General features: G+C 59.5%; 200 protein-coding genes, 3 tRNA genes, 1 other RNA gene and 7 pseudogenes (2 of these 211 running past the window's edge). 64 read left to right on the top strand and 147 right to left on the bottom strand.

All coding sequences use genetic code 11. The annotated features are described in order from the left end of the window. Positions 1-646: the 3' end of an acyltransferase family protein gene (locus tag ABZS45_RS02525; RefSeq protein ID WP_412100551.1), read on the top strand. The gene continues 1,607 nt to the left of window position 1, outside the view; 646 of the gene's 2,253 nt are visible here — the last part of the coding sequence; its start codon lies beyond the left edge, outside the window; the stop codon is at positions 644-646. Positions 647-710: 64 nt separating this feature from the next. Here ABZS45_RS02525 and ffh read toward each other — a convergent pair whose 3' ends face one another. The 18 genes from ffh to gdhA all read right to left on the bottom strand — a co-directional run bounded on the left by ffh (position 711) and on the right by gdhA (position 23,220). Then, on the bottom strand, positions 711-2,315 hold the full coding sequence (gene ffh / locus ABZS45_RS02520; protein ID WP_412100550.1) for a signal recognition particle protein: 1,605 nt from the start codon (positions 2,313-2,315) through the stop codon (positions 711-713). 50 nt (positions 2,316-2,365) lie between these two features. Next, the gene (locus ABZS45_RS02515) at positions 2,366-4,465 is read right to left on the bottom strand and encodes a [protein-PII] uridylyltransferase (protein ID WP_070729817.1); all 2,100 of its coding nucleotides are present in this window, start codon (positions 4,463-4,465) and stop codon (positions 2,366-2,368) included. A 2-nt stretch (positions 4,466-4,467) separates the two neighbouring features. After that, positions 4,468-4,806, bottom strand: a complete 339-nt coding sequence (locus tag ABZS45_RS02510; protein WP_070445489.1) for a P-II family nitrogen regulator — start codon at positions 4,804-4,806, stop codon at positions 4,468-4,470. Between the two features lie 127 nt (positions 4,807-4,933). Further along, entirely contained in the window at positions 4,934-5,302 is a 369-nt protein-coding gene (locus ABZS45_RS02505) for a Na+/H+ antiporter subunit G (protein WP_070445486.1), read from the bottom strand. A gap of 4 nt (positions 5,303-5,306) precedes the next feature. Next, positions 5,307-5,597, bottom strand: a complete 291-nt coding sequence (locus tag ABZS45_RS02500) for a cation:proton antiporter (RefSeq protein WP_070445483.1) — start codon at positions 5,595-5,597, stop codon at positions 5,307-5,309. Further along, a complete protein-coding gene (locus ABZS45_RS02495; protein ID WP_412100548.1) occupies positions 5,594-6,148 on the bottom strand; it encodes a monovalent cation/H+ antiporter subunit E in 555 nt (184 codons plus the stop codon). Before ABZS45_RS02495 ends, ABZS45_RS02500 begins: the two co-directional genes overlap by 4 nt. Continuing rightward, on the bottom strand, positions 6,149-7,690 hold the full coding sequence (locus tag ABZS45_RS02490; protein ID WP_412100547.1) for a monovalent cation/H+ antiporter subunit D family protein: 1,542 nt from the start codon (positions 7,688-7,690) through the stop codon (positions 6,149-6,151). Next, entirely contained in the window at positions 7,691-8,128 is a 438-nt protein-coding gene (locus tag ABZS45_RS02485) for a cation:proton antiporter subunit C (RefSeq protein WP_010190439.1), read from the bottom strand. It abuts the gene before it with no gap. Further along, positions 8,125-11,106 (bottom strand): DUF4040 family protein, encoded by a 2,982-nt coding sequence (locus tag ABZS45_RS02480; protein ID WP_412100545.1) that lies wholly within the window; start codon positions 11,104-11,106, stop codon positions 8,125-8,127. The genes ABZS45_RS02485 and ABZS45_RS02480 overlap by 4 nt, the downstream gene beginning before the upstream one ends. A gap of 188 nt (positions 11,107-11,294) precedes the next feature. After that, the gene (gene ftsY / locus ABZS45_RS02475) at positions 11,295-13,199 is read right to left on the bottom strand and encodes a signal recognition particle-docking protein FtsY (RefSeq protein WP_412100544.1); all 1,905 of its coding nucleotides are present in this window, start codon (positions 13,197-13,199) and stop codon (positions 11,295-11,297) included. 74 nt (positions 13,200-13,273) lie between these two features. Then, positions 13,274-16,777 carry a chromosome segregation protein SMC gene (gene smc / locus ABZS45_RS02470; RefSeq protein ID WP_412100543.1) on the bottom strand — a complete coding sequence of 1,168 codons (3,504 nt, stop codon included), beginning with the start codon at positions 16,775-16,777 and terminating at the stop codon, positions 13,274-13,276. A 10-nt stretch (positions 16,778-16,787) separates the two neighbouring features. Then, positions 16,788-17,096, bottom strand: coding sequence for an acylphosphatase (locus ABZS45_RS02465; RefSeq protein WP_412100541.1), 309 nt, complete (start codon positions 17,094-17,096; stop codon positions 16,788-16,790). Further along, entirely contained in the window at positions 17,097-18,623 is a 1,527-nt protein-coding gene (locus ABZS45_RS02460; RefSeq protein WP_412100540.1) for an alanine/glycine:cation symporter family protein, read from the bottom strand. Positions 18,624-18,657: 34 nt separating this feature from the next. After that, positions 18,658-19,506, bottom strand: a complete 849-nt coding sequence (gene mutM / locus ABZS45_RS02455; RefSeq protein WP_412100539.1) for a bifunctional DNA-formamidopyrimidine glycosylase/DNA-(apurinic or apyrimidinic site) lyase — start codon at positions 19,504-19,506, stop codon at positions 18,658-18,660. 14 nt (positions 19,507-19,520) lie between these two features. Next, positions 19,521-20,291 (bottom strand): ribonuclease III, encoded by a 771-nt coding sequence (rnc, locus tag ABZS45_RS02450; protein WP_070445456.1) that lies wholly within the window; start codon positions 20,289-20,291, stop codon positions 19,521-19,523. Then, a complete protein-coding gene (locus ABZS45_RS02445; protein ID WP_070445452.1) occupies positions 20,288-20,827 on the bottom strand; it encodes a YceD family protein in 540 nt (179 codons plus the stop codon). Before ABZS45_RS02445 ends, rnc begins: the two co-directional genes overlap by 4 nt. Before the next feature lie 175 nt (positions 20,828-21,002). Continuing rightward, entirely contained in the window at positions 21,003-21,749 is a 747-nt protein-coding gene (locus tag ABZS45_RS02440) for a DivIVA domain-containing protein (RefSeq protein WP_070562745.1), read from the bottom strand. A gap of 124 nt (positions 21,750-21,873) precedes the next feature. Then, complete coding sequence (gene gdhA / locus ABZS45_RS02435) at positions 21,874-23,220, bottom strand: NADP-specific glutamate dehydrogenase (protein ID WP_070562742.1); 1,347 nt, start codon at positions 23,218-23,220, stop codon at positions 21,874-21,876. Between the two features lie 171 nt (positions 23,221-23,391). Between gdhA and ABZS45_RS02430 the strand changes: the two genes are divergently transcribed. Further along, positions 23,392-24,510: a glycerate kinase gene (locus tag ABZS45_RS02430; protein WP_070445731.1), complete on the top strand. Its 1,119-nt coding sequence runs from the start codon at positions 23,392-23,394 to the stop codon at positions 24,508-24,510. A 30-nt stretch (positions 24,511-24,540) separates the two neighbouring features. Here the strand turns inward: ABZS45_RS02430 and ABZS45_RS02425 are convergent, their stop codons facing one another. Then, a complete protein-coding gene (locus tag ABZS45_RS02425) occupies positions 24,541-24,939 on the bottom strand; it encodes a hypothetical protein (protein WP_070445443.1) in 399 nt (132 codons plus the stop codon). 36 nt (positions 24,940-24,975) lie between these two features. Between ABZS45_RS02425 and ABZS45_RS02420 the strand changes: the two genes are divergently transcribed. Beyond that, complete coding sequence (locus ABZS45_RS02420; protein WP_412100537.1) at positions 24,976-26,184, top strand: amidohydrolase; 1,209 nt, start codon at positions 24,976-24,978, stop codon at positions 26,182-26,184. Between the two features lie 144 nt (positions 26,185-26,328). Next, a complete protein-coding gene (locus ABZS45_RS02415) occupies positions 26,329-28,719 on the top strand; it encodes a glycogen/starch/alpha-glucan phosphorylase (RefSeq protein WP_070445437.1) in 2,391 nt (796 codons plus the stop codon). A gap of 152 nt (positions 28,720-28,871) precedes the next feature. On the opposite strand, the gene pyk is transcribed toward ABZS45_RS02415, so the two are convergent. From pyk to hisD, 14 genes are all read right to left on the bottom strand, one after another. Then, positions 28,872-30,293, bottom strand: coding sequence for a pyruvate kinase (gene pyk, locus ABZS45_RS02410; protein ID WP_070445728.1), 1,422 nt, complete (start codon positions 30,291-30,293; stop codon positions 28,872-28,874). 300 nt (positions 30,294-30,593) lie between these two features. Further along, positions 30,594-31,502, bottom strand: a complete 909-nt coding sequence (lgt, locus tag ABZS45_RS02405; protein ID WP_412100535.1) for a prolipoprotein diacylglyceryl transferase — start codon at positions 31,500-31,502, stop codon at positions 30,594-30,596. A 41-nt stretch (positions 31,503-31,543) separates the two neighbouring features. Continuing rightward, positions 31,544-32,371, bottom strand: a complete 828-nt coding sequence (locus ABZS45_RS02400) for an indole-3-glycerol phosphate synthase TrpC (RefSeq protein ID WP_070445431.1) — start codon at positions 32,369-32,371, stop codon at positions 31,544-31,546. Between the two features lie 170 nt (positions 32,372-32,541). Next, complete coding sequence (locus tag ABZS45_RS02395) at positions 32,542-33,216, bottom strand: TIGR02234 family membrane protein (RefSeq protein ID WP_412100533.1); 675 nt, start codon at positions 33,214-33,216, stop codon at positions 32,542-32,544. After that, entirely contained in the window at positions 33,209-33,619 is a 411-nt protein-coding gene (gene hisI / locus ABZS45_RS02390) for a phosphoribosyl-AMP cyclohydrolase (RefSeq protein ID WP_070445428.1), read from the bottom strand. Before hisI ends, ABZS45_RS02395 begins: the two co-directional genes overlap by 8 nt. Further along, positions 33,616-34,380 (bottom strand): imidazole glycerol phosphate synthase subunit HisF, encoded by a 765-nt coding sequence (gene hisF, locus ABZS45_RS02385; protein ID WP_412100532.1) that lies wholly within the window; start codon positions 34,378-34,380, stop codon positions 33,616-33,618. The genes hisI and hisF overlap by 4 nt, the downstream gene beginning before the upstream one ends. A 121-nt stretch (positions 34,381-34,501) precedes the next feature. Next, entirely contained in the window at positions 34,502-35,305 is an 804-nt protein-coding gene (locus tag ABZS45_RS02380; RefSeq protein WP_070643780.1) for an inositol monophosphatase family protein, read from the bottom strand. Between the two features lie 4 nt (positions 35,306-35,309). After that, entirely contained in the window at positions 35,310-36,092 is a 783-nt protein-coding gene (gene priA, locus ABZS45_RS02375; protein ID WP_070445422.1) for a bifunctional 1-(5-phosphoribosyl)-5-((5-phosphoribosylamino)methylideneamino)imidazole-4-carboxamide isomerase/phosphoribosylanthranilate isomerase PriA, read from the bottom strand. Between the two features lie 30 nt (positions 36,093-36,122). Then, entirely contained in the window at positions 36,123-36,758 is a 636-nt protein-coding gene (hisH, locus tag ABZS45_RS02370) for an imidazole glycerol phosphate synthase subunit HisH (RefSeq protein ID WP_070711442.1), read from the bottom strand. Further along, a complete protein-coding gene (locus ABZS45_RS02365) occupies positions 36,755-37,975 on the bottom strand; it encodes an MFS transporter (protein ID WP_070445416.1) in 1,221 nt (406 codons plus the stop codon). The genes hisH and ABZS45_RS02365 overlap by 4 nt, the downstream gene beginning before the upstream one ends. A gap of 50 nt (positions 37,976-38,025) precedes the next feature. Continuing rightward, a complete protein-coding gene (locus ABZS45_RS02360; protein WP_070445412.1) occupies positions 38,026-38,208 on the bottom strand; it encodes a hypothetical protein in 183 nt (60 codons plus the stop codon). Positions 38,209-38,213: 5 nt separating this feature from the next. Further along, on the bottom strand, positions 38,214-38,846 hold the full coding sequence (hisB, locus tag ABZS45_RS02355) for an imidazoleglycerol-phosphate dehydratase HisB (protein WP_070445409.1): 633 nt from the start codon (positions 38,844-38,846) through the stop codon (positions 38,214-38,216). A 60-nt stretch (positions 38,847-38,906) separates the two neighbouring features. Further along, positions 38,907-40,010, bottom strand: coding sequence for a histidinol-phosphate transaminase (locus ABZS45_RS02350; protein WP_070711444.1), 1,104 nt, complete (start codon positions 40,008-40,010; stop codon positions 38,907-38,909). A 3-nt stretch (positions 40,011-40,013) separates the two neighbouring features. Next, positions 40,014-41,363: a histidinol dehydrogenase gene (gene hisD, locus ABZS45_RS02345; RefSeq protein WP_412100529.1), complete on the bottom strand. Its 1,350-nt coding sequence runs from the start codon at positions 41,361-41,363 to the stop codon at positions 40,014-40,016. 151 nt (positions 41,364-41,514) lie between these two features. Here hisD and ABZS45_RS02340 point away from each other — a divergent pair, with 151 nt between their 5' ends. Continuing rightward, positions 41,515-42,438: a YbjN domain-containing protein gene (locus ABZS45_RS02340; RefSeq protein ID WP_412100528.1), complete on the top strand. Its 924-nt coding sequence runs from the start codon at positions 41,515-41,517 to the stop codon at positions 42,436-42,438. Here ABZS45_RS02340 and ABZS45_RS02335 read toward each other — a convergent pair. Next, positions 42,397-42,981: a hypothetical protein gene (locus ABZS45_RS02335; protein ID WP_412100527.1), complete on the bottom strand. Its 585-nt coding sequence runs from the start codon at positions 42,979-42,981 to the stop codon at positions 42,397-42,399. The two genes, ABZS45_RS02340 and ABZS45_RS02335, sit on opposite strands and share 42 nt — an antisense overlap. 8 nt (positions 42,982-42,989) lie before the next feature. Continuing rightward, positions 42,990-43,724, bottom strand: a complete 735-nt coding sequence (locus ABZS45_RS02330; protein WP_216379779.1) for a hypothetical protein — start codon at positions 43,722-43,724, stop codon at positions 42,990-42,992. Positions 43,725-43,897: 173 nt separating this feature from the next. On the opposite strand from ABZS45_RS02330, the gene ABZS45_RS02325 reads away from it, so the two are divergent. From ABZS45_RS02325 to ABZS45_RS02305, 5 genes are all read left to right on the top strand, one after another. Beyond that, on the top strand, positions 43,898-44,485 hold the full coding sequence (locus ABZS45_RS02325; RefSeq protein ID WP_412100525.1) for a TetR family transcriptional regulator: 588 nt from the start codon (positions 43,898-43,900) through the stop codon (positions 44,483-44,485). A 14-nt stretch (positions 44,486-44,499) separates the two neighbouring features. Next, positions 44,500-46,728: a glycogen debranching protein GlgX gene (gene glgX / locus ABZS45_RS02320; protein WP_412100523.1), complete on the top strand. Its 2,229-nt coding sequence runs from the start codon at positions 44,500-44,502 to the stop codon at positions 46,726-46,728. A 53-nt stretch (positions 46,729-46,781) separates the two neighbouring features. Beyond that, positions 46,782-48,167, top strand: coding sequence for an exonuclease domain-containing protein (locus tag ABZS45_RS02315; protein ID WP_412100522.1), 1,386 nt, complete (start codon positions 46,782-46,784; stop codon positions 48,165-48,167). Between the two features lie 124 nt (positions 48,168-48,291). Next, the gene (locus ABZS45_RS02310; protein WP_412100521.1) at positions 48,292-48,927 is read left to right on the top strand and encodes a hypothetical protein; all 636 of its coding nucleotides are present in this window, start codon (positions 48,292-48,294) and stop codon (positions 48,925-48,927) included. A 51-nt stretch (positions 48,928-48,978) separates the two neighbouring features. Beyond that, positions 48,979-49,983 carry a GTP pyrophosphokinase family protein gene (locus ABZS45_RS02305; RefSeq protein WP_412100519.1) on the top strand — a complete coding sequence of 335 codons (1,005 nt, stop codon included), beginning with the start codon at positions 48,979-48,981 and terminating at the stop codon, positions 49,981-49,983. Here the strand turns inward: ABZS45_RS02305 and ABZS45_RS02300 are convergent. The 4 genes from ABZS45_RS02300 to ilvA are packed head-to-tail and all read right to left on the bottom strand — an operon-like array spanning position 49,980 to position 52,576. Continuing rightward, positions 49,980-50,366, bottom strand: a complete 387-nt coding sequence (locus ABZS45_RS02300) for an RNA-binding S4 domain-containing protein (RefSeq protein ID WP_010190494.1) — start codon at positions 50,364-50,366, stop codon at positions 49,980-49,982. The genes ABZS45_RS02305 and ABZS45_RS02300 overlap by 4 nt on opposite strands. 6 nt (positions 50,367-50,372) lie before the next feature. Next, positions 50,373-50,609, bottom strand: a complete 237-nt coding sequence (locus ABZS45_RS02295) for a hypothetical protein (protein WP_070445375.1) — start codon at positions 50,607-50,609, stop codon at positions 50,373-50,375. A gap of 45 nt (positions 50,610-50,654) precedes the next feature. After that, positions 50,655-51,293 carry a YigZ family protein gene (locus ABZS45_RS02290; protein WP_070643747.1) on the bottom strand — a complete coding sequence of 213 codons (639 nt, stop codon included), beginning with the start codon at positions 51,291-51,293 and terminating at the stop codon, positions 50,655-50,657. Further along, a complete protein-coding gene (gene ilvA, locus ABZS45_RS02285; RefSeq protein ID WP_070643745.1) occupies positions 51,293-52,576 on the bottom strand; it encodes a threonine ammonia-lyase IlvA in 1,284 nt (427 codons plus the stop codon). Before ilvA ends, ABZS45_RS02290 begins: the two co-directional genes overlap by 1 nt. A 178-nt stretch (positions 52,577-52,754) precedes the next feature. Between ilvA and ABZS45_RS02280 the strand changes: the two genes are divergently transcribed. Continuing rightward, positions 52,755-54,680, top strand: a complete 1,926-nt coding sequence (locus ABZS45_RS02280; RefSeq protein WP_412100518.1) for a choice-of-anchor I family protein — start codon at positions 52,755-52,757, stop codon at positions 54,678-54,680. A 110-nt stretch (positions 54,681-54,790) separates the two neighbouring features. Further along, complete coding sequence (locus tag ABZS45_RS02275; RefSeq protein WP_070445366.1) at positions 54,791-55,417, top strand: hypothetical protein; 627 nt, start codon at positions 54,791-54,793, stop codon at positions 55,415-55,417. Between the two features lie 146 nt (positions 55,418-55,563). Here the strand turns inward: ABZS45_RS02275 and ABZS45_RS02270 are convergent, their stop codons facing one another. Further along, on the bottom strand, positions 55,564-56,760 hold the full coding sequence (locus tag ABZS45_RS02270) for a cobalamin-independent methionine synthase II family protein (protein WP_412100517.1): 1,197 nt from the start codon (positions 56,758-56,760) through the stop codon (positions 55,564-55,566). 112 nt (positions 56,761-56,872) lie between these two features. Then, the gene (gene dnaE, locus ABZS45_RS02265) at positions 56,873-60,448 is read right to left on the bottom strand and encodes a DNA polymerase III subunit alpha (protein ID WP_070719539.1); all 3,576 of its coding nucleotides are present in this window, start codon (positions 60,446-60,448) and stop codon (positions 56,873-56,875) included. 65 nt (positions 60,449-60,513) lie between these two features. Here dnaE and rarD point away from each other — a divergent pair, with 65 nt between their 5' ends. Further along, positions 60,514-61,416, top strand: a complete 903-nt coding sequence (rarD, locus tag ABZS45_RS02260; RefSeq protein WP_070711454.1) for an EamA family transporter RarD — start codon at positions 60,514-60,516, stop codon at positions 61,414-61,416. Here the strand turns inward: rarD and ABZS45_RS02255 are convergent. The 4 genes from ABZS45_RS02255 to lspA are packed head-to-tail and all read right to left on the bottom strand — an operon-like array spanning position 61,413 to position 63,735. Continuing rightward, a complete protein-coding gene (locus tag ABZS45_RS02255) occupies positions 61,413-61,682 on the bottom strand; it encodes a permease (RefSeq protein ID WP_070711455.1) in 270 nt (89 codons plus the stop codon). The genes rarD and ABZS45_RS02255 overlap by 4 nt on opposite strands. An 18-nt stretch (positions 61,683-61,700) precedes the next feature. Next, complete coding sequence (locus tag ABZS45_RS02250) at positions 61,701-62,300, bottom strand: hypothetical protein (protein WP_216379787.1); 600 nt, start codon at positions 62,298-62,300, stop codon at positions 61,701-61,703. Then, a complete protein-coding gene (locus ABZS45_RS02245) occupies positions 62,297-63,220 on the bottom strand; it encodes an RluA family pseudouridine synthase (protein ID WP_070445351.1) in 924 nt (307 codons plus the stop codon). The genes ABZS45_RS02250 and ABZS45_RS02245 overlap by 4 nt, the downstream gene beginning before the upstream one ends. Next, on the bottom strand, positions 63,220-63,735 hold the full coding sequence (gene lspA, locus ABZS45_RS02240; protein ID WP_070643734.1) for a signal peptidase II: 516 nt from the start codon (positions 63,733-63,735) through the stop codon (positions 63,220-63,222). Before lspA ends, ABZS45_RS02245 begins: the two co-directional genes overlap by 1 nt. Before the next feature lie 32 nt (positions 63,736-63,767). Between lspA and ABZS45_RS02235 the strand changes: the two genes are divergently transcribed. Next, the gene (locus ABZS45_RS02235; protein ID WP_070445345.1) at positions 63,768-64,715 is read left to right on the top strand and encodes a DUF6263 family protein; all 948 of its coding nucleotides are present in this window, start codon (positions 63,768-63,770) and stop codon (positions 64,713-64,715) included. A gap of 130 nt (positions 64,716-64,845) precedes the next feature. On the opposite strand, the gene ABZS45_RS02230 is transcribed toward ABZS45_RS02235, so the two are convergent. Continuing rightward, positions 64,846-65,490: a hypothetical protein gene (locus tag ABZS45_RS02230; protein ID WP_070445342.1), complete on the bottom strand. Its 645-nt coding sequence runs from the start codon at positions 65,488-65,490 to the stop codon at positions 64,846-64,848. A gap of 106 nt (positions 65,491-65,596) precedes the next feature. Here ABZS45_RS02230 and ABZS45_RS02225 point away from each other — a divergent pair, with 106 nt between their 5' ends. Continuing rightward, positions 65,597-66,532 carry an asparaginase gene (locus tag ABZS45_RS02225; protein WP_412100514.1) on the top strand — a complete coding sequence of 312 codons (936 nt, stop codon included), beginning with the start codon at positions 65,597-65,599 and terminating at the stop codon, positions 66,530-66,532. Here ABZS45_RS02225 and ABZS45_RS02220 read toward each other — a convergent pair. Next, positions 66,529-67,974 (bottom strand): DNA polymerase IV, encoded by a 1,446-nt coding sequence (locus ABZS45_RS02220; protein ID WP_412100512.1) that lies wholly within the window; start codon positions 67,972-67,974, stop codon positions 66,529-66,531. The genes ABZS45_RS02225 and ABZS45_RS02220 overlap by 4 nt on opposite strands. Positions 67,975-68,124: 150 nt before the next feature. Here ABZS45_RS02220 and ABZS45_RS02215 point away from each other — a divergent pair, with 150 nt between their 5' ends. Together ABZS45_RS02215 and ABZS45_RS02210 are read left to right on the top strand one after the other, a co-directional pair. Continuing rightward, positions 68,125-68,766 (top strand): GntR family transcriptional regulator, encoded by a 642-nt coding sequence (locus ABZS45_RS02215; protein WP_412100511.1) that lies wholly within the window; start codon positions 68,125-68,127, stop codon positions 68,764-68,766. Between the two features lie 161 nt (positions 68,767-68,927). Then, the gene (locus tag ABZS45_RS02210) at positions 68,928-70,112 is read left to right on the top strand and encodes an MFS transporter (RefSeq protein ID WP_412101125.1); all 1,185 of its coding nucleotides are present in this window, start codon (positions 68,928-68,930) and stop codon (positions 70,110-70,112) included. Between the two features lie 189 nt (positions 70,113-70,301). Here ABZS45_RS02210 and ileS read toward each other — a convergent pair whose 3' ends face one another. Continuing rightward, positions 70,302-73,499 (bottom strand): isoleucine--tRNA ligase, encoded by a 3,198-nt coding sequence (ileS, locus tag ABZS45_RS02205; protein ID WP_412100509.1) that lies wholly within the window; start codon positions 73,497-73,499, stop codon positions 70,302-70,304. Between the two features lie 363 nt (positions 73,500-73,862). Here ileS and ABZS45_RS02200 point away from each other — a divergent pair, with 363 nt between their 5' ends. Further along, complete coding sequence (locus tag ABZS45_RS02200; RefSeq protein ID WP_412100508.1) at positions 73,863-74,936, top strand: HNH endonuclease signature motif containing protein; 1,074 nt, start codon at positions 73,863-73,865, stop codon at positions 74,934-74,936. Between the two features lie 116 nt (positions 74,937-75,052). Here the strand turns inward: ABZS45_RS02200 and ABZS45_RS02195 are convergent, their stop codons facing one another. From ABZS45_RS02195 to mraZ, 19 genes are all read right to left on the bottom strand, one after another. Then, on the bottom strand, positions 75,053-75,223 hold the full coding sequence (locus ABZS45_RS02195) for a hypothetical protein (RefSeq protein WP_167595650.1): 171 nt from the start codon (positions 75,221-75,223) through the stop codon (positions 75,053-75,055). A 123-nt stretch (positions 75,224-75,346) separates the two neighbouring features. Next, entirely contained in the window at positions 75,347-76,477 is a 1,131-nt protein-coding gene (locus tag ABZS45_RS02190; protein ID WP_412100506.1) for a DivIVA domain-containing protein, read from the bottom strand. Between the two features lie 168 nt (positions 76,478-76,645). Then, positions 76,646-76,957, bottom strand: coding sequence for a YggT family protein (locus ABZS45_RS02185; protein WP_070445308.1), 312 nt, complete (start codon positions 76,955-76,957; stop codon positions 76,646-76,648). Between the two features lie 230 nt (positions 76,958-77,187). After that, on the bottom strand, positions 77,188-77,610 hold the full coding sequence (locus tag ABZS45_RS02180; RefSeq protein ID WP_167595652.1) for a cell division protein SepF: 423 nt from the start codon (positions 77,608-77,610) through the stop codon (positions 77,188-77,190). A gap of 69 nt (positions 77,611-77,679) precedes the next feature. After that, on the bottom strand, positions 77,680-78,435 hold the full coding sequence (locus ABZS45_RS02175; RefSeq protein WP_412100504.1) for a YggS family pyridoxal phosphate-dependent enzyme: 756 nt from the start codon (positions 78,433-78,435) through the stop codon (positions 77,680-77,682). Next, the gene (gene pgeF, locus ABZS45_RS02170) at positions 78,435-79,175 is read right to left on the bottom strand and encodes a peptidoglycan editing factor PgeF (protein ID WP_412100503.1); all 741 of its coding nucleotides are present in this window, start codon (positions 79,173-79,175) and stop codon (positions 78,435-78,437) included. Before pgeF ends, ABZS45_RS02175 begins: the two co-directional genes overlap by 1 nt. Positions 79,176-79,199: 24 nt before the next feature. Then, positions 79,200-80,579 carry a cell division protein FtsZ gene (gene ftsZ / locus ABZS45_RS02165; RefSeq protein WP_412100502.1) on the bottom strand — a complete coding sequence of 460 codons (1,380 nt, stop codon included), beginning with the start codon at positions 80,577-80,579 and terminating at the stop codon, positions 79,200-79,202. Between the two features lie 206 nt (positions 80,580-80,785). Continuing rightward, positions 80,786-81,445, bottom strand: coding sequence for a cell division protein FtsQ/DivIB (locus ABZS45_RS02160; RefSeq protein WP_412100501.1), 660 nt, complete (start codon positions 81,443-81,445; stop codon positions 80,786-80,788). After that, the gene (gene murC, locus ABZS45_RS02155; RefSeq protein ID WP_412100499.1) at positions 81,438-82,928 is read right to left on the bottom strand and encodes a UDP-N-acetylmuramate--L-alanine ligase; all 1,491 of its coding nucleotides are present in this window, start codon (positions 82,926-82,928) and stop codon (positions 81,438-81,440) included. The genes ABZS45_RS02160 and murC overlap by 8 nt, the downstream gene beginning before the upstream one ends. Before the next feature lie 38 nt (positions 82,929-82,966). Next, on the bottom strand, positions 82,967-84,052 hold the full coding sequence (murG, locus tag ABZS45_RS02150) for an undecaprenyldiphospho-muramoylpentapeptide beta-N-acetylglucosaminyltransferase (protein ID WP_412100498.1): 1,086 nt from the start codon (positions 84,050-84,052) through the stop codon (positions 82,967-82,969). Positions 84,053-84,081: 29 nt separating this feature from the next. Then, positions 84,082-85,563, bottom strand: a complete 1,482-nt coding sequence (locus ABZS45_RS02145; RefSeq protein ID WP_412100496.1) for an FtsW/RodA/SpoVE family cell cycle protein — start codon at positions 85,561-85,563, stop codon at positions 84,082-84,084. Between the two features lie 14 nt (positions 85,564-85,577). Further along, a complete protein-coding gene (gene murD, locus ABZS45_RS02140; RefSeq protein ID WP_412100495.1) occupies positions 85,578-86,969 on the bottom strand; it encodes a UDP-N-acetylmuramoyl-L-alanine--D-glutamate ligase in 1,392 nt (463 codons plus the stop codon). Next, positions 86,966-88,078 (bottom strand): phospho-N-acetylmuramoyl-pentapeptide-transferase, encoded by a 1,113-nt coding sequence (gene mraY, locus ABZS45_RS02135; protein WP_412100493.1) that lies wholly within the window; start codon positions 88,076-88,078, stop codon positions 86,966-86,968. The genes murD and mraY overlap by 4 nt, the downstream gene beginning before the upstream one ends. Positions 88,079-88,101: 23 nt before the next feature. Next, positions 88,102-89,637, bottom strand: a complete 1,536-nt coding sequence (locus tag ABZS45_RS02130; RefSeq protein WP_412100492.1) for a UDP-N-acetylmuramoyl-tripeptide--D-alanyl-D-alanine ligase — start codon at positions 89,635-89,637, stop codon at positions 88,102-88,104. After that, entirely contained in the window at positions 89,634-91,190 is a 1,557-nt protein-coding gene (locus ABZS45_RS02125) for a UDP-N-acetylmuramoyl-L-alanyl-D-glutamate--2,6-diaminopimelate ligase (protein ID WP_412100490.1), read from the bottom strand. The genes ABZS45_RS02130 and ABZS45_RS02125 overlap by 4 nt, the downstream gene beginning before the upstream one ends. Before the next feature lie 67 nt (positions 91,191-91,257). Beyond that, on the bottom strand, positions 91,258-93,126 hold the full coding sequence (locus ABZS45_RS02120) for a peptidoglycan D,D-transpeptidase FtsI family protein (RefSeq protein ID WP_412101124.1): 1,869 nt from the start codon (positions 93,124-93,126) through the stop codon (positions 91,258-91,260). 328 nt (positions 93,127-93,454) lie between these two features. Next, positions 93,455-94,291, bottom strand: a complete 837-nt coding sequence (locus ABZS45_RS02115) for a hypothetical protein (protein WP_412100488.1) — start codon at positions 94,289-94,291, stop codon at positions 93,455-93,457. After that, entirely contained in the window at positions 94,288-95,331 is a 1,044-nt protein-coding gene (gene rsmH, locus ABZS45_RS02110; RefSeq protein ID WP_412100487.1) for a 16S rRNA (cytosine(1402)-N(4))-methyltransferase RsmH, read from the bottom strand. The genes ABZS45_RS02115 and rsmH overlap by 4 nt, the downstream gene beginning before the upstream one ends. Positions 95,332-95,504: 173 nt before the next feature. Continuing rightward, positions 95,505-95,939, bottom strand: a complete 435-nt coding sequence (gene mraZ, locus ABZS45_RS02105) for a division/cell wall cluster transcriptional repressor MraZ (protein WP_010190539.1) — start codon at positions 95,937-95,939, stop codon at positions 95,505-95,507. A 501-nt stretch (positions 95,940-96,440) separates the two neighbouring features. Here mraZ and ABZS45_RS02100 point away from each other — a divergent pair. Further along, entirely contained in the window at positions 96,441-96,716 is a 276-nt protein-coding gene (locus ABZS45_RS02100; RefSeq protein WP_412100486.1) for a hypothetical protein, read from the top strand. 73 nt (positions 96,717-96,789) lie between these two features. Then, positions 96,790-97,077 (top strand): hypothetical protein, encoded by a 288-nt coding sequence (locus ABZS45_RS02095; RefSeq protein WP_412100485.1) that lies wholly within the window; start codon positions 96,790-96,792, stop codon positions 97,075-97,077. 92 nt (positions 97,078-97,169) lie between these two features. Here ABZS45_RS02095 and ABZS45_RS02090 read toward each other — a convergent pair whose 3' ends face one another. Beyond that, the gene (locus ABZS45_RS02090; RefSeq protein WP_412100484.1) at positions 97,170-97,577 is read right to left on the bottom strand and encodes a DUF3040 domain-containing protein; all 408 of its coding nucleotides are present in this window, start codon (positions 97,575-97,577) and stop codon (positions 97,170-97,172) included. A 152-nt stretch (positions 97,578-97,729) separates the two neighbouring features. Then, on the bottom strand, positions 97,730-98,173 hold the full coding sequence (locus ABZS45_RS02085; protein ID WP_412100483.1) for an SAV_6107 family HEPN domain-containing protein: 444 nt from the start codon (positions 98,171-98,173) through the stop codon (positions 97,730-97,732). Between the two features lie 263 nt (positions 98,174-98,436). Here ABZS45_RS02085 and ABZS45_RS02080 point away from each other — a divergent pair, with 263 nt between their 5' ends. From ABZS45_RS02080 to ABZS45_RS02070, 3 genes are read left to right on the top strand one after another with little or no spacing between them, the layout of a single operon-like run. Then, on the top strand, positions 98,437-99,009 hold the full coding sequence (locus ABZS45_RS02080; protein ID WP_412100482.1) for a GNAT family N-acetyltransferase: 573 nt from the start codon (positions 98,437-98,439) through the stop codon (positions 99,007-99,009). 43 nt (positions 99,010-99,052) lie between these two features. Continuing rightward, positions 99,053-100,144 carry a polyprenyl synthetase family protein gene (locus tag ABZS45_RS02075; protein ID WP_412100481.1) on the top strand — a complete coding sequence of 364 codons (1,092 nt, stop codon included), beginning with the start codon at positions 99,053-99,055 and terminating at the stop codon, positions 100,142-100,144. A 1-nt stretch (position 100,145) separates the two neighbouring features. Next, on the top strand, positions 100,146-101,684 hold the full coding sequence (locus ABZS45_RS02070; protein WP_412100479.1) for an alpha-(1->6)-mannopyranosyltransferase A: 1,539 nt from the start codon (positions 100,146-100,148) through the stop codon (positions 101,682-101,684). Here ABZS45_RS02070 and ABZS45_RS02065 read toward each other — a convergent pair. Further along, on the bottom strand, positions 101,653-102,051 hold the full coding sequence (locus ABZS45_RS02065) for an Rv2175c family DNA-binding protein (RefSeq protein ID WP_070445241.1): 399 nt from the start codon (positions 102,049-102,051) through the stop codon (positions 101,653-101,655). The genes ABZS45_RS02070 and ABZS45_RS02065 overlap by 32 nt on opposite strands. Before the next feature lie 50 nt (positions 102,052-102,101). Here ABZS45_RS02065 and ABZS45_RS02060 point away from each other — a divergent pair, with 50 nt between their 5' ends. Continuing rightward, on the top strand, positions 102,102-103,352 hold the full coding sequence (locus ABZS45_RS02060; protein ID WP_412100477.1) for a protein kinase domain-containing protein: 1,251 nt from the start codon (positions 102,102-102,104) through the stop codon (positions 103,350-103,352). Here the strand turns inward: ABZS45_RS02060 and ABZS45_RS02055 are convergent. Together ABZS45_RS02055 and ABZS45_RS02050 are read right to left on the bottom strand one after the other, a co-directional pair. Next, positions 103,349-104,737, bottom strand: a complete 1,389-nt coding sequence (locus tag ABZS45_RS02055) for a class II 3-deoxy-7-phosphoheptulonate synthase (RefSeq protein WP_284848328.1) — start codon at positions 104,735-104,737, stop codon at positions 103,349-103,351. The genes ABZS45_RS02060 and ABZS45_RS02055 overlap by 4 nt on opposite strands. Positions 104,738-104,810: 73 nt before the next feature. Next, positions 104,811-105,317 (bottom strand): polyadenylate-specific 3'-exoribonuclease AS, encoded by a 507-nt coding sequence (locus ABZS45_RS02050; protein ID WP_284848329.1) that lies wholly within the window; start codon positions 105,315-105,317, stop codon positions 104,811-104,813. 61 nt (positions 105,318-105,378) lie between these two features. On the opposite strand from ABZS45_RS02050, the gene ABZS45_RS02045 reads away from it, so the two are divergent. After that, positions 105,379-106,641 (top strand): glycosyltransferase 87 family protein, encoded by a 1,263-nt coding sequence (locus tag ABZS45_RS02045; protein WP_412100475.1) that lies wholly within the window; start codon positions 105,379-105,381, stop codon positions 106,639-106,641. A 35-nt stretch (positions 106,642-106,676) separates the two neighbouring features. Here ABZS45_RS02045 and ABZS45_RS02040 read toward each other — a convergent pair. The 12 genes and pseudogenes from ABZS45_RS02040 to ABZS45_RS01985 all read right to left on the bottom strand — a co-directional run. Continuing rightward, positions 106,677-107,591, bottom strand: a pseudogene (locus tag ABZS45_RS02040) (hypothetical protein); the annotation flags it as partial. Positions 107,592-107,663: 72 nt separating this feature from the next. Further along, positions 107,664-108,410 carry a lysophospholipid acyltransferase family protein gene (locus ABZS45_RS02035; protein WP_412100473.1) on the bottom strand — a complete coding sequence of 249 codons (747 nt, stop codon included), beginning with the start codon at positions 108,408-108,410 and terminating at the stop codon, positions 107,664-107,666. Positions 108,411-108,476: 66 nt separating this feature from the next. Continuing rightward, a pseudogene (locus ABZS45_RS02030) lies at positions 108,477-109,432 on the bottom strand (ROK family protein). Next, a complete protein-coding gene (locus tag ABZS45_RS02025; RefSeq protein ID WP_412100472.1) occupies positions 109,425-110,588 on the bottom strand; it encodes a glycosyltransferase family 4 protein in 1,164 nt (387 codons plus the stop codon). The pseudogene ABZS45_RS02030 and the gene ABZS45_RS02025 overlap by 8 nt, the downstream one beginning before the upstream one ends. Positions 110,589-110,591: 3 nt before the next feature. Further along, a complete protein-coding gene (locus ABZS45_RS02020) occupies positions 110,592-111,665 on the bottom strand; it encodes an NlpC/P60 family protein (protein WP_412100471.1) in 1,074 nt (357 codons plus the stop codon). Between the two features lie 158 nt (positions 111,666-111,823). Then, positions 111,824-112,459 (bottom strand): C40 family peptidase, encoded by a 636-nt coding sequence (locus tag ABZS45_RS02015; RefSeq protein ID WP_412101123.1) that lies wholly within the window; start codon positions 112,457-112,459, stop codon positions 111,824-111,826. Positions 112,460-113,677: 1,218 nt separating this feature from the next. After that, complete coding sequence (locus ABZS45_RS02010; RefSeq protein WP_412100469.1) at positions 113,678-115,300, bottom strand: cytochrome b; 1,623 nt, start codon at positions 115,298-115,300, stop codon at positions 113,678-113,680. After that, on the bottom strand, positions 115,300-116,520 hold the full coding sequence (locus ABZS45_RS02005) for a ubiquinol-cytochrome c reductase iron-sulfur subunit (RefSeq protein WP_284848336.1): 1,221 nt from the start codon (positions 116,518-116,520) through the stop codon (positions 115,300-115,302). The genes ABZS45_RS02010 and ABZS45_RS02005 overlap by 1 nt, the downstream gene beginning before the upstream one ends. Beyond that, positions 116,517-117,404, bottom strand: a complete 888-nt coding sequence (locus tag ABZS45_RS02000) for a c-type cytochrome (RefSeq protein WP_029159009.1) — start codon at positions 117,402-117,404, stop codon at positions 116,517-116,519. Before ABZS45_RS02000 ends, ABZS45_RS02005 begins: the two co-directional genes overlap by 4 nt. A 67-nt stretch (positions 117,405-117,471) precedes the next feature. After that, positions 117,472-118,056 carry a heme-copper oxidase subunit III gene (locus ABZS45_RS01995; protein ID WP_010190575.1) on the bottom strand — a complete coding sequence of 195 codons (585 nt, stop codon included), beginning with the start codon at positions 118,054-118,056 and terminating at the stop codon, positions 117,472-117,474. Between the two features lie 584 nt (positions 118,057-118,640). Further along, positions 118,641-119,072 (bottom strand): cytochrome c oxidase subunit 4, encoded by a 432-nt coding sequence (locus ABZS45_RS01990; protein WP_412100467.1) that lies wholly within the window; start codon positions 119,070-119,072, stop codon positions 118,641-118,643. Positions 119,073-119,091: 19 nt separating this feature from the next. Further along, the gene (locus tag ABZS45_RS01985) at positions 119,092-120,171 is read right to left on the bottom strand and encodes a cytochrome c oxidase subunit II (RefSeq protein WP_412100466.1); all 1,080 of its coding nucleotides are present in this window, start codon (positions 120,169-120,171) and stop codon (positions 119,092-119,094) included. Positions 120,172-120,525: 354 nt separating this feature from the next. Between ABZS45_RS01985 and asnB the strand changes: the two genes are divergently transcribed. Continuing rightward, a complete protein-coding gene (asnB, locus tag ABZS45_RS01980; RefSeq protein WP_412100464.1) occupies positions 120,526-122,448 on the top strand; it encodes an asparagine synthase (glutamine-hydrolyzing) in 1,923 nt (640 codons plus the stop codon). A gap of 65 nt (positions 122,449-122,513) precedes the next feature. Here asnB and ABZS45_RS01975 read toward each other — a convergent pair whose 3' ends face one another. Further along, a complete protein-coding gene (locus ABZS45_RS01975; RefSeq protein WP_070526632.1) occupies positions 122,514-122,858 on the bottom strand; it encodes a HesB/IscA family protein in 345 nt (114 codons plus the stop codon). Positions 122,859-123,038: 180 nt separating this feature from the next. Between ABZS45_RS01975 and ABZS45_RS01970 the strand changes: the two genes are divergently transcribed. Both ABZS45_RS01970 and ABZS45_RS01965 read left to right on the top strand, forming a co-directional pair. Then, positions 123,039-123,731, top strand: coding sequence for a DUF3043 domain-containing protein (locus tag ABZS45_RS01970; RefSeq protein WP_412100463.1), 693 nt, complete (start codon positions 123,039-123,041; stop codon positions 123,729-123,731). Positions 123,732-123,743: 12 nt separating this feature from the next. Continuing rightward, complete coding sequence (locus ABZS45_RS01965; RefSeq protein WP_412100461.1) at positions 123,744-124,646, top strand: nicotinate-nucleotide--dimethylbenzimidazole phosphoribosyltransferase; 903 nt, start codon at positions 123,744-123,746, stop codon at positions 124,644-124,646. Positions 124,647-124,655: 9 nt separating this feature from the next. Here the strand turns inward: ABZS45_RS01965 and ABZS45_RS01960 are convergent, their stop codons facing one another. Further along, a complete protein-coding gene (locus ABZS45_RS01960; RefSeq protein WP_412100460.1) occupies positions 124,656-125,759 on the bottom strand; it encodes a branched-chain amino acid aminotransferase in 1,104 nt (367 codons plus the stop codon). Between the two features lie 166 nt (positions 125,760-125,925). Here ABZS45_RS01960 and ABZS45_RS01955 point away from each other — a divergent pair, with 166 nt between their 5' ends. Next, the gene (locus ABZS45_RS01955) at positions 125,926-127,425 is read left to right on the top strand and encodes a leucyl aminopeptidase (RefSeq protein ID WP_412100458.1); all 1,500 of its coding nucleotides are present in this window, start codon (positions 125,926-125,928) and stop codon (positions 127,423-127,425) included. A gap of 48 nt (positions 127,426-127,473) precedes the next feature. On the opposite strand, the gene ABZS45_RS01950 is transcribed toward ABZS45_RS01955, so the two are convergent. Then, the gene (locus ABZS45_RS01950) at positions 127,474-128,748 is read right to left on the bottom strand and encodes a glutaminase (RefSeq protein ID WP_412100457.1); all 1,275 of its coding nucleotides are present in this window, start codon (positions 128,746-128,748) and stop codon (positions 127,474-127,476) included. A gap of 28 nt (positions 128,749-128,776) precedes the next feature. On the opposite strand from ABZS45_RS01950, the gene ABZS45_RS01945 reads away from it, so the two are divergent. Then, positions 128,777-129,319, top strand: coding sequence for an isochorismatase family protein (locus ABZS45_RS01945; RefSeq protein WP_412100456.1), 543 nt, complete (start codon positions 128,777-128,779; stop codon positions 129,317-129,319). A 20-nt stretch (positions 129,320-129,339) separates the two neighbouring features. Here ABZS45_RS01945 and ABZS45_RS01940 read toward each other — a convergent pair whose 3' ends face one another. Further along, positions 129,340-129,747: a hypothetical protein gene (locus ABZS45_RS01940; RefSeq protein WP_010190593.1), complete on the bottom strand. Its 408-nt coding sequence runs from the start codon at positions 129,745-129,747 to the stop codon at positions 129,340-129,342. Between the two features lie 148 nt (positions 129,748-129,895). On the opposite strand from ABZS45_RS01940, the gene sucB reads away from it, so the two are divergent. The 8 genes from sucB to ABZS45_RS01900 all read left to right on the top strand — a co-directional run bounded on the left by sucB (position 129,896) and on the right by ABZS45_RS01900 (position 140,710). Continuing rightward, a complete protein-coding gene (gene sucB, locus ABZS45_RS01935; protein WP_412100454.1) occupies positions 129,896-131,950 on the top strand; it encodes a 2-oxoglutarate dehydrogenase, E2 component, dihydrolipoamide succinyltransferase in 2,055 nt (684 codons plus the stop codon). Positions 131,951-132,204: 254 nt separating this feature from the next. Then, the gene (locus ABZS45_RS01930; RefSeq protein WP_412100452.1) at positions 132,205-133,359 is read left to right on the top strand and encodes an MFS transporter; all 1,155 of its coding nucleotides are present in this window, start codon (positions 132,205-132,207) and stop codon (positions 133,357-133,359) included. A 73-nt stretch (positions 133,360-133,432) separates the two neighbouring features. Next, positions 133,433-136,282 carry an aminomethyl-transferring glycine dehydrogenase gene (gene gcvP / locus ABZS45_RS01925; protein ID WP_412100451.1) on the top strand — a complete coding sequence of 950 codons (2,850 nt, stop codon included), beginning with the start codon at positions 133,433-133,435 and terminating at the stop codon, positions 136,280-136,282. A 3-nt stretch (positions 136,283-136,285) separates the two neighbouring features. Beyond that, positions 136,286-137,398 carry a glycine cleavage system aminomethyltransferase GcvT gene (gene gcvT, locus ABZS45_RS01920; protein ID WP_412100449.1) on the top strand — a complete coding sequence of 371 codons (1,113 nt, stop codon included), beginning with the start codon at positions 136,286-136,288 and terminating at the stop codon, positions 137,396-137,398. 42 nt (positions 137,399-137,440) lie between these two features. Continuing rightward, on the top strand, positions 137,441-137,833 hold the full coding sequence (gene gcvH, locus ABZS45_RS01915; protein ID WP_412100448.1) for a glycine cleavage system protein GcvH: 393 nt from the start codon (positions 137,441-137,443) through the stop codon (positions 137,831-137,833). Between the two features lie 69 nt (positions 137,834-137,902). After that, a complete protein-coding gene (lipB, locus tag ABZS45_RS01910) occupies positions 137,903-138,709 on the top strand; it encodes a lipoyl(octanoyl) transferase LipB (RefSeq protein WP_412100447.1) in 807 nt (268 codons plus the stop codon). A gap of 108 nt (positions 138,710-138,817) precedes the next feature. After that, positions 138,818-139,882, top strand: coding sequence for a lipoyl synthase (lipA, locus tag ABZS45_RS01905; protein WP_412101122.1), 1,065 nt, complete (start codon positions 138,818-138,820; stop codon positions 139,880-139,882). A 42-nt stretch (positions 139,883-139,924) separates the two neighbouring features. After that, on the top strand, positions 139,925-140,710 hold the full coding sequence (locus ABZS45_RS01900; RefSeq protein ID WP_412100446.1) for a DUF4191 domain-containing protein: 786 nt from the start codon (positions 139,925-139,927) through the stop codon (positions 140,708-140,710). Between the two features lie 222 nt (positions 140,711-140,932). Here ABZS45_RS01900 and ABZS45_RS01895 read toward each other — a convergent pair whose 3' ends face one another. Continuing rightward, the gene (locus ABZS45_RS01895) at positions 140,933-141,367 is read right to left on the bottom strand and encodes an RDD family protein (RefSeq protein ID WP_412100444.1); all 435 of its coding nucleotides are present in this window, start codon (positions 141,365-141,367) and stop codon (positions 140,933-140,935) included. 129 nt (positions 141,368-141,496) lie between these two features. Here ABZS45_RS01895 and glnA point away from each other — a divergent pair, with 129 nt between their 5' ends. Next, positions 141,497-142,930, top strand: coding sequence for a type I glutamate--ammonia ligase (gene glnA / locus ABZS45_RS01890; protein WP_412100442.1), 1,434 nt, complete (start codon positions 141,497-141,499; stop codon positions 142,928-142,930). Between the two features lie 188 nt (positions 142,931-143,118). On the opposite strand, the gene ABZS45_RS01885 is transcribed toward glnA, so the two are convergent. From ABZS45_RS01885 to ABZS45_RS01860, 6 genes are all read right to left on the bottom strand, one after another. Further along, the gene (locus ABZS45_RS01885; protein ID WP_412100441.1) at positions 143,119-143,760 is read right to left on the bottom strand and encodes a heme oxygenase (biliverdin-producing); all 642 of its coding nucleotides are present in this window, start codon (positions 143,758-143,760) and stop codon (positions 143,119-143,121) included. A 169-nt stretch (positions 143,761-143,929) separates the two neighbouring features. Continuing rightward, positions 143,930-144,967, bottom strand: coding sequence for an HtaA domain-containing protein (locus ABZS45_RS01880; protein ID WP_412100440.1), 1,038 nt, complete (start codon positions 144,965-144,967; stop codon positions 143,930-143,932). Beyond that, positions 144,960-145,754 carry an ABC transporter ATP-binding protein gene (locus ABZS45_RS01875; protein WP_412100438.1) on the bottom strand — a complete coding sequence of 265 codons (795 nt, stop codon included), beginning with the start codon at positions 145,752-145,754 and terminating at the stop codon, positions 144,960-144,962. The genes ABZS45_RS01880 and ABZS45_RS01875 overlap by 8 nt, the downstream gene beginning before the upstream one ends. Then, positions 145,754-146,797: a FecCD family ABC transporter permease gene (locus ABZS45_RS01870; protein WP_412100437.1), complete on the bottom strand. Its 1,044-nt coding sequence runs from the start codon at positions 146,795-146,797 to the stop codon at positions 145,754-145,756. The genes ABZS45_RS01875 and ABZS45_RS01870 overlap by 1 nt, the downstream gene beginning before the upstream one ends. Beyond that, the gene (locus ABZS45_RS01865) at positions 146,778-147,824 is read right to left on the bottom strand and encodes a heme/hemin ABC transporter substrate-binding protein (protein WP_412100435.1); all 1,047 of its coding nucleotides are present in this window, start codon (positions 147,822-147,824) and stop codon (positions 146,778-146,780) included. Before ABZS45_RS01865 ends, ABZS45_RS01870 begins: the two co-directional genes overlap by 20 nt. A 10-nt stretch (positions 147,825-147,834) precedes the next feature. Beyond that, the gene (locus ABZS45_RS01860) at positions 147,835-149,688 is read right to left on the bottom strand and encodes an HtaA domain-containing protein (protein WP_412100434.1); all 1,854 of its coding nucleotides are present in this window, start codon (positions 149,686-149,688) and stop codon (positions 147,835-147,837) included. A gap of 718 nt (positions 149,689-150,406) precedes the next feature. On the opposite strand from ABZS45_RS01860, the gene ABZS45_RS01855 reads away from it, so the two are divergent. Continuing rightward, a complete protein-coding gene (locus ABZS45_RS01855; protein ID WP_412100432.1) occupies positions 150,407-151,375 on the top strand; it encodes a TDT family transporter in 969 nt (322 codons plus the stop codon). A gap of 35 nt (positions 151,376-151,410) precedes the next feature. Here the strand turns inward: ABZS45_RS01855 and ABZS45_RS01850 are convergent, their stop codons facing one another. The 5 genes from ABZS45_RS01850 to thrC all read right to left on the bottom strand — a co-directional run bounded on the left by ABZS45_RS01850 (position 151,411) and on the right by thrC (position 155,112). Beyond that, entirely contained in the window at positions 151,411-151,992 is a 582-nt protein-coding gene (locus tag ABZS45_RS01850) for an META domain-containing protein (RefSeq protein WP_412100431.1), read from the bottom strand. Between the two features lie 127 nt (positions 151,993-152,119). Next, entirely contained in the window at positions 152,120-152,650 is a 531-nt protein-coding gene (locus ABZS45_RS01845; protein WP_412100430.1) for an NUDIX hydrolase, read from the bottom strand. A gap of 18 nt (positions 152,651-152,668) precedes the next feature. Continuing rightward, positions 152,669-153,538: a trypsin-like serine protease gene (locus ABZS45_RS01840; RefSeq protein WP_412100428.1), complete on the bottom strand. Its 870-nt coding sequence runs from the start codon at positions 153,536-153,538 to the stop codon at positions 152,669-152,671. Next, complete coding sequence (locus ABZS45_RS01835) at positions 153,510-153,662, bottom strand: hypothetical protein (protein ID WP_412100427.1); 153 nt, start codon at positions 153,660-153,662, stop codon at positions 153,510-153,512. Before ABZS45_RS01835 ends, ABZS45_RS01840 begins: the two co-directional genes overlap by 29 nt. 4 nt (positions 153,663-153,666) lie before the next feature. Beyond that, positions 153,667-155,112 (bottom strand): threonine synthase, encoded by a 1,446-nt coding sequence (thrC, locus tag ABZS45_RS01830; protein WP_412100426.1) that lies wholly within the window; start codon positions 155,110-155,112, stop codon positions 153,667-153,669. 38 nt (positions 155,113-155,150) lie between these two features. On the opposite strand from thrC, the gene ABZS45_RS01825 reads away from it, so the two are divergent. After that, complete coding sequence (locus tag ABZS45_RS01825) at positions 155,151-156,452, top strand: MFS transporter (RefSeq protein ID WP_412100424.1); 1,302 nt, start codon at positions 155,151-155,153, stop codon at positions 156,450-156,452. A 311-nt stretch (positions 156,453-156,763) separates the two neighbouring features. Here the strand turns inward: ABZS45_RS01825 and ABZS45_RS01820 are convergent, their stop codons facing one another. The 4 genes from ABZS45_RS01820 to ABZS45_RS01805 form a co-directional block, all read right to left on the bottom strand. Continuing rightward, positions 156,764-157,195: a hypothetical protein gene (locus ABZS45_RS01820; protein ID WP_412100423.1), complete on the bottom strand. Its 432-nt coding sequence runs from the start codon at positions 157,193-157,195 to the stop codon at positions 156,764-156,766. 34 nt (positions 157,196-157,229) lie between these two features. Beyond that, positions 157,230-157,547, bottom strand: coding sequence for a hypothetical protein (locus ABZS45_RS01815; RefSeq protein WP_412100421.1), 318 nt, complete (start codon positions 157,545-157,547; stop codon positions 157,230-157,232). Between the two features lie 154 nt (positions 157,548-157,701). Next, positions 157,702-160,761 carry a bifunctional [glutamine synthetase] adenylyltransferase/[glutamine synthetase]-adenylyl-L-tyrosine phosphorylase gene (locus tag ABZS45_RS01810; protein WP_412100420.1) on the bottom strand — a complete coding sequence of 1,020 codons (3,060 nt, stop codon included), beginning with the start codon at positions 160,759-160,761 and terminating at the stop codon, positions 157,702-157,704. A gap of 7 nt (positions 160,762-160,768) precedes the next feature. Beyond that, complete coding sequence (locus tag ABZS45_RS01805) at positions 160,769-162,106, bottom strand: glutamine synthetase family protein (protein ID WP_395419857.1); 1,338 nt, start codon at positions 162,104-162,106, stop codon at positions 160,769-160,771. Between the two features lie 198 nt (positions 162,107-162,304). Between ABZS45_RS01805 and ABZS45_RS01800 the strand changes: the two genes are divergently transcribed. Beyond that, positions 162,305-163,381 carry a DUF2786 domain-containing protein gene (locus tag ABZS45_RS01800; protein WP_412100418.1) on the top strand — a complete coding sequence of 359 codons (1,077 nt, stop codon included), beginning with the start codon at positions 162,305-162,307 and terminating at the stop codon, positions 163,379-163,381. A 109-nt stretch (positions 163,382-163,490) separates the two neighbouring features. Beyond that, a complete protein-coding gene (locus tag ABZS45_RS01795; protein WP_412100416.1) occupies positions 163,491-165,218 on the top strand; it encodes a CHAD domain-containing protein in 1,728 nt (575 codons plus the stop codon). Positions 165,219-165,376: 158 nt separating this feature from the next. Here the strand turns inward: ABZS45_RS01795 and ABZS45_RS01790 are convergent, their stop codons facing one another. Further along, on the bottom strand, positions 165,377-165,565 hold the full coding sequence (locus ABZS45_RS01790; protein WP_412100415.1) for a hypothetical protein: 189 nt from the start codon (positions 165,563-165,565) through the stop codon (positions 165,377-165,379). A 147-nt stretch (positions 165,566-165,712) separates the two neighbouring features. On the opposite strand from ABZS45_RS01790, the gene ABZS45_RS01785 reads away from it, so the two are divergent. Further along, positions 165,713-166,984 carry a galactokinase family protein gene (locus ABZS45_RS01785; RefSeq protein ID WP_412100413.1) on the top strand — a complete coding sequence of 424 codons (1,272 nt, stop codon included), beginning with the start codon at positions 165,713-165,715 and terminating at the stop codon, positions 166,982-166,984. On the opposite strand, the gene ABZS45_RS01780 is transcribed toward ABZS45_RS01785, so the two are convergent. The 5 genes from ABZS45_RS01780 to ABZS45_RS01760 form a co-directional block, all read right to left on the bottom strand. Continuing rightward, positions 166,981-168,384 carry an RNB domain-containing ribonuclease gene (locus ABZS45_RS01780; RefSeq protein ID WP_412100412.1) on the bottom strand — a complete coding sequence of 468 codons (1,404 nt, stop codon included), beginning with the start codon at positions 168,382-168,384 and terminating at the stop codon, positions 166,981-166,983. The two genes, ABZS45_RS01785 and ABZS45_RS01780, sit on opposite strands and share 4 nt — an antisense overlap. Positions 168,385-168,421: 37 nt before the next feature. Continuing rightward, an RNA gene (gene rnpB, locus ABZS45_RS01775) (RNase P RNA component class A) lies at positions 168,422-168,854 on the bottom strand. Between the two features lie 15 nt (positions 168,855-168,869). Next, on the bottom strand, positions 168,870-170,054 hold the full coding sequence (locus ABZS45_RS01770) for a bifunctional RNase H/acid phosphatase (RefSeq protein ID WP_412100410.1): 1,185 nt from the start codon (positions 170,052-170,054) through the stop codon (positions 168,870-168,872). Further along, complete coding sequence (locus ABZS45_RS01765; RefSeq protein WP_412100408.1) at positions 170,051-170,767, bottom strand: zinc ribbon domain-containing protein; 717 nt, start codon at positions 170,765-170,767, stop codon at positions 170,051-170,053. Before ABZS45_RS01765 ends, ABZS45_RS01770 begins: the two co-directional genes overlap by 4 nt. Then, positions 170,768-171,616, bottom strand: a complete 849-nt coding sequence (locus ABZS45_RS01760) for a Nif3-like dinuclear metal center hexameric protein (RefSeq protein ID WP_412100406.1) — start codon at positions 171,614-171,616, stop codon at positions 170,768-170,770. It abuts the gene before it with no gap. A gap of 103 nt (positions 171,617-171,719) precedes the next feature. Between ABZS45_RS01760 and ABZS45_RS01755 the strand changes: the two genes are divergently transcribed. Further along, a complete protein-coding gene (locus ABZS45_RS01755) occupies positions 171,720-172,211 on the top strand; it encodes a low molecular weight protein-tyrosine-phosphatase (protein WP_070447480.1) in 492 nt (163 codons plus the stop codon). Positions 172,212-172,242: 31 nt separating this feature from the next. Then, on the top strand, positions 172,243-173,193 hold the full coding sequence (locus ABZS45_RS01750; protein WP_412100404.1) for an SURF1 family protein: 951 nt from the start codon (positions 172,243-172,245) through the stop codon (positions 173,191-173,193). Positions 173,194-173,717: 524 nt separating this feature from the next. Here the strand turns inward: ABZS45_RS01750 and ABZS45_RS01745 are convergent. The 3 genes and pseudogenes from ABZS45_RS01745 to ABZS45_RS01735 all read right to left on the bottom strand — a co-directional run. Next, positions 173,718-173,963, bottom strand: a pseudogene (locus tag ABZS45_RS01745) (DUF2599 domain-containing protein); the annotation flags it as partial. Between the two features lie 92 nt (positions 173,964-174,055). Further along, positions 174,056-174,131, bottom strand: a tRNA-Val gene (locus ABZS45_RS01740). A gap of 113 nt (positions 174,132-174,244) precedes the next feature. Further along, positions 174,245-174,682, bottom strand: coding sequence for a DUF3052 domain-containing protein (locus tag ABZS45_RS01735; protein ID WP_412100403.1), 438 nt, complete (start codon positions 174,680-174,682; stop codon positions 174,245-174,247). 173 nt (positions 174,683-174,855) lie between these two features. On the opposite strand from ABZS45_RS01735, the gene aceE reads away from it, so the two are divergent. Next, entirely contained in the window at positions 174,856-177,612 is a 2,757-nt protein-coding gene (gene aceE, locus ABZS45_RS01730) for a pyruvate dehydrogenase (acetyl-transferring), homodimeric type (RefSeq protein ID WP_412100401.1), read from the top strand. Positions 177,613-177,840: 228 nt separating this feature from the next. On the opposite strand, the gene ABZS45_RS01725 is transcribed toward aceE, so the two are convergent. Beyond that, entirely contained in the window at positions 177,841-178,854 is a 1,014-nt protein-coding gene (locus ABZS45_RS01725; RefSeq protein WP_412100399.1) for an alpha/beta fold hydrolase, read from the bottom strand. A gap of 26 nt (positions 178,855-178,880) precedes the next feature. On the opposite strand from ABZS45_RS01725, the gene ABZS45_RS01720 reads away from it, so the two are divergent. After that, on the top strand, positions 178,881-179,183 hold the full coding sequence (locus ABZS45_RS01720; RefSeq protein WP_412100397.1) for an acyl carrier protein: 303 nt from the start codon (positions 178,881-178,883) through the stop codon (positions 179,181-179,183). Further along, a complete protein-coding gene (locus tag ABZS45_RS01715; protein WP_412100395.1) occupies positions 179,180-179,959 on the top strand; it encodes an HAD-IIA family hydrolase in 780 nt (259 codons plus the stop codon). The genes ABZS45_RS01720 and ABZS45_RS01715 overlap by 4 nt, the downstream gene beginning before the upstream one ends. Positions 179,960-179,971: 12 nt before the next feature. Here the strand turns inward: ABZS45_RS01715 and ABZS45_RS01710 are convergent, their stop codons facing one another. The 11 genes from ABZS45_RS01710 to ABZS45_RS01660 form a co-directional block, all read right to left on the bottom strand. Next, positions 179,972-180,466: a hypothetical protein gene (locus ABZS45_RS01710; protein ID WP_412100392.1), complete on the bottom strand. Its 495-nt coding sequence runs from the start codon at positions 180,464-180,466 to the stop codon at positions 179,972-179,974. Positions 180,467-180,864: 398 nt separating this feature from the next. Then, positions 180,865-181,668: a serine hydrolase domain-containing protein gene (locus ABZS45_RS01705; protein ID WP_412100391.1), complete on the bottom strand. Its 804-nt coding sequence runs from the start codon at positions 181,666-181,668 to the stop codon at positions 180,865-180,867. 10 nt (positions 181,669-181,678) lie between these two features. Further along, positions 181,679-182,332, bottom strand: coding sequence for an excalibur calcium-binding domain-containing protein (locus ABZS45_RS01700; protein ID WP_412100389.1), 654 nt, complete (start codon positions 182,330-182,332; stop codon positions 181,679-181,681). Positions 182,333-182,621: 289 nt separating this feature from the next. Continuing rightward, positions 182,622-184,205: a mechanosensitive ion channel domain-containing protein gene (locus ABZS45_RS01695; protein ID WP_412100387.1), complete on the bottom strand. Its 1,584-nt coding sequence runs from the start codon at positions 184,203-184,205 to the stop codon at positions 182,622-182,624. A 43-nt stretch (positions 184,206-184,248) separates the two neighbouring features. Further along, positions 184,249-185,847 carry an ABC transporter substrate-binding protein gene (locus tag ABZS45_RS01690; protein ID WP_412100385.1) on the bottom strand — a complete coding sequence of 533 codons (1,599 nt, stop codon included), beginning with the start codon at positions 185,845-185,847 and terminating at the stop codon, positions 184,249-184,251. A gap of 38 nt (positions 185,848-185,885) precedes the next feature. Beyond that, positions 185,886-186,959, bottom strand: coding sequence for a trimeric intracellular cation channel family protein (locus tag ABZS45_RS01685; protein WP_412100384.1), 1,074 nt, complete (start codon positions 186,957-186,959; stop codon positions 185,886-185,888). Positions 186,960-187,062: 103 nt separating this feature from the next. Continuing rightward, complete coding sequence (locus ABZS45_RS01680; RefSeq protein ID WP_412100383.1) at positions 187,063-187,419, bottom strand: hypothetical protein; 357 nt, start codon at positions 187,417-187,419, stop codon at positions 187,063-187,065. Between the two features lie 73 nt (positions 187,420-187,492). Next, the gene (locus tag ABZS45_RS01675) at positions 187,493-187,942 is read right to left on the bottom strand and encodes a Panacea domain-containing protein (protein ID WP_412100381.1); all 450 of its coding nucleotides are present in this window, start codon (positions 187,940-187,942) and stop codon (positions 187,493-187,495) included. A gap of 149 nt (positions 187,943-188,091) precedes the next feature. Then, positions 188,092-188,168, bottom strand: a tRNA-Ile gene (locus ABZS45_RS01670). Positions 188,169-188,271: 103 nt separating this feature from the next. After that, a complete protein-coding gene (locus ABZS45_RS01665; protein WP_412100380.1) occupies positions 188,272-188,796 on the bottom strand; it encodes a hypothetical protein in 525 nt (174 codons plus the stop codon). A 120-nt stretch (positions 188,797-188,916) separates the two neighbouring features. Further along, complete coding sequence (locus tag ABZS45_RS01660; protein ID WP_412100379.1) at positions 188,917-189,342, bottom strand: hypothetical protein; 426 nt, start codon at positions 189,340-189,342, stop codon at positions 188,917-188,919. Between the two features lie 165 nt (positions 189,343-189,507). Between ABZS45_RS01660 and ABZS45_RS01655 the strand changes: the two genes are divergently transcribed. After that, entirely contained in the window at positions 189,508-190,842 is a 1,335-nt protein-coding gene (locus tag ABZS45_RS01655; RefSeq protein WP_412100377.1) for an AAA family ATPase, read from the top strand. Positions 190,843-191,162: 320 nt separating this feature from the next. Beyond that, positions 191,163-191,852 (top strand): hypothetical protein, encoded by a 690-nt coding sequence (locus ABZS45_RS01650; protein ID WP_395419842.1) that lies wholly within the window; start codon positions 191,163-191,165, stop codon positions 191,850-191,852. Between the two features lie 354 nt (positions 191,853-192,206). Here ABZS45_RS01650 and ABZS45_RS01645 read toward each other — a convergent pair whose 3' ends face one another. Then, complete coding sequence (locus ABZS45_RS01645; protein ID WP_412100376.1) at positions 192,207-192,359, bottom strand: hypothetical protein; 153 nt, start codon at positions 192,357-192,359, stop codon at positions 192,207-192,209. 362 nt (positions 192,360-192,721) lie between these two features. Between ABZS45_RS01645 and ABZS45_RS01640 the strand changes: the two genes are divergently transcribed. Beyond that, positions 192,722-194,986: a TOTE conflict system archaeo-eukaryotic primase domain-containing protein gene (locus ABZS45_RS01640; RefSeq protein WP_412100374.1), complete on the top strand. Its 2,265-nt coding sequence runs from the start codon at positions 192,722-192,724 to the stop codon at positions 194,984-194,986. Between the two features lie 95 nt (positions 194,987-195,081). Here ABZS45_RS01640 and ABZS45_RS01635 read toward each other — a convergent pair. Further along, positions 195,082-196,185 (bottom strand): annotated as a pseudogene (locus tag ABZS45_RS01635) (IS3 family transposase); the annotation flags it as partial. Positions 196,186-196,686: 501 nt separating this feature from the next. Here ABZS45_RS01635 and ABZS45_RS01630 point away from each other — a divergent pair. The 3 genes from ABZS45_RS01630 (at position 196,687) to ABZS45_RS01620 (ending at position 200,662) form a co-directional block, all read left to right on the top strand. After that, positions 196,687-197,532, top strand: coding sequence for a DUF1837 domain-containing protein (locus tag ABZS45_RS01630; RefSeq protein ID WP_412101121.1), 846 nt, complete (start codon positions 196,687-196,689; stop codon positions 197,530-197,532). Next, positions 197,522-200,188, top strand: a complete 2,667-nt coding sequence (locus ABZS45_RS01625; protein ID WP_412100373.1) for a DEAD/DEAH box helicase — start codon at positions 197,522-197,524, stop codon at positions 200,186-200,188. Before ABZS45_RS01630 ends, ABZS45_RS01625 begins: the two co-directional genes overlap by 11 nt. Positions 200,189-200,479: 291 nt before the next feature. After that, positions 200,480-200,662 carry a YrhK family protein gene (locus tag ABZS45_RS01620; RefSeq protein ID WP_412100372.1) on the top strand — a complete coding sequence of 61 codons (183 nt, stop codon included), beginning with the start codon at positions 200,480-200,482 and terminating at the stop codon, positions 200,660-200,662. Positions 200,663-200,665: 3 nt separating this feature from the next. Here ABZS45_RS01620 and ABZS45_RS01615 read toward each other — a convergent pair whose 3' ends face one another. Next, positions 200,666-201,436: a DeoR/GlpR family DNA-binding transcription regulator gene (locus ABZS45_RS01615; RefSeq protein ID WP_412100370.1), complete on the bottom strand. Its 771-nt coding sequence runs from the start codon at positions 201,434-201,436 to the stop codon at positions 200,666-200,668. Between the two features lie 241 nt (positions 201,437-201,677). On the opposite strand from ABZS45_RS01615, the gene ABZS45_RS01610 reads away from it, so the two are divergent. Next, positions 201,678-201,863: a hypothetical protein gene (locus tag ABZS45_RS01610; RefSeq protein ID WP_269948614.1), complete on the top strand. Its 186-nt coding sequence runs from the start codon at positions 201,678-201,680 to the stop codon at positions 201,861-201,863. Positions 201,864-202,076: 213 nt separating this feature from the next. Here the strand turns inward: ABZS45_RS01610 and ABZS45_RS01605 are convergent. The 8 genes and pseudogenes from ABZS45_RS01605 to ABZS45_RS01570 form a co-directional block, all read right to left on the bottom strand. Continuing rightward, positions 202,077-202,523: pseudogene (locus tag ABZS45_RS01605) on the bottom strand (transposase); the annotation flags it as partial. A gap of 98 nt (positions 202,524-202,621) precedes the next feature. Beyond that, complete coding sequence (locus ABZS45_RS01600) at positions 202,622-203,380, bottom strand: ATP-binding protein (RefSeq protein ID WP_412100369.1); 759 nt, start codon at positions 203,378-203,380, stop codon at positions 202,622-202,624. 17 nt (positions 203,381-203,397) lie between these two features. Beyond that, a complete protein-coding gene (locus ABZS45_RS01595; RefSeq protein WP_412100367.1) occupies positions 203,398-204,225 on the bottom strand; it encodes a Mu transposase domain-containing protein in 828 nt (275 codons plus the stop codon). Positions 204,226-204,374: 149 nt separating this feature from the next. Then, positions 204,375-205,007: a transposase gene (locus tag ABZS45_RS01590; RefSeq protein WP_412100366.1), complete on the bottom strand. Its 633-nt coding sequence runs from the start codon at positions 205,005-205,007 to the stop codon at positions 204,375-204,377. Between the two features lie 206 nt (positions 205,008-205,213). Continuing rightward, positions 205,214-206,406, bottom strand: a protein-coding gene (locus ABZS45_RS01585; protein ID WP_412099203.1) for an IS3 family transposase whose coding sequence is annotated in 2 segments (ribosomal slippage) — positions 205,214-206,124 and positions 206,124-206,406 — 1,194 coding nt in all. Because the reading frame shifts where the segments join, the coding sequence is not laid out codon by codon here. Positions 206,407-206,456: 50 nt separating this feature from the next. After that, complete coding sequence (locus tag ABZS45_RS01580) at positions 206,457-206,783, bottom strand: IS3 family transposase (protein WP_412100365.1); 327 nt, start codon at positions 206,781-206,783, stop codon at positions 206,457-206,459. 555 nt (positions 206,784-207,338) lie between these two features. After that, positions 207,339-210,146, bottom strand: coding sequence for a glycosyltransferase (locus ABZS45_RS01575; RefSeq protein WP_412100363.1), 2,808 nt, complete (start codon positions 210,144-210,146; stop codon positions 207,339-207,341). A 62-nt stretch (positions 210,147-210,208) separates the two neighbouring features. Then, positions 210,209-210,937 (bottom strand): DUF6270 domain-containing protein, encoded by a 729-nt coding sequence (locus ABZS45_RS01570; protein ID WP_412100362.1) that lies wholly within the window; start codon positions 210,935-210,937, stop codon positions 210,209-210,211. A gap of 296 nt (positions 210,938-211,233) precedes the next feature. On the opposite strand from ABZS45_RS01570, the pseudogene ABZS45_RS01565 reads away from it, so the two are divergent. The 6 genes and pseudogenes from ABZS45_RS01565 to ABZS45_RS01540 form a co-directional block, all read left to right on the top strand. After that, positions 211,234-212,331: pseudogene (locus ABZS45_RS01565) on the top strand (IS3 family transposase); the annotation flags it as partial. A gap of 65 nt (positions 212,332-212,396) precedes the next feature. Then, positions 212,397-213,589, top strand: a protein-coding gene (locus ABZS45_RS01560; RefSeq protein ID WP_412099203.1) for an IS3 family transposase whose coding sequence is annotated in 2 segments (ribosomal slippage) — positions 212,397-212,679 and positions 212,679-213,589 — 1,194 coding nt in all. Because the reading frame shifts where the segments join, the coding sequence is not laid out codon by codon here. A 226-nt stretch (positions 213,590-213,815) separates the two neighbouring features. After that, on the top strand, positions 213,816-215,279 hold the full coding sequence (locus ABZS45_RS01555; protein WP_269948611.1) for an HAD-IIIC family phosphatase: 1,464 nt from the start codon (positions 213,816-213,818) through the stop codon (positions 215,277-215,279). A gap of 38 nt (positions 215,280-215,317) precedes the next feature. Continuing rightward, positions 215,318-216,157, top strand: coding sequence for an ABC transporter permease (locus ABZS45_RS01550; RefSeq protein ID WP_269948610.1), 840 nt, complete (start codon positions 215,318-215,320; stop codon positions 216,155-216,157). A 97-nt stretch (positions 216,158-216,254) separates the two neighbouring features. Next, complete coding sequence (locus ABZS45_RS01545; RefSeq protein WP_412100359.1) at positions 216,255-216,989, top strand: ABC transporter ATP-binding protein; 735 nt, start codon at positions 216,255-216,257, stop codon at positions 216,987-216,989. 11 nt (positions 216,990-217,000) lie between these two features. Further along, positions 217,001-217,903, top strand: coding sequence for a hypothetical protein (locus tag ABZS45_RS01540; protein ID WP_269948608.1), 903 nt, complete (start codon positions 217,001-217,003; stop codon positions 217,901-217,903). 87 nt (positions 217,904-217,990) lie between these two features. On the opposite strand, the gene ABZS45_RS01535 is transcribed toward ABZS45_RS01540, so the two are convergent. From ABZS45_RS01535 to ABZS45_RS01510, 6 genes are all read right to left on the bottom strand, one after another. After that, entirely contained in the window at positions 217,991-219,241 is a 1,251-nt protein-coding gene (locus ABZS45_RS01535) for a nucleotide sugar dehydrogenase (protein ID WP_269948607.1), read from the bottom strand. Positions 219,242-219,245: 4 nt separating this feature from the next. Beyond that, positions 219,246-220,073, bottom strand: coding sequence for a glycosyltransferase (locus ABZS45_RS01530; protein WP_412100357.1), 828 nt, complete (start codon positions 220,071-220,073; stop codon positions 219,246-219,248). A 361-nt stretch (positions 220,074-220,434) separates the two neighbouring features. Continuing rightward, positions 220,435-221,697, bottom strand: coding sequence for a nucleotide sugar dehydrogenase (locus ABZS45_RS01525; RefSeq protein ID WP_269948605.1), 1,263 nt, complete (start codon positions 221,695-221,697; stop codon positions 220,435-220,437). 157 nt (positions 221,698-221,854) lie between these two features. Continuing rightward, positions 221,855-222,355, bottom strand: a complete 501-nt coding sequence (locus ABZS45_RS01520) for a glycosyltransferase family 4 protein (RefSeq protein ID WP_412101120.1) — start codon at positions 222,353-222,355, stop codon at positions 221,855-221,857. Continuing rightward, complete coding sequence (locus ABZS45_RS01515; RefSeq protein WP_412100355.1) at positions 222,328-223,344, bottom strand: glycosyltransferase; 1,017 nt, start codon at positions 223,342-223,344, stop codon at positions 222,328-222,330. Before ABZS45_RS01515 ends, ABZS45_RS01520 begins: the two co-directional genes overlap by 28 nt. A gap of 5 nt (positions 223,345-223,349) precedes the next feature. Beyond that, a complete protein-coding gene (locus ABZS45_RS01510) occupies positions 223,350-224,639 on the bottom strand; it encodes a glycosyltransferase family 4 protein (protein WP_269948603.1) in 1,290 nt (429 codons plus the stop codon). 267 nt (positions 224,640-224,906) lie between these two features. Between ABZS45_RS01510 and ABZS45_RS01505 the strand changes: the two genes are divergently transcribed. Continuing rightward, positions 224,907-224,979, top strand: a tRNA-Asn gene (locus ABZS45_RS01505). Positions 224,980-225,059: 80 nt separating this feature from the next. On the opposite strand, the pseudogene ABZS45_RS01500 reads toward ABZS45_RS01505, so the two are convergent. The 4 genes and pseudogenes from ABZS45_RS01500 to ABZS45_RS01485 all read right to left on the bottom strand — a co-directional run. Continuing rightward, positions 225,060-225,251 (bottom strand): annotated as a pseudogene (locus ABZS45_RS01500) (IS256 family transposase); the annotation flags it as partial. Between the two features lie 422 nt (positions 225,252-225,673). Continuing rightward, complete coding sequence (gene wecB, locus ABZS45_RS01495; RefSeq protein WP_412100353.1) at positions 225,674-226,831, bottom strand: non-hydrolyzing UDP-N-acetylglucosamine 2-epimerase; 1,158 nt, start codon at positions 226,829-226,831, stop codon at positions 225,674-225,676. Positions 226,832-226,948: 117 nt separating this feature from the next. Then, a complete protein-coding gene (locus ABZS45_RS01490; RefSeq protein WP_412101116.1) occupies positions 226,949-228,430 on the bottom strand; it encodes an IS1634 family transposase in 1,482 nt (493 codons plus the stop codon). Positions 228,431-228,723: 293 nt separating this feature from the next. Further along, a complete protein-coding gene (locus tag ABZS45_RS01485; RefSeq protein ID WP_269948602.1) occupies positions 228,724-228,861 on the bottom strand; it encodes a hypothetical protein in 138 nt (45 codons plus the stop codon). Between the two features lie 207 nt (positions 228,862-229,068). Here ABZS45_RS01485 and ABZS45_RS01480 point away from each other — a divergent pair, with 207 nt between their 5' ends. Beyond that, positions 229,069-229,344: a hypothetical protein gene (locus ABZS45_RS01480; RefSeq protein WP_144676894.1), complete on the top strand. Its 276-nt coding sequence runs from the start codon at positions 229,069-229,071 to the stop codon at positions 229,342-229,344. Here the strand turns inward: ABZS45_RS01480 and dnaG are convergent. Beyond that, positions 229,341-230,686, bottom strand: the 3' portion of a protein-coding gene (dnaG, locus tag ABZS45_RS01475; RefSeq protein ID WP_412100351.1) for a DNA primase. 583 nt of this gene lie beyond the right edge of the window; only the last 1,346 of its 1,929 coding nucleotides appear in the window; its start codon lies off the right edge, out of view; it ends in the stop codon at positions 229,341-229,343. The two genes, ABZS45_RS01480 and dnaG, sit on opposite strands and share 4 nt — an antisense overlap.

Raw genomic sequence — 230,686 nt, 5'->3', positions numbered from 1 at the left:
GAGTGTGAAGCCTTCCTGTGCCGAGTGGAGCAAGGAAGTGGTCAAGCGCATTATCGATGCGGACCCGGCCCTCGTGGTCTCTAATTCAACGCGACCCGGCCAGCCCTTGGGTCACGGCCCAGACGCCGTCCCGCCCGGCTATAAGGCCTTCTGGGACGAATTGGCCAAGCACGATATTCCCTTCTTGGGTTTCCGTGATAACCCGTGGGGATTCGATGAGCACGGCAATGGCCTCCAGTTTGATGAGTGCTACGTAGCCACCCAGGATTCTCTCGGATGCGGCATGCGCTTCGAAGAGGTCTACGCTCCCTATGACCCCGGCGCCGAAGTCCTCTCCCAGTACAAGAACATGCTGGCCGTGGACACCTCGACGTGGTTCTGCGATGCCAACGGCGATTGCCCGGTCATCATCGGCAATATCATGGTGTACCGCGATATGCACCACTTCACCAAGGCTTTCGCGGATTCGGCCATCCCGCTCATCCGTGAAGCCATCACCCCCTTCCTCAAGGGCGAGACGGTGCAGCAGCAGCCCCCGCAGATCCCGACGGACAGCCCCATAGTGCCTCAGTCCGCTGAGACGCCTCCGACCACACCGGCGGAGCCTATCCCCTATCCTGCATATCCGGCAGATAAAGCCATTTAGAACGACAAGGGCCGGCGCTTTTAGCGCCGGCCTTACTAGCGAAGAATGCAGCAGCATTCTTCGGTTATTTCTTTTTGCCCTGCCCAAAGTCCAGGTTGTTGAGATCGATATTCTCCATGCCCTTCGGCATCTTGATATCTCCCAGCCCGGGCATGCCGCCGCCGAGCTGTTCCTGCATCTTCTGCAGTTCTTGCATCGACGGCATTCCGCCGCCCATCCCCGGCATACCGCCGCCACCACGACGCTTCGGCGGCTTGCGCTTGCCGTTCTTGCCCTTGCGGCCCTTCGGCTTCTTCTTGGTAGCGGAACGCCCACCGCCCATGCCTGGCATGCCAAAACGGCCGGCCATCTGCGACATCATCTTTTTGGCTTCGGTGAAGCGCTCAATGAGCTGGTTGACGTCAGACACGCTCACGCCAGAACCGAGGGCAATGCGCTTACGACGTGAAGCGTTGAGAATCTTCGGGTTTTCCCGCTCCTCCGGCGTCATACCGCGGATAATGGCCTGGATGCGGTCAAGCTGCTTTTCGTCGACCATATCGGCGATCTGGTTCATCTTGTTGCCGCCGGGCATCATCTTGAGCAGGTTGCCCATCGGGCCCAGGTTGCGCACCATGAGCATCATGTCCAAGAAGTCATTGAGCGTCATCTCGCCGGAGCCCATCTTCTTGGCGGCTTCCTCCGCCTTAGACTGATCCAGCTTGGACTCCGCCTGCTCAATAAGTGTCAGCAGGTCACCCATGCCCAGAATGCGCGAGGACATGCGCTCCGGGTGGAAGACATCGAAATCCTCGAGTTTCTCACCGGTGGAGACGAACATGATGGGCTTGCCCGTGACCTCACGAATGGACAGTGCCGCACCACCGCGGGCGTCACCGTCCAGCTTGGTCAGGACGACACCGGTGAAGTCCACGCCATCGCGGAAGGCCTCGGCGGTCTGCACGGCGTCTTGACCGATCATCGAGTCAATGACGAAGAGGACTTCGTCCGGATTGACGGCATCGCGGATGTTGCGCGCCTGCGTCATCAGGGTCTCATCGATGCCGAGACGGCCGGCGGTATCGATGATGACGATATCGTGCTGGGTGCGCTTGGCCTCTTCGATACCGCGCTTGGCGACGTCCACCGGATCCCCATGGGAGGTTCCCATCTCATGCTCGTGGGAATCCAGGGAGGTACCCGGATCCGGAGCGTAGACATCGACTCCCGCGCGCTCGCCAACGATCTGCAGCTGCTGCACCGCGCCCGGGCGCTGAAGGTCACAGGCCACCAGCATCGGGGTGTGTCCCTTGGAGGCCAGATGCTTAGAAAGCTTGCCCGCCAAGGTGGTCTTACCAGCACCCTGGAGGCCGGCGAGCATGATGACCGTCGGCGGGTTCTTCGCCAGGTTTAGGCGGCGGGTCTCGCCGCCGAGAATCTCGATGAGCTCCTCGTTGACGATCTTGACTACCTGCTGCGCCGGGTTCAGTGCCTCGGAAACCTCGGCGCCTGCCGCGCGTTCCTTAATGCGCTTAATAAAGCCGCGCACGACGTTGAGCGAGACGTCCGCCTCCAGCAACGCCAGACGGATTTCGCGTGCTGTGGCATTGATGTCCGCCTCGGTCAGCTTGCCCTTGCCGCGCAGGCCGGACAGGGCTGATTGCAAGCGGTCAGACAAAGACTCAAACACGTTAAAAGTGCTCCCTCAACTATCGTGGATAAATTTATAACTTCCCCAGCTTAGCCGTTGACCAGTGCTTGGGTCACATTCCGGACTAGCGTAGCGCGGGGGATGTCGCCAAGCGGCACGGCGTGAAGCACCATCGTGGCACCCGGCGTGGTGGTGGATAGCCACTCGCACTCCGGAAGCAGCGCGAGCACGTGGCCGAGGGTACCTGGGTAGTCATCGATGCGAACCTCGAAGACTCCCCCAGTCCACATCGCCGTCGCCGGTCCCGGTACGAAATCAGGCAGCACGGTATAGGTCCCTGATTTATAGGACTGCACGAGGCGCTCCTCTACCGTCGCGAGGTCAATGGCACCGTGAAGAGCGCGAATATCAAACTCACCGGCGTAGCCCTCCTCAGTGCGCACGAGGCGCGAGGAGAGGATGTTCCAGCCCAACGCGGCGATAAGTGCCAACGCACGCACGGCCTCCCTCTGATAGCTGCCGCGCCACAGGACGGTAAAGCTGTCATCCTCGGGGTTGTGGCGCAGTCCAATGTCGCGGTCGGCAGCCACCAGAGGCCGAACTGGATGCAGAGCTTCTAGCTGTGCAAAAGCGCGGCCGCTGACCGCATCGATTCCTTTCTCCAGCCTGCGGTTCCACACGCCGGGACCGGTGGATTCAGCATCGGTGCGGGCGAGTACGACGAGGAGCGCTAGAGTCAGGTAGTCATAGCGCACGGCTTCGAGGAGCTCGTCACGGGCTTCATCGGATACAGGATCGGTACGGGAGACGATGCGCGCCAGAGTGGTGTGCTCAGCGACCACGGTTTGCACGCGGGAGCGATCCGCCAGGTCGAGGCCAAGCTTGGCCGCGGCACGCGCCACCATCTCCGCCCCCACCAGCTCGTGCGGGCGACCATATCCTTTCCCGATATCGTGGTAGAGCCCCACCAAGAGCAGCAGATCGGGCCTCGCTACGGAAGTGCGTGCTTCTGCACAGCGCGCGACGGTAAGGATGGAATGGTAGTCCACGGTATGAGCGTGCGTGCGCTCGCGCGGCAGCAGCCCTCGGATGTGTTCCCACTCTGGGACGAGCCGCTCCCACAAGCCGTGAGCATCCATCTCCTGAATGAGGCGCGGGGTATTGAGCGGCGAGGACAATAAACTAAAGAATGCATCCGTCACAGCGGCGGGCCAGCGTTCGGGCAGCTCCGGTAACTCGCGCAGCTGCTCCCAGACATGGGGCGGAACGCTTCTGCCCGAGCGTGCTGCGGCGGCGGCCACGCGCAAGAGCAGCCACGGCTCATCCAAGTCCGCGGTACGAGCGAGGCGGATCTCGCCTCCGGCATCAACCACCCCAATATCGAGGGGCTTACGTGTGCGGTTGTGGCTGCGTTTGGATACGACTCCCCGGGCAGTCGCCAATGCCCTCTCCACGGCTCTATCTACCGCGGTAGCCGCGGTGACCACGGCCGCGGACAAGTCATAGCGGTCGGCGAAACCAAGCTCGTGGGCGATCTCCGCGGCGAACTCAGGGTCGAGAACATCGCGGTGCCGCCGGGCGGTGACGTGAAGGAGCGTGCGGACGTCGAGAAGCAAGGCCTGCTCCTCCTCAAGTGCTGGGGCATCCGCGAGGTTGCCAAGGGCGAGCGCCCGCAGGAATTGGATATCGCGCAGGCCGCCGCGCCCATTTTTAATATCCGGATGGGTCATCGTGGCCAGGGTGCCAGAACGGCGCCAGCGAGTAATGGCGAGGTCGACGAAAGCGTCGAAGTTGCTCTGCAGTAGGCGGCGCCACGAGGCATAGACCTGGGCGCGGGTGGAGTCCACGAGCTGCTTGTCGCCGGCAACGAAGGCCAGATCCAGCTGCGCGAAGCCGGCGGCGGGATCGGAACCAGCGATAGCGCCAAATTCGCTGGGGGTCCGCACCGCATAATCGAGCCGGTATTTGGCATCCCAGATGGGGTACCAGATTTCAGCGACCACATCTTCGGGCAGCTCCGTATCATCCGGGTGAAGGAGGATGAGATCAAGATCCGAAAAAGGGGTCATCGCCCGGCGGGCGAAAGAACCCGTAGCGGCAAGCGCACAGCCGGACGGAAGCTGCAGAGACTGCGTCAGCTCTATCGCCGAGGCATAGGCATCCTCACGCAGTTGAGCGGCCGTAGACACTTCTACAGGGCTGCCTCGCCGCGCTCACCGGTGCGCACGCGGATGACATCCTCAACAGGAGTAATCCAAATCTTGCCGTCACCGATCTTTCCGGTATAGGCGGCGTCAACGATGGCAGAAAGGATATCCTCCACCTGCTCGTCGGACGTGACTACCTCCAGCTTGACCTTGGGCACGAAGTCGGTGGCATACTCGGCGCCACGGTAGACCTCGCTGTGGCCGCGCTGCTGGCCGAAACCCTGGGTCTCGGTCACGGTCAGGCCGTGCACGTCGTGCTGCTCCAAGGCCTCACGGATGTCCGGCAGCGTGAACGGTTTGACGATGGCAGTGATGAGCTTCATCTGTTACTCCTTAGCTCCGGCGGTGTCGACCCGCGGCTGGACGGTTGGTGCAGGATTCATCCTAGCGTCGTGGGTGTGGCGGCGGTGCGAAGCCCCATGCGCCATAGACGAACTTCCAAAGTTCGCGCTAAACCTCCTCCTCAGAGGCCTCAACGGTCTGTGCACTCTTGCGCATACGCTTGGCGTACTTCACATCAGTGACGGTCACACCGTAGATGGAGCGTCCCATGTAGAAGGAGCCCACCGAGGCGATGATCCACACGCCGAAACACGCGATCATGACCTTGATCAGCGACCACAGGGAAAACCCGTTCTCGGCAAAATCCACGACTACCTTCGCCACAAGCAGCAGCGGGACGGCCAAGCCGACCGTCGGCCCCAACAGGTTAACGCGGGTCAATGCATCAGGCGCACGCCACAAGGCAATAGCGGTCGCAATGACCAAGACCGTGGCCACGACCAACAGAATCGAGGCGATAATCTCCGGGATAGTCATGGTCTTACCTCCTGCCCTTCGAGATGATGCGGGCCATCGACAACGTCGGCAGCACGCCGGCCGCAATAGCCGCGAGCATGGCGATGTCATAGACGATGGACGCGTGATTAGTCATGGACCACGAAATATACATGCACAACATGCCGTAGAAGACCATGTCACTCATCACGGTGCGGGTGAGCTCATCACGGGAGCGCAAGGCCAAAACCAACGCCGCGCACACCGATGCGCCGATGAGGAAAATACAGACAAAGACTACCCATTGAAAGGCGCTCATCGAGGAAAAATCAATCATTTCTTATCATCCTTTCGGGCGTCCTTGCCCGGCACGACCTGCCGCAGCGGCCACACGGAATACTTCTCCACATCGTTCGCTGCCAGCGGGGTATCGTCCGCCTTCGCGATATCGGGGGCACGCATATGGCGGCCCAGCGTATCCAGCGGATACTCGTAGAACGTGGATGCGAGCTCCTCCGTCGGTCCCTGGCCAGGCACGCCATAATCGATGCCTTTCACTCGTGGCGCCAGGCGCTCCTCCATGTCCGCGAGGTCCGCCATGACGCTGGCCGGGTCATCGCCCATCACGGCTTGAACCAGCACGATGCGCGGAAGACCTTCTGCCACCGGCTCGCGCAAGCCCAACGACAAGGTGCCCGGTGTTGCTGTAATGGACGAGGTGAACCAGAAGATCTCCCACGCGCTGGTCACGCGCAAGGGGTACCGCACCACTACCGGGCGGTAGCTATTCTGCGGCTTGAAGGATTCCGCGGCGAGCGAGAAACCCGCGACAAAGATTTCCTTGATCAGCCATAGCGCGTAGACAACGGCATGCACTGCAGTCTTCATTTAACGGCCCTCCTGAAGGGAGTCGATGTCGGGTAAGGCTACGGGGTCGTCGCCAAGCACTGCGTCTGCATAAGCCTCCGTATCCAACAAGTCCGCTGAGGCTTCCATAGTGACGCTGATGACCGGACCGGAGAGGATGAACATGGTGAGCGAGCCCAGGATCAGCGCCGCCGAGGGCGCCATCAGCTTCTTACGGATCACCAGCTCATCGGGCACCTTTTCCTTGGGCAGATCCTTGCCCCAGAAGACACGACGCCACACGCGCAGCATGGCCAGGAACGCGGCGAAGGAGGCGATGATAATCACCGCGATGACGGTCCAGGCCCATGCCCCACCGGTGCGCGCGACTTCCGCGACGATGAGGACTTTGCCCCACATGCCGGAGAAAGGCGGGAAGCCCACGACGGAGAAGGCACCTGCGGCGAAGATCCACGCGATAATCGGATCACGGCGCGCCAAGCCAGAAAGCTTGTTGAGCCTGCCCGTTCCGTACGTCTCCTCGATGGCACCGGAGGCCAGGATGAGGGAGCCCACCGTAAGCATGTGGTGAATCGTGTAGAGGATTCCGGCGGCCAGCGCGCGCTGGGCATCGTGGGTGGTGAAGGCCATCATCACCAGGATGAAGGGCATACCGTTGAGCATCTGGTAGCCCAGCACGCGGCGGATGGAGTTCTCAGCCAAACCACCGAAGGAGCCCACCACCATGGAGATGATCATGATGACAATGATGAGTGTTCCCCAGCGTTGGTCCATATCGAACAGCTGCACCCACAGGCGGTAGAGCATGTACACCGCCACCTTGGTGTGCAGGCCGGAGAACAAGCCCATGACGGCAGCCGACGTACCCGGGTAGGTACGCGGCAGCCAGGATTGCACGGGGAAAACGCCAGCCTTCGCGGCGATGGCGATAACGATGATGCCGGAAGCCACCGTCACTGGACCATTACCGGCGGCAGCCCCCGTGAGTGCCGCCAAGTTGACCACGCCAGCCACCGAGTAGATATAGCCCACGCCGACCACCAAAAGCGTGGAGGCGAACAAATTCACCAACACGAAGGCGCGGCCGGCAGCCAAGCGTGACCACGTACCGGACATGGTGATGAGGCCATAGGAGGGCAGCAGCATGACCTCGATGAACACGAAGAAGTTAAAGAGATCAGCGGTGAGTAGGGCGCCGCACACACCGGTAATCAAGATCAGCGTCAGCGACGGGTAGTAGCGAGACTTGGTCTCACCACCCACGATGGCAAACCAGTTGGCGCCGAAGGCCACGATCATCGTCGTGATGAGCATTAGTGCTGAGAAGGTATCGGCCGCGAAGGCGATACCCGCGTTACCCAAGTAGTTACCCACGCTGTGCGCCACCACACCGTTGTTCATGGTGTAGAGCAGCAGCGCAAAGGAGGCAAAGATTCCTACACCCGGCACGATGAGCATGATGGCATCGCGCACGCGGTGCCACGGCGCAAGGAGCGCCAGCGCCGCCGATACGAGGGGAACCGCCGGGAAGAGCGGGAGGAGGGCGCTTACGGTGTCATACATCTAGTTGTCCTCCTCTTGTTCGAGTTCTTTCAAACGATCCATCTTGTTGGCCGAGCGCTCCAGAATCTCCCGGTTCTGGGTGTCTCGTCCCAGTGTGGAGAAAGCGTGGTCAATGGTGTTATCATCCACCGGCTCCACGACGTCCGTGTCGTCGTTCGCGCCCATCGCCGCCATGGTCAGCAGGATGGTTGAGGTTGCCATGGAAATCACCACGGCGGTCAGAACGAAAGCCTGCGGCAGTGGGTCCGCCATCTGGTCCATGCCCACCTGCGATGGAAAGGACTCTCCGCGGTAGGAGTACACGCCGGTGGCCAAGAGCATGAGGTTGGCACCGTGGCCGAAGGCCATCATGCCCAGCACGATGTGCACGAGGCCGCGCTGCTGGATGAGGTAGACGGCACTACCAATGAGCAATGCAATGGTCAGTGCGAGGATCATGAGTTCTTCTCCTCTTTAGCCGGAGTGTAGTGAGGCGAGGACGCGCGGCGGCGCGCCTCGGAGTCATTGAGCAACGCCAGTGGGTCCGAAGACGGGTTGATGGATTCGGGGTACGGGTCGTCGACATCCTCCAACACCACGCGCGGGGTATTCGGCAGCGCGGAGTCATCATCGTGGACCCACGGCAAGAAGTCCCGCTCAGTGCCTGGACGCAGGTAACCACCCAAAGCATTGATGGCCATCGTGAGCATGCCCAGAACCGCAAGGTAAATACCGAGGTCGAAGATGAGCGACGTGGTCCAGTGCTGCCCCAAGGCGTGGCCATGGATGGCCGTGAGGAAACCACCGGAGCTATGCGACGTCGGGATGTAGCCGACGAAGCCAGCCACCAGAGCCACGATGATGCCCACACCGGTGAGGTGAATCGGGGTCATGCGGCCGAAGACGATTTCATCGGTACCGCGCGACAGGTAGGTCAAGCCGATGGCCGCACCCATGATGAGCGCCGCCGGGAAGCCGCCGCCCGAGGCCTGGTGTCCTCGGTAGAAGACGATGAAGGACATGACCACCAAAATCGGGATGGCCACAGCGATGCCCTTGCGCAGCGGCACCGAGTTAAGCTGTGATTGTCCAAACGGCGCTGGACGCGTACCGGAGGTAAACGGGAAGCGCGGTAGCGTCGAGGTGACCGCAGCGATAACCACAGCGGCCATTCCCAGCACTGACAGCTCGCCCAGGGTATCGAGTGCACGGAACTCCACGATGATGGTGGCCACGATGTTGTCGCCACCAGTAATATCCGGGGCGTTGTTGAGGTACCACATGGCCAGATCTGAGCGCTCGTGGCGCCCCATCAGTGCCCACACGCCCAGGAATGCGGTAAGCCCGGCGAGTACTGCCACCACGATGGAGCCAACCTTGCGGTTGGTGTCTTGCACGGGGTGGAACTTCTCCGGCAGGTAGCGCAGGACCATCATCATGACGATGACGGACAGCGCCTCCACCGTGAACTGGGTCAGGGCCACGTCGGGTGCACCAAGCAGGAACATCTGCAGGGTCACGCCGGTTCCCGCGGTACCAATCATGACTGCACCTGTCAGGCGGTTGCGTGTACGCACCAAACCAAACATGGACAGCGCCACGATGCCCAGCGGCAGCAGGTCCCACGGATTATCAAGGCCGTCCACACGCGGGTTGAGAGCCACACCATCAACACCCGTGGACACCAGCGCGGAGCCCGCAAGGATGATGACTAGGAGAATGATCGGCAGAATCAGCTTCGACGGGTTGTGAGTATCGGACATGCGGCCAACGAAACGGCCGAAGGCTGCGCACACGTCCTGAATCCACTTCAGGATTTGGTTACCGGTGCGCGGTAGGAGCTGGCGCTCCTCCATCGCGGTCCACAGCGAACCGCGGAAGAACAGCGCAACGATGCCAGCGATCAGCACCACCACAGAAATAAGCAGCGGGACGTTCAGGCCGTGCCACAGCGCGAGGTGGGAATGACCCTCCATGCCGATGGCCGCCACGATCTTATCGAGCGGCTTATCGAGCGCTCCCATGACGAAGATAATTGGCACTGACATCACACCGGGCAAGGCTGCGGGCAGCCACAGCCGCACCGGCGCCTCATGAACCTGCGACATGTTGCGCGGGCCATCGAAGAAGGCACCGAAGACAATCTTGGCGGAGTAGGTAAACGTGAAGAACGCACCCACGCCGGCAACGATGAGCAGAAGCACCTGGCCGGTCGAACCGATTGGAGCTTCCTCGAAGGCGGTGAGCATTCCTTCCTTCGACACGAAGCCAAACAGCGGCGGGACCGCGGCCATGGAGGCGGCACCAATGAGCATGGAGCCGAAGGTCCACGGCATCTTGTTCCACAACACGCCGAGGCGGCGGATATCGCGGGAACCGGCCTCGTGGTCAATAACGCCAATGAGCATGAAGATGGAGGACTTAAACAGCGCGTGCGCCAGCGTGTGCACGAGCGCCGCCGCGATGGCGAAGGGGGTGCCAACACCAATCGTGGCCACAATCCATCCCAGGTGGGACACGGTGGAATAAGCGGTCAGCTTCTTCAAGTCCGTCTTCTGCACGGCAAAGACCGCCGACATCACGGCGGTACCCATACCGGCGACAATAAGCAGCCAGTTCCACGCTGCAACATCATGGAAGATGGTGGAGAAACGAATCAACAGGTACACGCCGGCCTTGACCACGGCCGCCGCATGCAGGAAGGCCGAGACCGGCGTGGCAGCCGCCATGGCCTCAGGCAACCAGAAGTGGAAGGGGAATTGGGCGGACTTGGTGAATGCCGAAGCCGCAATGAGAATGGCAACCCCGGTGGTTAAGCCCGGGCGTTCCGCCCACACGTCGGAGGCGAGGATACCCTCAAGGTTCGTCGTCCCCGCTGCGGTTGCGGCAATCGCCACGCCCGAGAGCAAGGTGAGGCCGCCGATGAAGGTGAGGATCAGCGTGCGCTGCGAACCGGCCTCGCCGGACTTACCGCTGCGTGCGATGAGCATGAAGGACGCCAGCGATACCAGCTCCCAAGCCAGGAAGAGCACCACGACGTCGTTAGCCAGCACGAGCAGGAGAATCGACAGTGTAAACGCCGTCATCAGCACATAAAAACTGACGTTGCCTTTCCCCTTGGGCAGGTAGGCCGCAGAGTAGGTGAACACCACCGCGCCGATGACGAGAGCCAACATCGCAAAGAAAACGCCCAACGCATCGCCGCGGAAGGCGAGGTTAACGTCGACGCCAGGTGCAATGACGTCACGCACCCACGTCACGGAATAGGACAGTTCTTCGCCACGGGCCAGTGCCGGAAATTCTTTAGCCAACAGTGCCGCGGCGATAATAAAAATGCCGGCTAGCGGGTAGCCGGCTGCGCGATCAGCAACCTTGACGGCTGCTGGTGCTAGCGCCACTGCGACAGCTGCGAGGAGGACGACATACAAGAGTGTCACGAAAGAGTAGCCTCACGAACCGTTGTTAGGGCTGTTTAATCAGCCTCACATAGACAGGACTGTCCTAGACTACCATTGTGACCTCCCCCAAAGCACATTTTTAATGGGACGAAGATGACGAAAGCGCCCCGCAAAGGAGGCGCTGCGTCTCGAAAGAACTTAGGTCTAGCCCAGAGATCTATAAGGTCTTACTTCTCCCCCAGCAAGGCATCAACGAAGCCTTCAACCTCAAACGGTGCGAGGTCATCTGCGCCCTCGCCGAGGCCCACGAGCTTGACCGGCACGCCGAGTTCCTCCTGTACCTGGAAGACGATGCCGCCCTTAGCTGTGCCATCGAGCTTGGTCAGGACAACGCCGGTAATGTCGACGACATCGCGGAAGATGCGGGCCTGGGTCAGACCGTTCTGCCCCACCGTCGCGTCCAAGACGAGCAAGACCTCATCGACGTCCGTCTTCTTCTCTACCACGCGCTTGACCTTGCCCAACTGGTCCATGAGGTCCACGGAGGTGTGTAGACGGCCAGCGGTGTCAACAAGAACGACGTCCACGCCTTGGTCAACGCCATCGGCCACTGCGTCGAAGGCCACGGAAGCCGGGTCCGCGCCTTCCTTGCCGCGCACGGTGGTAGCGCCCACGCGGCGGCCCCAGGTCTCCAGCTGGTCAGCAGCCGCTGCACGGAAGGTATCCGCCGCGCCGAGCAAGACGTTGTGGCCCATCGATACGAGCACGCGGGCCAGCTTGCCGGTCGTGGTGGTCTTGCCGGTGCCGTTGACGCCGACGACCATGATGACAGCGGGTTTTCCCTCATTCGGCATGGCCTTGATGGAGCGGTCCATCTCCGGGTGGCCTACCTCGATGAGGGCTTCGCGCAGCATCGCCCGCGCTTCTGCCTCAGAGCTCACTCCGCGCTCCGCAATCTTCTCACGCAGAGAATCAGTGACCTGCATCGTGGACTTCGTACCCAAATCCGCCATGATGAGGGTGTCTTCGATTTCCTCCCAGGCATCATCATCGAGGTCACCAGCGGAGAGAATACCCATGAGGCCTTGGCCGATGGCGTTTTGCGAGCGCGACAGGCGCCCGCGCAGCTTGCCCAAGCGGCCGGCAGCCGGCGCAATATCCTCCTGCGGCTGGGCCGCCGGAACCTCAACCACCTCAGCGTCGTCGGATACCTCTAGCTCCTCGGGCTCGGCTTCAAGTGCCGCGCTTGCCGACGCCGCCTGCGCCCCCGCCGCCGCGGCAGCCTCCTCTGGCTCAGTCTCCTCTGACTCGGCCTGTACTTCTGTCTCAGGCCGTGCTTCTACCCCTGCTGCTGCCTCTTCGTCGACCTCAGACTGGACGGAAGGCTCCTCCTCAGCCGGAACCTCAGGTGCCTCCGGAGACTCCTCCTCTACCTTCGGGGCCTCGACTACCGGTTTCGGTTCGGCCATCTCCGGTTCAGCAGTCTCCGGTTCGGTGGCCGGGACAGCTTCCTCCGTGTCCTTCTCATCCTTCTCAACGGCAGCGGCGCCGGAAGCACCAGCACCAGCGGCGGCAACGCCCGCAGCTCCTGCAGCGGCTAGGCCAGCGGAAGAATCCTTCTCTTCTTCCTTTGTCGGTTCCTTCTTTGTCGGTTCCTTCTTTGCCGGTTCCTTCTGCGCTACCGGTTCCGGCGCGCTCACCGGCTTCGCGTCCGCGACGGGTTCCGACTTCGGCTCTGCCTGAGGCGTCGGTTCCGCCGCAGGCTTCGCTGCCTTCGGTGTCTCCTCTTCACCCTTGAGCTGAGCGTTCGCTAGTTCGGTGGCATCACGCTGCTCAGACTTCTTCTCCGCTTGCGGCTGAGCTTTGGGCTCGACCGGTGCGGGCTTCTCAGGCTTAGCCGCAGGCACAGGTTCCTTGGTAGCGCCGCCGCCAGCAGGGGCAAAATTAAAACCAGACTTGGCTTGGTAGTTGCCGGACTTCTGTTGCTGGGTCAGCTCCTTCGGCTCCTCCACGGGCTTATCAAAGGAAACCTTCTTTGACTCGCCGCGCTTCTTGCCCAAGACAACGAACAAGACCACGAGCAGAATCAGGACGATGACTGCTATCGCAATCCACATAAAAGTAGTATTCATGCCCTCCATAGTGCCAGGGTTGCCCACGCACGGCACGATAAGGAGGGTGAAAAGTGCTGGGCGCAAGCCCCACCCTAGCGCGGGGCATCCACGCCGAGACGTGTGGCGTCCTCCGCCGCCTGTGCTGTGCCCGGCGCCTCACCAGCACGGGACATGCGCTGCGAAATCACGCGCGTCACGCCATCGCCGCGCATCGTCACTCCATAGAGCACGTTGGCTACGTCCATCGTCGGCTTCTGGTGGGTAATGACGATGAGCTGAGAATCCTTACGCAGCTCCTCGAAAAGTGCGATGAGGCGGCGCAGGTTGACGTCGTCAAGCGCGGCTTCCACCTCATCCATGACGTAGAACGGTGAGGGACGCGCACGGAAAATCGCCACGAGCATAGCCAGGGCCGTCAAGGACTTCTCGCCGCCCGAGAGCAGTGACAAGCGCTTCACCTTCTTACCCGGCGGGCGGGCCTCCACCTCGATGCCGGTGGCCAGCATGTCATCCGGCTCCGTGAGGATGAGACGACCTTCGCCGCCCGGGAACAGCGTCTGGAAGACCTTGGGAAACTCCGCTTCCACGTCATGCCAGGCATCCGTGAACAGCTGCAAGATTTGCGCATCCACATCTTCGATAACGCCAGTCAGATCCTTGCGGGCCTGAATCACGTCATCTAATTGCGTGGACAGGAAACTATAGCGCTCCTCCAGAGCCTTGTACTCCTCCAAGGCCAACGGGTTGACCTTGCCCAAGGAGTTGAGGTCCTTCTCGGCTTGCTTCAACCGCTTGGTTTCGGCGGAGCGATCGAAGTCCTCACCCGGTGTGTACTCTTTGAGCAGGTCGGGGATAGCAATGCCGAGCTGCTCCACGATCTTGCCCTCGGCCTCATCCACCCGCACTTGGGCCTGGCTGCGGGCAATCTCAGAGTTATGCGCGGAGTCGGTCAGGCGATCAAGCTGCTGGCGGGTCGAGGAGACCGCCTGCTTCGCCGATTGTGCACGCCCCTGCAGCACGCCGCGCTGGGTGACCAGCTCATCGCGTTCCTCGGCGGCCCGCTCGAGTGCCTGCGCGGTCCGGGCAGCCAAATCTTGGGCATGCTTGTCGACAGTCCCCGCCAACCGCGCCTGTGCTTGCCGGCGGGCCATCGCCTGGTCGTGGCGGGCTTTGGCCTGGCGTTCGTGCTGGGCTTGGCGCCGCAGGGCCTCTCCCCTGCCCGCTGCTTGGCCGACCTTTTCCTCCGCACTGCGGGCCGCCATCTGGGCCTCTACCTCCATGGCCTTGACCTGTTCCAGGGCCGTCGAGGCAGCATCGCGTTCCACCGAGGAGGGTTCATCAGCCTGCTCTTCAGCGTCCACGCGCGACAAGCGGTCACGCGCCTCCGCCAGTTCTTCGCGCAGGCGGGCTAACTGCACCTCGATATCCGTGGCGCGGGCGGCGGCTTTTTCATGCTCAGCCTTGTTTGCCTCGTACTGCTTGAGCAAGCGCTGGTGATCGCGCTTCCACGCTTCGAGTTCGTGATCGTGCTCCCGCAGTGCGGCCTTGGCACTCGCCGCACCTACGCGTGCATCGTCCGCCGCCAGCTTCGCGCCTTCGAGCGTGCCGGATAGCTCCTCCAGCTCATGAGTGGCTGATTCCAGTTGTTGCTCGGCCTCCGCAATCTGGCCGCTTACCTCAACGGTGGAGACGGCGCCTGTTCCTGCCTCCACCCAGCCTTCGCCGACGAGTAGGCCCTCAGAGGTCACAGCACGCAAGCGCGGATCCTCCGCAATAAGTTCACGGGCCGCGCCATAGTCATCAACCAGGACCACGTCGGAGAGCAACCGCGTCACCGCCGCCGATACTTCCGGGACCAAGACCATGTGATCCAGCAGCCAGCTCGCCCCGGAAGGCAAGTCCGCGTCAAGGCGCCAGGCTGAACCGGTGGGTTCCGCAGCGACGTCGATCAGCGGCGTGCGGCTCGCCTGCGCCAAGTCGCGCACGATGTCCCCGCTCACCGCGCCGGCTTGGGCCTCCGCAAAGGAACCGAGTGCTACCGCAACGGCTGTCTCATAGCGAGTAGAAATGAACTCTGCGAGAGGTTTGAATCCCTCCCCCAGCTCGAGTGCTTCCGGAACGGTCTGGCCAAGGGTATCGATCCGAGCGCGCAAACTATAGACGGTACGCTCGTGCTCCCGCTGGGCATCACGCAGCTGCTCCAAGCGTTTATCGGCCGCGGCAGATTCGCTGGCCGCGCGCACATGCGCTTCCTCCAGCGGCTCACGCTCGGCAGCCAAGTGCTCCAGCTTGTCCGCCACCTCATCGGCTTCCGCCTGCGCTCCCCTAGTGCGCGACTTCGTATTCGCTAAAGTCTCTTCCTGACGCGCTAACTCAGACTCCGCGGAGCTGACCTGACCCGCCAAGTTCTCCTCGGCGGCGATGAGGCGAACCACGCCTTCACGGCGATCCGCAATGGCGCGCAGTTGCGCCATGTGTTCTTTATCAGCAGCCTCGAAGGCTTCCCGGCGCTCGGCCACTTCCTCCCGGATAGATTCCAAGCGCTCTGCAGCCTCTTCGGCCACGGCCAGCAACTCTTCGTGCTCCTCATCGGCTCGCTGGCCACGTGCCTCGAGCTCCTCCGGATCCTGGCCCGCGTAGGCCACCTGTGAGCCAACGTTGCTGGCGCGCTCGGCCGCGATGCGCTGCGTGGCAGAGATTCGCTCGCTGAGGGTCGATAACTCGAACCACAGCTTCTGCGCGGCCTCCGCGCGCGGCGTGACATCCCCCAACTCGGCCTCTACCTCAAGCTGGATCTCGGTCGCCTCTTCCAGCTGGGCTGTCACTTCCTCGACCTGCTCGGCGAGCACCGCCGCGCGTTTCTCAGCGTCATCGAATGTCGCGCGCAACCGCACCACACGGTCACCAGCAAGGCGCAGGCGGGCATCGCGCAAATCCGCTTGCACAGTGGCTGCACGTTGGGCGGCCTCCGCTTGGCGCGCCAGCGGCTTGAGCTGTTTGCCCAGCTCATCGGTCAAGTCCTGCAGGCGATCCAGATTGGCCTGCATGCCCGTCAGCTTGCGCTGCGCTTTTTCTTTGCGGCGGCGGTGTTTGAGCACGCCCGCGGCTTCTTCGATATAGGCGCGGCGATCTTCCGGGCGGGATTCCAGAATCTCCGCGAGTTTTCCCTGGCCCACGATAATGTGCATCTCCCGGCCAATGCCGGAATCAGACAGCAGCTCTTGGATATCCATGAGGCGCGCTTTCGCCCCATTGATCTCATATTCGCTCGCGCCATCCCGGAACATGCGGCGGGTGACGGAAACCTCTGAATACTCGATGGGCAAGGCACCATCGGAATTGTCAATCGTCAGTGTGACCTCTGCGCGGCCGAGGGCCTTGCGGTCCCCGGCACCGGCAAAAATGACGTCCTGCATCTTGCCGCCGCGCAGTGTCTTGGCGCTGCCTTCACCCATGACCCACGCGAGCGCATCGACGACGTTTGATTTACCCGAGCCATTCGGGCCCACCACGGCGCAGATACCGGGCTCGAATTTCAGGTTCGTCGCGGACGCGAAGGACTTGAATCCTTTGAGCGTGAGCGATTTGAGGTGCATTCGAATAAGTTTAGCGCTCGATGAAGCCCGACTCACCGCGCGGGCCGGCCCACTGCTCCACCACGGCGTTCACCACGCCTGGACGGTGGGTGGTCGACGGTTCTTCACGCAGCAAGGCCAGCAACTTCTCGCAGTCAGCACGCGGGCCTTCAGCAACCACCTGGACGCGTCCGTCCTGGAGGTTCGTCGCGTGCCCAGCCAGCCCTAGTTCGAGGGCGCGGGAACGCGTCCACCAGCGAAAGCCCACGCCTTGGACGTGTCCAAGAACGAAAGCTGTGAGGCGTTCATGGCCTGCAGAGGCTGCTGCCGTGTCTGCCATCTAGTACTCCCTCAAGTTTGTGCGGTCGCTCAAGTCAAATTCGTGATCGAGACGGCGACGGTCCTCCGCGCTGCGGCGCGTGACCGGATCCGTACCATCCCAGCACTCGACGTTGTGCAGTTCCGGCAGCATATCACGGTGGAAGACGGGATCCAGGCCCTTGCGGCGCTGCTCGTTGTAGTTCTTCAGCAGCTTGATAGCCACGCCAGACAGCGGCACGATGGCGCACACGTTGAGCAGAACCATGATGGCAGCGCCGGTATCGGCCAGGTCGAACACGGTACCTAGCGGGGCCACCGCACCGTAGAAAACAAAGGCCAGAACGATGAGACGGAAAGTCCACAGCACCCACTTCTTCCCGGAGAGATACTCCACGTTGGACTCGGCAAGGTAGTAGTTGCCCAGAATCGAGGAGAAAGCCAGGAAGAACAGGATGAAGGTGACGAAGTGGATGCCCCACTCACCCACCACGCCGGAGAGCGCATTCTGGGTCAGCGTCACGCCCTCAATCGCATCAGAGCCGAAACGCTCGAAATCGGTGCCCAGCAGAATGATGAAGGCGGTAATCGTACACACCACCAGGGTGTCGAAGTACACGCCAAGGGTCTGCACGAGGCCCTGCTTCACGGGGTGGGATACCGTCGCCGTTGCTGCAGCGTTCGGCGCCGAACCTTCGCCCGCTTCGTTGGAGAACAAACCACGCTGGATACCTTTCAGCATCGCCATGCCCACGGTGGCACCGGCAGCTTCCCGGAAGCCAAAGGCAGAGCCCACGATCGAGACGACCATGTCCGGCACCTTGTCAAAGTTCACAATAACGACGATGAGACCCAAGATGAGATAGGCGCCCGCCATAAACGGCACGATAAACTGGGTCATCGAGGCGATGCGCTGCACGCCACCGATGATGATGAGCCCGGACACGGCGACGACTGCGATGCCCACGCCTGCCTTGAAGGCACTGGAATCCTGCCCGAAGGAGGCCGCCAAAGAATCGGAAATGGCGTTGGTCTGGAACGCATTGTAGAACCAGCCAAAGGTAATGGCGATGGCCACGGAGAAGATGGTTGCTAAAGGCTTCCACCCCAGGCCACGGGACATGTAATAGGCCGGGCCACCGCGGTAGGCGTCCCCCTCACGCACCTTCCACAGCTGCGCCAGGGTCGACTCCACGAATGCTGTCGCACCACCCAGGATGGCGATGAGCCACATCCAAAACACCGCGCCGGGGCCACCCACGGAGATAGCCACGGCGACGCCTGCAACGTTGCCAGTGCCCACGCGGGAGGCAGCCGAAATAGTGAATGCCTTGAAGGCGGAGATACCGCCATAATCGGCGTCCTCATCGGCGCCAACGCCCTTGGGCTTTTCGACGACCGCCTTGAACATGTCCGGCACCATGCGGACCTGCACCACGGCGGTGCGGATACCGAAGAAGAGGCCCGCGGCAATGAGCAGCCATGGCAGGACATAGGACCACAGGCTGTCGTTAATGACACCAATCACGGTGCTGAAGATTTCTTGCATGGGTTACACATTAATAACTCACACCAGAATCGTCCTAGTTGGCCGCCAGCTTCCTCCCCACGCCGCGGCTCTGGCAGTACGGGCAATAGTGAGTACCGCGCCCGCCTAGCACGGTTTTCAAGATTTCTTCGCCACAGCGATCACAGGGCTGACCACCCCTCCCATATACGTGCAGGGAACGGTCAAAATATCCGGATTCGCCATTAACGTTGACGTACAATGCATCAAAGCTGGTTCCGCCAACGGCGAGGGCGGAGCGCATGACGTCGGCGGCCGCAGAAATCACAGCGACAGCATCACGCTGCCGCAGAGCGCTAGCCTTCTTCAGCGGAGAAATCTGGGCCGCCCACAGCGCCTCATCGGCATAGATATTGCCCACCCCGCTGAGCACCGTTTGGTCGAGCAAAGCCACCTTGACCGCGGTGCGTTTCGCGCGCAGGCGCCGCCCTGCCGCGGTCAGGTCGAAGTCTGTTTCGAGAGGATCGGGAGCGATATGTGCCATCCTCAGCCACGGCCCGAGACGCCAATAGCCGAAGGTGCGCTGGTCCACGAAGCTGAGACGGGTGGCGTCATCAAGCACGGCGGCGATGCGCACGTGCGGCGAATCCACCTCGCCGATCCGCACCTGCCCCGACATGCCGAGGTGGATGAAGAGCACATCGCGAGCTGGGTCGGTGTGATCCTCGTCGGCGAACTCCAGCCACATGAACTTGCCGCGGCGCGCCACCGCGGCAATCTTCCTGCCCACCAGCAGCGCGGACAGCGGGGCTTCCTGGCCCCGGTTGGCGCGCGGGTGGAGAACATCTACTGCAGCAAAGGAGCGGCCCACAAGATAGGGCTCGAGTCCGCTGCGAACAGACTCGACTTCGGGAAGTTCTGGCATCGAATTCTCGTGGCTTAGCTCTCTTTGCCGGCGGTGCCCTGCACCAGCAAGGGTGTCTCGCGCAATGCTTGGCACGCTTCTTCCGCTGCCTGCTGCTCGGCGAGCTTCTTGTTATGCCCTGTTCCCCTACCCACGGTCAAACCGGCCACGGTGGCCACGGCGTTGAAGGTTTGATCGTGCTCAGGACCCGTCGAGGTGGCCGAGTACACCGGCATCGCGGCCTTCAGCTCCGCGCACAGCTCCTGCAAGGTGGTCTTCCAGTCCATATGACGGCCGGACACCACGGCGTTGTCAATCTTGGCGGCGAACAGCTTCAGCACCACCCCGCGGGCAACCTCAAAACCATGCTGGCGGTAGATAGCCCCCAGGATGGCCTCGGTGGTATCGGCCAAGATGGAGTCCTTGTCACGGCCGCCGGTGGATTGCTCGCCCTTGCCCAACAGGACGTGCTCGCCCACGCCGATTTCGCGGGCGACATCGGACAGGCCATAGCGCGACACGATGGAGGCACGCATCTTAGAAATATCCGACTCGGGGCGCGAGGGGTACTTGTCGTAGAGCTTGGCCGCGATAGACAAGCCCAAGACGGCATCCCCCAGGAACTCGAGGCGCTCGTTGTTGGGCAGGTGCCCGTTCTCGTTGGCGAAGGAGCGGTGAGTCAGTGCCAAGCACAGCAGCTCATCGCTGATCTCCACGCCGAGTGCTTTTAGCAGCGGGGCGTGATCTACCTCCGCGAAGGCCGCGGCTAGTGCCTGTTCACCAGTGAGTTTCTTCTTCTTGCTCATAGGAACTTCTCCAAACCAGACCAACGCGGATCCACGCGCTCTTCTTCCCCAGAGACCCCCGTGGTTACTCCATCGGGAGCATCCACCTCGCAACCATCCTCGCACGTTGGCGCAAAGGGAAGGGATAAACCTGCCTCATCGATCACGGTCTGGAGGAGGTCGAGGATTCCATCCTTGATCTCGGGAACCTCATCACCGGAACCGCGATCCTCCTCCTCGGTCTCATCCCCGCTGACGAAGGACTCATCTGCGGAAAACACCTGGGATACATGGAGATCCAGTTCCGGGTGCAGCTCTGCCAGGCAGCGGGCGCATTCGCCGCTGAGGGTGCCGGTGATATCAGCGTCCACCAACACACCAGAGCCCAACGGGGTCAAGGTGGCATCCACCTTAACCTCAGTACCTTCCGGGATGCCGATCATTTCCACGCCGATGCGCTCTGGCGCGGGTCCGGTCTGCACGCGGTGCTCAGGCAGCGCGTCGGTTCCTTGGCTGCGGAGCAATTCCGTCACGTCGAACTTCAATGGTGATTTCATAGCGCCCACCAGCTTACCCTGTGCTGGCCCGCGCGCCCTAGACTGGCAAAGACCTGAATGCTGGGGCATAGGCGCTTAAGCACTTGGCCTAACAGCTCGATTCTGTCCTCGGCGCTGTTCTCGCTTTTGCTGCACTCATCTCCTGGCGCGCGGAGCGGCCGCGCATTAGTCCCCTCTAGTAGTCGCGGGGCGCACGCGGCGCCCGGCGCGCCGGTTCCCGAGTCTCGCGCACAGCGCCGCGTCCCTCGCCACGCGCTTCCCCACGAGAGCGCACACCAGCACCTCGGCGCAGAGCGGAGCGATCGTTATTCACGGTGCGCAGGAGGTCAGACAAGGTGGTCTCGAATTCCCCGAGCTTGGCGTCAACGAATTCATCGCACTCGGTGCGCAGACGGTTGGACTCAGAGTGCGCGGTCTCCACGATACGGTGCGCCTCATCATCGGCGCGGCGCACGACCTCGGATTCGGAGACCAAGCGGTCTTGTTCAGCTTGGCCTGCAGCGACGGCACGCTGGTATTCCTCATCTGCTTGGGCGCGGGTGCGCTCGGCGTCGGAGCGTGCGTTGTCCACCAGGTTGCTGGCCTCGTCCTCTGCCTGGGCGACAAGGGTGGTGGCGCGATGTTGGGCGTCGGCCAGCATGGCGTCCGAATCCTCACGCGCACGGGTCACGGTGTCATCAGCCTCGGCATTGGCTTCAGAAATAATCTGCTCCGCGCGTTCTTCTGCACCCTGCAGGATCTCATCCTGCTTGTCCAAGACGTCCTGGGCATCATCCATTTCGACCGGGAGAGCGTTGCGGAGATCGTCGAGAAGCGCCAGCATCTCGTGGCGCGGGACCATGCAATTAGAGGTCATGGGAACGGCATAGGCCTGTTCCAGGTTGCGAACAAGTTCATCGAGGGACTCAAATACGCGGTACATGGCACCAGCCTAACCAAGCACATACGCACCGCGACGTATCCCACGCGGGAAGAAACGGCGAAAACCTCCCCACTCAGTGGGGAGGTTAAACCAAGGCATAGAGAGGAATAGGGAAAGGCTGGGGCTAGATCACGCCCTGCGCCAGCATGGCATCAGCCACCTTCTTGAAGCCAGCGATGTTAGCACCCGCGACATAGTCACCCTCCAAGCCATATTCCTTAGAAGTCTTATCGATATTGCGGAAGATATTGGACATGATCTCGTGGAGGCGCTGGTCGGTGTACTCGAAGGTCCAGGAGTCACGGGAGGCGTTCTGCTGCATCTCCAGCGCAGAGGTCGCCACACCACCTGCATTTGCGGCCTTACCCGGCGCGAAGGCAATGCCATTTTCCACAAAGTAGTGGGCGGCATCCGGGGTACAGGGCATGTTCGCGCCTTCGGCAACATAGCGCACCTGATTCTTGACCAGGAGCTTGGCGTCCTCGCCGTCGAGCTCGTTTTGGGTAGCGCACGGCAAGGCAACGTCGGCGCTGACCTCCCATACGTTGCCACCCTCGTGATACTCCACGCCCGCACCCGCTTCGCCGGCGTAGGTGGAAATGCGCTCGCGGCGAACTTCCTTAATCTCCTTGAGTAGCTCTAGGTCCACACCGTTCGGGGTGGTGATGTAGCCGGAGGAGTCAGACATCGCGACGACGGTACCGCCGAGCTGTTGCACCTTTTCGGCGGCGTAGATGGCAACATTTCCGGAACCGGAGACAATCACCTTGGCGCCGTCGAAAGACTCACCATGGGCCTTCATCATTTCCGAGGTCAGATACACCAGGCCGTAACCGGTAGCCTCGGTACGCACGAGGGAGCCACCCCAGCTCAGACCCTTGCCGGTAAGAACGCCAGACTCGTGCTTGCCCTCCAGTCGGCGGTACTGGCCGAACAGAAAACCGATTTCGCGTCCTCCCACACCAATATCACCGGCCGGGACGTCGCGGTATTCACCAATGTGATTGTGCAGCTCCGTCATGAAGGATTGGCAGAAACGCATGACCTCGGCTTCTGACTTACCCTTCGGGTCGAAGTCAGAACCGCCCTTGCCGCCGCCGATAGGCAGGCCGGTCAGGGAGTTCTTGAAAATCTGCTCGAAGCCGAGGAACTTGATGATGCCCAGATTGACGCTCGGATGGAAACGCAGGCCACCCTTGTAGGGGCCGAGCGCGGAGTTAAATTGCACGCGGAAACCGCGGTTGACCTGGATCTGGCCGCTGTCATCCACCCACGGCACGCGGAAGATGAGCTGACGCTCGGGCTCGCACAGTCGCTCGACCAGGCCGTAATCAGCGTAGTGAGGGTCTTTATTGAGGACGATCTTCAGTGAGTCGAGTACCTCAGCGAGTGCCTGATGGAATTCCGGTTCGCCAGCATTACGCTTGAGAAGCTTGCTGTAGTAATCGGAGATTTGCTGGTCGATGGACATGGCAATCCTTTCATTGGGCACCGTTCCTCACGGTCGGTGCGTCATCCATTGAACAAGCAATAGTTTTCTATCAATCGACCTAAATTGCAAGATGGCCGTACTGTGGCGTGCCTTAAGGGCTGGTCAGAGCGCGAAAATTTTTTCTCGTATCTCTGCCATATACTCATGGGCATGCGCATTCTTGTTGCCCCCGATTCCTTTAAAGGCACCGCTACTGCAGCCGAAGCTGCCGCCGCCATTGCATTGGGCGCGCGGCGCGCTCTCAGCTCCTCGCCCCACGCAGACACAGCGAAGGTAACGACCCTGCCCATGGCCGATGGCGGCGAAGGCACCGCGGAGGTGCTCGCCAGCGCCGCTGTTCATCGCCACGGCACGGCGGGGCAAACGATTACGCTGCCTACCACCGATGCCATTGGCCGCCTGACCGAGGCCAGCTACCAGCTCGTTGGTGACACAGCCTTCATCGACGTCGCCGCCGCCACCGGCCTTCCTGCCGTTTCCGACGCCCTCGATCCACTCCATGCGGATTCCTATGGAACGGGCGTGCTGGTGGCCGACGCCGAATCGCGCGGCGCCAAGCACATCGTTCTTGGCCTCGGCGGCAGCGCCAGCATCGACGGCGGTCTCGGCATCCTCGCCGCGCTCGGCGCCGCCGCCCACGATGCCCGCGGATACGCCCTGCCCAAGGGCGGCGCACCTTTGGTCAACCTCGACCACATCGACACCGCGCAGCTCAACATGAAGGCGGCCATGCTGGACTACACCTTGGTCACCGATACTCGCGCCGTGCCCGTCCAAGCCGCAACGATGTACGGCCCACAAAAAGGCGCTGAGGGCGAACAAGTAGCACTACTGGCGGGCGCGATGCTACGGCTCTGCGAAGTCACGGAGACCGACCCACAGGCCGAATTCTTTGGCGCCGCAGGCGGCATTCCCATCGCCCTGAGCTGGCTTTCGCGCACGCTCTGGGGCACCTCGGAGCACTGCCGTATCGTGCCGGGCGGCCAGTATGTAGCCCAAGCACTCAATCTACCCACGCGTATCGCCGAGGCGGATCTCGTCCTTACCGGCGAGGGGCGCTTCGACGAACAATCGCTTACCGGAAAGGTGGTGGGCACGCTGGCGGACATGACTAGCCCGCCAACCCTGGGCATCATCGCCGGCTCCGCAACCGCATCGGCACCACAGGGCACACTGCTGGAAGAGCTCGACGGGGAGGAAGAGGGGGACGTCGCCCAGCGCTTAAGCAACGCGGCCGAACGCCTCGTCCGCAGCGTTCTGCAGAGCTAAAACTCTCTGAGGCTATAGCTTTCAGCAGAACTACGGGGTCACCTGCACCGCCCACGGGAAAATTGCCGGTCGCTCGTGGGCGAGCTCGTCCTCCAGCAACACGTGGTCCTTCGGTAGAACCGAATGGGGTGTCAACAAGCGTGCGAGGACCATGGTCAGCTGATTGACGGAGCCCTTCACGCCATCGACATCGATGGCATAGCGGTAGACATTGGCGTCCTCTAAATCACGCTCTTCATGCTCATCGCGGTAGGTCTGGCGCAGCTGTTCTTCCAGCCCCTCCGGGAGTGCAGGATCGGGCACACGGGTAACCTCAGCAGAAGCTAAGGAGCCGTTATCCACCAGCTTGTGGGTAGCAGTGCTAAAGATTTCGGCCACGCGCTCGGCTTGAGCATCCGGCACCAGAACATCAAAGTGAATCAATGGCATGTAGGTAACCCTACCCAAACTTGAAGGACAGTAACTATGGCAGATCCCACACTTTCTCGGCTGAGCTCGCTCCTCCTCGAAGATTCAGTCGATCTCAGCTGGCAACGCGCCTTCTATGAAGACATGCATGCCCACCCAGAGCTGTCCCACCAAGAGGAACGCACCGCCGGGCGGATTCTGGAACAACTAGATAAGTACGAGTGCGAGCTCGTCACCGGAATCGGCGGCCATGGCATCGTCGCTATCTTCCGCAACGGGGACGGCCCAACCGCGCTGATGCGGGCTGATTTTGATGCCCTCCCGGTGGCCGAGGAAACCGGCGTCCCCTTCGCCGCCATCAATGGCGCAATGCATGCCTGCGGGCACGATGTACACACCACGGCATTGCTCGGCGCGTGCGCGATTCTCGACGCCCACCGCGACGCCTGGCACGGCACCTTCCTAGCGCTGTTCCAACCGGCGGAGGAATCATCCATGGGCGCCAAATACATGATTGCGGACGGGCTCACCGACCGCGTTCCTGCACCGGATGTGTGCTTTGGTCAACACGTCATGCCGGGCCCCGCCGGCCAGGTGCAGTCCACCGCCGGCCCCATCCTGGCCGGCTGTGATTCCCTCCGCATCCGCATCACGGGGCGCTCCGCGCACGCCTCCATGCCGCACGAGGCCATCGATCCTTCCTACGCGGCCGCCATGGTGGTCACCCGCTTACAAGCCATCGTCGGCCGCGAAGTCCCTCCCCATGATTTCTTTGTCATCTCGGTGGGCGAGCTGCATTCGGGCGATAAAAACAACATCATTCCGGGCAGCGCCGAACTCGTACTTAACACCCGCTATTACAAGCCAGAGTTGGCGCAGCGCGTCTATGCCTCCCTCGAGCGTATGGTGCGAGCCGAGTGCGAAGCCTCGGGATGCCCAGCAGAGCCCACCTTCGAGTACTTTGCCCATGGCGAAGTCACCGATAATGACGCTTCCACTCACGAGACCGTTCGCTCGGCCTTCGACGCAGTCTTTGCTGATCTCTCCGTGAGCGCCACCCCATCCACCGTCTCCGAGGATTTCTGCTATCTCCCACAAGCCTGGGGCGTGCCTTATAACTTCTGGTTCATCGGCTCCACGCCGGAACACCTCCTGGACAACCCGCCGGTCAACCACCAATCCACTTTCCTGCCGGATTATGAACCCACCATGCGCTCGGCCACCCACGCCGGGGCTGCAGCCGTCCTGTCTTTTCTGGGGCGCTAACCTTCCCGGCACAACGCTTTCGCTGTGTGTGATGATTAATGCACGCTGGCTGGCAGTGCTCTCTCCTGCAGCTGAATGCGGAACTGGTTAAGCTTGGGTGTTGGTATTTTTCCGCATTTTTATGCCTAAGGTGAAGGGATTCTCATGAGTCAACCCCAGCACTCCGATTTTCAGACCGCAGTTCCCGGACACGTCCGCGCCGCTGCTGGTGTCTCCCCCTCTGCCGCGACTAACCGCAAGTTCTGGTCCGGCTTGTCTTCTTCAGTAATGGAGCAGATTGCTGACAACTGGGAGGCCACCCGCACCGCCTACTCCGCCGCCCGCCAGCAGCACTATTTCTCTGCTGAGTTCCTCCAGGGGCGCGCCCTGCTCAACAACCTCACCAACGTCGGACTCGTCGACGAAGCCCGCGCCGCTTCCAAGGCCGCCGGTCACGAACTCTCCGATGTTCTCGAAGCCGAGCACGATGCTGCACTAGGCAACGGCGGCCTGGGCCGCCTCGCCGCCTGCTTCCTCGATTCTGCTGTCACCCAGAACTACCCGGTCACGGGCTACGGCCTGCTCTACCGCTACGGTCTCTTCCGTCAGTCCTTCGACAACGGTTTCCAGCGCGAGGAACCAGATGCCTGGATGGAAAATGGCTACGACTTCATCATTCGCCGTGCCTCCGAACAGCGCTTGGTCCACTTCGATGACATGGACGTACGCGCTATCCCCTATGACATGCCGATTACCGGATACGGCACCAACAACGTAGGTACGCTGCGCCTGTGGAAGTCCGAGCCTATCGATGAATTCGATTACGATGCCTTCAACTCGCAGCGCTTCACCGAAGCCATCGTGGAGCGCGAGCGCGTCATGGACATCTGCCGCGTGCTCTACCCCAACGACACGACCTACGAGGGCAAGGTGCTGCGCGTTCGCCAGCAGTACTTCTTCGTCTCGGCCTCGCTGCAGCAGATGATCGATAACTACATCGAGCACCACGGCGAGGACCTCACCGGCTTCGCCGAGTACAACTGCATCCAGCTCAACGACACCCACCCGGTGCTGGCCATCCCCGAATTGCTCCGCCTGCTTCTCGACGAACACGGGATGGGCTGGGACGAGGCCTGGAAGGTCGTCACCGAGACTTTTGCCTACACCAACCACACCGTGCTGGCTGAGGCTTTGGAGAGCTGGGAAGTATCCATCTTCCAGAAGCTGTTCTGGCGCATTTGGGAGCTGGTGGAAGAGATCGACCGCCGCTTCCGCGAAGACATGGCCCAGCGCGGCTTGGATCAAGGGCGCATCGACTACATGGCTCCGGTGTCCGACGGGCATGTCCACATGGCGTGGATCGCTTGCTATGCCGCGTACTCCATCAATGGCGTCGCCGCCCTGCACACCGAAATCATCAAGGCGGACACGCTCTCCGAGTGGCACGAGCTGTGGCCGGAGAAGTTCAACAACAAGACCAACGGCGTGACCCCTCGTCGTTGGCTGCGCATGTGCAACCCGCGCCTGTCCGACCTGCTCACTGAGCAGGCTGGTTCTGATGCCTGGGTTACCGATCTGACCGAGCTGGCGAAGCTGGCTCCTGTGGCTGAGGATGAGAAGGTGCTGCGCCAACTCATCAACATCAAGCGCGCCAACAAGCAGGATTTCGCCGCATGGATTGACGCACACCAGGGCGCTACCGTGGACCCGGATTCCGTTTTCGATGTCCAGATCAAGCGCCTGCACGAGTACAAGCGCCAGCTGATGAATGCGCTTTACATCTTGGACCTGTACTTCCGCATCAAGGTCGACGGCGAAACCGTTCCGAAGCGCACCTTCATCTTTGGCGCGAAGGCAGCGCCGGGCTATGTCCGCGCGAAAGCCATCATCAAGCTCATCAACACCATCGGTGACCTGGTCAACAACGACCCGGCTACCAAGGACGTGCTCAACGTAGTCTTTGTTGAGAATTACAACGTCTCCCCCGCCGAGCACATCATCCCAGCCGCTGATGTCTCCGAGCAGATTTCCGTCGCCGGCAAGGAAGCCTCCGGTACCTCCAACATGAAGTTCATGATGAACGGTGCCCTGACCTTGGGCACGATGGACGGCGCCAACGTAGAGATCGTCGAGGCAGTGGGCGAAGACAACGCCTACATCTTCGGCGCCCGCAACGAAGAAATCCCGCAGCTGCGCGCCGAGTACAACCCGGGCGAGCTCTATAACACGGTTCCGGGCCTGGCGCGTGTCCTCGATGCCTTCACCGATGGCACGCTGGGTTCGGAGAATGCAGGCATGTTTAGTGATCTGCGCTCCTCGCTGCTCGATGGCTTCGGCGAACACGCTCAGGATACCTACTACGTCCTCGGGGACTTCGCCGACTACCGCGAGACCCGTGACCGCATGGCTGCTGACTATGAAGCGGACGAGCTGGCATGGGCCAAGAAGGCCTGGCTCAACATCTGCTACTCCGGGCGCTTCTCCTCTGACCGCACTATCGCTGACTATGCCAACGAAGTGTGGAAGCTGACCCCGACCCCCATTTCCCACGTCTAGACAGACAGGGGTTAAAAGACGCACTAGTGCCTATTAACCCCTAGACGGGGCTTTCCGGAAAGACAAAGCGCCGCCCCACCACCGTTCCCCCTTCCCACTTAGTGGGTAAGGAAGCAAGCGGGGTGAGGCGGCGTTGTTTGTCTGCGACGGTTTTACTTATCGCGCAGAGTCTGGCCCAGCTCGTGGACCTGAATCATATTGGTGTTACCAGAGATTCCAGGAGGGGTACCGGCGATGACGACGATCATGTCGCCTTCCTTGTACTTATCCATTCCCAGCAGAGCCTCATCAATGGCGGCCATCATGTCATCGGTGGACTCGACCGAGTCACTCAAGAAGGTCTCTGCACCCCAGGTCAACGCCAGCTGCGAGCGCACCGCCGGGTACGGGGTGAAGGCAAGGAGCGGCAGCGCGGAGTGCAAACGAGCCACGCGCTTCGCGGTATCACCGGAGGTGGTGAAGGCGACGATGGCCTTCGCATTCAGGCGCTCAGCAATATCGCGTGCGGAGTAGGACACAACACCGCGCTTGGTGCGCGGAACGTGCGACAGCGGAGGAACCTGGCCGCCTTGCTCAGCATTCGTCACGATGCGGGACATCGTGCGCACAACATTGTGCGGGTCGATGCCGACGGAGGTCTCACCGGAGAGCATGACGGCATCAGCACCATCGAGCACTGCGTTAGCCACGTCGGAGGCCTCCGCGCGAGTCGGGCGCAGGTTGGAGATCATGGAATCGAGCATCTGCGTTGCCACGATCACCGGCTTGGCATTCTCACGCGCGATCTGGATAGCGCGCTTCTGGAACAGCGGAACCTGCTCCAGCGGGACCTCGACGCCAAGGTCACCGCGCGCAATCATGATGGCATCGAAAGCCAAGACGATGGATTCAAGGGCATCGACCGCCTCCGGCTTCTCGAGCTTCGCAATAACCGGAACGCGGCGGCCTTCCTCATCCATGATTTCGTGGACCTTGTCCACATCGGCTGGGGAACGAACAAAGGACAGAGCGATCATGTCCACGCCGAGCTTCAATGCGAAGCGAAGGTCAGCAATGTCCTTCTCCGACAGCGCCGGCACAGAAATGTCCATGCCTGGGAGGGACACGCCCTTGTTATTGGAGACCGGTCCGCCCTCGGTGACCTCACAAACAACGTCATTGCCGTCGACTTCCTTGCAGACGACGGCGACCTTACCGTCGTCGATCAGCAGGCGGTCACCCGGCTTCGCGTCCTGCGCCAGGTTCTTGTAGGTGGTGGACACGCGGTCGTGCGTACCTTCTACGTCATCAACGGTGATGCGGACGATTTCGCCGTCCTTCCACATCTCTTCACCGTTGACGAAGCGACCCAGACGAATCTTCGGTCCTTGGAGGTCCGCCAGGACGCCGACTGCCTGGCCGGTCTCATCGGTAGCCTCACGGACCCAGCGGTAGTTCGCCTCGTGGTCCGCATGCTCGCCGTGGGACATGTTTAGACGCGCCACGTTCATGCCTGCTTCAACGAGGCCAAGGATTCCTTCCTTGCTTGCTACAGCAGGACCCAACGTACAAACAATTTTGGTTCTTCTATCCAACATGGAGTGCCTTATTCACATCGGGAGTTTCTAACGGTTCCCAAACTACCCCGCTTTGCTGGTCTCGGCCACCACGAATGAAGCTCACACCATGTTTTGACCCTCGAATCAGGCTTCCCCGGTGACTGTTGCAGCCCCTTCCGATTCGGCAACAACCGGGAATAACCGGGCACATCTGGGCATTTTGTGTCCATGCTCCCGAAACTCGAGACTCTCGGTCAAGGCGTCTTAAAACATTGTGTGATCCCGGCTACTTCCCGAAGCCTCAGCGCGTGAATCTGTCGCTAGGCGCTGCGACTGTCACCTTTGTGAGTCAGCGACTCCTGCACTGTCACCGACGTCGGCGGCACGGGCCGGGTCCACCTCTTCTGGTGTTTCCTGGCCGCGCGGCAGCCGGAAGTACACGATGAGCGCTACAACAAAGCAGACCACTGACACGATGACGTTGACACGCAGACCAAAGATGAGCGTGGCATCGTCAGCACGCATGTTTTCTACAACGAAGCGCCCCACTGTGTATCCGGCGACGTACAGCGCAAACACACGACCATGGCCGAGCTTGAATGCCTTGTGGGCCCACAGCAGGAACACGCACACCGCCACGTTCCACAGCAGCTCATAGAGAAATGTCGGATGCACCGAGGCGATTACTTCCCCGGTCGAGCGCCCACTGATCGGCGCGTATTCACCGCTTTCATTCACACGATAATAAATGTCGAGAGCCCACGGGACGGTGGTCTCACGACCATAGAGTTCCTGGTTGAACCAATTGCCTAGGCGGCCAATAGCCTGCGCCAATATGAGTCCAGGCGCGACGGCATCCGCAAACGGCCCCACAGGGATGCCCTTGACTTTGAACATGAGCCACACCGCGACCGCGCCCAAGGCCACCGCTCCCCAAATACCTAGTCCACCGTTGGTGATTTTCAGCGCGTCGAGAGGATCACACGTGGAGCAGAAGTACTTATCATTATCCGTAATCACGTGATAGAGGCGGCCGCCAATGATGCCGGCTGGGATCACTACCAAGGCAGCATCCCAGACCACATCCGGGTTTCCACCCCGGGCGGTATAGCGGCGCAGAGTCATCCACAGCGCAACGAGGATGCCGGCGATAATGCACATGGCATACGCACGAATAGGGACTGGTCCGAGATGCCACACGCCTTGTGGCGGAGAGGGAATGTTGGCGAGGTAGTAAATCTGCACGGGAAATAGTGTGCCTGAAAAAGACGGCCACTACAACGCGCTTAGCTTCTGCGCGAAGGGCACGCCGGATGCTGGCCGGCGGCCACTAAGGAGCGGGCCAAAGCCATCGGGTCCTGGGCCGCCATAATGGACTCACCGACGAGGATGGCATCGGCTCCCTGCGAGGCATAGGACAACACGTTACGCGGACTATTAACGCCGCCCACCGCAATACGTGTGATGCTCTCAGGAAGACCCGGTGAAATAGTAGAAAAGGCCTCCCGATTAAGTGCATCGGAGGCCAAAGACCACGCATTGATGGCCACGACAGTACCCCCTGCTTTGATAACGCGATCCACCTCAGCGCACGTGCGCACTTCCAGGATGGCTGTCATTCCAAGGGACTCCACGCGGTCGAGGAGCGACTCGAGGCGAGCCTGATCAAGCAACTCCACCTGCAAAGGAATCGCATCCGCCCCATAACAGCGCGCTTCATGAATCTGATAAGGATCAACAATGGTGTCGCGGCACAGCATAGGAATGTCGATTGCAGCGCGGGCAACACGCATGTCCTCCAGGGAGCCATGAAAGCGGCGCCTGTCTGTCTGGCAGGCCATGACGTGCACGCCTGCTTCCTCCAGCTTTCGTGCCAGGGCCGCGACGGAGTGCGGTCCGTCTAGGTGGACGATCTCTCCACCATAAGGCACGGCGCGCTTGATTTCGGTGATGATAGAACATCCCGAACGTAATAGGGCCTGTGCGGTATCGCGCGGTGCGTCCATGTCTCGAGACCGCGCTTTAACTTCCTTGAAGGGGACGCGCGCCTCCCGTGCGGCTACATCAGCTAGTACGCCGGCCACAAGGTGATCGACGGCAATCGGGGTAGGCATGGAGCACCTCCCTTCCCCGAAGGAAACTCAAAGAAAGAAACAGGGGCGTTTGAGATCACACTTAGGCTAGCGCGCCCTTGCCTCTAACAAGAAATCCGGGGCACCCGATTCCGTGCTAGGACCACTATGTGAAGCGGGAAATGCAGCCACGGCTCACGCCGCTGCCATGCCTAGGTCGACCGGGGATCGGTGGGGTCAATATCGGCATCGAGGGCATCCCACATCACACGGCCGGAGTCCTGGGAGGTTTCGAGGTCTTCCTGCAGGCGTTCCTGGCGTACCACCGGGGTTTCATATTTGGCGGAGCGGGGCTTATCGGCCCCCGGATTGCTCGCCACCATGACCGCGCCGAAGAGGGCAAGCGCCGCACCGGCGATAGCAAGCACGGGGCCAACGGTCGACGCATCAGCGGTGAGGACAGTGGCCCAATCCGAAATGGTTGCGGAATCCACGGAGGTATCGTTCGTTCCTCCCTGCAGCAGCTCTTGAGCACGCTCCGTCTCGGGGCCGGCAGTCAACAGCGCAACCGGGCGCCATCCGGCAGCCGCCGCGGCGAGTGCGGTGAGGACAGAGACAATTCGACGGCCCGTGCGCCGCAGCGCAAAGGCTGCCACACCGCCAGCGAGAACCACGACGCTGAGTGCAATGAGCTCGAGGGACCACAAGGAACCAGATAATTCCACAACACTCGAACCGGCCTTATCGTCTTCGACCGCCGCCGTCACCCACGTCATGCGGGAAGACAGCCACAACAGGATGGCGCCGACGAACATCAGCACGGGTCCGATGCGTTTAGCTCCACTGTGCTTTGCTTCAGTGCACTTTGCTTCAGTGCGCTTAGCCATTGTTCTCCTCTCCGAAGAGATCGCGTGCATCGAAGCACGTCCGGTCCCCGGTATGGCACGCGCCGCCGTGCTGACGAACGGTCAGTAAGACGGTGTCTCCATCGCAATCTAAGCGCGCACCCACCACCTCTTGGGTATTGCCGGACGTCAGACCCTTAATCCAATACTCACGGCGCGAGCGTGAATAGTAGGTTCCACGACGCGTCGCCAACGTATAGGCCAAGGCATGATCATCCATCCATGCCAGCATGAGCACTTCTCCGCGCTCCGATTGCACAATGGCCGGAACCAAACCCGCCTCGTTGCGCTTAAGCTGCTGAGCAATCTCTTCACTCAGCTCATAGTCCCCTACGGCCTCCGAATCGGTGCTTCTGTGCCCGCTGCTTTCATTGTGTACCTTCACTGGCGGACCTCCTTCCCTGCTGCCGCAAGTGCCTCTTTAACCTCAGGGATCTCTACCTCACGGAAGTGGAAGATGCTGGCCGCGAGCACGGCATCTGCCCCGGCATCAACAGCCGGTGGAAAATGCTCGGCCCTACCCGCTCCGCCGGAGGCGATGATCGGCACGGACACCGCCGCACGCACCGCCTCGATCAATTCGATGTCGAAGCCCGCCTTGGTGCCGTCTCCATCCATGGAGTTCAGCAGAATCTCACCAACCCCTAGTTCCTCACCGCGCTTGGCCCACTCCACGGCGTCGAGGCCTGCCGAGCGCGTTCCACCATGTGTGGTGACCTCAAAGCCGCTGGGAAAATCTTTCGCGCGGCGAGCATCCACCGAAAGCACAATGCACTGGGAACCAAAGACATCCGCCAGTTCGCGCAGCAACTCCGGGCGCGCGATGGCAGAGGAGTTTACAGAGACCTTATCCGCGCCGGCACGAAGAAGCTCGCGGACATCGTCCACCGACCTGACTCCACCGCCAACGGTCAACGGGATAAAGACTTGATCGGCCGTACAGCGCACCACATCAAGCATGGTGCCGCGGCCATCCTTTGATGCGGAGACGTCGAGGAAGGTCAGCTCATCAGCGCCCATGTGGCCATAGCGGGCAGCCAACTCCACTGGGTCACCGGCATCACGCAGGTTTTCGAAGTTCACGCCTTTGACCACACGGCCATTATCAACGTCAAGACACGGGATCACGCGCACGGCAAGTGCCATGGTGACCATCCTCCTAAAACTAAAGGTCAGATGAGAGGCAGTCCGTATGGAAACTGCCGAATACTAAAAACTACGTCCGGCTTCAGCGCCCAATTCCCACGCTGGGGTTTAGTGCCGGAGCCTAGCGCTCCCCACGAGGATTTCGGGCGATGGCATCCAGAATTGTGGCATGAACCTGCGGGGTTCCTCCCACAAAGCCCTTCGAGTTGGCGGTCCACTCATTTCCTTCTGGATCACTCACGCGGCCACCGGCGGCCTTGATCATGAGCGCACCCGCCGCGTTATCCCATGGGTGCGGCGAGAAATTCACCGCCCCATCAAACACGCCTTGGGCCACGAAGGCATTGTCCAGCCCCACCGACCCAGTCATGCGGGGACGCAACCCGGTCTCTCGGAGGTCCTTGAACAAATCGGTTGGCAGGTGTGAGGAACAGCCCACATGACCGCGGGCCTCGTCGAAGCCCTGAGCCTCCTCGCCGCCCCCGAAACCGGTCGAGGGGCCGCCGCTGGTGCGCAGTGGCATGCCTTGTGCCGCGACGACGCGACGGTTTAGCAAAGGAAAATCTGCGACTGCGACGACGGGCTTCGCTTCGTGCAAAAGCGTGACAAGAATTCCGCAGCACGGATTTCCCGCGGAATAGTTCGCGGTTCCATCCACTGGGTCCACGACCCAGATCGTCTCTTGGAGGTCTCCCCCGTATTCCTCGCCGAGCACCGGGATTCCGGTGAGCTGACTCAGCGTTTGACGCAACTGCTGCTCAATGACCAGATCTACCTCGGTGGCAAAGTCTCCCTCGCCCTTGAAACGCGCGGGTGCTGCGCCGAGGCCCCTGCGGAAGAGATCATCAACGTGATCCACCGCTGCCTCCGCAAAGGCAACAAGCTCGCGTGGGTCCGACTCCGAAGTTCCTGTCATCGGGGCCATCGGCCTACCTCTCCTCGATCGGGTCGATGTATTCCTCTCCCGGCAGCGGGGTAACCTCTGCAACGGCAGCGAGAGCTTCCTCCAGCGTGAAGCGCTCCTCATAGAGAGCCTTACCGATGATGGCGGAATCAATTCCCTCATTTTCGTAGAGGGCCAATTCACGCAGATCATCCAGGGTGGAAATTCCTCCGGAAGCAGTGACCTTGGCTTCTGTAGCGGCCGCGACCTCACGCAACAACTCAATGTTGGGGCCCTGCAGCGTACCGTCCTTGGACACGTCCGTTACTACGAAGCGAGTACAACCAGCCGCATCGAGGCGTTCGAGGACCTCCCAGAGGTCGCCGCCGTCAGATACCCAGCCGTTACCTCGCGTCCGCCACTCGCCATCCACCAGGCGGACCGCCAAGTCCACTGCGATGCGGTCACCGTGTTCTGCCAGAGCCTTGGCAATCCAGTCAGGGTTCTCCAAAGCCGCGGTACCAATATTGACGCGGCGCGCACCGGTGGCGAGAGCTCGGGCCAGAGATTCATCATCTCGAATCCCGCCGGTCAGCTCCACGTTCAGGTCCACGCTTGTGGTGATTTCGGCGAGCAGTTCATGGTTGGATCCGCGGCCAAAAGCCGCGTCCAAATCGACTGCATGCAGCCACTGCGCACCCTGAGCCTGCCACTTCAGGGCAGCCTCACGCGGCGAGCCATAGGATTTCTCGGTTCCGGCCTCTCCTTGATCAAGGCGAACTGCCTGACCATCAACGACATCAACCGCGGGCAACAGTGTAAAACTCATGGTGGGTAGTCTACCTTTCACGCGGACTCTTTAAAGCGTTCCTATCCAGTTCTTCAGCAGCTGCGAACCAACGTCACCAGATTTCTCCGGGTGAAATTGGGTGGCCCACAATGCGCCATTGTCTACCGCAGCGACAAAACGGTCACCGCCATACTCCGACCACGCCACCTTCGGCGGCTCCGTAATCTCGGTCTCCAGCTCCCAGTTCCGCGCGGCATAGGAATGCACGAAATAAAAGCGATCCTCCGGGCTCACGCCTTCAAACATGCGGCTTCCGCTAGGAAGCTCCACGGTGTTCCATCCCATGTGCGGGAGGACGGGAGCCTGCAAACGGGTAACCTCCCCGGGCCACTCGCCGCAACCTTCGGTGTGCACGCCGTGTTCAGTGCCTGACTCAAAAAGAATCTGCATGCCTACGCAAATCCCCAAAACGGGGCGACCACCAGCCAATCGCTGACCAATGATTCGCGGCCCCTGTGCGGCGCGCAGGCCCTCCATGCAGGCAGCGAACGCCCCCACTCCGGGGACCAAAAGGCCATCGGCCTCTACCGCCTGTTTCGGGTCCGCGGTCACCGCGACGGTGGCACCGACCCTCTCCAGCGCGCGCACTGCCGACCGGACATTGCCAGCGCCATAATCCAGGACTACTACGTCGTGTGAGCTCATCGTGCTTCCTTTCCGGGTCTCCTCGGCCTTCTAATCATGCGCAGGCGGGTTTGGATGTCGTTCAGCTCGCTCACGCGGGTCTTGCCCAAGGCGAGGTCAGCCGCAGACATGAGCAGGCCCACCGCGATGATGGCGGCGCCAGCGGCGAACGCGCCATAATAACCAGACATAGCCACGACGGCGCCGAGCACCGTCGAGCCAAGGCCCGTGCCGCCGTCGTAGAAAATATTCCACACCGCAGAGCCCTCCGAGAGGCGCTCGCGCGGGAGACGGTCGAACATCGACAACAGCGCCTCATTTTGCACGATGCCGAAACCCGCACCGTAGATGACCGTGCCGAACACGAGCAGCCATACTGACCATTCTTGCCACAGCACGGCGGCGATAAGCCCCACGCCTAAGACTGAAAAAGCCTGAGCGGGAATCATCAGCGTGCCTGGCTGGCCTACTCGGTCCGCCACCACACCGGCCACATAGCGCGCGATCATGGCCGAACCACCAATCACCGATAGCATGAGGCCGCCCAAGACAGCGCCGCGCTCAGGATCCAACTCACGCACCGCCGGAGAAATGAAGTTAGATGCCACGCCATAGCTCACGGAAAAACTCATCAGCGCCAGTGCTGGGACGAGCACGAGCTTCCACATCGGGGCGCGCGGGGTGGTGTCTGAGGGGTCCGGCGACCCCACTGGAGCGGCTTTGATTTGCGGCACCAGAATGCACGTGAAGAATCCTAGTAAGCCAAGACCAGCAGCCAGAAGATACACCGTGTTGTAGTTAAAGGCTGAAGCCACCGCGAGGCCCACGGGCAAGAAGGCCATTTGGGCTGCACCGATGAATAGGCCGAAAATTCCCGTGGCCTTACCCAGCAGGCGCCGTGGCGTGATTTCCGCGATGAGTGCGTTCTCCGCCACTGTGAGCGCACCGAAGCCTATACCGCGCAGAGCGGAAAAGCCTAGGGCGATCGGGGCTGCATCGCCCAGCATGTGCCCCAACGCCGGCAGCCCCAGCAACAACGCCGCGGCCGCCATAATTGGGCGGTAGCCAAAGATGCGCAGCAGCATCGGTGTTGCCATTTGGGTAAGCACTGTGGCCAGCATGAACACGCCGGTCGTGGCACCAGCCAATGTCGCGGAACCGCCGGCATCCAGCACGGCCAGCGGCACCACAGGCAGCAAGACCGACCAAGCACCAAAAGCGGAAACCACCGCGATCATGGTTTCCTTAAAGCCAGCAACCTTCCATACGCTCTGAGGGGTCTTTTCTATCACTTCGCCGCCAATCCTGCTGAGAAGATGTCAAGGAACCAGACCAAGGCGGCAGTCACGGAGATCGCCGCGAGCGCACCCGCGACCACAGTCATCAGCACCGACCCGTTCTGGTATGCCGCCCACGCACCACCGACGAGCAACCCGGCGACCAGAAAGAGAACGAGAACCATTACATTCATAAGTCTTAGAGCGCTCCCTTCGTCGAAGGAACTCCGTTCACGCGCGGATCCCGCTCAGTAGCCTGGCGCAGAGCACGGGCCACTGCCTTGTACTCGGCCTCCGTGATGTGATGCGGATCGCGGCCGTAACGCACGTTGACGTGCAAGGTCGTCGCCGAGTGCGTGGCAAAGGTTTCAAAGAAGTGTCGGTTGATAACCGTGGCGTAATGCCCACCGATAATCTGCCACTCCATGTTCTCCGGCTCGCCATTCATCACGAAGTAGGGACGCCCTGAGATATCGACGACGGCCTCCACCAGCGTTTCATCCATGGGGAGGAGCTGGGAGCCGAAACGGCGGATCCCGGACTTATCCCCCACCGCCTCCAGAAAGGCACGGCCCAGCACGATAGCGGTGTCTTCGACCGTGTGGTGAGCATCGATGTCAATATCGCCCTCAGCGTGAACGCGAAGATCGAAGGAGCCGTGGGTGCACACAGCGTTAAGCATGTGGTCAAAGAACGGCAGCCCCGTCGAAATATCCGACTGGCCGGTGCCATCGAGGTTTATTTCTACAGAGATCTTTGTCTCCCCGGTGACGCGCTCTGCGCGGCCAATGCGGTCGCCATGGTTGTGACGTACAGCGTCGCCAGCACTCATTGCCCCACGCTCCTTCTTCAAGTCATGAGCCCACAATGTGGGCTCATTTCATCATCGTTTTTAGTTAGTCATCTCTACTGTATCTGCCAAGTCCGCCGCGGCCGAAAGGAAGGCATCATTCTCTTCAGGCAGACCAATCGTGGCGCGCAAGAGACCCGGTACACCGTTATCACGAATCAGGACATCGCGGTCCAGGAATCCTTGCCACACCGCGTGCTGATCGGCAAAGCGTCCGAAGGAGACGAAGTTGGATTCGCTGGGTACGACGTAGTATCCGAGCTCCTTAAGCCGTGCGACAACCCGGTCCCGCTCCGCCGATAGTTTGGCCACAGTTCCCAAGGTCTCTTCCTTATGCGCAAGGGCAACGGTGGCCGCGATCTGGGAGAGAACCGACAGGTGATAGGGCAAACGAACGAGCATGACGGCTTCCACGAACGCCGGATCTGCCACGAAGTAGCCCAAACGTCCGCCGGCGAAGTCGAAGGCCTTGGACATCGTGCGCGAGACCACGAGCTTGGTCGGATATTTCTCCAGCAGCGTGGTCGCAGAAGGCGAAGGCGAGAATTCCATGTAGGCCTCGTCCACGATGACGATGCCCGGCGCGGCCTGCACGATCTTCTCCACCACATCAATCGGGGTGACATCACCGGTGGGATTGTTCGGTGTTGTGATGAAAACGACGTCGGGGCGGTGCTTGGCGACGGCCTCCAACGCCTCCTCCTCATCAATACGGAAATCCGCATCGCGTGGGCAGGAGATGAATTCGGTTTGGGTGCCCGCGCATAGAATGGGGTGCATCGAATAGCTCGGTGTAAATCCCAGCGCACTACGCCCCGGCCCGCCAAAGGCCTGCAGCAGCTGCTGCAGAACCTCATTGGAGCCGTTAGCTGCCCAGACGTTCTCCACGCTGACAGCCACCCCGGTCTGCTCACTGACGTACTCCGCCAGTGCCGTGCGCAGCTCCACGGCATCGCGCTCTGGGTAACGGTTGAGCTGACGCGCGTGCTTCTCGACGGCCGCCACCATGTCCTTCACCAGCGCCTCCGAGGGCGGATAGGGGTTCTCGTTGGTGTTGAGCTGGTTGGTCACCGTCAGCTGCGGGGCTCCATAGGCGCTGGAGCCGCGCAATTCTTCGCGAAGGGGAAGATCCTTCAACTCAGCCATTGCTTAAGCCTCTTCTTTCTGGGTATCGGTGTCATCAGCGAATCGTGCCGCAATTGCTTCACCATGGGCGGGCAAGTCTTCTGCAGTGGCGAAGGCAATGACATTCTGAGCTACCTCGCCGAGTGCCGCGCGGTCGTACTCGATGAGGTTGACCGGCCGTAGGAAGGTGTGCGTCGACAGCCCGGCGCTAAACCGCGCGGTTCCCGAGGTAGGCAAAACGTGGTTGGAGCCGGCGGAGTAATCACCGAGCGGTACGGGCGAGTATTCACCAACGAAGATCGCGCCGGCGTGGCGGATACGCTCCGCAACTGCCCGGGCATTCTTTGTGTGTACCTCCAAGTGCTCAGCGGCATAGGCGTCCGCGACAGCGATACCTGTCTCGAGGTCGTCGACCAGGACGATGCCGGACTGTTCTCCGCGCAATGCCTCAGCTGCGCGCTCGGCGTTGGCTGTGGCGGTATAGCGCTGAGCTACCTCCGCATTCACCGCAGCGGCAAAGTCCTCAGAATCGGTGATGAGCACGGAGGCAGCCATGGGATCGTGCTCCGCCTGGGAAATGAGGTCATAGGCCACGTAGACGGGGTTAGCGGTCTCATCGGCCAGGATGGCGATCTCGGTAGGACCAGCTTCTGCATCAATTCCCACCACTCCCTGCACCGCGCGCTTAGCGGCAGCAACAAAGACGTTGCCGGGGCCGGTGATGATATCGACAGGCTCCAGAGCTTCTTCACCCGTGGCGGGTTCATCATCGCCGTAGGCCAGAAGCGCGATGGCTTGCCCGCCGCCGACGGCCCAGACATCATCCACGCCCAGCATGTGGCACGTGGCCAGCACTGTCGGGTGTGGCAGCCCACCGAATTCCTTCTGCGGCGGAGAAGCCACGACCATCGCCGCAGCGCCCGCTTCTTGGGCGGGGACGGCATTCATAATGACGGAAGACGGATACACCGCCTTGCCGCCCGGGACGTAGAGCCCTACTCGCTCGATGGGCTGGAAGACCTCGGTGACCGTCGCGCCTGGTGCCAGTGTCGTCGTGTGCGAAGCCGGCTTCTGATCAGCGTGAACGGCGCGCACGCGCGCGATAGATTCTTCGATGGCTACTCGCACACTCGGGTCCAGGTCCTCGGCAGCCTTCTTCATCTCCTCCTTAGGTACTCGCACTGCGGCGGGGCGGACTCCGTCGAATTTTTCGCCGAAATCGAGGGCCGCCGCCGCGCCACCCTCGCGGACTTTCTCCACCATGGGGATGACGGTGCCCATCACTGAGGACACGTCCGTTCCCCCTCGCGGCAGGACTCGGCGCAGCCGGGAGGTGGTGAGTTCCTCTCCACGCAGGTCGATGGTTCGTAGCATGCTCAGACCCCTTTTATAATATGCAGCGGTTTCTATACCTTCCCATTACTATACCTGGACCGAAAAGCCAGCGAGCTGACAGGTAGGGGTTATAGAATGTGCCACTAGTAACACATTCCGGGAGCCCGAATCGGTGAAGGGAGGCGGCGAGATGAGCAACGGCGCCGATGGCCTGGACAGCCAGCCTTCTTCCAACCTGCTTGCCCGTGTCGAAAACCTCGCGCACCGCGAAAGCCTCGATTGCATTCGGGTCACCGCACACGAGCTCCTCTTCCCTCACCCACCGCTTGGGGAAACCCGCGCTTTCATGGACACCGAGGGCGAACCAATCCTGCGTTTCTACACCACACATCACGGCGTTCTAGGTTTCGGCGACATTCCTGCTCTCAGTGAATTCGTCAATGACTGGAACCATGACTGCCTCTCGCCGCACCTCATCCTCAACTATTCGGCACCTACCGCGGTAGAGGTGTGGGGGCATTCCTTCCTCGTGGTTCACCAGAAACCTACAACGTCCCAGCTTTCCGCTTCGGTTCTGCCGGCACTCCACAACGCCGCGGCCTGCCTCGAAGAATTGGCCGATCACTTCCCCGTTGTCACGCTTCCCCGCCCAACGGCTCCGGAAGAAGAAACAGAACTCGACGGCCCCGTCGCCGACGTCGACACCGCTCGGCTCGGGGAACTCTTGCCGGCCCTCGGAATTACACGCTTCCAGGCGGATGCTGACGAGGCCGTCTATGCCTGGATCAATGATGTCCTCTTTGCTTTCGCCATCGATTCCGGCCCCAGCCTCATCATCAAAGGCCATTGGGATCCCAACCTCGCGGGCAGCGAGTTCTCCAAAATCTTCCTCATTTGCAATGACTGGAACCGGACCAATCACTCAGCCTCCGCCTTCTGCCACTCAAACATTGATGGGTTGCAGGTACGCATCGATTACGCGGTTATGACGGGTGCCGGGCTTTCCGACGCCCAATTGATCACCGCCCTCGGCCGCGGCATCAAACATGTACTCCACGGCATCGATGACATCTCACGGGAGGCGGTAGGCTCCTCCCCCGTCGCGTGGCCCTAGCGCGCCGTCGACCGGCACCTCATTTCCTTCCGAATCCCTCTCGCTCACAGCATCGCAAGGCGAATCGATGAATAGCGCGGACCAGTAGGCAAACATGGCCATAAACGGCCCTACCAGCCAGGCACTACCCGGCGAGAATTTCGGCACAAACTCTACATACTCTCCGGGATTCTCGGGAATATTAGTGGCGGTGGCTCCACCGAAGACATAAAACGATGCCGCGCCAGCCAGAGCAGCCAGAGCCACCCACAGCAGTACGCCGACGCCACGGTAGCGCTCACCTCGCACGTAGGCAGTAGCCCCCAGGGCCGCGCTAAGAACTCCGGTGATCAGTACGAAGGTGATATAGGAATCAAATTGCACGTCGGCAACGTTGCTCAAGGCGTAGCCGCCATCATCAACCCGGTGCCCCTTGAGAGCTGGACGCCACAGTCCCCACGCGGCGCCGGCTGCAGAGAATCCAAGGAGTGCTAACGCGAGCAACCCCGCGCCGAATCCAATGGCGCGGGGTATGCGAAGGCTAGGAGCACGCAGTCCAGGCACGATACTCTCTAGCCGCAGAAGGTCCAGTTACCGTTCTCACGCTTGAAGCGCATGGTGGAGCTATCCATGCCCTGGCTGGTGTTGACGTTCACGGTCGCGGAAGCATCGTCACCGTTAACCACAACATCGTTGATGGACTCAACACCGGTCTTGGACCAGTCAAAGCCATCCATCTGGGAGGTGTCCTGGCCCGCTGCCGCCATCATGTCCTTGAGCTGGTTCATCGGAACATCCGGAACCTGGTTGTAATCAACCTGATCGAGGCCGGAGTTCGGATCGTTGCGGATAGCCGCGCAGGTGTGCTCCGGAAGATACTTCACGAAAGCACGCATAGTCTGCTGCTCATACATGCCGCGCACTAACCCGTTGATGCCGTCGATATCCTCCTGGCTGGCAGCCTCCCCCTGGACTGGTTCAACCTTGGGTATGTTCTGGAACGGATCAGCACCTTCTTCGAAGGGATTGGCCATAGCCTGGTTCGCGTCCTCAGGGTTTTCCCCCTCCGGCTTGGCAGCATCGCCCTTGTTCTCTTCGCCTTCCCCCTCCTTCTTTTCCTCAGAAGTCTTCTCTTCCGTCTTCTTCTCAGACGTCTTTTCCTTTGGCTGCGTGGTCGTGGTGGTCTTTGCCGCAGAGGAAGCGGTGTCGCCTGCGTTCTCGTCATCGGAACCACAAGCAGCCAAGGAAAGCGGTGCAACGAGTGCAACAGCAATGAGAGACTTCTTGGCAGGTGTCAGAAAAGACAAGGGATACTCCTAAATATATAGAGAGCGATAGGTTAAACCACGCTGGGCGCGGTGTTTGCTCTTGGGCAACTCACATAACCTTAACAAGCGCTGTTTGAAGAATTCATATTCTACACCTTGAAGCTTCCTGTGAGCCTCACGAGGGTTTTCTCTTGCCGCGTAGAGTTGGTCGTGTGCACCTTTCTCGCGACGCTATCGTTTCCACCGCCCTTGAGCTTTTGACCCAATACGGCCTTGCTGATGTCACTATGCGCCGAGTCGCCACCAACCTCGGGGTCGCACCCGGCGCGCTGTACTGGCACGTGACCAACAAACAATCATTGATCGCCGCCATGACTGCTGAAATACTCGCTCCCGTCACCGGGGAAAGCACGGCGGAGCTGGTCAGCTCGCTGCACAGTGAGCTGCAACGCTGGCGCGATGGAGCTGACGTGGCCATCGCCGGAGCATCCTTCCCTGAGTCCTCAGCGAGCGCTGACATGGAAAAGCTTTTCACCAAGGCACTGCAGAAGGAGGCACCCGATGCCTCGCCGGAGGATAGAGCCGTCGCCGCCCGCACTCTGATCCACTACACGCTGGGCGCTACTTTCATGGAGCAATCCCGCGAACAGCTCAGTGAGGCGACTCCAGGCGGGACGTCGCCAAGCACAGCGTCTACAGCTTCCGAGACCACGCCGGTGGACGCCACCTCGGTGCGCGCAGCGGAGCTGATGGTCGCCGGCTTAAGATCACTGCGAAGCGATCACATACATCAGAATTGACTAAGCTAAGCCTCATGACTGAGACCCGTGCTGACCTAACGCCATCTCGCCAGGTGTGGCCTGGTTCCCCCTCCCCGCTCGGCTCCACCTATGATGGAGCCGGTACTAATTTTGCTATCTTTTCCGAAATCGCCGAGAAGGTTGAGCTCTGCCTCATTGACCACGACGGTAACGAAGAACGCATCGAATTAACTGAGATCACCGCCCACGTCTGGCACGCCTACCTCCCGAACGTCAGCCCCGGGCAGCGCTATGGATACCGCATCCACGGCCCTTATGAGCCAGAAAATGGTCTGCGCTGCGATCCCTCAAAACTTCTTGTCGATCCTTATGCTCGCGCCTTCGACGGCGACTTTGACGGGGATCCCTCGCTGTACTCCTACGATATCTTCGCAGAGGAACCCGGCACCGGCCGCAACCAGGATGACTCCTTGGGCCACACCATGCTCTCCGTGGTCATCAACCCGTTCTTCGAGTGGCACGGCGACAACCGCCCGCACACCCCGGATAACGAAACAATTATCTACGAAGCCCACGTCAAGGGCATGACAATGACGCACCCGGATGTGCCGGAGGAGCTGCGCGGCACCTACGCCGGTATGGCACACCCAGCAATCATTAACTACTTCAAGGACTTGGGAGTGACAGCCGTCGAGCTGCTGCCGGTTCACCAGTTCTTGCAGGATGATCGCCTGCGCCAGCTGGGCCTCCGCAACTACTGGGGTTATAACACCTTCGGGTTCTTCGCCCCGCATGCTGACTATGCCTACGCCAAGAAGCCTGGCGAGGTGGTCGCTGAGTTCAAGGCCATGGTTCGTGCCTTCCATGAGGCCGGAATCGAGATCATCCTCGATGTGGTCTACAACCACACCGCCGAAGGCAACCACATGGGCCCCACCATCGCCTTCCGCGGCATTGATAACCACGCCTACTACCGCTTGGTTGATGATAATCCCGAGCACTACATGGACTACACCGGTACCGGTAACTCCCTGAATGTCCGTCACCCGCACTCCCTCCAGCTGATTATGGATTCGCTGCGTTACTGGGTGACGGAGATGCGCGTGGATGGCTTCCGGTTCGACCTCGCGTCCACTCTGGCGCGCGAACTCGATGATGTGGATAAGCTCGCCACTTTCTTCGATTTGGTTCAGCAGGACCCGGTGGTCTCCAAGGTCAAGCTCATCGCCGAGCCCTGGGACGTGGGCCATAACGGCTACCAAGTTGGCAACTTCCCGCCCATCTGGAGCGAATGGAACGGCAAGTACCGCGATACCGTCCGTGATTTCTGGCGCGGGGAGCCGGCGACAATGGGTGAGTTTGCCTCACGCCTGACTGGTTCCTCCGATCTTTATGCCAACAACGGCCGCCGCCCCACCGCGTCTATCAACTTCATCACCGCGCACGATGGCTTTACGCTCCGTGATTTGGTGTCCTATAACGAAAAGCACAATTCCGAGAACGGTGAAGACAATCGCGACGGTGAGTCCCACAACCGCTCGTGGAACCATGGCGTGGAAGGACCGACTGACGACGAAGAAATTAAAAAGCTCCGGCGCCGCCAGGTCCGCAATTTCCTCACTACCCTCCTGCTATCCCAGGGCACCCCGATGCTGTGCCATGGTGATGAGCTGGGCCGCACCCAGGACGGCAATAACAACGTGTATTGCCAGGACAACGAGATTTCCTGGATCGATTGGTCGATGTTGGAGCAGGAAAAGAACGTCGCCATGCACGGCTTTACCAAGCGCCTGATCAACATCCGCAAGAACCACCCAGTGTTCCGCCGCCAGCGTTTCTTGGCTGGTGGCCCCTTTGGCTCTGAGGTGAAAGATCGCGATATTGCCTGGCTCGTGCCCTCCGGCAAACTCATGACCCCGCAGGACTGGGATTTTGAGTTCGGCAAGGCCCTCATGGTCTATCTCAACGGTAACGCGATTACGGAAACCACTGCCCGCGGTGAACGCATTACGGATGATTCCTTCATCATGATTTTCAACGCTCACCACGAAGACATCGAGTTCACGCTGCCCAAGAAGGACCTGGGTGCTAGTTGGAGGCTCATCGTCGACACCTCGGATTCCGGTGGCTATCCGGACGAGGAGAAGCTCATCGCAGCCGAAGGTTCCATCGTGGTACAGCCGCGCACAACGCTGATCCTGCGCCAGACTGAGCCCCCGGTTTTCGACGACAGCGATGACTCTGCGCAAACCGCTGCCATGGCAGAAGAAAGCGATAGCTAGACTGCACTCCACCGTCTGCTGTCCACCATTAACCCCGTCCTTGAAAGGAAACCGTGTCCTATACCGCCCACGGTGCCGTCATTGATGTCACCACCGATGCACTCACCGTCCAACGCTCCCAGCTTGCCGCTTCCCTTGGCGCCCCAGCGCGCGAGAATCTCTCCTTAACTGATGCCACGGGCGTGGAGTGCACGGAACCGACGGTAACAGGGTTTGGGCAGGTCATAGTGCGCGGCACGAGCGATTCTGCGGGCATCGTTTCAGACACCATTATCCGCTTCGCCCCCGGCCAAGACGCGGCCGCATTTGCCCGCGCAGTTGAGGCAGCACTACGCGGCGAAGAACCGGCTGCTAGCACCGGTGTGCAGGGGCTCAACTTCACCGCCGTCGATGTAGAAACCGCCAACGATAACTGGGGCTCGGTCTGCCAGATCGGCGCGGTCCGCTTCCGCGATGGCGAAGAGACCGAATCCCGCACGTGGCTGTGCACTCCCCCACCGGGGCTCGAGCACTTCGACGAGGTCAACATCAGCATCCATGGCATCACAGCGGAGGACGTCGCTGATGCTTCACCGTTCGCTGATGCTGCTGCCGAACTCTTCGAGTTCCTCGGCACAGACACGCTAGTAGCCCACAACGCGCAATTCGATTCCACGGCCCTGCGCAGTGGCCTCAAGAAGGCCGACGCACCGGTGCCAGAACTTCGCTTAGCGTGTTCCCTGGCACTGGCCCGCGACGCCTCCCGTGCAGGCGTCATCGACGTGGCTAACCATAAACTTCCCACCGTCGCCTCCTACATCGGCGCCAAGGATTTCCGACACCACGAGGCCACAGCCGACGCCCGCGCGGCGGGCGAGATTGTCAGTGCCCTAGCGCAGCGCTTTGGTCACTCCGGAAGCATCGAGGACTTGTTCACCACCCGTGATTTTGCGCTGGGCACGTTGAGCGAAGACTCCGTCATCCCGGTCCTGCGCGCCAACACCGCTCCCCTCTCCGCGGCCGACTTGGGCGCCGGTACGGATTTCCGCGACAAGACGCGCATGGCGGGTACAGCCTCGGGCTCGAAGAAGAAGGGCTCCGCCGCTAAGGAGCGCCGTGGTCCAGCTCCGTGGCAATCCGTATCCACTCCGGACACCATCCCGGATCCCAATCCTGATGCGGATCCGGAAGGCGCGCTATTTGCTCAGAATGTCACTCTCACCGGTGACTTCGAGCCTTTCGACAAAGGCCTTTTGTGGTCCAAGATTGCTGAACGCGGCGGCCAGGTGGGTAAGAACGTCACGAAGAAGACCACCATCCTGGTTGTGGGCCAGTGGGCTACCAAGACCTCTAAAGAAAAGCGCGCTGAGGAGCTGCAGGGCAAAGGCCAGGACATCGCAATCTGGCAGACGGACAAGCTGTTAGAGGAGCTCCAACTTGATGAAGCTCCTCCGTTCTAGCCTGCGTAGCTCTTGAGCACGGAGGCGCTAGAGCATCAAGGCTCTAGCGCGTGGTGGTTTTTCTGCGAACTAGTGGGAACCTGCGAGCATAAAGCGCAGTCCAATAAGGGCAAGAAATCTGCACTTGCCTACCTTTCGGAGCAAATCCACCATGACCATCGCGCTGCCTACCTCCCTTCGCATCGACCACCTGCTCCCCTCGCTCTGCCCGAGCGAAGAGCTCAATGGAATCAAGCTCTGTGATGATGGCTTCGGTGATTCACCCGCTAGCCTCCAGCTATCGCGGACGCTATCGATGTCCTTGGTCCACGGCACGGGAGCCGAAGCCAAGCGCGTGAGCCAACGCGGTGTGGACGATATGGGTTTGACCGTGCGCCAAGCGTGGGATACTGCCGCGCTGAATCTGCAACGCCGCGCACTGACGCAGCAGGGACTGCGCTTCTTTACCCGGCCTGCCGAACTCGGACTGAGTAGAACGGAAAAGGGCCTAGAGGTGCGGGTGCATCGCTGCGCTGCCTCATCGTGGTTGGCTCACCCGCAGGCCTTCGTTATCCTGGACAATCATCTGCAGCGGCTTAGCCAAGCTCGGAGTATTACCTACCTCGTGCCTGATGCGCACACTCTCTACGCGCTGCTCAACATTTCCCCGCAGCGCGCCACGGAACTGGCTTACCGTGCGGCCGAATTGCGCCCGCGCCATCGACCACCGCTGAGCTTGCAACCACTAGTATTAGCTAACGGCTTTCCCATGGAGGTGTAGACACACCTCCATACTTCCTCCGCTGTGGCCGAAAGGAGTCACGTTCTTAAGATGGCTGAATCATCCATGTCCCGCCTGAGCAACCAGTACCATTCCTGGGTACACGCGCATCCTACCGCGGCGCAGGATTTCCGCGATGCCATCGAGGACTTGCTTAACGACGCCGGCATTATCTTCGACCGCGTAGCGACCCGCGTGAAGCTGTGGCCTTCTCTCAAGGCGAAAGCGAAGAAGCGCCGCGACAACGGCGAGCTGATGTACCCGAAGCCGTGGGAAGATATCCACGATGTTTTGGGGGTGCGAATTACCGTCTTCCACTCCACGGTTATCCCGGAAGCACTGGAGGTTTTGGGAGAAACCTTTACCGTGCTGCGCTCGGTGGACAAGGCAGCGGAAACACGGATTTCTGGTGGTTTTGGTTATGGCTCGCACCATTTGGTGCTGACGGTGTCCGAGGACAGCGCCGCCACACTGGAGGAACTTGAGCCTTATATCGGCTGGACCTTCGAGATTCAAATCCGCACAGTGCTGCAGCACGCCTGGGCGGAATTTGAGCACGATATCCGGTACAAGCAGGGCCCGAACCCGCCTTCCCCGCAGGTGGATCGCCTCTTCACACTGGCTGCGGGCCTGATTGAGCTGGCGGACCAGCAATTCGATGAAATCGCCGCACTCAAAGCCCCCAGTTCTGAGGCAGGCGATGACGTGGAAATTACAGCCGAGACCCTCCCTGGTGTCCTCGCCATTATTCTGGGCAGCCGCTTCCCTCGTTCACGCTCGGAGCATTATCGCTTCCTTGCCGAGTTGCTCGACAACAACGGCATCACACGCTTGAGCCAGCTCAAGCAGCTGCTCGACGATGACGACATCGCTCACGTGCACGATGCCATGCGCTACCGCTTCCGCCCAGGCCAGGTCAGGCTTATCGACGACTTGCTGCTCAACAAATTCGGTGCCCAGCACATCGAAGCCACGGCCGAGGCCGGTGACCGCAAAGACCGCAAGCGCCGCTTGAATGCTCGGCTAAAGGCCTTAAAGAACTTCCGAAATAATTAGCGGAATCCACCGCGGAATTTCTCCATCTGCCGGCGCTCCTTCTTCGTCGGGCGGCCAGCACCGCGCGGGCGGACCGGGACGGAGGGCATAAATTCCTTCGGCGGTGGCGGCGGCGCATGGTCGATATAACAGGTGCGCGCAATCGGGGCGCCGACGCGCTTGGACACGGTGGCGAGCACCTCAAGGTCATGCTCGTGGTGGTTGCGCCACACGCGCACGCGGTCACCAGGAACGACCTGTTGCGCGGGCTTGGTGGCGTTGCCGTTGAGTTTGACGTGCCCGGCGCGCACCGCCGTGGCGGCCTCCGAGCGGGTCTTGAACATGCGCACGGACCAAACCCAAGCATCAATGCGTACGGGCCGCCCGTCGGGCTGATTCACCATGGGCTTTTATAGGTTGTGGTTCTCGTTCACGATCTTCTGGATTTTGACCCAGTTGTACGCGCCACCCACCACGGCCACGATGAGACCAATCGCCATCCAGGTCCAGAATCCGGTGAGTGCCCAGCCTAGGAGGACACCGCCGGCGACGCCGCCCACGACGCAGATAGCGCCGTTGCGTGCGTGGGTGCGCACGGCTTGCTTGCGTTGCTCAATGGGGTTGTTGGGGCGTCGCTGCATAGTCATGGGGCTTATTCTACATGGCCAAAAACTCGCGGCCTTCTCGCGGCCTTAAAGCTCCACCCAGGCAGTTCCAGCTTCCTTCGGCTCTACCCCACCCTGGGTCAGCGCGGCGAGCGTCGCCGCAAGCTCCTCCTCACCGCCGGGTTCCACAGACACGGTGAAAGTCACCGCTTGGGCGTAGGCGGTATCCACCATGTCCACACCCCGGTTGCGTAGCTCTGCCTCTAAGCGACCGGCGTCCGCGTGGGAAACCTCGACGGTATAGAGCTCGCGTAGGGCACGCGTGACGGGCTCAACCTGCTCCATCGTCTCGCTGACGGCACCGCCATAGGCGTGAACGAGCCCGCCCGCGCCCAGCTTGATACCGCCAAAGTATCGCACGACCACCGCGCAGATATCGAGCAGTCCGGAGCCCTTCAAAACATCGAGCATGGGCTTGCCCGCCGTGCCGGAGGGCTCGCCATCATCGGAGGAGCGCTCCACTGGATTCGAGCCGTCCACGTGGTAGATATAGGCCGAGCAGTGGTGGCGGGCGTCGGGGAAGCGGTCGCGGGCGGCGTCGATAAGCGCGCGTGCTTCCTCTTCCGTCGTGGCGCGGCCGATAAGGGTGATAAACCGCGAACGCTTGATCTCAATCTCGTGCTCGACAATCTCACCGGCGACGGGACGCTGATAGCTCTCCAGCATTATGCGACAAGAAAATCGTACTCGGGGGTACCTGGCTTTAGTTGCTGGCAATTAAGCTTCGACGCCTCCATGCGCTCCAGCAGTCCGTCGATACCTGCGGCACTCCCCAGCTCGATACCTACCAGCGCAGCACCGGTCTCACGGTTATTGCGCTTGAGGTACTCGAACAGCGTGATGTCATCCTCTGGACCAAGAACATCCTGCAGGAAGTGGCGCAACTGGCCGGGCTCCTGCGGGAAATTCACCAGGAAGTAGTGCTTGAGTCCACGGTGCACCAGGGAGCGCTCCATGATTTCGGCATAGCGCAGCACGTCATTGTTGCCGCCGGAAATCACGCACACCACCGTTGAGCCTGGCTGCAGGTTGAGCGTGCGCAGGCCGGTCACGCTCAGCGCGCCGGCGGGTTCGGCGATAATGCCCTCGTTTTGGTACAGCGCCAACTGTTCCGTGCACACGGCGCCTTCGGAGACGGTGTCATGGTGCAGGCGGCCCTGGTTGGCTTCCAAGATCTGGAAGGGCAGCTCACCAATGCGCTTGACGGCGGCACCGTCGACGAAGGGATCAACGGTCTCCAGGGTCACCGGCTCACCAGCAGCGAACGCTGCGCTGAGCGACGCCGCCCCGGCCGGCTCAATGCCCACCACCGCCGTGCGCGGGGCCATGTCAGCGAGGTAGGAGGTGATGCCGGAGATCAGGCCGCCACCGCCCACGGGGACCACCACGGTATCGAGGGATTTACCGATCGAAGACAGCTGGGAGACGATTTCCGCAGCCACAGTTCCCTGGCCGGTGACGGTATCGCGCGAATCGAAAGGCTCGATGAAGAAGGCGCCGCGCTCCGCTGCATCCGCGTGCGCGGCAGCTGCTGCCTCATCGAAATTGGCGCCGGTGACAACGAGTTCCACGAGGTCGCCGCCGTGGACCAAGATGCGGTCGCGTTTTTGTTTCGGGGTCGGTTCCGGCACGTAGATTTTGCCGTGGATTCCCATGGTGCGGCAGGCATAAGCCACTCCTTGGGCGTGGTTTCCCGCCGACGCCGTGACGATGCCGTGCGTCCGCTGCTCTTCGCTAAGGTTTGACATGCCGTAGATAGCCCCGCGGATCTTGTAGGAGCGCACGTCTTGCAGGTCCTCGCGCTTTAAGTACACCTCATAGCCGGTTTCCTGGGACAGTCGCGGGCAGTATTGCAGCGGAGTCGGGGCAATCTCCGAGCTAATTCGCGATTGGGCCAGTTGAATATCAGAGGCGTGGATTGGCTCGAAGTCTTGCGGGGTGCTTGTCATGGTGGCTCATTTTAGCGCCCCACCATTCTTTCGTCGCACATTACCTAGCATTCGACCGATTCACTGAACGTTTACCTAGATCTCGCTTGGCCGCAACGCTCTGTTCCCCGAAAGTGTCATGGGCGGCACGTACGGTGATGCGGAATCTTTTTTGTCTCGCTTCAAGGAGCCTTTCTCAATGTCTCGCTCTATCTCCCGCCGCTCTCTCGCGCTCTGCGTGGCGACCGCAACCAGCCTCAGCGTGGCTGCACCGGCCTCCTCGGCCGCGATTGTGAACAACGTCATCGAACACTCGGCGGCAGACGCCAGTCTCAAGCTCACCCCGGTTGGCACCTATGAGTCCGGGGTATACGCGGAGTCGGCTGCGGAGATCGTGGCCTTCCACCCGGACTCCAAGCGCATCCTTACGGTCAATGCGCACGCGGGTCAGATTGATGTTCTCGACGCTTCTGCCCCAGCCAACCCCACCTTGATCGGCTCTATTTCTGCTGGTGAAGGCAAGGAAATCAACTCCGTAGCGGTGCGCCCCGACGGCCTGGCTGTGGCCGCCGTCCAGCAGGCGGACAAGACTGAGGACGGCGAAGCACTGTTCTTCAACGCCGCGGCCGCGGACCTGGATACCGCCGAAGTGGGCCGCGTGATGGTGGGTGCATTGCCGGATAACGTCCACCTCACCGCAGATGGCGGCTACGCGCTGCTGGCCAACGAAGGCGAACCATCCAATGAGCTCAACGCCGAGGGCACCGACTACGTGACGGACCCGGAAGGATCCGTCTCCGTTATCAAGCTTCCGGAGGCTGTTGAGGCACCAACGCAGGCGGATGCCCGCATCGCTGGATTCACGGCTTTCGACGATCAGCCCCTGCCAGAGGGCGTGCGAGTCTTCGGCCCCTCCGGCCATGATTCTAAGCCGTCCATCGACTTTGAGCCGGAGTACATCACCTCCCAGGATGGCAAGGCTTTCGTGTCGCTGCAGGAGGCCAACGCCATCGGCGTCATCGATATTGAATCCGCCACGGTGGAGAACATCCTGCCCGCCCACATCGCGGATCACTCGCAGGTCCCGCTGGACCCCTCGAACAAGGATGACGCGGCCGAGCTGCGCACGCTCCCGGTCAAGGGCCTGTCCATGCCAGATTCCATCGGCGCCTTCACCGCTGGTGGCCAGACCTACTTTGCCACTGCGAACGAAGGCGATGCCCGCGAGTGGGGTGTGAAGGAAAAGGACGGTGGCTCCGGCGTCTACACCGATGAAGTGGAACTCAAGGATCTGGTTGAGGATGGCAAGGTATGTGAGGGCGCGCTGGGCGACGTCAACGTGGAGGAACTCGCCGACAAAAAGCACGCTGGCAACCTGAAGCTGAGCAACGCCTCCGGCTGGAACGAAGAAAAGGGCTGTTTCGATGAGCTTTATGCCTACGGTTCTCGTTCCTTCAGCATCTACGACTCAGAGGGCAACGTTGTCTTCGATTCCGGCGCCGAGTTCGAAAAGATCACCGCTGAGCTCAACGAGCCGGGTATCTTCCACCACAACGCCGATAACGAAGAGGCAGAGTTCGACGATCGCTCTGATAACAAGGGCCCAGAACCAGAGGCCCTGACCATCGGCACCGTTGGGGAGCGCACTTATGCCTTCATTGGCGCCGAGCGCGTTGGCGGCATTTTCGTCTACGACGTCACCGACCCCGCCACCGCTTCCTTCGTCACCTATGTCAACAACCGCGACTTCTCCACTGATGAGTTCGCTGCTGCCGGCGACTTGGGCCCGGAGGGCTTTGCCTTCGTCGACAAGGCAGACTCCCCTAACGGTGAGCACCTGCTCATCGTAGGCAACGAGGTTTCCGGAACCACCACCGTCTACAACGTTGAGGACCTGCTCAATGCCGACGAGGACAACCAAGACGATGCCGACGACCACGATAACGAAGACAAGAGCAGCCAGAGTTCCCACTCCTCCACCGCGACCATCGCCGTCGGGTCTCTCATCGGAGTCATCGCCGCTGTCGCTGCCGCGGTAGGCCTGCTGAACGCCCCGGGTGTCCGCGAAACAGTTCTCAGCTTTGCTCCAGCACCGCTGCGCGAGCAGCTGGAGAAGTTCCTATAAAACCTATCTTCACTAAGGGGAGGGCTGCTACATTGAAGTGGGTTTGAGACAACCCTCCCCCTTTTTTCTCGTACTTCCTTTCGCACCCTTCCCAAGGAGAACCCCTGATTATGCGCCTTTCCACCTCACTAATCGCAGTGTGTGCCACGACGATGGCATTGGTCACCCCGCTGGCCTCAGCCGCCGAATCAGCTGAGAGCAGCCAGTCCTCCTCGTCCTCCCTGAGCCAAAGCTCCACGGGCGGAAGCTCCGAGGGTCCAAACGGTGGAAGCTCGATGAACGTCGGACGCATCGACACCTCTGATCTTTCCGAGGAGTGTGCGAACCAGGTACGCAAGGCGCAAGAGGAGCACGAAAAGGCGGTGGCTGATGGCACCGCGGGTTCTTCCTTCATGGGTCCGCAGGAGCTCGGGCTCGGCATCCTTAACGGTTATGGTTCCTCCGGTATGCCCGCAGAACCAGATTGCGTCCAGGCAGAAAAGGACGCGGCGCTGGAGAAGGAATGGGACGAGATGCCCGACTGGGTGCAGTCTGCGCGCCCCAATGACACGGCCGAGGAGGTCTTTGCCTGGGTCGGCGGCACGATCGCGCTGGTCGCCGTCGCGATTAATGCGTTGACCGTGGTCGCGCAATTCGACCCATCCGTCCTCGACGGCCTGCGTGCGTTCCTGAAGAGCCAGGGCTTCTACTGGGATAACTCCCAGAAGAAGGAAGACGAGAAGGCAGCTGCGAAATAGCCGCTGCCCCAACGAAAAGAAACGCGCGAACCTATACGGTTCGCGCGTTGTTGTTAGGGTTCGCGCGTTGTTGTTAGGGTTCGCGCGTTGTTGTTAGGGTTCGCGCGTGGTATTCAGCTGCTGGCTGAGGGGGAGCTACTCCTTGCTTAGAACAGCTCCTCGGTAGCAATCTGGGCACCTTCCACGAGGGACTCCAGCTTGGCCCACGCAATCTGGCGGTGCAAACGGCCGCCGAGGCCGCAGTCCGTCGATGCAATCACGTTTTCCGGGCCCACCAGTTCAGCAAACTGGATGATGCGGTCGGCCACCAAGCGCGGATGCTCCACAGCATTCGTGGAGTGCGAAACCACACCCGGGTAGATCACAGTGCCCTCCGGCAGCTTGTGGTCCTTCCACACGCGCCACTCGTGCGCGTGACGCGGCGAGGCGCCCTCGAAGGAGAAGCCGCCGACCTTGGCTTGCAAGATCTCCTCAATGATGTCCTCGAAAGGAATATCCGTCACGTGCGGGCCATGCCAGGAGCCCCAGCAGATGTGCAGGCGGGTCTGCTCACGCGGGATATCCTTGATGGACTCGTTGAGAATCTCAATGCGCTCGCGCAGGAAGGCCTGAAAATCCTCAACCGTCGGCTCCGGAACCACCGAGTCCCAGGCTTCGGCCAGGTCTGGGGCGTCGAATTGCACCGTCAAGCCGGCATCGGCGATGGCCTTGTACTCCACCTTGAGCGCCTCACCGCAGGCACGCACGAGATCGGACTCATCCTCGTAGTACTTGTTGGGCAGGCGGGCCGCAGCGCCCGGGGACAGTGCGGCGACGAAGCCTTCGGTGCCTTCGGGGAGGGCGTCTGCAAGCAGCTTCACGTCCGCCTCGACCTGCTCCTGACCGATGTAGGTAACCGGACCGGTGAACTCCGGGTTTGCAACCTTCTTGCGGCCGGTAAAGATACCGGAATCCGGGTCGTTATAGGCCTCCGCGAACAGGGCGCGGTCGCGGCGATCCTTCATCGAGGAGAGGCGAATCTTGCCCGGTTCGGAGCGGATCTTGTCACCGATCTCCCAGCGGTCCTTGTCCGTCATGGTCAGACCACCCAGGCGGGTAAAGGAGTAGTTCCACCAGGCGCCATAGTCCACAGCGCCAGAGGTGATGTGGCCGTATTCGCCTTCGTTAATGATGTCGATGCCGAGATCAACCTGGCGCTTGACCACGTCAGCGACCGAGCGCTCCAGAATCTCGTGGAACTTCTCATCGGAGATGGTGCCGGCGGAGCGCTCGAGGTTAGCGTCCAACAGCTCCTGCGTGCGCGGCAACGAGCCGACGTGAGTGGTACGGATCTTATTGACCATGAGGAAACGGCCTCCCTTTCAACTAGACTGTGCTGTCTAGCGTAACCCACGGGCGAAGCACAGCCCGCCTCATTCTGTACTTTTATTCAGCACACGAATGCGGGGTGTCACCTCAGCCGAGAATTCCGGCGCCCATCGTCGCTTTGAGATCACCCATGAGGTTGCTGGAGCGCTCCACGCGCAGATGTTCGCCGAGGACCATCATGGTGGACTCTTCGCCGTCGACAAGCGTGAGGTAGACGTCAGACTCACCCTTGTTGTTGACCAAGACCTGCTTCAGCCGCGCAATGTTGTCCATCGTGCACTGATCCGTGCGCATGGTCAGGCGCAGCGGCAGACCGGCGCCGTTACCCGGCCCCAAATCGGGAACGCGGATATCGGAGCAGAACAGGGACATGCGCTCATCGCGGATCTTCACCTGGACCTTGGCCAGGATGATGTTGTCTTCAGCAATCTGCGGGGCTACCAGCGAGTACACCTGGTTGAACACGAGGATATCCACCTGGGCGCCGTTATGGTCTTCGATGCTCACGATGGCCCAGGGCGAGCCATCGCGCTTGGAAAAGCGCCTGTCAACGCCCGAGATAATGCCGCCAATCACGAGCTCCTGGCCATTGCCCACTTCGCCGTTGAGGATCTTGGTAATCGGGGTATCCGTCTGCGCATTCAGTGCTTCCTCGAAACCATCAAGCGGGTGGCCAGACACGTACAGGCCGAGCATCTCCCTTTCCAGAGCCAGCTCGTGTTTACGGTCCCAGTTCTCCTCCGGGATATCGATGGCAAAAGCAGAAACAGAGTCACCCTGTTCATCCCCGCCTCCGAAGCCAGCGAAGAGGTCGAATTGCCCCTTGTCGGCTGCCTTTTTGGTCGTCTGCACCGAATCCACGGCGTCTTCATGAATAAGCATGAGGCCCTTGCGTGGGTGTTCCAGGGAATCGAAAGCACCGGCCTTAATGAGGGATTCGGTGACACGCTTCGAACAGGCCGCCAGCTCAATCTTGTCCAGATAGTCGGAGAAGGATGTGAAAGCCCCTTTCTCCCGGCGGGTCTTCACGATGGAATCCACCACTTCCCCGCCGACGTTGCGGATAGCGCCCATGCCGAAACGAATATCTTCGCCGACAGCCTGGAAGGTCTCCACCGACTCATTAACGTCCGGTGAGAGCACGCGGATGCCCAGGTGGCGGCAGTCAGCCAGGTAGATAGCGGACTTGTCCTTCTTATCACCCACCGAGGTCAACAGTGCGGCCATGTATTCCGGCGCATAGTAGGCCTTGAGGTAGGCCGTCCAGAAGGACACCAAACCATAACCCGCGGCATGGGACTTGTTGAACGCGTAGGAGGCGAAGGGCTCAATGGTGCCCCACAGAGCATCCATTGCTTCCTTGGAGTAGCCATTGTCCTTCATGCCGCCCCAGAACTTGTCATACTGCTGGGCCAGCACTTCTGGCTTCTTCTTACCCATGGCTTTACGGAAGCCATCTGCCTCGCCGGCGGTGTAGTTTGCCACTTTCTGCGAGATACGCATGATCTGCTCTTGGTACACGATAAGACCGTAGGTCTCATCGAGGATTTCCTTGAGCGGCTCCTCCAGCTCGGGGTGAATTGGGGTAATTTCCTTGCGGCCGTTCTTGCGGTCCGCATAATCCCAGTGCGCGTTCACACCCATCGGGCCCGGGCGGTAGAGCGCTAGTGACGCCACGATGTCCTTAAAGCCCGTTGGCTTCATGCGCTTGAGCAGCTCCTGCATGCCGCCCGAGTCGAGCTGGAACACGCCCAACGTATCGCCGCGCGACAGCAGGTCATAGACCTTTGAGGCATTCGGGTCGTCGGCGTGGAGGTCTTCTAGGTGGACTTCCTCGCCGCGGTTTTTCTTGATGTTTTCCAGGCAGTCACCGATCACGGTGAGGTTGCGCAGTCCCAAGAAGTCCATCTTCAGCAGGCCGATGGCCTCACAGGCCGGGTAGTCCCAGCCGGTGATGTAGGCGCCGTCGGCTGGGCGCTTCCACATCGGGATGTGGTCCATGAGCCGGACCGAGGCCATAATCACCGCGCAGGCATGCACGCCGGCCTGACGGACCACGCCCTCGAGGCCGCGGGCGGTCTCATAGATCTTCTTGACGTCCGGGTCAGTCTCAATCATCTGCCGGACCTCGGCCGCCTCCGAATAGCGCTCGTGCTCTGGGTCCGTGATGCCGGCGAGCGGGATGTCCTTGGCCATGATCGCGGGTGGCAGGGCGCCGTTGATGCGGTCCGCCATCTGAAAGCCCGGCTGGCCAAAGTGCACCTTGGCGGAGTCCTTAATGGCCTGCTTGGTCTTCACGGTACCGAAGGTGATCACCTGGGCAACCTTGTCCTCGCCCCACCGCTCGGCGGCGTAGGTAATCATCTCGCCGCGGCGGCGATCATCGAAGTCGATATCGATATCCGGTGCGGACGGACGCTCCGGGTTCAAGAATCGCTCGAAGAGCAGGCCATGCTCGATGGGGTCAATGTTGGTAATCGTCAGCGCGTAGGCCACGAGCGCACCGGCCGCCGAACCACGGCCCGGACCAACGCGAATGCCGATGGAGCGCGCGTGCTTGATGAGCTCGGCCACGATGAGGAAGTAGGAAGGGTAGCCCTTCATATCGATGACGCTGATCTCGTACTCAGCACGGTCGATGTACTCCTGCGGCACATCCCCACCGTTGAAGCGATCCTTCAGTCCCTCCATCACCTCGTGAGTTAGCCAGGAGGTTGGGGTGTAGCCCTCGGGGACGTCGGCAATCGGCATGCGGTCATGGGTGTGCTCCTCCCAAATCGCGCCATAGTCCTGCACGCGCTCGGCAATCCACAGGGTGTTATCGCAGGCCTCCGGCACCATGTGGTCCCACAGCTCACGCATCTGCGCAGCAGTCTTGATGTAGTAGCCGGTGCCGTCGAACTTGAAACGGTCCGGGTCCATGAAGGTCTTGCCGGTCTGCACGCAGAGCATGGCCTCGTGGGAAGGCGCCTGGGATTCCAGCACGTAGTGACAGTCATTGGTCACCAACGGCGGCAGATCCAGCTTGCGGCCGATCTCCAGCAGACCGTCACGCGTGCGCTTTTCGATGTCCAGCCCATGGTCCATGAGCTCTAGGAAGAAGTTGTCCTTGCCATAAATGTCCTGCCACATGGCAGCAGCTTCGAGCGCCTCGTTGAACTGGCCCAGGCGCAGGCGGGTCTGTACGTCACCGGATGGGCAGCCGGTGGTCGCGATGATGCCCTCGGCGTGCTCGGCAATGAGCTCTGCATCCATACGCGGCCACTTACCTAGCTGACCCTCGTAGGAGGCCAAAGAGGACAGCTTGAACAGGTTGCGCAGCCCGGTCTCGTTCTCCGCCAGCATGGTCTGGTGGAGGTAGGCACCGGAGGCAGAGACGTCATCGCGCTTCTGGTCCGGGGTTCCCCACAGCACGCGCTTCTTGTTGAAGCGCGATTCCGGCGCCAGGTAGGCCTCGATGCCGATGATGGGCTTCACGCCAGCACTAGTCATCCTTTGGTAAAAAGCATTGGAGCCGTACATGTTGCCGTGGTCAGTCATGCCCACCGCCGGCATACCTTGGCGGACCACCTCATCAGCCAACATATCCACCTTGGCCATGCCATCCAGCATGGAGAACTCGGTGTGGTTGTGCAGATGGACGAAGGAGGAGTTTTTGGCCATGCGGCTCATCTTAGCGGGGACGTCAAACTTCGCCCGTAGGTCCTCGTTAAGGTACATTTTCTTAAATGTTCTACACCATTGCTGCCTATCTCATGTGGGGTTTCTTCCCAGCATTCTTCCCGCTGCTGCGCCCCGCCAGCCCGTTTGAGATTTTGGCCCACCGCATCGTGTGGACCGCCGTTCTCGTCACCGCAGTGTTGCTGGTGACAGGTGGCTGGCGCGAGCTGAAAGCGTTCAGCCTGCGCACTTGGGGGTGGATGTTTGCCTGTGGCGTGGCCATCACCATCAACTGGGGCACCTATGTCATCGCCATCAACAGCGATCACGTGGCCGATGCCGCACTGGGCTATTTCATCAACCCTCTCGTCTCCGTGGCCCTCGGCATTATTTTCCTCAAGGAGAAGCTGACGAAGGCGCAGGTGGCGTCGGTCAGCATCGCCTTCATCGCAGTGTTGTGGCTGACCTTCATGACCGGTCAGGCCCCCTATTATTCGCTGGCTTTGGCCTTCAGCTTCGGAATCTATGGTTTGCTCAAGAAACGCATCACGGTTTCCTCGATGGGCTCTGTGGCCGCGGAAACCTTGGTCATGCTCCCCTTCGCGCTGATCTACCTGGGCTACCTCCAGGCACAGGGCGAATCCACCTTCACTACCGAAGGGCCCGGGCACATCGCACTGCTGGTTACCTCCGGCCTCGTCACCGCCCTGCCGCTGCTGTGTTTCGCCCAGGGCGCTAAGCACCTGCGTCTGTCTACCCTCGGCATGCTGCAGTACATGACCCCCATCATGCAGATGCTGTGGGCGCTGTTTGTCACCCAGGAACACATGTCCACGGAACGCTGGATCGGCTTCGCCATCATCTGGGTAGCGGTCATCATTTACCTGGCGGACTTGGTGCGCATGGGCCGCGCTTCTCGACGCCGCGCCCGCCTCCACCCCGCAGAGAAAACAACCCCCAGCCGGGACTAGCGGCGCTTCAGCTCGTCGCGCGCCTCCCGAGCCCGGGCACGCCGGGCGGATTCCTCGCGCGCGTTGAGCGCCCACCGCGGCATGAGGATGGCCATGGCGATGCAGTAGATGGCCACCACGATGAGAATGCCGAAGGCGAGCTTGTCGGCTCCCCAGATCCCTTGCGCGATGGCGGCCCCAGAGGCGATGAACGCGCCCGCCCACATCAAGAGGTAGGCAAAGCGGTAGTTCGGCGGCCACTCGGAGGTGTTGGGAAATAGGCGCATGTCTTCTCCTTGGCTGTTCTAGCGGTTCTCATTCTGTCCGACGTTGGCGGGCGGGCGCACGCCAAAGGAGCCCCATGCGGCATCCTCGGGCGCGACCTCCACGGTATCGACCCGCGGGTCGGAGGCGAGGGCGCGCAACTGACTCCCATCGGAATACACCACGACGGCGTCGACCTCCGATGGCGCCTCCTCCCCCATGTCACGGGCATGGTCGGACACGCGGGACAGGACGGTATCGAGGACGTCGACGCGCGTGGCGCCAGTGACAGGTTCGGGAACTGCAATGGGGGCGGCCAGCCCGATCACGATGGCATCCATGCGCTGGATTGGTCTCAGCGCATCGGAGACCTCCTGTGCGCTCAGCGCCTCGCTAAAACCCACCAGGGCATAGGCTGGCTCGTCCGCCTGCGCTAGTGAGGCCTCCGCGCGTTCGCGATATTCAGCAGCAGTCTCGGTTCCATCCGGCCCCAGCTGGTCTCCTTGCAGCGCCGTGCGGGGCTGGGTGCCAAGGAGGCCGAAAGCGAGAACCACCACCAGCGCCAGCACCGCCAACAGCACCAGCGCCGCGGCCCGGCGGCGCCGATAGATGCGCTGGCGTGTGCTCCGCTGCGGGCTCATCCGCGCAAAACCTCCACGGCGTGCTTCAGGTCCTCGGGATAAGGTGCGGTGCATTCAAACCACCTGCCAGTACCCGGGTGGGTAAATCCGAGCTTTACCGCATGCAGCCACTGGCGGTTAAGCCCCACGCGCTTGGCCAGGTTCGGGTCACAGCCATACATCGGATCACCCACACAGGGATGCCCGGTGGCGGACATGTGGACGCGGATCTGGTGGGTTCGGCCGGTCTCCAAATGAACTTCGAGGAGGCTAGCCTCGCGGAAGGCCTCCAGCAGCTTGTAATGTGTCACCGCTGGTTTTCCGTCATCGACGACCCCAAATTTCCAGCCCGCCGAAGGATGACGGCCAATGGGTGCATCAATGGTCCCCACGATGGGATCCGGCAAGCCTTGGACCACGGCGTGATAGGTCTTCTTCACGGTGCGCTCGCGGAAGGCGTTCTTGAGTTGGGAGTAGGCACGCTCACTGGCGGCCACCACCATGACGCCGGAGGTTCCCACGTCGAGGCGGTGGACAATGCCCTTGCGTTCGGTAGGGCCGGCGTCGGCAAGCGCATAGCCCGCCGCCCGCAGCCCGCCAATGACGGTGGGGCCATCCCAGCCCAACGTCGGGTGCGCGGCCACCCCCACCGGTTTGAACACACAGATGACGTCCTCGTCGACATAGAGGACATCCATGCCCTCCACCAGCTCCTCCTTGGGGACAAGTGGTTCCTCAGGCGCCGGCATCATGACGTCGATCCACCCGCCGGCGTTTAAGCGCTCGGACTTGCCCACTGCCTCGCCGTCGATTTCCACGTCACCCGCCGTGCACAGCTGGGCCACTCGGGCGCGGGAAATACCCAGGAGCTTGGCCAAGGCAGCGTCCACGCGCATGCCATCGAGGCCCTCGGGTACCGGCAATCTACGGCTTTCGCGCATTACACTCCCCCCGCTTCCTGCTCTTCCGACTTCTCATTCATCTCTGAGTAGAACATCGCGATGATGAAAACCACCACGCCACAGGTGATTGCCGCGTCCGCGATATTGAACACTGCGAAGCTGCCCACGGAGATATAATCCACGACGTGGCCGAACCAGAACCCTGGCTCACGGACCAGGCGGTCGATGAAATTGCCCAGCGCGCCGCCAGCGATCATTGCCAGCCCGATGGCCTGCCACTTGTCGTGGATACGCGGAGCGGCGATGGCCACGCCAACGATGAAGGCCAATTGGATTGTGGTAAACAGCCACGTCGAGCCCTCCCCTCCCATGGAGAAGGCCGCGCCGGGGTTAAACAAAAGGTAGAAGCGGAACCAGTCACCGAACACCGGTAAGGCTTCACCTTCGGTGAGGATGGACAGCATCAGCGCCTTCACGGCTTGGTCGACGGCAGCCACACCGAGCACCACCGCAACCATCACTCCGATATAACTCCTTGCTTTCACCCGTTCCATTCTAAACAGGCTCATCCGGTAATTTGGAATGCGTGTTTCGTGTGAGAGCTCTAGCAGTCCTGTCCGCCACCGTCCTAGGAGTAAGCGGCGCGCTCGCCGGCTGTTCCTATTCCCAGCCGTCCAAGCCAGTCGAAGAACCGGTCGGCTTGGCCCTCGACGCCCCGCGCGTCACCCTCTTGGAGCCCGGTGACGGTGCCAGCCGCGTTCTGGCTTATCAGGATCTCGATGCTTCTCAGGAGCTGACCTACAAGGTCGCCACGGGTTTCGACCAGCAGCTGCGCAAAGATGGCAGCGCTGCCCCTTCGCCGGCGACCGAGGATACGGTCACTCTTCCGCTGCAGGCTTCGGTGGAAGCTGCCACCGAGAACGTCGAAGGCCAGCTTCCGGCGAGCCGCAACGCCTTCGTCACCGTGGGCAAGCCCGAGGCTGACGGCACGGATGTCTCCTCCGCCGAGGGTTTCCAGTTTGGGTGGCGTGGTACGGATACCGGACAGATGAATTCTCTGCGCCTAGCGGCCCCGCAGGCAGCAACCGATCAGGCCCGCAGCACAGTCGAGCGCGCTATCACCAGCCTGACCTCCCTGCCCATCGTCTTCCCAGATGAGGAAATCGGCCCCGGCGCGACATGGATGGTGGAATCGCGCGTCACTGGCGAATCCACGCTGCTGCAAACCACGACATATACCTTGGACAAGCTGGACGGGGATACCGCCACCCTCAGCGTCAAGGTGGAGCAGCGTCCTTCCCTGGGCGCGCTGTCCTTTAACGGTGCCGACGCCCCCGAGGAACTGCAGGGCAAAGAACTCAAGGTGCTCGATCACACCTCCACCTCGGAGGGCTCGGTCACAGTTGATCTGACCAAGCCGCTTCCCACCGCCGGCGATGTCTCTGTGACCACCGCCATTTCTTATGGTGCGGAAGGCTCCGATCTTCGCGTGGTGCAGACCAGCGCCACCGAAATGGAGTTCACAACCGACTAGCTAGCGCGCTCAGCGCCTATGCTGCTGCACGCGGCAGCCGCGTCACGGGTTTCCAGACAACACAGCGCCCACCACCTGACTGGCAGAAGAGCCAGTGGGTGGTGGGCGCTGAGGTTTTTGTCGGCCGAGCTTACTGAGCTGGGGCCTCAGCGGGAGCCTCAGCGTCCTCTGCAGGCACCTCGGCAGGGGCCTGCTCGGCTGGCACTTCCTCGCCTTCAGCGGGGGCGTCGGCAGGCGCCGCTGCGTCTTCCGGCACGGAATCGGCGCACATCTCCGGAACCTCTTCCGGCGGGACGATGTTGGTGACCAAAACACAAGCCCAGGTCTTAGACAGCTTCCATGTACCACTCTCGTTGATGAACTCCACCTGGTCGGCGGTCTGCTGCTGACCATCCGGGGTATTGATGTGGACGGTCGCCAGCGCGGAATCCGGCACGAGGCCCGGAATGACCGGGGCCACGACCTCGAAGGTGGCACCGGATTCGGCCTGGGACTGCGACATGACGTCGAAAAGCTCCGGCGCCGTCTCGCTACCCTGGACCAGCTGCACCTTCTCTTCCTGGGGAAGGTTCGGGTCCGCGGCCTTGGACAGAATCTCGTTGAGCTGCTCCACAGTGGGCATCTCGGTGGAGACAACCTGCGAGGCGGAGGTTTCGCCCGAAGGCTTGGCGGCGGTGCTGCTCTCGCTCGCTGCATCCTCAGAAGACGAGCAGGCGGACAGGACAGTCGCGGCGCCCAGAGCCAAGACGGCGGCGCTCAGCTTGAAGGATTTCACAAATACTCCTCACGTAGGGGATCGTGGTTTATCCTTTTTACTTTAGCGTCCGTGAACCCAGCCCTGGGTTTCCCGCGCAGGTGCGTGGCTGTAGTAGCCTTCTGGCATGACGTTCGCCCTCATCGCCACCGGCGGCACCATCGCTTGCACGACGGTCCGTAACGGTTCACTCGTGCCCACCGTCGACGGCCAGCAATTGGCTGAATCCCTCGGTCACGGAGGAGACACGCCAGATATTGAGGTGGTGGAGTTCCGCGCACTCGATTCCAGCTCAATTACGTTGGCCGACCTCGATGAGCTGCTGCTGTGCGTGCGGGAACAACTCGCCCGCCCAGACATCGACGGCGTGCTCATCACGCATGGCACAGATTCCTTGGAGGAGACGGCGCTGGCCTTATCCCTTTTTGACTTGGGCAATGGCCCTATCGTACTCACCGGCGCCCAGCGTGCCTTCGACCACCCGGCCGGCGATGGCCCGCGCAACTTGCGCGATGCCTATGAGCTTTTGTGCTCTGGGGCCCAGGGCGTGTGGGTCCAGTTTGGTGGCAAGACCATCCCTGGGCGCGGTGCACGCAAGTGGCACACATCGCACCTCAACGGCTTTGAGGAGTTGGCGGTGGGAGACTCCGCTGTGCCACTCCTCCCCTTAGCACCGATGGCCGGACATCCAGTTGAAATCATCGCAGCCTACCCGGGGGCCGGCGCCACGCTTGTCGACGCCTCCCTCCCCCACGCCTCCGGCCTCGTCATCGAGGCGATGGGCTCCGGAAATATGGGCGCGGAGATGGGCGCCGGGGTGGCCCGCGCGCTGCAGGCAGGCGTGCCCGTGGTGATCAGCACCCGAACTCCCTACGGGAATACCAAGCTGGCCTATGGCGGCGCAGGAGGTGGCGCCACCTTGGGCGAGATGGGCGCGGTGGCCGCCGGCGGATTCCGCGCCGGGCAGGCCCGCATTATGCTTGCTGCGGCACTTGCTACAGGCACGCCAGTGGCAGAGATGTTTAGCACGGCACCAGCCAGCGCGGCCTATACCGCGGGCTAGTTGTCCTCGCGCGGTGGGGCCTCTACCGGCTCTTCGGGGTCGACGTCTTCGCCCGGAGGAATGTCATCCCAGGCCAAGGAGTCCAGCGGATCGGCTGGGCGGAGGTCTTCATCCTCAGCGGCGAAGGAGCGCACGAAACCCGGGCCCGTAGTGCGGGTTTCAAAGCGTACGCTGACTACTCCGTGGCCCGCACCCTGAATCCAGCCGTGGCCAAAGTCGGGGTGATAAACGTCCTGGGTAGCGCACCACTTGCGGCTCGGCGATTCCTCGGAATCTGCAGTGAAGGAGACATCGACTGGGGCGGATGTGCTGCCCGGCAAATAATCGCTGACCCCGGTTTCATAGTCCGTATCCGGGTCCTGGCGCACGATCTCACGGTCTAGTTCCGGAAAGAGCACGTCTTGGCGGGCCTCCTCCAACCCTGAGTAGCTCACGCCCACCAGCCTGATAGGACCGAGTTCTTCCGGGTAGCGCGCTAAACTCAGCGCTTTGGCTTCGAGCACCTTCGGATCATCGGTGGCATAGGGCAAGGTGGCTGAGCGTGACTCGATGTGAAAGTCCGCCATCCGCAACTTCACCGTCACCGTGCGCGCGCCGCGGCCATCCTTCAACAAACGGGAATGAGCGCCATGCGCCGCGCGGATTAGCGCCGCATCCACCTCCGCTGCCGTGCGCAGATCGGTGGGATAGGTGAACTCAGTGGAGATTTGTTTGGCAATCGCACGCGGGGCAACTGGACGCTCATCAATCCCTTGGGCAAGCTCCCACAACTGCACACCCACCACACCGCCGAGCGAAATCTCGACTTCCTTGCGGCTCATTGCGGCCAGCTGGCCGATAGTCTCCACTCCGATGGCGGCGAGCTTCTGCTGGGTGACGGGCCCCGCACCCCACAGCTTGCCCACCGGTAGCGGGTGAATGAGCTCGTCGAAGCGCTCTCGTGGAACAACGAAGGTGCCATCCGGTTTGGCCTCCCCCGAGGCAATCTTCGCGCTCTGCTTGCCAGCGCCGGCGCCAATAGAGCTGGGAAGTCCTGTCTCTGCCCTAATCACTCGGCGGAGGTTCTCTGCCCACTCACGAACCTCGTCGGCCGAGGCACCGACTAGTGCCTCAGGCTCCATAAAGGCCTCGTCGATGGAAAGCTGCTCGATGACCCCAGCGTGCTCCGCAATGATCTCAAATACCCGGCGCGAGGCCGCCGAATAGACTGCTCGGCGAGGTTGCACCACCACGGCTCGATACCCCACAAGCTGCTGCGCGCGGAACATGGGCATGGCGGAATGCGCACCATAAGCGCGCGCCTCGTAGGACGCACCCGCGACGACCCCGCGGCCAGATGTCCCTCCCACAAGCACCGGACGACCGCGCAGGGTGGGCCGGGTCAGCTGTTCCACCGAGGCAAAGAACGCATCCATGTCGATGTGAAGAACCCAGCGCTGCATAGCTACAAGTCTAAAACATATATTCGCATCCACAAGGAAGCCCTCGGCAAGCAAAGAGAACTAGCTCTCACAAGCCACACCAGTGATCTATCCCCCACGATCGGCGTGCGGCGCTAGACACCCAGCCCCGCATGCATGCATCATGTATACATGCAAAAAGACAAGGTACCTGCCGCAGAAAGGGCCTATGAGCACCTCAAGCGCCGCATCATCGATGATGAGGTCGATGACTCGGACATGCTCTCCGAAGCCGCCCTTGCCGCCGAGCTAGGGATGAGCCGAACCCCGGTGCGCGAGGCTTTCCTCCGCTTGGAGGTGGAAGGCTTTTTAAAGCTCTATCCCAAGCGCGGCGCATTGGTCGTTCCCATCAGCCCCCGCGAGATCCGAGAAGTTTACGAGGCCCGTCTCCTTGTGGATGAGAACTCTGCCCGACACATCTGCGGGCTATCCCCCGAGGAACGTGAACTCATTGCCGATGTCCTCGCTGCCACCATCGAGGAACAGAATGCTGCCCTCGACGCTGGTGATCTGGGCACCTATACCCAACTAGACGCTAAGTTTCACCAGACCATCATGGACAACGGCGGCAACCGCCTCCTCGCGCATCTCGGCCACACCTTGCGCGAGCGTCAACAGCGTTTTACCGCCACCGCCATCGGCCGCAGCGTTGAGAAGGCCCGCGCCTTCGTGGCCCAGCACGCTGTGCTTGCCGACGCCCTCCGCACCGGCGACATCGACTCTTACCTGACCGAACTCCATTCCCACCTCAACTCCTCAAGGAAGCAACTGTGACTGTCTCCGCGCATTCGAACCCGGCTGTCGAGGCACCTTCCACCGAGCACGACGCCTTTAAAGACCCCGACTCTGCCGAAAGCCCCGCCTCTTCGCACTCACCTGTCCGCTCCCTCGAAGCGCCGCTACCAAAGCGTGCGTGGTACCCCGTCGCCGGTTCCATGATCGCCGTGGCGTGGGGCGGAAACGAGTTCACACCGCTACTCGTGATGTATCGCGAGACCTCCAATTTTTCCCAGGTTACGGTCAATGGGCTCCTCGCCGCTTATGTCGTAGGTATTATCCCCGCCCTGCTGATTGGCGGCCCACTGTCCGATCTGCTTGGCCGCCGCCCCTTGCTGCTCCCCGCGGCACCGCTGTCATTGGCAGGCTCTTTCTTGCTGTCCATCGCCCCCAACGAGCCACTCATCATTGCGCTGGGACGTGTCCTGTGCGGCATGGCTTTGGGCTTGGTCATGGCCGTGGGCTCAACATGGATTACAGAGCTCATCACGCGTGCTGGCGGCGACCCGGCGGCAGGTGCCCGCAAGGCTTCCTTGTGTTTGACCGCAGGCTTCCTCGTGGGCGCAGGTATCGCTTCGATACTGGCTCAGTGGGGCCCGTGGCCGACCCACACGGCATATATCCTCCACATGCTGCTTACGCTGCTGACCGCTGTGTGGCTCCTCCATACCCCGGAGACCCGCCAGCCCAGCCGGGGCGACGTCAAGACCACGATCTTGGAGCTTCGGGTGCGCGACATGCTGGAGATGCTGCATATCCCGGCCGTTGCTCACAAGCGTTTCCTGCGCGTCGTCGTCCCCGTGGCCCCGTGGGTATTCGGTTGCGCGGGAGCAGCCTATGCACTCCTGCCACAGCTCTTGTCCGACTCGGCAGGTGATGCCCCCATTGCTTTCTCCGGCCTGATGACTGTCATCACTCTCGGCTGCGGTGTCGCCGTCCAGATGCTGGGCCGTCTGGTGGATACCCATCAGTCTGCACGCGCCTCGGCGCTGGCCATGTTCGTCATCACCGTCGGCGCCATCCTCGGGGCCTTCGCCGCTCACTCGCTCTCCCTCCCGCTCGGCATCGCAGCCGCTGCGACGATGGGTGCGGGATACGGCCTAGCTCTCGTCGCCGGCTTGTCTGAAGTCCAGCGCATCGCGGGCGAGCGCGAGCTCGCTGGCCTGACCGCCGTGTACTACTCCATTTCCTACACCGGCTTTTTCATCCCCATGGCCTTCAGCGCGCTCGCACCCTACATAGGCTTCACCGCGTTGTTCAATATCGGCAGCTTCTTGGCGCTGGTCTGCCTCATCAACGTCATCCTTGCCTGGCGAGCACACCTACCCGGCACCCGCCGCTAGCGCAGACCCCCCACAATCCCTGCATCTTCCCGAGACGCCCCTGCACTCAGAGCAATCTCCCGAACATCCCGTAACCACGGCGTCCTTCCTAGGCCGCCCCGCGCTTCCTGTGCACAGACGCTAAAAGCTCCGCCTCCCGTATCGGGAAAGCGGAGCTTTTCTGCGACCGTTTACGTCGCTGTTGCCGTCTTAGGCCTTAGCCACCGTGGCGGTTACGCCCTTAAGAACATCATGGACGTTCTGGCCACCATTAGCTTCGAGGGCCTCGGTCGTCACAGCGAAGTCGACAGCGAGCACCTCCGCCGCGATGTGCTCGCGGTGACGGTTGGCCCACTCTTCCTTCTCCGTCGGGACGGACAGGACCACGGTGATGCGGTCGGTGACCACGAAGTCCTCGGCCTTGCGGGCATCCTGCAGGCCGCGAATAACATCCGCCGCCCAGCCCTCAGCCTCCAGCTCTTCGGTGACGCTGGTATCCAATACCACTAGGCCATCCACGCCGTCCACGCGCGCCGTGGACTCCGGGTTCGCAGCCTTGAGACGTTCCGTGTACTCATCCGGGGTCAGGCGGATATCGCCGTCGACGATAACCTCCTCGCCGTCGCGCTCGTAGTTGCCCGCCTTCAGGTTCTTGATGGCGCGCTGTACGTCCTTGCCCAAACGCGGACCTGCCACTTTGGCGTTGCAGACGACCTCGAAGGTGCCAACCTCATCGACGTCATCGGTTAGCTCAACGTCCTTGACGTTGACCTCATCGCGGATGATGTCCTTAAAGTCAGCCAAGCGAGCCGAATCCGGCATCGCCACGGTCAGCTTCGGCAGCGGCAGGCGGTTGCGCAGCTTATTGGACTTTCGTACAGACGACGCCGCCGAAGCCACCGCGCGGGTGGCATCCATGGCGGCCACCAAGTCCGCGTCAGCCGGGTAATCCTCGGCCTTCGGGTAGGAAGCCAAGTGCACAGAGCGCTCGCCGGTCAGGCCGCGGTAGATGACCTCAGCCACATGCGGCAGCAGCGGAGCCACCACGCGAGACACAGTCTCCAGCACCGTGTAAAGGGTATTGAAGGCCTCCGCGTGGGTTTCCTCGCCCTCCCAGAAACGGTCGCGGGAGCGGCGCACGTACCAGTTGGTCAAGGCATCCGCGAAGAGACGAACCTCCTCGGTTGCCGTAGCAATATCGGTATTCGCCAGCGCATCATTCGTGTTCTTCACCAAGTCATGCATCTTGGCCAAGATGTAGCGGTCCAGAACGTTGGTAGAGCTGACATCGAACTTCGCGTCCTGGGAAGCGTAGAGCTGCAGGAAGGTGTAGGCATTCCAGATCGGCAGGATGGCCTGGCGCACGCCCTCACGGATGCCCTGCTCGGTGACGATGAGGTTGCCACCGCGCAAGATCGGCGAGGACATGAGGAACCAGCGCATGGCATCCGAACCATCGCGGTCAAAGACCTCGTTGACGTTCGGGTAATTGCCCTTGGACTTGGACATCTTCAGTCCGTCGTTGCCCAGAACGATGCCGTGGGCCACAACCTTCTTGTAGGCCGGGCGGTCAAAGAGCGCGGTGGACAGCGCATGCATGACGTAGAACCAGCCGCGGGTCTGACCGGAGTACTCCACGATGAAGTCCGACGGCGAGTGGCTCTCAAACCACTCCTTGTTCTCAAACGGGTAGTGCTTTTGCGCGAAGGGCATGGAACCGGACTCAAACCAGCAATCCAACACATCCGGCACGCGGCGCATCGTGGACTTGCCCGTCGGGTCATCCGGGTTCGGGCGGGTCAGCTCATCGATGTGCGGGCGGTGCAGGCTGGTAGGACGCACGCCGAAGTCACGCTCCAGCTCATCCAGCGAGCCATAGACATCGACGCGCGGGTACTCCGGGTCGTCGGAGATCCACGCCGGGATCGGAGCGCCCCAGTAGCGGGTACGGGAGATGTTCCAATCACGTGCGCCCTCCAGCCACTTGCCGAACTGGCCGTCGCGGATGTGCTCCGGTAGCCACTCGATCTCGTTGTGGTTGAGCTCCACCATGCGGTCACGGAACTCGGTCACCTTGACAAACCAGGCCGGCAGCGCCATGTAGATGAGCGGCTCGCCGGAGCGCCAAGAGTGCGGATAGGAGTGCTCGATGGTCACGTGGCGCACCACGCGGCCAGCCACTTTAAGGTCCTTGATGATGGCCTTGTTGGCATCGAAGACGAGCTGGCCCTCATACGGCGGCACCTGCGAGGTGAACTTACCGTCCTCATCCACCGGGATGACTAGGCCGACACCATACTTCTGGCAGGTGAGCATATCGTCCTCACCGAAGGCCGGAGCCTGGTGGACCACGCCGGTACCGTCCTCGGTGGTGACGTAGTCAGCCAGCAGCAGCTGGTAGGCATTCTCGACATCCGGGAAGAAATCGAAGATGGGCTGGTACTTAAAGCCCTCCAGCTCAGCGCCCTTAAACGTCTTGAGGACTTCCGCCTCACCCAGCTCCTTGGCCAGGGTGCCGGTGAGCGCCTCGGCCATGATGAAGGTGCGGCCAGCAAAGTCGCCCTCGGTGGCCTTGAACAAGACGTAGTCGACTTCCGGGTGGACCGCCAAAGCCAGGTTGGAAGGCAGGGTCCACGGGGTGGTGGTCCAGGCGAGGAAGGAGGCGTCGGCAAGCTCGGCGTTATCCGCCAACGTCTTCTGCGCTGCGCTTCCCTCCACAGCGCCAGCTACCGGGAAGGTCACCGTCAGAGTCGGGTCCTGGCGCATCTTGTAGGAATCATCCAGGCGCGTCTCCTGGTTCGACAGCGAGGTGTGCTCAGCCCAGGAATACGGCAGAACCCTAAAGCCCTGGTAGATCAGGCCTTTGTCATAGAGCTCCTTAAACGCCCACATCACGGACTCCATGTAGTTCAAGTCCATGGTCTTGTAACCGTTCTCGAAGTCCACCCAGCGGGCCTGGCGGTTAACGTACTCTTCCCACTCATCGGTGTACTCAAGGACGGACTTGGCGCAGTACTCGTTGAACTTCTCCAGGCCCATCTCCTCGATCTGGCCCTTGTCAGTGATGCCGAGCTGCTTCTCTGCCTCCAGCTCCGCCGGCAGGCCGTGTGTATCCCAGCCGAAGACGCGCGGGACGTGGTTGCCGGCCATGGTGCGGTAGCGCGGGACGATGTCCTTAACGTAACCGGTCAGCAGGTGGCCATAGTGCGGCAGGCCATTAGCAAAAGGTGGGCCATCATAAAAGACGTACTCGGGGCAGCCTTCGGTCTGCTCCAGGCTGGCCTTAAAAGTGTCGTCAGCCTTCCAGTACTTCTGGACCTCCTGCTCCATATCGGGGAAACGGGAAGACCCAGCAGTCATATCGACTTTGGGATAAACACTGCCGACGTTCGCGGGGTTATTACTCATCTAAAAACTCCTTCACTAGTTCGCTATGGCGGGGACGCGCCTTGCGGCTCGCGGTACCACCCCGCTTGGGCGCCGAGGCGCCCCGCTTCATTGATGTGAAGGAGATGACGGTCCCTACCCGCCCGGTTCTAATAATGCTCCGCTAAGCGCGAAGCATGTTCTTCCGGAATGCTCCCCGGTGATAGCCGGCTCACTGCATACGCCTAAAAGTATAGCGAGGCGGTCAAGTTTTCACAGGCCCAGGTTCCCGAAAGCCCCAAAATAGAAACGCCAGTGCATAAAAGAGGCACCTGGGGTAAGGTTTTCCACAGGAACATTTTTTCTAATGCGCGCAGGTCATAAGGTGCTTTAAGCTCCACAAATATGAACGCGCTACAGACTTTCCTCAACGCACTCGGGGCCGGCATCGATGTCGTCGCCGGGTGCGAAGGCATGTCTGAAGCAGACCTCATCGCTGTCGGCTCCCCAGACAAAACCGCGGCGCAATTGGTGCGCTTGCACACGAGCTTCTTTGGCAAGACCTCCATGACGCGGATGCAACGCGACGCGGTGAAAGCTGCGCGCCAACGCGGCCACTCTCTGCCGACACTGGAGGTCATCGACCGCTATGCCCGCAAAGCCAAAACCCAAGCACTGGGCTGGAAACTGCGTCTAGAACTCTGCCGGACGAGCGCCGATACCCTCGCGATGGAAACACTGGCGAAAAAGAAGCTCAAGGAGCACTCGGCACCATCCACGCCGAAAGAGGGCGTGGCTGTTTACCGCCGCCGCAATGCACCGTGGACGATGGCGATAACAGGTCCCTCGCAATTGATTGCAGAGCTTAGCGACGCCGTCGACCGCGAACGCCCCCTCGAGTCCATCCGCGAGGCCTTCTTCAAAGGCGCCGCCCCGCGCCGCGGTCTGCAGACTAATATCCTCGTACCGCTGGAGGCCATGACGAAGATTCTCGACGGTGACGGCGAGGAAATCACCCTCCAAATGACCAATGGCGCCACGATGACCGGCGCGGAATACCTCAACAAGGTCATCGCCGATGAGATCGATAAAGAAGGCGCACTCGCAACCCTTTTCCACCCCTATCACGGACCGGTCAACCTCTACTACGAGGAGCGCTCGGCCAGCATCAAGCAACGCATTATGGCTATGGCCGAGTTCCCAGTCTGCGCGTGGGATAAGTGCATGAAACCGGCCGATGAATGCCAGGTTCACCATCTCATCGCGTGGAAGAACGGCGGGTACACCAACCAAGAAAACTTGGTGATGCTCTGCCCCTATCACAACGGGGTGAACCAAGACGACCCGAATGCGCCGCCGGGCCGTGGCCGCATGGCTCGGGTCGGGGGTAAAGCGAAAAGGACTCACGGCCCTCCCCCACCGCCCACGCCGTTGCAAGCTCCTCCCGGGTTATTCGGCACCCCGGAAAGAAACGACTAGGAGCTACACAACTAGGAGTCTTCGCACAAGCAGCCCTCCACCCAGAATTATCACTGGACCGAGGGCTACTCGTCGTGTCCGAGATACGCGCGCTACAGGTTTTCTGCGGGACCGGGCTACTCATCGTGCTTGCGGCGGAGTTTAATCACGGTGTCTGCGATGAAAAGAACAATGCCCACCCCGGCGGAAGCGAAGAGTAGGTACAAAGACCACTCAGCGGCAGTGAGGATGTAGTTCACGAAGGCCAAGAAAGCGACAAAGGCCAACAGCAATGCGCCGATAAGCATGCGTGCTCTCCTTCCTCCACCAATGACTAAGGGCTCTGTGCTTTACAAAGAATGTATACCTACAAACGTATACCTACATAAAAGAATAACGGCGCCCCCGCAGGGACGCCGTTCATTCACTGATTAATTGTTGGACTTGCCGGGTTCACCGTTGGGAGCAGCGGTGCCGCGGGACTCCAGCTCCTCAAGCTGAGACTGCAGCAGGGTCTTGAGGCGGGTACGGTACTCGCGCTCGAAGGTACGGAGCTCGGAAATGCGAGCCTCCAGAGCGGTCTGCTGCTGCTTGACCGTGTTCATGACCTCGGTGTGCTTCTTCTCGGCATCTGCCTGCAGGGCAGCTGCCTTCTCCTCAGCCTGGCGAATCTGTGCCTCGGCGCGGGACGTCGCGTCAGACTCAGTCTGCTTTGCCTTGTTCTCGGCATCCGCCACCAGCTTCTTGGAGCGGGTATCGGCTTCCTGCAGCTGTGCATCGTAGCGCTTCTGGGCGTCAGCAAGCTGGGCCTTGGAGTGCGAGTCGGCGTCGGCAAGCTGCTTCTCTGCAGCCGTACGAGCCTCAGCGAGCATGGACTCGGAATCAGCCTTAGCCTCGCTGGTAAGACGGTCCGCCATCTCCTGAGCCAGCCCCAGCACGCGGGCGGCCTGCATGTGGGTATCCGGGGTGGCGAGGCCCTGTTCGTTGGACTGAGCAGCGCCTGCACCAGCCACAGCAGCGGCGGAAGAGGCAGTGGTGGAAGCAGCGGAGTTCTTCTTTGCGGACTCCAGCTCCTTCTTGGTGCGCTCCAGCTCCTTCTTGGAGGCCTCGAGCTCACGCTTGGCGGCAGCAGCTTCTTCGCGAGCAGCCTTAAGCTCCGCGGAGTTGTCCTGTGCCTGAGCAGCCGGCGCCTGAGCTGACTGTGCCTGAGCGGCCTTCGCCTGCTCCTGTGCGCGCTTAGTCTCTTCCTTAGCCTTGGCAATCTCGTTCTTGGAGTCAGCCAGCTTTGCTTCGTACTCGGCGCGCAGCTTGGACTCGACTTCCTTACGTACGGCGGCCTCGTCGACCTTTGCGGCAGAAGCGCCGCCAGCAGCGGCGGCCGGAGCCTGAGACTTCAGTTCCTCAACATGGGCGTGGAGATCATCGTTCTCGTCCTGCAGCTGAGCAAGAGCATCCTCAACGAGGTCGAGGAACTGATCGACCTCATCCTCGTTGTAGCCACGCTTGCCAATTGGCGGCTTGCTGAAAGCGACGTTGTGTACATCAGCTGGTGACAGTGGCATTGACTTCTCTTCCCCTTACGAATCGGTCAAACCTCTAGAGGGTCCAGAGGCCGGGTACATATGCGGTTAATAATACGGATTGTGGTAACTGATTGTATCCGAATCAACACATTATCTAACGCTGGCACGAGTCTCAACGTTAACAGGAGGGTTTAATACACCCGTTTATTACATTGCAAGCCCATTGGCGCTGAAAAATAGCCAGCCAATAAGTTGCGAAAGGATGGACAAAAGCAGGAACAAAACGATGATGGAAACGTCGAGCGCAATGCCCCCTAGCTGCAGCGGCGGAATAACCTTACGCAGCGCCTTAACTGGCGGGTCAGTGACGACGAAGAGCACCTCGGCAACCATCATGAACCAGCGGGGCGGATTGAATTGACGCGAGAAGGACTGAATCATCTCGATGACGATGCGCGCCAACAAAATCCACGAGTAAAGACTCACGGCGACGAGCAGAATTGAACCTAAAGCATTCACAGTGCCCGAGCCTATCCGAACCACCCCCGCAGACGGTACTCCCCTGCCCGAGGGTTCGCCCTCGGCGAACAGAGATGGCACCGCGGCAGCCGCACCGCCGCCGAGAATGCCGCTCCGCTTAGACCGCTAGGGAAATGGCGAGAAAACCAACAAACCGCCCCACCGCCCCTTCTCCCCCCTTAGCCAACACAGGGGAGAAAAGGCGCTGAAGCGGTTAAAGCGCGAAGCCTTTAGCGCAGGTGCGCTGCGCGCTCGAGCTCAACAGTGGAGATATCGGCGCCCTTCGGCACGATAGCGAAAACCTTACGGCTGGTGTCCACACCCTTCGTCAGGTTCTTCATGCGGCCTTCCAGCGCAAAGCAGAGGCCAGCAGCGAAGTCAACGAAGCGCTTTGCGGAGCCGCGGTCGGCGTCAGTGAGCTCGAAGACCACTGCGTCACCATCACGGAAGGGGCCGCCAACCTTCGCTGCATCATCGAAGGAAACGAGCGACAGCGCCACGATAGTCGGGACAAATTCCTCTTCCTGCTTCTCGTAGGAAGGTGCATACGCCGGAGCGCTATAAGTGCGCTCATCTGCGTAGTAAGCATCGTCGGCGTCCATGTCCATCGGGCCTAGCCCGAAGAACTCTTTAGTCCTATCAATCAGTGACATTCTGGGTCTCCCTCTGACCTAGTGTGTGCTGTTCATTTGCTGTCTTGTAATGCACTTTTACAATGACAATTAACCTAGCGGGCGCTCTCCCATAATTCCGGTTCCGACACGCACGATATCTGTTCCAGATGCAATCGCTGCCTCCATGTCAGCGCTCATTCCGGCGGACATTTTCAGGTCTCGCCCAAGCTTGGCCGCCACCTCATCCGTCAGTGCCCTCACCTGGGTGAAAACCTCCGCCGGATCGCTCTCCAGCGGTGGAACCACCATGAAGCCACACAGCTGCAGGTTCTCTAGATCTTCGACCAGATCCACCAGTGCAGATACACCCTCTAGCGGGCAGCCGCCACGCGCGGTATCACCGTCGGCGGAAACCTGAATATAGACTGGAAGCGTGTCCTCACGCTGGCCGCGTTCCTGGGCCAGAGCCACGCCGCGGTCGAGTGCTCTGGCGAGCTTTTCTGAGTCGAGCGAGTGAACACTATGCGCCCACCGGGCCACGTGGTTCGCTTTCTTGGTCTGAACCTGGCCAATCATGTGGAACCGCATCTCCGGCAGAGCCTCCGCCTTGGCGCGGGCCTCCTGCTCGCGATTTTCCGCCACATCCGTTACCCCTAGCTCTGCCAGCAACGCGATGTCTTCGACCGGGTGAAACTTCGTCACCGGTAGCAATTGCGGGGCGGGGCGGCCAGCGGCCTCAGCGAAGCGGTGAATATCCGAACGGGTGCGCTCCAGGCCAGCCCACAATTCTTCGCGGCGCTTCGCGCTGCCTTCTGCTGAGTTTTCTGCGCCGCCTACTGTCGACGCTGTGTCCTTGTCCGTCATTAATCCTCCAACCAAATCACACCGGCTTGGCGTCCAGTAACACCCTCGCGGCGATATGAAAAGAAATCTGTGTCCTCAATCGTGCAGCGTGGGTCCGATTCAATTGCCGTAACCCCCATCTCCATCAATTGACGAATCAGCCCAGCGCGCACGTCGACGCCCCAGGTACCCGACGCCGTGCGGGTCTTGGAGCCGGGCAGGTGCTTCTCGACGTCCTCGGCCATCTGGTCCGGAACCTCATAGTTACGCCCAGAAGCGGCCGGCCCCATAAGCACCTGGATCGACGAAGGGGTAGCCCCCAGCTCAATCATCGCGTTGACCGTGTTCCGTACGATGCCATTGCGCGCGCCCAGGCGCCCGGCGTGGGCGGCGCCGATGACGCCCGCGGAGACGTCGACAAGCAGCACCGGCGTGCAATCAGCCACGAGCACGCCCAAGCCCAGGCGTTTTTCGGTGGTCACCACCGCATCGGTGGCCGGCACGGGCTTCTTCGCGTCACGGTATTCGGCGCCCACGACCGTCACGGTATTAGTGTGCAGCTGCTCCATCCACACGATGTCCTCTAAGCCCGTTGCTCGGAGAAGCCTTTCGCGGTTGGCGGCCACAGCGGCGGGGTCATCGCCGACGTGATCACCTAAGTTGAAAGAGTCATAGGGGGACGACGACGCCCCGCCGGCACGGGTTGTAAATACCATGCGGACGGGGCGTCGTGCTGCGTGTGCTTCCTCGTTTACTGGCATGCACTCCAGAGTAGCTGGCTGGGACTAGCGCATAAAGGACGGCACGTCGAGATCGTCGTCGCCATCGTCATCGAAGTCACGGCTGTTACGCTCAGCGGGGCGCGAAAGGCGGTACTCGTCATCGGCACCACGGCGGTACTCTTCACCACGGAAGCGATCCGAGGTGGTAAACAGTCCGCTCGACGGGGCCGGCTCAGCCGGCTGCTCGCGCTCGTAGGAGTGGCGCGGGGTGTACTCGTCGCGGCCGATGCGCTGGGACTCAGCTCGCTGCGGCTCGGCACGGGTGTACTCTTCGCGCGGAGCCTCGGTGCGCGGCGCGTCAACACGGGAAGCAGCAGGAACCTCCTGCTGCGCCTCTGCACGGTTCTCGAAGAGGGAACCCGGGCGTGCGGCCGGGGTAGCCTCCGAACCCTGCTGCTGCGCCTGGCCAGGCTGCGCCGGCTGGGAGGTCATATTAGCCTGCGCGTCGAAGCCGGTGGCGATGATGGTGACGCGAACTTCGTCGCCAAGGTTGTCATCGATGATGGTGCCGAAGATGATGTTGGCGTCCTCGTCGGCGCGCTCCTCCACCATGGAGGCAGCGGCGTTGACTTCGTGGAGGCCCAGGTCGGAGCCACCGGCGATGGACAGCAGCACGCCCTTGGCGCCCTCCATCGTCGACTCCAGCAGCGGGGAGTTAATGGCCTGCTCAGCAGCAGTGAGCGCACGGTTGTCGCCGCGGGCAAAGCCGATGCCCATGAGTGCGGAACCGGCGTCGGACATGACGGAGCGAACGTCCGCAAAGTCGACGTTGATCATGCCCGGGATGGTGATGAGGTTGGTAATACCCTGCACACCATTGTGCAGGACTTCGTCGGCGGCCCGGAAGGCTTCGACGATGGACAGCTCCTCGCCGCCCAGCTGCATGAGGCGATCATTCGGGATGACGATGAGAGTATCGCAGACCTCGCGCAGCTCTTCGATGCCAGCCATGGCCTGACGGGTGCGGCGCGCGCCCTCGAACTTGAACGGGCGGGTAACAACACCGACGGTCAGAGCACCCATCTTCTTTGCGATGGAGGCAACGACAGGGGCTGCACCGGTACCGGTTCCGCCGCCCTCGCCAGCGGTGACGAAGACCATATCGGAGCCCTGGAGGGCGTCTTCGATTTCGGTCTTGTGATCCTCCGCGGAGGTCTTTCCTACCTCCGGGTTAGCGCCGGCACCGAGGCCGCGGGTGGCCTCGCGTCCGATGTCGAGCTTGGTATCCGCATCCGAGAAAATCAGCGCCTGGGAATCGGTGTTGATCGCCACGAACTGGACTCCCTTGAGCCCTTCTTCGATCATGCGGTTGACAGCGTTGACACCGCCGCCGCCGACGCCGACGACCTTGATGTCCGCGAGGTTGTTGCTAGATGAGATCATACGAGGGTCTCTTGCCTTTCGAATAAGGTTTTAATGTAAACGAGGAGGCGCCTCTTTTCGTGAGAGGCGGTTACATCCATCTTTAACGACAACGGGGTAATTTCGGCGCACATTTTGCCGCGTGTCGGTACCCTCAACCTCTACTTTAGGGTTGCTGACATGCGGTTTTCTTAACAGGCGCCCCACCCGTCCCACTCGCGACGCCCCTAGCGGCGAGTCACCAGCGACGGGTTAGAAATGTTCCAGGATTCGCCCTCAAGCTTGAGCACATCTTCGAAAGCAATCGCCTTGTTTTTATTGTCTTCGGAGGCTCCCCAAAAGATGGTTTTCTGATCCTCAGTGTGGAAGGTCAGCGAATACCTGTCTTTGATCTCGAGGGTCGTCACCTTCTCCCGAATCGGCGCGGGGAGGGCTGCAACGGCCTCGACGGCCGCCTGCATCTCTAGGGAGCCGGAGTCTGTGCTACCGGTCAGCTCCACGGCCTCGGGTGGTGCTTCATCTTCCACAAATTCCTTGCCGTGATTATCCACCAACACCGTCGTGCCACCATTGCGAACAAAGGCCACTGCCTCATGTTCGGTGATCTCAATGTGCACCGTCGACGGAAATGCCCGCGATACTGTCGCGCTTTCCACCCACGGGATCGACGCCACGCCCTGCGCGGCCTCACGAGCATCCAAGCGCGCGAGGTTCGAGCCCTTGGCGACGCCACTAGCTTGCTCCACATCCTCAGCAGCAACGTGATCGTTTCCCACCACCTCGAAGGATTTCACCGTGAGGATTGGAAAAAGCCACACTGCTGCTGCAGCGATGACCGCTACAAGTAGCACCACGCCCACCGCGAGCGCCCCAGTCTTTTTAGACATTCGGTTCCTTCGGCTCTTCCGCCTCATCGTTGCGTCCCAGCTCGGACAAAATCTCGCCGGCAACGTAGGTAACCGTGCCCGCACCAATCGTGAGGACGATATCACCTGGCTGTGCCAGGGAAATGACATCGCCAGCGGCTTCGGAGAAATCAGGCTCGAAGATGACCGGCATGTCCTCCGGCATCTTATCGGTGATAATGCGAGAGGTAATTCCTTCAACCGGTTGCTCGCGGGCTCCGTAGATGTCGAGGACGACGGCGGCGTCGGCAAGCGCCAAGGCCTGAGCAAACTCGGCGTCGAACTTCATTGTCCGGGAGTACAGATGCGGCTGGAAGCAGGCAATAACACGCGCCCCTTCATCCTCCGCATCCGCCTTTGCACGGGCCGCATTAAGTACTGCGGATACCTCCGTAGGGTGGTGCGCATAATCGTCGAAGACGCGAATTCCGCGCTCGCTGCCGCGGTACTCGAAGCGGCGGCGCACGCCCGTAAAGTCGGTCAGGCCCGCGGCCAGTTCCGCCGGATCACCACCAACCAGCGCGCCGGCCAACAGCGCGGCCGCCGAGTTGAGCACCATGTGATGCCCGGGGACGTGCAAGTCATAAGACAACTCCTGCGGCGCCTGCCCCGGCAGGGCCAAGCGAACGCGGACGTGCGCGCCGGCGGCGGAGACGGTTTCTTCCAGAATCTCCGCTGTAAGGGGCACAGACGAATCTTCGCCTACCGCACTGCGTGCGCCGTAACCCAGCACCTGAATACCACGCTGTGCTGCGCGTTCGCCGGTAGCGGCCGCCTGCGCGTCTTCAAGGCAAACTACCACGTAGCCGCCCTCAACAACTCGGTCCGCAAAATCATCAAAGACCTGGTAGTAGCTTTCCGCGTTGCCGAAATAATCCAGGTGATCCGGCTCGATATTGGTAATCACCGCCACGTAAGGGCTGTAGCGCAGTAGTGAAGCATCGGATTCATCGGCTTCTGCAACGAAAGCATCACCCGTGCCGCCGTGCGCGTTGGTTCCGGCACGGTTGAGCTGGCCACCGATGGCGAAGGAGGGGTCGAGGCCCGCCTGCTGCAGCGCGGACACCGCCATGGAGGTAGTCGAAGTCTTTCCATGCGTACCAGCCAGCAGGACCTGACGGTGGCCGTCCATCAGCTCAGCCAGCAGATCTGAACGGCGGATGACCGAGATTCCGGCCTCGCGCGCAGCAGTGAGCTCGGGATTGTCTTGTGGGATGGCGGCGAAGGAGGTCACGACCACGGTTGGCTTATCACCAGCCAGGTCAAGGTTTTCAGCGGCATGGCCGATGGCGATGTGCGCACCCATCGTGCGGAGGACGTCGACAGCCGTCGATTTCTTAACGTCCGAGCCGGTGACGACCGCGCCCCGACTAACCAGAATGCGTGCGAGACCGGACATGCCGGATCCGCCGATACCGACGAAGTGGACGCGAGACAGGTCCGTGGTGGCAGGGGTATCAGTCATGGTGAAAAATCCTTCTTTCATTAACCTGTACTGTGCGTCTAGCCGCGGTTCTCGGCGGCGACACGCTGCGCGATGCGGTCAGCGATGATAGCTGCGACCTCGCCGGCTGTGCTGGCGTCAGCGGCAGCACGCATGGCCGTCAAAGTTTCGGGGTGGTCAAGGATAGCGCGAACTTCGGCAACGAGGCGCTCCGAGGTCAGCTCGGCGTCCGGAACCTGGACCGCGGCACCGGATTCCACCAGCGCGCGCGAGTTCAGAGCCTGTTCGCCATTGCCGTGCGGCAGCGGCACATAGAGTGCGGGCAGACCGGCCGCGGAGACCTCTGCCACCGTCATCGCTCCGGAACGGCAGATCATGAGGTCAGCAACGGCCAGAGCGCCAGCCATGTCATCGATATAGGGCACCGCGGTGTAGTGCTCGTGCTCAGCCGGCGCCTCGTTCTTTTTGCCATAGGCGTGCAGCACTTGGAAATCTCGGCACACGTCATCGAGTGCGCCGGCCACGGCAGTGTTGATGCTCACTGCTCCCTGTGAACCGCCGGTCACCACGATTGTCGGGCGATGCGCGTCGAGGTTCCAGTTCTGGCGCGCAGCCGCCGCCTGTGCGCCGTCGGGATCCTCACCCATTCCCGGCCGCACGGGAATTCCCAGGACCTCACCCGGCATACCTGAGCCTTCCTGCGCGTTGATGCCCGTGCCACCGAGGCGCACCCCCAGCTTGTTGGCCATGCCGGCCAGAGCATTCGTCTCGAGCACGAAGAACGGGATGCCCAGAGACTTCGCTGCCAGATAGGCCGGCGCAGCAACGTACCCTCCGGTACCAAAAACCACATTGGCCCCGACGTCCTTCAGAACCGCGCGGGTTTCCCGGACAGACTTGAGGACCCGCCACGGCAGCTTCGCGGCATCGGCGTTGATCTTGCGTGGGACTGGGACCGGCGTAATCATGCGCAAATCGACGCCACGCGCCGGCACGATATCGCTTTCCAAACCTCGTGGGGTTCCTAGAGCGGTCACCCGCGCGCCGTGGCGCTGGCGCAGCTCCTCCCCCACCGCGAGCGCTGGTTCGATGTGTCCGGCAGTGCCGCCACCTGCGATGACGACGGAAATCGGCGTGTCATTCATGCACTACACGCTACCAGCGCCGCGCTTTCTTACCGTCGCTCGCCGCGCCGATACTCCCGGCGATACTCTCGCCGTTGTTCCCCCTGCGGCGTCTGCGAGCGCGACGAGCGTCCCGTTACTGCACGCCCAAATCTTTCCTCGCGGCTGCGCTCAACATGGCGCTGGGAGCGGTCGCGGTGCGCGCGCTGTGAGCGCGTGCCCTCCCCGCGTTCACGCGGGGCCCGGTGTGCCCCGCCGCGACGCTCATTGGGCGGTGTGGGCTCGGGGATGAAGAAGATACGGTCGAAGAGCGGACGCCCAAAGTTCTGCATGGCGGAAACCTGCAGCGGCTCGTGACGCGCCACATTGCACAGCAGGCCCATCGAGCCGATCGTGATCACCGCGGCCGTACCACCCGCAGAAATCATCGGCAGCTGGATACCCGTCACCGGCAGCACGCCGATCACGTAGCCGATGTTAATGAATGCCTGCACGACAACACCCACCGCCAACGTAGCGGCCAGCAAAGACTGGAATTGGTCCTGGGCGCGCGTTGCAGCCCGCAGCCCGAAGTAGCCCAGCACGGCGAACAGCCCGATGACAAGGGCACCGCCCCATAGGCCCAATTCCTCACCAATGATGGCGAAGACGAAGTCATTCTTCGCTTCTGGGAGGTAGAACCACTTGGCGCGTGACTGGCCGAGGCCAACGCCCCAGAAGCCGCCGTCGGCAAGCGAAAGGAAGCCTTGGTAAGCCTGGAAACCGGTACCTTGTGTGTCCTCGATATTGCCGCGCAGCGCATCGAAATAAGTGTGGAAGCGGTGCGAACGGAAGCCGCCGGCCAAGAAAACGGTGACCATGCCGATGGCGCCGAAGACACCGACGACGGTCGGAACACGCCAGTCCACACCAGCGAAGACCAGAGTGAACACGACGATGAGGGCGAAAGAGACACCCATGCCGAGATCGCCTTGGGCCACAATCAGTACAAACATGATGCCGGCAATGATGGAGTACATCATGAAAGGGTCCGTCAGGCGCATCGAACGGTGCGTCTTATCCGCCAGCGCTGAAGCGCCGTACATGCCCACGGCCACACGGGCGAACTCGGAGGGCTGGAAAACCACGCCACCAGGCAGCATGATCCAGGACTGCGAACCGACCTCTGCACGGCCGGTACCAATGCCGGGCACGAGGACGAGGATAAGAAGCAGGATGGATAGCCCCAGAAACCACGGCACGAGTGCCCGGAGCGTGCGGGGCGACATGCGCAGGCCAATCCAAAACACGATGAGGCCGGCGATAACGAGCACGCACTGGCGCAGCGCAGCAGACCACGGGCTATCGGTCTCCGACAGCGACGTCGCCATCGACGAGGAGAAGGCCATGAGCACGCCGATGCCGACGAGCGAAAATATGGCGATGCGCAGCACTAAATAGTCGAGCCCGGGGTAGGCGCGGAGGCGCTCGCGGAGGTCACGCAGGTGGTATCCCAGCGTGCGTTGTGGCTTCTGGGTGCTGGTGGCGGTCACGGGTGCTCCTAGCGCTAGCGGGCGAGGCGGCGGGCAGCGGCGGCAAAGAAATCGCCGCGCTGGCCCATACCGGTGTACATGTCCAACGATGCCGCAGCGGGTGCTAAAAGCACGGTATCGCCGGCGTCGGCGTGTTGCACGGCGGCGGACACTGCCTGTTCCATTGCGGCTTCTGGATCGTGGCTATCCACGATGACGACGGGCACGTGTGGCGCTGCCTTCACGAGGGCTTGGGCAAGCACATGCTTGTCGACGCCCACCAGAACCGCCGCCTTCAGCCGCGCGGCATGGGTGCGCAACAGTTCCGAGACATCAGCGCCTTTTAGCTGGCCGCCGGCCACCCACACCACGGAGTCCAAGCCGCGCATAGCGACCTCCGCGGCATGTGGGTTCGTCGCCTTGGAATTGTCGATGTAGGTCACGCCAGCATGGCGGTGAACAATCTCCCCGCGGTGGCCAGCCACCACGTAGGCGCTAAGTCCTTCGGCAATGGATTCCGGCTGAGCACCGGCGAGAGCCGCGACCGCCGACGCGGCAGCGGCATCCAGCACTCCGGCCAGACCGGAGGGTTGGATGGTGGTGACATCGTCCACCACGACGGACTTCATCCCTGCCACCTCGTTGACGAGGAGGCTGCCGGTGCTCACGCCTGCTTCACCTGCAGCGGGCTCGGCATGGCTGAAAGCAGTTGCGCCGGGAAGAGAGGCAGCGAGCGCCCGAACGTGCTCATCTTCCTTGCCGTAGACGGCATGCTCTCCGCGCAGAATCTTGGCCTTGTCTGCGGCATAAGCCTCGAGGGAGCCATGCCAATCCAGGTGGTCATCGGCGAGGTTGAGCAAAGCACCGACTTCTGGGCGCAGCTGGGAGGACCAGTGCAATTGGAAGGATGAAAGCTCCGCTACGAGGATGTCCACGCGGGGCTCAGCGGCCAAGGCATCAAAAGATGAAACACCGATATTGCCTACGGCTTGGGCGCGCTGTCCGGAGTGTTGCTCGTCAGCAGCCATGATGGCAGCGAGCATGCCTGTGGTCGTGGTTTTGCCGTTGGTGCCGGTGATCGCGAGCCAACGGCGCGGGGCACCAAAAACTTCTGCTTGGTCGAGGCGATAGGCCAACTCCACATCGCCGATCACCTCAAGGCCGCGGGAGGCTGCAGCGGCGAGCAGCGGTGAATCTGGCCGCCACCCCGGCGAGGTGACGACGAGCGAGTACTCAACTAGGTCCACCGCGGAAGTGTCCACGGTGGCAACGCCCAACTCTGCAGCGATACGGCTGCGCGAGTCCGCGTTGCCATCGGCCACCGTTAAGTCCACGCCCAAGCGGGAAAGGACTGCCGCGCACCCGCGGCCAGAGACGCCAGCGCCGGCGATGAGGACGTGGCCGGAAAGGAAGTCTGGGCGCGTCATGCCCCTACTCCTATGCCGGAGGCGGTCAGCCAATCACCGTAGAAGATAGCCACGCCAGCCATCGCCGCCATGGCAGCCAGAAGCCAGAAGCGGACAACGACGGCCGTTTCCGCCCAACCGCCGTTCTCAAAATGGTGGTGGATCGGCGCCATACGGAAGAAGCGCTTTCCTGTGGAATGGAAGACCACGATTTGGATAACAACGGAGACCGTTTCAATAACGAACAGGGCACCGATGATGATCATGAGGAGCTCGGTACGGCTGGTAACGGAAATCCCCGCGACCAAACCACCGAGTGCCAAGGACCCGGTGTCTCCCATGAAGATTTTGGCAGGCGCGGCATTCCACCAGAGGAAGCCCAGGCAGCCGCCCAGTCCTGCGGCCGCAAGCACTGCGAGGTCGAGTGGATCGCGCACCTGATAGCACCCGGCAGCAAAATTAGTGGCGCAGGAATAGCGGAACTGCCAGAAGGTCATCAGCGAATAAGAGCCCATGACAATCGCGGTAACACCCGCCGCGAGGCCGTCGAGGCCGTCGGTGAGGTTCACCGCGTTTGACCACGCCGCAATGAGGATGTACATGAAGATCAAGAACACGATGGTTCCAATGATCGTGCCGCCGACAGCTAGGTCGAAGGTCTTCAAGTCACGGATGAAGGATAGCTTGGTGGAGCCAGGGGTCAGCCCCGCATCGTTGGGGAAACGCAGAACCAAGAAGCCGAAGAGCAGCGCCAGCACGAGCTGGCTAACTAGCTTGGCGGTCTTATTGAGTCCGAGGTTGCGGTGGCGGAAGAGTTTGATGAAATCATCCGCGAAGCCCACCGCACCCAAGCCCAAGGTCAGTCCGAGGACCAGCAAGCCGGAGGCGGTAAAGCCTTCATGTCCTGTCAGCAGGCCGTAGAGGCCAGCCACAACATAGGCCACCAAGATGCCCGCGAGGATGGCAAGGCCACCCATCGTCGGCGTACCGCGCTTGCGCAAGTGAGACTTGGGGCCATCCTCGCGGATCTCTTGTCCGCGGCCGGTATCGGAGAAGTAGCGGATAAGAACCGGGGTGGTAAAGATCGCCACGAGGAAGCTAACCGCACCAGCGATGATGATCTGAGTCACGAGCTTGAAGTCCTTTCTAGCGGCTAGCTGTGGTTCAGCTGTTCCGCGACCAACCAGAGACGTTGGGCATTGGAGGCCTTAATCAAGACCACGTCCTTAACGCTACGGCTAGCCCAATCATCGACCCCAGCCGGGGCCACGCGCAGGATGCCGTCCACCGCCTGTGCGGCGGCCGCGGCATCGGCGCACACCACTGTATTTATACCTTGCTGCTCAGCGGCCTTAGCCATCGCCCGGCAGTTGGGATTCTCCCCTACCGCGATGAGGTGCTCGACGTGGTATTTGGCCAAAAACTCACCGAGCTGGCGGTGCGATTGCTCTGCATCGCTGCCGAGCTCTCCCATCTCCCCCAGCACCGCGATGGAACGGGCGTCGGGGCGCGCTGCTGCGGTATAAGCCAAAGCGGCAATGGCCGCTCTCATCGAATCGGGGTTGGCGTTATAGGAGTCATCGATGACGGTGACACCATCGCGGCGGGTACGCACGTCCATGCGGTGTTCGGAAGCGAGGCGGTGGCCGGACAGCGCAGCCGCCACCGTGTCTGCCGACACCCCCAGCTCGATGGCTGCGGCGGCCGCGGCCAGTGCATTAGACACCTGGTGGGAGCCAAAGACTTGGAGCTTCACAGCAACGGGTTCGGCATCCGGGCTGTGCAGGGTAAAGGAGGGACGAGCGACGTCATCGAGCACGATGTCGGTGGCATAGTACTGCGCTGCCGGGGCACCTCCGCGGCGATTTTCCGTGGAGTAGTACACCACTTTGGCCTCCGTGCGTGGAGCCATGGCAGCGACGAAAGGATCATCGGCGTTGAGGACGGCTACGCCGCCTGCCTCCGCGTTCGGCAGCGCCTCCACCAGCTCTCCCTTGGCCTGAGCGATATTCTCGCGTGAGCCAAATTCGCCGAGGTGCGCGCTACCAACGTTCAGGACCACGCCGACGCGCGGCGCGGTGATTTCGGTGAGGTGACGGATGTGCCCGATGCCGCGGGCCGACATCTCCGCCACCAGGTAGCGCGTATGCTCATCGCACCGCAGAGCCGTATAGGGCAACCCGATTTCATTGTTGAAGGAGCCGGGCGGAGCGACAGTCTCCCCCACCTCGCGGAAAATGGTGGCAATGAGGTCCTTGGTAGACGTCTTGCCGGCCGAACCGGTGACACCGACAATAGTGAGTTCCTGCTCTGCGGCAAGGCGCTGCGTTACTGCACGAGCAATCGCAGACAGCGCTGCGACAACGGCGGCCGCAGACCCATCTGTATCGTTGGCGTAAATATCTGCGTTGGCACCGTCACCCTCAACGCGCCCGTGGGGTTCGACGACTATCGCCGGAACGCCCACCGGCCGCGCCGCCAAGACGGCAACGGCGCCTTTATCAATTGCGGTGGTGGCGTAGTCATGGCCATCCACGCGGGCTCCGGGCAGCGCTACAAAGAGGCTGCCTGGGGTGACCTTGCGAGAATCGAATTCGACAAAACTAGTCACCTGGGTGTGTGGATCATCGACGCTATCCAGGCGGCCGCCCGTGATCTCAGCGATCTCAGCGAGGCTTAACGCAATCATGCTTGCTCCTTGGATTCTTCGGTACTACTCAGGGTAGTCGCAGTAGTCACGGCTTCAAGGGCTCGAGCCATCTCTTCGCGGTCATCGAAGTGATGGACGGTATCGCCAATGAGCTGGCCTACCTCGTGACCCTTGCCAACGACGATGACGGCATCACCCGGCTGCGCCCACGCCACGACTTCATCAATAGCTTTGGCGCGGGAGCCTACCTCACGGATATCAGCCGCTGGGTTTGCCTCCTGGGCGCCCGCAAGCACGGCCGCACGGATGGATGCCGGGTCTTCGGTGCGGGGGTTGTCATCGGTGACGACAACAAGGTCCGCGCCCTTCGCCGCGGCCGCTCCCATGAGCGGACGCTTGGAGGAATCGCGGTCGCCGCCCGCGCCGACGACGATGCCGATGCGGCCCGTGCTGCTTTCCAACTGCGTGCGCAGGGTCTCCAGAACGGCCGCGATTGCAGCCGGCTTGTGCGCGTAATCCACCACAGCCACAAAGTCTTGGCCGCGGTCAACACGCTCCATGCGGCCCGGGACCGCGACCTTTTCTACACCTTCGAGGAAGACCTGCGGCTCGATTCCAAGTGCGGCGGCCATCCCCGTGGCGAGAGCCGCATTGGCGATGTTGAAGGTACCCGGCATAGGCAGGCGGAATTCAAACGTTCCGGCATGCTCACCGGAGGCAAGCGTGAGTTCCACCTGCTGTGCACCGGTGACCTCAGTGCTGAGCTGACGGCCAGTGATATCGGCATCGCTTCCTTGCGAGGTCGTTGATACCCGGATCACCGGGCGTGCTGCGGCGCGCTGCGCCATACGAAGCCCCCATTCGTCATCGACGCAGATGACGGAGCGGTCGGCGGCTTGGGGGCCGTCGAAAAGCAGGGCCTTGGCCTCAAAGTAATCTTCCATCGTCGGGTGGAAGTCCAGGTGATCCTGGCTCAGGTTCGTAAAGCCACCCACGTCGAAGCGTGTTCCCTGGACTCGGCCTAAAGATAGCGCGTGGGAGGAGACCTCCATCACCACGTGCGTAACTCCCTCGGACACCATGCGCGCAAAAAGCTCCTGCAAGGTCGGTGCCTCCGGAGTGGTCAAGGAAGTCGGGACCGGCTCCCGGTTAATGCGGGTACCCGTCGTACCAATGAGCCCCACCGAATAGCCCGCGTGCAAGAGGCCTGCTTCGAGGAGGTAACTCGTGGTGGTTTTGCCTGAGGTACCCGTCACCCCGAGGATGGTGAGTTTCTGCGTGGGGTGGCCATAAATCTCCGCGGACACAGTTCCGAGGATGGCGCGGATATCCTCCACCACAAGAAGCGGCCGCTTCTCTCCGGCGTCGTCGAGGATACGCTGGCCTTCGGCGTCAGTGAGAATGGCTGCGGCCTCCGTATCGGCGGCAAAGCGCGCGCCGTGAACCCGTGTGCCCGGAAGCGCCGCGAACAGACCACCGGGCGGCAGTGTCGAAGAGTTTAGTCCACAGGATCCAACAGTGGTCGTGGCATCCCCGATCACTGTGCCCCCAGAAATCTCTGCTAGGCGCTTCAGGGTGGTGCTGCTGGTCACGGTGATTCCTCTTCTCTGTTTCTCTGTCTCTAGGTTTTCGATATGTGCTTTTCGCTGTGAAAGCTGACTACTCGGCGCGCAACGTCAGCTGCGGTGCTGGCGGAGAGGGCGGGATATTGTCGCGGTCAAGGAGCCAGGATGCGATATCGCTGAAAACTGGGGCCGCTGATTGGCCGCCGGATCCGTCGTCGTTGACACCGGATTCCGGCTCATCGAGCATGACGGCGACGACGAAGCGGGGGTCGTCGGCAGGCGCAATGCCCGCAAACGTAATCCAGTATTTGGAATTGGAATAAGCCCCAGTGTCCTCATCGACTTTCTGCGCGGTACCGGTCTTGCCGGAGAGCTGATAGCCCTCAATATTGGAGTTGCCGGCGGTACCGTTATTCAGACCCTGCGGATCATCCTGGAAGACCGCTCGGAACATGTCGACGACGGTGCGTGCGGTTTCAGCACTGACCACGCGGGTGGTCTCGGGCTCCTCCAGCTCTTCCTTCGTCCCATCCGGCGCGGTAATCGAGTCAATGATACGCGGCTCGATGCGCTCGCCGTCGTTGGCGAGAGCCTGGTAAATAGACGCCAGTTGCAGAGCAGTCCATGACTGGCCCTGGCCGATGGGCAGGTTAGCGAAGGTACCGCCGGACCACTGCGAACGATCGGGAACCAGTCCCGGGGACTCGTTGGGCAACTCGATGCCGGAGGTCTGCCCAAGCCCAAACTTCTTCAGGTAGTCGGCATATTTATCTTGGCCAAGTCGATCCGCCAACATCAGCGTTCCTACGTTCGATGACTTACCGAAGACGCCGGTCGTGGTGTAGGGCTCAACGCCGTGCGACCAAGCATCATTAACAGTCACGCCGGCCATGTCGATGGAGCCGGGCACCTGCAAAACCTCATCCGGGTCAGTCAAACCCTCTTCGATGGTCGCGGCAGCAGTAATAATCTTCGCCACCGAGCCGGGCTCGAAGGGGTGCGAGACCGCCAGGTTATCGAAGGTCTTGTCCTTCTGGAGCTGTTTTTCGATGTCCTTGTTCGGATCAACCGTCCCAGTATTCGCCATAGCTAAGACCTGTCCGGTAGCGGCATCCAGCACGACCGCCTCAGCGCTTTTCGCCTTCGAGTTAGCCTTTGCCTTTTCCAGTTTCTGCTGCACGTAGGTCTGCAAATCAAGATCCAACGTCAACGTGACATTTTTGCCATCAGTGGTGGGTACCTGATCACGGAGGCTACCGGGAATCACCTGACCATTAGCCGAAACGTCTTCGGTGGAGCTGCCATCAATACCCGTGAGGGTGGTATCACCGGAGGCTTCGAAACCGAACTGGCCTTGGCCGTCCATGGATACCTTGCCGATGACGTTCTCCGCGATAGCACCGTTGGGGTACTGGCGGATTTGCTGCTCATCGGCGGCAAGGCCGTGGTATTCCTCGGAAATGGCTACCGCGACATCTGGGTCGACATTACGCACGAGGACCTCATACTGGGTGTCGGCACGGAGCTTGTCCAGAATCTGCTCCGGATCCACGTCGCCAGCATCGATTCCGGCATCCTTCAACTTGCTCGGAATCCCCTTCGACATTTCGGTGAGCCGCTCGGTCACTTTGTTGTCTAGGTAGGAATTCTTCGCGTCGGGAGCCAAGGACTCAAACTCGGCCTCCCCGGTGGCCTCCTGCTCTTCCTGCTCACGAAGCTCATCGCGCAGGCGAGTCGGTGAGACGGTCAATGAGCGAGCACGCATGGTGTAGGCCAAACGCTGGCCATCGCGCGCAAGGATTTCACCGCGCCCGGCGGTATCGACGTACACGCGGGTTCGCTGCGCTGCTGCCTTCGCTGCCAGGTCTGGACCCCACACAATCTGCACCCAGGCAAGGCGCCCCATCCAGGCCAGCATGATGACGAGCAACACCGCCGCAATGACGTGAACGCGCTGGCGCATCGTCTTTTGCTGGCTCAGGAAAGGCTTGCCGGTACGCGGATTCCGGGAGCGGGTCGCGGGAACGACGCGGTCGGCGTCGTAGCGCTGCCGTGGTTGGTGAGAGGCACCGCGTGGCTGAGTGGCACGGGCGGCAGGAGCGCGCCTCGGGCGCCGGCCACCGGAGTGTGGTGGGGTCACACGTCACCTTTCTGTCTGCAGCGAGGGTAGGTAAGTAAACAGCTGAATGTCTTGCCCCACGCTTGGCGCGTGGTAGAGACAGTCTCATCCCGAATTGTGCCCTATTATCGCCGCCTGCCCACGCAGGCACGCGCGAAGCGGGAGGGGGATTCTATCCCCGCGCCGCGTAGGGAGCCTGGGCCGGAATATCCGGCAGCTCAACGTTCTCCTCCCCTGGCTGGCCGCCTTCGGGGCTATCCTCCGACTGCGTGTCAGTGGAAACGGCACCTCCGCCTTCGCGGTTGCGCTCGCTGAGCGTCGGGCGGGCGTTGAGGTTGTCGGACATGTTGGCCGTCGCATTCGGGTCACTGGAAGCCTGGCCTGGGCGGACGGGCTCACCGTTGACATCGATGACTGATTCCATATCCGGGGTTGCCTCGCGCTTGTGCTCGATGTTGCCGTCTGCGCCAACCTCCACAACGCCCGGCTGGACCGGAATGCCCATCTTGGCTTCGTGGGCGCGGCGAGAGACATCCGAAGCCGAACGAACGTTTTCCAAGTCTCGGTTCAGGGTTTCCAGCTGGTTATCCAGCGTGGATTCCTGGGCGGTGAGCTCCTGAATCTTGAAGGTCTGGGACGTGGACAAACCCGACAGCCACATGGCTGCGGCCACACCCGTAATCAGCAGAGCAATGGCGGTGAAGGACAAGCGCGCGAAGAGGCCGGTAACCCGCGTGGGCTGTGCGACACGACGCCCACGATTGCTTACGACCTGCTTCGAACCGAGGCGGCTTCCCCGCAGGCCGGAACCAACGCGGCGAGTAGGAACAGTGCCGCGGTGCGGGGTGCGGCTCGGCAGCGGGGTGGTACGGCGCCCCCGTTCAAGCAGCGCGGTTCCTTGGCCCGTGGCATCGGCTCCGGTGGTGAAATCGCGGCTTGCACCCATGGTGTGGGTCCTCTCGTGGTCGCGGCGGTGGGGCGCCTGTGCGGTACGGTCTCTCAGCGTCATGGCCTACCTCCCGGTTCATGAAAAGACGGCGTCCCCTCAAGGCGTTCGAGCGCGCGTACACGGACGGATGCTGCACGCGGGTTCTCCGCAATCTCTTCCTGGCTCGCCTTCTCCGCACCACGCGTCACCACGGAATAATGAGCCGCGGTCCCGGGCAAATCCATGGGCAGGCCCGCTGGAGTGGTCGAGGTGCTGAGCTTGGTGAAAGCATGCTTGACAATGCGATCTTCGAGCGACTGGTAGCTCATAAACACCGCACGTCCGCCAATAGACAAGGCATCCGTAATCACAGGGATAACCTGCTCAATAGCCTCAAGCTCACGGTTGACCTCAACGCGCAGCGCCTGAAAGGTTCGCTTCGCCGGGTGGCCACCGGTGCGGCGCGTTGCTGCGGGGATGGTGGCGTACAACAAGTCGACCAAGCGCGCGGAGTTGCTAAAAGGTTCCTTTTCCCTTTCCCGCAGAACCGCGGATGCGATTTTGCCGGCGAAACGCTCATCGCCATAGGTCTTTAAGATGCGTGCCAAGTCGCCGTGACTATAAGTATTGAGAATGTCGGCGGCGGTCGTCCCCTGGCGCGGATCCATGCGCATATCCAGCGGGGCGTCAGTCTTGTACGCGAAACCGCGGTCAACCTGATCCAACTGCATGGAGGACACTCCGAGATCAAATAGCGCCCCAGCAATTCCGTACTCCCGCGCGATGGCGAAGAGTTCGCCCTCACCCTCCGCGATGGCACGCCCCACCTCATCGAAACGAGCGTTGACGCCCACGAAACGGTCGGCGAAGGGGCGGAGACGTCGAGAAGCATTGCTCAACGAAGCAGAGTCACGATCCACGCCGATGATACGAACGGAGGGGAAGGTGGTGAGAAAATATTCGCTGTGGCCACCCGCGCCCAAGGTACCGTCAACGATGACGGCGTTCTCCCCTGCTGCTTCGACAGCCGGAGCTAGCAACTGGGCCATGCGCGCACGCATGACGGGGACATGGCCGTGATTGTCGCTCACGTCGTAGTTTATGGTGCCGTCGTGCTCCACAGTCGCTGTCCCCCTTTCCGTTCAGGCGCTTAATGCTGCGGTCTGATGTTCTCGATAAAAAGCGAGTGCGTATAGGGCCCTGTCCGAGGAAGGGTTCTGATGTCGGGGAAGTACACCAGCTCATCCTCCTCGGGCAGAGTCCGTACACGCACTCTTGGTTCGCCGGGAAAGCTTTAGAGCAGCCCAGCAAGTACGTCATCGGCGTCTGCCGCCGAGTAAGCATCTTCAGTTTGCGCCTGGTATTCAGCCCACGCGGCTGCGTCCCAGATTTCGAGGAAGTCGACCGACCCCACAACCACGCATTCCTTTGTCAGGTTTGCGTACTCACGGTGGCCTGCAGACAGCGTGATACGCCCGTGCCCATCGGGGCGCTGCTCGTCCGCACTTGCTGCCAAGTTACGGATGAACGCACGCGCGTCCGGGTTGGTGCGTGACACAGCCGCCGCCTTCCTTGCTCGTGCCGCGAATTCCTCCCGCGGGTATACCGCAAGCGAATGGTCCTGACCTTTAGTGACCATGAGGCCACCGGCCAGTTCTTCGCGAAACTTCGCTGGAAGCGTGAGCCGCCCTTTGTCATCGAGCTTGGGAGTGTAGGTGCCGAGAAACATCCCCGGTTCCACCTTCCTGTCACTCGAAAACTCCGGATTCCTCTCGCGACAAGAGAACAACTCTCCTCCGCTGCGCCCCACTCTACCCCACTTTCCCCCACCGCCCACACCTTTAACTCCCCCCTTTCCCGCGTGTCACGGAAAACATGCAGTTAGACAGGCGTTTTTTCGGTGGGAAGTTTTCCCAACACACTCTTGACATACCCCCTAAGCGCGCATTTCATCCCCTTATTCACACCTGCAACTTTCACCCCTTTAGGGAGATTTCTCCCCCGCATTCACACAATCCTGCGCTTTATACGTGCGTTACCCCGCAGTCAAGCACCCCAGACTCCACCGTCCCACAGGCTCACACGGGGCCAGTGGGGGAAAGTGGGGAATTTAGGGAAACTGCCCAGAAAGCCGTTTCTCGCGACAGCATTTTTAGAAACACAGTGTTTCTATCCCACATTTGACGGGGATGTCGTTCCAACAGATTCCCATCCGCTAGGAAGATCCACCATGTATCTAGCTTGGCGCGAGATGCTCTTCGCGCGTACCCGCTTCCTCCTCATGGCCGTTGTCCGCGTCCCGATGTCCACGCTCGTCGTCATCATCTCCGACCTCACCGCAGGTATGGTCAACGACGGAGTCTCCGGACCGAAGGCCATGGACAGTGCCGTCGTCACCTTCGCCGACGGCACCCAAAAGGACTCCGCCTTCACCCGCTCCGTAATCGATGCCTCCGCAGCCGAATCCTTCCCTCACCTCGATGACGTAGACCAGGCTGCCCCCTGAACCCACGAAACGCCTCCGCGCCTATGTGGACGCCACACTCGAACCCTTTGTTCATGGGGCCCACGGTCATTTGATGACTGCCGCTCAGCACTTCCCCCAAGCTTTTGCTGACGAGGAAGTGCAACGCTCTCATGGCGGCTTCGCCTCCATCGTTGATGCGTTCTGTCCCGGTATTTCCGCGGTAGACATTTCGCTGCTCAACGCCGCTATCCTTCGGGCTTCAGAGCTAGCGGAGCGCTTTCCGGAGCAGCTCGATAGCGTGACACAGACTCTCTATGCAATGGCCGGTGCCATTGTGCCCCCAACTTCCTCCGCGGATGAGAGCAGACCAGGGCAGATAAAACCGACTAAGAACAGCTAAGAGCAAAACAGCCCTCCGCGAATTAACGCGGAGGGCTGCGGGGCGCAGAGTACAGCTATCTATGCAACGCCCATGAGCGCCTTATTTGGGGCCTAGCGTTCTTCAAAGCGACGGCGGAAATTGTCTTCCAGGCGGTTTCCAACGCCGCTGCCGCCCTTCTTGGATTGCTTGCTGCGTCCGCGCGCAGGGGCCTGCGTGCCGACTGCAACCAGAGAATCTTCAGACTTTCCGCGCAGCATCCAGACACCGGAGCCGAACATAACGAGGAAGCCAAGGACGGAGAGGCTGACAAACCACAGAGATTGCTGAGCCAACGCGATACCGCCCACCATCATGCAGAGGCCAACAACAATCAAGGCCACGCCGCGGAGGGTGAGGGCACCCGAGTTTCCGCCGAAAGAAGTTTCACCGGACACAGACGCGCCAAAATCAGGATCATTGGCCAGCAACGACTGTTCAATTTCACGCAGCGCTTGCTGTTCGTGCTCAGAAAGGGCCACAGCGTCCTCCGTAATGGGTTGGGGTTTAGGTAGTAATACTGGGAATGTGGATTACTACCTCTATAACGTCAAGGATAGCGAGATAGTTCCCACAAAGACAGTCCATAATTTGGCCACACTACCCCTCACGGCCTATGAACCCGGCCCCAACCTTAGGCCGCCATTGGCCCGAAGCCCAGCTCGGACTCAGTCGCATCCACATAACGTGCGGCAAGCGCTAAGTACTGATAAACCGAATCCGGCTCAGGGACCGGATCTAACCCAGAGGCCACACGTGAGCGCACTCGGGAGTACTCCTTAAACTCCTCTGCCCACTGCGCATCAGCCGGGCCAATGAGAGCCACCTGCTCCCAGGCGGAAGTAGGCAAGCGCCGGCGGCGCGACACCGTGGACGCCGCCACGCGTGCCCCGGCTGCACGTAACGAAGCGCGGTAAGCCATTTCCAATGCATCTGCAAAGCTTCCCTCCGCCGCGCTTCTCCGCGCATCCGCTAAGAGATCTAGTGCTTGGTTCACAAAACGGTCTCGCTGCACCCGCTGCATAGCCTCACGGTTCCGGCTGCGGGCCGCCGCTGTTGCTGAGATTACCTGTGCCATGTCCTCTCCCCCTTGGGCTTCTTCCTCAGTTTGTCGATAAAGACTGTGCTGTTGATGCTGTTGATTTTCTGCTGTTGTTCGTTGTTGCGATTCACCTTAAAACCACCTTCCTACATCCACCTCTAATTTTAGAGCAGGTGTTCGAATTAAACAATAGGTGCAAAGCACTATTTCGAATATTTTCGAACACGCACTCCACGATGCTTGATGAAAGTTTTCCCGAGTGCTTTCACATACCGCGAGAATCTGTTGTTATTAGACATGTGAGTTACACGCTGCGCCGCTTAAGCCCCCAAGAATTCGCCATTGCCCTCCCGCACTTGGTGGATATCTACATTGCAGCGATGGACTACAACCCCTCGGTGCGCGAGGGGTCCATCTCACGATGGCGCGCAGATCTCATACGCCCAGGGTTTTCCTGCGTTGTGGCCACCGATGAATATGGCATCGCCGGCTTTGCCTACGGCTTCCTAGGCACCCCCGATACCTGGTGGGATAAACAGCTCCGCCGTGCACTCGCCGCCTGCGGCGGCCCTACCCCAGAGCAAGAAGAGATTCTCCACAATTACTTCGAGCTGGCAGAAATCCACGTGCTCCCCGTGAAACAAGGTGACGGCCTGGGCCGCGCACTACTAGAAGCCTTAGCTTGGAATCTTCCCGCTCGCTATATTTTGCTCTCCACACCGGAAGTTCCTCATGAAGCCAACTCCGCCTTTGGGCTCTACCGCAAGATGGGCTTTGGCGATTTCCTGCGCGACCTCCATTACCCCGCTGATTCCCGCCCCTTCGCAATCCTGCAATCTACTGTGCCGCTCACGCCAACCGACGCCACTTAACCTGGCGCCTTAGCCCTGAACCTGCCCAGGTAAAGTGGCAAGCGTGACTACACCGCAGATACCTTCCTTGGACGAAATTCCCGCAGCCGTACGCGAGGAGCTCGCGCTTTTTCTAGACCGCCAGCGTGATGCCATCGCATCTATCGGCGCTCCGGTTACCAACGCGATTTCCTATTTGGAATCCTTCGTGCTGGATGGCGGAAAGCGCATCCGCCCCCTCTACGCATGGGCAGGTTTTATCGGCGCACGCGGGCTGGAAGGGGCGGAATCCCCGCAGGCCATGCTCCGCGCAGCCACATCCTTGGAGTTCATCCAGGCCTGCGCCCTGATCCACGATGACATCGTGGATGCCTCCGATACCCGGCGCGGTAACCCAACCGTTCACCGTGGCGTAGCAGCCCGCCATCGCGAACTCGGCTTCCACGGCGATGCTGATTTCTTCGGCCAGTCCCTTGCCATCCTCGTGGGTGACATGGCCCTGGTCTGGGCGGAAGACATGCTCCAAGACTCCGGCCTTAGCCCTGAGGCACTCGCGCGTGCCCGCGCCCCTTGGCGCGCTATGCGCCGCGAGGTAATCGGCGGACAGATGCTGGATATCTGTCTCGAAGCGGAAGGTTCTGAGGACGCCACGTTGGCTGATTCCGTCAACCGTTTCAAAACCGCCGCCTACACCATTGAGCGCCCCCTACACTTGGGCGCAGCCATAGCCGGCGCCCCCGAAAAGCTCGTCGCTGCTTTCCGCGGCTACGGCCAAGACATCGGGGTCGCCTTCCAGCTGCGTGATGATTTGTTGGGGGTCTTCGGTGACCCCGCCGTGACCGGCAAGCCGGCCGGTGATGATTTGCGCGAGGGCAAGCGCACAGTCCTCTTGTCCTTGGCACTACAGCGCGCGGATGCCTCCGATCCCGCCGCGGCTGCGGAATTGCGTCGCCTCATCGGTCAGACAGAGGATCCCGCAGAGATTGCCCGCATGGCGCAGATCATTGCGAATTCGGGTGCACCGGATATCGTCGAGCAGCGTATCAGCGATCTCACGCGCTCGGGTCTTGACCACCTTCACAATGCTCAGGTTTCCCCCGAGGTTACGGTGACTCTGGAAGAGCTGGCTCACAAGTCCACGGCCCGCCGGATGTAGCATGGCTCGTCCCACAACCACGCGCGTGCCCCTGCGCATTCCCCATCCCCTGCCTTTGGGCATCATCGCCGCTGTCGTGCTGACGCTTGCCTCTTTCTCCGGTGGCGCTACCCGCAATCGCGGTGGATTCCTTGAAGCACTCAATATCGGCTTTCTGGCTTATGGCCATGGCCGCAACATCGGCATGGTCCTCTATTGGGTTGGCCTTTTCGGTTTGGTTGCCGCATGGGTTTTAGCCGGCCGCTACTTCATTGCCCCGCAGTTGAAGAACCCACAACCAGACGGCGCGCTGTCCGATATTCGTCGGATGCTGTTGTGCTGGGCTGCCCCTTTGTTGTGTGCGGCACCGCTGGCTTCTCGCGATGTGTATTCCTATCTCATGCAAGGTGCGATGGTGCGTGATGGCTTCGATCCGTATGTCGAAGGCGCGGCGGTGAACCCTGGCCCCTTCCTCTTGGAGGTCTCCCACGACTGGCGCAACACCACCACCCCTTATGGCCCCTTGCACCTGTGGATGGGCAATGGTGTAACCCACCTGGTAGGAGAAAATGTCGCCGCGGGCATCATCGTTTACAAGGCAATTTCGGTCCTGGGTTTTGCAGCTATCGCCTGGTCAATTCCACGGCTAGCCCGAAGCATCGGAGGCGATCCTGCCCTAGCACTCTGGTTGGGCGTGGCGAATCCAGTGATGCTTTTGCACCTCATCGGCGGAATGCACAACGAATCAGTCATGGTGGGGCTAGTATCGCTGGGCTTGCTTGCTGCAGTGCACCACAAGTTCCATGTCAGCCTCCTTCTCGTCGGCGTGGCAGTCTCCCTCAAGGCCACCGCTGTCTTCGCCGCACCTTTTATCGTGTGGCTCATGCTGCACCACTGGGCTCCGAAAGGAACCAAGCCCATCAAGCGCTTCGGAGTCTTCCTCCTGTCCGGCTTCCTTGCCGTGGTGGAGGTCGCACTGGCGGTGGCGGCGATTACGTGGGCATCGGGAAGCTCGTGGGGCTGGTTGTCACAAATCAGCGGCAATTCCAAGGTCATCAACCCTCTAGCTGGCCCTACCCTGCTCGCTGACGTTCTCGTCCCCCTCATCCAAGTCTTCTCCCCGGATACCACCTATAACGGCGTACTCACCGTGCTGCGCTCGGCTGCGATGATCCTCATGCTCCTCGGCCTCGTCCTCGTATGGTGGTGGGGTCGCATGGGCGTGCGCCGGGCTATCGCCGCCACGGCCGCTGCCTACCAGGTGGCATTCGTCTTCAACTCTGTGACGCTCCCCTGGTACTACGCCTCCGTGCTCACGCTCATGGGAACGTTCCGCCCGCCATTGCCCTTGATCAAGCTCACCACCGGCGTGGCCATATTCATCGGCGTCGCCTTTGCCGGCGACGGGAACCACCAGCTTTATAACTGGTTCTGGGATATCGCCATGGTGGTCGTAGCTTGGTCAGCAACGCAATGGATTTTCGATGGTGTTCCACGCACCACCACGACCCCGAAGCCCGATGAGGGCTCTAAAAAGCCGAAGCCTGTGCGCGCCGAATAACCTCGCGCGCTAGGTGCCCGTGCAGCGCGTCAATGGGGCGGCCTGGCAAAGAATCATCTTCGGTAAATAGGTGCGCCAGAATCTCGTTGTCGCCCCACCCGTTGTCGGAGAGGACCGTAATCACTCCGGACACATGCTTGGAAATGACGCCTTTGGCGTTGAAGAATGCTTCCGGAACGAGGCGCTCTCCCTCGGCATTGCGCCACACAATGAACTTGCGCGCATTGAGAAGATCGAAGACACGCGTGATCGGGAGATCGAGCCTTTCAGCGACCTCCTTCAGCGTCAGCAGCTTCTCCCCGGCGAGGAGCTGCGGCAGTTCTGGGTGTGGATTCTCGGTGTTTTTCTCAGACTTAGTCACGGACACAACTGTAGCCGGATCACACTTTGGGGCGCCGATCAGCCATACTGGAATCCATGACAAGGCTGAACGTGGGCGACATTCTTGAGGGACGCTACCGCATCGATCGGCCGATCGCTCGCGGCGGCATGTCCACCGTGTATCGCTGCGTTGACATGCGCCTTGGCCGCGCGGTGGCCGCCAAGGTCATGGATGAGCGCTATCACGATGATCCCGTCTTCGTCACCCGCTTCGAACGCGAAGCACGCGCGATGGCGCAGCTGAGCCACCCCAATCTCGTCGCCGTGCATGACTTTTCCGCGGATGGATTACCCATTTATCTCATCATGGAGCTCATCACCGGAGGTACCTTGCGCGAGCTCCTTGCGGAACGCGGACCCATGCCGCCGCATGCCGCAGCCGGCGTCATGCACTCCGTGCTGGCCGGGCTCACCGAAGTCCACCATGCCGGCCTCGTGCACCGAGATATCAAGCCAGACAATGTTCTGATCACGGATAGCCACCGCGTCAAGGTCGGCGATTTCGGTCTGGTTCGCTCCGCCAAGGCGGAGCACGATAGCTCCGGCCAGATCGTCGGTACCGTCAGCTACCTCTCCCCCGAGCAGGTCACTGGCGCGGACATCACGCCGGCCTCCGACGTGTACTCCGCAGGAGTCGTGCTCTTTGAACTATTGACCGGCACAGTCCCCTTCCACGGCGATACCCCGCTGGCGCACGCCACCGCGCGCGTGCACGAGGATGTGGTGGCGCCCTCCTCCCGCATCGAGGGGGTACCCATGCTTTTCGACGCCCTCGTGGCCACCGCCACTGCACGCCGGCCAGCCGAAAGGTTTGCGGATGCCGGCGAATTCCTCGATGCCTTGGATGATGTCTCCCGCGAGCTACAGCTCCCGAAGTTCACTGTCCCCATTCCGCGGAACTCAGCTGCCGCACGTACTGCTGCCGTTCCAACGGATTTTTCGGGCACGGATAATACCCGGGTCTTTGAAGCGACCTCAGCTATCCCTGCGCCCCAGCCCCCAACGCGGGAAACCCGGGTAGAGCCGCGCAACGACGCCTTCTTCCCGCCAGCCGCGCCTGTCGAGCCCCCGGCACCCTCCCCTGCGGTACCGGAGCTTTCTGCCCCCGTTCCCCCAGCCGGGGCCGAGGAAGAGCCGGAAGAACGGCCCTTGAGCAACCGCAGCGCGATTGCCCTCATTGGCTTCCTCGTCCTCGTCGGCCTCGCCACCTTGGCCATCGCCGTGGCGGCTTGGTGGTTCGGCTCCGGAGAATACGGCACGTGGCCGATTCTCTGGAGGCCGTACTAGTTACGCAGCATCTCAGCGATAAGGAAGGACAGCTCCAGCGATTGCTGGGTGTTTAGGCGCGGGTCCACGGCAGACTCGTAGCGGCCCGGCAGATCCACATCCGTGATGTCCTCAGCGCCGCCAAGGCACTCGGTGACGTCCTCACCGGTGAACTCCAGGTGCACGCCGCCCGGATGGGTGCCCAGTTCACGGTGGACCTCGAAGAAGCCTTGGACCTCGTCGACGATCTTGTCGAAATGGCGGGTCTTGTAACCATTCGATGCCGTGAAGGTATTTCCGTGCATAGGATCGGACTGCCACACAACCTTGTGGCCGGAGTCCTCCACTGCCTTGATGATCGGGGGCAGCACGGAGCGCACCTTATCGTGGCCCATACGGGCAATCATGGTGAGGCGGCCCGGCTCACGGTTCGGGTCAAGCTTCTCCGCGTATTCCACTGCCTGCTCCGGCGTCACGCCAGGGCCAAGCTTGATGCCCACGGGGTTGCCGATGATGGAAGCAAAGGCCACGTGGAAATCCTCAAGACCACGGGTACGCTCACCAATCCACAGCTGGTGTGCGGATAAGTCATAAAGCTTCGTTTCGCCGTTGAGATCCGTGCCCAGTCGGAGCATGGAACGCTCGTAATCCTTCAGCAACGCCTCGTGGGAGCAGTAAATCTCCGCCGAGCGCAGGGTCTCGTCCGAAACCCCACAGGCATTCATGAAGGCTAGGCCGTTCTCAATCTCATCCGCCAGCGCCTGGTAGCGTGCACCCGCCGGGGAGTTGGCCACGAATTCGCGGTTCCACTCGTGGAGGCGGTACAGGTCAGCGGTTCCGGAGTGGGTCAGCGCGCGGACCAGGTTCATTGCCGCCGAGGAGTTCGCGTAGGCGCGAATCATGCGGGCGGGATCATGGCGGCGGGACTCTTCGTTAGCTTCCACGCCGTTGACGATGTCACCGCGGTAGTTGTACAAGCCGTTCGCGTCCAGATCAGAGGAGCGCGGCTTCGCGTACTGGCCGGCGATACGTCCCAGCTTCACTACCGGAGTGGACGCGCCGTAGGTCAACACCACAGCCATCTGTAGCAGCGTCTTGATGTTGCCACGGATGTGCGGCTCAGTGTTGGATTCGAAGGTCTCGGCGCAATCACCGCCCTGGAGGAGAAAGGCTTTGCCCAAGGCGACGTCGGCAAGCTTGCGCTTGAGTTCTTCGATCTCCGGGGCCACGACGATAGGTGGGACGGATTCAAGAATCTTGCGCACGTTATCAGCCTGCAGCTGATCCCAGCTCGGTTGCTGCTTTGCCTCGCGGGAAATGGCGTCTTGGAACTTCTCATTGATCCCCTCCGGCAGCGGCGGCAAATCAGGAAGCACTTCTTTGGGAATATCTACTGTCCAACTCACACCCAGTATTTAACCATCTTGGGCCTGTCACGCGTTAGTTAATGAACTTTTCGGCTGCGGTATTAATTCACGGTTAATGCACGCGGTTGCCCCTAGTCAGCGGCAAATACTGCTCGCAGACTCGAAACTTAGCCAGATTATGGCGGGCGTCGACCAACGCATCGTGGTTGCCATTGGGTACTGGAGGCAGCTTAGGGCGGCCAGCAAACTCCCAATACTGCTTCAGTTCCCGGGTATAGCGCGGCATCCCCTTGGGCAGGCTAGCCATATCTCCCCACAGTTGTGCAAGGACCACGTGGTCGTAGGCTCCTACCCAAGCCCACAGCTCGATGGGCGTGGAATGCCGGCCCAAGAATTTCAAGAGCTCTTCGCGGATGGTCTCACGTGATTTCCAAACTGGGTCTGCGGGGCTTGGCAATTTATCCAAGACGTTCTCCCGCACCCACGCATTAGCCTTCGCGGGGTCGAAATCTGTGGACACCGCGTAGTACTCGCTTCCGTCTTCCCCGACAATTCCGATGGAGACCAGCTCGATGGTCGATCCGTCCTCAATGAATTCGGTGTCGTAGAAGTAGCGCACGTCCCGTATCCTAGTCTGCCGCCTAGAGCTGCCGTGCCACTGGGGGCCTATACTCAGCGGCGTGAAGAAAGCCCTTTCCTCTCCCTTTCTCCCCCTGATAATCGCTGGGCTGGCAGCCCTACCGTGGATTATCCAGCCTGCAGCGTTATTCAGCGGCGGCTCCGTGCTTCCCTATTACCACGTTGACCTCGATGTATATCGCGAAGGAGGGCGCGCTCTGCTGCGCGGAGAGAATCTCTACACGCAAAGCTATGTGCTCGACAACGGCGTCTCACTGCCCTTTACGTACCCGCCTTTTGCCGCAGTGCTCTTTGCCGTGGTGTCGTGGATACCGCTGTGGCTACTCTCAGTTCTCCTCACTGCGGCATCGGTGGCAGCGCTCTGGGGCTGCCTCTACGCCGTCCTTTCTCGGAGTTGCACCACTCACAGGCCCGGCTGGTGGTCTTCGTGGGAGCTATGTGCGTGTCTGCTGTGCGAGCCCGTTATCGATACTCTCAGCTTCGGCCAAGTCAATCTCCTGTTGACGGCGATGGTCGTTGTCGATTGCCTGCTGCTGAACTCGCGGAGCCCGTGGCGTGGGGCCCTTAGCGGCGTGGCTATGGCTATCAAACTGACCCCGGCGGTCTTCCTTGCGGTCTTTTTCGTCCGCCGCGAGTGGCGTGCTTTCGCTACGGCCCTAGGTTCCTTTGCGGTCTGCGGCGTGGTGGGCCACCTCGCTTCGCCGGCAAGCTCCACGGTGTATTGGGGAGATACCATCCGGGATTCCTCCCGCATCGGCACACTGACCTACTCCAGCAACCAGTCCCTCCGGGGCCTGCTCAGCCGCGTCATCCCTGAGCAGGCAACAGCCCTCTGGATAGTCGGGTGTCTCATCATCGTGGCGACGTTGTGGTGGGTCATGGAGCGCACATCCTCACAGATTGAGCTTCTGCTGCTAGCCTCGTCGGCAGCGTTGCTGTGTTCGCCTGTCTCTTGGTCGCACCACTTCACGTGGCTGTGCTTGGTGGCGGTGTATCTGACTGCCCGCCGCCGCTGGGTCGTTGCCAGCCTCACATGGCTGGTTCTTCTAGCCCGCGGTCACTGGCTTGTCCCCTACGATGAGCAACTCGAACTGACGTGGTCGTGGTGGCAGCAGATTCCGGGCAATGACTACTTCTTGCTTGTCGTATTCCTCGTTGCGTTGAGCTGCTGGCTCAAGCTCACACCTGCGGAGGAAGGTTCCTTCTTCCGCCGACTGGCTCCGATCGGCGGTGGGGTCAGCGTCCAGCCCACAACGGGTACCTTGCCTAGGGCCCATAGGGCCAAGGACGCAACAGCGCAATAGAGCACGCACATGCTGAGCCAGAACCAGGTGTTTTCCAGCGGCCATTGACCCGCCAGGGTGACCTCCCGTGGGTGGAGTGCCATGGGGTAGCCATAAAGAACGGTCAGGCCGATGGGGTGCCCCAGGTAGATGGGCAGCGTGTGCGAACCGATAAAACGCAGGCCGGTGGACAAGACCGGAATATAAGACACCGCTACCGCCACGGCGATTCCTACCGGAACCTCGAAGAACTGCTCTACCAGGCGGACGAGGATGTGAACATCATCCCGCACCAGCGCTTCCGCACCAGGTAGCAACCAGGTGACATCGACTTCCCCTGAGTAGTTATCCCACGCGCGGCGGGTGAAAAATCCGATGGCATAGGCCACGGTCATCCCGGAATATGCCCAGAAGCTACGGTGATCCCACGTTCCCCTAAACGGTGCCTCGATGGCGGAGGCGAATGCAGCAATGGCATCCCGGAAATAGGCGGCACCAACGAATACCGGGAGGAACATGATGGCTTTTGCAATCGAGGTGTACTGCGCCTGCCAAGCGATGAACAGAATCGGGGTAAAGCTCAACGCCATCGCTGCCCACCCGGGCAGCTTGCGCACGCACCAGAGGAAGATATTGAACAGAATCAGCGTATGCAGGAACCATGCCATGGAATGCCCCACTAGGAGGCTCGCGGCCATCTGATCAACATCGAAAATAGGATCTCCGAATACCCAGTGGTACTCCACACGCTTAGTCTGCAGCTCCACGAGCATCCACACGACATAAGGCACGAGGAAGTACCACAGGCGGCGCGTGAAAAGCTCTGCGAAGCTGAAGCGAAACACCTTTTGTGCGAAGAAGCCGCTCACCAAAAAGAACAAAGGCAAACGCAAGGGGTCCAGCCACACGTTGAAGGCAGCCAGCCACGTGTCTTTGGATTCTGGAACTGTGAGCGTGATGTGTAACAGCACGACGCCCAGGATGGAGATCCCCTTTGCTACATCGGGCCAGGCTAATCGCTGTTTGGGGGAGGAAGTCACTGATTACCGCGCCTCCGAACCGGGCTCGGCCCCTTCCGGGTAGCCGTGTCCAGCTTGCAGGGAAGCCTTGACATCGGAAGCGTACACGTCGACATAAGGTTCGCCCGTCATCTCCGAGAGTTGCTTCATCACGTAATCCGTAAAGGCACGAGCGGTGGCGTGATCTTGTGGGTCGAGATTGCGCTCAGTGACCCATGCTCGGGGGTCGATGGGCTCTCCCACGCGCATGCCGACGCGAACTGGGCGCGGAATCCACGAACCGATCGGGTTGGCCTTCCGGGTATTGATCATGGCGATCGGAATGACCTTTTCACCCGTGGTCAGCGCGATGCGCGCCATGCCGGTGCGCCCCTTGTAGATACGCCCATCAGGTGAGCGAGTTCCCTCCGGGTAGATGCCAAAGAGATCTCCGCGGCCGATAATGCGTTCCGCGCTCGCCAGCATCGCGTCACTAGCGTCCTTGTTGACGCGGTCAATCGGCACCTGCCCGACCGAGCTAAAGAACCACTTTTGCAGGCGTCCGACGAAGCCGGGGGTAGTGAAATACTCGCTCTTTGCCAAGAAGGTAATCTGCCGCGGACACAGAAGCGGGAAGTAGAAGGAATCCATCACCGCTTGGTGGGAGGAGGCCAAGATAGCCGGGCCGGACTCCGGGATGCGTTCCATTCCTTCGGACCATGGGCGGTTCCACACTCGAAGGGCCGGGCCGAAAAAGATGTGCTTGAAGGCCCAGTACCACTTGTTTCGCATCGCTTATAGTCCTATCTGTATGTGCCGAACAGGCGGTGCTGCCCGGTGAAAGAAAAATGTGCGGTGTTAACCTCGGTGCTCCTGGCGGGCGAGATCAGCGACTCCGATCATACCTGCCGCAGAACCCAACTTCGCGGTTGCGACTCGGGCCAGGGGCCTGTGACCGGCCCCGACAATCTGGCTAGCCATGGACTCCCGCGCTCTATCCAGGTAAAGATCCGCGTCCTGGGACACCCCGCCGCCGATTACAATCAGCTCAGGATCGAGCACATCTGCCACCATGGACAACCCCTGCCCGAGCCACTGGCCGAAGTTCTCCATGACGGCCAATCCCAGTGGATCACCCTGTCGAGCAGCAGCGGTGATCTCCTCGCCGGAGGGGTTTAGCGGAAGGGCGGTATCATAGTCGCCGCGCAAATCCTCGCAGGTATCCGGCAATGCGGTGCCGGAGGCGTAACGCTCGAGGCAACCACGCTTGCCGCAGGAGCACAGGCGCCCACCCGGTGACACGACAAGGTGCCCAAACTCTGGTGCGGTACCGAAAGCTCCTCGGTAGATTGTGCCGTCTGTAAAAAGCGTGGCACCAATGCCGGTTCCCACGGCAAAAAAGACCCAGTCCTTCGCACCCCGGCCAGCACCGAAGCGCCATTCCCCCCAAGCAGCCGAGTTAGCATCGTGTTCTAGGCGAACCGGGACGTCCAAACGGTTGCTGAGGATCTCTCGTACTGGGGCATCACGCCACGGCAAATGCGGTGCGAAACGAACGACTTCACACTCGGGATCCAAAAACCTGCGAGAGCAAGCCCCACGGCCTCGATGTCATGGGATGCGGCCAGATTGTCTACGCAGCGCACGATGTCATCTTCGAGTGTTTGCGCATCCGCGGCGGTGGGCACACTCAGCGAATCCACAATCTCTCCGGAGGGATCAATCACCGCAGCACGCAGGTTGGTTCCACCGATATCGAACCCGATGGTGAGGCCAGCGTGGTCGCTTTCAGCGGAGGGAGTGTGTTCAAGCATGACTAGTAGGATATACCGCGTCCTGCCCACGATCACATTCAAGAACCTCACGCAATCGTGAGCCCATAATCTCCCACGTCCAATGCTCTTCCACGTGGCGACGCCCAGCTTCCCCCATACGGTGGGCTCCGGGGACGTCGCCAAGCAGCGTGCACAACGCTTGCTCAAGCTCCGGCACTGAGGAACCGCGCACAACAATGCCCGTCTCCGGCGTTACCGTCTCCGGCGCGCCGCCGGAATCCCCCGCAACCACTGGCAGGCCCGCCGCTTGCGCCTCTAGGTAGACAATTCCCAGGCCTTCGACGTCGAGGCCGCCACCGCGGGTGCGCGCCGGCATAGCAAACACGTCGGCTGCGTGTAGCGCCATCCGCAATTCCTCCGTATCCCGTGCTTCCTGCACCACGGCGTCCGGGCAGTACAGACGCGCAAGCTCACGCACAGTCGCCTCATAGCGACCGCGCCCGATGATGAGCAACTGGGCATCCGGAATACGCGCGCACACCTCCGGCATTGCGCGCAGCAGCTGGTCTTGGCCTTTCCGCGGGACCAGGCGGGAGATGCAGACGATGACCGGGCCTGGGCCTAGCCCAAAGTGCTCCCGTGCTGCTTGTTTCTCTTCCGTGGTAGCCGGGGTGAAATCCTCCAGGTTGACCGCTGAGGGCAGGTGCACCCACTGGGCACGCGTGCCGAGCGCGGGCTCGAGCCTGTTGCGCGTGTACTCAGAGATATACGTGATGACATCTGCATTCTGACCGATTCTGCGCAAGGCGTGCCGCGCCAAGGGAAGCATGGACCACCCCACCTCATGCCCGTGCGTCGTTGCCACAATGCGTCTCGCCCCAGCCGCACGCGCGGACGGCGCCATAAGCGCCAGCGGAGCTGCAGCACCAAACCAGACTGCCTCAATGTTGTGTTCACGAATGAGCTGCTGCATACGACGAGCTGTGGCGGGCGTCGGCAACATGATGCTGCGTGGCCAGCGGACCACGGTATAGGGCAGCGTCGCGTCATACTCCGCGGCAGCGTCACTATCTTGAGTCGAGGCGAAGACCACGACATCCTGCGGGTTGAGGGTGGCTAGAAAATCTCGAAGATAGGACTGAATCCCGCCAATAGTAGGCGGGAAGTCATTGGTGACGAGGAGGGTGCGCGCCATAACCTAGTAGCGAACGGCGCCTTGGACGGGCATGGAATTAAGCGGCACCACGGCAACCGGTACGCCGTAGGTGGAAGCGTGCACCACTTGGCCATCACCGATGTACATTCCCACGTGAGTGACGCCGGGATAGTAGCCCACGATATCCCCTGGTTGCAGCTGATCCATCGGCACTGGGGTGCCGCCGGCAAGCTGTGCCTGCGAGGTACGCGGAATGCTCTTGCCCATCTGTTGGTAGCTCCACACCATAAGACCCGAACAGTCAAAGGTATCGGGACCAGTTGCACCCCACCCATAGGGAGCGCCGATGCGGGTGAGTGCGGCCTCGACCGCGGCGGAGCCAGAGCCATCAGCCAACGCGGCTAGGTCAAGACCGGAAGACCCGCCGAAGTGCTGAACCCACGCCTCCCTGGCTTCAGGGCTGAGGCCATCAATGGTCGCTTCTAGTTCCTTCTGCTGTTCCTCCAGCTCGGCCTTTTCCTTGAGAACAGTATCCCGCTGTTCCTGCAATTCATCACGCTTGCGGCGGGCCTCCTCGGCAGCATCGACAGCTTCCTGGTGCGCATCAGCGGCGGCGGCAGAGGCAGCTACCATCGCATCTTCTTCACGTTTCGCAGCCTTGGACAAGGCCCCCAGGTAGCCCATGCGCTCGACCGCACTGGCAACGTCATTGGCGTTCAGAGCAGCCGAGACCGAGGTCGATTCAGCATTCCTGCGGTAACGCTTTTGCGCGAGCGCATCGATGCGTTCCTGTTGCGCAGCTACCGCCGCGGAGGCGTCTTCGGAACTGCGGTGCGCGTCCTCGGCCTTGCGGTCTAACTCTTCAATGGCCTTCTCCGACTCGGCCAACTCATCCTCAAGCCCCTTGACCTCTTCGCCCTTGGCAGACACACGCTGGGCAACGTCCGCCATACGCTCAATGAGGCTAGGGAGATCTTCAGGCTCTTGCGCTTGCGGGGTACTGTGCTGCTGCTCGGGAGAAATCTCCTGGGACACAGCCGATGGTGACAGGACGGCAACTGGAACCGTACTCAAGGCAAGTGCAGCGACCGCACACGCAAGGCCTCGACGCGACATGGATACCCCCGAAACTTAGAGACGGTTAATAGCTGACTGAATTATACCCTCAGTCGAGCAAAAGCATAACGGCTACAAGAATAGCCGAACCCCTTCCCTGCCCTCACCATCAACATGGCAAGAGTAGCGGAAGGGGTTGAAAAGACTACCCAGTGCGCTTAGAAGCGAACTGCGGAGTGAATCGGCATGTAGTGCAGGGAGCGCTCGCCCACCGGGGTGCCGGAGTTAAGAGCGTCAATGATGGTGCCATTGCCGGTGTAGATGCCGACGTGGGATGCACCGGAGTAGTACACGATGACGTCGCCCGGCTGGAGCGCATCGAGGGACACCGGGGTACCTGCGGAAGCCTGCGCCTGGGAGGTGCGCGGAATGGACACGCCAGCCTGCTGGTAAGCCCAGGAGGTCAGACCAGAGCAATCGAAGGCGCTCGGGCCGTTAGCACCGTAGACATAAGGGGAACCGATTGCGGAACGAGCGGCTGCGAGCACCTTCTCGCCAACAGACTGGGACGGTGCCGGGGCCGGGGCTGCGACGGCCGGGGTCTCAACAGCAGCGGCGTAGCCGCCACCCTGGTTAGCCTTGAAAGCCGGGATGTAGCGGTCAACGTTCGGCAGCTGCTGAATGTTCGGGACGTTCTCCAGGCCGGCAACCTCGAAGCGGATGTCGGTGTTCGGAACGACAACCTCGGCGGCGTTGGCGGCTGCCGGGGTGACAACTGCTGCGGTTGCTGCGACAGCAGCAGTGGATGCAATGCGACGGGTGTTCAGGTTGCCCTGACGACGGTGCTTAGCCACGAATTTAAACTCCAAATCTTCCTGCGCGCCTACTTTCTCCGCCAAGAAGACAAACCTTGTGTTTATCTTCTCTGCAACGCGGACGAAAGCTCTGACCCAAGGGACGGGCCTAGTGTTCGACGATGACTCATTCCTGTAGAGCCATCTCCACTCGGCCCCCGAATTTTTAGGAGGGGCCAGACGCGGCGCTTAAATCTTCAGTTCGTATTGAGCACCGGTGATGTGTACACCGTGTCGGTAACTCAATGTCTCGAATAGGTTACGAAACCATCACGAGCGATGTCGAGTCAGAAACGCAAAACTGACTCCGTTACCGTCCTGTTATCAAATGGCAACCTAAACGACATAGTGTAAAAGTTTGCCACTCCAATGCGCGATAACTATCGCCGGAAGCATGCCCTGACCAGCGACATCAGGGCCTTAGAAACACGCACCGACCCCTAGACCATTGCCACACTACGCGAACGAGAAAGCTCCACAAAACCGGTTGTGTAACCTTCGTCACACCACCGTAATGCGCTTTAACAAAAGCCCCATTTGACCCACCACCAACTCCCATCCGAGCCTCAAACGACACTAATCGCAGAAGGAAATCCGCCCTCCCCGGCCCGCACGCATTCCGCCTCCCATCACTCGCGACCAACGCCGATGCAACAGTAGCCATATATATAGAAAGAGAAGCACGGAAAGCGCACTGTCCAATCACGCACGACACTCAACGCAGCGATTCCGACCAAGGGAGACCTAGCGCACCGTTTGAAATCAATTACTAAGGACGCGTGAAGCCTAAGGGAATCATGAACGCTGGGGCTTGCCGCTTGCCTCAGCAATTGCCCCAACCTCTTCCCTTGTAGCTCTCCCAACGCTGTTCGCTCTGCCTAGAGCGACACAGATTATGGAATGAACAAGGGCTCACTGCCCCTTCCTCTAGCCCCACTAGCACGCGCCAGTGGCTCGCATAAGGGGCAAGATTGCGCTCTATTCGCGCCGCACGCGCACGGGCAGAACGCCCCCTACCCCACCTACTTCGTGGAGATCACAGCTTGAGGGAAGCCAAGCAAGCGGAAGACCGCAAAGGCCCGTCGTGGACGGTCAGCCAAAGGCTCACGGGACTTCACCTAATACACCTCATGCAATAAAACGCTGAAAGCCCGCACCCCTCCCTATTATGTGGAAGGCGGTGCGGGCTCTGTGAGCGTGTTTCAGTGAGTGAAGGCGCTAGATGCGGCCATTCTCCTCGTCATCGCGACGGTTAGCCTCGTTGAGCTGACGGAACATCTCCGTCTCCTCAGCGTGGTTCTCGTGGCGAATCTCATTGACGCGGGACACGATAGCCGGGTCGTCGCTGGAGAAGATACCCTGCGTCTCGGAGTCAGCCAGACCAAGCTGGTTAAGCTGCTTCGGAACCTGGGCGCCAGCGTACTCGAGCGGAATCGGGTGGCCGTGGTCATCGACCGGGCCGAGCGGCTGGTGTACCTCGATGAAGGCACCGTTCGGCAGCTGCTTGATAACGCCGGTCTCAATACCGTGCTCCAGCACCTCGCGATCGGAGCGCTGCAGACCAACGCAGATGCGGTAGGTCATGAAGTATGCAATCGGCGGCAGGACAATCAGACCGATACGGCCAACCCAGGTCATCGCATTCAGCGAGATCTGGAAGAAGTGTGCCACGTGGTCGTTACCACCAGACAGCGTTACCAACAGGAAGAAGGTGATGGCCGCTGCACCGATAGCGGAGCGAACCGGAACGTCGCGCGGGCGCTGCAGCAGGTTGTGGTGGGCGTCGTCGCCCGTCAGCTTCTTCTCAATGAAGGGGTAGGCGAAGAGCAGGACAACCATCAGGCCACAGAGCAGTGCGACCCAGAACGCAGACGGAATAGTGTAGTTGCCGATGTAGAGCTCCCATGCCGGCATGACACGAGCAACACCATCAGTCCACAGCATGTAGATATCCGGCTGGGAACCAGCGGAGACCTGGGACGGGTTGTACGGGCCAAGGTTCCAGATGGCGTTAATCGTCATCAGGCCGGAAATAAGAGCCAGCACGCCAGCAACCATCATGCCCATGCCGATGGCCTTCGTGGCGAAGACCGGCATAATGCGGACACCGACAACGTTGTTCTCAGCGCGCCCCGGTCCAGGGAACTGGGTGTGCTTCTGGAACCAGACCATGATGAGGTGCGCTGCGATGAGACCCAGGATGATGCCCGGGATAACCAGCACGTGCAGGATGTAGAAGCGGTCCAGCATCAGGTCGGACGGGAAGTCGCCACCGAAGATGGCCCAGTGCAGCCAGGTGCCGATGATCGGCAGACCCAGGATGATGGCGGACATGATTCGCAGACCAACACCGGAGAGCAGGTCATCCGGAAGGGAGTAACCGAGGAAGCCCTCGACCATGCCCAGCAGGATCAGAGCGCAACCGATAATCCAGTTGGCCTCACGCGGGCGACGGAACGCACCGGTGAAGAAGATACGCAGCATGTGGGCAATCATGGACATCATGAACATGAGTGCTGCCCAGTGGTGCATCTGGCGCACGAACAGGCCGCCGCGCACCTCGAAGGAAATATCCAGCGCCGTTGCATAAGCGCGGGACATCTCGACGCCGTTCAGCGGAGTGTAGCCGCCGTCGTAGATGACCTTCGTGATGGAAGGATCGAAGAACAGCGCCAAGTAGATGCCGGTCAGCACCAAGATGATGAAGCTGTACAGTGCCATCTCACCGAGCATGAAGGACCAGTGAGTGGGAAAGACTTTGTTGAGCTGGGTACGCAGGACGCCGGCAGCGGAATACCGCTCGTCCATGTTGTTACCCATCTGTGCAAGTTTGTTACTCATTATGACTTACGCTCCCAGAATGCAGGTCCGACGGGCTCGATGAAGTTGCCCTTAGCAATGAGGTAGCCCTCTTCATCCACGTCAATCGGCAGCTGCGGCAGCGCACGGGCGGCTGGGCCGAAGACCGGCTTGCCGTAGTGCAGCGCATCGAACTGCGACTGGTGGCACGGGCAAAGAATACGGTTGGTCTGAGCCTCGTACAACGAGGTCGGGCAACCAATGTGGGTACAAATCTTGGAGTAGGCATAGTAATCGCCGTAGTGGAAGTCTTCCTGACCCTTGCGCTCGATGGCCTTCTTAGCGTCATCGTTGCGCAGGCGGATGAGCATCACAGCGTTACGGTTGCCATGGATGGAGTGCATGTGGTTGGTGTAGACGTCCTTATCCTCGGAGTACTCAGCACCATCGTTGACATCCTCAGCAGCCAACGGGAAGACAGTCTCCATACCACCGGCAGCGAGATCCTCCGGGCGCACACGCACCAGGCGGGTGACGCCACGGGTGGTGTAGTGAGAGCCGGACTCCCCTTCGTGCTTTTCGGCGATGGTACCGGTGTCGCGTGCGAGGTAGAGCTTGACGCCCTTCTCGTGCATGGTCCAACCGGAGGTCCACAGGGTGCCATCACCGGCGTAGTCCAGGTCGTGGCGCTTCTTCCACGGGTTGTTGATAGCGCCGCCGAGCGGAGCGATAACGGTCAAGCCGAAGAGAACGCCAGCACCACCGAGCAGACCCATGATGGTCTTACGACGACCCAGAGTCGAGGTGGTCCAGGAGTCATTCAGCAGCGCGGTCAGCGTGCGACGGTCAACCTCATCAGAGGGGCCATCGTGACGACGCTGAACGGAAATCTCCTCGGGGAGAATCTTCTTGACGTACTGAACAATGGCAAAGCCCAGGCCCAGGATGCACAGGCCGGAGGTCAGGCCAAGCAGCGGGGTGTACAGGGTGTGCCACCACAGGCCATCCTCACCCAACATCTTGTACTCCCACGGCCAGAAGAGGTACACGCCGAGGAAAGCGATACCCATCAGGACGGAGATGATCAGCCAGAAGGTGACATTGCCAGCAGCGCGCTTCTCAGCGGGATCGCCCTCGACTGGGAAGCGCTCCTTGCGGAATGCAACGGTGACATCATCCAGCTCGGTACCGAGCGCTGCGAGCTCGTCGTTGCTCATAGCATCGAGCTCTTTACGAGAGTAATTCTTCTTTACGTTGCTCATGAGCGAGATCCAATCCACATAGCGGCAACGCACAGAAGGCTGATGCCGATGATCCACATTGCCAGGCCCTCAGCCACCGGACCGAGGCCGCCAAGCGACCAACCAGCCGGAGACGGGGTTTCCTTCGCAGACTTGAGGTAGGCAATGATGTCCTTCTTCTCATCTGCGGTCAGCTGACGGTCAGAGAACTTAGGCATGTTCTGCGGACCGGTCAGCATTGCCTGGTAGATCTCCTGCTCGTTGGCTGGGTCGAGCGGCGGAGCGAACTTACCGGAGGAAAGAGCGCCTCCCCTACCGGTGAAGTTGTGGCAGGACGCGCAGTTCATACGGAAGAGCTCGGAGCCCTTTGCTACGTCCTCGGCCTGGATCTGGCCGTTGTAGTTAGCACCACGCAGGGACTCCTGCGCAACAGAGCCGTCCTCGTCGTAGACGATGTCGGCACCGCCACCGTTGGCAGCGACGTAGGCGGCAAGCGCCAGGGTCTGCTGCTCGGTGTAACGCGGAGTCTTGCGCTCAGCCTGAGCGTCGTTGGACATCATCGGCATACGGCCGGAGTGAACCTGGAAGTACACGGAGCCGGCGCCAATACCAACGAGGGAAGGACCACGGTCCTGGATACCCTGCAGGTTCGCACCGTGGCAGGTGATACAAGCGACTTCGTAGATGTCCTTGCCCTCTTGAACGAGTGCCTGGTCATCCTTTGCAGCGGTGGCCACCTGTGCGTCAGGGGTCAGGGCGGAAGCCAAGACACCTGCGCCGGTAAGCCCGATGCTCAATGCAAAGACGCCAGCAAGCGTGCGCTTCGCCTTGCGGCGACGGCGGGTCTTCTTAGCCGCGGCAGTGGTGTCTTCCACTGCGGCGGGCTGCTGGATGTTATCCATCATTTTCCTTTAGATAACTCGTACATGGAGATGAATGACTGTAGGCCGGCTATTCTCCGGCGACTACGGCCTACTGAACTAGGTAGATGACTACGAACACGCCAATCCACACAACGTCAACGAAGTGCCAGTAGTAAGACACTGCCATTGCCGCGGTGGCCTGTGCAGGCGTGAACTTGGAGCGGGCAATGCGCGCCAAGATAATTCCGAAGGCGATCAGACCCGCAGTCACGTGTGCCGCGTGGAAACCGGTCAGGATATAGAAGACCGATCCGAAGACACTGGACTGAACAGTGAGACCTGCCATGATCAACTCTGTCCACTCGAACGCCATGATGCCCAAGAAGACAACACCCAACGCGATGGTTACCGAGTACCAGAGTCGGAGCTTGTAAACGTCACCCCTTTCTGCTGCAAACACGCCGAACTGAGAGGTCACGGAGGAAAGAACCAGGACACTCGTAATGAGGAAGCCCATGGGCACGTTGATGTGCGCCGTGTGCTCTGCCCAGTCACCCTCCTGGCCGTTCGCACGCGAGGTGAACCACATCGCGAACAGTCCAGCAAAGAACATCAATTCCTGAGACAGGAACACGATGGTGCCGACGCTGACCATGTTGGGTCGGTTCAGCGCGGCAACACGTGGTGCTGCCATACCTTGGTTAGAAACTACGCTCGTCACGCATAACAGTATGGCTGGTCTGACCGCATAAGTCATCTCATTTCCCCCCGATTTTTTTGAGGCCACTACCTAGACCTTCACAGTTTTCACCCCGTGTAGGAACTATAGATCTTCCAGGAAGTAGTCGGGAACTTTTTAGCGCGCTTTACGACGCCCCATCCCTGCAGGTAGTGAGACTTGGCAACGCTTGTTGTGAAGCCAGCAACAGGACAAGAAGAGGTGCGTTCCGCCCGCAACCCGGCAGCAGGCGAACCAACCCTAATGAGATAAATCACACCCACCGCCACACATGAAAGTGCAGGACTGCAACTTTCGGTTGCCCCCCGTAAAAATGGCCGTTAACGTGCTGGAATTCTAGGCCCAGACCTACAGGTACAGGCTTTCAGCGGCCGCCCGCTCCCCCAGCGCTCCACCCATAGCGAAATTTTTTCTCCTTTTTGGGAACTTTCCGCAACGCAGTACGACGCCGTCTTGCCAACGACAAAGCCTCCGCCACGATGTGTGGCGGAGGCATGAGAAGTCGTGACGCTAGAAAGCGCGGCAGAAAAGATTAAGCTTTAGTGCTTTTCCTTCGGGAGACCATACTGCAGTGAAAGGCCGGTCACGGAGGTGACGAGCAGGACGGCACCCAGGATAATCATCCAGAAGTAGAGGTAGATGATTCCGAGGCCGAGAACCGCAATCGAACCGGTCATGCACAGCGGCCAGATGGAGCTTGGAGAGAAGAAGCCGAGAATACCGGCTGCGTCTTCAGTCTCCGCCTCTTCCCAATCTTCCGGTGCGATGTCAGAGCGGTTATCGGTGAACTGAAGGTAGCCTCCGAGCATGATGCAGAGCAGCACGGCAAGGAGCATGCCGACGATGCCGACCCACTCAGCGCCGTACAGGTAACCATCATCCTTGACGTAGTTAACACCAATGATGTAGACGATGAGCGACACGAAGAGGTAGGTCGCAATTGAGTAAAAGACCTTAGATGTTGCACGCATTGTGTATCAGTTCCTTTTCTTATGCCGCAGCCGAGGTGTCAACGAAATTGTCGGCATCACGTGTATCGCGCAGCGAGTTGAACGGAGTAGTCGTAACTGCGTAAGGCTCTTCACCAATGTGCTCAAGGGCCTCGGCGTTGGTTGCCTGCGGGTTCTCCTCACGGAACTTGAGGTACTCGTTGAAGTCTGCGCGGTCAACGACGCGAATCTCGAAGTTCATCATGGCGTGGTAGGTACCGCACATCTCAGCACAGCGACCGACGAAGGCGCCCTTCTCCTCAATCTTCTCGACCTGGAAGCGACGCTCCTGAGAGTTGTTCTCCGGGTGTGCATAGACATCGCGCTTAAACAGGAACTCCGGAACCCAGAATGCGTGGGAAACGTCGCCGGAGGCGAGGCGGAACTCAATCGGGGTGTCTACCGGGAGAACCAGAACCGGAACCTCTTCGGTAGAACCGACGGTCTCAATCTTGTTGAAGTTGAGGTAAGAGATATCACCCATGGACTTACCGTGGATCGGGTTCGGGTTCTCAGTGCCCTCCGGATCCAGGGAAGATTCCTCAGCGAGCTTCTGACGCTCCGCATCGGCACCATCGTAGTTCTCGCCATCAACCTTGTTCTCGGCGTAACCAAACTTCCAGTTCCACTGGAAGGCAGTCACGTCAACGGTAACCTCAGGGTTCTTATCCAAGGCCGTAACCTTCTGCTGTGCCTGAACCGTGAAGAAGAACAGACCCATAATGATAAGGATCGGAATGATGGTCAAAGCCATCTCCAGCGGCACGTTGTACTGCAGCTGCTTCGGGAATTCACCCTTGCCAGCCTTCTCGGCCTTCTTCGCGCTCCAACGGAAAATGGCAGTGAGGAAGAGACCCCACATAATAAAGCCGACGATCCATGCAGCAACCCAGACCCAGATCCAGAAGTTGTACATCGAGGTCGCCTCAGGGGTAATACCCTTCGGCCAACCCATACCAAGGAGGTTCTCAACGGCCGTCGGTGCTGCGACGTCACAACCTGCCAGAGCTAGACCGCCCAGAGCGATGACGCCCGCTAGGCCCGCCTTACGGCCGAGGTTGCGTTGCTTACGCTGTCCCACGTGTGTTCTGCCTTTCTGTGCACACAAACTTCTCGAATACTCACAGAGCATTCCTACCCAATCAGGATAGAGGATCCTGCCTGAATTTCAGACCTTTTCGCTGGACTGATTAGACGCTGGCTCCGCTCTATAAATAGTGAACGTACGGGATGTTACCGGCCCACCTGCACAAGGTCACACCGACTACCCCACCCTCCCCCTACCCGCTATGACTCAATTCACAGAGGGCATAGCCGTGCATCATCCGAAAGTTCGCACCCTAACGGGGAGCGCGGCGCGGGGTTCGCCGATCCTCCGGATCCGGCCGTAAAGTGTGTCAAAGATGAAGCTTGATATATAAGGAGAAACAAGTTTATGTGCGGACTCTGCGCGCTACTGAGCGCCGATCGCAATGCCGCCCAGCATCTGGAGGCTCTCGAGCAGTCCCTCCAGTGCATGCGCCATCGCGGCCCCGACGCTGCCGGCACTTGGCATGACGACGATGCGGCATTCGGCTTTAACCGCCTGTCCATCATCGACCTAGAGCACTCCCACCAGCCACTACGTTGGGGACCCGAAGGTAACCCACAGCGCTACGCCCTCACCTTTAACGGCGAGATTTATAACTACGTCGAACTGCGCGAAGAACTCATCGCAGCCGGCTACACCTTCAATACTGAGGGCGATGGTGAGCCCATCGTCGTCGGCTACCACCACTGGGGCAAGGACGTAGTAGAACACCTCCGTGGCATGTTTGGCTTCGTCATCTGGGACACCGAAACGCGCACCATGTTTGCCGCCCGAGACCAGTTCGGCATCAAGCCCCTTTATTACGCCACCACGGATGCGGGCACCATTTTCGCCTCTGAAATGAAGTGCATCCTGTCAATGGCCGGGTCACTGGGTCTAGACCTCAGCCTTGATAAGCGCGCCATCGAGCACTATGTGGACCTGCAGTACGTGCCTGAGCCGGAGTCTCTCCACGCCAATATTCGCCGCGTCGAGTCTGGCTGCACCGTAACGCTTCGCCCTGGCGAAAAAGTTGTATCGGAGCGCTACTTCAAGCCCCGCTTCCCCATTCAACCTGTGAAGCAGGGCGAGGAGCAGAAGCTCTTCGATAGGATTGCGCGGGCGTTGGAGGATAGCGTCGAGAAGCACATGCGTGCCGATGTGACCGTCGGTTCCTTCCTCTCCGGCGGCATTGACTCCACCGCCATCGCAGCCTTGGCCAAGCGCCACAACCCGGACCTCCTCACCTTCACCACCGGATTCGAGCGCGAAGGCTACTCCGAGGTCGACGTCGCGGCCGAGTCTGCCGCTGCCATTGGTGTAGAGCACATCGTTAAGATTGTCTCCCCCGAGGAGTACGCCGACGCCGTCCCGAAGATCATGTGGTACCTGGACAACCCCGTTGCGGATCCGTCCCTCGTCCCGCTGTACTTCGTGGCCCAGGAAGCCCGTAAGCACGTCAAGGTGGTGCTGTCTGGAGAAGGTGCCGACGAGCTTTTTGGCGGCTACACCATTTACAAGGAGCCACTCTCGCTGGCTCCGTTTGAGAAGATTCCCTCCCCGCTACGCCGTGGCCTGGGTAAGCTCTCGCAGGTTCTCCCCGAAGGCATGAAGGGCAAGTCCCTGCTCAACCGTGGGTCCATGACCATGGAGGAGCGTTACTACGGCAACGCCCGCTCCTTCAACTTCGAGCAGCTCCAGCGGGTTCTGCCGTGGGCCAAGCCGGAGTGGGACCACCGCGAGGTCACCGCTCCGATTTATGCGCAGTCCCAGGACTTTGACCCGGTAGCCCGCATGCAGCACCTCGACCTGTTTACGTGGATGCGCGGTGACATTCTGGTTAAGGCCGACAAGATGAACATGGCCAACTCCCTGGAGCTGCGCGTTCCCTTCTTGGACAAGGAAGTATTCAAGGTCGCGGAAACTATCCCCTACGACCTCAAGATTTCACACGGCACCACCAAGTACGCGCTGCGCAAGGCCATGGAGCAGATCGTCCCGCCGCACGTACTGCACCGCAAGAAGCTGGGCTTCCCGGTTCCGATGCGCCACTGGCTGGCCGGCGATGAGCTCTATGGCTGGGCTCAGGATCAGATTACGGAGTCTCAAACCGAGGACATCTTCAATAAGAAGGAAGTTCTGGAGATGCTCAAGGAGCACCGTGACGGAATCTCCGATCACTCCCGCCGCCTGTGGACGGTACTGTCCTTCATGATTTGGCATGGCATCTTCGTAGAAGAGCGCATCGACCCCAAGATCGAGCAGCGCGACTACCCCGTGAAGCTCTAAAAATAAAGAATAAAAATGAAGCCCTCGCCATACGGCGAGGGCTTCGACATATCGTCTATGTGACTTTAATTGAAGGAGTCACCGCAAGCGCAGGAACCGCCAGCGTTGGGGTTATCGATGGTAAAGCCCTGGGCCTCAATGGTGTCGGAGAAGTCGATCTTGGCACCGGTGAGGTACGGGATGGACATCTTATCTACGACGAGGTTAACGCCACCGATGGTGTCCACCTTGTCACCATCCAGGGTGCGGTCATCGAAGTAGAGCTGGTAGCGCAAGCCCGCGCAGCCGCCCGGCTGGACAGCAATGCGCAGTGACAGATCGTCGCGGCCTTCCTGATCAAGCAGGGACTTTGCCTTGGCCGCAGCGGCCTCGGTCAGGATAACTCCGGTTGCAGACGCGGGAGCGGTCATGATTTCTCCTCTTATGTTTACGGCATTTTTTCTGGAGTCCACCCTACCCCCTCATACACGAGGAAGAAAGGATGCCTCACAGTTCACTAGTGGTTCACTGGTGCCCTGTTCCCTCACCACAACGCTATCTCCCGCGGGCCTATTCCCGTTATGTCCGCGCGACCTTGTACGCTAAACAGCGTGAAACTTCCGTGGCAAAAAGATGACAAAGCTTCTTCCCCCGCCGAGCCCACCTCGGCGCCGGTAGAACAACCCGCCGCCGAGAAACCGCACCGCAAGGGCTACACGCCGCCGAAGGGCCGCCCGACGCCCAAGCGCGATGCGCAAGAAATCGCCCGCGGCGTCAAGCGTGATCCCCGGGGAATGTCGGACGCGCAGCGCTACCAGCACCGCAAGGAACTCAAAGCTTCCATGTCTAAGGCAGAGTGGAAGGAATATAAGCGCAAGGAGCGCCAAGAGTCCCGCGAGCGCAACAAGGTGGCACAGGAGCGCATGGCCGCTGGCGACGAGCGCTACCTGCTCGCCCGCGATAAGGGCGAGGTCCGCCGCTACGTGCGCGATTGGGTAGATTCCCGCCGCTTCATCAACGAGTGGGTCATGCCCTTTATGATCGTGCTGCTGGTGCTCATGTTCGTCGGCAGCCGGGACCCGCGCCTGTCGCAGATCATTTCTATCGGCGCCATGGCGGTCATCCTGGTTTTCGCTGTCGAGGGTTTCTGGCTCGCGCGTAAGTGCAACAACGCAGTGCGCCTGAAGTTCCCCGGCACCACCGAGGCCGGTTTTGGCCTAGGCTTCTACGCGTACTCCCGCGCCTCCCAGCCGCGTAAGTGGCGCACCCCGCGCCCGCAGGTGGAGCGCGGAGCTACCGTCTAGACCGGAGGACACATGCCTGAATTCACCGCGGTTCCTCAGCTGCGCCTTTCAACCGCAGCACAGCCAAACCGCATGGCAGAGATTGCCGCGTGGCTGGCGGCAGCGCAGGATTCTCCGCAGGTCACGCCTCTTGAGCGGCCCCGAGCCGTCGTGTTTGAAGGCTCCCATCCCATCGCTGCGCGCACCATCGATGGTGTGGGTATCACGCAGTACTCCCCCGCTGATGAAAAGCGGTGGCGCGATAGCCTCCTCAGCGCCGCGCAGCGAGCGGGAGTGGGCATCGAGTTCATCGACTGCAGCGTTGTCGAGTCAAGCGACACCTCCGCCGCCATGTCTCCTACAGAGTGCGAGTCTTTCATCGAATTGGGCATGACCACGGCTGATCGTGAGATCGATTCCGGGGCCGACCTGCTCATCACGTCCGCTTGTTGCATGGGCGAAGAAACACTCGCCGCAGGTGTCATGGGCCGGATCACCTACACCGAACCAGTGGCAATTGTAGGCACGAATACTCTTGCCAGCGGTATCACGGATGCGATGTGGAAGGCCCGCGTGAGCGTTGTGCGCGACTCCATGTTCCGCGCCCGCAACCTAGAGGGCTGGGAGGTCGTGCAGACCATCGGTTCCCCGAACCTCGCGGCATTGGTGGGTTTCATCGCGCAGGCCACGGCGAGACGAACACCGGTGCTTATCGACGGCCCCTTGGCAGCCACCGCCGCCGTTCTCGCCGAGCGCACCGCCCCTGGCGTGAAAGGCTGGCTGCGCGCGGGCAGTACAACCCCAGAACCGGCTTATGCGCTCGCTCTCAAGGAACTGGAACTTAACCCACTGCTTGATTTAAACCTGAGCGAAGGTTTCCCCCTCGGCGCGCTCGCCGCCTTGCCGCTGGTGCAGCTGGCCGCAGAGCTCGCCTAGGCAGCCCACTTATTTCGCTTCAACCAGCGTGTGCAGCCAGCCGTGAGTATCCTCAACGGCTCCGCGCTGGATACCGGTGAGACGCTCACGCAAAGCCATCGTCGTGGCACCGGCCTCATCGTTGTTGATGTGGAAGTCCGTATCGGTTCCCATGACGTGACCCACCGGGGTAATAACGGCCGCGGTACCGCAGGCAAAGGCCTCCACCATCGCGCCGGAGGCAACGTCTTGCTCCCACTCCTTGTAGGTGATGCGGCGTTCTTCGACCTTCAGCCCCATGTCCTCAGCCACCTGCAGCAGAGACTTGCGGGTAATACCCGGTAGCAGTGAACCCGACAACTCCGGGGTGACCAGGGTCTGGTTGCCCTCTTCGCCGTAGACAAAGGCCAGGTTCATGCCGCCCATTTCCTCGATGTAGGTGCGGTCGATAGCATCCAGCCAGACCACCTGGTCGCAGCCCTTTTCCGCTGCCTGCGCCTGCGCCAGCAGGGAGGCCGCGTAGTTGCCCGCGAATTTCGCTGCACCGGTGCCGCCGGGTGCGGCGCGTACATAGTCGGTGGACAGCCAGACGGACACCGGCTTGATACCACCGGAGAAATACGCGCCTGCCGGGGAGGCGATGACGACATAGCGGTAGGCATTCGCCGGGTGCACGCCCAGCGAAACATCAGTGGCGATCATGAAGGGCCGGAAGTACAGGGCCGCCTCGCCGCCGGCTTCAGGAACCCAGGCCTGGTCGACGTCGACAAGCTGGCGCAGGGACTCCACGAACTCCTCTTCCGGGAGCTGCGGCATGGCCATGCGCCGGGCGGAAGCCTGCAGACGCTGCGCGTTTTGCTCTGGGCGGAAGGTGGCGATGCTGCCATCGGGCTGGCGGTAAGCCTTGATGCCCTCGAAGATGGCCTGGCCATAGTGGAAGACGGTAGAGGCCGGGTCCATGCTGAACGGCGCATAGGGGCGCACCTGCGCGTCGTGCCATCCCTTGTCCTCAGTCCAATCAATCGTCACCATGTGGTCGGTGAAGTACTTGCCAAAGCCCGGATTCGCCAAAATCTCCTGCAGGCGTTCCGGGGAGGTGGGATTATCAGTTCGCGTCACGGTGTAATTCAACATGGATTACAGCGTACTCCCCAGACACCTATAGAAGTGCAGAAATGCCCAAGCGAAGTATTGCCTGAAATAGTCAACCTTCGCGCACATCGCCCCTCCGCGTTCCACGTCATGGACACGGGTAGGGTGTGAGGAGTATCCCATTGTCACTTTTCTCAAGGAGGACATTGTGGCTTCTACCACGTTCGAACTGCCCGCACGCGGCTCATTCCCCACCGTTGAGTTGGCCAAGAAGGCCCCCAAGCAGGCGGACGCCCTGCTCATCGCTACCTTTGCTGGTGAGGAGGGGCTCGAGGTTCCGGGTACCTCCCTGCTCGGTTCCTCCGCGCTGCGCTCGACGTACGAGGCTCTCGCCGCCGTGGGCGCGACGGGTAAGGCCGGGGAGATCGTGAAGGTTCCCGCCCCACAGAAGGCAGGTGCCGCTCAGGTCATCGCGTTGGGTTTGGGTGACGTTGAGGCGCTTGACGATGAAGCTCTGCGCCGCGCCGCCGGCAGCGCCGCTCGCGGCACTGCGGGCGTGGGCACCATCGTGACCACCTTGGCGGACTTCGGCGTTACGGCCGCCGTTGAGGGACTCATCCTCGGCGGCTATGCCTACCGCGGAATCCGCTCCACTGAGCTCACGGAAAAGGAGCAACCGGCTACCTTCACCGTGGTGGCTGATAAATCTGTTTCCGAAGAATTCGAGGCAGCCCGCACCGTGGCCGAGTCTGTTTTGCTCGCCCGCGACCTAGTGAATGCCCCCGCCAACGAGCTTTACCCGGAGTCTTACGCCAACTTCCTCTCCGGCCAGGCCAAGGAGGCCGGTCTTGACGTCAAGGTTCTCGATGAAAAGCAGCTGGAGAAGCAGGGCTTCGGCGGAATCTTGGCCGTGGGCAAGGGCTCGGCCCGCCCGCCGCGCTTGGTGCGCCTGAGTTGGAAGCCCAAGAAGGCCAAGAAGCACGTGGCCCTCGTGGGTAAGGGCATCACCTTCGATACCGGCGGTATTTCCTTAAAGCCGGGCAATGGCATGTGGGACATGATTTCGGATATGGGCGGCTCCGCTGCCATGGCGGCCACCATCATCGCTGCGGCCAAGTTGAAGCTGCCGGTTCAGATCACCGCCACCCTGCCGCTGGCTGAGAACATGCCGGGCTCTAGTGCCACCCGCCCGGGCGATGTCATTACCCACTACGGTGGCCTGACATCCGAGGTCCTCAACACCGACGCTGAGGGCCGCCTTGTGCTGTCGGACGCCATCGCCCGCGCCAGCGAGGATAAGCCGGATTACCTCATCGAGACCGCGACGCTTACCGGCGCACAGATCGTGGCGCTGGGTTCGCGCACCTCCGGCATCATGGGCTCTGAGGTCTTCCGCGATCGCTTGGCCGAAATCGGCCGCGAGGTGGGCGAGAACGCCTGGGCCATGCCGCTGCTGGAAGAGCACGACGAGGAGATCAAGTCCCAGGCCGCGGACATCCGCAACATCAACGCCAAGCGTGAGGGAGGCATGGAATTCGCCGGCACCTACCTCAAGCAATTCGTGGGCGAGGGCATCGAGTGGGCCCACATCGATATCGCCGGCCCTTCCTGGAACGGTTCCGCCCCGCGCGGCTACACCCCGAAGCGCGCTACCGGTGTGCCGGTGCGCACCGTGGTGGCCGCGCTGCGCGAGATCGCCGAAGCCTAGATCAGAGCGTCTTCAATTCGGCCCCTCGCGTGAGCGACTTTAGGCCGCTCACACTTCTTCACCGGCGATGACGTAGTCCTCCTTGTCCGCCAGCGGGAGGACGGTGCCATCTGACATGGCGCGGTCGGTGACGAGCCCGTCATCGTCGACAAGCGCGACCTCATTGCCTTCCTCACGCAGCCGGCGCAGGCCTTCCTTGAGCATGCGCCGGCCCACCTTGTGCAGCCCAGAGACCTGCGAGAAGTCCAAGGCCAAGCGTTTGCCGGAGAATTGACGCTCCTCCAGCTCGTGAAGGATGGCTTCGGTAGCGGTGAAGTTGATATGACCCTGCAGGCGGATGATCGCCGTCTCCTCATCTTCATCAACGCTGCGTACTGGGTGCACACCGAAGCGGTTCTCTGTGGACATCAGGTGCAGACCCATGTCCGAGGAAAGCTCGCGGAAAATTGCGGTGCCGCGCACGCTATTTCCCTGCTCATCGAGGCGCGGAGAGAACGTCGCCACACCGATCTGGCCCGGCAGGGTACCGATGAGACCGCCGGCTACGCCTGACTTCGCCGGGATTCCCACCTCCGCCATCCAGCGCCCAGCGCCGTCGTACATGCCGCAGGAACTCATCACCGCCAGGATCATGCGGCAGACGTCGGCGTCCAGAATTTTCTCCCCCGTTACCGGCTGGCGCCCACCATTGGCCAAGGTCGCGGTCATGACGGCAAGGTCGCGCACATCGACCGACAGTGCGCACTGCGAGGTATAGGACAGCACGGCGTCGTGAGCATCATCCTGAATGATGCCATAGGAGCGCAGCATATGCGCGAGGGAGAGGTTACGCTCGGCATGCTCAAGTTCGGAGTCACACAGGCGCTTGTCGACGTCCACCTCGCGCCCCGCCAGCTGTGAAATGAAGGACCGAATCTTCTCCACGCGGTCCTCCACACTGGAGTCCACGCCGTTGATGAGCTGGTTGACCACGATGGCACCGGCGTTAATCATCGGGTTCACAGGGCGATGATCCTTGGCCAGGGAAAGCTCGTTGAAAGCCTGCCCAGAGGGCTCGAGGCCGACGACATCACGTACCGCATCTAAGCCCAGCTCACTCAAAGCGAGGGCGTAGACGAATGGTTTTGAAATGGATTGGATGGTGAAACGGTTTTCCGCGTCACCGGCGCTATACAGGTGGCCCGTGACAGAGCACAGCGCAACACCCAACTGGTCTGGGTTCGCCTGGGCCAGTTCCGGGATATAGTCCGCGACTTCTCCGGAATCATGATCGTGAACGCCATCTAAGATTTTCTGTAAATAAAAAGGAATCGGTGTTTTCATCGCATCCCAGGGTATAGAATTGCCCCGTATGACACCTGCACTCATCATTGTCGATGTCCAACATGATTTTTGCCCCGGCGGAGCCCTCGGCACCGAACGCGGGAACAAGGTCGCAGAGCGCATCGGCGCTCTCCAAACCTCCTATGACACGGTCGTAGCCACACAGGATTGGCACATCGATCCAGGCGCCCACTTCTCTGAGAACCCCGACTTTGTCGATACCTGGCCCACGCACTGCGTGGCCGATTCTTATGGCGCCGCCATGCACGAGGCCATCGCACCCGCCCAGGCCTATTTCAAGAAGGGCGAATACACCGCCGCTTACTCGGGCTTCGAAGGCGCAGCCGATGGTGTTCTACTCGCAGATTGGCTGCGTGAGCACAACGTCACCGCCGTGGACATCGTTGGCATTGCCACCGACCACTGCGTGCGCGCGACGGCTGCCGACGCCCTTAAGGAAGGCTTCACCGTGCGGGTTCTGGCGGACTACTGCGCGCCCGTCGACGAGACCCGCGGCGCTGCCGCCCTGAAGGAACTGGCCAAGGCAGGCGCCACTATCGTTAGCGAATAAGCAACAGACGTTGTGGCTGTTTAGCTATCGCCCTGTTGGTTCTGCTGCTGGCGCTGCTCAAAGCGTTCGCGGCGCTCGCGCTGCTCCTCCCGCTTGCGCAGAATGCGTTCGCGCTCAATGCGCTCGCGCATGCGCTGGGGGTAGCCAGTCTCTTCGACGTCATAAACATCGCACCGCAAAAGCTTGGCTACCGCGTCAATCCCTTTGGGTCCACCAATGCGGCGGCGGATGAAGGCGCCGCTTTCATCAACCACGACGACCGACATCTCGTTGACCACGGTCTCCGGCTCCACAAATGCCTCAATATAAGCCCGCCCCTGCGCCCAAGCTTGGAGCTCCTGAGCGTCTTCTGCGCGAATGGTCTCCCCCGGTGCGCGGGGTGGGCGCAGTTGGGACTTAGAGCTATTGCGGCGGAAGGGGTTGAACATGGCTCTTTAGCCTACCGGAGCCCACCTTCAGCCACTTCGTGCGGAGGTTGCCCCAATTCACCCCACCCATGCGCAGCTTTTATAAACACGCTGTAGAATCAATCACTAGCGTTTCACTAATTCCAACTTTCGAGGAGTCTTAACACTTATGGCACACTCTGTTGTGATGCCCGAACTGGGCGAATCTGTAACCGAAGGCACGATTACCCAGTGGCTGAAGTCCGTCGGTGACACCGTCGAGGTCGACGAGCCATTGCTCGAGGTCTCCACCGACAAGGTCGACACCGAAATCCCCTCCCCGGTCGCCGGCACCATCCTCGAAATCAAGGCTGAGGAAGATGACACCGTAGACGTGGGCGAGGTCATCGCCATCATCGGTGATGAGGGCGAGTCCGCACCGGCTGCTGAGGAGTCCGAGGATTCCTCTGAGAAGGCTGCTGAGACCCCGGACAAGCCTGCTGAGGACGCTGAGTCTGAGGCCCCGGCTGCTTCTGGTGACGCCACCGACGTGGAGATGCCGGAGCTCGGTGAGTCCGTCACCGAAGGCACCATCACCCAGTGGCTGAAGTCCGTCGGCGACACCGTCGAGGTCGACGAACCACTCCTCGAGGTCTCCACCGACAAGGTCGACACCGAAATCCCGTCCCCAGTCGCCGGCACCCTCGTTGAAATCCTCGCCGAGGAAGACGACACCGTCGACGTCGGCGCCGTCATCGCCCGCATCGGCGACGGCTCCGCCGCAGCCTCCGAGAAGCCTGCCGCCAAGGAGGAGAAGGCAGAGGAAAAGAAGGAAGAGCCCAAGGCTGAAGAAAAGTCCGAGGAGAAGTCTGAGGACAAGCCGGCTGCTTCTGGTGACGCCACCGACGTGGAGATGCCGGAGCTCGGTGAGTCCGTCACCGAAGGCACCATCACCCAGTGGCTGAAGTCCGTCGGCGACACCGTCGAGGTCGACGAACCACTCCTCGAGGTCTCCACCGACAAGGTCGACACCGAAATCCCGTCCCCAGTCGCCGGCACCCTCGTTGAAATCCTCGCCGAGGAAGACGACACCGTCGACGTCGGCGCCGTCATCGCCCGCATCGGCGACGGCTCCGCCGCAGCCTCCGAGAAGCCCGCTGCCAAGGAGGAGAAGGCAGAGGAAAAGAAGGAAGAGCCCAAGGCTGAAGAGAAGAAGGAAGAGCCGAAGGCCGAGGAGAAGCCTGCTGCTTCCCAGTCCTCCGAGCCGAAGACTTCTGAGACTTCCACCAAGGTCAACAACGGCGATAACGTCCCGTACGTGACCCCGCTGGTACGCAAGCTGGCTGAGAAGCACGGCGTTGACCTGTCCACCGTCTCCGGCACTGGCGTCGGCGGCCGCATCCGCAAGCAGGACGTCCTGGCCGCTGCTGGCGAGGGCGAGGCACCGGCATCCTCCGCTAGCGCATCCTCCAGCAACCCGCGTGCTCGCTGGTCCACCAAGTCCGTGGATCCGGAGAAGCAGGAGCTCATCGGCACCACCCAGAAGGTCAACCGTATCCGCGAGATCACGGCGGCCAAGATGGTTGAGGCCCTCCAGATTTCCGCTCAGCTGACCCACGTCCAGGAAGTCGATATGACCGCCATCTGGGATATGCGCAAGCAGTCCAAGCAGGCGTTCATTGATAAGTACGAGGCCAATCTCTCCTTCCTGCCGTTCATTGTGAAGGCCACCGTTGAGGCTCTGGTCTCCCACCCGAACGTCAACGCTTCCTACAACCCGGAGACCAAGGAGATGACCTACCACGCTGACGTCAACGTGGCCATCGCCGTGGATACTCCGCGCGGCCTGCTGACCCCGGTCATCCACAAGGCCCAGGAGCTGACGCTGCCGGAGATCGCCCAGAAGATCGCCGAGCTGGCTGATAAGGCACGCAACAACAAGCTCAAGCCGAATGATCTGACCGGTGCAACCTTCACCGTGACCAACATTGGCTCTGAGGGCGCCCTGCTGGATACCCCGATTCTGGTTCCGCCGCAGGCCGGCATCCTGGGCACCGCCGCTATTACCAAGCGCGCGGTCGTTGTGACCGAGGACGGTCAGGACGCCATTGCCATCCGCCAGATGTGCTACCTGCCGTTCACCTACGACCACCAGGTGGTCGATGGTGCCGACGCTGGTCGCTTCATCACGACCATCAAGGACCGCCTCGAGACCGCTGATTTCGAAGCCGACCTTGACCTCTAAGCCCTAGCGCTCAGCCTAGGTTTGCTCCCCTGCCACTGCGGCGGGGGAGCTTCGTCGTTTTCGCCCGGCCTTTCCTCCACCCCGCAAACACAGCTCGGTGACATCGCTCAGTGGCGCCGCAACTGCCCTATCTGCCAAAACTATTGCCCGGTTTTCAAAGATCAGCGCCAACTTTGTCAGTAAGGCGCGTTTTCTTTTAACCGTCTTGCCACCAAGAACTGACTACTGTGACCTGGCACACTAGACTGTGGCGCATGGTTTCTCAGAAGTGGTTCCGCGTCGCTTTAGGTATGTTCCTCGTCGCCTGCGGCGCCAATCTCTTCGCACCTATGGTCGTGGTCTACCAAGTCACCACCTCGCTGGGGGTTCTGCAGACGACCTTCCTCTTCGGCATCTATGCCCTCGGCATCATGATGGCTCTCTTCATTGGCGGCCCACTCTCGGATTCGCTGGGGCGCCGCGCCGTCATGCGCCCAGCCGTCCTCACCACCACTGCTGGCTCACTGGTCTTCCTCGCTGGCGCAAGCGGCGCCTTCCTACCCTTGTTGATTGGCCGCCTGTGTGCCGGGGCTGCAGTGGGACTGGCCATGTCTTCCGGCGCTGCGTGGATCAAGGAGCTCAGTACCCACCTCAGCGTAGGAGCCAAACGTTCTTCCATTGCTCTATCGGCCGGCTTTGCATCAGCACCTGGCGTTGCCGGTATCGCAGCGGAATTCCTTCCCTGGCCCACTGTCCTGCCTTATCTATTGCACATCGGCCTCGCACTCGTCGTGGTCCCACTCGTGTGGACGGTGCTCGAAAAGCGAACAAGAACACCGCAGACGAAGCGGCGCACCTTCATACCGACAAGCCTGCTTACTCCCCGCTACGTACTAGTCGTGCTCTATGCGCCGTGGGTTTTCGGCTCCGCCACCACCGCTTTCGTATTCCTGCCCGCACAGCTCAGCGAGCATCTGCGCCACCCCATTCTCATCGCCGGATTGTGCGCGCTGCTCACCATGGGCAGCGGCGTGGTCATCCAACAGCTGGCGGGACGTATCCGGGTTAACGCCTTCCACGGTATGCTGCTGGCCGCACTAGGCATGGTGCTGTGTCTCATCGTCGTCGTGTCAGCACACCACGGCTGGTCGGTATTCCTCCTGCCCCTCGCAGCCATCATCATGGGTAGCTCCTATGGAATTGGCATGCTCAGCGGTCTGGCGGAAACCCAATCCATCGCCGACCCGGCGGAACTCGGTGCAGCGACGGGGGTGTTTTATTCGCTTACGTATCTGGGTTTCTTCGCCCCCTTCATCCTCTCCCTTTTGGGCCCTATCACAGGCTATTCCACCGCCTTCATCATTGGACTCGCGGTCGCGGCATTAACTGCCGTGGCGCTACATCTCCGAATCAGGGGTACCCGGGGTTAATGTCATGGCATACGCCTTATACTTGGGGGCAGTTTAGGTCACACAAACTAACGCCACGAAGGAGATTCACCATATGGATTTCATCTCTCGTCACCTCGGCCCGGATGCAGCCGAGCGTGAGACGATGCTCAAGGCAGTGGGCTATGACAGCGTGGACGCGCTGGTCGATGCCGCCTTGCCTACCTCTATCCGCGCCACTGAGGCGCTGAACCTTCCGGAGGCCTTGAGCGAAGATGACGCGCAGGCGAAGCTGCGTGAGTACGCCTCCCAGAACGTCGTGCTGAAGTCCTTCTATGGCCAGGGTTACTCCGATACCCTCACCCCAGCGGTCATTCGCCGCGGTCTGCTGGAAGATGCCGGCTGGTACACCGCCTACACGCCCTACCAGCCGGAGATTTCGCAGGGTCGTCTCGAGGCACTGCTGAACTTCCAGACCATGATCGAGTCCCTGACCGGTCTTCCGATCGCGAACGCCTCGCTTCTCGACGAAGCCTCTGCCACCGCCGAAGCCGTCGGCCTGATGGCCCGCGCGGTCAAGAAAGGCCGCCGAGTGCTGTTGGATTCGCGCCTGCATCCGCAGGTACTGGCCGTGGCCGCCGAGCGCGCCCGCGCCATCGAGCTGGAGGTCGAGATTGCTGATGTCCGCGATGGCATCGTCGGCGAAGACCTCGTCGGTGCAGTTCTGGCCTACACGGGAACCGAGGGCGATATCGTCGACCCGCGCGCTGCCATCGAGGAGCTGCACACCCGCGGCGCCCTAGCTGCCGTCGTGGCTGACCCGCTGTCGCTGCTCCTTCTGGAAGCCCCGGGCGAGATGGGTGCGGATGTGGTCCTCGGCTCCTCGCAGCGCTTTGGCGTGCCGCTCTTCTTCGGTGGCCCGCACGCGGCATTCATGTCCGTCACGGATAAGCTCAAGCGCCAGCTGCCGGGCCGCATCGTGGGCGTGTCCAAGGACGCCGCCGGCCGCCCCGCCTACCGTCTGGCCCTGCAAACCCGCGAGCAGCACATCCGCCGCGAGCGCGCCACCTCCAATATCTGTACTGCGCAGGCCCTCTTGGCCAACGTGGCCTCCATGTATGCGGTCTACCATGGCCCGAAGGGGCTGAAGGAGATTGCGCAGCGCGTGCATGACCGCGCTGCTGCTTTCGCGGCGGCGGTCACCGGCGCGGGAAAGGAGATTGTTTCCCGCGACTTCTTCGACACCGTCACCGTCACCGGCGTGGATGCCGCCGCTATCAAGGCCCAGCTGCAGGAGCAGGGCTACCTGGTGCGTGCCATCGGCTCGGACAAGATCTCGGTTTCTTTCGGCGAGTCTGCCACCCTTGAGGACGTCAACACCTTGGCCGCTGCCTTTGGTGCTACCGACGCTGACGACGCTTCCTTCGATATCCCTAGCTCCGTTCAGCGCGCCGAGGAACCGCTGCAGCACGAAATCTTTAACTCCCTCCACTCCGAGACCCAGATGCTGCGTTACCTGCGCACCCTGGCGGATAAGGACCTGGCGCTCGACCGCACGATGATCCCGCTGGGCTCGTGCACGATGAAGCTCAACCCCACCTCCGCTATGGAGCCCATCTCCTGGCCGGAGTTCGCGGGCATCCACCCCTATGCCCCGGAGGAGACCACCGCTGGTTGGCGCGCGCTGATCGACGAGCTCGAGTCCTGGCTCGCCGAAATCACCGGCTACGCGCAGGTTTCCATCCAGCCCAATGCCGGTTCCCAAGGCGAGCTGGCAGGCCTGTTGGCCATCCGCCGCTATCACGTGGCCAACGGCGATCACGGCCGCGATGTCATCCTCATTCCAGCTTCCGCGCACGGCACCAACGCCGCGTCGGCGACGTTGGCCAACCTGCGCGTCGTGGTAGTCAAGACCGCGGACGACGGCTCCATCGATGTTGCCGATCTCGACGCCAAGCTCGAGCAGCACGGCGAGCACGTCGCTGGCATCATGATTACCTATCCCTCCACTCACGGCGTCTTCGACCCGGAGGTGCGCGAGGTCTGCGACAAGGTCCACGCGGCCGGCGGCCAGGTCTACATCGACGGCGCGAATATGAACGCGTTGGCCGGTTGGGCCCGCCCGGGTGCTTTTGGTGGCGATGTGTCCCACCTCAACCTGCACAAGACTTTCACCATCCCGCACGGCGGAGGTGGACCGGGTGTGGGCCCGGTGGGCGTCGCCAAGCACTTAGCGCCCTTCCTGCCGACGGATGCCAACGATCCCCAGCTGGATCCTGCGCAGCCAGCTGTGGAGGGCACCGGCGTGCCGTCCACCGCATCGCGCTACGGTTCCGCTGGCGTGCTGCCGATTTCTTGGTCCTACCTGGCTATGGTGGGCTCGCAAGGGCTCACGGAGGCTACGAGCCACGCCATCCTCGGCGCAAACTACCTGGCGCAGAACCTGAAGGATTCCTTCCCGGTGCTCTACACGGGTAATGCCGGCCTGGTGGCCCACGAATGCATCTTCGACCTGCGCGAGCTGACCGACGCCTCCGGCGTCACCGCCGCTGATGTGGCCAAGCGCCTTGTGGACTACGGCTTCCACGCGCCGACCCTGTCCTTCCCGGTGGCCGGCACCCTCATGGTGGAGCCCACCGAGTCTGAGGACCTAGGTGAGCTGGACCGCTTCATTGAAGCCATGCGCTCCATCCGCGCCGAAATCCAGGAGATCATCGACGGCCAGGTGGCTTACGAGGACTCCGTCATCCACCACGCACCGTTCAACGCCGAATCCGTCGCCACCGACGAGTGGAACTTTGCCTTTAGCCGCCAGCAGGCCGCCTACCCGGTGACCTCCCTGCGCGCTAATAAGTACTTCCCGCCGGTACGCCGCATCGACGAGGCTTACGGTGACCGCAACCTGGTGTGCACCTGCCCGCCGCCAGAGGCTTTTGACTACTCCGACGAGAACCAGGAGGTTTAATCAATGACTGACTACCTGCACTCCCCGCTGCACGCTGAGCACGAGAAACTCGGCGCTACCTTCACGCCCTTCGGGCCGTGGGAGATGCCGCTGAAGTATGACAACGAGCTTGAGGAGCACCGCGCGGTGCGTAATGCCGCGGGCCTCTTCGACCTCTCCCACATGGGTGAAATCTGGGTCAACGGCGCGGATGCCGCCGAGTTCTTGTCCTACTGCTTCATCTCCAACCTCGCCACCCTCAAGGAGGGCAAGGCGAAGTACTCCATGATTTGTGCCGAGGATGGCGGCATCATGGATGATCTCATCACCTACCGCTTGGAGGAGACCAAGTTCCTCGTCGTGCCCAATGCTGGCAACGCCGATACCGTGTGGGAAGCTCTCAACGAGCGCGCCGAGGGCTTCGACGTGGACCTCAAGAACGAGTCCCGCGATGTGGCCATGATTGCTGTCCAGGGCCCGAAGGCGCTGGAGATCCTCGTCCCGCTGGTGGAGGACACCAAGCAGCAGGCAGTCATGGACCTGCCCTACTACGCCGCGATGACCGGAAAGGTTGCCCGCAAGTACGCGTTTATCTGCCGCACCGGCTACACCGGTGAGGACGGCTTCGAGCTCATCGTCTACAACTCCGATGCCCCGGAGCTGTGGGAAGAGCTGCTCAAGGCCGGCGAGGAATACGGCATCAAGCCCTGCGGCTTGGCAGCGCGCGACTCCCTGCGCTTGGAGGCTGGCATGCCGCTCTACGGTAACGAGCTCACCCGCGATATCACCCCAGTGGAGGCCGGAATGTCCCGCGCCTTTGCCAAGAAGGAGCAGGACTTCGTGGGCGCTGAGGTGCTGCGCCAGCGCGCTGAGGAGGGACCACAGGCTGTAATCACCGGCTTGGTTTCCTCCCAGCGTCGTGCCGCCCGTGCCGGCTCCGAGGTCTACGTGGGCGAGAACAAGGTGGGCACGGTGACATCTGGTCAGCCCTCCCCCACCCTGGGACACCCGGTAGCACTCGCGCTCATCGATACCGCCGCTGGACTCGAGCCGGGTGCGGCCGTCGAGGTGGATATCCGCGGCAAGCGCTACCCCTTCGAAGTCTCCGCGCTGCCCTTCTACAAGCGCGATAAGTAAACTCCACAACTGAAGTCAACTACCGAAAGGACACCCCTTCTCATGGCTAACCTTCCTTCCGATTTCTCCTACTCCGAGGACCACGAGTGGATCAACGCCACCGCTGACTCCGTCGTTGGTTCTACCGTCCGTATCGGCATCACCTCCGTGGCCACCGACCGCCTGGGTGAAGTCGTCTTCGCTGAGCTGCCGGCCGTGGGCGATACCGTCGAGCACGGTGAGACCTGCGGTGAGGTCGAATCCACCAAGTCCGTGTCTGACCTCTACTCCCCGGTCACCGGCACCGTGACTGCCGTCAACGAGGGTGTGCACGATGACTACGCAGTCATCAACAACGATCCCTTCGGTGAGGGCTGGCTCTTCGAGGTCGAGGTCACCGAGGTCGGCGAGCTGATGACCGCCGACGAGTACGCCTCCGCCAACGGCGTTAACTAAAACAACGTTTGAGCAGCGCAGACTCAGCCCCTTTCGGGCTGATTTTTCGCGGGGTTTAGGATTGGTTTCATGACTGCTCCCCGCGAACCTTTCTTTCCCGCTGATCGCTCCATCCGCACGTCCGATGAGCCACTGGAGATCCGCCGCTTGGGCCGCATGGGCTACCAAGAGGTCTGGGACCTGCAGGCTGAGCTCGCGGCGGCGCGGGCGGCGGGTACGCAGGGTGATGTCATCCTCGTGGTGGAGCACCCCAACGTCTACACCGCCGGCAAGCGGACGCAGCCGGAGGATATGCCCGATAACGGCCTACCGGTCATTGACGTCGACCGCGGCGGGCGTATCACCTGGCACGGCGAGGGCCAGTTGGTGGTCTACCCCATTCTCAAGTTGGCCGAGCCGGTAGACGTTGTCGATTACGTCCGCCGCCTCGAGGAAGCCATCATCCAAGCCGTGCGCCAGCTGGGTGTAAGCACTGCTGGGCGCATCGATGGGCGCTCCGGTGTGTGGGTTCCCTCCACCACCCAGGCTGCCGACCCAGCCGCCCCGAAGCGCGACCGCAAGCTCGGTGCGTTGGGTATTCGTGTGACCCGCGGCGTGACCATGCACGGCCTAGCGCTCAACTGCACCAACACCTTGGAGTACTACGAGCACATCGTGGCCTGCGGCATCGACGATGCGGATGTGTCCACGCTGTCGCTTGAGCTCGGCCGCCCAGTGACCATGGAGGAGGCGGAAGCCCCGCTTCTCGACGCCCTCCTCAAAGCCCTCTCCGGCGAACTCACCGTGGCCGACCACACCTTTGCCTCGGCCCCTGATCCCATCAAAGTGGCCAACGAGAAGGCCCGCCAAGCCCGCAAAGCCGCGCAAGAAAAATAGCGGCTACCCTCGGTGGAATAAAGCAACCACCCGCAGGGCTTGTATTAAAAAGAGCTAGTTCAACACCTAAAGTGAGGTTCCGTGACTGTTAAGCCTGAAGGACGCAAGATGCTCCGCATTGAGAAGAAGAATGCGGAGTCTCCCATCGAACAGAAGCCGCGTTGGATCCGCAACCAGGTTCGCACCGGCCCTGGGTATGAGGACATGAAATCTCGCGTGTCTGGTGCTTCCCTGCACACCGTGTGTCAGGAGGCTGGCTGCCCCAATATTCACGAGTGTTGGGAATCGCGTGAGGCTACCTTCCTTATCGGCGGCGACAAATGCACTCGCCGCTGTGATTTCTGCGATATCGCTACCGGCAAGCCAGAGGAACTGGACCGCGACGAGCCGCGCCGTGTGGCAGAAAACATCCAGGAAATGGATCTCAACTACACCACCATCACGGGCGTTACCCGCGATGATCTTCCGGACGAGGGCGCCTGGCTCTACGCCGAGGTGGTGCGCAAGATTCATGAGCTCAACCCCAATACCGGCGTGGAGAACCTCACCCCGGACTTCTCCGGTAAGCCGGATCTGCTCCAAGAGGTCTTTGAGGCCCGCCCCGAGGTCTTCGCTCACAACCTGGAGACGGTGCCGCGTATCTTCAAGCGCATCCGCCCGGCTTTCCGCTATGAGCGCTCCCTGGACGTCATCCGCCAAGCCCACGACTTTGGTTTGATCACCAAGTCCAACCTCATCCTGGGCATGGGCGAAACCGCCGAAGAAATCGAGGAAGCACTGCGCGATCTCCGCGAGGTGGGCTGCGACATCATCACGATTACCCAGTACCTGCGCCCTGGCCCGCGCTTCCACCCGATCGAGCGCTGGGTGCGTCCAGAGGAGTTCGTGGAGCACTCCAAGCTGGCCAAGGAACTCGGCTTCGGCGGCGTCATGTCTGGCCCGCTGGTCCGCTCCTCCTACCGTGCTGGCCGCCTCTACGTGCAAGCCATGGAGGCACGCGGCCTCGAGCTACCGGAGAACCTGAAGCACCTGGCGGAGACTTCCCAGGGCGCTACCGCCCAAGAAGCTTCCACTCTGCTGGAGAAGTACGGCCCCTCCGAGGAAACTCCGGTGACCACGCGCATGGCTAAGACCCCCGCACAGTCCAACTCCGCTGCTGCAACCATCCGCTAACGCGTTTCTCTTTTTGTTCCTCTGACCTTTAAAGTAGGAGACATGGCTAAGGACGATAAAGCGTCGCTCAAGGACGCGAAGAAGCAAGAGCGGGCGGCCAAGCGCGCCCAGCGCAAGCAGAACTGGTCACAGATGTGGCAAGCGTTCAACATGCAGCGCAAGCAAGACAAGGCTCTCATCCCCATCATGCTGGCTGCTTTCTTGGGCATGGGTTTGCTCTTCTTCCTTATCGGCCTGCTCTTCAACGGCCAGTGGTTCATGCTCATCATCGGCTTGGGCCTTGGCGCAATGCTCGCTATGTTCCTGTTCACTCGCCGCCTTGAGCGCGACATGTACAAGAAGGTGGAGGACCAGCCTGGTGTCGCCGGTTGGGCTTTGGAGCAGCAGCTGCGCAACACCGTGGGTGTGGTGTGGAAGGTCAAGCCGGGCGTGGCGGCGACCCGCCAGCAGGATCTGGTTCACCGCGTGATCGGTAACTCCGGCGTCATCTTCGTCGTCGAAGGTGACCGCAAGCGCGTCGCCCCTACTCTCAACCGTTTGAAGAAGCGCGTTGACCGCTTGGCTGGCGGCGTGCCGGTTTATGAGGTCTTCGTGGGCAGCGATGAGGATGAGGTGCCGGTGTCCAAGCTGCGCACTCACATCATGAAGCTGCCGCGCAACTACAACAAGAACGAAACCTACGAGAACATTCGCCGCATCGAGGCCATGGATGATCTGCCGGGCACCACCCCGGGTCTGCCCAAGGGCCCGATGCCCCGCCAAGCTCAGAACATGGCGGGCATGAATCGCCGTATGCGCCGCATGCAGGAGCGCAAGGGCGGCAAGTAAACCACTCGCTGCGCGCGCTGACAAAGGGGTCCCTTCCGAGATTCTCGGAAGGGACCCCTTCTCATTGGCTTTAAAACTTCCCTAGGCCTTGTCCCCTCAGTTGCCACAGCAGAATCTTCTGCGTGGCAAGCACCTTGTACTTGGCATCTCCCGAAAAGCCATCTGCCCCCATACCCCGCGCGAAGCTTGTGATAGATACGACCGGCTGGCGCTGAACAAGCTTTAGGCCATGATGACCGCGGTACCGGTAGCGCGGTCGTGGAGGCCGCGGCCGTCGGCGTCAACCATCGCTGCAGGAAACAGCACAGCGGTGAGCAGCGTGCGGACCGCCGCCCGCCACAGGCCAACAGAAGAGCCCGGCACGTCGAGGCGCGCCACGCCCATGCCCAGCATGGCCATTCCTGGGGTTCGGGCGAAGAGCCATCCGCACACGATGCCCATAACTACCCACACCGCGTAGCCCAAGAATGCCGGGCCACCGAGGGAATCCGTAAAAAGCTCAAGAAGGTTGGCAATGATCATCGCCAGGATCCAGTCAATGAGCACACCAAAAGTGCGCCGCATTACAGAAGCCAGGGCACCTGGCCCCTCCTTGGGCAAGCCCATTGTTTGCCCAGGCCACTGCCCGTGCTCAAAGCCATCGTTGTTATCTGCCATGTCCCCCAATCTAGCCTTCGGCTCTGCGAAGCAGAAAATTTAGCTCCAAGTGCCCCAGACACCCCAGTGAGCCAGCCAATACCTGTAAACTAGCCGGGAGTACTACACGTCAACCAACAGGAGACCACCGTGTCCTTTGAGACAATCCAGGACGTCATCGCATTCATCAAGGAAGAGGACGTCAAGTTCGTTGACATCCGGTTTACGGACGTCCCCGGCACAGAGCACCACTTCTCCATTCCTGCCGAGGAATTTACTGAGGACGCAGCTGCCGAGGGCCTCGCCTTCGACGGCTCTTCCATCCGCGGATTCACCACCATCGATGAGTCTGATATGACGCTGTTGCCGGATCCGAAGACCGCCTTCGTGGATCCTTTCCGCACCGCGAAGACTCTGAACATCAAGTTCTTCGTCCATGACCCGTTCACCCTGGAGCCTTTCAGCCGCGACCCGCGCAACATCGCGCGCAAGGCTGAGGAGTACCTCGCCTCGACTGGTATCGCAGATACCTGTAACTTCGGCGCCGAGGCTGAGTTCTATATCTTCGACTCGGTTCGCTACGGCACCGACGTCCACAACGGCTTCTACGAGGTTGATACCGATGAGGGCTGGTGGAACCGCGGTTCTGAGACCAACTTCGATGGCACCCCGAACACCGGTTTCAAGACTCGCGTGAAGGGCGGCTACTTCCCGACGGCACCCGTCGACAAGCACGGCGAGGTCCGCGATGCCATGGTGGAGCAGCTGCAGAAGACAGGCTTTGTCATCGAGCGCTTCCACCACGAGGTGGGCAGTGGCCAGAACGAGATCAACTACCGCTTCAACTCCCTGCTGCACGCGGCTGATGATATTCAGACCTTCAAGTACATCATCAAGAACACCGCTGAGCAGTTTGGCAAGACCGTAACCTTCATGCCGAAGCCGCTGGCCGGTGATAATGGTTCCGGTATGCACGCCCACATGTCCCTGTGGCAGGACGGCAAGCCGCTCTTCCACGATGAGGCTGGTTACGCCGGTCTGTCCGACATGGCTCGCTACTACATCGGCGGCATCCTGGCCCACGCTCCGGCTGTGCTGGCGTTCACTAACCCCACCCTGAACTCCTACCACCGTCTGGTTCCGGGCTTTGAGGCTCCAATCAACCTCGTGTACTCGCAGCGCAATCGCTCGGCTGCTATCCGGATCCCGATTACCGGCTCCAATCCGAAGGCCAAGCGCATCGAGTTCCGTGCGCCGGATCCGTCGGGCAACCCCTACTTCGGTTTCGCCGCCATGATGATGGCGGGCCTCGATGGCATCAAGAACCGTATTGAGCCGCACGCTCCGGTGGACAAGGACCTCTACGAGCTGCCGCCGGCAGAGGCCGCTTCCATCCCACAGGCACCGACCTCCCTGGAGGCGTCCATCGCAGCGCTTGAGGAAGACAACGAGTTCCTCACCGAGGGCGATGTCTTCTCTGAAGACCTCATCGAGACCTACATCAACTACAAGCGTGAGAACGAAATCGCGCCGGTACGCCTGCGCCCGACTCCGCAGGAATTTGAGATGTACTACGACTGCTAAAGGATATGTGGGTATCTGCCCCATTCTTTTAGCACTCAGTGCAAAGACACAACCCACGGTGTCCTTCACGGATTCCGTGGGTTGTGTCATGTTGAGCCCAGCGCGCGGAAACCCAATGGCACAGCTTCTGAAACTAACTACAGGGGCTACCGGCCACGCATGCTAAGTGCTTAGGGATGTTTCACCGGCTAATAGAGGCGCCCTAGTTCAGCGAAGATCCCCGAATTAAAGTTGAACGCCCGCTCTGCCTCCGAGAGCATAGTTTCACGCTGTTCAACGTTAAGCTCTAGGCTATCCACGCGCTCGCGGTATCCCGTACGATAGGGCGGAATTTTTCCAATTGAAGTGAAGTCATAGAAGTTCAGTGCCTCAGGGGGAACTCCGTAATGGGTCCCCAAACGCGCTGCAATTACCTGCCCACCGGAAATATCACCGAGATAGCGCACGTAGTGATGGGCTACCACTTCTACTGGCTTGCTCACTATTTCTTCTAAGCGCGCGCTATAAGTCCTCGTCGCTGGAAGAATGCGAATCTCCTCACCCCAGTTTTCGCCAACGAGTATTTTCAGATCTGCTTCTAGTGCTTGACGACGTTCCAGCCGTGGATCCGCCACCGCACCGGCAATGGGAGTAGCCGCCACGCTGCGAACGGCGTTCTCGAGAGCTCCATATACAAACCACAATTGGCCGGCCAAATCAGCCACGGCTGTCTTATTGAGCTCCCCCGACAACAGGCGCTGCATGAATGCCGAATTCTCCGCATGCTCATGCGCACGCGCAGTCGCCTCACGCAACGCAACGGACAAAGGTTTATTGAGAGTGGTAGTCACTGTTCTTCTCCACGGTGTTATTTAGAAAAACTACAAATCAGTTGAGGTTAGAAAAACTCAAAATCGAAAATTAAGGGGATTAGGCCGACGTGGGTGTGCGGCACCAATTCTCATCGGCACCCCACCCCCTTTACGTCGCTCTTGAACTGTCAGCGGTGTGCTTTAGCGCTTATCGCTGAAAGAAGGCACGGGCACTGTCAAAAGCACCGGACTTAACAAATGCTTGCCACAGAATTGCGATCATGCTGCCAATAGTCGCAATGCCTAGGAAGTAATTCCAGAAGTTGGTGGCCTTCGAGCTAGAAGAGGAGTTCTCACCCGAGCTAAGGTTTTTGTCTTCCGAAGGTGTCTGGGGCTTCGGCTTCTCCCCGTCGGACGGATCCTGGGGCTTCGGCTTCTCCCCGTCGGACGGATCCTGGGGCTTCGGCTTCTCCCCGTCGGACGGATCCTGGGGCTTCGGCTTCTCCCCGTCGGACGGATCCTTGCCATTGTCCTTCTTCTGGCCACAGCCCGGGGCGAGCTTGAGGGTCAGCTGCGCGCTATCCACCTCGGGGTTGTAGTCATGGCTGTACATACCCATGAACAGGAAGTCAACGCCCTCGACGTCACCAGAATCGTTCGTTCCGGGCTGCCGCTCGTACATAACGTCGGAAGCCGAAAGCGTGAGAGTATCCCCGTCCTTGTTCCACTGTGCCTTACCGTGACCGAATGCCCCTTCACCTGTGCGCTTGTTGGCCTCAACGCGGTCCTCCGGGGTGTACTGCGTCATGTGCTTGCCTTCAACAAAGTAAGCCTCGTAGCCGGAGCCGAGCTGGGCCTTATCGCCTTCGGTCTGTACGAATGGGTTGGTCATCTTGGAGTACAGTGCTCCGTGGTGGCCAGTGAACGTAATCGAAGAATCTTTAGCCTTGATCTTCGATGCAGTCACATTTCCTGCCTCGTCCACCGAGACTGTGGACGCTTCCGGATCGACTTCGAAACCGAAGGTGAAATCACCGCCCGTAGGGTCTCCGTTTTCCTTCACCGCTCCGGTCGTCTCCCAGTCACCGTTAGCAATTCGTCCCTTGATGTAGGAGCGCCAGGAGTGCTTGACACCCCAATTGAAATTGCCGGATTCGATGGTGCAGGATTCGGCTTCTGCCGCGGTAGCCTGCGGCACGGTAATCGCCGTCGCTGCGATAGCGGTCACCAGGATTTTTTTAAACATGGAAGTCCTCCAGTTGATGCGAGAAAAGTGGATTGATTGTGGGCGTGGCGCGCTGCGGTTGCACCTGCAGCTCGTTGACGGAGATTGGCCAGCCGTACACCTCTGACAAGGTGGGGCCGGTAAAAACCTCCGCCACGCGCCCTTGAGCTGCGATCCCCCCGCATGAGACGCACACGATGTGATCGCAATATGCGGCTGCCGCGTTCAGGTCATGGAGCACCACGAGTGCGGTTACTCCTGCCTCGCGGGCTAGGGCTTTCACAGAACCCAGTAGCTGTTCTTGGTGGCGGATATCGAGGGCCGCTGTCGGTTCATCCAGCAGGATTGTTGGAGTATTTTGTGCAAGAACACGGGCAAAGGCCACCCGCGCACGTTCACCACCGGAAAGCGTGCTGATATCGCGTCCGGAGAGATGCGCGGCTCCAGCTGTTTCAAGGGCGGCTTCGATAAACTGCTCGTCAAGTTCAGCGTGGGGCGTTCCGCGCCAAGGGCGGCGGCCCATCGCGACAACATCGCGTACCAGAAATTCAAAGGACACCGAGACATCCTGAAGCATGACCGCACGTTTGCGTGCGAGCTCACGGGGCGAGGTCTTCGGCGACAAACCGCCGACACTGATTTCACCGGAGAAGTCGATATCACCCGCGATCGCGCCAAGGACAGTTGACTTCCCCGCACCATTCGGGCCAATTAGTCCGGTGACCTCGCCTGGCCGGGCATTAAAGGTCACGCTGTCAACGAGGGTAACCCCGTCGACTTGGACGGTGAGGTTGTCCACGTTCAGCATCAGTGCACCCCCTTTCGCATCATGCGGCGCAACAGGACGAAGAAGGTCGGTCCGCCAACTAAGGCGGTAAAAATACCGATTGGGAGGTCCGCAAAGGGAATCAAGGTTCGTGCTGCCACATCCGCAAAGCCGATGAGCACCGCACCACCTAGGGCGGATGCAGGAATGAGGATGTGGTTTTGCGGTCCTACGACGCTGCGCAACAAGTGGGGAACGATGAGCCCAACAAAGCCAATGAGGCCGGCGAAGGACACAGCAGCTGCGGTAAGCACTGCGGATGCCACAATTGCCACGATGCGCAACACAGACACATCTACGCCAGTGTGCACAGCAGCGCGTTCACCCAGCGCAAGAATGTCAAGTTGCCTGCCCAAACGCAGGGCTACTGCTATACCGATAAGGACGATGGGAAAAACAACCCATACGTGCTTCCACTGCGAGCCGTTGAACGAACCCATCTGCCAAAAAATAATGGCTTCCCGGTTGGCAGTCGGTGCTAGGTACACCATGAAGGAGATGATTGCATTGCACACTGCATTAATGGCGATGCCCGTGAGGATCAGGTGAACCACCGTGACGCGACCGTTATAGCGTGCAAGTTGGTAGATAATGAAAGTAACTAAAAGTGCGCTCAAGAAAGCCAGCGCTGGCACAGTGAAAGTTCCCACGAAGGTGAGGTTGAAGACGATCGCTACAGCCGCCCCAACACCTGCACCGGAGGTCACTCCGATGATGGATGGCTCCGCCAGAGGATTGGCAAAGATGGCCTGCATCAACGTGCCGGCAACGCCTAAAGCGGCGCCTACGAAGAGCCCCAAGACCAAACGCGGCAGGCGAATATTCCAGACCACGCTGGCTGTGAGGGACTCTTGCCCCGGCCCTAAGGCCAGAATCGGGAACAGATCAGAAAGTGCAATGTAGTACTGTCCGAGGACGATCGAGATGAGTCCCGCTAGAACAGCAAGCACCGCTAAGAATATGAATACCGATATCCGCTGAGTGCGGCGTCGTGTGAAGACGTCGCTATGCATTGTCTGGGTCATATACAGCCTTTGCGAGTTTGACCAGTGTCTGACCGGTCATGGGGCCGAAGGCCAGGGACTGGCCGTCAGGAATGGTGACGATGCGCTGCTTTTGACCCGCAATGGTCTGAGCCACACCAGGGCGTTCCAGCAGACCGTCAATTCCCCCTGTGGATTTCAATCCATCGGTCATCATGATGATCACCTCTGGGTTGATGCGGGCCAGCGCTTCTGCGTTAGCAGGTTCGGCATAAGAAAGGTTGTTCTCCGCAGCGAGATCGACTCCTCCAATTCCTTCGATGAGGTCTTGGGCGCCGGTCCCCTCCCCCATGATGAAGAACACGCCGCCGTTTCCACGGGCGTAGAGGAAGGCCATACGCATTGGCTCCTCGGGGGAGATGGTCTTAATGGCTTCCTTCGCCTCATCTATTTCCTCGATGGAGCGCTCTGATAACTTGCGGGCCTCGTCCGGTAGCCCGACGGTTTCACCCAGCGTGATGATGTCTTCACCAACCGAGTCGATGGTCCGGTGCGGTTCCATGACCACAGTGGTCACGCCTGCTTCACGGATCTGATCGATCGCATCACGGGGCCCAATGGAGTGGTCCACGATAACGAGCGTCGGATTAAGTTCTAGGACTGCCTCAACATTGATATTGTGGCCGCCTTCAGTCACGACAGGACGATCCGCCAGATTCGGTTCAGTGGAAGAGACGGTGCGGCCAACGATATTGTCCGCGAGCCCCAATCCACTCAGCGTTTTGGTGTAGGTCCCATAAATATCGAGCGCCAGAATCCGCGAGACGTCCGTGACGGAGACGTCATAACCATCAGCGTCAGTAAGTTCCACCGGAAGGGCGGGCTGGATTTTAGTACTTACCGGCTCGATATCGGCGAAGTCACTGACCTCAGTAACGCCTTCGAAGGAGCGCGGGTCAGAAAGGTCCTGCGGGTCCGGTAGCTGGTCTGTATAGCTTCCTTGCACGCCACAGGCAGTCAATCCCACGATGCACAGAAGTGGGAAAAGGAAACGTAGGAGAAGTTTCACGGCGATCTTTCTAGGAGTTGTTCATAATGAGGCGGCTGGTGGAGCCTCCGGCGATAATGAGCCCGGCGATGAACAGGAGGAGGTAGGTAACTGGGTCATCGGTGGTGCCGTTCGCGGAGCTCGCGGACTTGATCTGGAATTTCTTTGAACCATCTTCGTAGCCCTGCGACGAGTCACTGTCCAGCGCGTTTACTACTCCTTCGGAGTTGACGCCGCCACTGCCCTTCGCCTCGGAGCCGGCACTATCTCCCGCACTGGACGAGCCGCCACCACTATTGCCCCCAACAGCGTCGTTGCAATCGGCGTTTCCTCCCAGGCTGGCGTTGAAACTTAGCGGATCGAGCTGGGTTCCAGGCTCATAGAATTCGGCGAATGCCTTAGAGCCAACGTCAGTTAGGGATACTGTTGCTTCACCCGAAACGGCATCTGTTCCCACATCCAGAGACGTGAAGTTCAAGTCGGCGATGGCGGTACGTCCGAAGTCCTTCTTCTCGCCTTCCATGTTGGAGGAGCGCACGTCGCCGATTAGTTTTCCGGTTTTACCGTTGAAGGAGATTTCTAGATTCGCAATATTGAGGTCGAGCTTGCCGTGGTGGCCGGTGAACTGGATGCTTCCGCCGTAGCGCACGGAACCCGCGCCGTCCTTAACTGCGCCTGAGTTGCCGGAAAACTGGAATCTACTATTGCTGTATCCGACTCCCGAGAGATCCCATTTTCCTTGCGCAATGGAGCCGGTGATATAGGACTGGAATGACTTCTTCACTCCCCACTGCGCCCTAGCTTGGGTCACACCGGTGGCTTGGCAGGTTTCGTTGGCTGCAGAGGCTGCCCCTGACGAAGAATCCGCCGAGCCCGTCGCCCCCGAAGCACCGGAGTTAGGCACTCCAGCTGTCGACGCTCCCACACTGGAGCCGTTGCCAACTGCTGCTGTTTCTGGAAGGCTGTTGGCGCTTCGGCCCGGGGTACTGGTGCTACTGGAGGTAGAGTTGCCAGACTGCGTGCTAGCCGACGCCGCTGGAGCCGCAGCCAAGTTAGTGTCGCCTCGCTTCTTGAATGAGTCCAGCTCATCCAAGAAGGCTTGTGTATTACCCATAAACGTGGTGACACCGTTCATGGTGTCATTGGTTTCGGACAACATAGCCATGGCTTCCTTGTTGAAGCCCGTAAAGTTGCCGGTAATAGAGTTCAGCTGTCGTTTCGAGCCAGATCCATTGTCGTCTGCACCGCCGGAACCAGAGCAGGATCCATCCAACGCGATGGTGCCTGAGGAAGGATCGAGTTCTTCGCCCTGCTCATAGAAGCCCGTGAAGAGCTTGACTCCCCCGGCGCTAAGAGACGTGGTTCCCGCCAGGTTCACTGCCGAGCCGTTGTCCTTGACAGGCTCCTGCAGATTAATGGTGGCGATGACCTCATCGTCGCCCTTAATAAGGGACCCGCGGGTGTAGTTGCTTCGGTTCAGTTCATAAGAAACGTAGTCAACCGTCACTTTTGCTTGGTCACCGGAAGCAATGACCTTGAAATCCGACATTGTCATGTCGAGAACCCCGTCATGTCCTGTGAAGTTCAGCGCGCCCTGGAACGGGATGGTGACTGTACCGCCAGAGGACGTGGGCGCGCTTGCTTGGAACACAAAAGCACCGTTGCCTTTTTCATCACCGCTAAAGCCGATACCGCTGGCTCCCCAGCCGCCGCGGGCGATATTGCCTTTGATGTAGCTTCGGAAGGATTGCTTGATCCCCCAGTTCCACGTACAGGAAGTCTCTGCGTGAGCTACTGGGGCGCTGTTCAAAAATGGAACGGCGCCGAGAGCAAGGGGAGCTGCGATCATCACACCGCATGCTGAGCGCCAGAGATTGCGAATCATGTTGAGAACCTTGTTTCATCCAGTACTAATTATAGGCTAGGCTTACCTTGTTTAGGTAACCCTGCCCTAAATTAGCAGGTTTGTCAACATATCAACTAGACCGGAGGAAACAGCATGCACAGCCACCCCCACACAGCTATCTTCAGGAGCATTTACCCAGACGTAGATCCGACCCAAAAGTTCCCCCCTACCTTGTCGGAACGCGTGGCTTTAGCATTCGCCGTCGGCGTTTTCATGTTCGGCGGAGTGAAGGGAGACCTACTCATCGCTGGCGCAGGGCTGGTGTTTGTTGTCGGCTGCGTTTGGGCGCTTTCCCGAAAAACTCCCCGGCGCATCCGTACCGAAGCGCGTAGCCGGTTCCCCCAAGAACCATGGGTGGAAAACCCTAGCCCCCTTATCCCCGCTTTATGGCTCGTGCTCGGTGTACTCGCCGTAACCGCATGGTGGTTTACCCCAGATGAGTTTCTCACATGGAGCGCTTCCGCAGTGGCTATCCTGGCAGCCGCTGTAACGTGGTACATGCCGGCTATACAGGCCCGACGCGCGGATGTGCCTGAAGGACCTGACTCAAACCTATAACAAACCCAAGCTTCCGTAACCCCGCGAGCCCGATCCTCAAAGCTAGCAGGCATATACGGGCAGGTTGCCCACCCCACAAGAGACCGATTCCGCAAAGTTCAGCACAGCAATAGGACAGTAGTTGGTGGATACAGCTACCATGCCAGCTGTGACTGAGAAATTCCGCCAACTGCCACCGCCCGGCCCCGCGTGGGGCGGCAGCCTCATGGGCACCTCCATCGTCTCCCGGCTGCTCGTTGAGGAAGGCATGCTGACAGGTTCTGCTATCTTCGCAGCACTGTCCTGCGTCATTCTCCTCGTGCTGACAGTAGGTTTCGCGCTCTACCGCCAGCCCAGCTTTGCCCGAACCTCCATGGCTGAATGGTCCATGTACTTCATCGGCATCCTGGCGCTCGGCGCAGCACTGTCGGGTTTGACGGATATCGGGATTTTCCGCCTGGTGGGATTTTGGATAGGCGGTCCCGTTACCGTCATCACATGGGCCATCCAGCTAACCCGTTTCGACGGCGAGCCGCGTTTTACCTGGGGCTTGCCGCTGGTGGGCCCCATGATTTCCTCCTCCGTGGCCGGCTTCCTCGCGCTGGATTACGGGCATGCCTATCACGTTATGGGCACCGTATTATTCATCATGTCTATTTCCACCGCGGTCCCCATCTTCATCCGCGTATATTGGGCCGCCTGGCACGGCAAGGTCAATCTCACCGGCGCCAACTCCGCAACGGCCTGGGTTCCGCTAGGCGTTGTAGGCCAATCCACCACCGCGATGCAGATTCTCTACCCCGGTAGTTTCTCTGTCTACTACGGGCTTAGCGCCATGGTGATCGCCATTCCCCTCGCGCTTTATGCCATGGTCACCTTCTATCCCAATGTTGCTCGCTGGGTGGATTACTCGCCTGCGTGGTGGGCGTGTACCTTCCCGCCGGGAACGGTCAGCATGGGCGGGCACCAAGTAGCCCTAGTGAATGGCTCGGAGCTCCTAGACCTCATCGCGCTCAGCATTCCCATACTCCTTATCACGCACTGGTCTGCCTGCTCCTGCCGCTTCATTAGCTGGCTCATCGAAGGCCGGCGCGCACAGCGAAGCGGAGCCAGCCCAGTCTCGGACTAGCCCCGCCACGCGAAAATTTGGATGCCTAGGAAGCCTTAGTTCTCGGCCTTCTCAAACTGAATGACCTGGCCCTGGCTGCCCAGTGCGAAGGTGTTTCCTTCTACAGGCATGAGCACCGGCTTTGCAGAGAGGATGGCGTTGAGCGCATCGGCATCAGCCATCTCATCCGGGGCGCAGGCACGCATCGTGGAGTTCAGATTCTCCACCACGATGGCATCGGTCTGATCCAGCTTGTAGCTGCCGTTACCGGAGTTGCAACCATCGTTGAAGTTCAGGGTTCCATCGTCATTGAAGGTCACGGAAATCGCTGGGTTCTTCTTTGCGGTGAAGGTGCCGTTGAGAACCTTCTGTGCTTCATCAGCCGGCAGCTTGTCCTGCAGGCCGTCAACGTCTTCATACTTCTCAATCAAGCCAGAGCCTTCCGGTGCTTCCGAATCCTTCGAGGAGGAGAAGGAGTCACCGAACAGGCGCGAGCTCAGCTCCTGAATCTGGCTGGTCTTCACGGAGTCGGCGGAGGACATCTCTTGCGCACCGGCGGTACCGGCACCCAGGACGCCGCCGGCGAGGGCGACGAACGCGGTTGCAGTGGTTGCTTTCTTCAGTGTGCGTGAAATCATGGCCCCGAAGCTATCGAGCATCACCGGCAGCATCAACCCATATCATGCGTTTCTGATGATATTTTACGGCAACTCCAACACTCTAAACCCTCAGACAAGCTTCGCAGAAACGGCACTGCGCTGGGGTTTAAGTGCGCTTAACGTAGCCCATCCGCGGGCGGAAGCCTTGTGGGTGCTTCATCTGTGCCACGGCATCTCCAATGATCATGCGGTGGCGGGCGCTAACGGACGTCGGCATCTGCGCCACCGAGAACCACTGCGCGGCTAGGTTCTCCTCATCGGAAATCACCGGCTCCGCACCATCCGGAACAGAGACCCGGATGGCAGTATCCATGAACATGCACTCATCGCCATTGGGATAGACCACTGGGCCCACCTGACCGACGCCAAGAAGCGCTTCGATGCGGCCATCAAGACCGATCTCTTCTTTAACCTCACGCAGTGCGGTCGCCGTAATCTCCTCCCCGGGCTCGCAGATGCCGGAGATGGGACCCCAGGTACCGTTATCGGCGCGCTGGGCCAGCAGCACGGACGGCAGCTCCCAGATGGCGGATCCGGTGGGCACCGCCCGCACAATAACCGCGGTCACACCGGGAAGAAAAAGCTGCTCGTGACCGATCTTCTCACGCAGAGACACAATAAAATCAGGTGTGGGCATGGGTTTAATCTTAGCGCCTTAGATCTGCGCCAAGATTTCCGGCAGGAGTGCATCAATATCTGAAGCAGGCGTAAAGGATATCTCTGTCTCCGAGCCGTGCTCACAGCCCCCACTGCCCGCGGCTGCATCGGTCCCGCCCGATAAAACACCCACGATCACTCCCTCATAGGGGCTGCCCGGCACACCGAAAACCGGCGCCCCCGAATCACCGTATGTGGAGCAGACTTGGGCACTCGCTGAGACGGTATCTACCGTGCGGCCATCAAACTTGAGCTTCCCAAACTCCTCACTTTGCATTAGCGGGCCACACGTCTCGCCGGTGATTCGCCCCAGCTTGCATACCTCATCCGGAAGTTCCTCCTGCCCAGCCACAACCACGCTGGTGTCCATAGCCTGTGGGGCATAGAACTCTGCCTGCCGGGTGATCTCCACCAAAGCGAAATCAAGGTGGTGCGTCTCAGGTGTGCTGAGATCGGAATAAATGATGGTCCCGACTGGCTCGGCTGGGTACACAAACTCGCCGTCTGGGGAACCTGCCCACACGGTATCCCCCGGCGTACCGCAATGTGAGGCTGTAACGGCAATGGTGCGGCCGTCGTCAAGCACAAAGCTCCACGCCACCGTGCATTGGGAGACGTAAAAATCTTCGCCGGGAACGGGCTGCGTGCCGGTGATGTCTACCGCCGCGCCCGGCGGGACTGGGGACGCCCCCGGAGTGTGCGTCTGCGGCGGGGCCGGATCAATAGTGGTGTACTCAGACGTGCCCGAGGTAGTCCCGGGAACAGGGGCACCGCCTGTCGGAACTATGCACCCAGCCAGCGCCAGCGCTGCTGTGCTGAGCGTCCCTAGAAGATAAGGCCTAGTCTTCCTTCGCGGATGCAACCTCACCCGGGTCCGCCTTATTCTCCTTGTTTTCCTTCTCCATCTCAGCGACCTGCTTCATGTCACGAATGAACTTCTCCGGGTCAAACTCGGTGTAGTACTCCGGGCCCGAGAACTGTTCCTGTGCCATTGGCTTAAACCTCCGTGCTCTTGATGTACTGCGTGATGTAGTCCTTCACCGCCGCGGCATCATTGGGTAGATCCGTCACGTGGCGCTCGGCCTCCAAGATGCCGGCGAAACGCTCCGGCACCTCTGGCTCGCTGCCAATGGCCTCCGCGATGGTCTCCGCAAACTTCACCGGCAGGGCGGTCTCCAGACAGATGATTGGGGTGTCGACCCCATACTCTTCCTGTACCGCGCGGGCGACCTTGATGCCGTCAGCCGTGTGCGGGTCCACCAGCACGTCGTAGCGCTCGTGGACATCCTTAATTGTGGCGAGGCGGTCAGCGTGGGTCGAGGAACCGGACAGGAAACCGTACTCCGCGTGGGCGGCGTCGAGCGCCTGCTTGTCGACGTTAAACCCGCCTTCCTTCACCTTCGTCCCGAACAGTTCCTTAATCTGTGCGGCATCGCGGCCCAGCAGATCAAAAGCGAAGCGCTCAAAGTTGGAGGCGCGGGAAATATCCATCGACGGCGAGGAGGTCTTGTGCGTCTGCTCCGAGGAGCGCGGGCGGTAGCTGCCGGTGCGGAAGAACTCATCGAGCACGTCGTTTTCATTGGTCGCCACAATGAGTCGGTCGATGGGCAGGCCCATCTGGCGGGCGATGTGACCGGCGCAGATATCCCCGAAGTTGCCCGTGGGCACGCTGAAAGAGACCTTCTCGGTGTTTTCCGTAGTGACCTTGAGGTAGCAATTGATGTAGTAGACCACCTGCGCCATGAGGCGAGCCCAGTTAATGGAGTTGACCGCGCCGATGCGGTTCTCTGCCTTGAAATTAGCGTCGGCCGAAACAGCCTTGACCACGTCCTGGCAATCATCAAAGACGCCATCGAGGGCAATATTGCAGATATTCGGATCATCCAAGCCAAACATCTGGGCCTGCTGGAAGGGCGTCATGCGCCCAGCCGGAGTGAGCATAAAGACACGGATGCCCTTGCGCCCGCGCATCGCGTACTCCGCCGAGGAACCGGTATCGCCAGAGGTAGCGCCCAGAATATTGAGGGTCTCGCCGCGGCGGGCCAGCTCGTATTCGAAGAGCTCGCCCAACATCTGCATGGCCATGTCCTTAAAGGCGGCCGTTGGCCCCTCAGAGAGGTGGCCAATGTAAAGGCTCTCCCCCAGTTCGCTGACGGGGACGATCTCCTCGTGGTCAAACTTGGGGTAAGTGTAGGCGCGCTGGGCAATTCCTTCGAGGTCTTCTGCGGGAATATCATCCACAAAAAGCTTGAGCACGTCCGCGGCCAAGGCCGCGTAGCCACCCTCCGCCAAAGTCTGGCGCCAGTTAGTCAGGGTGGCGTCATCGATGCGGGGGTAAGTTTCCGGCAGGTAGAGGCCGCCATCAGGAGCCAAACCTCCAAGGAGGATATCCGTAAAGGAAGCGGGCTGGCGGTCGGTATCGCGGGTCGAAATGTACTTCACCCCCTGCATCTTAGTTGGTGCCGCGTAAAGTATCAGCCATGTCGGTCCCTCATCCTCGCAATGTAATTACCACTAAGGCTCTCTCCGTGTGGGTAGCTGCAGTGTTGGTCTACATCATAGCGATGACCGGCCGCACATCTTTTGGCGTGGCCGGCCTCGAGGCCATTGATCGCTTCGACGTCGATGCCTCACGCATCGCGGTTTTTACCTCTGTACAACTGGGCATTTATTCACTGGCGCAGATCCCTACCGGCATGCTCATTGATAAATTCGGCCCACGGCGCTTGCTCGTCGTTGGCTCCGTCATCATGGGACTCGGCCAAGTGCTTCTCGGTTTCACTAGTAATTACTGGGTAGCCATCGCCGCCCGCCTGCTGATCGGCGCGGGTGATGCCACCGCCTTCCTCTCCGTGATGCGCATCCTGCCCTATTGGTTCCCGCTGCACCGCACCCCCATGTTCACCCAGGTCACCTCGTCGCTGGGGCAGCTGGGTCAGTTCATGTCCGCCTTGCCTTTTGCCATACTGCTGGGCTGGGGCGGGTGGACCATGGCCTTCGTTACCTTGGGTGCGGTGGGCATTCTCATCGCCGTTGCGGCCGCCGTGGCGGTTGCGGATTCCCCAGAATCACTCGGCATCGTGCCCAAGCCGAAGGAAAAACCGAACGCGAAACCGGAGAGCACTGCCGCACTGTTATCCACCGTTTTCCTCTCCCCCGTAGCCTGGCAGGCATTCTTCATTCACTGGATTGGTCTGGGAGCCACCAACGTGTTTGTCATGCTGTGGGGAGTGCCCCTGATGACCGCGGGCATGGATTTTTCTAAGACTAGCGCCGGCTGGGTCCTGACGTGGTTTAGCGTGTGCATGGTGCTGGTTGGTCCCCTGCACGGCAGGTTATCGTCCCGGGCTAGGGGTTTCCGTCCCTGGCTGGCCTTGGGGTTTGTGGCTATCCACTGCGCAGTGTGGGTCCTGTTCTTCCTTTTCGGTGGCAGCTACCTGTCACTGTTCATCCTCATCAGCCTGGTGGCCCTGTGTTCACCTGTGGCAAACTACGGCTTCGACATCGTCCGAGAAAACCTCGACCGCACCGTCGTGGCCACGGCGACTGGCCTGGGCAACATGGGAGCATTCACCGCGACTGTCTTTGGCGCCCAGCTCGTCGGCATGGTTCTCGATCACGTGGGCAATGGGCCGGACTATCCCTTCCATGACTTCCAGCTCGCCGCCTTGGCAGTCTTCGGCGTGTGGTGCATCGGCATCGTGGGCGTTCTCATCACCCACATCCTGCGCAGCCGGGGCGAGGAGGAAGGACCGCACGCCAAAATCGTGCAGGTGGGTTAAAAAGGGGCTGGGCTACTGGAAGGCCAGGGCGCTCAACGGCGCCTCAAGGGGCAGCCCGTTGGCCACTTCAAATACCCCGAGCCCACCGCCGATGGGTACGACAATAGCGATGCTCACCCCCACTGCGGTTCTCAGCAACTCGCGTAATTTTCGTCGTTTTTCCACCTCAACGCACCAACCTTTATCGTTTCGTTATCTGTGCGTGTGAGCTTAAGAGCTACGGCTGCAAGGCAAATCCTCATTGACTGCGCATCACCTGCCAGTCCCTGTGAGCTCCATGGCAGCGCACTCAACGCGAGTGGCGGACAGGCTTATTCTGCTGGGGTCGACTCCACGTAGATCGGACCTTCCACCGGGGCGACAACACCGGCATCGAAGGCGGCGAGGACACCTTTCGCATCATCTTTCGTGATGGCGCCTGCCTCGACGGCCTTCTCCAAATCAGCCTCAAGCATCTGACGGGAGCGGTACCTATCCGATGCCACCGACAGAAGTCCGCGCGGCACTGACTCCGATGGAATCCCCAGTGCTTCCGCCAGCGAGACAATGCGATCCTTTTCAGCCGGGTCAAGCTCGGCGCCTACCGACGGATCTTGTGGGACGCCGCCGTCGACCACCTGCTCCACCGTCAATGCCCCCTCCGGCACTTGGTGCCGCTCCGTAGCCCACCAGCCCGCGCCGACGGCGGTGATGACTGCCACCACCACGAGGACCCATACGGCGATAATCTGCTTGGACTTCACGGCCACAATTTTAGACTTCTCTCACATTCGCGGCTTAATCCGCGCGGGGGCCAAAGGTACCAAAAGAATTTCCATGCGGCGGGTGCGGCGAATCGAGGCGCTCGGACAGCGCATCAACAATGGAGCGAATAGTGGACTCCGCCACGGAGCGATCCAGGCTGTTGCGGCGCGGGGACTCAGGCTTCGGCTCTGTGGGGGCAACGCGGGGCTTAGCGACGTCTAGCTGCATCACCGTTCCCTCCACGCTCAACGCGGTGGCGGGGTCACACCCAGCCGCGCGGGCAGCGGAGAGGAAGGCGTCAAGATCAGCAAGAGTGGCATCGTTGAGGTCGAGGGACAGGTTCAGGCTCATTGTGTGCTCCTTTGTGCGTCGCGGGGATAATGACTGTTCACTGCCACCTAAGGCTATCGGCAGATCACCTGATAGAACAGGGGCTTGCTCCAAAGTCAGGGAAAGATCGGGGTGAGCTCAGGGTGCGGGTCAGGGGCAAAGCAATCGCCTTCTGCTAGTCATGCTCGAAGGACTCTGCCTCACCCCAGAACACCTCATCCACTATCTTCCGTGCGTGCCTGGTCACCTTGAGGTAATGCTCCAGGAATTGCTGATTGTGCTCGGGCTCCCACCCAGCTGCCCCGGCCACCTGCGCCAGCTGCGGGCCCGGTGCCGGAAGTTGGTCCACGCGCTTGCCGCGCACCAGCACCAGCGCATTGCGGGCATCGGTGGCTAAGAGCCAGGCCTCCCGCAATTCCTGTACTTGCTCGACAGGGATAACCTCATTGTCCTCGAGGGCATCGAGCACCCGCAGCGTGGACGGATCATGCAGCGCCGGAACCTCGTGGGCGTGCATCATCTGGAGCAGCTGAACAGTCCATTCGATATCCGTTAGCCCGCCGCGCCCCAGCTTGGTGTGGGTATTGCGGTCAGCGCCGCGCGGGAGGCGTTCGTTATCAACGCGCGCCTTCATTCGGCGGATATCACGAATCGTCTTCTCACTCACGCCCTTCGGCGGATAGCGGAAGGCATCCACCATGGTGAGGAAACGTGAACCGACTTCCTCATCTCCCGCCACGAAGGCCGCGCGGAGCAAAGCCTGCATCTCCCAAGGCTCGCCCCACTGCGAGTAATAGCGCTCATAGGATTCGATCGAGCGCACGACCGCTCCCGATCGCCCCTCTGGCCGCAGGCCCAAGTCCACATCCAAGGGCGGATCCCCGGAAGGCTTTGCCAGACGGCGGCGCAGTTTCTCAATGATGCCGATGGCCCATGGCAGAGCTTCTTCTTCGGCATTATTTCCTGTTGGCTCCGCCACCACGATGACATCGGCATCTGAACCAAAGCCGAGCTCCATGCCACCGAGCCGCCCCATGCCAATAACGGCGATGCGGGCTGGTGGTTCGGCATCATCGTGGCTCAGCCTCCAAGCCCTGACCTCGGCGCGCAGCGCGGCTTCCAACACAGCATTCCAGATGGTGGACAGTTCAAAACACACTTGTTGAACCGGCAAGAAGCCCAATAAATCAGCAGCGGCAATCCGCGCCAGCTCTGCGCGGCGAAGGGATCTGGCAACCGATACTGCCTTGTCTGGGTCCGCGTGGCGCTTGGTGGAATTAATCAAGGCGGAAGACACTTGCTCGGGCTTGGTTTCCAACAGCTTGGGCCCTGCCGCGCCATCGGAGAGCTGCTTGACGACGTCTGGGGCGCGAATAATAAGCTCCGCTGTAAAGGGCGAGGTGCCCAGAATCTTCATGAGGCGTTGGCCGACAACGCCTTCGTCACGAAGCATGCGCAAGAACCACGTCCGGTCATAAGCTGCCTCAGAAAGCTTGCGGTAATTCAGCAGGCCCATATCTGGGTCAGCGGTATTGGAGAGCCACTCCATCAACGTCGGCAGCAGAATGGCCTGGATGCGTGCCTTGCGCGATTGCCCCGCGGCGAGGGAGGTGAGGTGCTCAAAAGCTCGGTCCGGATGGCGATAGCCCAGTGCCGCCAGCTGCAAGAGCGCGGCTTCGCGGGAGAGCTTGAGTTCATCCGCCGACATCGAGGCCACGGAATTGAGCAGTGGGCGGTAGAACAAGCGCGAGTGGAGCTCAGAGATAAGCAGGCGAATCTTCCGCAGCTGGGTATTCATCTGCTCCGCTGCTGACTGATGCCCCTGTGGGTGAAAGCCTGAATTGATGGCCAACCACGTGAGTGCCTTGTTGTCGTCCTTCTCCGGCAAGGTGTGGGTACGGCGGAAACGCTCCAGCTGGAGGCGGTGCTCAAGCAAACGCAGAAACTCGTAGGCCTCGATGAGCTGGGTGCCGTCTTCACGCCCGACATACCCGGCGCGCACGAGCGCTGCCAGCGCATCGACCGTGGCGAGCGTGCGCAGCGATTCATCCGAGCGTCCATGCACCAACTGCAGCAACTGGACGGCGAACTCCACGTCACGCAGGCCGCCCTCCCCCAGCTTGAGCTCTCGAAGGCGCATCTTTTCGGGGACATTATCCAGCACGCGGCGGCGCATAGCTTGAACGTCTTCCACGAAGGACTCCCGCTGCGAGGCCGTCCACACCATCGGCCCGATCTGTTCCAGGTAGTCCGTGCCTAAGGGTAGATAGCCGGTTTGCGGCCGTGCCTTCAGCAGTGCTTGGAACTCCCAGGTTTCTGCCCACCGCTTGTAATAGGCCACGTGTGAATCCAGCGTTCGAACCAAGGCGCCGGATTTACCTTCCGGGCGCAGGTTGGCGTCAACCTCGAAGAAGCAGGCCGAGCCAATCCGGTTGAACTCCGACGCTAGGCGGGTGATCCGTGGTGTCGCCTCGGAACCCACGAAGATCACGTCCACGTCGGAGATGTAGTTTAATTCGCCCGCGCCGCACTTGCCCATCGCGATGACGGCCAGCTGCGCATCGAGTGCTTCATCCCCATACACCACCCGGACCGCGCCGGCGAGTGCTGCCGTCAAGGCGGCATCTGCGAGGGCTGTGGTCAGCCTAGTGACCTCCCGGAAACCAACTCGCGGCTGGGGGCGTGACTGGCCCTTGCGCGAGTGAAATGTACCTGCGAGGTCATGGGCGGCAATGCGCATCATCAGCGTTCGGTAGGCCACTTTGAGCGATGCTTTGTGGTCCCCCGGTGCTGCCCGGTAGGTGCCGGGAGAGGTCAGGTCGGGGCTCGCGGGGTCAGGCTGGTCCGGTTGCTCAACGTATGTCGCAGGTTCCGCCCCGACCTCTGTGAGCAGCGTGTGCAGCATTTCGGTAGGAGTCGGCAGCGCTCGCTGCAGCTCGTGCCAGGTTTCTGGGTTTGCAGCGAGATGATCACCGAATGCAGAGGAGCCACCCAGCAGGGCGATGAGCCGCACCCGGAATGTTTCGTCCTCGCGCATCGCCGGGCCAATCTCAGGCGCTCGCTCGACGATCCTCATCAACGTGTTGAGGGCCATATCGGGATCGCCTGCTCCGGCCAGTGTCCACAACAGTTCTAGGGACTCAGGATTATCCCACCCGAGGCGGGATAGATCCTCCGCAGCAGTTGGCCGGGTCAGGCCGAGCGTAGCCGGGGACGGTACTGATGCTGGACGCATACTTCTCCTAGAAATTCAGGTTGTTGCGCAATTCAAATGCAGTGATCTGCTGCTGGTACTCGTGCCACTCATCCCACTTTGAACGCAGGAAGTACTCAAAGACGTGTTCACCGAGGACCTCCGCCATAAACTCGGAGCGCTCGAATTCACGGAGAGCTTGGTCCAGGCTGCTCGGCAGATCCTTGTACCCCATCGCACGGCGCTCGCGGCGGGTCAGCTGGTGGACGTCATCCTCGGCCGGATCCCCTAGCTCATAGCCTTCTCTGATTCCGCGCAAACCAGCGGCAAGGAGCACCGCGTAACCCAGGTAAGGGTTCATCGCTGAATCCAGCGAGCGGATTTCAACTCGGCGCGACATTTCCTTGGAAAGGCGGTAGGTGGGAACTCGCACCAGCGCAGAACGATTAGAGATTCCCCATGTCACTGACCCGGGAGCCTCGCTGCCAAACATCAAGCGCTTATAGGAGTTGGTCCACTGGTTGGTGATCGCCGTCATCTCCACTGCGTGTTCAAGAATGCCGGCGATGAACTGCCGCCCGGTGCTGGACAGAGAAATCTCATCATCGGGGTCATGGAAGGCGTTGGAATCTCCCTCAAAAAGGCTCAAGTGAGTATGCATGCCCGAGCCTGAGCGGTCCTCGAAAGGCTTGGGCATGAACGTCGCATGCACACCTTGCTGGGAGGCAACCTCTTTGATGAGGTAGCGGAAGGTCATGATGTGGTCCGCCATCGACAACACGTCAGCATGGCGGAGGTCGATCTCCTGCTGGCCAGGTGAGGTCTCATGGTGGCTGAACTCCGTGGCGATGCCCATTGATTCCAATGCGTACATTGACCGGCGCCGGAAGCTCGGGGCGTTATCATGCGTGGCTTGGTCGAAATAGCCGCCGTTATCGGTGGCAACAAGCCTGTTGATATCGCGCGCGTCCTCAAGGAGATAAAACTCAATCTCAGGAGAAGCCTTGCACGTGAATCCCTCATTAGCCGCCTCAGTTACCTGACGGCGCAGGATGTGGCGCGGGTCCACCAACGAAGGTTGCCCATCGGGCTGAGTAATGTCACAGAACATGCGCGCCGAGAGAAGCTCGGGTTCTTCCTTGTCAAAGGGCATGATCTGAAAGGTTGAAGGGTCCGGCATTGCGATGGTGTCGGCCTCCGAAATGCGGGAGAACCCTTCCACTGAAGAGCCGTCGAAGCCAACACCTTCCTCGAAGGCGGATTCCAACTCTGAGGGGCTCATTACCACCGATTTCAGCGCCCCCAAGATGTCAGTGAACCAGAGACGAATGAAGCGGATATCGCGTTCTTCAACTGTACGAAGGACGAATTCGTGTTGGCTGTTCATGCTTTAAACCCTACCGCCGCGCGCCGAAGCCACGAAGAGAGTTTCTTCTTTTGCCCCCGCACCGACTTTTATTAACCCAGTTGGCAAGAGTATCTCGGGGGCAAATTTTTTCGACTCCCCTGACCCCTGTCGGCTTCACATGCTTGAATGGCCACACAACCGAACAGATGTACCCATAAAGAAGGATGAGGGACAATCATGAACACACACCACGCAACCCTGAGCCAGCGAGGAATCGAGCTCATTAGCCAAGCAGCCCGGCAAGGATGGTCGCCTAAAGACCTGCTCCATGTCCTGGGTAGTTTTTGCCACCCACTCATTTATCGCGCCGCCCCTCATGTTCCCGGACAGATTAGTTCCACTGCGCTGCGCAAGGAATGGTTGAGCATCACCCCGCCTGCCTCGATGACCATGTCTACCGATGACCTCATGCAACTTATTGAAGCAATCACTTTCCTGCCATCCCTTCGGGACGTTGATGTGCTAGCAGCCCAAAGAAAGAACTCTGGGACATCCCGCGGTAGCAAGGAGGATAGAATCCGCGACAAAATCTCTCATCTTCTGCGAAAAGCAGAATCCACTCCCTACGAAGAAGAAGCCAGCGCGCTCATCGCCAAAGCGCAGAGCCTGCAACAGCGGCACCGCCTCGAGGGGACACTCACCAATTCAGCGGACACAGTGGTATCCACACGCATCCATATCAGCGCTCCCTATATCAACCACAAAACCACTCTGCTCAGCGTCATTGCGGATCGGAACGGATGTACCGCCCTCCGGCTGCATCCCAAAGGGATTGTCACCGTCATAGGCGCTGAAGAGGACGTTCACCACGTCACTGATCTTTTCGCCTCACTTCTACGGCAATGTGAATGGCATATGCACCACGGCGAGCACGCCAAGAGTGCGCGTCAACTTGGCAATGTGGCGTCCTTTCGCCGAAGCTTCATCCTGTCTTATGCCACCCGCATCGGCGAGCTGCTTGAGGAAGCCAACACGACACTAGGCTCCCACGATGCAGAAGAGGAAGGTTCGGCATCAAACGGCCCCAGCACTCGGCAAGACGAAATCACCCTGGCTCAGCAATCGCTATCGGCAGTCGAAGAACGCCGCCGCAACGCCGAAGCAGTGACTGATCGAATCTTCCCCAATGCGCGCACCGTGTCCCTGGCGGTGAGAAGCCACGCAGGAGTATCCGCTGGCGCATCGGCTGCAGAAAAATCCCACTTGGGAGGCGATTCCTCGGGGCTTAACGGACGCCGCCAACTCACCCGCTAAGGACGATTAATGGCAGGCACATTTGCGCTACTAGCCAGGTAACCTAGAAGGCGGTACCGAGGTTTGATGCCTCCTGTTTATCAATTCGCTCCCCGACGAAGGTGTGTACATGTCTCCAAAGACGTTCCTTGAAATCGAAGCCAAGTTCGCCGTGGATGAGACCACCCCAATGCCGGATCTCACCCACCTCGATGAGGTTTCCCGTGTTGCAGAAACCCGCCACCACTCCTTGTCCGCGATTTACTACGACACCGAGGATCTCCGCCTTACCCACGCGAAGATCACGCTGCGACGTCGCACCGGCGGAAATGATGATGGCTGGCACATCAAGATTCCCGGTGCGGAAGGTCGCACTGAGATCCGCGCGGAACTTGGAGAGCCCATCGACGGCAAATACGAGGTTCCGGACGAGTTGCTCCACCAGGTCCGATCGGTAGTGCGCAACCAGCCTCTTGAGCCGATCGCTCAGGTGGATAACAACCGCACCGAGTTGCTCCTCGTTGACGCAGACGAGCAGCCAGTTGCTGAGTTCTGCGATGACCATGTCACCGCGTTCTCCTTCCTGCCGGGTGGTTCCCAGAGCACATGGCGCGAGTGGGAGGTAGAGCTCGCCGGGGACCTGCCAGGAAGCAAAGCGGGCAGCAAACTGCTGCGGCACGCCACTTCCCTATTGATCGGTTCTGGAGCTCGGGTTTCCTCCTCGCCGTCCAAGCTGAAGTCTGCATTGGGAGACTCCATCAACAATGTCGAGCTGCCTCCGGCCCTCGCCGCGTCCACTGTGGAGCCGGGCTCCCCCGCGGCGGCAGTCGTGGAGGCGCTGAAGGCTAATCGGGACAAGCTCATCGAGTTCGATCCGCGCGTTCGCCGGGATGAGTGGGATTCGGTGCACCAAATGCGTGTGGCTACCCGTGAATTGCGCAGCCACTTGCAGACCTTCCACGGCATTGTGGTGGGCCCCGAAATCGAGCGCATTGAATCAGATCTAAAAGAACTTGCGGCCATGCTGGGCGTCGCCCGTGATGCCGAGGTTGTGGAAGAGCGCTGGCAGAATCTCCTCGCATCCGAGGACTCTGATGTTCTCGATGAAGCTACCCGCGAGCACATTGCGCATGACATGGGCCGCGCCTACCGCCGTGCGCATCGCCGGGTCATCGCCGCGCTCGATTCTGACCAGTACCTGGCTCTACTCGATGCACTGGATGCTTTCCTTGCCAACCCGCCGGTTGCCGGGGAAGACACCTCCGCTGACTCAGACAGCTCATCCGCGGATAGCGGAGCGGAAGACTCTGAAAGCGCCGAGTCGGCATCCACTGATTCCGCTCAGGAACAAGAAGCAGCACAAGACCACGAGCCGAAGCACCCCAAGTCTGATGAGGAAGCCGAGCCGCACGATCTCGACGCGGTGATGGCCCTGCACCTCAAGCAGGCTTATGACAAGCTGGTCAAACGCCACAAGAAAGCCGTCTCCAACTGGGATAACACCGAGCTGACGCTGCATGAGCGTGAGGAGTACTTCCACGATATGCGCAAGGCAGCGAAAAAGTTGCGCTATGCCGCGGAAGCTGCTGGATCCGCCACTAATCTGAAGACGAAGAACCTCTACAAGGCTTGCAAGCAGATGCAATCTGTCTTGGGAGACTTCCAGGATTCGGTAACATCCCGCGATAAGCTGCTCGAATTGGCAGAAAGCGCACGCCGTCGTGGTGAGGACACCTTTGGTTACGGCCTTCTCTACCAGCGTGAGCGCATCATCGGATTGAAAGCACTCAACGCCTACTCGGATAGCTTCAAGGCCATCAAGTCTGCCTTCAAGCCACTGCGGAAGAAACTGCGCTAGCCGGCTAGCTTCCCTCCGCTAGCTTTCCTGTGCTGCAGGGCAACGATCAGAAGCGACCCACACCTTTAGACATATGCGGTGGTGTGGGCCGTATTTTCTAAGCGAGGTTCTAAATAGGCCTTGTTAATACTCGCTTTTAGTGCTTAGCGGCGCGGCGCTTAGTAGTCGTCCTCAGCGGCGTCCTCCGCATCAGCCGCAGCAGTGCGTGCTTGTGCGATTTCAATGGCACGCTCAGCCTCCTCGCGGGAATCATAAGGTCCCATGCGGTTCTCCCAACCAGATACCTTGCCCTGGGATACCTGACCGGTGGACGGGTCGTAGAACCACTTGTTGTCGGCCTCAGCCATAATTTTCTCCGTTCTCTCAAACTCTCACTTAGTGCACCCCACACTACAGACCGCTTCAGTACCACGCCCGTTAGAATAGATAGGTCACTTAGTCCTGCTGCTACTTTCCATGCAGGATATCGCCACCAGCAAAGGAGAACCTTCCCGATGCCCCTGTGGACTGCCCCTTCGACCTCGGCCGTCGACCGCGTTCGCGCCGCACACCGCGAGAACGTGGGCACTGATGCAGCTCATGTTGCTAGCGCCCCTGCCACCTGGGCACTCATCGGCGAGCACATCGACCACTACGGCGGCATCGCCATCATGGGGCTTGCCGATATCCGCGCGGCAGCAGCTGTCAGCCCCCGCAGCGACGGACTCGTCAAGGTTCACCTCGAGCACACCAATGGCGAGACCGTTGAAGACGAGATCTCCCTCGAACAGGTTTCTGCCCTCGCCGCACAACAGCAGCCCGGCGTGGATTCTGAAGGCCAGCCCATCGAGCCCCCAGCACCCGAAGGTGCTATCGCGGCGCGCCTCGGCGGCATCATCTACACCATGATCAACCGCCAGCTCCTTACCCGCGAGACCGCTGGTGCCGATATCACCGTGGTCAACGACATCCCCGATTCAACTGGACTCGGCGCCGCCGCAGCCATCGACATCGCCACCGCTTTAGCGTTGCTCGGCACCGCGGATGATCTGCATGACGCCCCGCTGCGCGCCCGTATCGCAGAGGTCTGTTCCCAAGCTGTTGGCACCTTCGCGCGGTTCCCTGCGCTGCGCGCTCGCCACTCCGCTGCCCTGCGCGGCGCAGGTGAGTCCATCACCATCATCGATTACGCCGACGGCTCCGTGACCCAAGCGCCCCACATGATCAACAAGGACATTGCAGCCTTCGCCTTGGCCGTGCCCGGAGACGCTGATTCCGCTGAGGCCGTGACGGAGATTCGCGCCCGCGAGCGATTCATCGACGCCGCCTGCCGCGCCTTCGGCACGCCGTCGCTGCGCTTGTTGCCGGATGCGCCCCAGCGCGTCCTCGAGTGGCTGGCCGCTGTCCACAAGGTGCACGGCACCGAGAACCAGCCGACCATCGCCGAGGCCACGGCATGGCTGACTTTCTACTCGGAGGAAACTGAGCGCGCCGAAGGCACTGCCCGCGCTTTGCGCTCTCGCCGCGGCACTGAGCTCTTCCCGCTGCTCACACAGTCGCAGTCAGCATTAGCCACCGTCTATGGTTTCAACTCCGCAGAAAAACTCGCGCAGCTGGCCACCACCCGCGGTGCCGTCGCCGCACGGTCGGCCCACGCTGGCACATCCTCCGCCGTCATCGCCTACGTGCCGAGTGCTAAGGCCGCAAACTTCGCGGCCGACTTGGCCGAGGACGGCCTGCTGGTCATTCCGCTTACCGCCGGAAGCCCGGCAATCACCGAGGGCTAATCGGCCGGCCAGGCAAAGAGCACATCGCGCTCCGCCACGTCGGCCTTCACCAAGGACACCATCGTCTCCTTGCCGGTCTCTGGGTGGCCTACGGCCTGCCCAATCACCGGAGGGTCCAGCACGAAGAGCCGTGCTTTCTCGCGCTTTAGCCCACCATCAACCACGACGGCTTCGAAGTTGGTGCCAACCCACGGCGCCAGGACAGTCGCCTCCGTGAGGTTCAAGCACGCCTTATCTACTTGGGAGGCCAACTGCGATGTTGAGCGCATCGTGGACATGACATCCCCGGCGCGCTCGCGCACCCACTGCGGGATCTCATAGCCACCGCTGAGCGCCAAGCAGACCTCAGTGGCGAAGCGGTCGACAAGCCTCCGCAGCGGGGCGGTCACGTGCGCATAGTAGCCGCCGATTCCCGCGTGCACGTCAGCCTCACCATCCTCCAACCACACGTAATCAGCGCCCCGCAGCAGGCGCTGGGCCTCACGCATCACCGCCATCCCGCGCGGTGAATCCGCATCCACGGAGTGGAGGAATTCCGAGATGCTGCGCTCCCCCAGCTCGAAGCCCAGCGCCTCCGCTTCCGAGCGAAAAGTTGCCTCGGCCTCCGGGGTGGCCGCCGATAGAGTGCGCAGGAAACCAACTCCGTGCTCTTCCATCAACCGCCCCGCACACATTCCGGTGAGCAAGGAAATCTCCGAGTTATAGTCCATCACCTCATGGCGCGGATCCATCACCAGCTCGTAATGGCCCCTTTCCCCATCGCTGCTCTCTGATACGCGCTGCGAGGGAAGGCGCAGGTTGATAGCCTCGCGGCGCAGCGAGGAGGCCTGACGCAATTTTCCCACCTGCGGAAGCAAGGCGATTGAGGAATGCAGCGCACCATTCTCCAAGGCTGCGTGGACCTGGTCATAGTCCAGCCGCGCGCGGCTGCGCACGAGCGCGCGCTCCACCGAGAAGTCCTCCACCTCACCCGAAGTGTCGAGGTCGAAGGTCCAGAGGACGGCGGGGCGGTCGACGTCGGCAAGCAGCGAAGCCCTATCTTCGGAGAGCTCCGGCGGGTGCAGCCGCGCCGGTTCATCGGGCAGGTAGATGGTTTGGCCGCGCTTCAGGGACTCGGTCTCCAGCGCGGAGCCCGGTTCAATGAAAGCGGCAACATCGGCGATGGCATAGAGCACGCGATAGCCGCCATCACGCGCCTCGATGAAGACGGCCTGGTCCAGGTCCTTGGAGCCGGCTGGGTCGATGGTCACTAACGGGATCTCCCGGGCGTCGCGGCGCTGCTCGGCATAGCGGTCCTGAGCGGACGCGGCTTGGGCGGTGACCTCCTCTGGGAAGGTGGTCGGAACAGAAAACTCCTCAGCGATGGGCCGAAAGTCCAAGGGCGCGGCATACAGTTTCATGCCGCCCCATTGTTCCAAAAAATAAAAGTGTAGGGCGCGAATGAGCCAACCTATAAGCCGGATTCTGTGCCGCGCACTCGGCGCGGTGGCAAACATCCATCCAGGCCAACCGTTACCAGTTGGCTCAAGCAGCTACCTTCAGGCTTCGGCGAGCAACCTACTAACGCCTGATCGGGCCCGCTACGTGGCGGGCCGTGATGCCTTGCTCCCAGTGGGGTTTACCCAGCCACCGCCATCGCTGACGGTGCTGGTGCGCTCTTACCGCACCCTTTCACCCTTACCGCTTACCCCACGCTGCGCCGGAGCGAAGCGAAGGGCGCGGCGGTCTACTTTCTGTTGCACTTTCCCGCGGGTCACCCCGGGTTGCTGTTAGCAACCACCGTGCTCTGTGGAGTCCGGACTTTCCTCGGCCCGCGCCTAGCCCCATAAAAGGGGCCGGTTCGACGGAACGCGTTTGCCCGGTCGGCTCATTCGCGCCTGTTAGTTTATCGCAGCGCGCCCAGATGCCCCACATCGTTGAAACGGTGCAGGGTGCTGCCGCCGTCGAAGAATTCAACCTCACTCACAGAAGCCAGCTCTAGGAAAAGGTGGTTGGGCGTTTGCGGTCCGGAATCAAGCGCCTGGCGAACGAAGGACTTGATGGGGTTGACGTGGGAGACCACGAGAACGGTCTGCCCCGCGTAGCGCTGCTGCAGCTTACGGCGCGCAGCACTGACACGGCGGTGCACGGCGCGCAGGGACTCCCCGCCCGGGCAGGCCACGGACGTATCCTTCAGCCAGCGCGCGTGGAGCTCGGGGTCGGCGGCGTCGGCTTCGGCAAAGGTCTTGCCTTCCCAGCGCCCGAAGTCCACCTCGATGAGTTCCTCGACAGTTTCCACGCGCAAATCCCGGCCCTCCACTACGGCCGCGGCCGTCTGCTGGCAGCGGCGCAACGGCGAGCACACCACGGCATCGATGTGGGTATCGGCCAAGGCTTGGGCGGCGGCGAGCGCTTGCTTCTTGCCCAGCTCGGTCAGCTCGGGGTTTGCGCGCCCGGAGTATTGCTTGGCGGCGGACATCGCCGTTTGACCGTGGCGCAGGAGGATGAAGCGGGTGGCTGGGCCGGCCTCGGCGCGCCAGTCGGCCGCGGTTGAGGACGCCGTGCTTGGCGACACCCCCTCTGCCCCATCTCCGCCTCCAGTCGCTGCGGCTGTGCTGGGCGCGGCGGGGTCGGACGCGACCGCGTCGTCGGAGGTACCTCCGACGATGCCCACGGGCTCGCCCTTCGCGGCGGCATCCATGGCGACGTTGGAAAGCTCATCGGCCACCGAGTTCTTGGCACGGGGTACCCACTCGAGGTTGAAGCGAGGAATCTGGTTGAGCAGGCGGCGGGCCTCGATAGCGAGTTTCTGCATGTCCGGGTGCTTAATCTTCCAGCGCCCGTTCATCTGCTCCACCACGAGCTTGGAGTCCATATAGAACTCCACCTCGTCGGCCCCCAGCTCCACCGCGGCCTCAAGGCCACGCAGCAGCCCGTGGTATTCGGCCACGTTATTGGTGGACTTCTGGCCCACGACGTAGGCGATTTCCTTGAGCAGCTGCGAGCGGTCCTCGTTGTAGACCGCCGTGCCAGAACCGGCTATCCCGGGGTTGCCGCGGGAGCCGCCATCAGCAAAGATGACTAGCTTCATGAGGCTGGGCGCACCAGGTAGGAGCCGCAATCGGAGCACTGCGGAAGCTCGTCGGCCGCCGCGTTGCGCACCGCGTTCTGCTCAGCAGGTGGCAGCACGATGAAGCAACCGCCGCAGCCGCGACCGGTAAAGGCAGCCGCACCCACGCCGTTTTCTTCGCGCACGGTTTCGTACTCCGCTAGGGCATCCGCGGGCAGCTGCTCGCGGAGCTCGCCGATGCGCACCTGTGGATCCGGTCGGTTCGCCGCAGCCTCCTGGGCGGCCTCGGCCGCGCGCTTGAGTACTTCGAGCTTGCGCTCAGAATCGGAGACCTTCGCACCGTGGACATCCAGGTTGGCGCGCAGTGCGTGGATTTCGTTGTGGGCTTCCTGCAGCTCGCTCATGAGATCCGCGATACGGGACTTGGCCGCGTAGAGATCGTGCTCCAAGTCCTTGCGGGTCTCCGGGTCGGTCGCGGCGCCCAGCTGTGCCTTGTCATCGCGCTCGCGCTGGCGCAGCTTGCGCTCATCAGCCTGGATGCGCAGGATCTCCATCTCCATGTCATCGACGGCGAGCTGGGCGGAGCCGGAGGCGTCGACAAGCCGGGCGTGTGCGGCCTGAGCCTTCTCGTATTCCTCTTGCTCCGGGATGGTGGGAGTTCCACCGTGCGCCTGGGAGCGCTCGAGGGTGGCCAGCTCCAGCAGGATGTTCTGCAGGTCCTGTGGCAGTTTCATTTAGTTCTCCTTATGCGCAGAAATCGTCCATGGGTCGGTGCGGACATCGATGATCTCGGTGTTCACGCGCAATGCGTCCTCCACAATATCGCGCGCCTGGGCAGTCCAGGGAAACTCGCTGGCCCAGTGAGCGGTATCCACCACGGCTGGGCCCTCCGGCTCCGCCAGGTGCGCGGCGCGCAGGTGCTCATCCACCGGGTGGTGGCGCAAATCGGAGGTGACGTAGACGTCCACTCCGAGCGCGGCCGCCTGGTCCAGGAAAGAGTCCCCCGAGCCGCTGGAGACGGCCACGCGCTTGACCATGCGCTCCGGGTCGCCAGCGGCGCGCACTCCCCATTCGGTTTCCGGGAGGGCATCGGCCACGCGCTGAGTGAATTCGCGCAGCGTTATCGGCTCTTCCAGCTCGCCTACGCGCCCTAGCCCCAAGGCCTCGTCGAGATTCTCATAGGGCTCCACTGGGACGATGGGGCGGCCAGGCTTGATACCGACGAGCTCAGCCAGCTTGTCGTTGACACCCGGGCGTGCTTTATCCGCGTTGGTGTGCGCGGCCAACAGGGCCACGCCGTTGCGGATGAGAGTGTGAATGACCTTGCCCTTCGGGGTATCCGCCGCCACCGAGGTCACCCCACGCAGAAGCAGCGGGTGATGCACCACGAGCATCTGCGCGCCGAGTTCCACGGCTATGTCTGCCACCTCCTGGGTGCAGTCCAAAGCGAAAGCCACGGTGCTCACCTCATCCGCGGGGTCACCGCATACCAGGCCAACGGCATCCCAGGGCTCGGCCAGCTGCGGCGGGTAGGCTTCGTGGATAACGCGGCGGATTTCGCCAACGGTGGTGTGTTCTGCCATCTCCTATGCTCCTTATACGGCTTGAGGTTTCACGTCAGTCGCGTCGCTGCTATATCCTAGCTTTCGTTCGCCAGCGCACCCCTCTAGCTTAAGGAGCCTTTGCATGACGCCCCCGGAGAACAACAACCAGCTCCACATCGTCTTCGTGTGCACGGGCAACATTTGCCGCTCACCAATGGCGGAAATCATTACCCGCGATGCAATGGAGACCGACATGCTCGATCTTCTCGCGCGCGTGGACTCCTGCGGCCTCGGCGGCTGGCACGTGGGCCAGGGCGCGGATGAGCGCGCCGTTGCTGAGCTGCGCCGCGGCGGCCACGATGGCGCCGGCCACCAGGCTGCCCAGCTGGGCGAAGAGCACATGGACGCGGATCTCTTCGTGGCCATGGACACCGGCCACCGCGACGCCCTCTTGGACCGCGGCATCCCACAGGAGAAGGTGCGCCTCATGCGCAGCTTCGATCCGAATTCCCCGGAGGGCGCCAGCGTAGAGGATCCTTTCTACGGCACGGAGGAGGATTTCGCCCGCACCCGCGAGGAGATTGATGCCGCCGTTCCCGGCCTACTCGAGTGGATTAAGACGAACCACGGCTAGATAATTCTTTGCGGCTACTAGACTGATCATCATGCTCAAGACATTCCTCAAGCCTGGGTGGGTGCTCTTTCTCATCTTCATCGTCGCCTTTTCCTATTTGTCTTTCACGGTGCTGGCACCGTGGCAGCTAAATAAGGACGATCAGATTGTGGAGCGCAACCACCTCATTGAGGAGGCCTATGAGGCCGACCCCCAACCAGTCACCGAGGTCTTTTCGGCGGATGGTTCCTTGCACAAGGAGTGGGAACGCGCGGAGCTAACTGGCCACTACCTCCCGGAGGATGAGGTTCTCCTGCGCTTGCGCCCAGTGGAGTCCGCTCCGGGCTTCCAGTCACTGGTCCCCTTTGAAACCGAATCCGGCGAGACCTTCTTGGTCAACCGCGGCTGGGTGCCTACGGATGAGGGCAATTCCGTGCCCCACATCGATCCGGCCCCCACGGACAAGGTGACCATCGTGGGCATGGCGCGCTATAACGAGCGCGAGCACTCCTCCGCCCCCATTGAGGAGCAGGGATACACACAGGTCTACTCCATCAATACGGAGCAGATAGCAGAGCTTGTCGACGTCCCCCTCGCCCACGACTACCTCCAACTCTCCCCCGAGCAACCAGGTGAGCTGAATGCACTACCGGTGCCGAAATTGGACCGCGGCAACCACCTCTCCTACGGCTACCAATGGATTGCCTTCGGCATCATGGCGCCGTTGGGCTTCGCATATTTCGTCTGGTCTGAAATTAGGGAACGCCGCCGCGCCCGCGGAGAGGAAGCTGCACTTGCGGCGGCTGCCGCTGCCGTCGATGGCCCCACCACCGACGAAACTGCCCCTTCGCAGTCCTCCGCACCACAGCAGAACGAGCCTGACACCACAGCGCCCTCCACCGAAGCTGCTCCGGCCTCCTCGCGGCGCACCCGCTCGCGGTACGGCGGCTCTAAGCCGGACTTCTACGAGAAAATCCGCGAGCGCGGCCACGAACGCTTCTAGCCTCGGCCCTTAAAACGCAGAGAAGGCAAGGACAAGGCCCCTTGTCATGAGCTGAACAGGTCAACAGGACAAACGTACCTGTTGACCTGTTCATATTCCGGACGCCTGTTATACACCGCACTAACAGTGCTAGTCCCGGTAATCCAATTGACTAAAGCAGGATCGACACTCCCCACCAGAGCAAAAGCATCTTTCGCCCAAGCGCAAAGGCTTCCTTCTCATTCACGCCCGGCGCTACTAAATATGAGTCAATGCGGATACCGATGCACCTTCCTGTGCTCGAACCAGGCCCAAATCAAAGAAGCCAAGAACAACAGTGGTGTAACCCACGCCAGACGATGCCACCAATGTGCTCCAAAGTAAGATTCATCAGCACTTAGTCCTGCTAGATAATTGATTACAAGCGTTGCGATGAACAGCACTACAACGACAGTAACGCTCCACCAGTAGGCTGCGCTTTTCTGTTTACGCATCAATGCCATCCTCCCCAATACATGTTTGCTGTTTTAGCGCGGGTTGTGTGGTTAGTCGTCTCCCCCACCCAGATTACATCGTTCGGCTATTGCTCTAGGAAGTCCAACATCAGGGCGCCAATCCTCCAAGTTCCAACTAGGCTTAACTCGGGCGACTTGAGATAGCGGGTGACACACAAACTGGTTGTGGAGGCTTCCGGTATCCGCAACCCCCTTGGATTTTGCTTCATTCCAACCTGCAGTTTCAGGGATTGGTGACTGCATTGCCCTTCCCAAGACCATAGGAAAGACCATGTATCGCGTACCTTCGGGCTGTCCTTCGCCTTAGAGCACCCGCCCTCCGAGCACGACGAAACCCCTCTCCGCATTTAATGGAAAGGGGTTTCATTTGGTGCGGCCTGAGGGGATCGAACCCCCGACCTACTGGGTGTAAACCAGTTGCTCTTCCAGCTGAGCTAAAGCCGCAGTGCACTTGGTGTGCTCGAACAAGATTAGCCCATGGGCAGCCGCAGCAACAAATCGGGGTGCGATTCACCGCTGCGGATGCCGCGTGAGCAGGCATATCCTGCGACTATTTCTTAGGGCTTTTTGGTGTAGCCACGTGCAACGAGGCAGGAGCCCTGCCAGTCGCCGAGGCGCTCGGCCTTGGTCTGTACGAGGCCGGCCAGCTGTGCGGATTCGGAGATCTCACCCGGCTCCAGGTTGCCCGGCTTTCCTGCACCCGGGGTCAAAAGCCAGATGCGGCCGGAATCACCCAGGGGACGGCTGGCGTCTACCAGCCCATCGACCAAGTCGCCGTCCTCCGCGCGCCACCACAGCAGCACGAGGTCACACAGCTCGTCGGTCTCCTCTTCGAGGAAGTCCTCCCCCAACACGTCCTCGATGGACTCAGAAATCGTGGAGTCACAGTCCTCATCCCAGCCAAGTTCCAGGGCAATCTGGCCCTCCTCAATGCCGAGCTTGGCTGCAAATCCCGTCACTCGCTGAGTTCCTTCCGATGAAGTAGTTGATGTCATGCAGAGTATTTTAACGTCTACGGTGCACTTTTTCGCGTCAAACCTCCCCCATTCTTGCCCCAAGGTGGACATTTTCCCTCATAAAACCACCCGTGGGGGCCTCCGAGTGCCCCACCGTGAACGAGGCGCGTATCCTAGAGCAAGATCTGTGTACTACGACCCAGGAGGATTTAATGGCCGACTTGGACGCCCACAACGGCGACTCCAACTTTCCCATCGTTCGCGATGGCGTGGCAGCATACCTGCATGACTCCGACCCGGAGGAGACCCGCGAGTGGATGGACTCCCTCGATGGTCTTCTAGATTCTTCCGATCCGGAGCGCGCCCGCTACCTCATGCTGCGCCTGCTTGAGCGCGCTACCGCTAAGCGCGTGCCGTTGCCGTCCCTGACGTCCTCGGATTTTGTTAACACCATCCCCACCTCCCTCGAGCCGGAATTCCCGGGCGATGAGGAGCTGGAGAAGCGCTACCGCCGCTGGATCCGCTGGAACGCGGCCATCATGGTGCACCGCGCGCAGCGCCCAGGCATTGGCGTCGGTGGCCACATCTCGACCTACGCTGGCGCTGCCCCGCTGTATGAGGTGGGTCTGAACCACTTCTTCAAGGGCAAGGATGATCCCTCCGGCGGTGACCAGGTCTTCTTCCAGGGTCACGCTTCCCCGGGTGTCTACGCCCGCGCCTTTATGGAGGGCCGCCTGAGCGAGGAGGACCTCGACGGCTTCCGCCAGGAGCACTCCCGCGGTGAGGGCAATGGCCTGCCTTCTTACCCGCACCCGCGTCTGATGCCGGACTTCTGGGAATTCCCCACCGTGTCCATGGGCCTGGGCCCGATCAACGCCATTTACCAGGCACGCTTCAACAAGTACCTGGAGAAGCGCGGCATTAAGGACACCTCCAAGCAGCACGTCTGGGCCTTCCTGGGTGACGGCGAGATGGATGAGCCGGAGTCGCGTGGCCTGCTGCAGATGGCCTCCCTCTACGAACTGGATAACCTGACCTTCGTGGTCAACTGCAACCTGCAGCGTCTCGATGGTCCGGTGCGCGGTAACACCCAGATCATTCAGGAGCTGGAGTCCTTCTTCCGCGGTGCGGGCTGGTCCGTCATCAAGATTGTCTGGGGCCGCGGCTGGGACAAGCTGCTGGAAGCCGACAAGGACGGCGCCCTGGTCAACATTATGAACACCACGTCTGATGGTGACTACCAGACCTTCAAGGCTAACGACGGCGCCTACGTGCGCGAGCACTTCTTCGGCCGCGATGAGCGCACGCTCAAGCTGGTGGAGGACATGTCCGACGATGAGATTTGGGCACTGCGCCGCGGTGGCCACGACTACCGCAAGATCTATGCCGCCTACGACAAGGCGTTGAGCTACGCGGGCACCGGCCGCCCGACGGTCATCCTGGCCCACACCATTAAGGGCTACGGCCTGGGCCACAACTTCGAGGGCCGCAATGCTACCCACCAGATGAAGAAGCTGACGCTGGAGGATTTGAAGCTCTTCCGCGATAAGCAGGGTATTCCGATCAGCGATGAGCAGCTCGAGGCCGATCCGTACCTGCCGCCGTACTACCACCCGGGCAAGGATGCCCCGGAGATCAAGTACATGCTGGAGCGTCGTAAAGAGCTGGGCGGCTTCCTGCCGGAGCGCCGTGAGAACTTCGAGACTCTGACCACCCCGGATCTGTCCAAGCTGCGCTCGGTGCGCAAGGGTTCCGGCAAGCAGGACGTCGCCACCACCATGGCGCTGGTGCGTACCTTCAAGGAGCTCATGCGCGACAAGGAGCTGGGCAAGCGCGTCGTGCCGATCATCCCGGATGAGGCTCGTACCTTCGGTATGGACTCCTGGTTCCCCACCATGAAGATCTGGAACCCGCGCGGCCAGAACTACGTTCCGGTGGACCACGACCTCATGCTCTCCTACCGCGAGGCCACGGACGGCCAGATTCTGCACGAGGGCATTTCTGAGGCCGGTGCCGCAGCATCCTTCACCGCAGCAGCCACCTCTTACGCCACCCAGGGCGAGGCGATGATCCCGCTGTACATCTTCTACTCGATGTTCGGCTTCCAGCGCACCGGTGATGCCTTCTGGGCCGCTGGCGACCAGCTAGGCCGCGGCTTCATCATCGGCGCAACCGCCGGCCGCACCACCCTGACCGGTGAGGGCTTGCAGCACATGGACGGCCATTCCCCGATCCTGGCATCGACCAACCCGGCTATGGAGGTCTACGACCCGGCCTTCGGCTACGAGATTGCGCACCTGGTCCCCCGCGGTATCGAGCGCATGTACGGCGAGGACAACGAGCCAATCATGTACTACATCACCGTGTACAACGAGCCGGTCAAGCAACCTGCCGAGCCGGAGAACCTCGACGTCGAGGGCCTGCACAAGGGCATCTACCACTACAACACCGCCGAGTCCGGCTCCATCCCGGCTAACATCCTGGCTTCCGGTGTGGGTATGTACGAGGCTCTGCGTGCTCAGGAGATCCTGGCTGAGAACTACGACGTCAAGGCATCGCTGTTCTCTGTTACCTCCTGGGTCAAGCTGGCTCGCGACGGCGCTGCCCGCAACCAGGAGGCGCTGCGCAAGGGCACGGAGCCTACCGAAGCATTCGCTACCTCCCAGCTCAAGGGCTTCGAGGGACCGTTCGTCGGTGTCTCCGATTTCGCCACGGACCTGCAGGAGCAGATCCGCCCCTACGTCCCGGGCGAGTACATCGTCCTGGGCGCAGACGGCTTCGGTTTCTCCGATACCCGCGAGGGTGCTCGCCGCTACTTCAACATCGACGCCGAGTCCATCGTCGTCGGCGTCCTCGAGGGCCTGGCCCGCGAGGGCAAGGTGGAGCGCAGCACCGTGGAGAAGGCAGCCCGCGAGCTGAAGCTCGATGACCCGACCGCCACCGTCTCCACGTCCTCCGATGAGGACTAAGCCTGATGAGGATTAAGGCTTAGGGCTTAAAACCCCAAGCCTTCCAGCCCCTTCTGCCTGAGCAGGAGGGGCTTTCTCAGGCTCAAGCCCAGGAGCAACTGCCCTAGTTGCCAAAGTTCTGGCCAGATCTTGAATCAGAGGCTATAACTTTGTCAGAACGGGCAGTTCGACCACCACAGAAGGCTCAGCCAACGCCGATAAAAGGCTCAGCAGCCATCAGCAGCGGGGCTAGCTGCCGAGCACGCGGTCGAGGACCCGGCCCAAAGCCTTGGAGACCTCGCTGGGCTCTTCCAAGATGACCATGTGGCCAGCACCGTCGATGACGGTCAGGGTGGAGTCCGGCCAGTGGCGGGCAATGACCTCTGATTGGCGGTGCGGGGTCACAATGTCATGCTGGCCCACCACGATCTCCCCCGGCACGCTGCGCAGCCGGGCCGTAGCACCGAACTCGGAGTGTTCCACCAAATCATCGAAGAAGCCCGCGTAGCTCGACATCGGAGTATCCAGCAGCATCGCCACGTGGAATTGCAGCTTGTCCATCTGCGGGAAGCCCTGCAACAGTGCCGCAAACACTGGGGCGATGAGTGCTGCTGCCTCGAAGCGCACGCGGTTGAGCCGGTTCGGCAGCTTCAGGCAAGCGCGGTAGACCATGCCCAGCGTCTTCGATTCCAAGATGCGAGCCACGCCAGCGGCGGCAAAACGCTGCATCGAGGTGGCCACCAGCGCCATTCCTTCGACGCGATCAAAGACATCCCGCGGGGCGCGGCGCAATAAATTCAGCGCGATCATCCCGCCCATGGAATGCCCGAGGAGGACCAAGGGCCCCTCGGTGGCGCGCTCGGAAATCACGGCCAGCACGTCATCGGCCGCACCCCGAACAGTGCACTGCGCGGGGGCGACGTGGGTGGATTGGCCGTGGCCGCGGACATCGACAAGCAGGCAGCGCACCGTGGGATAGTTACGGCGCACGTCGTTGACCTGGGAGTAGAAGCTCTCAGCCGACAGACAATAGCCGTGGATGAAAACCGCGGTGACCTCCGCATCCTCAGGGCCCACCTCATACCAGGCCACGCGCACGCCATCATTGTCCACGAAGCCCGAGTCGCTCACCCCGGTAAGCCCTGGCTCTGTCGTGAGATCATGCAGATCGTTGTGAACGGTGTGCTCGACAGCGCGCATGCGGGGGCGGACCCGGCGCGACCAGCTGCGGGCGACGGCGGAGGAACGTGCTCGAATAACCATGACATTTCAATACTAGACTGGGCCCCATGGCTAATGACCTTTCAGCGCAACTCCAAGCCCGCTTCGGCTCCGCACCGGCAGAAGAAAAAGAAACTTCCCCAGCCGGGGACGCATACGGCGAGCTCACCCGCCTCATCACGAAGGTGACCGGCGTGGAGGAAGGCCTGGAGCGCGAAGCGAAGTTGGAGGACCTGGGGGTTGAGTCGCTCGAGCGCATCGAATTAGCCGTGCGCCTCGAGGAAGCCTGCGGGGTCCGCCTTAATGAAGAAACCATGCTCTCCGTGACCACGGTGGGCGAACTTGCTGAGTATGTGGAGGAACACTCGTGATTTCTTATCTTTCGGACATGGACGGCGTCCTCATCAAGGAAGGGGAGATGATTCCCGACGCGGATAAATTCATCCAAGCGCTGAAGGATAACAACATCGAGTACATGGTTCTGACTAATAACTCGATGTCCACCCCGCGGGACCTGTCAGCACGTCTTCAGAACACAGGCCTGGATATCCCGGCGGAGCGCATCTGGACCTCCGCGACGGCCACCGCAGCTTTCCTCTCCAACCAGGCGGGGCTGTCCACGGCTTATGTCGTGGGCGAGTCTGGCCTGACCACCGCGCTGCACGAGGCCGGTTGGATTCTCAATGACCGTGACGCGGACTTCGTGGTCTTGGGTGAGACCCGCACGTATTCTTTTGAAGCCATCACCACGGCAATCAATCTCATCCGCAACGGCGCGCGTTTCATCGCCACCAACCCGGACGTTACAGGCCCGGCCCCGCAGGGCGTGCTGCCGGCCACGGGTGCTGTCGCGGCACTCATTACTGCGGCGACCAACCGCGAGCCTTACTACGTGGGCAAACCGAACCCGGTCATGATGCGCAGCGCCCTGAACAACATCGGCGCACACTCGGAGAACACCGTCATGATCGGTGACCGCATGGATACCGACGTCAAGTCGGGTCTGGAGGCCGGCATGCGCAGCATCCTGGTGCGCTCAGGCATCAGCGATGACCGCATCATCGAGCGCTATCCTTTCCGCCCGACGCGCATCATTGACTCCGTGGCGGACCTGCCGGAGCGCATCTTCGATCCCTTCGAGGATTAGGCCTTCACCGGCTTAAACCGCGCGCTTGACGACGCCCCTAAACCCGTACTCCCCCGCCAGCATCTCCACCGCACGCCCCAGCGCTTCTAATTCGCTGGGCGTTCCGGTGAGCACTTGCTGGCAGCCGATTCCGGTGTAATCGGCATTACCGGCCTCCGCGTTGTCGGCTTCCCCTTTAGTTACGGTGTCGGCATCCGTCGTTATCGTGTTGTCGGCATTCATGCCGACAACGTCCCATAGTGGGTCTCGGCGCCAACGGGTGCACCACTGGGCGGTCAGCGGGTCATCACCAGGGACGATGAATTCGCTTTCGCTGCGAATGCAGCGCGCCATGGCGCGCTCGATGGCAGGACGCAGGCTGCGCGGCATGCCTGAGATCTCCAGCACGGCTGTGCAGACCTCACCGCAGGCACGGTTGGGCCAACTATCCGCCGGGCTACCAAGTGGGTTGGCTGAAGCGGCCGGCGCGGCGGCACCGGCCAGCTGCGGGTGAACGCGTTGATTCACTCCTTAAACTCCTTTGACGTGCGAGTGATGGCACGCCGGCATGCGCCGACGCAAGACGAGCTTCGTCTTCCCCTACGAACTTGTCTTCATCACGTCACTCGCGCCGAGGCGCGAACACCGCCTGTGTGGCCGCAGTATGTGGCCACGCGGTGCGTCGTTGTCTGCCCACAATTTTCCCCCGCCACTTGGGCCACAACAACCCTCAACCTGCACTTAAGCCCCCACAGCCTCAACAAAGACTTGAGACTTCTACCCCGAAATTCGCCCCACAAATCACTAGAGTCCCACAAGTCAACATGCGCACCACGGGCGCGTTGTTGCCACAGCCCTCTCACTACCCCCGTTGCAACGCGCCTTCTGACGTTGCAACGACAGTCAAAGTCTTCACGCAGCCGCGCCTAGCGCGCCTGGCACTCCTCCCAGATGGCCGTGTTGCTCTCAGCCCACAGCGGCTTGCACCACTCGCCAAAGTCACGGTCCGTGAGCGCAACCATGGCCCAGTCACCCGCCACCCACAGGTAGGTTCCACTCATGCCAAAGTGGCCCACGGTATCGGCCGGCAAGCCACCCATCCACTGCTGCTTCTCGCCGTGGATTTCAAAGCCCAGCCCCCACGTACAGTCTTTGAAGCTGCCATAGCCGGGAACGATGCCGCGCAGCCCAGGGAACTGAACGCTGCGCATTACCTCCACCGTCGAAGGATCAAGCAGGCTGGGCGAATGTACCTCGGCAGCAAAGGCGGCGAGGTCCTCCACGCTAGAGACCAGGCCGTGCCCGGCCGAGCCTTCCAAGGTGGTGGCCCGCATCCCCAGCGGGGCGCACACGCCTTCAGCAAGGTATTCAGCAAAGGGAATCTCGGTGGCCTTCTCCACCTCCTCGGCGGCCCACTCATAGCCGGATGAGGAATAGATACGGCGCTCGCCGACTGGTTTTTGTTGCTCACGAGTATCAAAGCCCACCCCCGAGGCATGGGCTAAAAGATGGCGCAACGTGGAGCCTTCAGGGCCTGCAGGCTGATCCAGCTCCACCGCCCCTTCTTCGACGGCCACCATCACCCCATAGGCGGCCACCAATTTGGTCACAGACGCCACTGGGAAGCGGCGGGAGGTATCTCCCAGCTGCTCTACCACCTCGCCGCGGTGCAGCAGGGCGGCAGCAACGGTATCGACTGGCCAGGACTCAAGAGAAGAAAAAGCGCTCATGCGCTCCAGCTTAACGAGGATCGCGCTCGCAGCCTACGCCATCACCATCGCGGTCGAACTTGGAGCGGAAACCCGGCTCACCCGCATAGATCGGGCGACCGAGCGCGTTCCACACATCAGCACAACGAGTAAAGGATGCCGGAGCTGGCTTCGGTGCCGGGGCGGGAGCGGGCTTGGCCGCAGGCTTCGGAGCCGGAGCAGGCGCTGGTGCGGGCGCGGGAGCTGGCTGCGGCGCTGGAGCAGGCGCTGGTGCGGGAGCCGGGGCCGGCGCAGGGGCCGGCGGCGAAGGAATCAGACCTGGGAGCGGATTCGGGATGATGCGCTGCTGCACGGCCCAGTAGACGCCGCCAGCAATTGCCGCGAGAATGGCTGCGGAAATGCCCACGCCAAGAGCAATCTTCTCCCCCTGGGAGGACTGCTGGAACTCAGCATCATCTTCCTCGCTGGAAGAATCAGAGCTCTGCTCAGAGGACTCAGCATCCTGGATGGAGGATGCAGCGTCCTGCTCGGAGGACAAATCTGCACCAGTATCAGCAGCGGAGGAGTCAGCGGCAGGAGCTTCGACTCCCGGACCAGCAGTCTCCGCCTGAGCAGGAACAACAGCGGATAAACAAAGTGAAACAGAGACAGAGGCGGCGAGAACCGCACGAGAGAACTTAGTCATAAACATAAGTTATAGCCCGTGGTTCTTCCCCGCAGGAAATTACGCAATGAGATGGAGCTGGATTGCCCCCGGCACATACGTCGTTAACGGATGACCCCACCATAGCGATACACAAGGTGTAGCGCATTGCGTCGCTGCACTTCCCTATCACTCATATCTCTGGTGCGCCCTCTCCAAGCGTTTCCCGGCAGCACCTCTCGGTGCTGCCTCTGAGTGCTGCCCCTAAGTGCTGTACTGCGTTGCTGCCCTCTCGGCGACGCTCTCCCAATTCTGCCGGGATTTACAGGACCTACATCACGGTGGAAGGTTCCACAGCGCCCTCCGTGGCGTTCGCCGTGGGCTGCTCGTTAACGGTGGGCGCAGGCGTTTCGGAGTGTTGCTCCACCGGGGTCTGCGTAGCCGTAGCTTGCGGATCCGCCGGGACATACGTGGCCTCGCTGTCCGGGGTGCTATCAGTCGGCGTCGCCGGCTGGCCCTCCTCCGTCGGTTCCTGGCCCGTGGAATCAGTAACCGGTGCATCCTGAGGCGTGCTATTCGGTGCGGCCGAAGGATCAGACGGTTCCGCGGACTCAGAAGCTTCTTCCGAGTCCCCCATCCAGCGCGAAGGCGAAAGCCACCCGGCATCCACCCCATCCGGGTTGGCAGAGGAAAGCAGCAGCAGTCCCACCACGCCGAGGCCTGCGATGAGCCCCGTGGTGGAGGCACGCACGCGCCCGCCCAGCGTCCAAAAATACTGCCACTTGGTCTCCGGTTTATCCGCCCGCCAGATGCCGCCCTTGTAATCGTCCTCTTCCTCCTCCTCGGATTCATCGGAGAACGCCGGACGGCCAGGGCCGTCATCCATATTCTCCTGGGGCTTCTCGCCGGCATCCGCCACAGCCTCTGTGGTGATCACCTCCGTCTGCGCCTCCGCCGCAGCATCCGGGGCTGTGCTCTCCTGCGAGGACTCAGCAGTGCCTGCCGCCGGCATGACGGTGCTGGGGGTGTTGGCAGCAGGGGCGTCGCCAAGCACCTGCGGGGCATCGCCGGGCAAGCCCTCCGCCGTGGGCAGCTTGTACAAATCCCAGAAGGAGGACAGCAGTGCTGAGCGGATAGCGCGCTCCACCGCCCACTGGCGAGCGGGGTTTACCTGCACCAAGACGCGATACTGCACCTGCCAGGGCTGCCCAGCCGCAGTGGGCGCTGTAAGCCCGGTGGCGGGCAGGACGTCGAGCTCGCCGGCCACATCCTCGCGGATTTCCGGGGTATCAAGCGCGTGCTGTGAAATCTTTTCCACCTGCTCGGTGATCTCCGGCAAAGAATCGCCCTCATGAACCGGGATGGCAATATCCACCACCGCACGGGACCACTCTTGGGAGAAGTTCGTGACCACGCCCGCAGAACCATTGGGCACCATGACGACTTCGCCGGTGGGCGTGCGCACCGTCGTCGTACGCAAGGTCAGCGACACCACGGTGCCCTCCACGCCCGTCACACCGTCGAAACTGACGTAGTCACCCACGCCGAACTGCTTTTCCGAAAGGATGAAGAAGCCGGCAAGGAAATCACCAATGATGGACTGCGCGCCGAAACCGACGGCGGCCGAGACAACTGTCGCCGGAATCGCCGCGCCGAGAGGCGGCACGCCAAGGTTGGACAGCGCAGCCAACACGAGCAGGAAGTACGCCACCGCCTGTGCCACGTACACCAGCGCCCCGGCAAGAGCCAGTCGGGCTTTGGTGGATTCTTGATTTTCATCCAAACGGGACTCAATCACCCGCACGGCCAGCCGGCCAAGACGCGGGATAAGAATGCCCAACAGAAGCATTCCCAACAGCGGCAAACCATGGTCCACGATGGCCTGCCAGATGGCGAACATGTAGTACTTCAGCATTGCGCCGAGAGTACTCTTTCAGCCTGACAGAACCCTTGGAGCTTTAAGAGCGGTGGATGAGATAGTAATTCGGGGTGGGCTTCCACGTGTAGCCAGCAGGCACGATGTCCTTGCCATAGGCGGTGTAGGATTTCGTCGACCACAGTGGAATGGCCGGCATCTCTTCCAAAAGCAGACTCTGGGCCTCAGCATAGTATTTCTGGGTCATATCGTGACCGTGTGCTTTACCTGCCTTTTCCAGCAGCTCATCGTATTCCGAGCTATAAAAGCCTGACTCGTTCGCTGAAGAATAGCTCGCGTACAGCGGCGCTAAGAATGTCGATTCCTCTGGGAACTCCGCCTGCCAGATCGTACGGAAGGCACCAGTGATGTGGCGCGCGATGACCTCCTGGCGTAGATCCTTCAAGGAATCAAACTCCTGCCCCTCCGCAGGAACGCCCAGAGTATCCGTTAGATGTTTCGCCACGGCGTCGATCCATGTCTTGTGGCCTCCGTCAACGTTGTACGCAATGGTGAACACACCTGTAAACGGATCCAGTTTCTCCGCCTGCGCCCAGAGCTCACGGGCTTGGTCCGGTTGGTAGGTCAGCACGTCGGCCCCCTTGGGGGCGGGCGGGGTGGTGCCAGAGAGAGGTGCAACAAAGCTTGTTGCCGGAACCACCATGTCGTGGAAGACTTCCCGAGCAATTCTTTCTCGGTCCACCGCCATAGACAAGGCGCGGCGGCGCAAGCGCCCCGCCTCACCACGAAAATTCGACTCATTGGCAGGGATGGTGATCTCCATGATTGAACCGCCCGGCGTAGTCAGCGCACTCGCGCCCAATTCTTTGTCGAAGCTGTCCAACTTTTCCGATGGAATGCGCGTGAGCACGTCCAAACGGCCTTCCACGAGATCCTCGTAGGCCTGCTTCTCCGAGGAATACACAACGAATTTAATACCATCGTTGCGTGGGGTTCGTGGCCCCTTGTACTGCGGATTAGGCAGAAGAACCAAGGACTTATCGTGCTCCCACGAGGCCAGCACGTAGGGACCACTGCCGATAGGGTCCGTGCCCCGCTCGTTCAACTTGTCTTGATCTTTAGAACGCATGGGGAAAAAGACCGAATAGCCCAGCCGCTCTAGGAATCCCGCCGTGGGGCGGGAGAGCTCAATGCGGAAAGACTTCTCCCCTGTCTCCCTAAGACCGCGCATGGTCTGCCTGCCCTCATGGAACCCTTGAATTGGTTCAAAAGAATAAGCCGATAGCAGCGACTGCCGCACTGCGGTATTCCATGTATCGACAAAGTCCGCAGCAGTGACGCTCGAACCATCGGAAAACACTGCGTCTTCACGAATCACCACGTCATATGTTGTGTCATCAACCTGGGTGATGGATTCCGCCATGTCATAGTGAGCATCACCGTCCTCGTCCAGATACATCAGTCCCGAATACACCAGGTTGATGATGGTCTGCCCCGGCACATCGTTGGAATCAGCCGGGATGAGGGTGCGTTGCGGCTCTGAAATATCAGTGGTGATGAGGTCCAGGCCTGAGGTATCAATGCGGTCCGGTTCCGAAGCGCAGCTCACCACCGCAGGTGCCACTGCCCCCGACACAGCCAGCACCCCCAGCAGCCCCAGAAAAGAACGCCTCGACGTCACGCGTTCATCACCTCACTTTCACCCATACTTTAAAGCATCTAATCGTCTCGCTTTTCATAGCGGCGCATGAGCCTTTCCACCAGTTCATCGGTGAGCTGGTCATCAGCCAAAATACGATCCAGAAGCTCGCGCGGTGAGGGCTCATCGGCGCTCGGGGTCTCATAGGAGTCACCGCTTAAATCCACGCCGAAGTCAGAGGTTTCTGTCTCCGCAGTGGCAGGCTCAATCATCTCTGACATCTCCGCGACTTCCTCATTGAAGGAGTCGAGGAATTCGTTAGCATCGAGAGCCGCTTCCGCGCGCCGCTTGCCGGCTCGTACCTCGCGCTCAATACGGCGTTGCAGTGCCTTTTCCATTTGGTTGTGGCGCCAGGAGCGCAGCTTCGTGGGCTCTAGGCGACGCCCCACGGCCCTGCCCTTGCTCTCCGCCTTGCGCGCCATCACCATGACGTAGGCTGCGGTGTCATTAACCGGCGCCCAGTCTTGGCGGGCAGGTACGCGCCACCCGGCCCAAATACCCAGCATCGTCATCACGAAGGAGACGATGGGGCCCAGGATGATTCCCCAGGCCAGGTATCCAGCCGAATCCGCGCCGAGCACCACCAGGGCGCAGGCCACCGCCGGGATCACGGTGGGGGTGTTATCCCCGAAGACGGCGGGTTCGCGCCCCATGGCAATATCACGAATCATGGATCCGCCCGTGGCCGTGAACACTCCCATCATGATGCAGGGAATCAACGGCAGGCCATAAGCGATGGCTTTGAGCGCGCCTGTCGACGCCCACAGGGCCGAGACCACCGCATCCCCATGTGATTGCACATAATCCCACGTTTTGCCCTTGAAGTAGACGAAGCGGGCAATAATGGCACCAGTAAACGCCAGGTAGAGATACTCCGGCTGGCTCATCGCGGCGACGGTTCCGCGGTTGATGAGCACGTCACGGATCATGCCGCCGCCGAGGGAAGAGAACATCGCGATGAAGAAGAAGCCCACGATGTCATAGCCGCGCTGCCGCGCCATTGTTCCGCCAATCATGCCCATGAGGAGGACACCAATGATGTCGGACCAGTAGTACAGCGACTCGATCAATGGGTCCATCTCGACAACGCTCATAGTGGTCATCGTATCGGGTGCTGAGCAATCTCTCTCGCATTAAGGCGCTATTACTTTAAGCGGACCACCTGGTTGGTGGGCCACTAAGGTTTGAGAAAAGGAGCTAATGCACGTAGAGCTCGTTGTAGGCTTTCTCAATCCAGAGGACATAAAATACTTCCCCGTCTTTCCAGCCGGCAAAAGGGAGATTCCCTTTGTGACGGTACACCCGGAACTTCTCGACATCCTTAAATTGCCTAGGTATACGAGGAATAATCGCGCTTGCCGGAATAAACTCCGAGCCGAGTCCGTGCTTGGGATGCTGCGCCAGCTCTTTCCATGAAAGCACTGACCGCTTGTGCCACTTTTCCAGAAACTCTGCGCGCATCGAATCATCTAGTTCCTCGAAGCCCCACCCCTTCTGAAGAAATCTCAGTGACAGGAGCGGATAGTCAGCCCGAGAGCTGCGAAGATCCTCCACGACGCTTGAGTCTGGGGCGCTCCGTACCTCTCTGGTTGGCCTGCTCCCCGTCGTTTACTTTTCTTGCCCACGGCTAGCAGAAATAGTTCTTCAGATCGGCATCCGTTATTTCCAGCCCGCGCTTGCCCTCGACGAAGTTCTTTTTCCAAGGAGACTCGGTGTGGGTTTTATTACGCAATGCCCATGCGGAGTAGGGGCCATATTTGTCCCACACCTCAATCAAATCCCGCTCAACGTCGCGGTAATCATCCCAGTCAAAATCATCTGAGATGAACTCATCGGAATCGATGGGAAGCTTTCCGTAATGCTTGACGTCATGATAGACGTCCACGACTACTGGGCCGTGTGCCCAAGCTTCCATGCGCTCAGGAAAAAGCGGCAGGCCATCAGAACTGCGCATATGCAGCCCTTTGGCGTAGTAGAGAAGCTTTTGAAGCTTGAGCTGCGTTATATCAGCATCATCAGTTTCTTCAGCCCACGCTACAAACCATTCGGCTATCTGACGCGCCGTAAATTGTTCCATGCCTGCCCTCCTTCCATTTCCCGCCAAGCGTACAACAGGCCCAAGACATGCGACCATCCCGACGTTCGAAAAGACGTAAAACGCCCTCCAAAAAGACAGCATAAGACCAAAAGGACGGCGTAAAAGGAGTAAGTAACAGAAGCTTTGCGTGGTGGGGCCACCGGGGCTCGAACCCGGGACCAACGGATTATGAGTCCGTAGCTCTAACCGACTGAGCTATAGCCCCGCGTATTCCCTGCCTGCATTCCGCACCAGCACTAAGCCAGCACTCACGCACACAGCGAATCCGCTCCCAGCAACATTAATCGGCGGGCCCGGAAAACGGCAATTTAGGCCCCGCCCTGGCCGAGATCCTCTCCCAGATTTTCCGGGTCCGCGCTCTGCACCGGATCCTCAGCAACGGACTTCCGACCTTTCACCGCCACAACAACGACGATGATGTAGGACACAATCACCCCAAGGACACAGAGCCAAAACAGTATCGCGGATAGCTCCAACGCCCACCGGCCCACAATCTGGATGAAGGCGGATTTCACGCTCTCATCGGTATCACCGAGATCGACCATAAAGAAGCCGGCCAAGAAGAGAAACACCGTAACCACGATGAAGGCCCAAGATTCGCGCCAGCCGAAGGCCTTATACGTTCCGGCTTCCGCGTCCTCCGTCACGCTGCGCACGGGGATAAACCACAGGCCAAGCAGCGCAATGGCCACGATTCTCCCAGCCGGAATGGAGAAGAATGCGGCCCATCCGCCAACGTCAAAAATAACCCGCCCCACAGCAAAGAACGCCGCACCTAACAGGCTCATGACCAGCGCCGCGACGGAGCTGATGTGGACGTTCCGATACTTCATGCCGGCAAGCCTAGCGTGCGCTACCGCTACTTTCACTCACAAAACTGATACGGAGCCCAGCCGAAGAGGAACAGCGGACCCACCGCATACGGACCTTAGACGCTGAGTCAGCCGCCAAGCCTATTCTTTCTTCTTCATTTTCCTAGCTTGCCTGCGCTCGCGCCTTCGAGCACGTTTTGCTTTGCGGATGTCCACGACCCAACGCGGAACAAAAGGCCACGGAAGCGGAATTCCGAACGCACCCGTAAAACCAATCGCTCCGATGACGAAAGCGGCAATGAGTGGAATAGACAGCACTGTTTCGGCGGGTTCTGGAATGTTCATACTTGCAACCAACCCTGTGGCACCGGCAGCGCCCATAACTAGCGATCCATAAGGATAGATGAAGAGGACGCCATCGCTGTCTGCGCCTATTGAGTCGACTGAGTCATACCATTTTTCCGATTGAGGAGTCCTCCGCACGCACCGGATGTAGTAGGTCCAATAGGCCACCATGACCACCACCAACCCACCATATACGAGCAGCTCAGCGGTATCCCCACCCATTGGATATGACCTCCTGTGGTTGCGTGATGCGGTATGTAATGGAACGCTACCAGCGTCTGCTGGGCGGAGGCAGTGGGCTAAAACGAAATCTGAATGCGGAGCAAGCACCTGGACTGAGAACACATGTATGTCATCAGACATTTATGAGGTTGTAGTCTTGCGACCATGAGGCTCCTTTCCTTTAGCGTGTCCAACTTCCGCAGTATCCGCGCCACGCAAACACTTTCGCTGTACCACCATTGGCAGCACTCCACTGCCCCGAAGGAAGGCTGGGAGCAGGTCAGCGACCCTACCACCGTGCTCATCGGCCCCACTGCCTCTGGAAAGAGCAGCGTTCTCAACGCCCTCGCCTTTGCTTTGCGCGCTATCGAATCATCCGCCACCGCCTGGCTTGCCGACGCCCCACCCAACCAACTCCCCCACGCCCCTTATCGCCTCAACCCCCGCACGCAACGCCTGCCCAGCACTTTTGAGCTGGAATTCGAGCTCGATGGCGTGCGCTATCTCTACGGCTTCCAGTGGAGCTTTACCGGCGTGCATGCCGAGTGGCTCAGCCGCGTGCCCTCAACCCGCTGGAGCCCCTGCTTCGTGCGCACCCGCGGTGAGGAAGTGCAGTGGACTAAGTCCTTTATGGGCAAGGGGGATGTAGCCAAGCTCGGCCCCGTCGGAGACACCGAGCTAATCCTCTCCGTTGGCCTGCGCGATGAGCACCCTGTGCTCGCCCCACTAGCCCGCGCCTTGGTGCACGACGTGGCCTACCTGCCGCACGGGCACTCTTCCATCAGCACGGCCTCACGCATCACCGCTCTCATCCGCACCGGCAAGCTGCACCTACATGAGGCTGCCGCTCTGCTGCGCGCAGTTGATTCGGGAATCCACTCCGTGCGGCTTGATCAGGACCGCATCCCGGAGCACGTCTTCCTACAGATGCGCCCGGTGATCGACGCGCTCAGCCGCAATAACGGCACCATCCGCCGGCCAGACGAGTTTCAAGATTACTCCGATGCGGAGATTGAATCCCTGCTGCACGCCATCATCGTGGAACACAAGACCAATGATTCCTTCTACGAGCTGAAGCTGACCGACGAATCCGGCGGCACCCAGAACTGGATGGCCACCGCTCCCCTGATATTGGATACCCTGCGCTGCGGCGGCATCTTGGTTGCCGATGAGCTGGATTCCGCTCTGCGCCCAGCACTGCTCGACTTCCTCATCCACGCCTTCCGCGATCCCCGCATCAACATCAACGGCGCCCAGCTCATCTTTGCCTCCCACGCCTTCAGCGCCCTCGAACGCGCCAACGAGCTGGGTCTGCACCCGGAAAACTTCTGGTCCGTGGAAAAGACCGCCGCCGGCGAATCAGAACTACACAACCTCAGCGACACTTCCATATCCTTGGACATCCCCGATGCCACCCACCACTTCCTGCGCGAGCGCTACGGTACCGCCTCCCGCCAGGCGCTCAATACACTCAAGGAGCTCGTGAGGGACAGCTCATAAAGGGCGCGGGCGCTTGGCGACATCTCCCCGCCGACCACTCCACCGCGATCCCAAGATCGAGATTGTCCACATCTCCGCTTGCTGTTCACCAAAGGCTAGCTGCGATTGAGTAGGAACGCATTCCATTTGCGCATGCGCGTACCCAGGTTGAACAAGAATTCTACCCAATAGAAGAGGTCGAAGACGCGCTCAAACGAACACCTATACGACCAAAAGCTTACAAACTGCACAGATCGTAGGTTCCCCTCTTCGCATGAACAAAGTTGTGTCCCACGCAAAAGGTATACTTACCACAATGCCGAACAGGTTATCTAAAGTGAATGGAGGAATCGCTTTTGCCCCACCGACCCCACCCTTCTCTAACTCGTATCTTCCAACGAGCCTCTCCCGAAGACACAATTGTTTTTATCGATGAGAGCTACGTAGCCCCTGGTGAAGAATTCTCCGATTCCTTTTACTCGCTGGTCGCAACCGCCATTAAGTTCAAACACCTTGCCGACACCCGGTTTTGTCTGAAAGAAGCTGCACAATCCACCTATTGGCATACTACTGATTCAATGCAGACCAGAGAAGGTCAAGAAAGGGTCGAGGCAATGCTCAGGCTTTGTTATGAGTTTGGTGACTCCCATTCTGTCGCTTGCCTTCGCCCGCTTCAGCAGGACAACGATGTTGAGCACGCTCGCCAAGACTGCCTCGAGAAGCTGATCACCACTATCACTGGGCAAGACCCTTCGCTCAACGGAATCATTTTCGAAGAACGGCGTTCCCAATCTGATAACGACAAAGATAGAAACACGTTAAAGCGCTTACGAAAATCAAACGTTCTTCCACAGGGAATTCCCGCAGCATGGGTTAGCCCAGCCGACGAAACGTGCCTTTGGATACCAGACCTTGTGGCCTATATGTATCGACGAACGCTAACTCACGGCGGACAGAGCACAGCATGGTTCAACAAATATCTGGCAGAACATTGCCAAATCTTGACGGTGCTGCCGAAGCCTAAACCCTAAACCTGCGCAAGCTCCAAGAGAAAATTAAATGACCCCCACCTGCCAGTAGCCTCGGTGAGGGTCGAGCAGCTGTACATAATGTAGGGCTGCTCCTGTCTCAGAGTATGCCTTATTAAGCCCAATTCAGTCAAGAGGCACAATGCCATCTCCCCAGCGCCGCCTTCGATACTCAACGCGAACCGGAATTTCATCAGTCTCCAATGGCTTGTCGAGTCTCACGGAGAGCATACGGCGTTATTTAACAAGCATAAGCCGGTTGACGTTTGCTTTGAACTGTTTGGAGACACGGATTTACAGAGGGCCCACAAGCCAATTCCTCGACGATTAAGACTTCCGTTTCGTCGGGATAAATGGTCATGCTAGACGGCGGTTAAGGGCCGCGGACCAATTGGCAATCTCCTGCCCTAAGTACTCGACGTAGCGGCGACGGTCTTCCTCATCCATACCTTGGGCCTGAGTTACAGAAGTGTTGATGTGGTCAGGTTTTGAAACGGTCGACTTTGTCAATTTAATCCCTCCTTTCCCAGCATGACACTTACACCTGAAGCGTCCTTCACCTTTCAGTGAGACTCTCCTTAAAGACAACCGAGTTGTGTGCGAGTGACTAGAGGCCATCTCAATGCTCCACATGCTGCGCACGTCCGACACACCTGTCAGAATCAAGGCTTGTTTGTTGAAGCGCCGCAGCCTATCAATGCGCCTCCAGTTGCCCTCTAGAAAAAGCTCTGGAGCCTACGCGGCTCCAGGCGACAACGTTCCGGTAGCCGGCTCGTCGTGCGCTTATTCTAAGCAATACAACACCAAGCCGACAAGGCTCTTATCCGCACACCGTCCGATAAACTAGTTCCGACGCAGAAGGAACACGCACCATGACTGAACAGGAACGCCTCCAAGCACTCGAAACTCGCGTTAGCGAATTGGAGTCCCAGGTAGCCGAACTGCTGCAGGCCCTCGGTCATGCTCCTTCGCGCCCTAGTACTGCAGACGCACCGCCGCCGGCGAACGTTTACTCTGAAAACCGCTCACCGGAAGAGAAGATTGCGCTCTTCATGGATTACTTCACGGGGAGGACAGATGTCTACGCAGTGGCCAAAAATACTGCGGGAAAGAAGGCTTGGTACCCGGCGAGCAATGGCTACTATGACCGAAGAAATCCCAACCTAAAACCCCTGACACCGAAGGTGATCGAAGGACATCTGCGCCGTGACAATCGCTTCCACGTTGGGCTTTATCCGCTGTGTACAGATGACAGTTGCCGGCTGTTGGTCTGCGATTTCGACGATGACGACTTCAAGCAAGCCGCCCGTGCCTACGCCGAAGAATGCAAGAACCACGGCCTCGATCCACTCATAGAAGTATCGCGCTCTGGGAACGGAGCTCATGTCTGGGTATTCTTCGACGAACCTATTCCCGCCGGCCTGGCTCGTTCCGTAGGCATCGGGCTTCTTGCCAAGGCTAGCCCGGATTCCTACTTCTCCAGTTTCGACCGGTTCTTTCCTTCCCAAGACACACTGCCGGCGAAAGGCCGTGGCTTCGGAAATCTGATTGCCCTCCCATTAGCAGGCCACCATCGCTCCGAAGGCACAACAGTCTTCGTCGACAGTGATTTTCATCCATTGCCAGACCAATTCGAAGCTTTGGCAAGAACGAAGAAGTCAACGCTTTCCGAGCTCAAGAGAATATACGCTGCGCTTCAGCCCGATCCCGAAACATCCCTTCCCCAGGCACCCACCCGCGCAGAACTAAAGAAGCTCAAGGCCTCGGGAAAAGTCCACGTCACGCACGATTCACATGTCCACGTCGATTTATCAGGCGTCGATGCCACCACTCGTACAGCCCTGCGGCACCTAGGCGCTATTGCCAACCCGCAGTTTTATATAAAACAGGCCCAGCGTTTCTCCACTTTCGGAACTCCACGGATCATCGTGCGCTTTGATGAGAAGGACCAAGTCCTCACACTCGACCGCGGCACGCTCGATGACGTCCTCGACATCTTGAAGACTGCCGGATATACCGTCACACGTCGTGGCCATACGCCTAAGCCCCGGCGCATCGATGCGTCATTTGCCGGCGAACTACGTCCCTACCAGCATTCCGCCGTCAAACAGATACTCAAGCACAAGTCTGGAATGCTCATTGCCCCTCCCGGCACTGGAAAGACCGTCATGGCGTGTGCAATCATCGCCCAGCGTCAAGTTCCCACTGCGGTGATTGTTCCATCCAGGGAGCTTGCTACGCAATGGCGCCAAGCCCTCAAGCAGTTCCTCCCGGAAGTTCAGGTTGGGCAATACTCGGGCACCAAGAAGAAGCTCAGTGGAGAGATAGACATTGTCACTGCCCAATCCATCAGCCGCAATGATTCCAAGACTGATTTTCTCTCCAACTATGGCCACATCATCGTTGACGAATGCCACCGAGTCGGCGCTGCCGGATTAACCAACGTGCTAGCTCAACGCAATGTTCGTTTTATGCTCGGTATGACCGCGACTCCTTACCGCTCCGACGGTCTTGATAAACTGCTTCCCCTCATTTGCGGCCCTATCCGCCATACCGTCGAGCTCAAACGCCCCGGACGCCGCGATTATGTAGTCCATAACACCGAGTTCACGTACGACTCCCCTTACCTGTTCTGGCCCGACCTCGACACCGCCCTGGCGGCGGATGAGCACCGTAACCGCCTCATCGCCGACACGATCCAACAGGCTGCCCAGAACGAGCAGAATGTCCTCGTCCTAGTGAAACGTCGCGAACACCTTGCAACCCTCAACGCCCTGCTTACCGACGCCCCCTTCCCCGTCCTTCAGCTACACGGTGGCCAAAAGGCAAGCGAGAGGCAAGCCGTTCGTGAGAAACTTGCTGCAACATCGCATTTCATTCTTTTAGCCATGTCCCAGGTGGCTGGCGAAGGCATTGATCTTCCTGCACTGGATACTCTTGTGCTGGCCGCCCCAGTAAGCTTCCGCGGCGTTGTCATTCAACAGGTTGGCCGAATCACTCGCGATACCGAAGACAAGGAGAGCATCTCTGCCACCGTGCACGACTTTCTCGATGCCAACGTCCCTGCCCTCGCCGCAGCCTTCAGAAAGAGAAGCTCCACCATTGCCAAGCAGGGATTCACTCGCAATGATATTTAGGGCTTCCCCGTGCATGGCCGATTCCTACTAGATTAGGGGCCGTGCACAACTGAAATCGGGCCTGACCCCCGGAAAGTAGACACGTCGGGGGTTAGCTATGCTGCTTGGGTCAGTGTAGCTGATGTGAGTGCTTCGAAGTCATCGGGGGCTAGAAGGTTGCACCAGGAGTGCCGTCTGCGCGTGTTGTAGCGCATGCACCATCGAAAGACTTCTTGGCGGCAGATGACGGGATTGTCAAAGACTTTTCGATCACGCAGAACTTCACGCTTTAAGGCGGCATTAAAGGATTCTGCCAGGGCATTATCAGCACTTGTACCCACCGCGCCCATGGATTGGCGTACACCAAGCTGGGCGCAGTGGTCCCTAAAGGCTTGTGAGGTGTATCAGACTGCCATGATCAGAATGGAAAATTGCCCCTTTAAGGCTTCCGCGAACCTTGCTGGCATGGGACAAAGCTTCGATAACCAGCGATACCCGCATGTGATCGGCGAGTGCATGTCCGACGAGTTTGCGCGAGTAGACGTCGATGACCGTGGCCAGGTACATGTTCTTGCCTCCCTTACACGGCAGGTAGGTGATATCGCCTACATAGACCTGGTTCGGCTTATCAGCGGTGAATTTGCGGCCTACTAAATCTGGCATGACGCGGTGGCCAGGCTTGCGCCTGGTGGTGATGCACCGACGCCGTTTAGTAAAGCCTTTAAGTCCCATGGATTTCATGATGCGTGCGACCTTCTTGTGATTGATCGGAGGAAAGTCCGTATCGTCGTTGAGGCTTGCAGCGATGCGTTTAGCACCATAAAGCCCGTGCTCATCATCGAAGATGGTCTTGATTTTTGCACCAATAAGGGCATCGGAACACGTCTTTAACCTGCGTTTTTCTCGGGTGTTGACCCATTTGTAGAACGAGGAGCGATTGAGCTTTAACACGTGGCACATCCGCTTGACCGAGTATTCGGTTCGGTGGTCATAGACAAACTGGAAGCGGATTACCAGCGTGTCTCTTCGGCAAAATACTTCGCGGCCTTGCGCAGGATGTCGCGTTCTTCGCGCAGCTTTGCGTTCTCTTTTTCTAGCTGACGGATTCGTTCAGAATCAGTCGTCGCCTGTGCCTTGTCGCGCATGCTTTTTGTGCGGGCACGCTTGCCGGTGCCGTACTGCTTAAGCCAGGAATAAAGTCGGACCTGACCCCCGGATAGTAGACACGTCGGGGGTTAGCTATGCTGCTTGGGTCAGTGCAGCTGATGTGAGTGCTTCGAAGGTATCGGGGGCTAGAAGGTTGCACCAGGAGTGCCGTCTGCGGGTGTTGTAGCGCATGCACCATCGGAAGATTTCACGGTAAGACCGGAAAAGTGCAAAGCAGACTGACATGACACCTCGACAAATAGCAACTAAAGACTCGAAAGGTTTTTACAACGCATCAACGGACTTGACCCGCAATAGCCACTATGAGGCGCAAAATTTCACGCGCTCAATGTATTTGTTAACGATGTTATAATCACAGGAATGTAACCCGGCTTTCGCAGTCGAATATGAATGCGGGGAGAAAGATGATCGGCAAAATCGCGTGTCCAAGACCAACCAGCCATTAGACCTCGACTTGACAATCGTCAACCGTGACGAATTTCTTGGCTTGTTTTACGAACCAGTCGATTTCTGTGTTAATAGACGTACTAAATGCAAGCTCTCCGTCATGAAAAATCGAAAACGGGAACTTCATTCTCGACCAACTCTACGACGCGGTGGCAGATGCCAGCTTATCCTACGTTTTGTCACGTAAGGAGTTGAATAAATTTCTACGCGACCCAAAGTTTGCTATGAGTGTCACAAACAAAGTTAGGGCGAAGTTTCAGAGCCCCAATGACACCAATGGTGAAGGCGGGGAAGTGCTCCTTTACGCACTTTTGGAGGCAGTAACTGGCGCTCCAAAACTGTTGTCCAAAATGGGGTTGAAGACAAGCAATGAAATGCCGGTTTTCGGATCAGATGGGCTACACATCCTAAAAACTGACGAAAAGAACTACCAGTTGATTTTCGGCGAATCAAAAATGTACGGAGACCTAGGCCGAGCAATCTCGAATGCATTCGAGTCAATGCATGAGGCTTCGATGAATAATTTTATAAACGACATGACTCTAGTCGCGCCGCAGCTGATGAGAGAGAGCGTTTCGGAACAGCAACTAGATTATCTTGAGAAGTTACTGATCCCGCCGCCAGGAGCGGGGATGTCTCCGCCCAAACAAGCATTTGGTGTCTTTGTTGCTTTTGATATTGATGTCGATGATTACGAGCTTGAAGAGCACTCCGATGACGAGATTGAAACTGAGTTTTTAGCTCGAGCAAAAGCAGCGATGGAATCCAAAATTCCTCTGATCACGAATAAAATCAGACAGTTTGGATTTGGGGCAGTCCCGTTTCATATCTTCGCCATTCCGTTCTTGAAACGAACTGTGAATGGGCAGCAGACGGGAGCAGCGGTTTCTCGCAAGGCAATGCAGCGTCGTTTGCGGTTTGGCTATATCTCGGAGAATGAAGATGTCGCCTAAGAACGAATCAAACGTTGCAACTCTTCTGGGAGACCGTATCATTGCTCGATCAGATTTCAAAGAACTTGTAGCGACCCTTGAGCATGCGGTAGCAAAGTCAATTCTGTCTCATGATCAGAATGTAGAATCCCACGGTGATCTGCTCTTTCCGGCAATGAGGTTCGCAGATATCTTGTCATATTCCTCCAAGGAATCTCATCGAACCCAGGCATACTACCTCGTCGCGCTGTTTCAAGAATTAAAGGAGCTAAGCCAGCTCGATCCCAAATCAATCGCTCTGCTCGACTCTATGTCGGCTGCGATTCTTGCAGCACTAGGAAACTTTCCGGGATTGCAGAGACTTGAGGGATCAGTTGAGGAACTTCAGTATACAATCCCAGCGGATCGCGTAATCGGGCGAGAGATAAAGGAGTTAGTACAGCGCACCTCGGATGACAGCCACGTACTTACCGACGCTCAATTTGAAATCGCTCAAAATCTGAAACATATCAACTTCTATAGTTTTTCAGGTCCTACTTCACTAGGTAAATCATTCGTAATCAAGGACTACATTCGGTCAGAGGTTTCGAACAAATCTTTTAAAAATAAGTGCGCGGTATTCGTTGTTCCGACCAACGCATTGGTTTCCCAGACCGCGCGAGATCTTCGACGAGGGTTGAAGGACGTAAAAGGCGTTAATGTGGCAATTCACCCTGTACAGCCTCAGTTGATGCTCCGAAAATTTCAGACGTCGATTTATGTCTTCACCCCAGAACGACTGATCCGGTACTTGAGCACGCAGGGGAGAGAAGTGGAATTGCTTGTGGTTGACGAGGCACACCGGATTGTTTCGCCGAAGGATTCTCGCAGTCCACTCTTCTATTACGCAATTGACCAGACGCTTCGAAAATATGCTTCTAAATTGGTTTTCTCTTCCCCGAGTATTAGCAACCCAGGGATGTTTCTTGATCTGTTTGGAAAATCCTCAGAGGGTAGCCTCTTGGTTCACGAACGAACGGTGACTCAACAGCGATTTTTCATAGACCAGATTGAAGAAAAGACGTTCTACTTTCCGTCGTCATCAGAAGCACCGCCTGTAGAGGTTCCCCTGACGCATGGGTTTGGACTTAACGATTGGGAAGCGATTAAATACTGGGCTAACGGCAATAAAAGTCTGGTGTATGTAAACACTCCCAACAAGGTAGTCAAGTTTGCGCTGGAATATCAGCCGCCGAAAGGGCTCAAGTTGAGCCAAAGAACCCAAGCGCTTATCGACAAGATTAAAGAGGAAGTACACCCCGAGTACTTCCTCGTAGATGCCCTCGAGCGCGGGGTTGCATTCCACCATGGACGAATTCCTGTGGCTATTCGCGAGGAGATTGAAGCAGTCTTTAAGGACCCAAAGTCGGGCATAGACTATCTCGTCTGTACTTCCACTTTGCTTGAAGGGGTGAATCTACCCGCCAAGAATATTTTCGTTCTCACAGATAAGCACGGTAGTGGTCAGGTGATCTCAAAAATTGACTTCGAGAATCTAGCTGGCAGAGCAGGAAGATTAACGAAGGATTTCAAAGGTAATGTCTTTTGCCTGAGGATCAAGCCTGAGGAGTGGAACGAGCCGGAGGAGAAGATTCGTCCTAGTGCGCCTCAAAAGGTATCAAGCTTCTTACTGGATAAGAACAAGCGGAAAACTAAGTGGTACCGTGATTTGGAAAAGGTGCTGCTCGGTAAGTCACTGCCAAAGAGCAGGTCCGTTCCAGAAATCGAGATCGCCGAGCGCTACGCTGCCATCCTGATGATCCAGAATCTAAGTAACCATCCCTCGCTTTTGACACAAAAATTTAATGATCGAGCAGTCGACGCCAACGAAACTCTCAAGAAGGTTAGTGATGAGTTACATGTGAACCTGGATATTTTGAAGCGATCTCCTGAGTTCGATCCTGGGCTCCAAGAGATTGTCCGGCGTGAGCTCAGCCGACTTGAGATTCCGGTCGTGATCAGCTCTCTGCAAGAGATATCTTTCGATTCTATTCTTGTAGTGTTGGTTGAGCTTTCCCGCCTCTACAACTGGAAACAGCGTGAAGGGCGAGGGTTTAGGGCGATGTTCAGCAGGAGTGCCAGCAAAGAGTCACACAATCGACGTCTTCGTTACTGGGCACAATTGGTTTTTCAATGGATGACCGGACGCCCAATCAAATTAGTGATTCAATCAGCGCTCTATCACCATAAGAATGTCGGAAAAATCCGAGTTCCTGCCTTCCCCGCGCCGAAACATCAGTCCCCTTACCGATATGAGGAATTTGATTTGGAGTCGAAAGAGCACGTAAACCATGTGATTGAAGAGACCATGACCGATATTGAGTATGGAGTCGGGTTTAGGATTCTTTCTTACCTAAAGAATTATCACGACCTGTGTGTCCAAGTCTTTGGAGAGGAGAAAGCTGGCCTCGACCTATCAGTACTCATCGAATTTGGCACGACTAGTCAAACCGCCATTGAGCTCCAGCAATCAGGCTTCTCCAGGGATATATCTAGCGAATTGCTGGAAAAAGGGAGTGGTTACCTCGAAATTGGTGAAACCGGTACGATATTGGACATCAACGTGCAAGGGATCATTTCTGATGAACACCTCAGCGCCCCTGTGAAGCAAGAAACCAAAGATCTTTTTGCAGCGTAAGCCGACCGCTCCCACTAGAGGTGTAATAAACTTTTGGCGGTTTAGGAATGATCTGTCAGAAAAGCCTCGATGCGGCTCAGCTCATCAACCGCGTGGAGAGCAAGCTGTACACTCACCACACACGTATGTTTGCGGAGGGCACCCATCTGGAAACTCAACTCTGACACAGCCCAATGTCTAATACTCAGGACCGCGACCCCCGACCTAAAGGGCTCACTTGGCCGCCACAATGAATTCGTTATCCGCAACCGCTTTGGGACGGCCTCCATCAGCGTCGATATCGCCATCTCCGTGGTCTTTATCGCAGGTTCCCTCCTCTTCTTGTTCAGCCTCACCAAGGTAGGAACCGTCTTCTTTCTCCTGGGCAGCCTCGCCATGGCCGCCCGGCCCGCCATCCACTTACGCCGCCGCATGTACCTGCAAAAGATCGGCGCTGACCGCGCGGACACGGACGAGGAAGGCTCCTACTACTAAGCCTTACTTACCCGCGGGCACAGTAATGACCTGCACCCCAAGGTCGCGAATCTGTGCGAGAATGTCCGCTGGTGCGTCCGTAGTCGTGACCAGCTGATGCAGATCCTCGATATCGCCAAATCGAAACGTCGAGACGTGATTGAGCTTGCGCGGCGCCACAGCCAAGATGCGTCGCGTGGCCGCGCGCATCGCGGCGCGTTTATTCTCCGCATCGTCATACGTCGTCGTCGCCAGCCCGTGTTCCAGCGACGTCGAACACGACCCCAGCACCACCACGTCTGCGCGAAATTCCCGCAAGGCGCTCGCCACCGCGACGCTGGACAACGCCAGCGTGTCCGGTTCGACCTCCCCACCCGGCACAAAGATATTTGCTCCCGGCTTCGCCCCGAGCGCCGCCGCGGAATGCAGGCTCAGACACATCGCCGTAATGGGCCGGCCAGCCAGCCGCTGCGCAATGGCTTGCGCCGTCGTGCCGTTGTCAAAAATGACCGCGTCGTCATCGCCAATTAACTCCGATGCCGCCCGCGCAATCGCCGCCTTCGCCCCCGGGTCTTCTGCCTGCCGCACCCGAAAAGGCTTAGGCGTCCCGCGCCGCTCGACCCGGCGTGCCCCACCATGCGTGCGCACGAGCAACCCCAACTCTTCCAACTCAGCAAGGTCCCTGCGGATCGTTACCGCCGCCACTCCAGTGAGCTCCGCCAGGTTCCGGATGCGCGTTTCCCCCGGCCGATCGATCGCGCGCATGATCACTTTATGTCGACTTTCGCGTTCCATGCGCCCATTCTTGAGCGTTTCACGGAACCTGTCAAGGTTACTACACCCGCAGTTAGCGCACCACACGCGGCAAAAATCCAGGTCACACACCCCCGTCAACGACCAGCCCCACCCGCTCGCAGTGATCATTTCCGGCGAGCGAACGCTCACCTACATTAAGCATTGTCACACCACGTGGCCCCCGCAAGACCCCAGGAGCCCGACCACATTCAGCTCAACCCCACGCAGAAAGGATACGACCATGATGCCCCGCACTATCGCCAGCCCACACACCACCCGCCGCACAAACTACCGCCGCACGAGCCCTCGCTATGCCTCCAGCACCTCGACACTGGCACGTCTACGCGAGTGGTTCTACGACACCGGACTCAAACGCACCGGCGCCGTGACGTTTACGCTCTTTACCGGCGACACCGAGTCCCGCTAACGCCGGTCCCCCACGGCAACGCCCCGATTAGACCGCCCGCAACCACCGACGGTCATTAAACCGTGCGAGCAACTCCGGATCCCCCCAACACCGCCAGCAACTCCTCGTCGAACTCCTGCGCGCCCACATAGACGACCCTCCCCGCCGCGGGGCCGACCCCCGGAAAGTAGACACCGTGGGGTGAACAAAATATAGGTGTAAGCTTATCAGAACTTAAGCGGCTTGGGACTCGAACTCATCGGGGGTTTGGTACCCGCACCATGTGTGCCGACGGCACGTGTTGTAGCGCACGCACCACCGGAAGACGTCTCGGCGGCAGGTAAGCTGATTGGCGAAGGTCTTTGTATCTTTGAGGACCTCCCGTTTTAAAGCCGCGTTGAACGACTCAGCGAGCGAATTATCCGCGCTGGTTCCCACCGCACCCATCGACTGGGTAACGCCCAAGCGCCTGCATGTTGCCTGGAACTGCGACGAGGTGTACACGCTTCCGTGATCCGAGTGGAAAATCGCACCGTCAAGACCCCCTCGCAGGTGGGAAGCGTTTTCGAGGGCTTCTTCTACCAGTTCGGTACGCATGTGATCTGCGATAGCAAACCCGACAAGTTTTCGGGAGAAACAATCAATAGCTGTTGCTAAGTACATGTTCGTTCCGTCTGTCAGATGCGAGTTTTTGGTACCGGTGTTCTGGGGACTCGGTACTGTCGTGTTCCGGGTAGTTGGTACCGGGCCGAGGGGTGCGTCGGCCCGGACCGTTTGTCTTAATCGTCTGGGGTGGTGGGTGCGGTGGCTTTGCGCATGTCGAAGTCTCCGATACGGATTCGGTGGCCGTTGTTGAGGCGGCTTACAAGTGAATCGGCTCCGACTCTGTCTGGCAGTGTTTCAACCCAGTAGGCGGCGGCTGATTGGGAGGAGATCAGTGTTGGGAGCCTTCCGTCGCGGTCGAATATGATCTTGCTTAGGTCTTCTTGCCCGCGCTGGTTGATGCTGATGGTCATAAAGTCGTCGATGATAAGGACATCGACGTTGATCAGTTTCTGCATCTTGTCGAGGTAGTTTTGGTCAGTCGGTGAGAAGACCGCCAGCATGTCTACAAGTTGATCCAGCCGGTAGTACGCCACGGAGTATCCAGCCTTGCATGCGGCGATGCCGATGGCGCAGGCAATGTATGTCTTGCCTGTTCCCGTCGGGGCGAGGATGTGAATGTTGGTCGGGTTTTCCCGCCAGTTAGTTGCTGCGATTCGTTTCAGCTGGCGCATGTTGATGCCGCGTTGTTCTGCCCGGGTGATTTCAGCCAGGCTTGCATCCGGGTATCGGAATTTAGCCTGGGCTATAGCCTTGGCAATGTTGCGCTGTTGTCGTTGTGTGTAGGCTTCTTCGACTGCGGCGAGGAAGATGTCTTCTGGTAGCGCATCCGCATAGGCCTCGTCGTTGACAACCTCGTAGAAGATGTCAGCGAAGGTTGATACGCGAAGCTTGCGCATTTTCGCCCGCACAATCTCGTCGTCGATGCTGCTCATGATTTTTCACACTCCTTCTAGTTTTCGTAGTGGTCAGCAGGCCGGATAAAGACGGCATCGGCCACCTCACCGGTAAGCGGGGTACTTGGGCGTGGGTGGTGCTTGGCCACGGGCTGTGTTTTTGCCCCTGGTGGCCCGGGATGTTGTTGGGCGTGGGCAATGTCAGTCTGGATGCGTTTGATCACTGCCATCGTGGGGGCCAGCTTCTTGTCCACGACCTGCTGGCATGCTGGTTCCAGGGTGGCTTTGTTGTGCTTTTTGCCCAGGTTGGCCAGCACGTTGCGTGCCTGGATGAGTCCGCGGGGTACGGCGGCACTATTGCGGTCGAGGATCATCGCTATGACTGCGTGCGTTGCTGCCCCAAACGACGAGGCCCAAGCCAAGAGTTCGTCGCGGGTGAGCGCCTTGTGGCCTTCATCATCGCCACGCGGTGCATGCTGAGGGTTGGTGGAATACCGGTATTTGAATCCGTGAAGGCGCGTGTGTTCAGCAACAAGCTGCTCCCCGTTGAAGATGCTCACCAGTTGCGGGGTGAGCCTGACTGTTACCGATTCTCCTACCAGCTGAAATGGCACAGAGTAGTACTGGTAGTCACAGGTGATGTGCCAATTACGGTCGACTTTAAGCCGCTTATAAGACACTTCCGTAAACGGCGTCGGCGGAAGATCCCGCATCATTGGTGCCTCTTCTTTATCAAAGCGCATGCGCCGTGTTGTGCCATCAGGCCGCGTCATTGCGCTGTTGATATCGGCAAGCCGGTCAGCGATTGCCTCATTGAGTTCATCGAGGTTGTAGAAGACCTTGTTGCTGAAGTAACCCAGGATTTTGGTGTAGGCGATTTTCACGGCACGTTCTACTGCCGCTTTGTCACGAGGCCTGCCGGGCCGAGTCGGCACGATCGTGACCCAGTAATAGTCTCCCAAACGCTGCGTAGCGGTCAGTGACCATCCGGTATGTAGAGGTCTTCTTCGGCCGATACGTCGCCGTAGAAGCATTATCCGCCCGCGATGACCGCTGGTACTTTGCCAAGATAATTCAACGCCTTAACATGGCACTCAATCCACGCCGGCATCTTCTCATTCGCAGCAGCCGTAACGTACATCAACCCTGAGTATGGGCTGACCGCGATAAACAATGACGCCTTGAACGCGGTATCACCACTGGCCTGATCTACTACAGGCACTTTGTCACCGGCCCAGTCAACATAAAGCTCTTGCCCGGGCTCATGGGTGACAACTTCGACGAGATCATTGGCACGCAGAAATTCATTGAGCCCACTGCAAAACTGGGAGTACTGGTACTTTGTCTTATCCGTCGGACAAGGCTGCGACAAGTAGTCCATCCACAGCTTATTCCTGGTCACATGCTTCGTACCTTTCAGCTTGCGTGCAAGAGCATGAAAATCAGGCTGGTCGTAGGACAACGACCGCTTACTCCGGCCATCACTGAATCGATCGTCGAACCATCCCGGTGGGAGCTGACGGAAACGCTCTGGAGTTAGTACCTCATCGTTGATGACTTTCTTTGCTCGGGATACTTCTCGTCGTGAACATCCCAATGCGTGTGTGATCTGCGCGTAGCTAGCACCATCAAGGCACATCGCGATGATCTGTTTGAAGTTGGCCACAAGGACCAGCTCCTTCCAAGTAGAAGTTGACGCAACACCAGCGGATTGTGGTGTCGCCAACATCAACTATGAAAGAAAACCCCCTTGCAGTACCGGGTACGTGGAACACCGGTACCAACTACGCAGACTCGCGGTACCAACTACCCCAAATCGACACCGTCTGCGATCGGGCCTGACCCCCGGAAAGTAGACACGTCGGGGGTTAGCTATGCTGCTTGGGCCAGTGTAGCTGATGTGAATGCTTCGAAGGTATCGGGGGCTAGAAGATTGCACCAGGAGTGCCGTCTGTGCGTGTTGTAGCGCATGCACCATCGGAAGACTTCTTGGCGGCAGGTAATGGGATTGTCAAAGACTTTCCGATCACGCAGAACTTCACGCTTTAGAGTGGCGTTAAACGATTCTGCCAGGGCATTATCGGCACTCGTTCCCACCGCTCCCATGGATTGGCGAACACCAAGCTGGGTGCAGTGGTCCCTAAATGCTTGTGAGGTGTACACACTGCCGTGATCAGAATGGAAAATTGCCCCTTTCAGGCTTCCGCGGACTTTCCTTGCATGAGATAAAGCTTCGATAACCAGCGATACCCGCATGTGATCGGCGAGTGCATGGCCGACAAGTTTGCGCGAGTAGACGTCGATGACCGTGGCCAGGTACATGTTCTTGCCTCCCTTACACGGCAGGTAGGTGATATCGCCTACGTAGACGTGGTTCGGCCTATCAGCTGTGAATCTGCGGCCTACTAAGTCTGGCATGACTCGGTGGCCAAACTTTCGTCTGGTGGTGATGCATCGACGGCGTTTAGTAAAGCCTTTCAGCCCCATGGATTTCATGATGCGTGCGACCTTCTTGTGATTTATCGGAGGAAAGTCCGTATCGTCGTTGAGACTTGCAGCGATGCGTTTAGCACCATAAAGCCCGTGCTCATCATCGAAGATGGTCTTGATTCTCGCACCAATAAGGGCATCGGAACACGTCTTTAACCTGCGTTTTTCGCGGGTGTTGGCCCATTTGTAGAACGAGGAGCGATTGAGCTTTAACACGTGGCACATCCGCTTGACCGAGTATTCGGTTCGATGGTCATCGACAAACTGGAAGCGGATTACCAGCGTGTCTCTTCGGCAAAATATTTCGCGGCCTTGCGCAGGATGTCGCGTTCTTCACGAAGCTTCGAGACTTCTTTTTCTAGCTGGCGGATCCGTTCAGAATCAGTCGTCGCCTTCGCCTTGTCACGCATGGTCTTCGTGCGGGCACGCTTGCCGGTGCCGTACTGCTTAAGCCAGGAATAAAGTGAGGAACGATTGACTCCAAGCTCTGCTGAAGCCGCGTGAAGTGAGAGGTCCTCATTGTTTTCGTAGAGGGCCACAGCATCACGTTTGAACTGTTCGGAGTACCTAGGCATGGTGGTAGATTACCTTTCTTCCCAACCCAACCGGGCTGGATATCAGGTGTCTACCAAACAGGGGTCAGGTCCATCGGCAGATACGTAATATCGCCGACAAGCACACGATTTGCAGCGCAGGCGGTGAAGTCACGGTTCACCAAGTCTGCGAACACGCGCCGGCCTTTGTCGCGCACAGTGGTCTTGACCCTGCGCTTCTTCTGAAATCCGAACAGGTTCTGGGCCCGCATCAAGCGGGCCACCTTTTTGCGATTGATCCGCTTGGCAGGGGTTGTAGCACCGTCGCGACGTGTGGGGTCGTTGAGTTCGGCGGTGATGCGACGAGCGCCCCACACGCCGTTTTCAGCGTCGAAAATGGTCTGGATCTCCGCGGCCACCACAGCATCATCTACAAGGCGTGCACTTCATAACGCCGCAGTCGTGGCCTTTCCTGCAGACGGGTCAATGCCTTATTCGCCGCCTTATTCGCCATGATGCGCAACGGAGAGCTCTACCGCGAGATCGTACCGGAGGTCATCGCAGCAGCATAAAGCCCCAGATACAAAAGCCGACTGGGTAAACCTCAGTCGGCCCCTCAGCGTGCCGTGAATCAGACAGAGTCAAGCACCGCGGTCGCCCCTGAAAACTCCACCCGCGGACTTGACTAACTAGATAGGACCCCCGGATCACTTTCTTGACCGGGAGAGGAAAGCTATACAGAAGCCAGGTACTAGTGCCACTCTCTCTACAGACGGCGGCACCGGACATAAACAAAGCCCGCCCACTCCGGTGGACGAGCCATGAGTATTCGGTGCCCCAGAGTAGAGCTATTAGCTACGTAACAGGCGACGTTGCAAGATGGCAATGGTCGAACACTCGGCGCTCTAAGGCGAATAAACCACCATCCGCGCATAATGCTGGGCAGACCAATGCCGAATTCCCATCGTCGAGCCTCAACGAATGCCGCCGATCGCGCCATGTTCAGTTAGACGCGCGATTAACGCTCGGGATGTAAAGTTTGCCTGAACGTAAGCCTGCGCGGTTTCAACCTGAGCCTTATATTTTTCTGGTTCAGACCACAGACTTGCTACAAGCCCCTGAACATCTTTAGGTTCAGCATACAAAGCGGCATCACCAAAATTGGCTCGCATGTACTCGGGGAGGATTACGACGACGCCAGCGGCCATCGCTTCGATGACTGACATGCCAAAAGATTCGGTTAAGGCATCGGAGTGGAAGTACGCCCAGAAGTCCAGAGAAGAGAGGAATTCGGGAACCGATTCTTCGTCAAATCCAAGGACATCAGCCTTGGCCCGCAACGCCTTTTGGGTGTCTCCAGGAAGTGAATCAATCCCACCCATTATACGTGTGTCATAGACCTCATTACAGCCGTACAATAGCTCAATCGTGCTTCGCTTATCTGGCCACTTCAGCGCCGCATCACGGCTGTGCCGGCCGAGTACTGGACGGCCTTGGCCAGGAGTACGCGAATGCCCTATCCACTGAGTGTCCCTCAGAATTCCCGGCCAATTTTCATCCGACAAAATCAAGCCAGAAAAAACCGCAGATGCAAGTTGCCGGGTAACGCCACTTTCGGGATAAAAAGCGGGAGCAACGTTGAAAAGTTTCTCTATATTGGCACGGGAGGTTTCAAGGTCGAAACCGAAGCCCTTACCGCCATCAAGAACGGGAGGGTTGTTAATAATGACAGAAACACGCTCAGCCGTAACATTGCTATCAAGGTTCTCAATGAACTGCAGAACAGAAGGATGGCGAATCACTATATGTTTAGCGGTAAGCTCATCTTTCAAAGACAGAACTGAAACACTTGGCAAAGAAGCAGTCTGCAGCGCCCGCTCGGTCACGCCCACAGCGCCAACATTCACCGGCGAGAACATATGGATCATGCCTACGTCGAGGCCTGCTTCGACACATGCTTCAATCTCGTTAAGAGTAAGGTTAGAAGTTCCACCCGGAAAACCGAAGTCTGTCATGAAAATAACATCAAAATCTCCAAGAGACTTGCCACGCTTGCCAGGCTCCATGTTAATTGGACGGGCAATCTGGGCAAGCTCATCATGCGACGGCGTTTCAGTTTTCTTATGCAACTCCTGGTATGCCTGCTGGTAAAAGAGACGGGCGGGATCGATGTACCCACGGCCAATCTCGCCTGCAGTGAGCGAGCCCGCGTGGGTGCGGGTGAAAGACAGAGGCACGTTACCCAGAACCGGAACTGGCTTGCCCATGATGTTCACTAGGCGATCACGAAACTCGGCATCAGCGCCCCGGTTAACGTTGTCCCATACACCCGTTTCGGCCAACAGGGACTTTCTGAACATGAGTGATGAGAAGTTGGGTTGCGAAAATGACGGGTTATTATTGATGCGCGTAAAAATGAGTTCTTCACTCACTCGGGCATGACGCGTCATGTTGGCATACTCATTGGGGTTGTCAAGAAGATGCTTAGCCTGGCGCGCAATCTTCTCCGGATGCGACCAGTCATCATCATCGTGCACGGTAATAAACTCACCTGTAGCTACCTCCAGAGCGCGATTGCGAGCTGGATAGGCCCCCAGATTCTCCTCCTGCTGTAGCCAAATGACTTCCGGGAAGTCGAGCTTAATCGGCTCCAACAGGGCGCGGTTCTCCTGCGTAGATCCGTCATCGACAACAATTATCTCGATATTGTCCCAGGTTTGGGCACGCAATGCCCTGAGCGTGGTAGGCAAATGATGCGCGCCGTTAAACGATGGGACAATTACCGTAACCTTTGGGCCAGACTCCTTAGACAAACTGGTCCCGCTAATGGAGTCGAGAGGTGAAAGCTCACCGCAAAAGTCAACCTCGATACTGCTGAGTCCCTCGGTCTGAAAAAGTGCATTAATACCTGCAACCCACGCGGCGTCCCACCCGCTAACCTTCTGAAGTCCGAGGATATTAAGCTCGACTAGTCGAGCATGCACTGAATCACGTTTAATAATACCCGATTCCTTGAGGAACTTACGCAAACGCCCGTACTCACCTACGGATTGTAAAACCTCTGAATAAATGTAGTTGTCTGTGCGACCAAACGCCTTTTTGCCTGATATGGCCTGAACAAACCTGAACAAGCGCTCCGCGTCTTCAACGTCAGTCGGGCGGAGTCGCTGGTTAGCGACCACACGAGCCAGCATAAGAAGCTGCTTGGCATTCCAACTATTCTTGAATTCGGCACCTGAAAGCTTGCCAGCACGCTTGGTGCGGACAATGCGGAGCACATCATCGTAGTCATACTGCAACTCCGTTGCTGCACGTGCGATGGAGTCACGCATTGCAGTACTCTTAGTACGAAGGGCGAAGGTTTCGTACTTTCCTGGAATCTTGAGGATCCTTTCCCCGTACTCAAATTTCGGTCCCACTCCCCCGCGAAAAACCGTCTCGCCAACGCTGTTACCAAAGCGTCCAACGTCAACAGAAGCGTGGACTTGTCCTCCACCCAGACCTCCAGACAGCATCTTCTCCTGATGGGCACTAATGGTGCGGAGTCGCTTCTCCAGGACTGCAAGCTGCCCCATGGACTTCAACGAGCTGCCCGTTGTGCGGATTAAATAACGATGCAAGACCAAAAGGACAACGATTAGAGCGCTAAGACTGAAAGCGATGAATACAATTGCCAGCTTTATGCCCCCTAACACGGCACTAATGACTGCACCGAATGCAGCTAAGATTCCAGCGAGTCCTATGAGAGCGGCCTTGCTTTTCAAGAACCGAGAGATATTCATTGTGCAATTTCTCCAGCCTAAACGAATGCTTATTTATTGAGACGAATTCAAAGTAGCATGGTCTACCCGCGCAAAGCGCCCGATATTGCTTGCTCCAACCGATTAACCATCAAACGGTACGTGTCAGCGTTGTAATGAAATGGCGCGGGGCCCCATTTATGATTTTCTTCACCGAATACTTCATCTTCACCGAGCCGTGAAATAGTGAAGCCAAGCCCTTCTAGGTAGTTAACCATATGCTCAAGTCTCTCATTGAACGCACCTGCGCCAGGGTAGCTATAAGGTACCGGGCTTCCGTCACGGAAAGTCTTTGCCCACGGCGTGTAGTTTACAACTGTCCGCGGGGTGTTAACACCAGCAAGTCGTGCAAACTCATCTGCGGCAGCGCGCCACTTCTCCAAGAAAGCATCTTCCACAAAGAATAGACGCCGGACCACCTCGACCTGCTGGACGAGTCCAGCTGTCGAGTTTGCAGTACCCGAGATTTGACGTCCATTCGCCAACTCGAGGACGCCGTTTCTTTCGTCAGTAAGGTCCCAGACTGCGACACCTCCGGTATTGAGGTGAGCGCGCACCTCGGTCACCGCGGTACCTGCAAGATCTTTCTGAACCATGCGACGTTGGAAACTTGAAGCAATTCTTGAAAGGTCAAACCCCTCTTCATTACCGGGAGATAATGCCGAAATAAGCGACTGTCGGGCTACGTATCCCGACAACTCCATCTTGGAAGAATCCCAATATTCTACAGAATCACGGGTAGTGCACGAACCGTAGATGAATACATCTGCCATAGCAAGTAGGTTAGCGGTTTGCCGCGACGACATCCAATAGTTTCCCTATGTTTCTGAACTCATCAAGCACAGCCCCAGCCAAAATGGACTTCCGATACAGACCCCCCTTACCCCAGCTCACAGATCAAGGCCTCCTGCGTCGCGCCGGCCAACGGTCCTGCGGGGGTGACGAAATCTAATTGACTTTTAATGAAGCGTCCTGGGTTTAGTTCCTACTTCAGCTAAGAAAGGATTGAATTATGCCTAGAGAGTATTCCGTTGAGTTTAAGGAGAAGGCGGTCCATTAGATCATCGACATGGTCTGCTTGGAGTCTTGCTCACTGTAGCGCGCCTACGCGGAGGTCGGTGAGCTTTTTGGAGTATCTCACCACACGTTGCGGGCTTGGTACCGTGACAGTGCTTCAGTACGCGATGATTCTGACGCTTCAGGCAGCGAAACGATGGAAGAAGAACTCAAGTGTCTGCGCCGCGAAAACCGTGAGCTGAAACGAGGAAACGGGATTTTTAAGACTGCTTCGGCTTTTCCGCAGCGGAACCAGGCCGACCCACGACCAAATGATCTCCTACATCGACGCGTACAAAGATCAGTTTGGGGTCGAGGCCACCTGCAGAGTTCTTAAACAAGCAGATCGTGGGTTCATCACTTCACGCGGCTACCGCAAAGCCACCTCACGTGTTCCCAGTGCGAGGGCCTTAAGCGATAGCCTGCTCATCCCAGAGATACAGCGTGTGCATGCGGAGAATTTCTCGGTCTTAGGCATCCGCAAAATGTGGCACGCGATGAACCGTGAAGGCTTTCATATCGGCCGCGATAAGACTGCACGACTGATGAAGATAGCAGGTGTTTCCGGCCGCCAACGTGGGCGAACCCCTGTGACAACGATTAGCCCGAAGACACCGGATTATCGCCCAGACCTAGTGCAGCGAAACTTTCGTGTACAAGCACTAGGCAGGCTGTGGGGTGTCGACATTACCTACGTTCGCACCCTGTCAGGATTCGCCTACACCGCGTTTGTTGTGGATGTTTACAGTCGAAAAAATTGTTGGTGTTGCTGCACACTCGACGATGCGTACCGATGCGCTGCCCATAAAAGCTCTGGAGCATGTGTTAACGACTGCAGGACGAATCCATAGAAACCAGCTGATTCACCACAGCGATCGGGGCAGCCAGTACGTGTCACTGAAGCATTCCACCGCTCTCGCGGAATCCGGAATCCGACTAAGTCCGGAACAGTCGGCGATTCCTATGACAATGCTCTAGCCGAAACAGTCAATGGTCTCTACAAGGCTGAACTGATCATACCCAAGGCCCGTGGACATCGGTCGGAGAAGTCGAACTGGCCACCATGCGGTGGGTGCATTGGTGGAACACTAAGCGGCTTCAAGAGGACCTGACCCCTGTTTGGTAGACACCTGATATCCAGCCCGGTTGGGTTGGGAAGAAAGGTAATCTACCACCATGCCTAGGTACTCCGAACAGTTCAAACGTGATGCTGTGGCCCTCTACGAAAACAATGAGGACCTCTCACTTCACGCGGCTTCAGCAGAGCTTGGAGTCAATCGTTCCTCACTTTATTCCTGGCTTAAGCAGTACGGCACCGGCAAGCGTGCCCGCACGAAGACCATGCGTGACAAGGCGAAGGCGACGACTGATTCTGAACGGATCCGTCAGCTAGAAAAAGAAGTCTCGAAGCTTCGTGAAGAACGCGACATCCTGCGCAAGGCCGCGAAATATTTTGCCGAAGAGACACGCTGGTAATCCGCTTCCAGTTTGTCGATGACCATCGAACCGAATACTCGGTCAAGCGGATGTGCCACGTGTTAAAGCTCAATCGCTCCTCGTTCTACAAATGGGCCAACACCCGCGAAAAACGCAGGTTAAAGACGTGTTCCGATGCCCTTATTGGTGCGAGAATCAAGACCATCTTCGATGATGAGCACGGGCTTTATGGTGCTAAACGCATCGCTGCAAGTCTCAACGACGATACGGACTTTCCTCCGATAAATCACAAGAAGGTCGCACGCATCATGAAATCCATGGGGCTGAAAGGCTTTACTAAACGCCGTCGATGCATCACCACCAGACGAAAGTTTGGCCACCGAGTCATGCCAGACTTAGTAGGCCGCAGATTCACAGCTGATAGGCCGAACCACGTCTACGTAGGCGATATCACCTACCTGCCGTGTAAGGGAGGCAAGAACATGTACCTGGCCACGGTCATCGACGTCTACTCGCGCAAACTTGTCGGCCATGCACTCGCCGATCACATGCGGGTATCGCTGGTTATCGAAGCTTTATCTCATGCAAGGAAAGTCCGCGGAAGCCTGAAAGGGGCAATTTTCCATTCTGATCACGGCAGTGTGTACACCTCACAAGCATTTAGGGACCACTGCACCCAGCTTGGTGTTCGCCAATCCATGGGAGCGGTGGGAACGAGTGCCGATAATGCCCTGGCAGAATCGTTTAACGCCACTCTAAAGCGTGAAGTTCTGCGTGATCGGAAAGTCTTTGACAATCCCATTACCTGCCGCCAAGAAGTCTTCCGATGGTGCATGCGCTACAACACGCACAGACGGCACTCCTGGTGCAATCTTCTAGCCCCCGATACCTTCGAAGCATTCACATCAGCTACACTGGCCCAAGCAGCATAGCTAACCCCCGACGTGTCTACTTTCCGGGGGTCAGGCCCAGAAGCTTTGGACTACGCCACCCCACAGAAAGTCGAAACCGAGTACTATCTCACCCAGCCCATCAACACAGGGGCGTAAAAGAAGCGAAACTAAACCTAGGACGCTTCATAGAGTGACTATAATCCAATGGACAAGAGCGCGTAAATGCATTATTGACTAGGACTACCAGTATTTCAGAGGAGACGAAATGGCTAAATTGATTGTGTGGGACCTTGATGACACTCTGTGGAATGGAACGCTCGCCGAGGGCGACTCGCTTGAGCCCATCGAATCTCGTATAGAAGCAATTAGAACACTAAATGAGCAAGGAGTCGTCCACTCCATCTGTTCAAAAAACGACCCTAATTCCGCAAAGGAATACCTGCAGAGCATTGGCATGTGGGATCAATTCGTTTTCCCAGACATCTCCTTCGAGCCCAAAGGATTTCGCGTTAAGCGTATTGTCGAGAACATGCAACTGCGATTTCCAGACGTCGTTTTTGTTGACGACAACAAAGGGAATCTCCGCGAAGTGGAGTTCGAGTGCGAAGGCATCACGACCTTCGACGCCACCGAGAACGACATTGACGCCTTCCTTGAAGATCTCATCGAAAACACTCAAGGCGGCTCCTCCCGAGTGGGACGCTATCGGATTCTCGAGGAAAAGCATCGGGACCGTGAAAAATCTGCGGGTTCTAACGAGGACTTCCTACGGTCCACAGACATCCGAGTCACTTTCCTCCGAATGGCTGACAATCTTCCGCATGCACAACGTATCGAAGAACTCATCAACCGAACTAACCAACTTAACTTTCTCAAAACTCGCGTCAAACCGGGCGAGATTTCGGAGATGCTCGTAGACCCCAACTCTTATGAGTCGTCCGTATTCGTCTGGGATAAATACGGCAACTATGGTCTCGTGGGCTTTGGTTCGCTGACCAAGGAGGGACTCACTCATTTCACATTTTCGTGCCGTACCATGAACATGGGCATCGAGCGGGCGTTGGCTTGGGGTCTGCGTTCCTTTCGCGCATCTCGCGGCATGAAGTTTCCAGTAGAGGCATCTCTTCCCGAGTGGATCACTGTAATAGACCCAGATTCTGATGAGGCACGTCAGCGTATCGAGGAAGGCACCAAAGTCACCAAAATCGACGCAGACGTCCGTATAATGGCCAATTGCCAGTCCGCAGCGCTTGCGCATTATATCAATGGCACGAAACCCATCGATTTTGATAATTGGCCGCGAACTTTTACGCTGGGCGGTTACGCCCAGACGGGGGAGATCAACGGTGAGTGGGCAAAGACTTTAGTGTACGGCGCCTTCGTGGACTACCTATCAGCGTACTGGCCAAATGAACAGCTTCCAGAAATTGAGGACTACACTGCAGCCGTAGACAAGCTGATTTCAGAGAGCGCTGAAAAGGGCTCTCAGCTAGTTGTCCTGTTACCCGTTGAGGACTTTGAAGACTCTGACCCCAGTACTGGAATGACCAAGTCACAATTCACGGAGAAAAATGCCGTCTGGCGCGAGCGCGCAGCGCACTACGATCACCTTCAATTGTTGGAGCTGTCCTCCTTAACCAGCCCTTTCTTTGACGCCGATCCGCGCCACATGACACGAGACCAGCTCATGGAGCTTTCTGCACGGATTAAGACGAGACTTGACCTCTAGCGAGATGACGTTCCTCGCCATCTAGATTTGGAATAACATTGATTATTGACGACGCTGGCTTAGCACTAGCCACGAGCAGGCCGAACCTCGGTGGCTACATAAAGCAGCTCTGGCAACGCCGGTTCTACATAAAAGCAGACGCGCGAAGCAAAGCATTCAAAACGGGCCAAGACACGTTCTTGGGCAAAGCGTGGATCGTGGCGGATCCTCTTTTACAGGTCTCGATCTACTTGCTCGTCTTCGGCGTTGTCCTCAAAGCCTCTCGAGGTATGGACAACTTCATCGGTTTTCTTGTGATTGGCGTTGTCTACTTTGGTATGTTGTCCAAAGGACTGACAGCTGGCTCTGCCGTCATCAAGTCGAACCGCAACCTCATAGACTCCTTCAACTTTCCCGTCGCGGCCGTTGTCTTTTCCAGTTCACTTCGCCAGATGTATGACAGTATCGCGCCTGGCATCCTCGCTATCGTTACAGCAGTGCTTTTTCAGCTAGATAAACCACTCCATTGGACACTAATCTTCGTTCCTTTCGCATTCGTCATCATCCATGTTTTCAATCTCGGGGTAACATTCTTCGTTGCCAAATTAACGTTTCTCGTTCCCGATCTCACTCAGATAGTTAAAGTTATCGCTAGAGGTCTATTCTTTGTTTCCGGAGTTCTCTTCCCAATTTCTAGATTCGATTTTCACCCAACGCTTAAACTCTTAGTAGAGTTGAACCCTTACTACCAGCTACTTTCCGCGGTTCGTGGGTTCGCTCTAGATGGTATGTTGCCGAGCGTGATGGGGCTTTCAGTAATCTTCGGTTGGACGGTCGGCGTAGTTGTACTGGGATTTCTCTACTTCTGGAGGTCCGAAGGATCGTATGGGAATAAGTAAAACTCAAGGAATAGAACCTACAGTCGTTGTCAGGAAAGTTAATCACACGTACCACGGTTCCAAATTCAACGCGCTACTTGGCAAAGAGCGCGATGATGTGGAAGTCCTCCATGACATTAACTTCGCCGCGTACCAAGGCGAATCCATCGGCGTTTTGGGACGCAATGGTTCCGGGAAATCTACCCTCTTGCGTCTAATTGCCGGTAACGAAAAGCCAACCACCGGCGAGGTATTCGTTAGTTCCCCTCCTGCGCTGCTGGGCGTCAGCGCCGCCCTCCAGCCAGATCTCAACGCATGGGAAAATGCCCGCCTAGGGCTACTAGCGATGGGCCTGACACCGGAGCGCGTAGAAGAACTCTTGGAGGATGTCGTGTTGTGGTCCGCCCTTGGAACCGCAGCTGCACGACCTATGAAAACCTACTCTTCTGGCATGCAGGCCCGACTGAAGTTCTCGATTGCCACCGCTATACCCCGAGAGATCCTTCTTGTGGACGAGGCTCTTTCCACCGGAGATAGCACCTTTGCGAATCGCGCAAAAAGGCGCGTCCGAGACTTCATTCAGGCTGCCGGTACCGTTTTCGTGGTCTCCCACGCACCAGGTCAAATTGAAGAATATTGCCAGCGCTGCTTGTGGATTCACGAGGGCCGGATTATTGCTGACGGGCCTACTAAGTGGGTCTCCCGTTGCTACAAAAAATGGTCGCAGTATGCATCCGCAGACCGTCCAGATCTGGAAGCATCCCTGCTCGAGCAAATGGCAGAGCGCTACGAACGCCCCCGTTTTGTCATGGTATCTGAAGCAGAACGACTCTTGGGCTCTCTGCGTACTTAAGGAACACTCTCATGGAAAAACTGACTCGTAATCCCGAAACCGACCTTTTCGAAGAACCGAACCACTTTATGGGCCTTCCCCTGGTGCACCAGCGGAGCCTGTCGTCGATGAAGTTCCGGACTCGCTTGCAGGCCGCGCACACCATTCCGCTCGAGAATGGGCACACACTAGACTTTCTTAGCCGCTTGAAGTCCGCTGAAGCGTTGTATGTAGTCTTTCATGGCGCCATCGCGCCAGACAAGCTCTACTACCCGCGATTTGAGCGTGAAAGCTCGCTTCGCAAGCTCCAGGCAGCTTCCCTGCACTTCGCAGACCCGACCCTACTACACTCGAAAGACCGTTCGATGCGCCTGTCCTGGTACCTTGGGGGCCCGGGCTGGGATCCAATATTGGAGATTGCCCATGTTGTGCGCACTGCCATGCGGCAGATGGGTACGGAGAACGTCGCCTTTCTGGGTGGAAGCGGTGGCGGATTTGCTGCTTTACGTATTTCTGCGTTATTCCCGGGTTCGCTTGCCTTTGTGCAAGACCCACAAACCGAAGTGATGCGTTACTACACCGGAGCCGTACGCCGGTACTTTGATACGATGTGGCCGGGACAAAATCGCGCAACCCTTGTACAGCAATTCCCGGACCGCTTCGACGTTAACCACCTTTACGCACACTACATCCCCAACAACTTTGTGTACTACTACCAGGGCATTACGGATGATTTCCACCGAAAAGGCCATTACAACCCGTTCCTGGCTGCTATAGGCTGTAAAGAAGGCGGTCGCTCTTACGACACCCCAAACCGCAAGATGGTGCTAGCCCATGGTGAGATTGAAGGCCACGGCAAAATCACGCCGCAGGAGTTCGAAACCCACTTTGAACTAGCCACGAAGTGGTGGCTAGGCACCAAATATCAAATGTAAATTAACCGCCCCAGCCTCTGGCTGGGGCGGATTCTCCGGCTTGCTTCGTCGATGCTAAGACAATTCATCTCCGTCGTCTAGCGCGACTCAGGCGCGCAGCCCGGGGCTATGGACAAACTCTGTAACGCTGGGAATTTGGCTACCGGCGTAGATACTGTGCGGCACGAGGATGAGCTCAAGAACATGGGACATGACCGGTGCCGCAGTGCCCCTAATCTCTCCCGTTTCACCATTCTCATTTCCGAAGATAACGTTAACGTTGGGAAGTTCTTGGAGCTCAGTCGGGACGCCAGTGATGTAGGGCTCCATAGCTGTGATAGACAATGCTGGGTTCAGCTGCGCCAAATGCCTGACCAGAGCAACGGCGGGCGAGTTCCGAAAATCATTGGTGTCGGGCTTGTAAGACAAACCATGAAGTACAAGTTCAGAAATACCCCGCTCGTTCAGAAGGCCAGCAAGTTGTTCCGCGATCCATTGTGTTTTGTAATCGTTAACCGCGCGAGCAGAGCGCATTAGTCGGGTCTCCAACTGTTCATTTTGTATAAGGAACCACGGATCAACGCTAATGCAGTGACCGCCCACACCGATACCTGGAGTGAGAATATCCACGCGAGGGTGGCGGTTTGCAATGCCAATAAGCGATTCTGGGCTTACGCCGTAAGACGCGCAAATCATCGAAACTTCATTGGCAAACGCGATGTTAACATCTCGATAAGCATTCTCGACAACTTTGGACAGCTCGGCCGTAGTGGCATCGGAAAGCACAAAGTATCCACGCCCAAACCGCGCATACAGATCCGCAGCACGACGGCTAGCCCGCTCCGTTAAGCCGCCTAAGACGCGGTCGTTCTGCACAAGCTCCTCGAGTGCAGCGCCGGGCAACACCCGCTCTGGACAATGCGCAAAGTCAAGATCCTTCGTACTGATTCCCTTCTGCTCCAACGCAGACTTCATCCACGCTGTAGTCCCCGGTGGGGATGTAGATTCCAGGACAATAAGCTCATCACCCAATAGGTGGGGCACTATAGCTTCGAGAGCAGCACGAATGAAGGAACTATCAAAGCCGGAGTTTGCATCTACGGGGGTAGGAACCGCGATTACAAAGCAGTGGGAGGGCTGAGGCACATTGGACATCTCGAAGTTGCCCTCCCGCAATTGCTTGACGAGTAGCTCTCCTACGCCTTGTTCTAACTGAGCGTCGGCAGACCGGAGACGCTCTAGCTTGCCCTCATCAACGTCAACGCCGCGCACGCGCAAACCAGCTTGTGCAAACAAAAGAGCTGTGGGCAAACCGACATAGCCGAGACCAATAACACAGACGTCACTTCGGTTCAACATAGCCTCAGAGCCCCTCATACACTATCCTAACTGCGTCGGCGGCGGCGACGCTACCATTCGCGACGCGCATTTCTTTCAATGTTTTCAGCATCTTACTGCGTTCTTCGTCCACAGCTAATTCGCCAATTGCCTCAGCAACAGTCGCCTCATCGCAGCCGAACTTCGCACCACCACGCTCACCTAGCGCGCGCGCACGGCGAAGCTGATCATCCGTAGTCGTAGAAAGGTTAGGAACGAGAACACTGGGAAGTTGATACTCCACGCATTCCTGCACCGTGTTGTAGCCGGCTGCTAAAATTGCCATGTCAAAAGCGGCGTAAAAGCTACTCAAGGGGTATGCGGATATGCTTTGCACACCTTTCGGCGGTGCCGTTTTAGACAACGGGTTCTGTACGACCACCGGAATCCACCCTCCAGGAAGGTTTTCAACCACTGCGATCGCGTGATCTCGCAGCCCAGTTATATCATTGATTACCCCTCCCCCAAGTTGGATGAGACAGTACTTCTTATCCACGTCAAGGTTCAGCAAACGACGCGCCTCCTGTCGTGTTCTCCTGCCTTCCTCGGGAGCAAACACAATCGGGTTCGTCCGAAACGTTCGGATAGGGCCAAAGTCCAAGTTTTCTTGGCAGCCATAGTCCCCAGGCACAATCAGTGCATCGGCAAACTCCGAGGCGTTATAGCGCTGCCGCGTCTTTCTATCAATATCTTTTTTCCAACACCCACGCTGCATCCAAATAAACTTTGCTGGACTAGCTTCCACTACCGCCCGCAAACCGCGATAGACGAACGTCCCGTCGAATAGTATGACGTCCGGCTGAAACTGTCTCACTACTGCATGCAAATGTAGTTGCAACAGGTAAGACCACAACCGCGGATGGAGCCCAGTATCCGAATAGGATGGGAAATACATAATCTGGTCAGGCGATTTTCCCAGACGTCCATATGCACGGGACAAAGTATATGTAAACACCTCAGCATCAAGGAACTGTTCCACCGACCACAAACGTGTTAAATGGCCTAAGCCGGAGCCGTTGCTACTGATCATCAACACACGCATCTGCCCCGAAGCGACTTCGAACCGGTGTCGCGAAGTTTTCAAGGCTGCGAGCTGTGCTCGGAGAGCACGCCGTAACAATTCAAGGGAGCTGACTACGGCACGCAGACTCCGAGTACAAAACTGCAGCAAGGAACTAGAGTCGGTCACTGGACTTGGTTGCGATTCCTTGCGCGTCCAAAAGGACCTTTGCATCGTTCTCAATCGCGTTAATGTCATACTCCCGGTGCTTCTGCAGAAGCAGGACAGCATCAGCATTACGAATCGCTGCTTCAAGGTTGGACTCGCAGGTTAAAGACTCCCCTGCGCCGAGATTCCACTGCGCAACGCGCGGATCGTGGTATTGCACCTGAGCGCCACGACGCAACAGTTCGCGCGCTACGGGGATAGCTGGCGATTCACGCTGATCTGCGATGTTCGGCTTATAGGTTACGCCAAGAACTAAGACCTTAGATCCATTGACGGCCTTCTTCTGACCGTTGAGCAGCTCAGCGATGCGTTGAACAACGTAAGAAGGCATAGAGTTGTTAATCTCCTGAGCCAGCTCGACAAAGCGCAGCGGATAGCCCAACTGACGGCGAACTTCGTAGGAAAGATAGTTCGGGTCGATCGGGATGCAGTGCCCGCCAACTCCGGCACCCGGGGTGAACTTCATAAAGCCGAAAGGCTTAGTAGCAGCTCCTCGAATCACCTCCCAGATATCGATCTCAAGCTCGTGACAGACCTTCGCGAGTTCGTTAACCAATGCAATGTTAACGTGACGGAAGGTATTCTCCAGCAGCTTGGCGGTCTCAGCTTCCTTCGTACCACTCATTTCCACAACCTCGTCGACGAAGTCAGCGTAGAAAGCATAAGCATGCTTAGTGGATTCCTCAGTCAATCCGCCTACCAGCTTGGGAGTGTTCTTAATTCCAAACTGCGCGGATCCCGGATTCACGCGCTCGGGACTAAATGCAACGAAGAAATCTGCACCAGCCTTGAGACCAGAATGCGCCTCAAGAATAGGAACGCAAACCTCGTCGGTTGTTCCCGGGTAAGTCGTGGACTCAAGAATTACCGTCAGACCTTCTCGCAGGTTCTCCGCGACAGTACGGGTAGCGCCCTCAACAGCACCCAAATCTGGGGCACCGGCCTCCCCTAGGGGAGTAGGAACGCAAATAACCACAACGTCAGACTGGCCGATCACGGCCGGGTCGAGCGTTGCAACGTAGCCCTGAGCAATCATTTCTTCGATATCTGCGTCCGACAGATCATCAATGTGGGACTTACCCGCATTGAGGTTGTTCACCACCACGGAGGACACGTCAAAGCCGTACACTTTCCAACCAGACAATGAGGCGGCTTGAGCAAGCGGAAGTCCAACATAACCTTGTCCCACAATCGTTACTGTATTGCTCATTAAAATAGTGCCTCCTTGTGACACATTGATGTTAAGGGTTAGCCAGCGTCGGCTATTTTGTGCCGCTACGTTGAGCCAAAATGTTGCAACGCGTACATTTTACTGCAGAATTTAAGTCTGTCCCAATTTCCACGGGTTTTCTTGGCAAGTTTTAGACTCACAGCGAAGGGGTGCTGTTTTTCGAAAAATGATGTTTCAACGGGTTAACAGTACTGCTCCACACACGTGCCCTAGCAGCCGCCAAACCATCAGCCCCATCGGATTCGAGTGCTATTTGGATTGCACTTGCCAAGCCCTCGACATCCCCGGGGGCGAAATAGAAGGCTGTGCCATCCGTAACCTCTCGAAGTGCTGGAATTTCGGATGCAACTACGGGGATCCCCAGGGCTTGCGCAGTAAGACCTTTAACGGGTGTGACATTGCGAGTCACCTCTAAGTCCCGCCGCGGCATGACAAACACTTCTAGACAAGCGTACCACCACAAAATTTCCGCTTGGACCCGAGGACCTGCAAAAACAACACGGTCCCGAACTCCGAGTTCAAACGCTAGTTTAACGAGATCATTCAATGCTGTACCCCCGCCAACTATGAGAACGGAGACTTCACGAGGCAAACGTGGCACCGCCCGGATTAAGATATCCAACCCTTCATAGGGCACAACCGACGAGATCGCGCCCACATAAATCCCTTTGGGAATACCCACCTTGCTTTGGGCTTGGGCGGTCGACGTCGCGAACTCAAACACAGCCTCATCAACCCCGTTTGGTACCCACATCGGAGCAAGCGCGCGAGTTTTCGCCCATTCAAAAAGCTCGGCCTGCTTGCTGATGAACGCCACCCCCGGGCAGCGCAGACTGCCTCTCGTTCTAGTCGCTGAGCCTGACTGTAATACAGACCCCGGCGTGCACGGACAGCCAATGGTTCCGGCAATGTCGACAACCAAGTATTGTGCGCTTCGCCGCGCACCTCGTAAGTCCACGGGATCCCTAATCTTTCGGCCACGTAAGATGCTAACTGCGCATTGCGGAAATCAGTTGTACAAAGTATTTCCGATGCCGAGGTTTCTCGTGCGACGCGCTCCAGCTGCTGAGCAGCACGTTCAAATCGCGCAGTTGAAGTAAGTTGCCCCCAGAATGTCACCATTCGGCGATACTGCACTCCATCAATAGACTCGTCGTGTTCATTAACTCGTTTCCCCACAACGAACGGGTAGCCAAGCCGGGTGACGACGATGATATCAAGTCCTTGAGCATGAAGCGTCGCCGCCACTTTCTGAGTCCGTAAGGCATAACCAGAATTGGTGTATGGCCAGCTATTAGTGGCCAAATAAAGCACCCGTCGCGAGAGCCCAGCTTGAGGAATAGAAGGCAGGACGGGGCGCTCCAATTCACGAATCTCACGCTTCAACCAAGAGGCGAGTATCGGATTCCAGCGGGGGGTGATCCTCAGGGCGGCGTCGAAATCGCGAATTATTAATAACTCACGCAACTCGGCACTCACAAGCGAAGTCAATGCATGTTTAAGCGCGGCGAGAATGCCTGAGTACTGCGGCAATTTGAGAGCCATCTTTTCCAAGAAGGCGACGGGATTGATGGCAAATTCTGAGAGCAAGGCCACGCCACGGAGGTATTCAGTCTTGATGCGCATAGCAATCACGGCTTTCTCACCACGGCACTCAACAAGCCCGTAAGGGCACGCAAAGCGGTTTCGCTTCTACTTTCCTGTACCCACGCTTGTGCACGAGGCGCAGGAACGAGATTTTCCCCCGCCTCGGCAAGCTTGACCCAACGGTCTGCGAGTGCTTCAGGAGAGTGCGGCGGGACGACGAAGCCCGCTCGGAGAGATTGAATAACGTCCGCAGTCTCTCCTTGCGCCACAGCGGAAATGTGGATTCCCATGTCCATCAACTCATACACTTTGGAGGGGATAGCCATCGCCAGTGGTTCCCAGTCCGCTAATTGAACCAAAGCAGTATCCGCCCACTCATAGACCTCCCGCAACCCATCTGCACTCCGACGAGCCTCGACGCTTAAGGACACCCCCAGCTCACGAGCCAGCGTCGCAACGGCCTCCTTGGTTGCGCCTGCGCCCACGAATCGAAGCGAAATCTTAGCACCTCGATCCTGTGCGCACTTTGCAGCGCGAACCGCATTTTCGAGGTCCTGAGCTCGACCAATCGTGCCAGCATACAGGACATTGAGGGCGCCCGGCTCCAACTCATGGTGACGCAAGTTCAAAGGTGTTTCCACGGGAAAAACATTCCGAATTGTAATCACCCTTTCCGCCGGCTTGTTCAGCCGGTCTATAAGCCTTTGCCCTAGACGATCTGCTGTTACTATCAGTCCCGAAGCATGCTGGAGAGAGTAGTCAAGTGCTATTTTTGTTACCCGGCTCACGATCTGCAATGCTCCAAGCGAGAGCACGCGCTCTCGCAATGACCTTCTACCCGTTCCTGAATTCCATACATCGGAATACTCCAGCAGCTCCGGCCAAGCATCACGCAAATCAATAATAAAAGGGCAACGGAACCGCCGCGCAACGAGACAAGTGATGAAAGCGGTGGGCAGGGCTGGCACAGTGCCAATAACAACATCCGGCTGAAACTTCGTTGCAGGAGAATTAGGTACAATAGCATGAGCTAGAGCACCCACCGCTACCACAGCCTGGTTTAACGCCCGTGATGTAAGCGAACTACTCGCGGGCAAAAATGGCGTCCGCTGGACAATCTCGCCGGAGATACCAATTTCCAACCTAGGAGGGTGATTGCTGAGCATTTGCTCAAACCAAGTTTTGAGGTCAACCTTTCGCTGGTAGTGCGGGGGCGGACACAACACCAGCACCTCGTGCCCCTGATGCTTGAGTTCTTCTGTCAGCCATGTCCAGCGACGCTGGGGAACACCGTTTTCAGGATTCCAATACTGAGACAGTATCAGGATCTTCATTCTCGCCCCTTTTGACGCTTGCTTTTCACTACTTGCCGCCAGTTGAGAATACTAGCCCCTCGATTGCCTTGGGACGCCATTGGGAAAATATTCATGCACTCTTCAAAATCCAACATTAGAAACGACTATCCGAATCTCCTTCTCAGGTTCTACCAACGTTCGTTCTTAGCCCCCAAAAACCTGCCATTTCAAGGCAATTTGGAACTTCTCACACTCATGGATATAGTTATGTCTCGTTGCAGGGAAATGAAAACTCAAGCAACATATTCCTCCATAGCTCAGTTGGCAGAGCATTCGACTGTTAATCGAAGGGTCACTGGTTCGAGCCCAGTTGGAGGAGCGAAATAGCCGCTTGTATTCTAAGCGGCTATATGCTTTCCTATATAGGATTCACCGGCTTAAGGGACATTTCTTGTGGATTTAGGAGTGTCCAGCCCAGCCTTTTCTTATACCTAAGCTGGGTTTCCATTCGTTGTCGAATGTGACTGGTCGCCTGTCTGGGTGGCCGCGTCGTGTGCGCTCTTCTTTTGTCCAGGCCGCGTATGCCGCTTTCTCATTACATCCGAAGTCTTGATGCCTGGCTAGGTCCTGTGGATGTACAGGGGCTTCGGTGCGGACGTCGCCATAGGAATTGGCCTAACCGCACCAGCTGCGGCTTACTTACCACAGACCTAGGACTATCCGGTGTTGATTTCGCTGATCGGGCTGTTGGAACCGATTCAAAATCAAAATCACCGTATTATCCCAGGCTGCCCGGGAGTCCGTATCGGTTTATCCACACGAAATGTCCCTTAAGCCGATTCACCGGTTTCCCCCTTCTTAAAGAATTTTCCCAGACTTGGAGGCCAGTACGTGCTTGATCTCGATTTTGCGCCTTACAAGTCCACACCTTCCCTCGCATCGGATTTTCGGTAACCATTGTCGTGGAAATGTCGTGCATTTAATGTCTCGTGGTTCCATGGCTTTACCTTACGTGGAACCGCTTGAATGGGCAGGACAACTAGAAATACTCGCCAGGCCATTCATCCCTTTCGCTATAGGTCAATACCGGGGTCGAAATCCGGCAGTCGCTCCCCTACGCCGAGGAGCTCGGCAATAGCGGCAACGGCACGCTCTGCGGCCTTACCGTCGCCATAGGGGTTAACCGCGTTGGCCATAGAGTTGTACGCGGCGTCATCATCGAGCAGATGCTTGGCTTCCGCCACAATGAGACTACGGTTGGTGCCCACAAGCTTCACGGTGCCGGCCACGACTGCCTCGGGGCGCTCGGTGTTTTGGCGCATCACCAGGACTGGTTTGCCGAGTGCTGGGGCCTCCTCCTGGACTCCGCCGGAATCCGTCAGGATGATGGTTGCACGGTCAAGCAGCTTGGTGAACTGGTCGTACGGAAGCGGGTCCGTGATGAAAGCATTGGGCAAGGGCTCGACTTCCGGAAGCACGGCTTCACGAACCTTCGGGTTCAGGTGTAGCGGCAGGGCAAAGTTGATGTCTGAGTAATTCTCCGCAAGGTCCTTGACTGCGCCGCCGATTTCCTTCATCGCTTCAAAGTTTTCGCGGCGGTGGGTGGTCACCACAACCAGACGCTTGTCGGATTCAGCCACTGCTTGCAGGGCAGGATCCTCAAACGCGGTATCCCAGCTGGCTGCCTCTAGGAGAGCATCAATGACAGTATTGCCTGTAACCGCAATGTCCTTGGAGCGCACGTTCTCGCGGCGTAGGTTTTCCATCGAACCTGCCGTCGGAGCAAGGTGTAGCTCGGCTACTTGACCAATCAGCTTGCGGTTAGCTTCCTCCGGGAACGGAGAGTGAATATCGCCGGTGCGCAAACCTGCTTCGAGGTGGACTATCTTTACGCCGCGGTGGAAACCAGCAAGTGCTGCAGTCATTGCTGTCGAGGTATCGCCCTGGGAAATAATGACATCAGGCTGCTCCGCATCAATGATCTCATCGAGCCCCATGAGCGCACGAGAGACAATCTCATTGAGTCCTTGGCCGGGTTTCATGAGGTGAAGCTCCAGCTTTGGTTCAATACCAAACATGGTGTTAACCTGCTCCAGCATTTCCTTGTGCTGGCCGGTGGAGACGGCTACGGATTCAAAACGCTCGTCCTTCTCCAGAGCCTTGATGACCGGTGCCATCTTGATGGCCTCAGGGCGGGTTCCGTACACGGTCATAATCTTTGGCTTAGACAAAGACATCCTTCGTTTTTATCGGGAGAGAATCTCCATAAGAGTCTACAATGCGGATGCTTCGCGCACATGGCCCGGAGGTATCGAGAAGATGAACGCTAGTCCCTGACTTAGGCCAATTTAGTGCGGAAGTTCGCGGCCGGTGATTGCTTGGATGGTGGCGGTGATATCGGGTGGAAGCGGTACGGCGGCGTGGATGGTTTCGCCGCCAACGACGAGTTGGAAGCTGCGGTATTTTTTGAGTGTTCTCACCAGGCGTTTGATGGATTGACCACTGCGGGTCTCCATTAGGTGGGCCACGGCTAGTGCTGCGATGACAATGTTGAGATGTGCGGTGATGGAGTCTTGTTTCCTGGCGTAGATTGGGCGTGCTTTCAGGTCTGATTTCGACATCCGAAATGATTTCTCAATGTTAAATAGCCTGCGGTAATGCCCGATAACCTCCTGGGCGGCAAGCGCGGTCAGGTCGGTTTCATAACCTTTAATTCCGGCAAGGGCTCGGTGTTTGGCAGCAAGAGCATAGTTGACCTTCTTGTTCGGGGCGGAAAGATCGATATAACGGTTGCGCTTGATAGCGATATCGCCGTCAACAGCGCGTTTGGCTTTCGCTACTTGCTCTTTGATTCCGCGCAGGCTGCGTCTGGCCCGATCGTGGGAGTACTGGTAATGCGTCACCGTATTCGGGGTTGTGTGTTTGCGCCCATCGCTTGCCGAGGCTTGTGTCCAGATCTGGCCGTGGGTGTAGTCTTCACCGGGGTTTTCCCGCCGCCAGGTTTCGATCACCTCAGGCACGGTGGGGGTTTTCACCGACAAGATGTAGTGCAGACCTGCATCGATGAGTGCTTGTTTGTTCGCCGCGGAGAACATGCCTGCATCAGCAACGACGGTAACTTCATCGAGTTGAAAGGCCTCTTGGAACCGTGTGATCATCGGCAGCATCGTGTGGGTTTCTGCCGAGTTGCCAGCAAACGCCCCCGCATGCAGTGGAAACCCAGTGGCATCAGTAAGCAGCCCGACAAGGATTTGCGGCTCTAGGCGGCGCTCTTTGGAAAACCCGGGTTTGCGAAGCTCATCAGCGGTATCGGTTTCAAAGTACAAGGTGGTCACGTCGTACAAAATAAAAGTACCTGGCCCGATACCTGCATGATGGGCCAACGCTTGGGTTAGTATCTCCCCGAATGATTCGGTTGCGAAGGTGGGAAGACGCCTCTGGATGGTGCGGTAGCTTGCGCTGGTGATGCCAACCTCTCCAAGAGTCTCGATGGAATCCAGCTTTGAGCCGGGATTAATGATCCGGGCACGCACCAGATCCCGAAACACCGGATCATCACCGCTTGCTACAGCAAGACCTAGCTCGTTGAAACACGCATCAATACAGTCCAGCAAGTATCCGGCCCGCTGACCGACTACCGGCAGCGGGTGGCAAACGCTGCCTGTTGCCGGTGGGATGTGTTCTACCTCGCCGAAGTCCAATGCGAGTTGGTCACCATCAACGATGCGTTGAGCTTCAGCTCTTAAAAGCGCAAGCTCAGACTCTGAATGCGCTGAGCCGATATGCTTCATCCTTTTCGCACCTTTGCGTTCAGAGAACACTACCTGCACCGCCATCGCCCCAGAAGCGGTCTTAACGGTGCGAATATAAGGACTCACAAAAATCAGACTACTGAATACCCCCGGCACTACCCACTTAGTGCGGAAAAATTCCTCCCCACCGACGAAAACCAACAGGTAACAGTGTCAAGAGTGACGTTACTCACCCACCCATGACCTAAGTCAGGTCATAATCTTTGGCTTAGACAAAGACATCCTTCGTTTTTATCGGGAGAGAATCTCCATAAGAGTCTACAATGCGGATGCTTCGCGCACATGGCCCGGAGGTATCGAGAAGATGAACGCTAGTCCTCGCTCACGGTGACTTCGCGCGGCTCTTCAAGGCCATTAGTACGGGGTTCGGCTGCTGCCACGCTGGCTGTTAGCAGCGCTGACATGGCCACGGCTGCCGATACCGCATGCGTACGCTTCGAAGTCTTCACAGGTATTAAGTTAACTGAAGCGAATGCATTATGGGAAGAGTTCTCGTCATATCTATTCGGTATCCCTGTTCGCTCCGCTGCCACGACGCCACCTGCCCCGGACTGGTTTGGCAGGTAGGCTATTCATGAGAATTGCACGTTGCCCGTACGCTGTACGCAAACGCCGGCTGTTGCGCTGGCTTGAAGTAAGGGGATGACTAGTTTCCAATGATCCAATTTGTTGTGGGTGCTGCCGCCGGATACGTCTTTGGAACCAAGGCTGGACGCAAGCGCTATCACCAAATTAAGGGCGCCTACGAGAAGGCCGTCAACTCCCCCGCCACCAAGGCCGCGGTGCGCTCCGCGCGAAAGGCCGTGGCCAACCGGTTGGACCCGGAACCACGCATGCGTGAGCTTAAGGATTACAACAAGGGGCGCCGCGGCAAGCGTGGCACCACGGATGGAGTGCAACCGGATCGGATTTACGAGCCGGACGAGGATTAGCGCACGCCACGAAAGGCACGGTCATTGAGCTCGCGGCGGGCCTGCTCGAGGGCGACGAGGTCCGCGAAGAGTGAGTTGTAGGATTCTTCGTCGTCGGAGGGGCGCATGCGGCCCAGCTGCGCCTTGAGTTGGGCTACCTGGTCGCCCACACGGGCCTCTTGGAGGCGGGAGAGTACGGAATCGGCGTAGGCCTCAAGGTCGGTATCGGGGTTGCCGGTCTCCCCTAGCTTGATAGGTTCCACGGCGAGCTCAGAGACGAAGTTGCGGGCCATGAGGTCCGGCATTTCACCCGCCACGGCGGCCAGCCACTCCACCCCGGGCTGCTCGGCACCGGCAGTCACTCCGCCGAGGGTGGAGATGGCGCGGCGGATGGTGCGGTAGGCCTCGTTGGAGTAGGCGTCGTCTGTGATTCCGTCGAAGTAGCTGCCGGCGATCTGCGGAAACTGCAGGGCTAACTTGAGGGCTTCGCGCTGCGGCCACAGGTGCGGCTCGCGGGGGCCGGGGATGTGCATGACTGGGACATTGGACTGCGCGGGCGCGGAGGAGGTCTGCTCCAAGGAGGCAAAGCGCGGGCGCTGCTCCTTCTTCGGCTTGCGCGCCTCCTGGCGTACCTGGTGGAGGACTTCCTCAGGGTCAGGCCAGCCCACCCAGCCGGCAAGGCGGCGGGCGTACTCGCGCTGCAGGGGTTGGTCCCGGATTTGGGCCACAACGGGCACCGCTCGCCGCAGGGCTTGGAGGCGGCCCTCCGCGGTATCGATGCTGAAGTCTGAGATAACGGAGCGGATGACGAACTCGAACATGGGGATGCGGTCCGCCACCAAGTCACGCACCGCGGCGTCACCGCGCGCGAGGCGCAGATCACACGGGTCCATGCCATCAGGGGCCACGGAGACGAAGGACTGGCCGGTGAACTTCTGCTCGCCCTCGAAAGCGCGCATGGCGGCTTTCTGCCCGGCTTCGTCGCCGTCGAAGGTATAGATGAGCTCGCCGTGGAAGTAGGAATCATCCAACATGAGGCGGCGCAGCACCTGCAGGTGGTCCGCGCCGAAGGCGGTGCCACAGGAGGCCACGGCCGTCTTCACGCCCGCGGCGTACATGGCCATGACATCCGTATAGCCCTCCACCACCACGGCTTGGTGCTGCTCCGCGATGTTACGCTTGGCCAAATCCAGGCCGAAGAGCACCTTGGATTTGTGATAGAGCATGGTTTCGGGCGTGTTCATGTACTTGCCCAGCTTGTCATCGTCGAAAAGCTTGCGCGCGCCGAAACCGATAACGTTGCCGGATAGGTCCTTGATGGGCCACAGCAGACGCCGGTGGAAGCGGTCGATGGGACCGCGCT

It is taken from the genome of Corynebacterium aurimucosum, from assembly GCF_046895345.1.
In the GTDB taxonomy this organism is placed as follows: domain Bacteria; phylum Actinomycetota; class Actinomycetes; order Mycobacteriales; family Mycobacteriaceae; genus Corynebacterium; species Corynebacterium aurimucosum_G.
Note: the sequence above shows the minus strand (reverse complement) of the source record. Positions and strands in the feature narration are given on the sequence as shown.

Bases quoted from the DNA above. Each gene is read 5' to 3' on its own strand.
- pgeF (WP_412100503.1), bottom strand. From the start codon at position 79,175: ATGCCAGTAAACGAGGAAGCACACGCAGCACGACGCCCCGTCCGCATG.
- lspA (WP_070643734.1), bottom strand. From the start codon at position 63,735: ATGGAACGGGTGAAAGCAAGGAGTTATATCGGAGTGATGGTTGCGGTG.
- ABZS45_RS01665 (WP_412100380.1), bottom strand. From the start codon at position 188,796: ATGAAGTATCGGAACGTCCACATCAGCTCCGTCGCGGCGCTGGTCATG.
- ABZS45_RS01795 (WP_412100416.1), top strand. From the start codon at position 163,491: ATGTCTCCAAAGACGTTCCTTGAAATCGAAGCCAAGTTCGCCGTGGAT.
- ABZS45_RS02215 (WP_412100511.1), top strand. From the start codon at position 68,125: ATGCAAAAAGACAAGGTACCTGCCGCAGAAAGGGCCTATGAGCACCTC.
- ABZS45_RS02095 (WP_412100485.1), top strand. From the start codon at position 96,790: ATGACTGCCGCTCAGCACTTCCCCCAAGCTTTTGCTGACGAGGAAGTG.
- ABZS45_RS02270 (WP_412100517.1), bottom strand. From the start codon at position 56,760: ATGGTCAATAAGATCCGTACCACTCACGTCGGCTCGTTGCCGCGCACG.
- gcvP (WP_412100451.1), top strand. From the start codon at position 133,433: ATGGATTTCATCTCTCGTCACCTCGGCCCGGATGCAGCCGAGCGTGAG.
- hisD (WP_412100529.1), bottom strand. From the start codon at position 41,363: ATGCTACGAACCATCGACCTGCGTGGAGAGGAACTCACCACCTCCCGG.
- ABZS45_RS01675 (WP_412100381.1), bottom strand. From the start codon at position 187,942: ATGGAACAATTTACGGCGCGTCAGATAGCCGAATGGTTTGTAGCGTGG.
- ABZS45_RS02505 (WP_070445486.1), bottom strand. From the start codon at position 5,302: ATGACTATCCCGGAGATTATCGCCTCGATTCTGTTGGTCGTGGCCACG.
- ABZS45_RS01695 (WP_412100387.1), bottom strand. From the start codon at position 184,205: ATGCTGAAGTACTACATGTTCGCCATCTGGCAGGCCATCGTGGACCAT.
- ABZS45_RS02280 (WP_412100518.1), top strand. From the start codon at position 52,755: ATGTCTCGCTCTATCTCCCGCCGCTCTCTCGCGCTCTGCGTGGCGACC.
- ABZS45_RS02360 (WP_070445412.1), bottom strand. From the start codon at position 38,208: ATGAATGTAATGGTTCTCGTTCTCTTTCTGGTCGCCGGGTTGCTCGTC.
- ABZS45_RS02190 (WP_412100506.1), bottom strand. From the start codon at position 76,477: ATGCCACTGTCACCAGCTGATGTACACAACGTCGCTTTCAGCAAGCCG.
- ABZS45_RS02510 (WP_070445489.1), bottom strand. From the start codon at position 4,806: ATGAAGCTCATCACTGCCATCGTCAAACCGTTCACGCTGCCGGACATC.
- rarD (WP_070711454.1), top strand. From the start codon at position 60,514: ATGTTCTACACCATTGCTGCCTATCTCATGTGGGGTTTCTTCCCAGCA.
- asnB (WP_412100464.1), top strand. From the start codon at position 120,526: ATGTGCGGACTCTGCGCGCTACTGAGCGCCGATCGCAATGCCGCCCAG.
- ABZS45_RS02460 (WP_412100540.1), bottom strand. From the start codon at position 18,623: ATGCAAGAAATCTTCAGCACCGTGATTGGTGTCATTAACGACAGCCTG.
- ABZS45_RS02395 (WP_412100533.1), bottom strand. From the start codon at position 33,216: ATGGCTAAGCGCACTGAAGCAAAGTGCACTGAAGCAAAGCACAGTGGA.
- ABZS45_RS01515 (WP_412100355.1), bottom strand. From the start codon at position 223,344: ATGCGCATCAAGACTGAATACCTCCGTGGCGTGGCCTTGCTCTCAGAA.
- ABZS45_RS01965 (WP_412100461.1), top strand. From the start codon at position 123,744: ATGCCTGAATTCACCGCGGTTCCTCAGCTGCGCCTTTCAACCGCAGCA.
- ABZS45_RS02340 (WP_412100528.1), top strand. From the start codon at position 41,515: ATGAGCAACGGCGCCGATGGCCTGGACAGCCAGCCTTCTTCCAACCTG.
- ABZS45_RS01615 (WP_412100370.1), bottom strand. From the start codon at position 201,436: ATGGAACGCGAAAGTCGACATAAAGTGATCATGCGCGCGATCGATCGG.
- ABZS45_RS01700 (WP_412100389.1), bottom strand. From the start codon at position 182,332: ATGACTAAGTTCTCTCGTGCGGTTCTCGCCGCCTCTGTCTCTGTTTCA.
- ABZS45_RS02300 (WP_010190494.1), bottom strand. From the start codon at position 50,366: ATGGTGAATCAGCCCGACGGGCGGCCCGTACGCATTGATGCTTGGGTT.
- ABZS45_RS01875 (WP_412100438.1), bottom strand. From the start codon at position 145,754: ATGCTGAACGTGGACAACCTCACCGTCCAAGTCGACGGGGTTACCCTC.
- ABZS45_RS01855 (WP_412100432.1), top strand. From the start codon at position 150,407: ATGCCAGCTGTGACTGAGAAATTCCGCCAACTGCCACCGCCCGGCCCC.
- ABZS45_RS01945 (WP_412100456.1), top strand. From the start codon at position 128,777: ATGACACCTGCACTCATCATTGTCGATGTCCAACATGATTTTTGCCCC.
- ABZS45_RS01805 (WP_395419857.1), bottom strand. From the start codon at position 162,106: ATGAACAGCCAACACGAATTCGTCCTTCGTACAGTTGAAGAACGCGAT.
- ABZS45_RS02020 (WP_412100471.1), bottom strand. From the start codon at position 111,665: ATGTCGCGTCGAGGCCTTGCGTGTGCGGTCGCTGCACTTGCCTTGAGT.
- ABZS45_RS01570 (WP_412100362.1), bottom strand. From the start codon at position 210,937: ATGGCAGATGTATTCATCTACGGTTCGTGCACTACCCGTGATTCTGTA.
- ABZS45_RS02250 (WP_216379787.1), bottom strand. From the start codon at position 62,300: ATGAGCCCGCAGCGGAGCACACGCCAGCGCATCTATCGGCGCCGCCGG.
- gcvH (WP_412100448.1), top strand. From the start codon at position 137,441: ATGGCTAACCTTCCTTCCGATTTCTCCTACTCCGAGGACCACGAGTGG.
- ABZS45_RS02275 (WP_070445366.1), top strand. From the start codon at position 54,791: ATGCGCCTTTCCACCTCACTAATCGCAGTGTGTGCCACGACGATGGCA.
- ABZS45_RS01555 (WP_269948611.1), top strand. From the start codon at position 213,816: ATGGCTAAATTGATTGTGTGGGACCTTGATGACACTCTGTGGAATGGA.
- ABZS45_RS01900 (WP_412100446.1), top strand. From the start codon at position 139,925: ATGGCTAAGGACGATAAAGCGTCGCTCAAGGACGCGAAGAAGCAAGAG.
- ABZS45_RS02400 (WP_070445431.1), bottom strand. From the start codon at position 32,371: ATGCCTACCCCGATTGCCGTCGATCACCTTGTGGCCGGCGTACTAGCT.
- ABZS45_RS01870 (WP_412100437.1), bottom strand. From the start codon at position 146,797: ATGACCCAGACAATGCATAGCGACGTCTTCACACGACGCCGCACTCAG.
- ABZS45_RS02195 (WP_167595650.1), bottom strand. From the start codon at position 75,223: ATGCTTATCGGCGCATTGCTGTTGGCCTTTGTCGCTTTCTTGGCCTTC.
- ABZS45_RS01845 (WP_412100430.1), bottom strand. From the start codon at position 152,650: ATGCCCACACCTGATTTTATTGTGTCTCTGCGTGAGAAGATCGGTCAC.
- ABZS45_RS02420 (WP_412100537.1), top strand. From the start codon at position 24,976: ATGGCAGATCCCACACTTTCTCGGCTGAGCTCGCTCCTCCTCGAAGAT.
- ABZS45_RS01735 (WP_412100403.1), bottom strand. From the start codon at position 174,682: ATGACATCAACTACTTCATCGGAAGGAACTCAGCGAGTGACGGGATTT.
- ABZS45_RS01850 (WP_412100431.1), bottom strand. From the start codon at position 151,992: ATGATTTCACGCACACTGAAGAAAGCAACCACTGCAACCGCGTTCGTC.
- ABZS45_RS02200 (WP_412100508.1), top strand. From the start codon at position 73,863: ATGAACGCGCTACAGACTTTCCTCAACGCACTCGGGGCCGGCATCGAT.
- ABZS45_RS01835 (WP_412100427.1), bottom strand. From the start codon at position 153,662: ATGGCACAGGAACAGTTCTCGGGCCCGGAGTACTACACCGAGTTTGAC.
- ABZS45_RS01895 (WP_412100444.1), bottom strand. From the start codon at position 141,367: ATGGCAGATAACAACGATGGCTTTGAGCACGGGCAGTGGCCTGGGCAA.
- ABZS45_RS01720 (WP_412100397.1), top strand. From the start codon at position 178,881: ATGGCTAATGACCTTTCAGCGCAACTCCAAGCCCGCTTCGGCTCCGCA.
- lipA (WP_412101122.1), top strand. From the start codon at position 138,818: ATGCTCCGCATTGAGAAGAAGAATGCGGAGTCTCCCATCGAACAGAAG.
- ABZS45_RS01540 (WP_269948608.1), top strand. From the start codon at position 217,001: ATGGAAAAACTGACTCGTAATCCCGAAACCGACCTTTTCGAAGAACCG.
- ABZS45_RS01860 (WP_412100434.1), bottom strand. From the start codon at position 149,688: ATGATTCGCAATCTCTGGCGCTCAGCATGCGGTGTGATGATCGCAGCT.
- ABZS45_RS02160 (WP_412100501.1), bottom strand. From the start codon at position 81,445: ATGTCTAAAAAGACTGGGGCGCTCGCGGTGGGCGTGGTGCTACTTGTA.
- ABZS45_RS01655 (WP_412100377.1), top strand. From the start codon at position 189,508: ATGAGGCTCCTTTCCTTTAGCGTGTCCAACTTCCGCAGTATCCGCGCC.
- aceE (WP_412100401.1), top strand. From the start codon at position 174,856: ATGGCCGACTTGGACGCCCACAACGGCGACTCCAACTTTCCCATCGTT.
- ABZS45_RS02485 (WP_010190439.1), bottom strand. From the start codon at position 8,128: ATGATCCTCGCACTGACCATTGCATTGCTCATTGGTAGTGCCGTCTAC.
- ABZS45_RS01790 (WP_412100415.1), bottom strand. From the start codon at position 165,565: ATGGCTGAGGCCGACAACAAGTGGTTCTACGACCCGTCCACCGGTCAG.
- ABZS45_RS01705 (WP_412100391.1), bottom strand. From the start codon at position 181,668: ATGAGCGCTTTTTCTTCTCTTGAGTCCTGGCCAGTCGATACCGTTGCT.
- ABZS45_RS01815 (WP_412100421.1), bottom strand. From the start codon at position 157,547: ATGAGCCTGAACCTGTCCCTCGACCTCAACGATGCCACTCTTGCTGAT.
- ABZS45_RS02035 (WP_412100473.1), bottom strand. From the start codon at position 108,410: ATGCGAAACAAGTGGTACTGGGCCTTCAAGCACATCTTTTTCGGCCCG.
- ABZS45_RS01650 (WP_395419842.1), top strand. From the start codon at position 191,163: ATGGAGGAATCGCTTTTGCCCCACCGACCCCACCCTTCTCTAACTCGT.
- ABZS45_RS01685 (WP_412100384.1), bottom strand. From the start codon at position 186,959: ATGAGCGTTGTCGAGATGGACCCATTGATCGAGTCGCTGTACTACTGG.
- ABZS45_RS01825 (WP_412100424.1), top strand. From the start codon at position 155,151: ATGTCGGTCCCTCATCCTCGCAATGTAATTACCACTAAGGCTCTCTCC.
- ABZS45_RS02100 (WP_412100486.1), top strand. From the start codon at position 96,441: ATGTATCTAGCTTGGCGCGAGATGCTCTTCGCGCGTACCCGCTTCCTC.
- ABZS45_RS02175 (WP_412100504.1), bottom strand. From the start codon at position 78,435: ATGACGGACAAGGACACAGCGTCGACAGTAGGCGGCGCAGAAAACTCA.
- ABZS45_RS02350 (WP_070711444.1), bottom strand. From the start codon at position 40,010: ATGGCTGAGTTGAAGGATCTTCCCCTTCGCGAAGAATTGCGCGGCTCC.
- ABZS45_RS01930 (WP_412100452.1), top strand. From the start codon at position 132,205: ATGGTTTCTCAGAAGTGGTTCCGCGTCGCTTTAGGTATGTTCCTCGTC.
- ABZS45_RS02000 (WP_029159009.1), bottom strand. From the start codon at position 117,404: ATGATGGATAACATCCAGCAGCCCGCCGCAGTGGAAGACACCACTGCC.
- ABZS45_RS01755 (WP_070447480.1), top strand. From the start codon at position 171,720: ATGACGCCCCCGGAGAACAACAACCAGCTCCACATCGTCTTCGTGTGC.
- ABZS45_RS02255 (WP_070711455.1), bottom strand. From the start codon at position 61,682: ATGCGCCTATTTCCCAACACCTCCGAGTGGCCGCCGAACTACCGCTTT.
- ABZS45_RS01995 (WP_010190575.1), bottom strand. From the start codon at position 118,056: ATGGCAGCACCACGTGTTGCCGCGCTGAACCGACCCAACATGGTCAGC.
- smc (WP_412100543.1), bottom strand. From the start codon at position 16,777: ATGCACCTCAAATCGCTCACGCTCAAAGGATTCAAGTCCTTCGCGTCC.
- priA (WP_070445422.1), bottom strand. From the start codon at position 36,092: ATGAGTTTTACACTGTTGCCCGCGGTTGATGTCGTTGATGGTCAGGCA.
- ABZS45_RS02245 (WP_070445351.1), bottom strand. From the start codon at position 63,220: ATGCGCGAAAGCCGTAGATTGCCGGTACCCGAGGGCCTCGATGGCATG.
- gcvT (WP_412100449.1), top strand. From the start codon at position 136,286: ATGACTGACTACCTGCACTCCCCGCTGCACGCTGAGCACGAGAAACTC.
- ABZS45_RS01760 (WP_412100406.1), bottom strand. From the start codon at position 171,616: ATGGCAGAACACACCACCGTTGGCGAAATCCGCCGCGTTATCCACGAA.
- rnc (WP_070445456.1), bottom strand. From the start codon at position 20,291: ATGAGCAAGAAGAAGAAACTCACTGGTGAACAGGCACTAGCCGCGGCC.
- ABZS45_RS02290 (WP_070643747.1), bottom strand. From the start codon at position 51,293: ATGCTGGAGAGCTATCAGCGTCCCGTCGCCGGTGAGATTGTCGAGCAC.
- ABZS45_RS02060 (WP_412100477.1), top strand. From the start codon at position 102,102: ATGACAAGGCTGAACGTGGGCGACATTCTTGAGGGACGCTACCGCATC.
- ftsY (WP_412100544.1), bottom strand. From the start codon at position 13,199: ATGAATACTACTTTTATGTGGATTGCGATAGCAGTCATCGTCCTGATT.
- ABZS45_RS01750 (WP_412100404.1), top strand. From the start codon at position 172,243: ATGCTCAAGACATTCCTCAAGCCTGGGTGGGTGCTCTTTCTCATCTTC.
- ABZS45_RS02305 (WP_412100519.1), top strand. From the start codon at position 48,979: ATGGCTGAATCATCCATGTCCCGCCTGAGCAACCAGTACCATTCCTGG.
- ABZS45_RS01990 (WP_412100467.1), bottom strand. From the start codon at position 119,072: ATGCGTGCAACATCTAAGGTCTTTTACTCAATTGCGACCTACCTCTTC.
- ABZS45_RS01880 (WP_412100440.1), bottom strand. From the start codon at position 144,967: ATGTTTAAAAAAATCCTGGTGACCGCTATCGCAGCGACGGCGATTACC.
- ABZS45_RS01800 (WP_412100418.1), top strand. From the start codon at position 162,305: ATGAACACACACCACGCAACCCTGAGCCAGCGAGGAATCGAGCTCATT.
- ABZS45_RS02225 (WP_412100514.1), top strand. From the start codon at position 65,597: ATGACGTTCGCCCTCATCGCCACCGGCGGCACCATCGCTTGCACGACG.
- ABZS45_RS02130 (WP_412100492.1), bottom strand. From the start codon at position 89,637: ATGATTGCGTTAAGCCTCGCTGAGATCGCTGAGATCACGGGCGGCCGC.
- ABZS45_RS01575 (WP_412100363.1), bottom strand. From the start codon at position 210,146: ATGAATATCTCTCGGTTCTTGAAAAGCAAGGCCGCTCTCATAGGACTC.
- ABZS45_RS01640 (WP_412100374.1), top strand. From the start codon at position 192,722: ATGACTGAACAGGAACGCCTCCAAGCACTCGAAACTCGCGTTAGCGAA.
- ABZS45_RS01600 (WP_412100369.1), bottom strand. From the start codon at position 203,380: ATGAGCAGCATCGACGACGAGATTGTGCGGGCGAAAATGCGCAAGCTT.
- hisF (WP_412100532.1), bottom strand. From the start codon at position 34,380: ATGGCACTTGCCGTGCGCGTGATCCCGTGTCTTGACGTTGATAATGGC.
- ABZS45_RS02495 (WP_412100548.1), bottom strand. From the start codon at position 6,148: ATGAAGACTGCAGTGCATGCCGTTGTCTACGCGCTATGGCTGATCAAG.
- ABZS45_RS01780 (WP_412100412.1), bottom strand. From the start codon at position 168,384: ATGAAACTGTATGCCGCGCCCTTGGACTTTCGGCCCATCGCTGAGGAG.
- ABZS45_RS01785 (WP_412100413.1), top strand. From the start codon at position 165,713: ATGCCCCTGTGGACTGCCCCTTCGACCTCGGCCGTCGACCGCGTTCGC.
- ABZS45_RS01480 (WP_144676894.1), top strand. From the start codon at position 229,069: ATGATCCAATTTGTTGTGGGTGCTGCCGCCGGATACGTCTTTGGAACC.
- ABZS45_RS02005 (WP_284848336.1), bottom strand. From the start codon at position 116,520: ATGAGCAACGTAAAGAAGAATTACTCTCGTAAAGAGCTCGATGCTATG.
- ABZS45_RS02180 (WP_167595652.1), bottom strand. From the start codon at position 77,610: ATGTCACTGATTGATAGGACTAAAGAGTTCTTCGGGCTAGGCCCGATG.
- ABZS45_RS02295 (WP_070445375.1), bottom strand. From the start codon at position 50,609: ATGACTATGCAGCGACGCCCCAACAACCCCATTGAGCAACGCAAGCAA.
- ABZS45_RS02115 (WP_412100488.1), bottom strand. From the start codon at position 94,291: ATGACGCTGAGAGACCGTACCGCACAGGCGCCCCACCGCCGCGACCAC.
- hisH (WP_070711442.1), bottom strand. From the start codon at position 36,758: ATGAGCTCACACGACGTAGTAGTCCTGGATTATGGCGCTGGCAATGTC.
- ABZS45_RS01660 (WP_412100379.1), bottom strand. From the start codon at position 189,342: ATGGGTGGGGATACCGCTGAGCTGCTCGTATATGGTGGGTTGGTGGTG.
- mutM (WP_412100539.1), bottom strand. From the start codon at position 19,506: ATGCCAGAACTTCCCGAAGTCGAGTCTGTTCGCAGCGGACTCGAGCCC.
- ABZS45_RS02010 (WP_412100469.1), bottom strand. From the start codon at position 115,300: ATGAGTAACAAACTTGCACAGATGGGTAACAACATGGACGAGCGGTAT.
- hisB (WP_070445409.1), bottom strand. From the start codon at position 38,846: ATGAGTGCTGGCGACGCTGTACGTCACAACCATGGCGACCGCATTGGC.
- glgX (WP_412100523.1), top strand. From the start codon at position 44,500: ATGACTGAGACCCGTGCTGACCTAACGCCATCTCGCCAGGTGTGGCCT.
- ABZS45_RS01510 (WP_269948603.1), bottom strand. From the start codon at position 224,639: ATGAAGATCCTGATACTGTCTCAGTATTGGAATCCTGAAAACGGTGTT.
- ABZS45_RS02430 (WP_070445731.1), top strand. From the start codon at position 23,392: ATGCGCATTCTTGTTGCCCCCGATTCCTTTAAAGGCACCGCTACTGCA.
- ABZS45_RS02070 (WP_412100479.1), top strand. From the start codon at position 100,146: ATGGCTCGTCCCACAACCACGCGCGTGCCCCTGCGCATTCCCCATCCC.
- ABZS45_RS01525 (WP_269948605.1), bottom strand. From the start codon at position 221,697: ATGAGCAATACAGTAACGATTGTGGGACAAGGTTATGTTGGACTTCCG.
- ABZS45_RS02415 (WP_070445437.1), top strand. From the start codon at position 26,329: ATGAGTCAACCCCAGCACTCCGATTTTCAGACCGCAGTTCCCGGACAC.
- ABZS45_RS01960 (WP_412100460.1), bottom strand. From the start codon at position 125,759: ATGTTGAATTACACCGTGACGCGAACTGATAATCCCACCTCCCCGGAA.
- murC (WP_412100499.1), bottom strand. From the start codon at position 82,928: ATGACTGATACCCCTGCCACCACGGACCTGTCTCGCGTCCACTTCGTC.
- ABZS45_RS01725 (WP_412100399.1), bottom strand. From the start codon at position 178,854: ATGGTTATTCGAGCACGTTCCTCCGCCGTCGCCCGCAGCTGGTCGCGC.
- ABZS45_RS02425 (WP_070445443.1), bottom strand. From the start codon at position 24,939: ATGCCATTGATTCACTTTGATGTTCTGGTGCCGGATGCTCAAGCCGAG.
- ftsZ (WP_412100502.1), bottom strand. From the start codon at position 80,579: ATGATCTCATCTAGCAACAACCTCGCGGACATCAAGGTCGTCGGCGTC.
- ABZS45_RS01625 (WP_412100373.1), top strand. From the start codon at position 197,522: ATGTCGCCTAAGAACGAATCAAACGTTGCAACTCTTCTGGGAGACCGT.
- murG (WP_412100498.1), bottom strand. From the start codon at position 84,052: ATGAATGACACGCCGATTTCCGTCGTCATCGCAGGTGGCGGCACTGCC.
- ABZS45_RS01950 (WP_412100457.1), bottom strand. From the start codon at position 128,748: ATGAAAACACCGATTCCTTTTTATTTACAGAAAATCTTAGATGGCGTT.
- ABZS45_RS02220 (WP_412100512.1), bottom strand. From the start codon at position 67,974: ATGCAGCGCTGGGTTCTTCACATCGACATGGATGCGTTCTTTGCCTCG.
- ABZS45_RS02025 (WP_412100472.1), bottom strand. From the start codon at position 110,588: ATGGCGCGCACCCTCCTCGTCACCAATGACTTCCCGCCTACTATTGGC.
- mraZ (WP_010190539.1), bottom strand. From the start codon at position 95,939: ATGTTTCTCGGCACCTACACTCCCAAGCTCGATGACAAAGGGCGGCTC.
- ABZS45_RS02490 (WP_412100547.1), bottom strand. From the start codon at position 7,690: ATGTATGACACCGTAAGCGCCCTCCTCCCGCTCTTCCCGGCGGTTCCC.
- ABZS45_RS01765 (WP_412100408.1), bottom strand. From the start codon at position 170,767: ATGAAACTGCCACAGGACCTGCAGAACATCCTGCTGGAGCTGGCCACC.
- ilvA (WP_070643745.1), bottom strand. From the start codon at position 52,576: ATGACAAGCACCCCGCAAGACTTCGAGCCAATCCACGCCTCTGATATT.
- ABZS45_RS01940 (WP_010190593.1), bottom strand. From the start codon at position 129,747: ATGTTCAACCCCTTCCGCCGCAATAGCTCTAAGTCCCAACTGCGCCCA.
- ABZS45_RS02500 (WP_070445483.1), bottom strand. From the start codon at position 5,597: ATGATTGATTTTTCCTCGATGAGCGCCTTTCAATGGGTAGTCTTTGTC.
- ABZS45_RS02380 (WP_070643780.1), bottom strand. From the start codon at position 35,305: ATGGCCCCGATGACAGGAACTTCGGAGTCGGACCCACGCGAGCTTGTT.
- lipB (WP_412100447.1), top strand. From the start codon at position 137,903: ATGACTGCTCCCCGCGAACCTTTCTTTCCCGCTGATCGCTCCATCCGC.
- ABZS45_RS01975 (WP_070526632.1), bottom strand. From the start codon at position 122,858: ATGACCGCTCCCGCGTCTGCAACCGGAGTTATCCTGACCGAGGCCGCT.
- ABZS45_RS02465 (WP_412100541.1), bottom strand. From the start codon at position 17,096: ATGGCAGACACGGCAGCAGCCTCTGCAGGCCATGAACGCCTCACAGCT.
- ABZS45_RS01770 (WP_412100410.1), bottom strand. From the start codon at position 170,054: ATGAAGCTAGTCATCTTTGCTGATGGCGGCTCCCGCGGCAACCCCGGG.
- ABZS45_RS02120 (WP_412101124.1), bottom strand. From the start codon at position 93,126: ATGCGCCAGCGCGTTCACGTCATTGCGGCGGTGTTGCTCGTCATCATG.
- ileS (WP_412100509.1), bottom strand. From the start codon at position 73,499: ATGAGTAATAACCCCGCGAACGTCGGCAGTGTTTATCCCAAAGTCGAT.
- gdhA (WP_070562742.1), bottom strand. From the start codon at position 23,220: ATGTCCATCGACCAGCAAATCTCCGATTACTACAGCAAGCTTCTCAAG.
- murD (WP_412100495.1), bottom strand. From the start codon at position 86,969: ATGACGCGCCCAGACTTCCTTTCCGGCCACGTCCTCATCGCCGGCGCT.
- sucB (WP_412100454.1), top strand. From the start codon at position 129,896: ATGGCACACTCTGTTGTGATGCCCGAACTGGGCGAATCTGTAACCGAA.
- ABZS45_RS02440 (WP_070562745.1), bottom strand. From the start codon at position 21,749: ATGTACCGCGTATTTGAGTCCCTCGATGAACTTGTTCGCAACCTGGAA.
- ABZS45_RS01610 (WP_269948614.1), top strand. From the start codon at position 201,678: ATGATGCCCCGCACTATCGCCAGCCCACACACCACCCGCCGCACAAAC.
- ABZS45_RS02365 (WP_070445416.1), bottom strand. From the start codon at position 37,975: ATGATCGCGGTGGTTTCCGCTTTTGGTGCTTGGTCGGTCTTGCTGCCT.
- ABZS45_RS01810 (WP_412100420.1), bottom strand. From the start codon at position 160,761: ATGCGTCCAGCATCAGTACCGTCCCCGGCTACGCTCGGCCTGACCCGG.
- ABZS45_RS01535 (WP_269948607.1), bottom strand. From the start codon at position 219,241: ATGTTGAACCGAAGTGACGTCTGTGTTATTGGTCTCGGCTATGTCGGT.
- dnaE (WP_070719539.1), bottom strand. From the start codon at position 60,448: ATGGCCAAAAACTCCTCCTTCGTCCATCTGCACAACCACACCGAGTTC.
- ABZS45_RS02445 (WP_070445452.1), bottom strand. From the start codon at position 20,827: ATGAAATCACCATTGAAGTTCGACGTGACGGAATTGCTCCGCAGCCAA.
- ABZS45_RS02210 (WP_412101125.1), top strand. From the start codon at position 68,928: ATGATCGCCGTGGCGTGGGGCGGAAACGAGTTCACACCGCTACTCGTG.
- ABZS45_RS02085 (WP_412100483.1), bottom strand. From the start codon at position 98,173: ATGGCACAGGTAATCTCAGCAACAGCGGCGGCCCGCAGCCGGAACCGT.